The 230686-nt window shown below is 53.8% G+C and carries 197 protein-coding genes, 7 tRNA genes and 4 pseudogenes (2 of these 208 running past the window's edge); 127 read left to right on the top strand and 81 right to left on the bottom strand.

What is annotated here, in order from left to right; genetic code table 11:
- From pilW to WH277_RS22590, 10 genes are all read left to right on the top strand, one after another.
- Positions 1–67, top strand: the 3' portion of a protein-coding gene (gene pilW / locus WH277_RS22635) for a type IV pilus biogenesis/stability protein PilW (protein ID WP_133845865.1). The gene continues 665 nt to the left of window position 1, outside the view; only the last 67 of its 732 coding nucleotides appear in the window; its start codon lies off the left edge, out of view; it ends in the stop codon at positions 65–67.
- Entirely contained in the window at positions 57–1040 is a 984-nt protein-coding gene (gene rodZ / locus WH277_RS22630; protein ID WP_133845866.1) for a cytoskeleton protein RodZ, read from the top strand. Before pilW ends, rodZ begins: the two co-directional genes overlap by 11 nt.
- A gap of 40 nt (positions 1041–1080) precedes the next feature.
- Positions 1081–2202, top strand: a complete 1122-nt coding sequence (ispG, locus tag WH277_RS22625; RefSeq protein WP_133845867.1) for a flavodoxin-dependent (E)-4-hydroxy-3-methylbut-2-enyl-diphosphate synthase — start codon at positions 1081–1083, stop codon at positions 2200–2202.
- A 64-nt stretch (positions 2203–2266) separates the two neighbouring features.
- On the top strand, positions 2267–3544 hold the full coding sequence (gene hisS / locus WH277_RS22620; RefSeq protein WP_133845868.1) for a histidine--tRNA ligase: 1278 nt from the start codon (positions 2267–2269) through the stop codon (positions 3542–3544).
- Positions 3545–3581: 37 nt separating this feature from the next.
- A complete protein-coding gene (locus tag WH277_RS22615) occupies positions 3582–4202 on the top strand; it encodes a YfgM family protein (RefSeq protein ID WP_133845869.1) in 621 nt (206 codons plus the stop codon).
- A gap of 44 nt (positions 4203–4246) precedes the next feature.
- The gene (bamB, locus tag WH277_RS22610) at positions 4247–5428 is read left to right on the top strand and encodes an outer membrane protein assembly factor BamB (protein WP_133845870.1); all 1182 of its coding nucleotides are present in this window, start codon (positions 4247–4249) and stop codon (positions 5426–5428) included.
- Positions 5429–5647: 219 nt separating this feature from the next.
- Positions 5648–7147 (top strand): ribosome biogenesis GTPase Der, encoded by a 1500-nt coding sequence (gene der, locus WH277_RS22605; RefSeq protein WP_133845871.1) that lies wholly within the window; start codon positions 5648–5650, stop codon positions 7145–7147.
- Between the two features lie 65 nt (positions 7148–7212).
- A complete protein-coding gene (locus tag WH277_RS22600; protein WP_133845872.1) occupies positions 7213–7431 on the top strand; it encodes a zinc ribbon domain-containing protein in 219 nt (72 codons plus the stop codon).
- Positions 7432–7692: 261 nt separating this feature from the next.
- The gene (locus tag WH277_RS22595; protein WP_133845873.1) at positions 7693–10119 is read left to right on the top strand and encodes a glucose/quinate/shikimate family membrane-bound PQQ-dependent dehydrogenase; all 2427 of its coding nucleotides are present in this window, start codon (positions 7693–7695) and stop codon (positions 10117–10119) included.
- Positions 10120–10343: 224 nt separating this feature from the next.
- Positions 10344–10877, top strand: coding sequence for a hypothetical protein (locus WH277_RS22590; RefSeq protein WP_159338041.1), 534 nt, complete (start codon positions 10344–10346; stop codon positions 10875–10877).
- A 113-nt stretch (positions 10878–10990) separates the two neighbouring features.
- On the opposite strand, the gene xseA is transcribed toward WH277_RS22590, so the two are convergent.
- Complete coding sequence (xseA, locus tag WH277_RS22585; protein ID WP_159338042.1) at positions 10991–12364, bottom strand: exodeoxyribonuclease VII large subunit; 1374 nt, start codon at positions 12362–12364, stop codon at positions 10991–10993.
- A gap of 170 nt (positions 12365–12534) precedes the next feature.
- On the opposite strand from xseA, the gene guaB reads away from it, so the two are divergent.
- The 4 genes from guaB to WH277_RS22565 all read left to right on the top strand — a co-directional run bounded on the left by guaB (position 12535) and on the right by WH277_RS22565 (position 18696).
- A complete protein-coding gene (gene guaB, locus WH277_RS22580) occupies positions 12535–14001 on the top strand; it encodes an IMP dehydrogenase (protein ID WP_133845876.1) in 1467 nt (488 codons plus the stop codon).
- An 84-nt stretch (positions 14002–14085) separates the two neighbouring features.
- Positions 14086–15666, top strand: coding sequence for a glutamine-hydrolyzing GMP synthase (gene guaA / locus WH277_RS22575; protein ID WP_133845877.1), 1581 nt, complete (start codon positions 14086–14088; stop codon positions 15664–15666).
- 307 nt (positions 15667–15973) lie between these two features.
- Positions 15974–17167, top strand: coding sequence for a tyrosine-type recombinase/integrase (locus WH277_RS22570; RefSeq protein WP_117029194.1), 1194 nt, complete (start codon positions 15974–15976; stop codon positions 17165–17167).
- 146 nt (positions 17168–17313) lie between these two features.
- Positions 17314–18696, top strand: coding sequence for a Shedu immune nuclease family protein (locus tag WH277_RS22565; protein ID WP_135683423.1), 1383 nt, complete (start codon positions 17314–17316; stop codon positions 18694–18696).
- A 234-nt stretch (positions 18697–18930) separates the two neighbouring features.
- Here the strand turns inward: WH277_RS22565 and WH277_RS22560 are convergent, their stop codons facing one another.
- Positions 18931–19893, bottom strand: a complete 963-nt coding sequence (locus WH277_RS22560; protein ID WP_182015355.1) for a LuxR family transcriptional regulator — start codon at positions 19891–19893, stop codon at positions 18931–18933.
- Positions 19894–19979: 86 nt separating this feature from the next.
- Between WH277_RS22560 and WH277_RS22555 the strand changes: the two genes are divergently transcribed.
- The 10 genes from WH277_RS22555 to WH277_RS22510 all read left to right on the top strand — a co-directional run bounded on the left by WH277_RS22555 (position 19980) and on the right by WH277_RS22510 (position 33549).
- The gene (locus WH277_RS22555; RefSeq protein ID WP_023308174.1) at positions 19980–20210 is read left to right on the top strand and encodes a helix-turn-helix transcriptional regulator; all 231 of its coding nucleotides are present in this window, start codon (positions 19980–19982) and stop codon (positions 20208–20210) included.
- A gap of 5 nt (positions 20211–20215) precedes the next feature.
- Positions 20216–21073 (top strand): helicase RepA family protein, encoded by an 858-nt coding sequence (locus WH277_RS22550; protein WP_339506990.1) that lies wholly within the window; start codon positions 20216–20218, stop codon positions 21071–21073.
- A complete protein-coding gene (locus tag WH277_RS22545; RefSeq protein ID WP_135683421.1) occupies positions 21060–21821 on the top strand; it encodes an ABC transporter ATPase in 762 nt (253 codons plus the stop codon). Before WH277_RS22550 ends, WH277_RS22545 begins: the two co-directional genes overlap by 14 nt.
- Before the next feature lie 687 nt (positions 21822–22508).
- The gene (gene traJ / locus WH277_RS22540) at positions 22509–22862 is read left to right on the top strand and encodes a conjugal transfer transcriptional regulator TraJ (protein ID WP_001588179.1); all 354 of its coding nucleotides are present in this window, start codon (positions 22509–22511) and stop codon (positions 22860–22862) included.
- 81 nt (positions 22863–22943) lie between these two features.
- Positions 22944–23738 (top strand): P-type conjugative transfer protein TrbJ, encoded by a 795-nt coding sequence (gene trbJ / locus WH277_RS22535; RefSeq protein ID WP_135683420.1) that lies wholly within the window; start codon positions 22944–22946, stop codon positions 23736–23738.
- A gap of 187 nt (positions 23739–23925) precedes the next feature.
- Positions 23926–25272, top strand: coding sequence for a P-type conjugative transfer protein TrbL (gene trbL, locus WH277_RS22530; protein ID WP_135683419.1), 1347 nt, complete (start codon positions 23926–23928; stop codon positions 25270–25272).
- Positions 25226–25774 carry a HigA family addiction module antitoxin gene (locus WH277_RS22525; RefSeq protein WP_227667262.1) on the top strand — a complete coding sequence of 183 codons (549 nt, stop codon included), beginning with the start codon at positions 25226–25228 and terminating at the stop codon, positions 25772–25774. The genes trbL and WH277_RS22525 overlap by 47 nt, the downstream gene beginning before the upstream one ends.
- 202 nt (positions 25775–25976) lie before the next feature.
- Positions 25977–27803 carry a hypothetical protein gene (locus WH277_RS22520; protein ID WP_339506986.1) on the top strand — a complete coding sequence of 609 codons (1827 nt, stop codon included), beginning with the start codon at positions 25977–25979 and terminating at the stop codon, positions 27801–27803.
- The gene (locus tag WH277_RS22515) at positions 27800–29530 is read left to right on the top strand and encodes a hypothetical protein (protein ID WP_339506984.1); all 1731 of its coding nucleotides are present in this window, start codon (positions 27800–27802) and stop codon (positions 29528–29530) included. Before WH277_RS22520 ends, WH277_RS22515 begins: the two co-directional genes overlap by 4 nt.
- Before the next feature lie 569 nt (positions 29531–30099).
- A complete protein-coding gene (locus tag WH277_RS22510; protein WP_135683417.1) occupies positions 30100–33549 on the top strand; it encodes a P-loop NTPase fold protein in 3450 nt (1149 codons plus the stop codon).
- 274 nt (positions 33550–33823) lie between these two features.
- On the opposite strand, the gene WH277_RS22505 is transcribed toward WH277_RS22510, so the two are convergent.
- From WH277_RS22505 to WH277_RS22495, 3 genes are all read right to left on the bottom strand, one after another.
- On the bottom strand, positions 33824–34450 hold the full coding sequence (locus tag WH277_RS22505) for an SMI1/KNR4 family protein (RefSeq protein ID WP_133845880.1): 627 nt from the start codon (positions 34448–34450) through the stop codon (positions 33824–33826).
- A gap of 109 nt (positions 34451–34559) precedes the next feature.
- Entirely contained in the window at positions 34560–35042 is a 483-nt protein-coding gene (locus WH277_RS22500; protein WP_339506982.1) for a hypothetical protein, read from the bottom strand.
- On the bottom strand, positions 35042–35974 hold the full coding sequence (locus WH277_RS22495; protein WP_171148979.1) for a hypothetical protein: 933 nt from the start codon (positions 35972–35974) through the stop codon (positions 35042–35044). The genes WH277_RS22500 and WH277_RS22495 overlap by 1 nt, the downstream gene beginning before the upstream one ends.
- A gap of 139 nt (positions 35975–36113) precedes the next feature.
- Between WH277_RS22495 and WH277_RS22490 the strand changes: the two genes are divergently transcribed.
- Together WH277_RS22490 and WH277_RS22480 are read left to right on the top strand one after the other, a co-directional pair.
- Positions 36114–36890 carry a DUF3750 domain-containing protein gene (locus WH277_RS22490; protein WP_167864717.1) on the top strand — a complete coding sequence of 259 codons (777 nt, stop codon included), beginning with the start codon at positions 36114–36116 and terminating at the stop codon, positions 36888–36890.
- A 485-nt stretch (positions 36891–37375) separates the two neighbouring features.
- The gene (locus WH277_RS22480) at positions 37376–37885 is read left to right on the top strand and encodes a helix-turn-helix transcriptional regulator (protein WP_159338048.1); all 510 of its coding nucleotides are present in this window, start codon (positions 37376–37378) and stop codon (positions 37883–37885) included.
- Here the strand turns inward: WH277_RS22480 and denD are convergent.
- The 4 genes from denD to WH277_RS22460 form a co-directional block, all read right to left on the bottom strand.
- A complete protein-coding gene (gene denD / locus WH277_RS22475; RefSeq protein WP_167864718.1) occupies positions 37839–38825 on the bottom strand; it encodes a D-erythronate dehydrogenase in 987 nt (328 codons plus the stop codon). The two genes, WH277_RS22480 and denD, sit on opposite strands and share 47 nt — an antisense overlap.
- A 17-nt stretch (positions 38826–38842) precedes the next feature.
- On the bottom strand, positions 38843–40162 hold the full coding sequence (locus WH277_RS22470; protein WP_133845887.1) for an MFS transporter: 1320 nt from the start codon (positions 40160–40162) through the stop codon (positions 38843–38845).
- Between the two features lie 222 nt (positions 40163–40384).
- Complete coding sequence (mgtE, locus tag WH277_RS22465; RefSeq protein WP_133845888.1) at positions 40385–41821, bottom strand: magnesium transporter; 1437 nt, start codon at positions 41819–41821, stop codon at positions 40385–40387.
- Between the two features lie 123 nt (positions 41822–41944).
- Positions 41945–42127 (bottom strand): YfgG family protein, encoded by a 183-nt coding sequence (locus WH277_RS22460; RefSeq protein WP_133845889.1) that lies wholly within the window; start codon positions 42125–42127, stop codon positions 41945–41947.
- Positions 42128–42441: 314 nt separating this feature from the next.
- Here WH277_RS22460 and WH277_RS22455 point away from each other — a divergent pair, with 314 nt between their 5' ends.
- Positions 42442–44688, top strand: coding sequence for an EAL domain-containing protein (locus WH277_RS22455; RefSeq protein WP_212813179.1), 2247 nt, complete (start codon positions 42442–42444; stop codon positions 44686–44688).
- On the opposite strand, the gene tehB is transcribed toward WH277_RS22455, so the two are convergent.
- The 3 genes from tehB to ppk1 are packed head-to-tail and all read right to left on the bottom strand — an operon-like array spanning position 44678 to position 48980.
- On the bottom strand, positions 44678–45331 hold the full coding sequence (gene tehB / locus WH277_RS22450; RefSeq protein WP_339507076.1) for a tellurite resistance methyltransferase TehB: 654 nt from the start codon (positions 45329–45331) through the stop codon (positions 44678–44680). The two genes, WH277_RS22455 and tehB, sit on opposite strands and share 11 nt — an antisense overlap.
- A gap of 56 nt (positions 45332–45387) precedes the next feature.
- Positions 45388–46914 (bottom strand): exopolyphosphatase, encoded by a 1527-nt coding sequence (ppx, locus tag WH277_RS22445; protein ID WP_339506978.1) that lies wholly within the window; start codon positions 46912–46914, stop codon positions 45388–45390.
- Positions 46915–46919: 5 nt separating this feature from the next.
- Entirely contained in the window at positions 46920–48980 is a 2061-nt protein-coding gene (gene ppk1 / locus WH277_RS22440) for a polyphosphate kinase 1 (RefSeq protein WP_133845893.1), read from the bottom strand.
- A gap of 144 nt (positions 48981–49124) precedes the next feature.
- Between ppk1 and WH277_RS22435 the strand changes: the two genes are divergently transcribed.
- From WH277_RS22435 to pstB, 3 genes are read left to right on the top strand one after another with little or no spacing between them, the layout of a single operon-like run.
- Positions 49125–51281, top strand: a complete 2157-nt coding sequence (locus WH277_RS22435) for an ABC transporter permease subunit (RefSeq protein WP_339506976.1) — start codon at positions 49125–49127, stop codon at positions 51279–51281.
- Complete coding sequence (gene pstA, locus WH277_RS22430; protein WP_167864720.1) at positions 51278–52924, top strand: phosphate ABC transporter permease PstA; 1647 nt, start codon at positions 51278–51280, stop codon at positions 52922–52924. The genes WH277_RS22435 and pstA overlap by 4 nt, the downstream gene beginning before the upstream one ends.
- A gap of 23 nt (positions 52925–52947) precedes the next feature.
- A complete protein-coding gene (gene pstB / locus WH277_RS22425) occupies positions 52948–53715 on the top strand; it encodes a phosphate ABC transporter ATP-binding protein PstB (RefSeq protein WP_420361221.1) in 768 nt (255 codons plus the stop codon).
- Between the two features lie 63 nt (positions 53716–53778).
- Here pstB and purN read toward each other — a convergent pair whose 3' ends face one another.
- Positions 53779–54417, bottom strand: a complete 639-nt coding sequence (purN, locus tag WH277_RS22420) for a phosphoribosylglycinamide formyltransferase (protein WP_339506973.1) — start codon at positions 54415–54417, stop codon at positions 53779–53781.
- Positions 54414–55454 (bottom strand): phosphoribosylformylglycinamidine cyclo-ligase, encoded by a 1041-nt coding sequence (purM, locus tag WH277_RS22415; RefSeq protein WP_133845898.1) that lies wholly within the window; start codon positions 55452–55454, stop codon positions 54414–54416. Before purM ends, purN begins: the two co-directional genes overlap by 4 nt.
- A 245-nt stretch (positions 55455–55699) precedes the next feature.
- Here purM and upp point away from each other — a divergent pair, with 245 nt between their 5' ends.
- From upp to hda, 3 genes are all read left to right on the top strand, one after another.
- On the top strand, positions 55700–56326 hold the full coding sequence (gene upp / locus WH277_RS22410; RefSeq protein ID WP_133845899.1) for a uracil phosphoribosyltransferase: 627 nt from the start codon (positions 55700–55702) through the stop codon (positions 56324–56326).
- Between the two features lie 286 nt (positions 56327–56612).
- On the top strand, positions 56613–57902 hold the full coding sequence (gene uraA / locus WH277_RS22405) for a uracil permease (protein WP_133845901.1): 1290 nt from the start codon (positions 56613–56615) through the stop codon (positions 57900–57902).
- A 116-nt stretch (positions 57903–58018) separates the two neighbouring features.
- Complete coding sequence (hda, locus tag WH277_RS22400; RefSeq protein WP_133845903.1) at positions 58019–58726, top strand: DnaA inactivator Hda; 708 nt, start codon at positions 58019–58021, stop codon at positions 58724–58726.
- 24 nt (positions 58727–58750) lie between these two features.
- On the opposite strand, the gene arsC is transcribed toward hda, so the two are convergent.
- Both arsC and WH277_RS22390 read right to left on the bottom strand, forming a co-directional pair.
- The gene (arsC, locus tag WH277_RS22395; protein ID WP_133845904.1) at positions 58751–59104 is read right to left on the bottom strand and encodes an arsenate reductase (glutaredoxin); all 354 of its coding nucleotides are present in this window, start codon (positions 59102–59104) and stop codon (positions 58751–58753) included.
- 18 nt (positions 59105–59122) lie between these two features.
- Positions 59123–60586, bottom strand: coding sequence for a beta-barrel assembly-enhancing protease (locus WH277_RS22390; protein ID WP_133845905.1), 1464 nt, complete (start codon positions 60584–60586; stop codon positions 59123–59125).
- Between the two features lie 673 nt (positions 60587–61259).
- On the opposite strand from WH277_RS22390, the gene WH277_RS22385 reads away from it, so the two are divergent.
- The 3 genes from WH277_RS22385 (at position 61260) to WH277_RS22375 (ending at position 64906) form a co-directional block, all read left to right on the top strand.
- Complete coding sequence (locus WH277_RS22385) at positions 61260–61862, top strand: DsrE family protein (protein WP_133845906.1); 603 nt, start codon at positions 61260–61262, stop codon at positions 61860–61862.
- A gap of 296 nt (positions 61863–62158) precedes the next feature.
- Positions 62159–63769, top strand: coding sequence for a sensor domain-containing diguanylate cyclase (locus WH277_RS22380; RefSeq protein ID WP_133845907.1), 1611 nt, complete (start codon positions 62159–62161; stop codon positions 63767–63769).
- Between the two features lie 81 nt (positions 63770–63850).
- The gene (locus WH277_RS22375; protein ID WP_133845908.1) at positions 63851–64906 is read left to right on the top strand and encodes an AI-2E family transporter; all 1056 of its coding nucleotides are present in this window, start codon (positions 63851–63853) and stop codon (positions 64904–64906) included.
- A 55-nt stretch (positions 64907–64961) separates the two neighbouring features.
- Here the strand turns inward: WH277_RS22375 and bcp are convergent, their stop codons facing one another.
- On the bottom strand, positions 64962–65429 hold the full coding sequence (gene bcp, locus WH277_RS22370; RefSeq protein ID WP_133845909.1) for a thioredoxin-dependent thiol peroxidase: 468 nt from the start codon (positions 65427–65429) through the stop codon (positions 64962–64964).
- An 83-nt stretch (positions 65430–65512) separates the two neighbouring features.
- Positions 65513–66064: a glycine cleavage system transcriptional repressor gene (locus WH277_RS22365; RefSeq protein ID WP_133845910.1), complete on the bottom strand. Its 552-nt coding sequence runs from the start codon at positions 66062–66064 to the stop codon at positions 65513–65515.
- 143 nt (positions 66065–66207) lie between these two features.
- Between WH277_RS22365 and dapA the strand changes: the two genes are divergently transcribed.
- The 6 genes from dapA to ypfH all read left to right on the top strand — a co-directional run bounded on the left by dapA (position 66208) and on the right by ypfH (position 72804).
- Positions 66208–67086: a 4-hydroxy-tetrahydrodipicolinate synthase gene (gene dapA, locus WH277_RS22360; RefSeq protein WP_133845911.1), complete on the top strand. Its 879-nt coding sequence runs from the start codon at positions 66208–66210 to the stop codon at positions 67084–67086.
- 15 nt (positions 67087–67101) lie between these two features.
- Positions 67102–68130, top strand: coding sequence for an outer membrane protein assembly factor BamC (bamC, locus tag WH277_RS22355; RefSeq protein ID WP_339506969.1), 1029 nt, complete (start codon positions 67102–67104; stop codon positions 68128–68130).
- A 161-nt stretch (positions 68131–68291) separates the two neighbouring features.
- The gene (gene purC / locus WH277_RS22350; RefSeq protein WP_133845913.1) at positions 68292–69005 is read left to right on the top strand and encodes a phosphoribosylaminoimidazolesuccinocarboxamide synthase; all 714 of its coding nucleotides are present in this window, start codon (positions 68292–68294) and stop codon (positions 69003–69005) included.
- Between the two features lie 166 nt (positions 69006–69171).
- Positions 69172–70032 carry a KPN_02809 family neutral zinc metallopeptidase gene (ypfJ, locus tag WH277_RS22345; RefSeq protein ID WP_133845914.1) on the top strand — a complete coding sequence of 287 codons (861 nt, stop codon included), beginning with the start codon at positions 69172–69174 and terminating at the stop codon, positions 70030–70032.
- 5 nt (positions 70033–70037) lie between these two features.
- Positions 70038–72035: a tRNA(Met) cytidine acetyltransferase TmcA gene (locus WH277_RS22340; protein ID WP_339506967.1), complete on the top strand. Its 1998-nt coding sequence runs from the start codon at positions 70038–70040 to the stop codon at positions 72033–72035.
- Between the two features lie 82 nt (positions 72036–72117).
- A complete protein-coding gene (gene ypfH / locus WH277_RS22335) occupies positions 72118–72804 on the top strand; it encodes an esterase (protein WP_339506966.1) in 687 nt (228 codons plus the stop codon).
- A 98-nt stretch (positions 72805–72902) separates the two neighbouring features.
- On the opposite strand, the gene WH277_RS22330 is transcribed toward ypfH, so the two are convergent.
- From WH277_RS22330 to WH277_RS22320, 3 genes are read right to left on the bottom strand one after another with little or no spacing between them, the layout of a single operon-like run.
- Positions 72903–73091 (bottom strand): YpfN family protein, encoded by a 189-nt coding sequence (locus WH277_RS22330; RefSeq protein WP_062744795.1) that lies wholly within the window; start codon positions 73089–73091, stop codon positions 72903–72905.
- Between the two features lie 10 nt (positions 73092–73101).
- Complete coding sequence (gene dapE, locus WH277_RS22325) at positions 73102–74229, bottom strand: succinyl-diaminopimelate desuccinylase (protein ID WP_133845916.1); 1128 nt, start codon at positions 74227–74229, stop codon at positions 73102–73104.
- 2 nt (positions 74230–74231) lie between these two features.
- Positions 74232–74615, bottom strand: a complete 384-nt coding sequence (locus WH277_RS22320) for an ArsC family reductase (RefSeq protein ID WP_133845917.1) — start codon at positions 74613–74615, stop codon at positions 74232–74234.
- A 255-nt stretch (positions 74616–74870) separates the two neighbouring features.
- Here WH277_RS22320 and WH277_RS22315 point away from each other — a divergent pair, with 255 nt between their 5' ends.
- Positions 74871–75065 (top strand): hypothetical protein, encoded by a 195-nt coding sequence (locus WH277_RS22315; RefSeq protein WP_133845918.1) that lies wholly within the window; start codon positions 74871–74873, stop codon positions 75063–75065.
- Between the two features lie 284 nt (positions 75066–75349).
- On the top strand, positions 75350–75409 hold the full coding sequence (gene ypfM / locus WH277_RS22310; protein ID WP_133845966.1) for a protein YpfM: 60 nt from the start codon (positions 75350–75352) through the stop codon (positions 75407–75409).
- Between the two features lie 103 nt (positions 75410–75512).
- Here ypfM and acrD read toward each other — a convergent pair whose 3' ends face one another.
- The 3 genes from acrD to narQ all read right to left on the bottom strand — a co-directional run bounded on the left by acrD (position 75513) and on the right by narQ (position 81159).
- Positions 75513–78626: a multidrug efflux RND transporter permease AcrD gene (gene acrD / locus WH277_RS22305; protein ID WP_167864725.1), complete on the bottom strand. Its 3114-nt coding sequence runs from the start codon at positions 78624–78626 to the stop codon at positions 75513–75515.
- Between the two features lie 203 nt (positions 78627–78829).
- The gene (locus WH277_RS22300; RefSeq protein WP_133845920.1) at positions 78830–79471 is read right to left on the bottom strand and encodes a response regulator; all 642 of its coding nucleotides are present in this window, start codon (positions 79469–79471) and stop codon (positions 78830–78832) included.
- Positions 79472–79473: 2 nt separating this feature from the next.
- A complete protein-coding gene (narQ, locus tag WH277_RS22295; protein WP_339506963.1) occupies positions 79474–81159 on the bottom strand; it encodes a nitrate/nitrite two-component system sensor histidine kinase NarQ in 1686 nt (561 codons plus the stop codon).
- Between the two features lie 250 nt (positions 81160–81409).
- Between narQ and WH277_RS22290 the strand changes: the two genes are divergently transcribed.
- The 4 genes from WH277_RS22290 (at position 81410) to WH277_RS22275 (ending at position 85646) form a co-directional block, all read left to right on the top strand.
- On the top strand, positions 81410–81685 hold the full coding sequence (locus WH277_RS22290) for a YdgH/BhsA/McbA-like domain containing protein (protein WP_159336679.1): 276 nt from the start codon (positions 81410–81412) through the stop codon (positions 81683–81685).
- A 351-nt stretch (positions 81686–82036) separates the two neighbouring features.
- The gene (gene ansP / locus WH277_RS22285; RefSeq protein WP_133845922.1) at positions 82037–83485 is read left to right on the top strand and encodes an L-asparagine permease; all 1449 of its coding nucleotides are present in this window, start codon (positions 82037–82039) and stop codon (positions 83483–83485) included.
- Positions 83486–83827: 342 nt separating this feature from the next.
- A complete protein-coding gene (gene nudK, locus WH277_RS22280; protein ID WP_159336142.1) occupies positions 83828–84409 on the top strand; it encodes a GDP-mannose pyrophosphatase NudK in 582 nt (193 codons plus the stop codon).
- A gap of 142 nt (positions 84410–84551) precedes the next feature.
- Positions 84552–85646, top strand: coding sequence for a DUF1176 domain-containing protein (locus tag WH277_RS22275; RefSeq protein ID WP_227534916.1), 1095 nt, complete (start codon positions 84552–84554; stop codon positions 85644–85646).
- 174 nt (positions 85647–85820) lie between these two features.
- Here the strand turns inward: WH277_RS22275 and WH277_RS22270 are convergent, their stop codons facing one another.
- Positions 85821–86603, bottom strand: a complete 783-nt coding sequence (locus tag WH277_RS22270) for a MipA/OmpV family protein (protein ID WP_339506960.1) — start codon at positions 86601–86603, stop codon at positions 85821–85823.
- A gap of 121 nt (positions 86604–86724) precedes the next feature.
- Here WH277_RS22270 and WH277_RS22265 point away from each other — a divergent pair, with 121 nt between their 5' ends.
- From WH277_RS22265 to WH277_RS22250, 4 genes are all read left to right on the top strand, one after another.
- Positions 86725–87420: a response regulator gene (locus tag WH277_RS22265; protein WP_133845926.1), complete on the top strand. Its 696-nt coding sequence runs from the start codon at positions 86725–86727 to the stop codon at positions 87418–87420.
- The gene (locus WH277_RS22260) at positions 87417–88613 is read left to right on the top strand and encodes a sensor histidine kinase (protein WP_200643939.1); all 1197 of its coding nucleotides are present in this window, start codon (positions 87417–87419) and stop codon (positions 88611–88613) included. The genes WH277_RS22265 and WH277_RS22260 overlap by 4 nt, the downstream gene beginning before the upstream one ends.
- 83 nt (positions 88614–88696) lie before the next feature.
- Entirely contained in the window at positions 88697–89839 is a 1143-nt protein-coding gene (locus WH277_RS22255; RefSeq protein ID WP_339506956.1) for an efflux RND transporter periplasmic adaptor subunit, read from the top strand.
- The gene (locus WH277_RS22250) at positions 89836–92898 is read left to right on the top strand and encodes an efflux RND transporter permease subunit (protein ID WP_339506953.1); all 3063 of its coding nucleotides are present in this window, start codon (positions 89836–89838) and stop codon (positions 92896–92898) included. The genes WH277_RS22255 and WH277_RS22250 overlap by 4 nt, the downstream gene beginning before the upstream one ends.
- A 45-nt stretch (positions 92899–92943) precedes the next feature.
- Here WH277_RS22250 and tkt read toward each other — a convergent pair whose 3' ends face one another.
- The 3 genes from tkt to rpiB form a co-directional block, all read right to left on the bottom strand.
- The gene (gene tkt / locus WH277_RS22245; RefSeq protein ID WP_133845930.1) at positions 92944–94944 is read right to left on the bottom strand and encodes a transketolase; all 2001 of its coding nucleotides are present in this window, start codon (positions 94942–94944) and stop codon (positions 92944–92946) included.
- A gap of 67 nt (positions 94945–95011) precedes the next feature.
- Positions 95012–95962, bottom strand: coding sequence for a transaldolase (gene tal / locus WH277_RS22240; protein WP_159336148.1), 951 nt, complete (start codon positions 95960–95962; stop codon positions 95012–95014).
- 281 nt (positions 95963–96243) lie between these two features.
- Positions 96244–96702, bottom strand: coding sequence for a ribose 5-phosphate isomerase B (gene rpiB, locus WH277_RS22235; RefSeq protein ID WP_133845932.1), 459 nt, complete (start codon positions 96700–96702; stop codon positions 96244–96246).
- Between the two features lie 422 nt (positions 96703–97124).
- Here rpiB and WH277_RS22230 point away from each other — a divergent pair, with 422 nt between their 5' ends.
- From WH277_RS22230 to maeB, 7 genes and pseudogenes are all read left to right on the top strand, one after another.
- Positions 97125–98465 carry an MFS transporter gene (locus tag WH277_RS22230; protein ID WP_133845933.1) on the top strand — a complete coding sequence of 447 codons (1341 nt, stop codon included), beginning with the start codon at positions 97125–97127 and terminating at the stop codon, positions 98463–98465.
- Positions 98462–100222 (top strand): dihydroxyacetone kinase family protein, encoded by a 1761-nt coding sequence (locus WH277_RS22225; protein ID WP_339506948.1) that lies wholly within the window; start codon positions 98462–98464, stop codon positions 100220–100222. Before WH277_RS22230 ends, WH277_RS22225 begins: the two co-directional genes overlap by 4 nt.
- Positions 100219–101004: a triose-phosphate isomerase family protein gene (locus WH277_RS22220; protein WP_272952588.1), complete on the top strand. Its 786-nt coding sequence runs from the start codon at positions 100219–100221 to the stop codon at positions 101002–101004. The genes WH277_RS22225 and WH277_RS22220 overlap by 4 nt, the downstream gene beginning before the upstream one ends.
- Positions 101005–101817, top strand: a complete 813-nt coding sequence (locus WH277_RS22215) for a sugar phosphate isomerase/epimerase family protein (RefSeq protein WP_159336150.1) — start codon at positions 101005–101007, stop codon at positions 101815–101817.
- Positions 101814–102671 (top strand): annotated as a pseudogene (locus WH277_RS22210) (phosphogluconate dehydrogenase C-terminal domain-containing protein). The gene WH277_RS22215 and the pseudogene WH277_RS22210 overlap by 4 nt, the downstream one beginning before the upstream one ends.
- 101 nt (positions 102672–102772) lie before the next feature.
- Positions 102773–103735: a sugar-binding transcriptional regulator gene (locus WH277_RS22205; protein ID WP_133845937.1), complete on the top strand. Its 963-nt coding sequence runs from the start codon at positions 102773–102775 to the stop codon at positions 103733–103735.
- A gap of 239 nt (positions 103736–103974) precedes the next feature.
- Positions 103975–106254, top strand: a complete 2280-nt coding sequence (gene maeB, locus WH277_RS22200; RefSeq protein WP_133845938.1) for an NADP-dependent oxaloacetate-decarboxylating malate dehydrogenase — start codon at positions 103975–103977, stop codon at positions 106252–106254.
- Positions 106255–106989: 735 nt separating this feature from the next.
- Here the strand turns inward: maeB and hemF are convergent.
- Positions 106990–107898: an oxygen-dependent coproporphyrinogen oxidase gene (gene hemF / locus WH277_RS22195; RefSeq protein WP_133845939.1), complete on the bottom strand. Its 909-nt coding sequence runs from the start codon at positions 107896–107898 to the stop codon at positions 106990–106992.
- 38 nt (positions 107899–107936) lie between these two features.
- Complete coding sequence (amiA, locus tag WH277_RS22190; protein WP_133845940.1) at positions 107937–108818, bottom strand: N-acetylmuramoyl-L-alanine amidase AmiA; 882 nt, start codon at positions 108816–108818, stop codon at positions 107937–107939.
- Between the two features lie 207 nt (positions 108819–109025).
- Here amiA and WH277_RS22185 point away from each other — a divergent pair, with 207 nt between their 5' ends.
- The 12 genes from WH277_RS22185 to WH277_RS22130 all read left to right on the top strand — a co-directional run bounded on the left by WH277_RS22185 (position 109026) and on the right by WH277_RS22130 (position 119530).
- The gene (locus WH277_RS22185; protein ID WP_133845941.1) at positions 109026–109451 is read left to right on the top strand and encodes a GNAT family acetyltransferase; all 426 of its coding nucleotides are present in this window, start codon (positions 109026–109028) and stop codon (positions 109449–109451) included.
- A 9-nt stretch (positions 109452–109460) separates the two neighbouring features.
- On the top strand, positions 109461–109907 hold the full coding sequence (locus WH277_RS22180) for a DUF2919 domain-containing protein (protein WP_171148993.1): 447 nt from the start codon (positions 109461–109463) through the stop codon (positions 109905–109907).
- A 69-nt stretch (positions 109908–109976) separates the two neighbouring features.
- Positions 109977–110597 (top strand): RpoE-regulated lipoprotein, encoded by a 621-nt coding sequence (locus WH277_RS22175; protein WP_339506942.1) that lies wholly within the window; start codon positions 109977–109979, stop codon positions 110595–110597.
- Positions 110598–110712: 115 nt separating this feature from the next.
- Entirely contained in the window at positions 110713–111609 is an 897-nt protein-coding gene (locus tag WH277_RS22170) for a Dyp-type peroxidase (RefSeq protein ID WP_133845944.1), read from the top strand.
- Between the two features lie 223 nt (positions 111610–111832).
- Positions 111833–112846, top strand: coding sequence for a sulfate ABC transporter substrate-binding protein (locus WH277_RS22165; protein WP_133845945.1), 1014 nt, complete (start codon positions 111833–111835; stop codon positions 112844–112846).
- 3 nt (positions 112847–112849) lie between these two features.
- Positions 112850–113683, top strand: a complete 834-nt coding sequence (gene cysT / locus WH277_RS22160; RefSeq protein ID WP_133845946.1) for a sulfate/thiosulfate ABC transporter permease CysT — start codon at positions 112850–112852, stop codon at positions 113681–113683.
- Positions 113683–114558 carry a sulfate/thiosulfate ABC transporter permease CysW gene (gene cysW, locus WH277_RS22155; protein WP_339506939.1) on the top strand — a complete coding sequence of 292 codons (876 nt, stop codon included), beginning with the start codon at positions 113683–113685 and terminating at the stop codon, positions 114556–114558. Before cysT ends, cysW begins: the two co-directional genes overlap by 1 nt.
- The gene (gene cysA, locus WH277_RS22150) at positions 114548–115636 is read left to right on the top strand and encodes a sulfate/thiosulfate ABC transporter ATP-binding protein CysA (protein ID WP_133845948.1); all 1089 of its coding nucleotides are present in this window, start codon (positions 114548–114550) and stop codon (positions 115634–115636) included. Before cysW ends, cysA begins: the two co-directional genes overlap by 11 nt.
- A gap of 81 nt (positions 115637–115717) precedes the next feature.
- On the top strand, positions 115718–116596 hold the full coding sequence (gene cysM, locus WH277_RS22145; RefSeq protein ID WP_133845949.1) for a cysteine synthase CysM: 879 nt from the start codon (positions 115718–115720) through the stop codon (positions 116594–116596).
- Positions 116597–116761: 165 nt separating this feature from the next.
- A complete protein-coding gene (locus tag WH277_RS22140; RefSeq protein ID WP_133845950.1) occupies positions 116762–117442 on the top strand; it encodes a response regulator transcription factor in 681 nt (226 codons plus the stop codon).
- A complete protein-coding gene (locus WH277_RS22135; protein WP_339506937.1) occupies positions 117439–118791 on the top strand; it encodes an ATP-binding protein in 1353 nt (450 codons plus the stop codon). The genes WH277_RS22140 and WH277_RS22135 overlap by 4 nt, the downstream gene beginning before the upstream one ends.
- Before the next feature lie 43 nt (positions 118792–118834).
- Positions 118835–119530, top strand: coding sequence for a GntR family transcriptional regulator (locus tag WH277_RS22130; RefSeq protein ID WP_339506934.1), 696 nt, complete (start codon positions 118835–118837; stop codon positions 119528–119530).
- A gap of 59 nt (positions 119531–119589) precedes the next feature.
- Here WH277_RS22130 and crr read toward each other — a convergent pair whose 3' ends face one another.
- The 3 genes from crr to ptsH form a co-directional block, all read right to left on the bottom strand.
- Entirely contained in the window at positions 119590–120093 is a 504-nt protein-coding gene (crr, locus tag WH277_RS22125) for a PTS glucose transporter subunit IIA (RefSeq protein WP_133845953.1), read from the bottom strand.
- Between the two features lie 43 nt (positions 120094–120136).
- Positions 120137–121864 carry a phosphoenolpyruvate-protein phosphotransferase PtsI gene (gene ptsI / locus WH277_RS22120; protein WP_133845954.1) on the bottom strand — a complete coding sequence of 576 codons (1728 nt, stop codon included), beginning with the start codon at positions 121862–121864 and terminating at the stop codon, positions 120137–120139.
- A gap of 216 nt (positions 121865–122080) precedes the next feature.
- Positions 122081–122338 carry a phosphocarrier protein Hpr gene (gene ptsH / locus WH277_RS22115; RefSeq protein WP_034916267.1) on the bottom strand — a complete coding sequence of 86 codons (258 nt, stop codon included), beginning with the start codon at positions 122336–122338 and terminating at the stop codon, positions 122081–122083.
- 137 nt (positions 122339–122475) lie between these two features.
- Between ptsH and WH277_RS22110 the strand changes: the two genes are divergently transcribed.
- Positions 122476–122757 carry a hypothetical protein gene (locus tag WH277_RS22110; protein WP_159336158.1) on the top strand — a complete coding sequence of 94 codons (282 nt, stop codon included), beginning with the start codon at positions 122476–122478 and terminating at the stop codon, positions 122755–122757.
- Here WH277_RS22110 and cysK read toward each other — a convergent pair.
- Both cysK and cysZ read right to left on the bottom strand, forming a co-directional pair.
- Entirely contained in the window at positions 122732–123703 is a 972-nt protein-coding gene (gene cysK, locus WH277_RS22105) for a cysteine synthase A (RefSeq protein ID WP_133845955.1), read from the bottom strand. The two genes, WH277_RS22110 and cysK, sit on opposite strands and share 26 nt — an antisense overlap.
- A gap of 194 nt (positions 123704–123897) precedes the next feature.
- Complete coding sequence (cysZ, locus tag WH277_RS22100) at positions 123898–124659, bottom strand: sulfate transporter CysZ (RefSeq protein WP_133845956.1); 762 nt, start codon at positions 124657–124659, stop codon at positions 123898–123900.
- Positions 124660–124879: 220 nt separating this feature from the next.
- On the opposite strand from cysZ, the gene zipA reads away from it, so the two are divergent.
- The 3 genes from zipA to WH277_RS22085 all read left to right on the top strand — a co-directional run bounded on the left by zipA (position 124880) and on the right by WH277_RS22085 (position 128134).
- Positions 124880–125821: a cell division protein ZipA gene (zipA, locus tag WH277_RS22095; protein ID WP_133845957.1), complete on the top strand. Its 942-nt coding sequence runs from the start codon at positions 124880–124882 to the stop codon at positions 125819–125821.
- Positions 125822–125892: 71 nt separating this feature from the next.
- Positions 125893–127905, top strand: a complete 2013-nt coding sequence (ligA, locus tag WH277_RS22090) for an NAD-dependent DNA ligase LigA (protein WP_133845958.1) — start codon at positions 125893–125895, stop codon at positions 127903–127905.
- Position 127906: 1 nt separating this feature from the next.
- Positions 127907–128134, top strand: coding sequence for a DUF3820 family protein (locus WH277_RS22085; RefSeq protein ID WP_133845959.1), 228 nt, complete (start codon positions 127907–127909; stop codon positions 128132–128134).
- A gap of 6 nt (positions 128135–128140) precedes the next feature.
- Here WH277_RS22085 and WH277_RS22080 read toward each other — a convergent pair whose 3' ends face one another.
- Positions 128141–129163 (bottom strand): bile acid:sodium symporter family protein, encoded by a 1023-nt coding sequence (locus WH277_RS22080; RefSeq protein ID WP_133845960.1) that lies wholly within the window; start codon positions 129161–129163, stop codon positions 128141–128143.
- A gap of 94 nt (positions 129164–129257) precedes the next feature.
- Between WH277_RS22080 and WH277_RS22075 the strand changes: the two genes are divergently transcribed.
- Positions 129258–130178 carry a LysR family transcriptional regulator gene (locus WH277_RS22075; protein WP_339506931.1) on the top strand — a complete coding sequence of 307 codons (921 nt, stop codon included), beginning with the start codon at positions 129258–129260 and terminating at the stop codon, positions 130176–130178.
- Here the strand turns inward: WH277_RS22075 and WH277_RS22070 are convergent.
- The 5 genes from WH277_RS22070 to WH277_RS22050 form a co-directional block, all read right to left on the bottom strand.
- Positions 130175–130519 carry a FlxA-like family protein gene (locus WH277_RS22070; protein ID WP_133845962.1) on the bottom strand — a complete coding sequence of 115 codons (345 nt, stop codon included), beginning with the start codon at positions 130517–130519 and terminating at the stop codon, positions 130175–130177. The two genes, WH277_RS22075 and WH277_RS22070, sit on opposite strands and share 4 nt — an antisense overlap.
- 336 nt (positions 130520–130855) lie before the next feature.
- Positions 130856–130931: transfer RNA gene (locus tag WH277_RS22065), tRNA-Lys, on the bottom strand.
- Between the two features lie 4 nt (positions 130932–130935).
- Positions 130936–131011, bottom strand: a tRNA-Val gene (locus WH277_RS22060).
- Between the two features lie 35 nt (positions 131012–131046).
- A tRNA-Val gene (locus WH277_RS22055) sits at positions 131047–131122 on the bottom strand.
- A gap of 54 nt (positions 131123–131176) precedes the next feature.
- Positions 131177–131252: transfer RNA gene (locus WH277_RS22050), tRNA-Val, on the bottom strand.
- A 258-nt stretch (positions 131253–131510) separates the two neighbouring features.
- Here WH277_RS22050 and gltX point away from each other — a divergent pair.
- A complete protein-coding gene (gltX, locus tag WH277_RS22045; protein ID WP_133841217.1) occupies positions 131511–132920 on the top strand; it encodes a glutamate--tRNA ligase in 1410 nt (469 codons plus the stop codon).
- A 43-nt stretch (positions 132921–132963) separates the two neighbouring features.
- On the opposite strand, the gene WH277_RS22040 is transcribed toward gltX, so the two are convergent.
- Together WH277_RS22040 and WH277_RS22035 are read right to left on the bottom strand one after the other, a co-directional pair.
- Positions 132964–133314 (bottom strand): YfeC-like transcriptional regulator, encoded by a 351-nt coding sequence (locus WH277_RS22040; protein WP_133841218.1) that lies wholly within the window; start codon positions 133312–133314, stop codon positions 132964–132966.
- Between the two features lie 154 nt (positions 133315–133468).
- A complete protein-coding gene (locus WH277_RS22035) occupies positions 133469–134257 on the bottom strand; it encodes a formate/nitrite transporter family protein (protein ID WP_133841219.1) in 789 nt (262 codons plus the stop codon).
- A 350-nt stretch (positions 134258–134607) separates the two neighbouring features.
- Between WH277_RS22035 and WH277_RS22030 the strand changes: the two genes are divergently transcribed.
- Both WH277_RS22030 and WH277_RS22025 read left to right on the top strand, forming a co-directional pair.
- Positions 134608–134683 (top strand) — tRNA-Ala (locus WH277_RS22030).
- Positions 134684–134733: 50 nt separating this feature from the next.
- Positions 134734–134809 (top strand) — tRNA-Ala (locus tag WH277_RS22025).
- 219 nt (positions 134810–135028) lie between these two features.
- Here WH277_RS22025 and WH277_RS22020 read toward each other — a convergent pair.
- Entirely contained in the window at positions 135029–136213 is a 1185-nt protein-coding gene (locus WH277_RS22020; RefSeq protein ID WP_133841220.1) for a NupC/NupG family nucleoside CNT transporter, read from the bottom strand.
- Positions 136214–136653: 440 nt separating this feature from the next.
- Here WH277_RS22020 and WH277_RS22015 point away from each other — a divergent pair, with 440 nt between their 5' ends.
- Positions 136654–137892, top strand: coding sequence for an Nramp family divalent metal transporter (locus tag WH277_RS22015; protein WP_133841221.1), 1239 nt, complete (start codon positions 136654–136656; stop codon positions 137890–137892).
- Between the two features lie 111 nt (positions 137893–138003).
- On the opposite strand, the gene WH277_RS22010 is transcribed toward WH277_RS22015, so the two are convergent.
- Entirely contained in the window at positions 138004–138312 is a 309-nt protein-coding gene (locus WH277_RS22010; RefSeq protein ID WP_339458328.1) for a DUF2502 domain-containing protein, read from the bottom strand.
- A gap of 197 nt (positions 138313–138509) precedes the next feature.
- Positions 138510–139499 carry an L-glyceraldehyde 3-phosphate reductase gene (gene mgrA / locus WH277_RS22005; RefSeq protein ID WP_133841223.1) on the bottom strand — a complete coding sequence of 330 codons (990 nt, stop codon included), beginning with the start codon at positions 139497–139499 and terminating at the stop codon, positions 138510–138512.
- A 206-nt stretch (positions 139500–139705) separates the two neighbouring features.
- On the opposite strand from mgrA, the gene WH277_RS22000 reads away from it, so the two are divergent.
- Positions 139706–141358: an alpha-keto acid decarboxylase family protein gene (locus WH277_RS22000; protein WP_159336161.1), complete on the top strand. Its 1653-nt coding sequence runs from the start codon at positions 139706–139708 to the stop codon at positions 141356–141358.
- A 167-nt stretch (positions 141359–141525) separates the two neighbouring features.
- A pseudogene (gene glk / locus WH277_RS21995) lies at positions 141526–142491 on the top strand (glucokinase).
- A gap of 33 nt (positions 142492–142524) precedes the next feature.
- Here the strand turns inward: glk and WH277_RS21990 are convergent.
- From WH277_RS21990 to WH277_RS21980, 3 genes are all read right to left on the bottom strand, one after another.
- On the bottom strand, positions 142525–143253 hold the full coding sequence (locus tag WH277_RS21990; RefSeq protein ID WP_133841226.1) for a LytR/AlgR family response regulator transcription factor: 729 nt from the start codon (positions 143251–143253) through the stop codon (positions 142525–142527).
- Positions 143254–143267: 14 nt separating this feature from the next.
- On the bottom strand, positions 143268–144950 hold the full coding sequence (locus WH277_RS21985; protein ID WP_133842099.1) for a LytS/YhcK type 5TM receptor domain-containing protein: 1683 nt from the start codon (positions 144948–144950) through the stop codon (positions 143268–143270).
- A 184-nt stretch (positions 144951–145134) separates the two neighbouring features.
- Positions 145135–146385: a DUF1479 domain-containing protein gene (locus WH277_RS21980; protein WP_339506928.1), complete on the bottom strand. Its 1251-nt coding sequence runs from the start codon at positions 146383–146385 to the stop codon at positions 145135–145137.
- Between the two features lie 123 nt (positions 146386–146508).
- Between WH277_RS21980 and WH277_RS21975 the strand changes: the two genes are divergently transcribed.
- Both WH277_RS21975 and alaC read left to right on the top strand, forming a co-directional pair.
- Complete coding sequence (locus WH277_RS21975) at positions 146509–147036, top strand: GNAT family N-acetyltransferase (protein WP_339506926.1); 528 nt, start codon at positions 146509–146511, stop codon at positions 147034–147036.
- 118 nt (positions 147037–147154) lie between these two features.
- Complete coding sequence (alaC, locus tag WH277_RS21970) at positions 147155–148390, top strand: alanine transaminase (protein WP_133841229.1); 1236 nt, start codon at positions 147155–147157, stop codon at positions 148388–148390.
- 43 nt (positions 148391–148433) lie between these two features.
- Here the strand turns inward: alaC and ypdK are convergent, their stop codons facing one another.
- The 3 genes from ypdK to WH277_RS21960 form a co-directional block, all read right to left on the bottom strand.
- Positions 148434–148505 (bottom strand): membrane protein YpdK, encoded by a 72-nt coding sequence (ypdK, locus tag WH277_RS28795; protein WP_133842100.1) that lies wholly within the window; start codon positions 148503–148505, stop codon positions 148434–148436.
- A gap of 99 nt (positions 148506–148604) precedes the next feature.
- Positions 148605–149633: an HlyD family secretion protein gene (locus WH277_RS21965; RefSeq protein ID WP_339506924.1), complete on the bottom strand. Its 1029-nt coding sequence runs from the start codon at positions 149631–149633 to the stop codon at positions 148605–148607.
- A gap of 2 nt (positions 149634–149635) precedes the next feature.
- Entirely contained in the window at positions 149636–151243 is a 1608-nt protein-coding gene (locus WH277_RS21960; RefSeq protein WP_339506922.1) for an MFS transporter, read from the bottom strand.
- A gap of 166 nt (positions 151244–151409) precedes the next feature.
- On the opposite strand from WH277_RS21960, the gene WH277_RS21955 reads away from it, so the two are divergent.
- The 4 genes from WH277_RS21955 (at position 151410) to WH277_RS21940 (ending at position 154054) form a co-directional block, all read left to right on the top strand.
- Complete coding sequence (locus tag WH277_RS21955) at positions 151410–152195, top strand: IclR family transcriptional regulator (RefSeq protein WP_339506920.1); 786 nt, start codon at positions 151410–151412, stop codon at positions 152193–152195.
- 13 nt (positions 152196–152208) lie between these two features.
- The gene (locus WH277_RS21950; protein ID WP_133841233.1) at positions 152209–152658 is read left to right on the top strand and encodes a universal stress protein; all 450 of its coding nucleotides are present in this window, start codon (positions 152209–152211) and stop codon (positions 152656–152658) included.
- Positions 152659–152706: 48 nt separating this feature from the next.
- Complete coding sequence (locus WH277_RS21945; RefSeq protein WP_133841234.1) at positions 152707–153516, top strand: hypothetical protein; 810 nt, start codon at positions 152707–152709, stop codon at positions 153514–153516.
- Between the two features lie 256 nt (positions 153517–153772).
- Positions 153773–154054, top strand: coding sequence for a hypothetical protein (locus tag WH277_RS21940; protein WP_133842101.1), 282 nt, complete (start codon positions 153773–153775; stop codon positions 154052–154054).
- A 110-nt stretch (positions 154055–154164) separates the two neighbouring features.
- Here WH277_RS21940 and WH277_RS21935 read toward each other — a convergent pair whose 3' ends face one another.
- Positions 154165–154317 (bottom strand): hypothetical protein, encoded by a 153-nt coding sequence (locus WH277_RS21935; RefSeq protein ID WP_166653668.1) that lies wholly within the window; start codon positions 154315–154317, stop codon positions 154165–154167.
- Positions 154318–154795: 478 nt separating this feature from the next.
- Complete coding sequence (locus WH277_RS21930; protein WP_171149001.1) at positions 154796–156019, bottom strand: L-lactate MFS transporter; 1224 nt, start codon at positions 156017–156019, stop codon at positions 154796–154798.
- A gap of 343 nt (positions 156020–156362) precedes the next feature.
- Here WH277_RS21930 and WH277_RS21925 point away from each other — a divergent pair.
- Positions 156363–158291 (top strand): annotated as a pseudogene (locus WH277_RS21925) (methyl-accepting chemotaxis protein).
- Between the two features lie 45 nt (positions 158292–158336).
- On the opposite strand, the gene WH277_RS21920 reads toward WH277_RS21925, so the two are convergent.
- The gene (locus WH277_RS21920; protein WP_133841237.1) at positions 158337–158546 is read right to left on the bottom strand and encodes a hypothetical protein; all 210 of its coding nucleotides are present in this window, start codon (positions 158544–158546) and stop codon (positions 158337–158339) included.
- Between the two features lie 213 nt (positions 158547–158759).
- On the opposite strand from WH277_RS21920, the gene WH277_RS21915 reads away from it, so the two are divergent.
- On the top strand, positions 158760–160007 hold the full coding sequence (locus WH277_RS21915) for a mechanosensitive ion channel family protein (RefSeq protein ID WP_339506915.1): 1248 nt from the start codon (positions 158760–158762) through the stop codon (positions 160005–160007).
- Positions 160008–160074: 67 nt separating this feature from the next.
- Here WH277_RS21915 and WH277_RS21910 read toward each other — a convergent pair whose 3' ends face one another.
- On the bottom strand, positions 160075–160302 hold the full coding sequence (locus WH277_RS21910) for a hypothetical protein (protein WP_159336167.1): 228 nt from the start codon (positions 160300–160302) through the stop codon (positions 160075–160077).
- 508 nt (positions 160303–160810) lie between these two features.
- Between WH277_RS21910 and WH277_RS21905 the strand changes: the two genes are divergently transcribed.
- The 4 genes from WH277_RS21905 to WH277_RS21890 all read left to right on the top strand — a co-directional run bounded on the left by WH277_RS21905 (position 160811) and on the right by WH277_RS21890 (position 168492).
- Positions 160811–162904, top strand: a complete 2094-nt coding sequence (locus WH277_RS21905) for a tetratricopeptide repeat-containing sulfotransferase family protein (protein ID WP_133841240.1) — start codon at positions 160811–160813, stop codon at positions 162902–162904.
- Positions 162901–164091, top strand: coding sequence for a glycosyl transferase family 8 (locus WH277_RS21900; RefSeq protein ID WP_339506914.1), 1191 nt, complete (start codon positions 162901–162903; stop codon positions 164089–164091). Before WH277_RS21905 ends, WH277_RS21900 begins: the two co-directional genes overlap by 4 nt.
- A 143-nt stretch (positions 164092–164234) precedes the next feature.
- Positions 164235–166994 (top strand): autotransporter outer membrane beta-barrel domain-containing protein, encoded by a 2760-nt coding sequence (locus WH277_RS21895; RefSeq protein WP_339506912.1) that lies wholly within the window; start codon positions 164235–164237, stop codon positions 166992–166994.
- Between the two features lie 559 nt (positions 166995–167553).
- Positions 167554–168492 (top strand): pectate lyase family protein, encoded by a 939-nt coding sequence (locus WH277_RS21890; protein WP_171149004.1) that lies wholly within the window; start codon positions 167554–167556, stop codon positions 168490–168492.
- A 948-nt stretch (positions 168493–169440) separates the two neighbouring features.
- On the opposite strand, the gene WH277_RS21885 is transcribed toward WH277_RS21890, so the two are convergent.
- The 3 genes from WH277_RS21885 to WH277_RS21875 form a co-directional block, all read right to left on the bottom strand.
- Positions 169441–171450, bottom strand: coding sequence for a hypothetical protein (locus tag WH277_RS21885; RefSeq protein ID WP_339506910.1), 2010 nt, complete (start codon positions 171448–171450; stop codon positions 169441–169443).
- 47 nt (positions 171451–171497) lie between these two features.
- Positions 171498–172397 (bottom strand): SIR2 family protein, encoded by a 900-nt coding sequence (locus tag WH277_RS21880; protein WP_339506908.1) that lies wholly within the window; start codon positions 172395–172397, stop codon positions 171498–171500.
- Positions 172398–172773: 376 nt separating this feature from the next.
- Complete coding sequence (locus tag WH277_RS21875) at positions 172774–173094, bottom strand: DUF4755 domain-containing protein (protein WP_339506906.1); 321 nt, start codon at positions 173092–173094, stop codon at positions 172774–172776.
- A gap of 91 nt (positions 173095–173185) precedes the next feature.
- On the opposite strand from WH277_RS21875, the pseudogene WH277_RS21870 reads away from it, so the two are divergent.
- Positions 173186–174276, top strand: a pseudogene (locus tag WH277_RS21870) (IS3 family transposase).
- A 340-nt stretch (positions 174277–174616) separates the two neighbouring features.
- Here WH277_RS21870 and WH277_RS21865 read toward each other — a convergent pair.
- Positions 174617–174691: transfer RNA gene (locus WH277_RS21865), tRNA-Arg, on the bottom strand.
- Between the two features lie 70 nt (positions 174692–174761).
- On the bottom strand, positions 174762–175682 hold the full coding sequence (locus WH277_RS21860; RefSeq protein ID WP_133841299.1) for a formate/nitrite transporter family protein: 921 nt from the start codon (positions 175680–175682) through the stop codon (positions 174762–174764).
- A 245-nt stretch (positions 175683–175927) separates the two neighbouring features.
- Between WH277_RS21860 and ccmA the strand changes: the two genes are divergently transcribed.
- The 10 genes from ccmA to mlaA all read left to right on the top strand — a co-directional run bounded on the left by ccmA (position 175928) and on the right by mlaA (position 183640).
- Positions 175928–176542, top strand: coding sequence for a cytochrome c biogenesis heme-transporting ATPase CcmA (ccmA, locus tag WH277_RS21855; protein ID WP_339506904.1), 615 nt, complete (start codon positions 175928–175930; stop codon positions 176540–176542).
- Positions 176542–177201 carry a heme exporter protein CcmB gene (gene ccmB, locus WH277_RS21850; RefSeq protein WP_133841301.1) on the top strand — a complete coding sequence of 220 codons (660 nt, stop codon included), beginning with the start codon at positions 176542–176544 and terminating at the stop codon, positions 177199–177201. The genes ccmA and ccmB overlap by 1 nt, the downstream gene beginning before the upstream one ends.
- 80 nt (positions 177202–177281) lie before the next feature.
- A complete protein-coding gene (locus WH277_RS21845) occupies positions 177282–178025 on the top strand; it encodes a heme ABC transporter permease (protein WP_133842107.1) in 744 nt (247 codons plus the stop codon).
- A complete protein-coding gene (ccmD, locus tag WH277_RS21840) occupies positions 178022–178252 on the top strand; it encodes a heme exporter protein CcmD (protein ID WP_339506902.1) in 231 nt (76 codons plus the stop codon). Before WH277_RS21845 ends, ccmD begins: the two co-directional genes overlap by 4 nt.
- Positions 178249–178731: a cytochrome c maturation protein CcmE gene (ccmE, locus tag WH277_RS21835; RefSeq protein WP_339506900.1), complete on the top strand. Its 483-nt coding sequence runs from the start codon at positions 178249–178251 to the stop codon at positions 178729–178731. Before ccmD ends, ccmE begins: the two co-directional genes overlap by 4 nt.
- A complete protein-coding gene (locus WH277_RS21830) occupies positions 178728–180683 on the top strand; it encodes a heme lyase CcmF/NrfE family subunit (RefSeq protein ID WP_159336249.1) in 1956 nt (651 codons plus the stop codon). Before ccmE ends, WH277_RS21830 begins: the two co-directional genes overlap by 4 nt.
- The gene (locus tag WH277_RS21825) at positions 180680–181237 is read left to right on the top strand and encodes a DsbE family thiol:disulfide interchange protein (protein ID WP_133841305.1); all 558 of its coding nucleotides are present in this window, start codon (positions 180680–180682) and stop codon (positions 181235–181237) included. Before WH277_RS21830 ends, WH277_RS21825 begins: the two co-directional genes overlap by 4 nt.
- Positions 181234–181695: a cytochrome c-type biogenesis protein gene (locus tag WH277_RS21820; RefSeq protein WP_133841306.1), complete on the top strand. Its 462-nt coding sequence runs from the start codon at positions 181234–181236 to the stop codon at positions 181693–181695. Before WH277_RS21825 ends, WH277_RS21820 begins: the two co-directional genes overlap by 4 nt.
- Positions 181692–182897: a c-type cytochrome biogenesis protein CcmI gene (ccmI, locus tag WH277_RS21815; RefSeq protein ID WP_133841307.1), complete on the top strand. Its 1206-nt coding sequence runs from the start codon at positions 181692–181694 to the stop codon at positions 182895–182897. Before WH277_RS21820 ends, ccmI begins: the two co-directional genes overlap by 4 nt.
- Before the next feature lie 35 nt (positions 182898–182932).
- Positions 182933–183640, top strand: a complete 708-nt coding sequence (gene mlaA, locus WH277_RS21810) for a phospholipid-binding lipoprotein MlaA (RefSeq protein WP_339506896.1) — start codon at positions 182933–182935, stop codon at positions 183638–183640.
- A gap of 110 nt (positions 183641–183750) precedes the next feature.
- Here the strand turns inward: mlaA and fadL are convergent, their stop codons facing one another.
- On the bottom strand, positions 183751–185088 hold the full coding sequence (gene fadL, locus WH277_RS21805) for a long-chain fatty acid transporter FadL (protein ID WP_339506894.1): 1338 nt from the start codon (positions 185086–185088) through the stop codon (positions 183751–183753).
- A gap of 377 nt (positions 185089–185465) precedes the next feature.
- On the opposite strand from fadL, the gene WH277_RS21800 reads away from it, so the two are divergent.
- From WH277_RS21800 to sixA, 4 genes are all read left to right on the top strand, one after another.
- Positions 185466–185762, top strand: a complete 297-nt coding sequence (locus tag WH277_RS21800) for a YfcZ/YiiS family protein (RefSeq protein WP_133841310.1) — start codon at positions 185466–185468, stop codon at positions 185760–185762.
- A gap of 213 nt (positions 185763–185975) precedes the next feature.
- Positions 185976–187286, top strand: coding sequence for an acetyl-CoA C-acyltransferase FadI (gene fadI / locus WH277_RS21795; RefSeq protein WP_339506893.1), 1311 nt, complete (start codon positions 185976–185978; stop codon positions 187284–187286).
- Complete coding sequence (gene fadJ / locus WH277_RS21790; protein ID WP_339506891.1) at positions 187286–189439, top strand: fatty acid oxidation complex subunit alpha FadJ; 2154 nt, start codon at positions 187286–187288, stop codon at positions 189437–189439. The genes fadI and fadJ overlap by 1 nt, the downstream gene beginning before the upstream one ends.
- Before the next feature lie 171 nt (positions 189440–189610).
- Complete coding sequence (sixA, locus tag WH277_RS21785) at positions 189611–190093, top strand: phosphohistidine phosphatase SixA (RefSeq protein WP_133841313.1); 483 nt, start codon at positions 189611–189613, stop codon at positions 190091–190093.
- Positions 190094–190181: 88 nt separating this feature from the next.
- On the opposite strand, the gene smrB is transcribed toward sixA, so the two are convergent.
- Positions 190182–190739, bottom strand: a complete 558-nt coding sequence (smrB, locus tag WH277_RS21780; protein ID WP_339506889.1) for an endonuclease SmrB — start codon at positions 190737–190739, stop codon at positions 190182–190184.
- Between the two features lie 199 nt (positions 190740–190938).
- Between smrB and prmB the strand changes: the two genes are divergently transcribed.
- Genes prmB through WH277_RS21760 form a run of 4 tightly spaced genes read left to right on the top strand, consistent with a single transcriptional unit; the run spans position 190939 to position 194624 of the window.
- Positions 190939–191871: a 50S ribosomal protein L3 N(5)-glutamine methyltransferase gene (gene prmB / locus WH277_RS21775; RefSeq protein ID WP_133841315.1), complete on the top strand. Its 933-nt coding sequence runs from the start codon at positions 190939–190941 to the stop codon at positions 191869–191871.
- Between the two features lie 25 nt (positions 191872–191896).
- On the top strand, positions 191897–192982 hold the full coding sequence (gene aroC, locus WH277_RS21770) for a chorismate synthase (RefSeq protein WP_133841316.1): 1086 nt from the start codon (positions 191897–191899) through the stop codon (positions 192980–192982).
- A gap of 3 nt (positions 192983–192985) precedes the next feature.
- Positions 192986–193813: a penicillin-insensitive murein endopeptidase gene (mepA, locus tag WH277_RS21765; protein ID WP_133841317.1), complete on the top strand. Its 828-nt coding sequence runs from the start codon at positions 192986–192988 to the stop codon at positions 193811–193813.
- A gap of 13 nt (positions 193814–193826) precedes the next feature.
- On the top strand, positions 193827–194624 hold the full coding sequence (locus WH277_RS21760) for a sulfite exporter TauE/SafE family protein (RefSeq protein WP_159336253.1): 798 nt from the start codon (positions 193827–193829) through the stop codon (positions 194622–194624).
- Between the two features lie 368 nt (positions 194625–194992).
- Here WH277_RS21760 and WH277_RS21755 read toward each other — a convergent pair whose 3' ends face one another.
- Both WH277_RS21755 and iolE read right to left on the bottom strand, forming a co-directional pair.
- On the bottom strand, positions 194993–196165 hold the full coding sequence (locus tag WH277_RS21755; protein WP_339506886.1) for a Gfo/Idh/MocA family protein: 1173 nt from the start codon (positions 196163–196165) through the stop codon (positions 194993–194995).
- Positions 196166–196174: 9 nt separating this feature from the next.
- Positions 196175–197068 carry a myo-inosose-2 dehydratase gene (iolE, locus tag WH277_RS21750; RefSeq protein WP_339506884.1) on the bottom strand — a complete coding sequence of 298 codons (894 nt, stop codon included), beginning with the start codon at positions 197066–197068 and terminating at the stop codon, positions 196175–196177.
- Between the two features lie 153 nt (positions 197069–197221).
- Here iolE and WH277_RS21745 point away from each other — a divergent pair, with 153 nt between their 5' ends.
- Complete coding sequence (locus tag WH277_RS21745) at positions 197222–198043, top strand: helix-turn-helix domain-containing protein (protein WP_159336256.1); 822 nt, start codon at positions 197222–197224, stop codon at positions 198041–198043.
- Here WH277_RS21745 and WH277_RS21740 read toward each other — a convergent pair.
- The gene (locus WH277_RS21740) at positions 198017–200602 is read right to left on the bottom strand and encodes a bifunctional diguanylate cyclase/phosphodiesterase (protein WP_133841322.1); all 2586 of its coding nucleotides are present in this window, start codon (positions 200600–200602) and stop codon (positions 198017–198019) included. The two genes, WH277_RS21745 and WH277_RS21740, sit on opposite strands and share 27 nt — an antisense overlap.
- A 410-nt stretch (positions 200603–201012) precedes the next feature.
- Here WH277_RS21740 and WH277_RS21735 point away from each other — a divergent pair, with 410 nt between their 5' ends.
- Together WH277_RS21735 and WH277_RS21730 are read left to right on the top strand one after the other, a co-directional pair.
- Complete coding sequence (locus tag WH277_RS21735) at positions 201013–201561, top strand: elongation factor P hydroxylase (RefSeq protein ID WP_339506881.1); 549 nt, start codon at positions 201013–201015, stop codon at positions 201559–201561.
- A 30-nt stretch (positions 201562–201591) separates the two neighbouring features.
- The gene (locus tag WH277_RS21730) at positions 201592–201864 is read left to right on the top strand and encodes a YfcL family protein (RefSeq protein WP_133841324.1); all 273 of its coding nucleotides are present in this window, start codon (positions 201592–201594) and stop codon (positions 201862–201864) included.
- A 45-nt stretch (positions 201865–201909) separates the two neighbouring features.
- Here the strand turns inward: WH277_RS21730 and WH277_RS21725 are convergent, their stop codons facing one another.
- The 6 genes from WH277_RS21725 to mnmC all read right to left on the bottom strand — a co-directional run bounded on the left by WH277_RS21725 (position 201910) and on the right by mnmC (position 209628).
- Entirely contained in the window at positions 201910–202884 is a 975-nt protein-coding gene (locus WH277_RS21725) for an XdhC family protein (protein ID WP_205945462.1), read from the bottom strand.
- The gene (locus WH277_RS21720; RefSeq protein ID WP_133841325.1) at positions 202884–203462 is read right to left on the bottom strand and encodes a nucleotidyltransferase family protein; all 579 of its coding nucleotides are present in this window, start codon (positions 203460–203462) and stop codon (positions 202884–202886) included. The genes WH277_RS21725 and WH277_RS21720 overlap by 1 nt, the downstream gene beginning before the upstream one ends.
- Positions 203463–204755, bottom strand: a complete 1293-nt coding sequence (locus WH277_RS21715) for a c-type cytochrome (RefSeq protein WP_171149081.1) — start codon at positions 204753–204755, stop codon at positions 203463–203465.
- Complete coding sequence (locus WH277_RS21710) at positions 204752–206989, bottom strand: xanthine dehydrogenase family protein molybdopterin-binding subunit (RefSeq protein WP_339506877.1); 2238 nt, start codon at positions 206987–206989, stop codon at positions 204752–204754. Before WH277_RS21710 ends, WH277_RS21715 begins: the two co-directional genes overlap by 4 nt.
- A complete protein-coding gene (locus WH277_RS21705) occupies positions 206986–207459 on the bottom strand; it encodes a (2Fe-2S)-binding protein (protein ID WP_133841328.1) in 474 nt (157 codons plus the stop codon). Before WH277_RS21705 ends, WH277_RS21710 begins: the two co-directional genes overlap by 4 nt.
- 162 nt (positions 207460–207621) lie before the next feature.
- Positions 207622–209628: a bifunctional tRNA (5-methylaminomethyl-2-thiouridine)(34)-methyltransferase MnmD/FAD-dependent 5-carboxymethylaminomethyl-2-thiouridine(34) oxidoreductase MnmC gene (mnmC, locus tag WH277_RS21700; RefSeq protein ID WP_339506874.1), complete on the bottom strand. Its 2007-nt coding sequence runs from the start codon at positions 209626–209628 to the stop codon at positions 207622–207624.
- A 155-nt stretch (positions 209629–209783) separates the two neighbouring features.
- Here mnmC and fabB point away from each other — a divergent pair, with 155 nt between their 5' ends.
- Entirely contained in the window at positions 209784–211007 is a 1224-nt protein-coding gene (gene fabB, locus WH277_RS21695; RefSeq protein ID WP_133841330.1) for a beta-ketoacyl-ACP synthase I, read from the top strand.
- Between the two features lie 65 nt (positions 211008–211072).
- Here the strand turns inward: fabB and WH277_RS21690 are convergent, their stop codons facing one another.
- Both WH277_RS21690 and WH277_RS21685 read right to left on the bottom strand, forming a co-directional pair.
- Positions 211073–211450 (bottom strand): MmcQ/YjbR family DNA-binding protein, encoded by a 378-nt coding sequence (locus WH277_RS21690; protein ID WP_133841331.1) that lies wholly within the window; start codon positions 211448–211450, stop codon positions 211073–211075.
- Positions 211451–211503: 53 nt separating this feature from the next.
- The gene (locus WH277_RS21685) at positions 211504–211773 is read right to left on the bottom strand and encodes a YceK/YidQ family lipoprotein (protein WP_133841332.1); all 270 of its coding nucleotides are present in this window, start codon (positions 211771–211773) and stop codon (positions 211504–211506) included.
- Between the two features lie 302 nt (positions 211774–212075).
- Here WH277_RS21685 and ada point away from each other — a divergent pair, with 302 nt between their 5' ends.
- The 10 genes from ada to WH277_RS21635 all read left to right on the top strand — a co-directional run bounded on the left by ada (position 212076) and on the right by WH277_RS21635 (position 223208).
- Entirely contained in the window at positions 212076–213143 is a 1068-nt protein-coding gene (gene ada, locus WH277_RS21680; protein ID WP_133841333.1) for a bifunctional DNA-binding transcriptional regulator/O6-methylguanine-DNA methyltransferase Ada, read from the top strand.
- Positions 213136–213858, top strand: a complete 723-nt coding sequence (locus WH277_RS21675; protein WP_133841334.1) for a 2OG-Fe(II) oxygenase — start codon at positions 213136–213138, stop codon at positions 213856–213858. The genes ada and WH277_RS21675 overlap by 8 nt, the downstream gene beginning before the upstream one ends.
- A gap of 249 nt (positions 213859–214107) precedes the next feature.
- Positions 214108–215409 (top strand): 3-dehydroquinate synthase II, encoded by a 1302-nt coding sequence (locus WH277_RS21670; RefSeq protein ID WP_167863574.1) that lies wholly within the window; start codon positions 214108–214110, stop codon positions 215407–215409.
- A gap of 11 nt (positions 215410–215420) precedes the next feature.
- Positions 215421–216248 carry a class I fructose-bisphosphate aldolase gene (locus WH277_RS21665; RefSeq protein WP_133841336.1) on the top strand — a complete coding sequence of 276 codons (828 nt, stop codon included), beginning with the start codon at positions 215421–215423 and terminating at the stop codon, positions 216246–216248.
- Positions 216245–217951 (top strand): class I adenylate-forming enzyme family protein, encoded by a 1707-nt coding sequence (locus WH277_RS21660; RefSeq protein ID WP_133841337.1) that lies wholly within the window; start codon positions 216245–216247, stop codon positions 217949–217951. Before WH277_RS21665 ends, WH277_RS21660 begins: the two co-directional genes overlap by 4 nt.
- A gap of 59 nt (positions 217952–218010) precedes the next feature.
- Positions 218011–218727: a methyltransferase gene (locus tag WH277_RS21655; RefSeq protein WP_133841338.1), complete on the top strand. Its 717-nt coding sequence runs from the start codon at positions 218011–218013 to the stop codon at positions 218725–218727.
- Positions 218724–220412, top strand: coding sequence for an FAD-dependent monooxygenase (locus tag WH277_RS21650; RefSeq protein ID WP_339506869.1), 1689 nt, complete (start codon positions 218724–218726; stop codon positions 220410–220412). Before WH277_RS21655 ends, WH277_RS21650 begins: the two co-directional genes overlap by 4 nt.
- A 48-nt stretch (positions 220413–220460) precedes the next feature.
- Positions 220461–221165: a cupin domain-containing protein gene (locus WH277_RS21645; RefSeq protein WP_339506867.1), complete on the top strand. Its 705-nt coding sequence runs from the start codon at positions 220461–220463 to the stop codon at positions 221163–221165.
- Between the two features lie 27 nt (positions 221166–221192).
- Positions 221193–221957: an SDR family oxidoreductase gene (locus tag WH277_RS21640; RefSeq protein WP_133841341.1), complete on the top strand. Its 765-nt coding sequence runs from the start codon at positions 221193–221195 to the stop codon at positions 221955–221957.
- Positions 221958–222038: 81 nt separating this feature from the next.
- Positions 222039–223208 carry an MFS transporter gene (locus WH277_RS21635; RefSeq protein ID WP_339506865.1) on the top strand — a complete coding sequence of 390 codons (1170 nt, stop codon included), beginning with the start codon at positions 222039–222041 and terminating at the stop codon, positions 223206–223208.
- 88 nt (positions 223209–223296) lie between these two features.
- Here WH277_RS21635 and WH277_RS21630 read toward each other — a convergent pair whose 3' ends face one another.
- The 7 genes from WH277_RS21630 to WH277_RS21600 all read right to left on the bottom strand — a co-directional run.
- Positions 223297–223824 carry a CbrC family protein gene (locus WH277_RS21630; protein ID WP_133841343.1) on the bottom strand — a complete coding sequence of 176 codons (528 nt, stop codon included), beginning with the start codon at positions 223822–223824 and terminating at the stop codon, positions 223297–223299.
- Between the two features lie 276 nt (positions 223825–224100).
- On the bottom strand, positions 224101–224703 hold the full coding sequence (locus WH277_RS21625; RefSeq protein ID WP_133841344.1) for a KpsF/GutQ family sugar-phosphate isomerase: 603 nt from the start codon (positions 224701–224703) through the stop codon (positions 224101–224103).
- Positions 224703–226337: an FGGY-family carbohydrate kinase gene (locus WH277_RS21620; protein WP_339506862.1), complete on the bottom strand. Its 1635-nt coding sequence runs from the start codon at positions 226335–226337 to the stop codon at positions 224703–224705. The genes WH277_RS21625 and WH277_RS21620 overlap by 1 nt, the downstream gene beginning before the upstream one ends.
- A 16-nt stretch (positions 226338–226353) precedes the next feature.
- Positions 226354–227307 (bottom strand): ABC transporter permease, encoded by a 954-nt coding sequence (locus WH277_RS21615; RefSeq protein ID WP_133841346.1) that lies wholly within the window; start codon positions 227305–227307, stop codon positions 226354–226356.
- Between the two features lies 1 nt (position 227308).
- Positions 227309–228295, bottom strand: coding sequence for an ABC transporter permease (locus tag WH277_RS21610; protein WP_133841347.1), 987 nt, complete (start codon positions 228293–228295; stop codon positions 227309–227311).
- Positions 228288–229787, bottom strand: coding sequence for a sugar ABC transporter ATP-binding protein (locus WH277_RS21605; protein ID WP_339506859.1), 1500 nt, complete (start codon positions 229785–229787; stop codon positions 228288–228290). The genes WH277_RS21610 and WH277_RS21605 overlap by 8 nt, the downstream gene beginning before the upstream one ends.
- A 51-nt stretch (positions 229788–229838) precedes the next feature.
- Positions 229839–230686, bottom strand: the 3' portion of a protein-coding gene (locus tag WH277_RS21600) for an autoinducer 2 ABC transporter substrate-binding protein (protein WP_133841349.1). It continues 139 nt past the right edge of the window; the window shows 848 of its 987 coding nt (coding positions 140–987); the start codon falls outside the window, past its right edge; its stop codon occupies positions 229839–229841.

Below are 230686 nucleotides of genomic sequence, written 5' to 3'. Positions count from 1 at the left end.
GGCTCAACTTGCGCGAATTTTTCCACAATCGATACAGTACCAGCATTTCTTAGCTAATGAATACTGAAGCCACTCAAGACAAACCTAACGTAAATTCAACAGGCGAGCGCCTGCGTGGTGCCCGTGAACTCATGGGCCTGACTCAGCAGAATGTTGCTGAACGCCTCTGCCTGAAACTTTCCACTGTTCGTGATATTGAAGAGGACAAGTCGCCTGCCGACCTGGCATCGACCTTTTTGCGTGGCTATATCCGTTCTTACGCGCGTTTGGTTCGCGTGCCGGAAGAAGAGCTGCTACCGATGATGGCCAAGCAGGCCCCGGTCAGAGCCGCGAAAGTTGAACCGATGCAAAGTTTTTCCCTCGGTAAACGCCGCAAAAAACGCGACGGCTGGTTGATGATTTTCACCTGGCTGGTGTTGTTTGTGGTGGTGGGATTGACGGGAGCCTGGTGGTGGCAGAATCACAAAGCCGCTCAGGATGATCTGGTTTCAATGGCCGATCAAAACGCGTCGTCCGAAGGGGATAACAGTCAGTCGATCCCTTTGACCGACAGTAATGCCAACAGCGCCACTGATAGCAGTGGGCAAACGGCCATTCCACTGGATACCACACCAGCAGCAGATTCTGCGAACACGGGCAGCACTCCAGCTGCCACGGCGCAGGTACCTGCGGCAAATACTCAGGCTGATAATTCTCAGCCTGCTGTGGTTTCACCAAGTCAGGCACCGGCTGAGGCCGGTGTCAGTGGGCAACTGCCTACCAGCAGCGCCGGCGTCAGCCAGCCTGCTGTTGACCCAAACGCCGTAGTTATGACTTTTTCCAGCGATTGCTGGCTGGAAGTAACCGATGCAGCAGGCAAGAAACTGTTCAGCGGTATTCAGCGTAGTGGTGGTAAACTCAGCCTTGCCGGCACCGCCCCCTATCGTTTGAAGATTGGTGCGCCGGCCGCAGTACAGATCGAATATCAGGGTAAACCTGTCGATCTGAGTCGTTTCATCCGTACTAACCAGGTTGCTCGCCTGACTATCGGTGCGCAATAACGCATCTTCCTCTGGTCGCGAGTGATTGTGGAGAAAGAATATGCATAACGAAGCACCCATTACCCGTCGCAAATCAAAGCGCATTTACGTCGGCAAGGTGCCCGTGGGTGACGGTGCACCTATTGCCGTCCAGTCCATGACCAATACCCGCACTACCGACGTTGCCGCTACGGTCGCTCAGATCAAAGCTCTGGAGCGCGTTGGTGTCGATATCGTGCGTGTGTCCGTACCAACGATGGATGCCGCAGAAGCTTTCCGTCTTATCAAACAGCAGGTAAATGTCCCGCTGGTCGCTGATATCCATTTTGACTACCGTATTGCCCTTAAAGTTGCCGAATATGGCGTGGACTGTCTGCGCATCAACCCCGGCAACATTGGTAATGAAGAGCGTATTCGCTCTGTGGTGGATTGCGCGCGTCATTACAATATTCCCATCCGCATTGGTGTTAACGGCGGATCGCTGGAAAAAGATTTGCAGGAAAAGTACGGTGAGCCCACTCCGCAGGCGCTGCTGGAATCCGCGATGCGTCATGTGGACATCCTCGATCGCCTCAACTTTGATATGTTCAAAGTCAGTGTGAAAGCCTCCGACGTGTTCCTGGCCGTTGAGTCCTATCGACTTCTGGCGAAGCAGATCGACCAGCCGCTGCATTTGGGCATCACCGAAGCGGGTGGTGCACGTGCGGGTGCCGTCAAATCGGCCATTGGCCTGGGGTTGCTACTGTCGGAAGGCATCGGCGATACGTTGCGTATCTCGCTGGCGGCCGACCCGATTGAAGAAGTAAAAGTCGGCTTCGATATCCTTAAGTCGCTGCGTATTCGCGCGCGCGGTATCAACTTTATCGCCTGCCCAACCTGTTCACGTCAGGAATTTGACGTGATCGGCACGGTGAATGCGTTAGAAGAGCGGCTGGAAGATATCATCACACCGATGGATATTTCGATTATCGGCTGTGTGGTGAACGGCCCGGGTGAAGCCACCGTTTCCACGATGGGCGTCACTGGCGGCAGCAAGAAAAGCGGTTTCTACGAAGATGGCGTGCGTCTGCGCGAGCGTCTGGATAACGACAATATGATCGATCAGTTGGAAGCCCGCATTCGTGCGAAAGCCACCATACTGGACGCATCGCGCCGGATTGATGTCCAGCAGGTCGAAAAATAAACTGCAAGGGGCGGCCTTTTATTTCGGTCGCCCCTTGCTGAATCAAATTGATGAGAGAAAACTAGTGGCGAAGAATATCCAGGCCATTCGCGGCATGAACGACTATTTACCTGCTGATACCGTGGTATGGCAGCGTATCGAACAGATCCTCAAGCAGGTGCTGGGCAGCTATGGATTCAGCGAAATTCGCCTGCCGATTGTAGAGCAGACCCCGTTATTCAAACGCGCTATCGGTGAAGTGACCGATGTGGTTGAAAAAGAGATGTACACCTTTGATGACCGCAACGGTGAAAGCCTGACGCTGCGTCCTGAAGGTACCGCGGGTTGTGTACGCGCGGGCATTGAACACGGTCTGCTGTACAATCAGGAACAGCGTCTGTGGTATATCGGCCCGATGTTCCGCTATGAGCGTCCACAAAAAGGGCGTTATCGTCAGTTCCATCAGATTGGTGCTGAAGTGTTTGGTCTGCAAGGCCCGGACATCGATGCGGAACTGATCATGATGACGGCCCGCTGGTGGAAAGCACTGGGTATCTCTGAGCATGTCAGCCTGGAGCTGAACTCCATCGGTTCACTGGAAGCCCGTGCCAATTACCGTGATGCGCTGGTGGCCTTCCTCGAACAGCATATTGACGTGCTGGATGAAGACTGCAAACGCCGCATGTATACTAACCCGCTGCGCGTGCTGGATAGCAAAAACCCGGATGTTCAGGCACTGCTGAATGATGCACCAACGCTCGGTGATTATTTGGATGACGAGTCCCGCGAGCATTTCGCCGGGCTGTGCAGCCTGCTCGATGCAGCCGGTATTGCTTATACCGTCAACCAGCGTCTGGTGCGTGGCCTCGACTATTACAACCGGACCGTGTTTGAATGGGTGACCAGCAGCCTCGGTTCACAGGGCACCGTCTGTGCCGGTGGACGTTATGATGGCCTGGTTGAACAGTTGGGTGGACGTGCAACCCCGGCGGTCGGTTTTGCGATGGGCCTGGAACGTCTGGTCCTGCTGGTGCAGGCGGTTAATCCAGAATTTGAACCGACGCGTATTGTTGATGTCTATGTTATCGCTTCGGGTCAGGGCGTACAGAGCGCGGCGATGCTGCTGGCAGAACAGCTGCGTGACGCGCTGCCGGAACTGAAGCTAATGACTAACTTTGGTGGCGGTAACTTCAAGAAGCAGTTTGCCCGTGCAGACAAGTGGGGCGCCCGCATTGCACTGGTACTCGGTGAAGATGAAGTGGCCAATGGCCAACTGGTGATTAAAGATTTGCGTAACGGCGAGCAACAAACGCTGGCACAAAGTGCTGCGGCAGCTACGCTGGCATCGATGTTACAGCGTTAAGCCTCTGCGGCGGCACGATTTAAAGGAGTAGGATTGCGTGGAAGTGTATAGCAACGAGAACGAACAGGTAGATGCGCTGAAGAACTTCTTTGCTCAGAATGGCAAAGCGTTAGTGGTTGGCGTTGTTCTGGGCGTCGGCGCATTACTGGGCTGGCGTTACTGGAGTAATCATCAGGACAGCGGATCGCGTGAAGTGTCCGCGTCTTATCAGCAGGTGACGTCGGCGCTGGACGCCACGAAACCCGCTTCGCTTGACGCAGTAGCTAAATTTGCCAGCGAAAACAGCAATACCTACGGTGCACTGGCTTCTCTGGATTTGGCAAAACGCTATATTGACAACAATCAGTTGGATAAAGCGGTAGACCAGTTGCAGAGCGGCCTCAAGAGCACCAAAGATGCTAACTTGCAGTCGGTTCTGAACCTGCGCCTTGCACGCATCCAGTTACAGCAGAAGCAGCCTGACGCCGTGTTGAAAACACTGGAAAGCGTTAAAGGTGACGGCTGGGCAGCTATCGTGGCTGATGTACGCGGTGAAGCGTTACTCAGCAAAGGCGATGTCAAAGGCGCACGCGATGCGTGGAGCAAAGGAATCGCTTCTGATGCGTCTTCGACGCTGAAAGAGATGCTGCAAATGAAAGTGAATAATCTGCCGGGCTAAATAGCTCCTTGTACATTTGGCCTTACAGGCACAAGAGGGATTTCATGGAATTGCGTAAGTTACTTCTGCCGGGACTGATGTCAGTCACCTTGCTCAGCGGATGTTCATGGTTCAGCGGTGAAGAAGATGTTGTCAAAATGTCACCGTTGCCGACAGTGCAGAATCAGTTCGAACCAGAAAAAGTCTGGAGCACCTCAGTGGGCAATGGCGTAGGTGATTTCTACTCCAACCTGCACCCGGCCTGGTCTGAGAATACCGTCTATGCCGCTGACCGCCACGGTGTGGTCAAAGCGCTGAACTCAGGCGATGGCAAAGAACAGTGGAAAGTCGACCTGGCAGAAAAAACCGGTTGGTTATCCAGCAATATTCCCGCGCTGCTCTCCGGTGGCCTGACCGTTGATGCGGGTCATGTCTATGTCGGTAGTGAGCGTGGTCAGGTTTATGCGCTGAACACCAGCGATGGCTCTATCGCCTGGCAGACTAAAGCGGCCGGTGAAGTGTTGTCCCGTCCGGTTGTCAGCGATGGCCTGGTGCTGGTTCATACCAGCAACGGCATGCTGCAAGGTCTGGATCAGACCAGCGGTAACATCAAGTGGACCGTTAACCTCGACGTGCCAGCCCTGAGTCTGCGCGGTGAGTCTGCACCTGCGACGGCCTTTGGTGCTGCCATTGTTGGTGGTGATAACGGCCGCGTCAGCGCGGTGATTATGAACCAGGGCCAGATTATCTGGCAGCAGCGTATCTCCCAGCCAAGTGGTGCGACGGAAATCGATCGCCTGGCCGACGTAGACACAACGCCGGTTATCGTTAACGGTGTCGTGTATGCCTTAGCCTATAACGGTAATTTGACCGCGCTGGACCTGCGTTCAGGCCAGATTCTGTGGAAACGCGAAATCGGTTCCGTTCACGACATGATCGTCGACGGTGGCCGCATCTTCCTGGTAGACCAGGATGACCGTGTGATTGCACTGAATACCGACGGTGGCGTGAGCCTGTGGCGCCAGAGCGATCTGCTGCACCGTAACCTGACATCACCCGTTCTGTATAATGGCTATCTGGTCGTCGGTGACAGCGAAGGTTATCTGCACTGGATCAATACTGACGATGGCCGTTTTGTTGCTCAACAGAAACTGGACAGCTCCGGTTTCCAGACCGAACCGGTTGTTGCCAGCGACAAGCTGCTTATTCAGTCTAAAGACGGTGAGGTTTACGCGATTACGCGTTAATTCCTCAGCAAGTCTGTGCCCCACAGAATTCAGCCTGCCGCGACTGCAGCGGGCTGAAAGTTGAAGGGTAAGCGGCTCCTGATTGTTCAGGGGCCGTTTTGTTTTATCCAAGGCGTGTTATTCTAGGCGCCATCGGCCTGAGTACAGCGGCAGTTTATCTGCCGGAACAGCGAATAATATCGCAGCCAGGCGCTTATTTTTTAGTTATGAGGCTTCACTATGGTACCTGTGGTCGCGCTTGTCGGGCGTCCCAATGTGGGAAAATCCACCCTGTTTAACCGTTTAACGCGTACACGAGATGCGCTGGTGGCGGATTTTCCAGGGCTGACTCGAGATCGCAAATATGGTCGCGCCGAAATAGAAGGGCGTGAGTTTATTTGTATCGATACCGGTGGTATCGACGGCAACGAAGAGGGCGTGGAAACACGCATGGCGGAACAGTCGCTGTTGGCGATTGAAGAAGCCGATGTTGTGCTGTTTATGGTCGATGCGCGTGCCGGGCTGATGCCTGCTGACACCGCTATTGCCAAGCACCTGCGTTCGCGCGATAAGCCAACCTTTATCGTTGCCAACAAAACCGATGGCCTGGATGCCGACTCTGCCGTGGTCGATTTCTGGTCACTCGGTCTGGGCGAAATCCATCCGATTGCTGCTTCCCACGGGCGTGGTGTCACCAGCCTGCTGGAACTGGTATTGCTGCCATGGATGGATGTTGTTGCGCCAGAACGTGAGCTGACGGAAGAAGAAGAAAACGAAGCCTACTGGGCGGAGTTTGCGGCAAAAGAAGCCAAAGCCAACGGCGAAATGCCGGAAGACGAAGAAGATGATTTCAACCCGCTGGATCTGCCGATCAAGCTGGCGATTGTCGGTCGTCCGAACGTAGGTAAGTCAACGCTCACTAACCGTATTCTCGGTGAAGAGCGCGTGGTGGTTTACGACATGCCGGGTACCACGCGTGACAGTATTTATATCCCGATGGAGCGTGACGGGCGTGAATATGTCCTGATCGATACGGCCGGGGTGCGTAAACGCGGAAAAATCACTGAAACCGTTGAAAAGTTCTCGGTGATCAAAACCCTGAAAGCGATTGAAGATGCCAACGTTGTTCTGCTGGTCATTGATGCGCACGAAGGCATTTCCGATCAGGACCTCTCACTGCTGGGCTTTATCCTCAATAGTGGGCGCTCACTGGTGATTGTGGTCAACAAGTGGGATGGTCTGTCACAGGAAATCCGTGATGAAGTGAAAGAGCAACTGGACTACCGTCTGGGCTTTATCGACTTCGCCCGTATTCACTTTATCTCTGCTCTGCACGGCAGTGGCGTGGGTAACCTGTTTGAATCGGTGACCGAAGCTTACGACTGTTCAACACGTCGTGTTAACACCTCCATGTTGACGCGTATTATGAACATGGCTGCCGATGACCATCAGCCGCCGCTGGTGCGTAGCCGCCGCGTGAAGCTGAAATATGCCCACGCCGGGGGATATAACCCACCGATTGTGGTCATCCACGGAAACCAGGTGAAAGATCTGCCGGACTCCTACAAACGTTATCTGATGAACTACTTCCGTCGTTCACTGGAAATCATGGGTACGCCAATCCGTATTCAGTTCAAAGAGGGTGAGAACCCTTATGAAGGCAAACGTAACCTGCTGACGCCAAATCAGCAGCGTAAGCGCCAGCGCTTAATGAGCCATCTGAAAAAGAACAAACGTTGATCCACAAGGGGGCCTGATGGCCCCCTTTGTTTTATGCTGAAAAGCAAAGACGATGGAGAAACCCGATGGACAGACTTTGCCCGCATTGCCAGCACCCCCTCACGACCACGGACAGCGGTGTTTTCTGCCCGCACTGCCAGCATCATTTCGTTGCCTGTTGCCCTGATTGCCATCTTCCTCTGACTGTCCTGAAAGCCTGTGGCGCAGTGGACTACTTCTGTGAGCATGGGCACGGCTTGATGTCCAAAAAACACCTGCTATTACTCCCCGTTGATAATCCATAAACCCCGGAAATAATCACGATAATCATTTTGTGCGATTTCCCGTCTATAGTTATCGAAGATAGACGGGTTGTTAATTTTCTGTTTATCAGATTATGAACCTGGTGGTACAATCCTGCCGCTTGCTACCGGTGCTCAGCCACGTCAGCCGTGAGGTCAGAGCATCAGCGGTGAAAGCAGGACGGGATCGCTTCCGTGTAACATGTTAATAAAAATAAGGTATTCATAAAAAGCTGCCTTATTTTCTCCAGGAGTATTTCTGCTATGCCTCAAATAAATGCCGGGTCATCTAAATGGCTGGGCCTGTGGTGTTTCTTGCTGGGATTAATTTTACTGGCAACAGGCCTTTACTTTGTCATTGGTGGGGGAAAATTAGTTTCACTCGGTGGGAGCTGGTATTTCGTGATTGCCGGTATTGTCACCGTGCTGTCCGCCATCCAGTTCTTCCGTCGCCGGGCTTCCGCAGTGGTGATTTTTGCTCTGGTGTTTATTGGTTCCGCCATCTGGGCTGTGCTGGATGCCGGTATCGACTTCTGGCCGCTGGTTTCCCGCCTGATGTTCCTGGCAGGTATGCTGCTGCTGGCGTTGATCACCTGGCCGTCTCTGCGCAAACATGAAGGCAAACCTGCCTGCGCGAAAGGGGCTTATGGCCTTGGCGTGGTGACCGTGGTTGGCCTGCTGGCAACCCTTTATGGCATGTTCCAGCCGCATCCGACCGTCGCAAATGGTCAGGAGTTGCCGCTGGTGCCCGTTGATAAGTCAACGGAGCAGAAAAACTGGGATAACTACGGTAACACCGCAGGCGGTAGCCGCTTTGTGGCTCTGGACCAGATCACCCGCGATAACGTGAAAGATCTGAAACCTGTCTGGACCTACCACACCGGTGATATCCCGGAAAGCCCGACCGGCAGCGGCGCTGAAGATCAGCAAACGCCATTGCAGATTGGTGATCGCGTATTCCTCTGTACTCCGCATAACAACGTGATTGCTCTGGATGCTGATACTGGTAAGCAGCTCTGGAAAACCGAGATTAACGCACAGTCTCAGGTCTGGAACCGCTGCCGTGGCCTGGCCTATTTCGATGTCAGCAAACCGCTGGAACAGCCTACCGTTCCTGACTCAACGCCTGTCACACCTGTGACGCTGGCTGCGGGCGATACCTGTCAGCGCCGTATTCTGATGAACACCATCGATGCGCGTCTGGTCGCGATCAACGCCGACAATGGTGAAATGTGCCAGAACTTCGGTGACAAAGGTTTTGTTGACCTGAAAGCCGGCCTTGGCGATGCCAGCGATCCGAAATATCAGTTAACCTCAGCGCCAACGCTGGCCGGTACGACCGTTGTCGTCGGTGGCCGCGTAGCGGATAACGTGCAGACTGATATGCCTGGCGGCGTACTGCGCGGCTTTGATGTGATCACCGGTGAAATGCGTTGGGCCTTTGATCCGGGCAACCAGGATCCAAATGCGAAACTGGAAGAGGGTAAAACCTTCGTTCGCAGCACGCCGAACTCCTGGGCACCGATGTCCTATGACGCGGGCATGAACACCGTGTTCCTGCCGATGGGAAGCTCTTCTGTAGATCTGTGGGGGGCGAACCGTAACGCGCTGGATCATAAATACGGTGCTTCGATTCTGGCACTGGATGCGACCACCGGTAAAGAGAAGTGGGTTTATCAGACCGTGCATAACGATCTGTGGGACTTCGATATTCCGATGCAACCAAGCCTGATCGACTTCCCACAGAAAGATGGCAGCACGAAGCCAGCGGTGGTGTTTGGTACGAAAGCGGGCCAGATCTTTGTGCTGGACCGTCTGACGGGGCAGCCTCTGACGGAAGTGAAGGAAGTGCCGGTTAAACCAGGTAACATCCCGAACGAGCAGTACACCCCAACGCAGCCGAAATCCGTAGGTATGCCGGAGATTGGTGCGGGTACGCTGAAAGAGTCTGACATGTGGGGCGCGACGCCATTTGATCAGCTGGCTTGCCGTATTGGTTTCAAATCCATGCGTTACGATGGCCTGTACACTGTACCGGGGACTGACCTCTCTCTTAGCTTCCCGGGATCGCTGGGTGGCATGAATTGGGGCAGCCTGTCGACCGATCCGAATAACCACTACATCTTCGCCAATGACATGCGTCTGGGCCTGTGGGTGCAGATGGTGCCGGTGAAAGCCGATGCGAAAGCCAGCGATGGCGGTGAAGCGGTTAACACTGGTATGGGGGCCGTTCCGCTGAAAGGCACGCCGTATGCCGTGAACAAAAACCGCTTTATGTCGCCAATGGGTATCCCTTGCCAGAAGCCACCATTTGGTACGCTTTCGGCTATCGACCTGAAAACACAGAAAGTGGTATGGCAGGTTCCGGTTGGCACCGTGCAAGACACCGGTCCGCTAGGCGTGAAAATGCATGCACCGATGCCGGTAGGTATGCCGACACTGGGCGGTACGCTGGCAACACAGGGCGGCCTGGTGTTTATCGCAGGAACGCAGGATTACTACCTGCGTGCATTCGATACCTCAACCGGTAAAGAAGTATGGAAAGCCCGTCTGCCAGTGGGCAGCCAGGGTGGCCCGATGAGCTACAAATCACCGAAAACCGGTAAGCAGTACATCATCATCTCTGCGGGCGGTGCGCGTCAGTCCCCCGATCGTGGTGACTATGTGATCGCTTACGCACTGGACAAATAAGGCGCAGCGACTCACTCGCTAACCTGATGTCAAAAAAGCCCCTTCATCGCTGAAGGGGCTTTTTTTGTCGGTCACTTTGTGGAGTTAACACTATCCGTCCTGGATGAGAGGGTAAAATCATGCAATTATCGGGTCTTTTGAGCCAGGGCGGGAAACACTAAGCGCGCTGTTATAATTGAGTCATAACGTTTATCCCCTCTGATAATGAATAAAAGGAGAGATTAATGGAAAAGATAGAAAACCTGATAATAACACTGAAACAGTGCATTCCAGCATTGGATACCGCGCCATTACAGAGCGAAAAACCACTTAATGATGAGCAGTTTACGCTCTTAGAGTGGCTGTATAAGCACCTTAGCGCGCAAAACCTCATGGTCTATGAGGAATGGAAAGAATACACCGGTGATATTCCCGCATTAAAAACGCTGTCTGATTTATCGATGCCTGAAGCACCCGCGGACTTTATTTTTTCAGCTATCGAGAAAATAGATTGGTCAACAGCCAGTATTGATCCCTATGAGATAGCCTATTTCGTGCCCTGGCTCGAGCATATTAATTTTTATTTAAAGCCGCACGCATTAAGGTTAATCACCCTGCTGCCATTTGAAAATGCCTATATTTTCTGTGTGCGGGATGATGAAGTCTTACTGCAAAAACTGGAGGCAAGCCTGCAAGCTTTTGACATGGGCATCCATGACCGGCAGCCAATGGATCAACAACAGGTATTAGCGGACATCGAACAGCTGATTTCTGAATAACGAGCCGCACCAGACATTCGCCGGAGAAAAGAGTCAGACGGCCTCAACAACCGCCAGACTCATTTGCGTGACAAAGACTCGCTGCGTTTATTATCCCTGAATTGAAGCGTCATTCAGGACGCGTTGCGTTTACGTGCTTTCTTCACCGGCGTAATGGCGGTGACTTCACTCTCCACCCAACCGTCATCCAGGCGGGTTTTCAGCACGTCACCAGGGTGTAGCTGTTGTGTCTTTTTCACGACCTGGCCGTCTGCCGCTGTGGTGACACTGAAACCACGTGCCAGCGTGGCCAGCGGGCTGACCCCTTCCAACTGGGCCGCAAGATTGCCGAAGCGCTGTTTATTGGCGTTGAGCTGCTGCTGCATGGCCTGTTGCAGGCGGTGATGCCACTGCTGGAGCTGCTGTCCGGCGCGCTGGACGCGCATTTCCGGGCGAATGGCACTCAGACGCTGCCCCACGCGCTCCTGCTGGCGTACTGCCTGGCGAAGCCTGAGCTGCATGGCATCATCCAGTCGGCGCTGTAGCTTCATCAGCGCCGTCTGCTGGCGTGCCAGACGCAGTTGCGGGTGCTGTTGTTGCAGACGATGTTGAATGCGGGTGAAAGTCCGCTGCTGCTGCGCGAGGTAATAATCCATCGCCATTTCCAGCCGCTGCTGTTGTGACTGGAGCTGGCGCAGCAGTTCGATCTGATTACGACTGACCAGCTCCGCTGCCGCAGAAGGCGTGGGCGCGCGCAGGTCGGCCACAAAGTCGGCGATGGTCACATCGGTTTCATGCCCGACGGCGCTGACAATCGGAATGCGGCTGGCATAAATTGCCCGCGCCACACGCTCATCGTTAAAACTCCAGAGGTCTTCCAGCGAGCCGCCGCCGCGTCCCACAATCAATACATCGCACTCATTGCGCGCATTGGCCAGCTCAATGGCCCGTACGATGCCTGAGGGCGCTTCTGCGCCCTGTACCTGGGTCGGGTAGATAACCACGGGCAGTGATGGGTCGCGTCGCTGTAGCACGCGTAGCACGTCGTGTAGCGCGGCACCGCTGGCAGAGGTGATCACCCCAACCTGGCGTGCCGGGTCCGGCAGTGCCTGTTTATGGCTCTGCTCAAACAGTCCTTCTGACATCAGCCGCTGCTTCAGTTGCTCGAACTGTTGCTGCAACAGGCCATCTCCGGCGGGTTGCATACTTTCGGCAATCAACTGGTAGTCGCCGCGTGGCTCATACAGCGTAATGGTGGCGCGCACCAAAACCTGCTGGCCATTTTGCGGACGGAAGGTGACACGGCGGTTGCTGTTGCGGAACATCGCACAGCGAACCTGGGCGCCATCATCCTTCAACGTGAAGTACCAGTGACCGGAAGAGGGCTGGGAGAAATTTGAGATCTCCGCGCTCAACCAGACCTGGCCCATTTCCATCTCCAGTAGCTTGCGCACTGTCGTATTGAGACGGCTGACGGTAAAAATATTGGCGGTTGGAGGTAGCGACATGTGATGAAGATCAAACTTTAAATCAGAGGGTTAATTAACCGATACTACATGGCTCAGTCAGGGGATCAAGAGTTTTTCGTAAATAATGCTGGAGGCAATCGATTACGCCCTGTATAATGCCGCGGCAATATTTTACAAGTTCTCATTCACCCTGAGGTTGAGATATTGCCATGCTAAGAATCGCTAAAGAAGCCCTGACATTTGACGACGTTTTGCTCGTTCCTGCACATTCAACTGTACTGCCAAACACGGCTGACCTCAGCACCCAACTTACCAAAACCATCCGTTTAAACATTCCTATGTTGTCCGCTGCTATGGATACCGTGACCGAAGCGGGTCTGGCTATTGCACTGGCACAGGAAGGTGGTCTGGGCTTTATTCACAAAAACATGTCCATTGAGCGCCAGGCTGAAGAAGTGCGCAAAGTGAAGAAACACGAAAGTGGCGTGGTTACTGACCCGCAGACCGTGTTGCCCACCACTGCCCTGAGCGAAGTAAAAATTCTGACCGAACGTAACGGCTTTGCCGGTTACCCGGTGGTGAACGGCGAAAACGAACTGGTGGGGATCATCACCGGCCGTGACGTCCGCTTCGTGACGGATTTGAGCCTGCCTGTTTCTGCCGTGATGACGCCGAAAGAACGTCTCGTGACGGTGAAAGAAGGCGAAGCGCGTGAAGTTGTGCTGCATAAAATGCACGAAAAACGCGTTGAGAAAGCGCTGGTTGTGGATGACAGCTTCCACCTGCTGGGCATGATCACCGTAAAAGACTTCCAGAAAGCCGAACGTAAACCTAACGCCTGTAAAGACGAGCACGGCCGCCTGCGCGTAGGCGCTGCTGTGGGTGCCGGTGCCGGTAACGAAGAGCGTGTGGATGCGCTGGTCGCGGCCGGTGTTGACGTGCTGCTGATCGACTCCTCACACGGCCATTCTGAAGGCGTACTGCAACGTATCCGTGATACCCGTGCAAAATACCCTGACCTGCAAATCGTGGGCGGTAACGTCGCGACAGGCGCTGGTGCACTGGCGCTGGCTGAAGCAGGCGTGAGCGCGGTGAAAGTCGGTATTGGCCCTGGCTCAATTTGTACCACCCGTATCGTAACGGGCGTAGGTGTGCCGCAGATTACCGCTGTTTCTGACGCGGTAGAAGCGCTGGAAGGCACCGGGATCCCGGTTATCGCCGATGGCGGTATCCGCTTCTCCGGTGATATCGCCAAAGCGATTGCCGCGGGCGCTGCTGCCGTGATGGTCGGTTCCATGCTGGCCGGGACCGATGAATCTCCGGGCGAAATCGAACTCTACCAGGGCCGTTCATTCAAATCCTATCGCGGTATGGGCTCCCTGGGCGCGATGTCGAAAGGTTCGTCTGACCGTTACTTCCAGACCGACAATGCCGCTGACAAACTGGTGCCGGAAGGTATCGAAGGCCGCGTAGCCTACAAAGGCTACCTGAAAGCGATCGTACACCAGCAAATGGGTGGCCTGCGCTCCTGTATGGGCCTGACCGGCTGTGCTACCATCGACGACCTGCGCACCAAGGCTGAATTTGTGCGTATCAGCGGTGCGGGTATTCAGGAAAGCCACGTTCATGACGTGACCATCACCAAAGAGTCGCCGAACTACCGCATGGGTTCCTGATAACCCTGTACTGCACGCCCGGCTTCACTGCCGGGCGTTTTACTCGTAATCCCGAATTTGTACTACATCGCCTGGAATAGCCCAATGACGACGGAAAATATTCATAAACATCGCATCCTGATCCTCGATTTCGGTTCGCAGTATACGCAACTGGTTGCCCGCCGCGTGCGTGAACTGGGTGTCTACTGTGAACTGTGGGCGTGGGACGTGACCGAAGAGCAGATTCGTGGTTTTAACCCGAACGGCATCATCCTCTCCGGCGGCCCTGAAAGCACCACTGAAAACGACAGCCCTCGCGCACCTGACTATGTGTTTAACGCAGGCGTTCCGGTTCTGGGCGTGTGCTACGGCATGCAGACGATGGCGATGCAGCTGGGCGGCAAAGTTGAAGGCTCCAGCGAGCGTGAATTTGGTTATGCTCAGGTTGAAGTACAGACCAACAGCGCGCTGATCCGTGACATCGAAGATGCGATCAGCCCGGCCGGTAAGCCGCTGCTGGACGTGTGGATGAGCCACGGCGACAAAGTGACGGCGATCCCGTCTGACTTCGTGACCGTTGCCAGCACCGACTCCTGTCCGTTTGCCATTATGGCCAACGAAGAGAAGCGCTTCTACGGCGTACAGTTCCACCCGGAAGTGACACATACCCGTCAGGGTCTGCGTCTGCTGGAGCGTTTCGTGCTGGATATCTGCCAGTGTGAAGCCCTGTGGACCCCGGCTAAAATCATTGAAGATGCCGTTGAACGTCTGCGTGTGCAGGTCGGCAACGATAAAGTGATTCTCGGCCTGTCCGGCGGCGTTGACTCCTCTGTGACCGCAATGCTGCTGCACCGTGCGATTGGTGACCGTCTGACCTGCGTCTTTGTCGACAACGGCCTGCTGCGCCTGAACGAAGCAGAGCAGGTGATGGAGATGTTTGGTGACCATTTCGGTCTGAACATCATTCATGTGGAAGGCGAAAAACGCTTCCTCGACGCACTGGCAGGCACAGATGAGCCGGAAGCCAAGCGTAAAATCATCGGCCGCGTCTTCGTTGAAGTCTTCGATGAACAAGCTCTGAAGCTGGAAGACGTGAAGTGGCTGGCCCAGGGAACTATCTACCCTGATGTGATTGAATCAGCCGCTTCTGCTACTGGCAAAGCGCACGTGATCAAATCGCACCACAACGTGGGCGGCCTGCCGAAAGAAATGAAGATGGGCCTGGTTGAACCACTGCGTGAGCTGTTTAAAGACGAAGTGCGTAAAATCGGCCTGGAACTGGGCCTGCCGCACGCAATGCTGTTCCGTCACCCGTTCCCGGGCCCGGGCCTGGGTGTGCGCGTACTGGGTGAAGTGAAGAAAGAGTACTGTGACCTGCTGCGTCGTGCCGATGCGATCTTCATTGAAGAGCTGCATAAAGCCGACCTGTACAACAAAGTCAGCCAGGCCTTTACCGTCTTCCTGCCCGTCCGTTCTGTCGGCGTGATGGGCGATGGCCGTAAGTACGACTGGGTGGTTTCCCTGCGTGCTGTCGAGACCATCGACTTTATGACCGCACACTGGGCGCATCTGCCGTATGATTTCCTCGGCCGCGTATCCAACCGCATCATCAACGAAGTCGACGGGATTTCCCGTGTGGTTTACGATATTTCAGGTAAACCACCGGCGACGATTGAGTGGGAATGATTTAGCGTCTGGCAACAGCCTGCACGTATAAGCAGTAAAGTACCTCTAAGCCCGCGTAACTGCGGGCTTTTTTGTTTTTGTGTCTGGCACTTTCTGGCAGCTGTTAGCAACGGGAAGCACGGTTTTTTCAATGGAATTTTTGATGGTACTCTCTGGTTATGAATTCAGGTTTGAAAAAGTACCATGTGATAAATTTCGGTTGAGTTATGGTATTTGTTTTTTATAACGCGATTAAAAACAGATAGTTAAATAACTTTTCTGAATTTTTTACAACATGGTATTTTTTGATAAAGGAAAACAATAAACCATGTTGACTGACACCAGGCTGCGTCACCTTAAGCCGAAGGAGAAACTCTATAAAGTTAATGACCGTGATGGTCTGTATGTTGCGGTCACTCCGGCTGGAACGATCTCATTTCGTTATAACTATTCAATAAACGGAAGACAGGAGACCGTTACTTTTGGCCGCTATGGTGTGGGAGGGATCACGCTTGCAGAAGCGCGTGAACGGCTCAATGAAGCTAAAAAAATGGTTGCCGGTGGAAGATCGCCAGCGAGGGAAAAAGCTAGAGATAAAGCGCGTATCAAAGATGCGGAGACTTTTGGTGCATGGGCTGAAAAATGGTTACGCGGCTATCAAATGGCTGAATCGACGCGTGATATGCGGCGTTCGGTATATCAAAGGGAGTTGAAGTCAAAATTTGCGCAGCAGAAATTGACCGAGATTACACATGAAGACTTACGCGCATTAACCGATAACATTGTCGAGAGAGGGGCACCGGCGACAGCTGTGCACGCCAGAGAGATTGTATTGCAAGTCTATCGCTGGGCTATTGAGCGCGGTCAGAAGGTTGAGAATCCCGCTGATCTGGTACGGCCTGCAAGCATAGCGAAATTTGAGCCTCGTGAGAGGGCATTGACGCCAGTTGAAATTGGTCTGATGTATCGTTACATGGAACGGGTAGGAACGACGCCATCAATCAGAGCAGCGGTTAAACTTTTGCTGTTAACGATGGTACGTAAAAGTGAGCTTACTAACGCAACCTGGAACGAGATCAATTTTAGTGAGGCATTATGGACGATACCAAAGGAGAGGATGAAACGACGTAATCCACATTTGGTTTTTCTTTCCAGACAGGCAATGGATATTATGATTGCTCTCAAAACCTTTTCCGGTAGCTCTGATTTTATCCTTCCTTCGCGGTACGATTCCGATGCGCCAATGAGTAGCGCTACTTTAAACCGGGTGTTGACACTGACGTATCGCCTGGCTCAGAAAGAAGGGGAGTTGTTGCATAAGTTTGGTCCCCATGACTTACGGCGTACAGCCAGTACCTTACTACATGAGGCCGGGTACAATACTGACTGGATTGAGAAGTGTCTTGCACATGAACAGAAAGGGGTACGGGCTGTTTACAACAAGGCCGAGTACCGCGAGCAGAGATCAGAGATGCTGCAAGATTGGGCGAATATGATTGATGAATGGGTGCTAACTAATTAAAAATCAATTGGTTAAATGTGGGAGGTTGCCTAATCTGACATCAGAAGATGATTTTAGCCGCTAAAATTTGCTGTTGAGCAACAGATTACCTACGACTATTGTTGCCTGATTAATTCGTAACCTTCTATACAACTAAGGAGTTTGATTTGGCCTCTCTGCGACCCTCTGCATATAATCAGCGCGACCGTGAAGATGGTGGCCCTTTTCTAATTATTCAGTCTGCTGAGTCGGAAGAGGGGGTTGATGTTTTTTTTACAGATGTACCTCCAGAACAATTCTCCTCTGATTCTCTGATTGCTCTGTTAATGAACATCTGCCCTGATAAAATGACAATTTGGCCGATTAATGTTCGCCAGGACACTGATGAGTACCTCTCTCCAAAATATGACAGACTTGAACGCATTGTTATCACCCGATCTATAGTTGAGCCTTATCCTTTACCCGAATCAGAGGATGACGTAGTCGGCCTTCTGGAACAGCTACCCGATGGTTTTGCAAAAGATTATCGATTTGGCTTAGGCCTTCTCTGGGAATATCGGCACATTTGTGATGCTGTAACAAGCAGAGATGATGTAAGTGTTCTGATTATACAGGGGGGTGATAAGGCTATCATAGACCCACCATTTTTCTTGCTTGGCATTAAACGTTTTAATCGTCTTCGAAGGGAACTCAACTCCATTACTTCCCGATACCAGAGAGATGCGAGAAGTGAAAAAAAATTCCAAACTTATCAATCCATTTTACATGCGGCAGATCCCGAGCAATATCCTGCATTAATAAAGAAGTTACGGTCAGGTACTATCGCTGAGAAAACAAATGGTGGACGTGATAATACAGCACTAGGGCCTCAAGATAGACGTGCCGTTGTTCAACTGGTGAAAGATAATGTTAAGGCCTTAGCTAAAACTGAATCTCGCTCTTTGCTAGCACTGAGAAGTGATATTGAGCTTGTCACTCTCGACCAGCTGATAGCTCGTTACAGTGAAATGCTTGGTTGTAAGCTTACTGAAAGTAAATGGCAAAACTTTTTTATGGACAATCCATTTATTCTGAGCCTTGCCTTTGCTATTCCAGTTTTTTTGGTCCAAGGACAAGCATATGCTGGAGGAAAAAAGTTGAATGGGCGCGAGGGAAAATATACCGATTTTGTTTATGCGTCAGCTGCCTCGGGTAACCTTGCTCTGGTAGAAATTAAAAGACCTGAAACGGAGCTTTTGAGTAAGAAACCCTATCGAGGTGGTGATGTCTATGCTGCTTCCGGAGAGTTGAGTGGAGCACTTACTCAATTACTCGATCAGCGATTTAAACTACAGATGACACTTCCTGTCCTGAAAATGGATGCTAATCTGAATAATATCCATGGCTTTGCTATACGCTGTATAATTATAGCTGGCGCATCACCCACTGAAAATGAGCATAAGAAATCATTTGAATTGGTTCGGAACGCATTTTCTGAAGTCGTGGTCATTACTTTTGATGAGCTTCTTCAACGCTTAATTGAAATAAGAAAGGCGCTTTCTCCAAGTTAAAAATTATATCCCATTCGATGATGAATATTCATCGATTACGATTGTTGGTTACTCGTGTATGGTGTTTTTTTTTGGAGTTTTTATTAAAATAAATTGAATGTAATTCGATGCAATGTTAATTAGATGGATGTGATAAATAAGTTATCGGCCGCCTTTGTATTGGTTGAAAGTAAATTCAAAAATATATTTCTACTTGAGATTGTTTTTTGAGTATAAATTAATCCATTAGGAATTTTAAATATAAAATTCTTCACGAACAGATACTAAAGCCTTGGATACTGCTTGGCGTGTCATAGGTATGCGATGAATCTTTGTGAGAATATCTGCAATTTCAGATTGATTAAGTCCCTGATGTTTTAAAGCGAGGATCTTTTTCTTAATATCAGAGAGCTTAGAATCAGTCATACGTCGTGCAATATTACGGATTTCTGAAATATCTGCTGGGGTAAAAGTTTGACTAAGCATCCAATGAGAAAAGTAGTAATCAATTAACATATCTCCGGAATTGGCGTTAGTCTTGCATGGTTTAGCGCATTGCCGTCTCAGCCTTATTAGTTCTTTATTAAACTGTTCGGAAGAACGCTTTCCTTGTCTGTACTTGGGATTCCATTGACTATCGGTCAGTCTAGGCCTATGGTTCGAGCAATATCGATGGCTAAGGACCAATTTTTCATGATCGGTAAACTCAATATCGCTAGCAGCATATTCTGATATTTCACTAATAAAGTGAGAGTATTCAGTCTGGTTACCGCAGAACTCGCAAAAACCGAGTTTACGCTGTGAATTTATAGTTACTCCTTTTGCAGGAGAGGATTTCTTCGGCCGCTTGGATGCGCACTCACTGACTAATTCAATAAGAGACTCAATCGTAGCGGTAAAGCATTTATCAAGAGAAGTTTGTTGATCTAAAGTCAGAACGAAATTACGCAAAAGAAGTCTTTGTGCCTGTACTACGACGTTTAAACCCACTTTTTTAAGTACTTCACTAAAACCTAGATTTGCTCCAGAAATGTAGTCTTTATGACTTGGTGGCAGGGAATTTACATAAGCAGTTACTGCTGGATCAATAACTTCCTGTATGAGACGCAGTATTGGATACCTCCGTGAAAATATGGAGTACGGAGAACTATGCTCTACAAATAATTTAATTGCAGCTGCAACTGTGAGGTCACAGCCTTCCCAAATAGTAATTTTCATGTCAACCATTTTAGCCAATGAATAGGTTTTAGCAAGTGGTAATGCTTGGCATTGTATAGGCCTGATTGGAAACAGGAGGAAGGCAGATGCAAACAAAGGCACATAGCACGCTCATTAACAGAAAAACACTTCTGGAAATGATCCCATTGTCAGCCCGAACTATTTATAACCTTGAACAGCGAGGCGAGTTTCCTCGCCGTATAGCACTTACTAGCCGAAATGTTGCATGGCAGTTATCCGAAGTAGAACAGTGGATTGCGGATCGTAAATCAGCAATGTTTAAAGCGGCTAGACCCGGTGTTGTTTTAGGTAGGTAACAGCAATGTCATTGAACATAATTGAAGCATTTGAAGCTAAGCCGCAACCAATTGATTACGTCTTGCCTAATTTGGCTATTGGTACTATCGGAGCGATTGTTTCTCCGGGAGGCGTTGGAAAGTCAATGCTGGCATTACAATTGGCTGTGCAGATTACTTGTGGTGTAGATCTTTTAAACTTTGGTGAATATCCGACTGGGTTGGTGGCATATTTACCTGTGGAGGACTCTGAAACCATCGTTCACCATCGTTTATATGCTTTGGGAAAATATCTAACAGCACGTCAGCAGCAGATTGTAGCTGATAAGCTACTGGTCGAACCTTTGGTAGGGAAGTGTCCAAATATTTTCTTGCCGGATTGGAGCAACTTGATCAATGAAGTTTCAAAAGGTAGACGTTTAATAATTTTGGATACTCTTCGCCGTTTCCACCAGGAGGATGAGAATAATAGCGCAGCAATGTCCAAAGTCATTGGAAAGTTAGAAGGTATTGCTGCTGATACAGGATGTTCGATTATATTTCTACACCATTCAAACAAAGGCGCTGCCACGATGGGTGTTGGTGATATACAGCAAGCAAGCAGGGGTAGTAGCGTCCTGGTTGATAATATACGGTGGCAATCTTATCTGGCGGGCATGACCGCCTTAGAAGCGAAGACGAATGGTATTTCTGATGATGTTCGAGGTCAATTTGTTAGATTTGGAATTAATAAAGCAAATTATGGAGAACGTACGCCAGATCGTTGGTTACAGAGACATGAGGGGGGAGTATTAAGGATAACGCAACTCAAATCGAAGAATAAAAAACAAATAGCAAAAGAATGTATGTCTTCATTGAGTGGTGCAGAAAATGATAACTGGTAATAAAGTTACACCTACTAGTACAGCTCTGCAGTCTAGAGTCATTCTGTACCAACCAAGTCAACGTCCCTTGGCGCTGAAGGGGCAGTGGATGGAGACTAGTTTTGGTCGTTGTCGAGTTACCGGAAGACTAGGACAACGTCATGCGGATATTGTGGAAACAATGCTCTATGTGGCCGAGAAACGTCGAGAAATTTCTGATGGAGGAATCGAGTTATTAGTAGATCCAGCGAAAGTACGCCGAACTCTATCCGATGCACAATACAGTTATGATCGAATTAAAAAACTACTCGTTGATCTACGTGTGGCAACTGTTGAAATAGTAACACCAGATTTAGAAAAAAACGGTTATTGCATTCTAGGCGGTTTAATTGACCATGTCGTACCCTCACCAATGACTAGGCGTAATCCTCTAACTGGTGGTGAACGTAACCTATGGAGAGTACGTTTGGGTGTTGCATTGGTAATGTTGTTGAAGCTAGATTTGCATTTTCATCATGATCCTGGTCCTATTGCTCGTCTCCAGCATGGTATTAGCCAAGCAGTTGCACGTCATATATTAACACATAAGCACGATCCTAAAGGCGGCTGGCATATTGATACATTAATTTTAGCTGTCAGTGGTGAAGGTACTAATAATATGACATTACGTAACTATCGGCGGAGATTAAAAGAAGATAGCAAACAATTTCTAGCGATTGGCATTGAGATACAAAATTCTAGGATAAAACGAGCTACAACGGCCCGGTAGCGTGTCGTTACGGCCCGGCGATGTGCTGTAACGGCCCGCCAGTGTGCTACAGAGGCCTGATTTTTTAACTCCTTTGCAGGTTATTCAGGATCAATCAGTATATCTAGGCTTTGAAATCACCTGCCTGAGCAGGCGCTTTCAAATCTACAATCGGCCAAAGGCCGATGGTTGTACGCCAGAAGAAGAGATTACTTACACGTTTGGTATATTGACACTTGAGGTAGATTTTATGACATATGAGGTACGCCCCTAGCTTTAGGCATAGGGAGGCAGATTTTAGCCGCTAAAATCTGCAATGCACATGCTCTGACAAGGTAAGTAAAAAAGTGCATGAGAAAATAAAAGACTTCTTACAATATATCGAAACATAAATACAGTTGGTGGACGCCTATTTATAAATACTAAAGGTCATTTTCAAAAGGGAGAAATATAGTTTCCTTGCAAAAAACACATTTGCTGCAGATCTTTACACGAGTAATCCTATATTAATACGCTAAGAAAACACATCCTGTACACTGAAATACACATTGTCGTGCACAGATATACAACGGCAACTGCAGGGCAGGACATGTAAAGTAGGCCCACCGCTACGGTGTTCCAACTTTACCGCTTCCTGTTCGCCGCATCGCGGCTCAAGGGCGTCCTGCTCTGCGAGGCTGCCAGGCTACCGCCTGTATGGAGAGCTATATGAAAGTTACTCAGACTAGAAAAAATAGTACGCCAATAAAAGTTTATTGTTTACCCGAAGAAAAAATTCTCATCCAAGAAAATGCAGAAGCATCTGGATTAAGTGTTGCCTGTTTTGTCCGTAGAGTTGCAATGGGTTATCAGGTTGATTCTATCGTAGATATAAAACAGGTTAATGAACTTAGCCGAGTAAATGCTGATCTTGGAAGACTTGGCGGATTACTTAAATTATGGCTCGCAAATGATCCTCGAACAGTTGATTTTTCACCCACACTGATAAGAACCTTGCTTGCGAAAATAGAATCAACTCGGCAAGAACTAAGGAACATTATGGATAAAATCTTGGATAAATAAATGTGTGGTTTCCTATATACCTGCGTCTGTTAACAGAAAGTGTGTTAAATATTACTGAACTGATGAAAAAGAGGTGAGAAAATGAATTTAATGTTCCGAGTGGTTTCATTACAAAGAGGGATTTTAGCCGCTAAAAAAGCTTTAATAGTTCCTTTCGTGGCGTCCGTCATGGCATTACCGGTGAAGGCCGGGATTCCCGTTATTGATGGCACTAATGTGGTTCAGACCACAATCAGCGCAGTTAACAACGTTCAGGCTGTGACTAAACAAATCCAGCAGTACCAGACGCAGCTGCAGCAGTATGAAAACATGCTGCAGAACACCGTAGCTCCTGCGGCCTATATCTGGGACCAGGCAAATTCAACAATTAATAAATTGTTGCAGGTGCAGGATACCCTTAATTACTACAAGAATCAGGCCGGGAGTCTCGATGCGTACCTGAAACGATATCAGGATGTTAACTACTACAGGACATCACCTTGCTTTAACAGCAATGTTGAATGTACCGCGTCTGAAATTAGTGCACTGCGTGAAGCTGAACAGAACAGCTCTGGGGCGCGGAAAAAGGCCAATGACGCAGTATTTAAGGTAATTGACGAACAGCAGAACACCCTGCAGAGCGATGCTGATAATCTTGCTGAATTACAAACTCAGGCAAGCGGCGCACAAGGGCAAATGGAGGCTATTCAGGCCGCTAACCAGCTTGCCAGTGCTCAAACGAACCAGTTGCTGCAGATCCGCTCGCTTCTGGTAGCTCAACAAAACGCTGCGGCAACACTGGCGCAGGCTCAAGCCGATAAAGAAGCTCAACAAATAGCTGCTGATGAGAAAGTATTAGCTGGACAGAACACACCAAGCCCGAAGCGAATTTGGTGAGGAAAAGCATAATGAAACATAATCCTCTGATTGTATTTATTTTAATCAGTTTATTGGCCCTATGTTCTTGCGATAAAAATGATAAAGATTGTTTATCAACGCCAAATAATAAATTTGATGAACATAAATACGACAAATGTGCTCTACGTAGTAATAACAACCCAAGCCCCAAACGAGAATGGTAATTATGAAAATACTAAGCAAGCTCACTTTTTTAGGTGTCATAGTTTTCTTTTCTGTAAATGCCTATGCTGGTCAATTAGATAGTAGCGGGTTACTTGATTCTTTATTAGATAAGTTTCAACAAGTAGCCAGTACATGGACAACAGTAATTGCAGACTATGCAAATTGGCTCTTCTGGGCACTGGCATTAATAAGTATGGTTTGGACATTTGGAATGATGGCGATGCAAGGGGAAGGATTGACAGGCGTACTTGCAGAAATAGTTCGCTTTTTGGCTGTCATTGGTTTTTTTTATTATCTTTTAATCAACGGCCCAGCCATATCGCAATCAATAATTAACTCAATGAGACAACTTGCAGCAAACGCTTTAGGAATAAGTACTGGTATTTCACCCTCAAGCATAGTTGATATGGCGTTTGCGATATTAACAAAAGTCAGTTCAGCCGCATCAGTTTGGTCGCCAATGATCTCCACCATTATGATAACAGTCGCGATAATCGTTTTGGTAGTGATGTCCCTTATAGCGATAAATATGCTAATCATATTGGTTTCTGCATGGGTATTATGTTTTGCAGGAGTTATTTTGCTTGGATTTGGTGGTTCGAGATGGACCTCTGATATAGCAGTTAATTACTTACGAACTGTTTTATCGATTGGCATTCAATTATTCACGATGACATTAATTATTGGGATTGGACAATCATTTATAGATCAATATTTTTCTCTTATTAAAGATGATGTTCCTGATCTTAATAGTCTTATCGTTTTGCTTCTGGCGTCAATTATCCTATTAGTATTAACGAATAAGCTACCACTGTTGTTATCAGGTGTTGTTGGAGGGGCTTCTTTACAAGGGATTGGTGGGTTTGGGGCGGGTATGATTACCGGCGCTGCCGCTACTGCCATCAGCGGTGCTGGAGCAATGGCAATGGGGGCATCAGCTCAGGTCAGGGGCGGAGCCTCTGCATTAAAGGCAGCGTTCGAGTCTGCAGAAGCTGCCATGGCCGAAGAGGCGGGTTCCGGGGGCGTAATTGGTGGTGGTGAAGATACCGGTTCTGTAGACACGTCGCGAGAGCAACCATCCGGTAAAGGTAGCTCCAGTGGGGGAAGCGAAGGTTTTGCTGCATCCTTCTCGCGTGCTGGCCGCATGGCAAGCCATATGGGAAGCAGTATGTCTAACGGAGCTGCTGAGTACCAGAGAATGAAGCGAAGTAGTAATTCTTCCCGAGCCCAACAGACTTTTGGAGGAGAGTTGGCGACTCAGATACGTAAACAAACGGCTACTCGTCGGGATAACCGCGAACATGATGATTTTGCCGGAGATAACTTATCCGGCAATAATAAATCTTGAATCAAACGCGTCAGTTTACGGGGGAGCGCGAGCTGACGCTTTCACTGAGCGAACTTTACTTCTGCAACTCAAAGGAAAAACTATGTCCAGGACTCCCGATTCACGGTTACGCATTGAGGGCTTCCGCAAAGCAGAGGCTTCCCTGAGGCTTGAAGGAAAGGACCCCACTGGCACGCCGCTCTACGAGTCCGTTAAAGCACGTATTATTTTAGGTGAGCTGACATATGAGCAGGGGCGTTCAGAGATTCTTGCATACTACACAAAAGCAGATACCGCCGGGCCTGTGACAGTGGGAGAAATTCTGACAGAGGAATTTTTAAAACCGCTGAACATGTCTGGTGATGAATTAGCGGAAGCTATGGGTATTTCTCGACAAGATGTTAAAGATATTATCTGCGGTATGCGTCGTCTTAGCGGTGATGAAGCCCGCGTTCTTGCTGACATATTTGGTACTGATGAGGATTTTTGGAACAATCTGCAGATATTGCAAGATTCGAATTAACGACGACAGAAATAATAACTCATATGCCATTATATCTGCAGCCCCTCAGGTGTCATGAAAGTAGACGAATGAATCTTGCGTGAAATGAACCGTGTCACAGTGGGAGCGGGATCAAGTACAAAAAATGCTATTTCAAGTAGTTTGGAGGATATGGCATTTTGATGGTGCTCATTAGAGATAAATCAGCAATGAATTGAATTTAATGGAATTTTTTTTGTTATTGGTAATAGGCTGGGGTGTGCCCGTCAATTTCATCAACTTTAAGAATTTTGCAAAAGCTTCCGGAATAACGAATTCAAAAGGCAGACTAATGGCAACAAAGGAGATACCGATAGATAAAGTAAAACTGGCTACGCAGCTCCGCACTCGCGGCTTAGTTCAGACAGTTGCGGACGGAGGGTATCGGCGCTTGGATGAGAGCCATTCTGCATTGATCGAGACGCTTGCAACTATATTGAACGCTACTGATGCGCCACCGATTGACCTTCATATCGAAGAAGCGCTGTCGGAGTTGAAGGGACCACGTTTCTTCCTTGTCCAGCATTTTCTATGCGATCTGATACCCCATTTGAACCTAGATCAGGATGTTCTCCTTGATTTTATCACGCGTCTGCTTGATGCAGGTGGTAATGATCTGGCGGCAGGGGCCCCGAGTACTGCATTTGGGGAATGGACGAAAAAGAATCCAATCAGATCTTCCAAGGTCTACGAAGCGGTACATGCTGGCGATAACTTAGCTCTGCGTCAACTATTCACGGTTCTCGTAATGAACGCCGAAATAGAAAAAGGCATCATCTTTGCGCAGGCTCAGGAGCGGGAGGCTAAGCTTGCAGCCCTCTCGGCTTTGGGGGCCATGGAACTTGGTGAACGCTACGGTGAGGTGCTCGACATCCTGCTCCAGGCAGCGTCCAGCGATGATGAAGACATCGCACTCAGGTCCTTGGAAGCGGGCTATCGGGCTGCTGCACAGCGAAAAATAGTTGCACCGGTCGGTTTTGATGAACAACTTGACCGGATCCTTCAGACGAGGAATCCCTTCTCGATCCACTTGGCAGTGGACCTGTTGTGGCTTCACCGGGTTGGTCTCACAGAAAATGCTATAAATCTATGCCTTGATGCCGCTGCGGATGTTGACTCAGATAATGTAGGAACGATTTCACATCTCAGCCATGCAGCATATCAACTCGTGAGTGATGGGCATGCTGAAAAAGTGATTTGTCTGCTTACTGAGTTATTTGAACGCTCAGGAGGTCGGATTACGTTAGACGCGTTCGAGGGCACCTACCACGCGTTGCAAAATGCCGGCTCTGAGGTATTGGGGAACGCTGTTGTGTACTGGCTACTGAACGGGAGCATGCATACCCACAAATGCGTGGCTAGCGAAGTTTGCGGTGTCGGAAATGACGATCCTCCCTTCTCAATCTCCGCGTCATCCCTTCCAGTGGAGCCATCGGAGCAACTATACCTTTGTCGCAAGGCCGTCGGGTGGTTCTTCATTGATCCAGTGGTTGCAGCGGTCATACCGTTAGCAGTGCTTCGCGACGGGTCGTCAGATATCAAAAATGATGTCCTCGATCTGATCTATCACCCCTTGCTCGTGAGCTATGGGGGCAAGTTGAAGGACTACCTTGAGTGTTACGCCGAAAGCATTCCGGACCTTGCTGGATTACTCACACGAAAGTTAGCATTTCAGGATGCGATGGAAGGTATTGAGCGTTTAGTCGAGTTGCACCCTAGTGAAATGCAGCGTGAGACGGCACATATCCAATGGCACGAGCAGATGGAACGGGGCATTGAGCAAGGGCGCCGGAAATCTGTTTTTGAGGACATCTTCCCCAAACAATACATCCTGTATGGCAGATCGTCATTGACGCCGATCCACACCGGACAGGGGGGCACACATCTCACCGAGACTGCGATGCATTCATTTTCGATCTCATCAGAGTACCCCATACTCGATATTGTTGACCCAGTTGGACTTGAGCATATGCTCCTCCACTTCAAGCTTGAGCAGCGAGGAAAGAGATGAAACTCGTCGTTATGCACTATCTGCGCTCGCTACGCGAGCGTGACGAACTTGACGCTATTCTTCCTGATCTTTTGGCTGAGAATGGTTTCGAAGTTTTAACTCGTCCTCGTCGTGGCACAAGGCAAGCTGGTGTCGACGTAGCGGCAGTCGGCCCTGATCGTGATCGTGATGGTACTCGGAGTCTGTTCCTATTCACGATCAAGTCCGGGGATTTAACACGAGAGCATTGGGATACCGGCCAGCAGGCCGTGCGTCCGTCGCTGAATGAGGTTTTGGATGACTATATCCCGAACCGCATCCCGCCCCATTTTGCGGATCTGCCCATCATTATATGCGTTTGCATGGGCGGCGAGATGCGTGAGGATGTCCGGGCCCAGTGGAGCGGTTACTGTCGAGTGAACGAGAAAGCCAACATTCACTTTGCCGAATGGAACGGGGATCGTCTCTCAGATCTGATCCTAAGCGGTATGTTGCGTGCTGAGTTAATTGAGAGCGAGAATCGAGGGCTATTTCATAAAGCGCTAGCGATGCTTGATCAGCCCGAGGTCGCTTATCGGCATTTCCGTCACTTACTCAATGTCATTTTCACTGAGACGAAGAATCAGACAGAGCGTACGCGTCAGCTACGCAAGGCCTACCTGTGCCTTTGGATACTTTTTGTCTGGGCTCGCGATGCAGATAATCTTGAGGCCGCATATCGAGCATCAGAACTAGTACTTCTACGTAGTTGGCCTTACTGTGATATGGCCCGTCTGCGTAAGGGAACGACGCAACACGAGCGGCTAGCTCATTTTGATCAAGTTTTGAAGCTGCACTTTATCATCGCTCACCTTCTACTTGTCGAGAAGATTGGCCCTTTCGCCGATAAGCTCTATGCGCTTTCAATGGCCGTAAATTCACGCAACGCAGTAGATATTAACATCTCGCTATTCGAGATATTAGGGAGATTGTCACTTCATGGGCTTTGGCTGGACGCTATGGGTGGCGGGCAGGAGGAGTCATTCGCACAAGCAATGAATGAAAGGGCGGACAAGGTGCTCAACATAGCGATTGGTATGCTGAATGCGAATCCGGCGCTTGCCGTTCCCGTTCGTGACGATTTCACGATCGAACTAGCTCTTTTTATGCGTCTCGCAACTTTGCGTGGCCGCCTATCTAATGTCGCTGACTATATCCGCAGCATGTCCGACCATCTCTGTTATGGGTTGAGTGCTCGGTGTCATTATCCGACTCCGACGACAGAATATCGTGATGTCCTCTCCCATCCGAGGGACCGCAGCGATGCATACTTCGAAGAGCATACGCGTGCGGGGATTCTTTACACCTTCGTGCTTGCTTGGCTGGCTATGATAGGCGATCAGGAGCGAGCAGAGCATTTGCGCCGCACGTTGTTAGAGCACGCTCCACACATGACTCACCAAATTTGGATTCCAGACGGACGAACGGATGACGTTTTCTGGGGGGGGGATCGGGACCACGGATTGTCGGTGCCTGGCTTGCCACTCAACGATTCGCTAGATGCAGTTTTTAGCCTATTGAACCGTGTGATGAAAGAGCATCCGCTGGATGAGCGAATAAGTGCCGTTCGAAATCACCTGACGCCAATTTTTCTTATGGCCTGCCGCCACTATCGCATGCCTGTACCACCTCATATATGGCAAGGTCAGAAGAATGCACCACCAGACAGCACCGCTTCCGATCAAGCAACACCGGATGCTGAGATATAGAAGTCGCAAGATGATAGTACCCTTGGATATGGACAGCTTCGTCGCAAGTCAGTTCCAACAAAATCAGTGGTGAAGGTAGTTGATTCCGCAGCACATAATGGCGGATTCTGATCATGATACTCCCAATTTGTTTGTTTTTATTTTATTGAATTAAATGGTTTTTAATGGTTTATTTGCAATGGAGTAGGAGTGAGGCCTGCTGCTGGAAGCTCTGCTTTGTGGTTTAAAAAATCTCGCTTCGGCGAGCTTTTTTACATGATTGAGCAATCTAAGATGTTTGCCTTGGGGTTAATTGAATTTAGTGCGTCACCATTCGTCTGCACTCAGAACATAGGTCAGGATTTCTACCAGCGTATGGTAAATCTATCTGAATGCGCACGCTGTCCGTATAACGCATGATGATGGGATAAAAGTGCACAAAGCGCGTAGTACAGTGGGCGCGTATCTCAACATGTTGCGGACGACCCGTCGCCTCGGGCTGTTCCACAGTGCGGAAAAGCTAACTTACTGCATGTATTTTCTTTTCTGCGTCGTTTAGCATTAAGTTTCAAATTTTTGGCGGACCGAATATGCATCGAGCTATCGATGCCTTTCTCGCTTATAACGAGCGAGAGAAGGCAATTGTAGAACCAGTCGCACAATGGCTCACCAACCATAGGGTGCAGACACATTTCTTTGCGCGCGATACGCAGTATGGGGAGCCTGTCGACGACACCGGAAACCTAGACGATGCCGCAACAGTGATTGCATTTCTCGGTAGCGAGGGCTGGGGTAAGAACCACCTACGGCTTGTCGAGCGGGCGCTAAAATTGAACAAACCCGTTTTCCCTGTCCTCATCGGCGATGCCAGTCCCGGTGACCACAACATGGCGCAGGGGTTGTTTATTAATTTTAAATGGCTCGACTTGCGAATGGGAGATCTAGAGCCGCTTGAAAAGCTTTTGCCATCGATACTCGAGGTGTCGGACCAGTATGATCCTGACATCAATACGGAGATCGGCGTGCTGATCTCCGGCCCCGACAATCGCAGACAGGTGGCGCTCAATAGGCTTATTGATCGAGCCAAGAGCAAGCGCGAGCCGATCTCGGCCGGGTTACGGAAAGAGCTGGCGCGTCGTGGATCCAACGGGCCAAGATTATTGTCTCCAAATGAGTCGCCTTCCGACTCGGATGCTGAAGCACGCAGCTGGCTGCGTGTGGCCCTAATCCAATGTGATCCCGAGAGTCCGCAGACGCGCGATATCGCCCTGCGTGACATAATGCCGGATGCCGAGCCAGCAGAATTCGCAAGATTCTGGAGTCTTGCGGCAGCGCAACAAGCGAATGCGTCGTATCTCCCCGCCCTTGCTGAAAAGGCTGCAGTGGATCCGACCACTAGCGTCAGTTTTGCTGGTGTTGCGATGTTGAATCCGAATTCTCCCAAAGTGTCGCCACTTTTTAGAGCCGCGTTGCGCAATGATGATCATTGGATAACTCGCGGTGTGCTGCGTGCCTTGCGGATTGTCCACGTTCCCGAAGTCATCAGTGATGTCTGCTTACTCGCGGCTGACCACAACCGGGCGGAAGTGCCGATGTACGATGTATTCTGTGCGCTAGCCACCCCCAGGGCTGCTGCCCTCGCGGCACCACTACTTGCCGAAACGCCCGGAATCGATGTAGTCGTTGATCGAATCATCGAAGCTGCATACGATGCAAACCACTCGGTCGTGCGCAATTTCTCATGGTTCCTCACAACGCTCGATGCGACACGCTCCCTTGCTATCCTGAACGAGCGTTCCAGAAACCCCCAAGTTCGCGCAGTAGCGCAACGCTTGCTGGAAGGCATGGACTCTGTATCCGCCATGGCAGAGAAACCCTACCATCTTCCAGGCTTCGCTGCCGATACGATCGATGAACAGCACGACCAGCTGGGTATACAGACCGAGGTGCAAACGCTCGCCGCGATCATGATGGCGCGAGATGTAACGCCCCCGCTCGCGATAGGTCTGTTCGGTGAATGGGGCTCCGGTAAGAGCTTTTTCATGTCGCAGATGCGCAAGACAGTGAAGACGCTCGCTCAACGTCCGCAGCAGCAGGGCGCGTCACCGTATTGTTCTAGTGTCGTTCAAATCACTTTCAATGCGTGGCATTACGCCGAGACCAATTTGTGGGCCAGCCTGGTCAGCGCTATTTTCGAAAAGCTTGCCATCCACATTTTCGGAGGCACGCCTACTGAACGTCAGCAGGCCCAGCTGATCGCCGAACTTGCAAGTGCTAAGGCGGTTACAGAAGAGGTTCGTGCGGAAGAGAGACGCGCCAGCGAGCAGTTGAAGGAAGAGGAAGCCCGGCTTGACGAGCTGCGCAAGAAGAGACTGGCCGAGGAACAGAAGCTCGCGAAGTTCAACCCGACCTACTTGATCGACTTGCTCGAGGACAGCACTCTGAAAAAACAGGCCGAACAGGCATTTGAACAACTGGGGCTGCCTGTAGTGCTCGACCGAGTTGATGATTTCAAGCACGCTGTGGCGGACGCAGGCAAGCTATCAAGCCAAACCGTTGCATTGCTCACGGTGTTGTCGGCCAAGGGACGCAGTCCGCTGTATCTGGCGTTGTTCGTCGCGGCGCTGGCGGTGCCCGCCGCTGGTTATGCTTTCTATAACTGGCTCTCGCCCGACAACAAGCTGTTCACGACGCTCGGAACCATGTTCGCGGGCATCGCGACGTTCGCGACCGCGGGCATTGAGATCGTCCGACGCGGCATGAAAGAGGTTAACGTAATCTTGGAACCCGTCATGGAAGCAAGGAAAAAGGCTGACGCGGAACTTGAGAAGATCCGGAAGAAGCCTGCGGATGCCGAACTGGCACTCGCGGCCAACGTCGAGGTATTAAAGGTGAAGGAGCAGGATGCGCGACGCCGCGTGGCCGACGCTGCTGCACGCGTGGCCGCCACCGAAGAACGCCTGCGCGAACTGGAGGAAAGCCGCGATCTAGCCCGCTTCATTGCCGACCGCCACGATTCGGCAGATTATCGCAAACACTTGGGCCTCGTGTCCCTCGTGCGTCAAGATTTCGAAGCGCTTTCGGAGCGGATTCGGGAGCACGGAACGGCGGCTGATGGCGGGCGCAAAGTTGAACGCATCGTCCTGTACATCGACGATTTGGACCGCTGCCCGGCCTCGCAGGTTGTCAACGTACTGCAGGCCGTGCACCTGCTGCTCGCGTACCCGCTATTCGTCGTCGTGGTCGGCGTCGATTCGCGTTGGCTTACTAATTCACTCTCCATGCACTACAAAGAACTCGGCGCGGCGTTCACCGAAGCGCCTGAGGCAGCTGCTAGCCCCCAGCACTATCTCGAAAAGATTTTCCAGATTCCGTATTCGCTACGTCCGATGAGTGCGGAGGGCTACGGCAAGCTAGTGAGAGAGCTCACAGCGGGCGGCCAGCGCATGCCTGTGACGCAGCTACTTACCCCGTCCGGTCCGGTAGACGTGAAGCCGTCTACTCCCGCATCCGCCGCGATTGGATCCGCGCTCACTTCTGACGCAAACGTGACCGCACCGCAGTCGGCACTGGCACCAGAATCAGCAGCGGTCGAGGAGCGCGCACTGGTCATTCATAGCTGGGAGGAATCTTTCGCCGCGAGCCTTTACCCGTTGATCCCCTCCCCACGAGCTGCTAAGCGCTTGGTCAATGTCTATCGCGTGCTGAAGGCGAGCGTCGGAGGTGCCCAGCTGCAGGCGTTTGAGGGCACTGAGACAGAGCCAGGCCAGTTCCAGATTCCGTTGCTTTTACTAGCCATACAGATCTGTGATGCCTCGACGGCGACGGCTTGGTTCGCTGACCTTATGGCCGAGCAGGGGCAGCGTAATTCCCCGGAGGAGGCCTTCATACGTACTGCCACTGCGGACGCCCGCAAGCGGCTGATGGAGCGAATCAAGTACATCTTCATGGAGGCCGGATTCCCGAAGGATGCCACCTTGCTGACGAACTGGATCCCGCTAGTTAGCCGTTTTACGTTCGAGACGCGCTCTATAGTCTGATTAAGACGCTCACTGTGAGGCGACGTGCGTGACAAATCAAGAAATATGTCCGCTGTTGCCCGGTGAGAGATTGATCATCTGAGTATGGTATCGCGCATGGTATGGCCTGACGCGAAGGGGTTAAAATTATCATTAATTCATGTTCTTAGGTTGGATATTGATAATCGAGTGGGAATGATTTTTCTCCCTCTCGTTATCACTAACAGATAACTGAATGAACGAAGCCCGCATTCGCGGGCTTTTTTATTGGATTCCGGCAGCGTTTTCCGTCACCTCAATACATCCACTTCTCCACGATAGCATCGCCCAGATGCTCACGCAGCAGCTCCTCATTGTCCTCCTCACCGTGAACGGCCAGCAGGCACATAAACATCAGCACGTCGAGATACTGGCCCACGTCGCTGAAGATTTGCGTCAGCATCGGCGAGCTGTCGTGATCGAAATACCACACCTCGCCGGTCTCAACATGAAAGCACCACATATTGCCGTTGCCCAGATAGTCACCGAAGACAACCAGTTGCTTGACCAGCGCCCAAAGCGCGTCGGCATCGGGTGCATCTTCCAGAATGTCACTGATGCCGGGGTAGGCGTTATGCAGTGGTTCAATGCTGGCGTATTTGGCAGGTGTCACGCTACACAGCGTTTCGGCCAGGTCCAGCGTGCCAATCTGCTCATGATACGTGCGCAGTAACGGAGGGAGGGTGCAGCCCAGGCGCTGTTCAAGTGCGACCACATCTTCTGGTTTAACAGGCGTCAGCGGAGACGGATTATCCCACTGGTCGAGCCAGGCCAGTGCGCAGACACGCCACCAGTCCAGCCGGGCGTTATCATCGGCAAATTCTGGCCAGGCCAGAGGGGGAAGGTCGCTGGCCGGGGCTGGCGAGTGGGTGTCTGAATTCATAGCTGACGTTGCCTCAGGATAATTAATAAGTGCTGCTGTCGATGGTGAAACGATAGTTGATATCGACCTCAGTCGTAATATCGGCGCGTTCGGTTTTGTTTAAAACGAATTAAAAAGCGGGTTCGTAGTCCTCGCCTCTGAGCACTTCACCGCCGAAGATCTCAACATCATACAGGCCATTCTCAAGCGCGATCTGTGGCCGTCCCGGCTGGCGATAGCGTTCCTGCAGTGAGTGGATATCGGCATCGGTGAAGTTTTGCAGAATCCGCCATGTGAAGAGCAGGAGCTGCTGGTTTTCAATCCGCAGGAAGTAGCCGCCGCGCCGATGCTGTAAACGGCTCTCCGGCTTAAGCAGCTCCGGCATCTCATTCGAAAGGTTGAAAATAATCGTGTACGGGTAATTTTCAATGCCCGCTAAAGGGATGACGATGCCGTTCTGCACAGCCCTGTCACCGCTGTCATTGCTGGCAAATTCCGAGGCCAGATCGTCACTGAGTAGGTTGTCGTCCTTGAATTTTTTCAGCAGACGAAGGTCGCCAATCAAAAAGTAATCAATCAGGTCGTTAAGGACTTCAACGAATTCATAGCGCATCAATCAGCTGCTCCGTTATTTTTACCCTTGTTAAACTCAACGCCCCACATTGAAACGCCCTGGATCATCTGCAGTATGGCGCAGGTATGAATACTCAGGGAAACGGCATTTGAGTATTTACTGGCATAATTTTCACTGATCGGCTGGAAATAAAGTCGGCCTAACGTTTTCAGTATCGCCCTGTTCTTTTTCATTGCCTGATAGAGTTCCGCGGACTCCTTCAGTGAAAAGTGCTCGGTAACGCCCTCGACGATCAGGTCATCCAGCACCGTTGCACTTGCCTGAAACTGAGGTTGCAGCCTTTCCAGCTCAGCGCGGAAAGGGGCGATTTCGCGCTGCATGGTTAATAACAGCTCTGCATTTTGTTCCGGGTTGATGCGTGATTTCAGTTCGGATACCAGATGGCAAAAATAGATATCGTTCTTCAGATCGCTTTCAAGAAGACGGTTGGGATCGGCCAGATATTTTTGTTGTGAAACTGCTCTGAAATCGGCATCACCTGAGTGGCTGTCCAGGGCGTTCAGATGGTCTTCAATGTGAATAAACGCTGCCAGTCTCCATGTCAAATTTTCTGCGGTTTGCCAGGCTAACTGCCCGCGAAATGCCCAAAAAACCATTTCGGAACTTTCATGCAGCAGATGGCGTAAATAACGCGGCGTGTGGTTCTTGAGATCAAAGCGATCGAACTGATGCACGACGTTGGTCAGCGTTTCCCCTGCCAGCCTGCTGAGCTGCGAAATGTCGTCTTTGTGGCGATCGCGGATCTGTTTTAACGCTTTACGATAGGGGGCGTGCTGTTCAGAGAGATAGGAACGGTAATCATTATGCGCGGCTATCCGGGAATGCTGATTCTGTTGCTTTGCATAACGCATACTGACCATCGAGACAACCAATGCCGCAAACGCCACACAGTCAGATACGGTGATATTCATTCTGTCCTCCCTGTGAATGCCAATTATCTTAGCGCAGTGAAAATGTGTGTAAACCCCGACGGGATGATACGCCCCGGCGCTGTGCAACCCCGGGCAATCAGGTATGCTGATAAATCCACTCCTGTCAGGAATCCCCGCTATGTTCTCACTGAAAGCCCTGAGCCTGATTTTGCTCTGTATTACGCTGTTGTCGCTGGGAGCAAGCCTGGCACAGGCCACGCGCCATAATGATGCGGGTGCACAGGGCTGGGCGACGGCGCGGAGTGATTCTTCCGGGCAGGCACCCGATCCTCAGCGTTTTGCCAACATGGCGATTGTGCAGGTCTATGCGGCCCCCACCTACGGCTGGAAAGGGGCAGTGGCAGTGCATCCGTGGATTATTTTTAAACGTGCAGGGGAAACCCGCTACAGCCGGTATGAAGTCATCAGTTGGGGAAGCGACGATAAAGTGCGGCGTAACCGCAATCTTCCGGATGCGTACTGGTATGGCTCGCGTCCTCGCTTGCTGGTGGATCATCGCGGAGCAGAAGCTGAAGCGATGATCCCTGGGATCGTGGCGGCGATTGGTTCTTATCCCTGGCCGCAAACCTATCACGCCTGGCCGGGGCCCAACAGCAACACTTTTCTCGCCCATATTGGCCGTGAAGTCCCGGCATTGAAACTGAATCTCCCCGCGAATGCGATTGGCAAAGATTATCGTTCGCTGCTGAATCCGATCGGGTTGCCGCCTTCCGGGCGTGGATTACAGGTATCGGTGTTGGGTGTGGCAGCGGTCACACTGGGCGCAGAAGAAGGGTTTGAAATCAACGTACTGGGGCTGAACCTCGGACTGGGTTTCTCACCGCTACAGCTCCGCCTGCCTTTTATCGGCGGGCTGGGTGACGATAATTTGCAAAAAGAAAATTCGGGGATCTGAGCCGGTTATTTTCCTGTTCGCAGACGGCGCGATTTGCGAACAGATACGCAAATATTTTTCCCTGCCTGCAACCCGAAGCAATAGTTCCCGACATGCTTCGCAGTCAGTTACCACACCACTGGTACTTTCCCTTTATCGGAGACATTATCTCATCATTCCATTAAAGTTGTCAGTTGACAACCGGTATATGGCGATAGATACTGGAGGGGAAATATGGCGCGTCGTACTCATGCTATCAAGGAAATCGAAATAGTCCTCAAACATGCCGAGCAGCAAGGCTGGCGGGTGGTCTGTGGTGGCAGTCATGCCTGGGGGAAAATATATTGTCCCTGGAATAGCGCACAGTGCCGTTGCGGAGAGTTCTGCATCAGTTGTGTATGGAGTACGCCAAAAAATGCAGTGAATCACGCCAGGCAGCTTAAGCGCGTTGTGGATCACTGCACGATGAGCCAACGATTTGAACGCAATGGAAGGAATAAGACGCCATGGAATACACCTTTACACTAAAATATCAGTTAGTTGGCCAGACAGAAGAAGACGGCGATGCACTCGTTGAACGGCTGGCTGAGGCGGGTTGTGATGATGCCCTGATTGGCCTGGGCATCCCAGGGCGTATCGCGCTGGAGTTTATCCGTGAAGCATCGTCAGCGCAGCAGGCGATGGAGAGCGCACTGGAGCAGGTCCGGAGCGTACTGCCGGATGCCCGACTGTTTGAAGTTTCACCGGATTACGTAGGCCTGACGGATGTCGCTGATCTGATAGGTGTTACCCGGCAAAATATGCGCAAGCTGATGCTGGCGCATTATCATACCTTTCCGGCACCGATCCATGAAGGCACTGCGACGATCTGGCACCTTGCCGAGGTGCTGACATGGCTGGAAAAACGCGGCGGTTACCGCGTTCCTGAGAATGTTCAGGAAGCGGCTGCCGCTGCGCTAAACCTCAATCTCAGCAAAGAGATTCAGCGGCATCGCTCTCAGCCAGATATTCTCTGACCATTTCATCAAATGAGGCATTGGCCTGGAAACCCAGGCGGTTGGCATAGTGGGCATGGAAATCACCGGGCCAGGAGTTAACGATCTTAACGATAGCCGGGTCGGGCTGATGGCTGATTCGTGATAAGACTCCATCACCGCTGATACGCCTGAGTGAAGCCAGCATCTCTTCTACCGTCACCGACAGGCCGCACAGATTAATGACGCGGCCCTGATCCAAATCTTCACCGTTCAGTTCGTGCCCAAGGAGCAGCGCCTGTACAGCCCGGGCTGGAGACATTAACCACAGACGCGTGGCCAGGCTGACCGGGCAGTTCGCACGCTCTCCGTTGATGGGTTCGCGAATAATACCGCTGGCAAAGCTGGAGGCGGCTGCATTCGGCTTACCCGGGCGTACAACGATAGTGGGCATACGCAGGCTGCGCCCATCGAGGAAGCCCTTACGGCTGTAGTCGGACAGCAACAGGTCGTTCATGGCTTTCTGAGTGCCATAGGAACTTTGCGGCATCCAGACCTGGTCGTCAGGGACTTTCTCGGGGAGCTTGCCGCCGAACACCGCCACCGAACTGGTGGTAACCAGGCGTACGCACTGTGGCAATGCACGCAGTCGCTCCATAACCTGACGGGCAGCGTCAACGTTGATTTTCATCCCCAGATCGAAATCCTGTTCGGCCTGACCTGAAACGATCGCCGCCAGATGAAAAACACTGTCTGTTTGCGCATCAATCAGCGTTTCCAGCTCGGTACGGTTGCTGATATCCCCACAGCGGACGATCAGGCGTCGGTCATCAATGCCACTGAGGGGCGCAATATCAATGGCCGTAATCTGTTTAATCGGCTGTGGCTGTCCGTTTGCATCGTGCAGTGAACCTTTTGCCAGCAGTGCCTGAACCAGTTTTTTTCCCAGGAATCCGGCAGCGCCGGTAACAACGATATTCATAATATGCCTCATTGAGGTTAGCGGTTGACGATGCGACCAGGGATCAAAAAGATAGCCGCAGCGCCCACGAACAGGGTGCAGGAGATGATCATCATGCCGGTCAGGGTGGAGTGCGTGAGGTCGGTCAGTATTCCCATCAGATAAGGCGCAACAAAGCCGGCAAGGTTACCGAAGGAGTTAATCAGTGCGATACCTACGGCTGCCATCGTGCCTCCCAGGAAGGCTGTCGGCAGGCTCCAGAACAGTGGCAGAGTACTCAGTCCACCTGCCGCCCCCAGTGTCAGGCCGAACATGGCGATCCACAGGTTGTCGCTGTAGAGAGCGGAAATCACCATGCCCACGCCGCTGATAACGGCAATGACGGCGAGGTGCCAGCGGCGTTCGCGGTGGCGGTCTGCGCTGCGCGAAGCCACGATCATGGTGACAATCGCCGCGGCATAAGGGATGGTCGTCAGCAGGCCCACGGTGAAGACATCCTCGACCCCGGCATTGCGTACCAGCGTCGGCAGCCAAAAGCTGACGGTATAAAAACCGGCAATCAGGCAGAAGTAGATAAACGTCAGCAACCACAGCTTGCCGTTACGCAATACGCTACCCAGTGTCGCCTGCGCACCAGGGGAATCTTGCACTGCATCTTCTTTCAGGCGGATATTCAGCAGGGTCTTTTCTTCCGCACTCAGCCAGTTTGCATTTTCAATGCGGTCGGGGAGTAAAAAGAACACCAGTATGCCGATCAGCAGAGAAGGGGTTCCCTGAATGATAAACAGCCACTTCCAGCCTGCCATCCCGTGGGCATTATGGAAATAGTCCATAATCCAGCCGGATAGTGGCCCGCCAATCAGTCCTGACAAGGGAACCGCTGCTGCAAACAGGGCAAACATTTTCCCACGCCGATAGGAGGGGAACCACAGCGAAAGATAAAGGATGACCCCGGGGTAAAAACCGGATTCCGTCAGGCCAAGCAGGAAACGCACGGCGTAAAACTGAAAAGGTGTCGACACCAGCGCGGTAAGCGGTGCAATCACTGCCCAGGAGGCGAGCAGTGCGGCCAGCAGACGGCGGGCACCAAAGCGGTGCAGCGCCATATTGCTTGGCACCTGAAAAAAGAAGAAGCCGATAAAGAAGATCCCAGCACCGAGACCGTAAACCGTTTCGGAAAAGGCGAGATCGCTGGACATTTGAAGTTTGGCAATGCCGACGTTGATTCTGTCGAGATAGGCGAAAATATAACTGACAGTCAAAATCGGCAGGATACGCCAGACGGCGCGTTTCCAGGCATTCTCTTCCAAATCGCTGACCGCAGAGGGTGGCGGGAGAGCCGATATCGATGAATTCATTGGGTTTCCTTTGTCGGATAGAGTAGGAGATGTGCTTTATTCAGGCAATAGTCATCCTGTTCCCGGTGCACAGGGCTAGCCTGTGACCCGGAAAGGTGAATTGACGAGAATGTTTGTTATTTTTTGTTAGATTAGGCGGTGGGGGGGAAATTTTCTGCGCAATTAATCACATAATTAACCATTAATTATCATTTTATAACAAAATACGTAATATCTTATTCATCAGTGCAACAGGAACAGCGTCGCCAGACCGAGGAAGATAAAGAAGCCGCCGGTATCTGTCAGCGCGGTGATCAGCACGCTGGAACCGACCGCCGGATCGCGTTTCATTTTGATCATCAGTAGCGGGATCAGGACGCCCATCAGAGCGGCCAGCAGCAGGTTAAGCAACATCGCCAGCATCATCACACCACCCAGCGCCGGGTTGCCGTACATCGCCCAGGTTACCCCTCCCATAATGCCGCCCCAGAACAGGCCGTTAATCAGCGCCACGCCAAGCTCACGGCCAATAAGAAACGTAAAGTTCCCCGGTTCCACCTGGTGAAGCGCCAGTGCGCGCACAATCATGGTGATGGTCTGATTACCGGTGTTGCCACCAATCCCGGCGACAATCGGCATGAGTGCGGCCAGTGCCACCAGTTGTGAAATTGTGTGCTCAAACAGGCCAATAACGCGTGACGCGATAAACGCTGTGCACAGATTGATCGCCAGCCAGGCCCAGCGAGTGCGGACTGATTTTCTTACCGGCGCGAAGACATCTTCCTCCGGGTTCACCCCCCCCATTTTACGAATGTTACTGTCGTTCTCATCGTTGACCAGGTCGATCACATCCTCAATGGTCACGCGCCCCATCAGCTTGCCTTTGGCATCAATAACGGCAGCAGAAATCAGGTTATAACGTTCGAAGGAACCGGCCGCATCTTCGGCTTTATCATCGATCAAAAAAGTGGTCGGGCGATCGTTCATCACCTCATGCACCCTTTTGTCCGGCGTATTCAGCAGAATTTCCGTCAACGGCAGTTCGCCAAGCAGGCGATTATTTTTATCGGTGATAAACAGTTTATCGGTGCCATCGGGAATGGACTTTTTCCGGCGCAGGAAACGTTGCACGGTAGCCAGAGTGACATCGGCCCGCACGGTGACCAGCTTGAAGTCCATAATGCGACCAACGCGGTCGCGGTCGAAATGCATCACGTCCAGTACGCGTGAACGCAATTCCGGATCAAGGGAGGTCAGCAGCCGGCCAGTTAAGTCGCGCGACAGATATTTAGCAAGGTAGGCCTGTTCATCAATGTCCAGCGGTGCGATAGCGCGCAGCAGGTCGCGGTCACTCATCTCCTCAATCAGGCTTTCCCAGACGTTTTCTGACGCCTCTACCAGCACCTGACCACGGCGGTCATTGCCAATCAGTCGCCACAGTGCCAGGCGTTCATCTTCCGGCAGCGCTTCCAGCAGGTCAGCAATGTCGGCAGCATGCAGCAGGGGAAGGGTGCGTTTAATCTCATCAACCTGCTCACGATGCGCTTCGGCTTCGGCGGGAGATTCACGCAGTGGGCGTTCATGTAACGTGTCAACAAGATCGCTATCATTCAGCAGGAGATTAAGGATACGGCTACGAATTTCGGCCAGCTGCTGAACATGAGAAGGTGCTACAGACATACAACATCCTTTTGTCTGGCTAACGAAGAAGACGAAATGAGGTTATAGTCTAGCGGATTTCAGACATAACTAATCTGCAAAAGCTCCGAAAAGCGTCTGCTTATCATCGCCACCGGGTTGTGGCTACTTATCGTTTACGACGGTTGTGGGGATCGCAGGAGCGTTCTTTTTCTGCTGGTGATGTTCGATAGCACCGGGAACGACATAGATCAGTCGTCCTAATAGAATGATAAAGCTGACCAGCAAAATGACCCGGGTCATGCGTCCGGTTTTCTGACGTTTTCTGAATGACATAGCGCTATTCACGCAAAATTTCCTGTTATTAACCCAAAAGGGCGATGAGTAATTTACGCACAGCGGGCTACTGAGGTCAATGGGAGAAGGCGATCGCGATGACAACGTGGATACGGTAAATAGATTCATTTAGTTAACATACGGATAAATACAGTGCTTTTACGTGCGCATTAATTGCCATTAAATTGATTTGAATCAATTTAACATGAGATGTTACTCCTACAATATCGCAACATTTCATAAGATACTTTCGTTCATAAGTATCGCCATGGCTGGCATTTTTGAATAAAAACGTAACAACACCACTTAAAAAATATCCTGACTCAATGAAAAAAGCGGCTCTTCTGAAGCGCTTCATCAACCGTTGGTGGGGATTACCTCTGATACTGGCCTTGTTGCTTATGCCATTGTCGTCCTCGTTATCCGTCAGGCTCTGGATCCCTGGCGGCTATGTCTATCTTATCTATCTGCCTCTGGCGATGATGATTGCAATGTTAATGGTTTTTGACTGGGCGGCACTGCCAGGCATTTTTATCGCGTTATGTTTCCACTATTTTTTCCGTTATACCCACTTGCAGGCAGTGTTGATCATCTCTATTTTCCTTGTCACTTTGACGTTCTGCTGGTGGGGATATCGCAATCAAGAGAAAGTGCGCTGGGGTGTCAGTTTTGGTGAACTGCATCTGGCTACGGTGCGTCTTTTCTGGCTGGCATTTGCTATGCCGACGGTATTTATTTTGCTGAATCAGCTGATGATGCCGTTGGGTATTTTACCGAAAAGTAACTCTGTTTTTGCCCCTGACCCTTTTTCAGTGCATACCCTGCTCAACTATCAATCGACACTGCTGGCCTCGCTTGCCCTGGTGCAGCTGTTCTATTTTTTGATTCGCATTTTGCGTACACCCCGGTTTTTATTCATTTTTATCGACCGCTGTAAACGACAATGTTCCCCTTCGGTAACGCGCCATGAGTGGTTGATATGGCTGGTGATGCTGATGACGTCACTCATGATGCTGACACAGCTCCGATCCAGCCCGGAAAATTTGCTGACCACCGAGTACGGGGTGCCTTTTTTATTGCCGCTGATGCTCTGGGCTGCCCTGCGTTTTGGTTATCTTTTTACCTCCCTCAGTTGGGGAATATTGCTGGTGGTGCTTTACCAGTATCACGATCGATTTATGAATACGTCAGTGAAACCCCATGACCTTGCGGTTGTTTCTGCTAATCTCCTGGTTTTCACCTTGACGATTTTACTGATGTCCGCCATCAGTACCCGGCAGCGTCGACTGCTGGCTAAAGCCCGAGAAATGGCGCTCACCGATCCGGTCATCGGTTTGCCGAACTTGCGTGCGCTCAGTAAGGATCTGGCGGTCAGCTCCAGCTCTGTGCTCTGTTTTTTGTGTATTCCCGATCTGGATCGACTGAGCCGGACCTATGGCCTGCAACTGCGTATCCAGTATAAGCGCAGCCTTGCCGTACATCTCCAGCCCTGTCTGCTTCCCGGAGAAGATGTTTATCAACTTCCCGGTTTCGATCTGGTTTTACGTCTTGAGCATGCAGGGCATCAGTCACGGATCGAAGGGATTGAAGCCCGCCTGAAGGATTACCATTTGAGCTGGGATGGCCTGCCTATTCATCCTGATGTCGGGATCAGCTATTGCTCGGTTATTCCGCCAGTACTTCATCTGTATGAGCTTTTGGGTGAGATGAGTGCCATGGCACAAATGTCATTGCGCAGCGGCCACGCAGAAAATATGCAGCAGGCACAAAATGTGCCGGTACAAAGGCACATCGCGGAAAAACTGGTGATGCTGCACACTATCCAGCAGGCGTTACAGAGCGGGGGTTTTCATCTGATGGCGCAAAGGATAAAGGGTATTCGCGGCGACGATTACTATGAAATCCTGCTGTTTATGGTAAATGCACAGGGTGAACATATTAAACCCTGGCATTTTCTGCCGGTGGTGCGTGAGTTCGGTCTGACCTGGGAAGTGGACAGTATGATGCTTGACCAGGCCCTGGCATTTATCCATCGCCATCGGGAACAATTGCCGGGGATTCGCCTTGCGGTCAATTTTTTTGCGGCAACGTTGTGTCGTCCACAGTTTGTGGAAGACATTGCATCACGTCTTAAAGCGCATGACGTTGAGCCGTGGCAGTTGATTGTTGAAGTGGAAGAGTCACCGATTCTCAGCGATCACAGCTGGGGAAATCGTTCCATTGCTCAACTGCGCCAGCTTGGCTGCCGGGTGGCGATTGACGATTTTGGTAAAGGTTATTCCAGCTATTCGCGCCTGAAACTGATACAGGCCGATATACTGAAAATCGATGGCAGCTTTGTGAACAATATGCTGGATAACAGCCTGGATTATCAGATTATACAATCGATTTGCGCTGTCGCACGGCTGAAACGGATGCAGGTGGTGGCTGAGTGCGTTGATACCGATGACACTGCCGAAGCACTGCGTAAGTTGGGCGTGGATTACTTGCAGGGGGCTATCGTGGGTCCGCCGATACCATTATATGATCTGGCCTCTGCACAGACAGCGGCCAGTCTGGCTGTCAGACTTTAACCATCGACTTCTGTGCCAGCAACGTGGCAAAACGCAGGGAAATACGTTGGCCATTTTCATCGATTCGGTGCAGTTGGCCGACATCTTCATTGTATTTAACAATATGCCAGTTACGGTAATAGTGGCTCAGTTCACCTGATTTAAAGGCGAACGGAAAGCCCTGGTTGCAAGGATAGTCGGTGGTGTCCATGGCGGCGACGATCAGGTTATAACCGTCCCGCACCGTGCTGGCTTGCATATCCGCAATCAGCTGTGGGATGGTTTCGGGCTGCAGGAACATCATCACTACCGTGGACAGCACCAGGTCATAAGCCCCGTTAAAGCGCAGCTGGTTGAGGTCCTGCTCGGCGGTATGAATACCGCTCAGGTTTTCTGCGGAGATAATCTGGTCAAGCCGTGCCAGGCTGGCCGGGTTTTTGTCCCATGCCGTCACATCAAAGCCTTTGCTGTTCAGATACAGCGTATTTCGTCCACTGCCGCAGCCGACATCCAGCGCTTTACCGCCGTCAAAATAACGTGAGGCTTCCACCACTTCAGAATGGGGCGCGGTCAGCCCGTATTGCTTGCTGAAATCTCTTTCCAGGTGTTGAGTCATGATTATCAGTTCATCATTTTCCAGTGGGTCATGCCGGTGGCTGACCAAAAATAAGGCCACTCTGCGCGATGATAAGCGCGTGAGTGGCCGTTTACCGATAACGCTTAGCTTTCTTCCTGAATGGTCAGTTGCCAGCCCGTGACATCTTTCCAGTACGTCTGCTCACGTTCTAAATCCAGCTGAACCAGGTTGTTCTGGCTGAAGTAGCCGGTCGGGAACGTCAGGGTCCAGTTGCCATCATCGGTTTGCAGTTGAAGATCGCTCGGTTTAGTCGTCGCCTGGCGCTGATTATTGAGCAATGTCCCTAAACGCAACAGGAAAACCAGCGGCAGGAACTGCTTACGTTTAAACAGCGTAAGGCGCGGCATATCTTCCACTTTCACGCCTTTACGGTGGTAGCGTACCAGCGTGGCCAACAGCGTTTGTTGATCCTGATTAAACCCCGGGAGATTGGTATTTTGCAGGATATAAGCGGAATGCCGCTGCATACCGCTGTGGTTGATCGTCAGCCCAACCTCATGCAGCATCGCCGCCCACTTCAACAGAGCGGCAAGCTGCGGGTTCGCCTGCCGGGTATTCTGTGCGCGCCACTGCTCGTAGAGTAACTCTGTCGTTTCCAGAACTCTGCGCGCCTGATCGCTGTCGATAGCATAATGGTTCGCCAGGCTCTGGGCTGTGCGGCTGCGAATATCCTGATGACGGAAGCGGCCTTCCATTTCATACAACACACCTTCACGCAGTGCGCCGTCTGACAGGCGCTGTTCGCGGATCGCCAGGGCATCAAACACGCCACAGAGAATGGCAAGGCCAGGCACAAAGACGCCTTTACGCTCGTCAGAGAGGCCTGGCAGGCTGAGTGCATCAAACGACTTGTGCTTGATAACCTCGTTGTACAGCAACTCAAGGCGCTCCGGGGTGATCAGCTTTTCTTTCTCCCCCATCGCCAGCAGTACTTCGCAGGCTGCTTTAATCGTGCCAGAAGCACCCAGCGCAAACTGCCAGCCCATCAGACGATACTGCCACGCCAGGGTTTCCAGTTTTTGCACTGCTGCCAGCCGGGCGCGGTTAAAGTTCTCTTTACTGATGGCGCCGCCAGGGAAGTACATATTGGCAAAGCTCACACAGCCCATGCGGCGGCTTTCAACCAGCTTGGGTTCAAAGTCTTCACCTATAACGAGCTCAGTGGATCCGCCACCGATGTCAATCACCAGCTTGCGGCCTTTTTCCGGTTGGGTATGTTCTACGCCCATAAAGATTAAACGGGCTTCTTCATGGCCGGAAATCACTTCAATCGGGTAAGGGATCACATCGGCTGCACGCTGGAGGAAGTCTTCCGCGTTAATTGCCTGGCGCAGGGTATGCGTACCGACAATCGTAACGTTGGCCGGGCTGAAACCCTGTAAACGTTCGGCAAACAGCGCCAGACAGCCTAAACCGCGCTGAATAGCCTCTTCGCTCAGGACGTTATTGCTGTCCAGCCCGTCAGCCAGATGCACGCGTTGTTTCAGGCGTCCGAGCACCTGCATCGCCCCGTCAACTACGCGGGCAATCACCATGTGAAAACTGTTCGAACCCAAGTCAATGGCAGCAAATTCCTGCGGTTTGGGCGTACTTTTATGGGAAATTGGCATAGTGATTAATCAGGTTGCTCGAGAGATTTAATGTAATCGTAAATTGCAAGCTGGGCCCGGACCTTGCGGCGGTTACCGCGCGGAACATATCGGTTGCTTAACTCTTTATCGACGTAACGTGCTTTCAGCGTATCACTTAACAGGATGGCAATAATATCCAGCACACGCTGTTTAAGAATAGGGTCAAGTATGGAGACAGCCACTTCGATACGATAATCGATGTTGCGTGTCATCCAGTCTGCGGAGGAGAGGAAGACTTTTTTGTCGCCGCCGTTATCAAAAATATAGACCCTGTCATGCTCAAGATAACGGTCAACAATGCTGATCACACGAATATTATCGCTGATCCCTTCCAGATTGGGGATCAGGGAGCACATGCCGCGCACCAGCAGATTAACCTTAACGCCAACGCTGGAGGCGGTATACAGCCGATCGACCAGCCCCTTATCCACCAGGTTATTGATCTTCAGCGTAATACCCGCCGAAATTCCTTTTTGCGCATTGGCAATCTCGGCATCAATCAGTTGGTACAGCATTTTGCGCGAGTTCTGCGGTGACACCATCAGGTGCTCAAAGCTGACCGGGCGATACGGGTTTTCGATAAAGTTAAACACCCGGCGCACTTCGTTAGTGATACGCGCATCGGCGGTCAGCAACGAGTAGTCGGTGTAGATACGCGCGGTTTTCTCGTTAAAGTTACCGGTGCCGATGTGCGCATAGCGGGCAATCTCTCCGTTTTCACGGCGCGAAATCAGGAACAGCTTGGCGTGAATCTTCAGTCCGGGAGCGGAGAAAATTACATGCACGCCGGCTTCCGTCAGGCGTTTCGCCCAGTGAATATTGGCTTCTTCATCGAAACGCGCCTGCAGCTCGACGACCACGGTAACTTTCTTACCGTTATAGGCGGCATGGATCATCGCATCGATGATGCGTGAATTCTTCGCCACGCGGTAAATATTGATTTTTATTGCCAGTACCGCCGGGTCAAATGACGCCTGGCGCAGCAGTTCAAGCACATGCTCGAAGGTGTGATACGGATAATAGAGCAGCACGTCACGGTTGCGGATCGCATCAAAGCCGTTGCGGAAGCGATCAAACCAGATATGGCGCAGCTGCGGCAGAGGTTTGTTGACCAGATTCGCTTTGCCCACGTTCGGGAAGCTGATGAAGTCTTTGAAGTTATGGTAACGACCGCCGGGCACAATGGAGTCGTAATTGGAAATGTTCAGCTTTTTACGCAGCAGTTCAACCATGGCATCAGGCATATCGCGCTGATAAACAAACCGTACCGGCTCGGCATTCAGGCGCTGTTTCAGGCTTGAAGACATCAGCTCCAGCAGGCTCGATTCCATTTCAGTGACCAGATCGTACTCGGCGTCACGGGTCATTTTCATCGAGTAGGCATTCAGCGCATCGTAGTCGAAGAAGCCACGAAAAATGTCACCCAGGCAATAGCGCAGAATATTATCCAGCAGAATCATTGGTTTTCTGCGACGCGGGGTTTCCGGCGGCAGATTGACGAAACGCGGAACTTTATCTGACGGAATTTCCAGCAACGCGTAACGAATGTCTTCACCACGAATAATCTCTACGGCCAGGTAGGTATAATCGTCTTTCAGGAACTCGATCAGATCGGTGTCGTGATTGATCAAGATCGGCGTGATGTGCTGGCGAAGATGGTGTTTAAAATAGTGCCGCAGCCAGCTCTGCTGATTAGGAGAGAGCTGGCGTTCGTTGATCAGGAAGATCTGATTACGCGCCATTTCCAGCAACAGGTCGTTATACAGACTGTCGAACTCCTGGTCAGCTTTCAGCACCCGCGCCTGAATTTTTTTTAGTAAATGGCGTGGCGTGCTGGGGGAACCCTGCTCTTCTCCAATCAGAATGCGGCGTTTGAGATCGGCAAAACGAACTTTATAGAACTCTTCCAGATTATTGGAATAGATACCAAGAAAGCGCATACGTTCAATCAGCGGGTTGGTTTTGTCTGCCGCTTCTTGTAAAACGCGTTCATTAAAGGATAGCCAACTTAACTCTTTCTCTATATACAGCTTTTCCTGACCCATTTTTACTCCGTTCGGCTGATTCAGGATGAAGGTATCCATTGTCCTGAAACATTATGGCGAGAGTATGGCAGCATTGTCCAATGCCCGATGAATGTTGATTGTCTTATTAATCACATACGGGCAACATAGCGGCTTCTAAGCATAATGGAAAACCACCCTGATATGACTGATCGCCCAATCCCTGTTCACGACAACGCCGGGCGCCGCCGCAGGATTGATCGGCTGACGCGACGTGTGGTAACGGCGTGTGGGGTGGCGATCCTGCTGGTGATGACACTGCTGTTCTTCTGGCTGATTTGGGTGGTGGTGCCACTCTTTATCAGCCCTGGGATGCAGGCAGATAACAACATTAAGCTCTGGCAGAGCAGTCCTGCGGTTGCCATGGGAATGGACAGGCAGCAACAGTGGGGCTGGCGCATTGACCGTCAGGGCAGCGGGCGTTTTGTGCCGCTCAGTGCTCAACCTCCTTCCTCTGCAGTAACGCTGTTGCGCGGTACTATCCGGGCAGCGAGCAGTGCCGATCATAGTAGTGTGCTGTTGTTGTCAGATAGCGGCTCAATGGTGTTAGTTAAACCCGATTTTCCTCCCGGTGAGGAACCCCGCTGGACATTCCCGCTGGGCGATGTCCCACTTTCCAACGGGGAAGATCATGTGCGTCAGTTCAGTCTGGCGCAGACCGCTGAAAACCGCTGGCAGGTTGCACTGGCGACCGCCGATCATATTACGCTATGGCAACTCAATGCTCAGCAGCCAGCGCAAAACTACCGGCTGAACGTGCGTGACGTCGATCAGTTGCTGTTATCGCCCGATGGCAGCCTGTTATTTACCCTTTCTGGCGCTCAGTTGCGCGTCTGGCGACTTGGTAACGGTGAGCCCCAGCTGCGTGATTCTCTGATGCTGGCCGAGCCACCGAAAAACATCGCGTTGCTGAGTGGGGGGAATTCCTTGCTCATTTCCGATGGGCAGGGGATTTCCCAGTGGTTTGATATTGCAAGCTCCAGTGGCCCACATTTGCGTTATATCCGTCATTTTGAGGGGGCGCAGTGGCAGCCTCTGCTCTTTACCGAACCGCACCGTCGTGTTTTAGCCACCCTGAGTCCGCAGGGTGAGCTGAAGCTGTTTGCCAGTAAGCAGCAGGGCGCGATCCTCAGCCGACAGCTGGCGCCGGGTATTGAACTGGCGCAGTTCTCCCAGGAGGGCGATGGCTTATTGGTTGAACGTGCCGGGCACTGGCAGCATTATCGTCTGACTAACCCGTGGCCCGATCTCAGCTGGCGCAATCTGTGGCAGAAAGTCTGGTATGAAAACTATCCGGAGCCGGCCTGGGTCTGGCAGTCCACCTCGGCCAATGATTACTACCAGGGGAAATTTAGCCTGATCCCGATGGTGGCGGGCACGTTGAAAGCCGCAGGGCTGGCGATGCTGTTTGCGACGCCACTGGCACTGGCGGCCGCCATGTACACCGCCTGGTTTATGACGCCTCAGCTACGGCGTTGGGTGAAACCCACCATTGAAATGATGGGCGCGTTACCCAGCGTGGTGATTGGTCTGATTGCCGGGCTGTGGCTGGCCCCAAAAATTGCCGATCGGCTGCTTGGGGTACTGCTACTGCCTTTACTGCTGGCTGCGGTGCTGTTGCTGTGTGGTTGGATGGTGCAAAAACTGCCCCCTCGCTGGCGTAAACGTGCGTTTGCTGAAGGGCGTGAAGTCCTGCTATTGCTGCCGCTGTTGTTACTGACGGCGACAGGCTCCCTGTGGCTCATCCCGCTGGCGGAGCAGGCACTCTGGGGACAGGGACTGGCCGATCACATCAGCGCAGACTATCAGCAGCGCAATCTGCTGGTGGCGGGGGTGGCGATGGGCTTTGCTCTGGTTCCCCTGATTTTCACGCTGGCAGAAGACGCCATTTTCAGTGTTCCGGCCTCACTGGGGCAGGGGTCGCTGGCACTGGGGGCGACACAGTGGCAAACCCTGACGCGCGTGGTGCTGCCGGGTGCCTCATCCGGTATCTTCGCCGCCCTGATGATCGGGTTTGGCCGCGCGATTGGCGAAACGATGATTGTGCTGATGGCCACCGGTAATACGCCGGTGACCGACGGGGGGCTGTTTGAAGGGTTACGTTCACTGGCGGCCAATGTGGCGGTAGAAATGCCGGAAGCGGCGGCGGGCAGCACCCATTACCGTATTCTGTTCCTGTCTGCGCTGGTGCTGCTGATCTTCACGCTGGTGGTCAATACCGTTGCCGAGATGGTGCGTCAGCGACTGCGGCAGCGTTACAGCCAGCAGGAGGTGCAGGGATGAATGCGGTAAAGAATAATCACCGCTGGCGCTGGCTCACTGGTGGCGCTGTTGCCGTCAGTCTGCTGGCCTTCCTGTTGCTGATTACCCTGCTGGCCTGGCAGGGGCTGCGTTATTTCTGGCCGCAGCCGCTGGAACTGTTCACGCTGAATACCCCGCAAGGTCAGGTACAGGTACTGGGCGAGGTCACCCAGCAGCAGACCGTATCGCGCCAGCAGCTGGTCGCCAGCGGCCAGCGAGATGCTGCGGGTCTGCCTGACAGCGTGACACGTTATCTGATTAAAACCGGTAACCGTGATTTCGATGCGCCTGACTTTCGTACGGTACTGTCCAGCGATGCGATCGCCAGGGAAACACCCCCGCAGGTCATCGTGTTGCAACGCCGCTCAGGCGGCAATGCCTATGGCTGGTTCGAAGGGCTGCGTGAAGATAGCCATTTGTTAACCTCCCAGGACCCTGGCAAGACCTTACAGCAGCGTTTATTGCAGGCTCGTCAGCGGATTGACGAGGCAGAGAAACTGCGGCGCAAGAACATGGCGCGGCTGAACGCACAGATGGAGTCGCTGGAGCAACAGCGGCAGCATCTGCGAGACGAAAAGCGCTATAACCCCGAGGCCCAGTCGGTGTATCAGGCGGATCGCGCCGAACTGCAACGTCAGTTCGCCCGTCAGGCGGCCAGACTCGCAACGCTTCAGCGTGAAAGCAACAATACGGCGGTGCTGCTGCGGGATGCCAGCGGTGTGCAGCATGAGATTTCGCTGGCGCAGATTATTGCTGCCTGGCAGCCCAATGCGATGACCACCGGTATGAAGTGGCGACATTTTGGCAGCCAGCTGTGGCACTTTGTCAGTGATTCTGGCGGCGGGAGCCAGGGAGAGGGCGGTATCTTCCCGGCAATCTTTGGTACGGTACTGATGGTGTTGCTGATGTCGGTGGTGGTGATGCCGCTGGGGGTGATTGCCGCCATCTGGTTACATGAGTATGCCGGACGCAATCTGTTAACCCGGCTGGTGCGTATTGCCGTCGTCAACCTGGCGGGGGTGCCATCGATTGTCTATGGCGTGTTCGGCCTGGGGTTCTTCGTCTGGTTTATGGGCGGCAGCCTCGATCGTCTGTTTTTCTCCAGCGCCTTGCCGAACCCGACCTTTGGCACGCCAGGCCTGCTCTGGGCATCACTGACCCTGGCGTTGCTGACATTGCCAGTGGTGATTGTCGCCACTGAAGAGGGGCTGTCGCGCATTCCGGGTTCATTGCGCCAGGGTGCGCTGGCGCTGGGGGCGACGAAGGCAGAGATGCTGTGGCACGTGGTGTTACCGCAGGCATTACCGGCGATGCTTACCGGGCTGATCCTGGCGGTGGCACGTGCCGCTGGAGAAACCGCTCCACTGATGCTGGTGGGCGTGGTGAAGATGGTCCCGGAGCTGCCGATAGACTCGCTGTTCCCTTATTTACATCTGGATCGTAAATTTATGCACCTTGGTTTTCAGATTTACGATCTGGCGTTCCAAAGCCCCAATGCCGAAGCCGATCGCCCGCTGGTATTTGCCACGGCGCTGCTGTTGGTGTTGCTGATTCTGGGGTTAAATCTGATGGCGATGGTCCTTCGCCACCGTCTGCGCGAGCGCTACCGTGCGCTGATGCATTAACACGGAATTCCGTTATGACTGCGATGTTTGATGACAACGAAACCGCGCTTGAGATTGATAACCTCTGTTTGTGGTATGGCGATAAAGCCGCGCTGAATAACATCAGCCTGCGAGTGCCTAAAAACCGCATTACGGCGTTGATTGGTCCATCAGGCTGTGGGAAATCAACGCTGTTACGCTGTTTTAACCGTATGAACGATCTGATTGATGGTTGTCGCATTGAAGGGGATATCCGCCTGCAACAGCAGTCAATCCTCGGCCATAATCAGGATCTCTCTGCGCTGCGTCGCCGCGTGGGCATGGTGTTTCAACGGCCTAATCCCTTCCCGAAAACCATTTACGATAATGTGGTATACGGTCTGAGGTTGATGGGCGTGCGTGACAGGCGTGTACTGGATGAAGCGGTGGAGCGTGCGCTGCGTGCTGCGGCGCTGTGGCCAGAGGTGAAAGATAACCTTTGGCAAAATGCCCTCACGCTGTCGAGCGGACAGCAGCAGCGCCTGGTGATCGCCAGGGCTATCGCCATTGAGCCTGAAATCCTGCTGCTGGATGAGCCGACCTCGGCACTGGATCCGATTTCGACGCTGGTGATAGAAGAGCTGATGACATCGTTAAAACAGCACTTCACGCTGATTCTGGTCACGCACAATATGCAGCAGGCGGCACGTGTGTCGGACTATACGGCGTTTATGCACCAGGGGAGTGTGGTGGAGTTTGGCATGACCGATGATCTGTTTACGTCACCGCGTCAGCGTCGTACTGAGGATTATATTACCGGACGATATGGTTAATTTGGTGGAGGTCATTGATATGGGCGGACAGGAAAAAAGGTCCGCCCTTACGCAGGTAAGGCATTATTCGAATGCATGTCCTTCAGCGGACAACGGCTGACCGTCAAGCCATGCGGCATCGTCGCGCATAGCCAGTCGGCCATCCACAAACCAGCCGACGACCAGTGGATAAATCGCATGTTCCTGGTGCTGAACGCGCGCAGCAACATCCGCTTCGCTGTCGTTGCTGTACACCGGCACTTTTGCCTGCAGGATCACCGGACCGCCGTCCAGCTCTTCGGTGACAAAATGCACCGAGGTGCCGTGCTCGTCGTCACCGTTCTCGATGGCCTGGCGATGCGTATGCAGCCCCGGGTATTTCGGTAACAGCGAAGGATGGATATTCAGCATCCGACCGGCATAGTGCTGAACAAATGCCGGGCTGAGGATGCGCATGTAACCGGCCAGTACCACCAGATCGGGGGCGTAAGCGTCAATCTCCAGCATCAGCTGGCGATCGAACGCTTCACGGTCGGCAAACTGCGCAGCAGACAGCGCATGAGCAGCAACGTTCGCCTCACGCGCACGTTCCAGACCAACGGCCTCAGCCTTGTTACTGAACACGGCAGCAACGCTGCCGTGAATCCGTCCCTGCTGGCAGGCGTCCAGGATTGCCTGTAAATTGCTTCCATTACCGGAAACCAGCACGACTATGCGTTTCATGCGTTAATAACCACACGTTCTTCAGAATCGGAGGCTTTGATGACACCGATTTTCCAGGCTTTTTCGCCTGCATCAGTCATCAATTGTACCGCTTTGTCGGCGTCTGCCGGACTCAGGGCAATCACCATGCCGACACCACAGTTAAAGGTGCGGTACATCTCAAAGCGGCTGACGTTACCGGCCTGCTGCATCCAGCCAAAGACGGCTGGCCATTCCCAGCTTGACTCGTCCAGAACAGCCTGAGTGTTATCCGGCAGTACGCGCGGAATATTTTCCCAGAAACCGCCGCCAGTCAGGTGGGCAATCGCATGGACATCCACCTGTTCGATCAGGCTGAGGATGTTTTTCACGTAGATGCGGGTTGGAGCCAGCAGATGGTCAGACAGCGTTTTGCCTTCAAGCTGAGTGGTTTCCGGGTCAGTTTTGCTGACTTCCAGAATTTTGCGCACCAGCGAGTAGCCGTTGGAGTGAGGGCCGCTTGAACCAAGGGCGATCAGAACGTCGCCATCGGCCACTTTGCTGCCGTCGATAATTTCGGATTTCTCAACCACGCCGACACAGAAGCCTGCCACGTCGTAATCTTCACCGTGGTACATACCTGGCATTTCAGCGGTTTCGCCGCCCACCAGTGCACAGCCAGACTGTGAACAGCCTTCAGCGATGCCGGTGATCACACTGGCTGCCGTGTCAACGTCCAGCTTGCCGGTTGCATAATAATCCAGGAAGAACAGAGGCTCTGCGCCCTGTACCACCAGATCGTTAACGCACATCGCGACCAGATCGATACCGATGGTATCGTGGCGTTTAAGGTCCATCGCCAGACGCAGCTTGGTGCCGACGCCGTCAGTGCCGGAAACCAGGATAGGTTCACGGTATTTTTGCGGCAGTGCACAAAGGGCACCGAAACCGCCCAGTCCACCCATCACTTCCGGGCGACGAGTCTTTTTCACTACGCCTTTGATACGGTCGACTAAAGCATTGCCAGCATCGATATCTACGCCGGCGTCTTTATAGCTGAGAGAGGTTTTGTCGGTCACTGCGAAATCCCCACGCGGTTTGCGGTTGGTGTGGTGGTAAGTTTAAGCGCGGCAATTCTAGCAGCGCAGGCAAACGTTTGCGAGTGCCATCTTATTGCGCATTGCGGATAGCTGGATTTTAGCTAATTCTTAGAGGGGTTGCAGGAGATGTGCAAAGTATTGCACTAAGTCATATGGCGCCGGGGATAAATGGCGCTATAATCTCGCGATTTTTTTTTGCAGCTTAACACTCCGGGAGTACAACAATGAAGATCGTGGAAGTCAAACACCCGCTGGTCAAACATAAACTGGGTCTGATGCGGGAACATGATGTAAGCACCAAACGTTTCCGTGAACTCGCATCAGAAGTGGGAAGTCTGCTGACTTATGAAGCCACTGCCGATTTGGAAACCGAAACCGTGACCATTGAAGGCTGGAACGGTCCGGTTGAAATCGAACAGATCAAAGGTAAAAAAATTACCGTTGTCCCTATTCTGCGTGCTGGTCTCGGCATGATGGAAGGTGTGCTGGAACATGTGCCAAGTGCCCGGATCAGTGTCGTTGGCGTGTACCGCGATGAAGAAACACTGGAGCCAGTACCCTATTTCCAGAAGTTGGTGTCCAACATCGAAGAGCGCCTGGCACTGGTGGTTGACCCGATGCTGGCAACCGGTGGTTCGATGATTGCTACTATCGACCTGCTGAAAAAAGCGGGCTGTAACAGCATTAAGGTGCTGGTACTGGTCGCGGCACCGGAAGGTATTGCTGCGCTGGAAAAAGCGCACCCGGATGTTGAGCTGTACACTGCCTCAGTCGATCAGGGGCTGAACGAGAAGGGGTATATTATCCCAGGCCTCGGCGATGCAGGCGATAAGATCTTCGGTACTAAATAAGCCGGCTGCGGGCGAGGCGTGCCTCACCCCTACGAACCCCGTAGGGGCCGGGCATGCCCGGCCCGGCAAGCGCCGAATCCGCGAGTAATTCGTAGGGGTGGGGCATGCCCGGCACGATAAGCGCCGAATCCGCGAGTAATTCGTAGGGGTGGAGCATGCCCGGCCCGGCAAGCGCCGAATCCGCGAATAATCCGTAGGGGGCGGGCATGCCCGCCCCGATAAGCATCAAACCGACCAGAGAGTCGGTTTTTTTATAGCAAAGGCAAACTCAAGGGGTAATAACATCATGACGCGTCGTGCAATTGGCGTACACGAGCGGCCACCGCTGCTGCAAACCATTCCACTCAGCTTCCAGCATCTGTTCGCCATGTTTGGCGCGACGGTCCTGGTACCCATCCTGTTCCATATCAACCCGGCCACGGTGCTGCTGTTCAACGGCATCGGCACGCTGCTGTACCTGTTTATCTGTAAAGGTAAAATCCCGGCTTATCTGGGCTCCAGCTTTGCCTTTATCTCCCCGGTACTGCTGCTGTTACCGCTGGGTTATGAAGTGGCGCTGGGCGGTTTCATTATGTGTGGTGTGCTGTTCTGCCTGGTGGCGCTGATCGTCAAAAAAGCCGGTACAGGCTGGCTGGACGTGATGTTCCCGCCAGCGGCGATGGGCGCGATTGTGGCGGTGATTGGTCTGGAACTGGCGGGCGTGGCGGCGAATATGTCCGGTTTGTTACCAGCCGATGGCAGCATGGCTGACAGCAAAACCATTATTATCTCGATGGTCACGCTGGGCGTAACGGTCTTTGGCTCCGTGCTGTTCCGTGGTTTTCTGGCAATTATCCCGATTCTGATCGGTGTTCTGGTGGGCTACGCACTGTCCTATGGCATGGGCATTGTCGACTGGACGCCGGTGGCGAAAGCCCACTGGTTTGCCCTGCCAACCTTCTACACCCCGCGTTTTGAGTGGTATGCCATTTTCACCATTCTGCCTGCGGCACTGGTGGTGATTGCCGAACATATCGGCCATCTGGTGGTAACGGCGAATATTGTGAAGAAAGACCTGCTGAAAGACCCGGGTCTGCATCGTTCAATGTTTGCCAATGGCATCTCGACCATTTTCTCCGGCTTCTTTGGCTCAACGCCCAATACCACTTATGGCGAAAACATCGGCGTGATGGCGATTACCCGCGTGTACAGCACCTGGGTAATTGGCGGCGCAGCGATTCTGGCCATCATGCTCTCCTGCGTGGGTAAGCTGGCTGCGGCAATCCAGGCCGTACCAGTCCCGGTGATGGGCGGCGTATCGCTGTTGCTGTACGGTGTGATTGCGGCATCGGGTATTCGCGTACTGATTGAATCGAAAGTGGATTACAACAAAGCGCAGAATCTGATCCTGACCTCCGTGATCCTGATCATCGGCGTCAGTGGGGCGAAAGTACACATTGGTGCCGCTGAGCTGAAAGGCATGGCACTTGCCACCGTGGTGGGTGTGACGCTCAGCCTGATTTTCAAAGCGATCAGTCTGTTGAGTAAGGAAGAAGAGGTGATTGAGGTGCAGGACGAACGTCGCGACGCACAGTAAATCTAAGGGGCAGCTCTGGCTGCCCCTGCCTCATTGCATCTCCCGACCTTAGCGTTTCATGATCCTGAACGACTTGTGGTAGAATTTTCCCGTTTTCTGCCTGCTCAAACCCTGAGGTGAATCTGAACACGCCGGCACAGCTCTCACTGCCACTTTACCTGCCCGACGATGAAACCTTTGCCAGCTTCTGGCCGGGGGAAAATCCGTCGCTGCTGGCTGCGCTTCAGGGCGCACTGCATCAGCAACACGGGAGTTACTTCTACTTCTGGTCCCGCGAGGGCGGAGGACGCAGCCACCTGTTGCATGCCGCCTGTGCCGAACTGTCGGCCAAAGGTGAGGCGGTGGGCTATGTTCCTCTCGATAAACGCACCTGGTTTGTGCCTGAAGTGCTCGATGGCATGGAGCAGCTCGCGCTGATCTGCATCGACAATATCGAGTGCATTGCCGGGGATGAACCCTGGGAAATGGCGATCTTCGATCTGTATAATCGCATTCTGGAAACCGGTAAAACACGACTGCTGATCACGGGTGATCGTCCACCGCGTCAGCTCAACCTGAAGCTGGCGGATCTGGCCTCGCGTCTCGACTGGGGGCAGATCTATAAGCTGCAACCGCTTTCCGATGAAGATAAATTGCAGGCCTTACAGCTACGTGCAAAATTACGCGGTTTTGAACTACCGGAAGATGTGGGCCGCTTCCTGCTGAAACGGCTCGATCGTGAAATGCGTACGCTTTTTGTGACGCTGGATCAGCTCGATCAGGCCTCTATCAGCGCCCAGCGTAAACTGACCATTCCCTTCGTTAAAGAGACACTGGCGCTGTAGTTGCTCTGCGCCAGGCTTTCTTCCTTAAAGAATCTCCAGCACCTGCTCCGGCGGTCTGCCGATGCGCGCTTTGCCTCCATTGGTAACAATCGGGCGTTCAATCAGCTTCGGCTCAGCGACCAGCGCGGCCAGTAACTGCGCTTCCGTTAACGTTAAATCGTCCAGACCCGCCGCTTTATACTGCGCTTCTTTAGTCCGCATCAACTGACGCGCGCTGGTGAATCCCAGCTGCTGCAACAGCGTTTTCAGCGTGGCGACATCGGGTGGGGTCTCCAGATAAAGGATGACCTCAGGCGTTATTCCCTGGCGGGTCAGCAGCGCGAGCGTTTCGCGGCTCTTGGAGCAGCGCGGGTTATGGTAAATCTGTACCTCTGACATGGCTATCCTCAGGATTCGTTATGATTTCTGGTACTGACGGAAACGCTCCTGCAAATGGCGCAGCTGGTCGATGCGTGCGTCATAACGTGCCTGCTTCAGGCTGCCCAGTTTTACGGCTGCACTGGCGCTGCTCAGGCTGCGGATGGCCTGATCGAGCTGGCCGCTTAACGCCAGACCTTCAGCTCGCGCCGCCTGTTCTTCATCTGTCAGCCTCTGATCCGCCGAGGCCTGAGCCAGCAAGTCCCAGCCGTTGGGGTCATCTTTGTTCGCCCATGTGTAGCGGTAGAGCACTTTGCTGGCATTGGCCGGTTGTTTGGCCTCCACATAGGCGTTGGCGAGGTTAATCTGCAATACCGGATTGTTGTTTACCCCTTTAACGGCCAGCAGACGGTTTATCGCCTGTTGAGGCTGCTTCAGCCCGATATCGATGTCGGTCATGATATCGAGATACCACAGATTATCCGGTTGCTTTGCCAGCAGTGGCGCAATAATAGTACGCGCCTCCGTAAACTTACTTTCCCCCAGCAGCAACACTGCTTTCCCGTATAGCGCGGCGGACTGTTCACGGCTGTTACCGTGCGCCAGGGTCGTCAGCAGATCGGTGCCCAACTGGTTCTGTCCGGTTGAGAACATCCCCAGCGCCCTGACTTTGGCCATGTAGTAATCCTGCGAGGACTGCACCACCACTGGCTTCATCTGATTGGCGCGGTTCCGCGCATCGGCCAGACGACTGTCAGGCAGTGGGTGCGTCAGCAGCATTTCCGGTGGTTTTGACGCAAAACGGGAGGCGTCCGCCAGCTTCTGCAAGAAGTTGGGCATCGCTTCCGGGTCAAAACCGGCGCGCTGCAGCACCTGAATGCCGATGCGGTCCGCTTCCTGTTCATTTTGCTGGGTAAAACTGATGATGCCCTGTTGAGCCCCTGCCAGCGTGCCGCTCAATGCCGCCATCCCCGCCTGCGGGCTGGCCATTGCAAGAAGAATGGATCCCAGCGCGCCGACCCAGGTCAGTGGCGCATTACGTTGCTGCTCTTCCATCGCGCGCGCCAGGTGACGCTGGGTCACGTGGGAGATTTCATGCGCCATAACGGAGGCCAGCTGGCTTTCATTATCGCTGTAGCGGAACAGGGCGGAATGCAGGACAACGTTGCCGCCAAAGAAAGCAAAGGCGTTAATTTCATCGTTACGGATCAGGTAAAAATGGAACGGGGTTTTTACCGACCAGGCGTGGGTCACCAGGCGCTGCCCTAACTGATTGATATATTGATTCAGCAGCGGGTCGTTGATGATAGGGGCACTGGCACGCAACTGGCGCACATAAAAATCGCCCATCGCCAGTTCCTGATTAATCGACAGTGTGCCGCCTGCGGTGGTACCGATATCCGGCAGATTATCGCTGATATCGGCATGTGCCGGAAGCAAGCTACCCGTCAGCAGTGTCACCACCAGCGAAGCCAGCAGGCTTTTCTTTAATCGGATGAACATACGTAAACCCTAACAAGGAAGTCCAGTTTTTTGACCGGCAACGTGCCGAAATGTTCTGCATGTACGTAGAAAAAGACGCACTAATTCCACATCTTAAACCACAGCCCGGGGCGAATGAAATGGCTAAAATAGTGACGTCTGCCGGTACTCGTCAATTACGCACACGATGTTGCGGTAAAAAACTGAACAGGGCGGTGTGGGGGCGCTCCCCGACAGAGCAGCTGAATGTCGCTCTCATCGGCGCAATGGTTCGGCTTAAATTTAAAAGTTAGGTAAATTTAATCAGTTTTATTGATAGTGGCATGCTAATTGACCAGGTTTTTTCTTAAAAACGTCCCTGTCGTAGGAGAGGGCAGTGTAAGACGACATAAGCAAAATTATCATTGGCTGGGGGGCGGGTGAACAATGGCGAACCATTAAAAAGTATAAAGATATCCAGTCAGTTACGGTAATAACAATGATCTGACGGCGAGAGGGACCCGCGACTGTAGTTTGGTATGGACCTGCCTGATGACGGCTGTCTACGGGCATTGTTAGCTGATGCTACACAGTGACGTTCCGGCACTGTTTTAGAGGGGGACTATCCAGTCTCTGTGATGAAAAACGCCGGTAAGCGTTTGTGATGAGGCTGTGTAATATCGCAGTCACAACGGTGTTTTGCGGAGAGTTCCTTATGCGTTCTGTGGTGTCTTATGTTCTGATTGCGGCTGTCGCGGGTTTTGTCGGGGCCAGTTTTACCAAAGCGCCTGAGCTTATCGACAAGATCAGCAATCGTGTTGCACCGGTCAGCGATCCTGAAGGGTTTTGGTCAACGCCCGCCATTGAAGGTTATGGGAAAATGCACTATGAGTCAGATGTTGCTTACAAACCCAACATCAATGACAGCAATAAAATTGTTTTCCAGATTACCCGCGCCGAAAACGCACCCCAGGACCCGAACCTGGGGCTGGAACGTGTGGCGCGTGTGGTGAATCTGTATGTGGCGTCCGGTGTTCCGACAGAAAAACTGAAGTTTGTGGTGTCAGTAACGGGGGAGGGTACGCCCGCCATGCTGAACAATGAGCAGTATCACCGGATTTATGGCATCGATAATCCTAACCTGAAACTGATTGGCGCCCTGCGTGCCAAAGGGGTAGATGTGTCCGTGTGCGATCAGTCTGTGGCCTTCCATCATTTCCAAAGCAACTGGATTGATCGGTCGGTTACCCATGCACTCTCTAGCCCAACAACCGTATCGACCCTTGAAAATCAAGGATATGCTTTCCTGTCGATGTAGACGGCTGTTCCGTGCGGGCCCTCGGCCCGCCTGGCCTCGATTTTCCTCTCCTTCGCTGCATTGCTGCGCCGCATGATTATCTCGCTTTAACCAAAATATTTATTGGCCCTGCGCGATTCAGAATATTCCCAAATCGGCTGAGAGGTGTACAATTGGCACGTGCTTTACCAGGGCATAACTCGCACTCAAAGACATACTCCGCATTTTTCACACCTGCCGTGTGAAGCCGATGGGGTATTAACGCGCATAATAAAATATAAGGCGCAGATGATGATGTTTCTCACGAAGGTGAGTCCATGTTGAGGCTATCGCGGCCAAAAACGGACTTGCGCACCCTTATTACGCTGCTGGCTGTCGCCAGTATCGTGATCACACTCGCTAATTCTCTGTACGCCAGCTGGCGTGTGCAGCGCGATGTGCTGATCGGTAACACACTGGAATCAAACCGGGTTTATGCCACCAAGCTGGCCTCCACTACCGAAGTGTTTTTCCAGTTGGCTGAGTCACAGCTCTCTTACAGCGCTAAAGTGCTGGGTAATGGCCTGGGTAACGATGCCACTCTGCAGGATGAAGTCGATCGCCTGCGCGAACAAACCAACAGTTTTAACTCCGTGGTAATTGTTGATGCCAACGGCTGGGTGCGCGCGATCTCGCCGGAGTCGTTGATGCTGAAAGGCATGCATCTCAGCTCCAGCGCGGCAAAACAGGCGCTCACAGAACGCAAGCCACTGGTCAGCCCGCCAACGATGTCTGCTGCCAATAATCTGCTAGTGTTTATCTCCTGGCCGATCTGGTCGAAAACCGGCAGCTACCTCGGCTATGTCGGCGGCTCTATTTACCTGAAGAAAAAAAGCATCCTTAACATTCTGCTGGGCGAGCAGTTCTATCGCGACGGTTCGTCATTGTATGTGATCGATGAAAAGAACCAGGTGTTATATCACCAGGATCGTCAGCTGATCGGGAAAACCATCGATCCGTTAATCGGTAACGAACAGCGTAAAAAATCCAGTAATGGCCATCAGCAGGTGACCGCCGAAAACGGTGATGCGATGCTGGCGGGCTATGCCAATGTACCGACGGCAGGCTGGACCATCGTGGCGCTTAAACCCACGGAGGCCACGCTGGCGCCGCTGAACAGCCTGTTGCTGAAAGTGCTGAAGCATTCGGTGCCGTTTGCTCTGCTGACGCTGATTATTGCGCTGATCCTTGCACAACGCATTGCACTGCCGCTATGGCAGCTGGCGCGCAAGGCCAGCCAGATGGATACGCAAAATGTCTCGAAAGAGATCAACAGCATCCGCTCCTGGTATTATGAGGCGTCACAGATCAAACGTGCGTTGCTGGTCGGGATTTCACTGATGCAGGATAAAATTGGCCGCCTGAAAAGTGAAGTACAGACTGACCCGATGACCAGCCTGCTCAACCGCCGTGGCCTGAATGCGGTACTGGACTATTTTCTGGCCACCACCCAGCCTTTTGCCGTGCTGGCACTGGATATCGACTACTTTAAACGGGTGAATGATACGTTCGGCCATGATGCCGGTGACACGGTGATCAAAACCGTGGCGCGTCAGCTGGAGCAAAGTGCCAGGCAGACCGATGTGATCTGCCGTAATGGCGGTGAAGAATTCCTGATGATCCTGCCGGGCGCCGATCGCGATGTGGCCATGATGATTGCTGAACGTGTGCGTAAGCGCATTGAAGCGCTGTCGCTGGATCCTGTCGGCCATATTACAATTTCAGTGGGTGTGGCTTTCTGGTCACCGGAAAGTGGCAATACGATGGATCAGACCTTCAAGCTAGCGGATGATGCGCTATATCAGGCAAAAAATGCCGGACGCAACCGGGTGATTGTCGCGAAAAATATCACTGAACCGCCTGCCGTTGTGCAGGTGCTGCCGCAGTAGTTTTTACGCCCGCTCTTGTTTTCACAAGGGCGGGCCGTATCAGGTACACTCTTCTTTATTCTTTTTCAGGCAAGGACTCCCATGCTGGAACTTCTTACGCAATGGTATCGTCGCCGTTTCAGCGATCCCCAGGCGATTGCGTTGCTGGTAATTTTAATCGCTGCATTTTGCATTTTGTTTTTCTTTAATGGCCTGCTGGCCCCGCTGTTAGTGGCGCTGGTACTGGCTTATCTGCTGGAGTGGCCAACGGTGCGGCTGGAGCGGCTTGGCTGCTCGCGCACCTGGGCGGTAACGCTGGTGCTGATTGTCTTTGCAACGCTGCTGCTGGTTCTGATGCTGGTGGTGGCCCCCGTGGCATGGCAGCAGGGCATTAATCTGACCCATGAGCTGCCCACCATGCTCACCCGCCTCTATCAGTTTGCCCTGCGTCTGCCGGAGCGTTTTCCTACGCTGATGGATGTGGGAATTATCGATATTGTGGTGGAAAACCTGCGCAGTCGCCTGAGTGGATTGGGTGACCAGGTGGTGAAATATTCTCTCGCCTCGCTGGTGGGGTTGATGACACTGGCGATCTATCTGGTGCTGGTACCGCTGATGGTGTTCTTTCTGCTAAAGGACAAAGAACAAATGCTGAGTGCCATTCGGCGTGTGCTGCCACGTAACCGTGGCCTGGCCGGGCAGGTCTGGGTTGAGATGAACCAGCAGGTGTCTAACTACATTCGCGGTAAAGTGCTGGAGATGATCGTGGTCGGGGTGGTCAGCTGGCTGGGCTTCCTCGCGATTGGCATGAACTATGCGCTATTACTCGCGGTGCTGGTCGGTGTTTCCGTGCTGATCCCCTATATTGGTGCGATGGTGGTGACCATCCCGGTCGTGGGCGTTGGGCTGGGGCAGTGGGGATTGTCCGGTGACTTCTGGACCATGATGATGGTGTATCTGGTGATCCAGGCGCTGGATGGCAATATTCTGGTGCCTGTGCTGTTCTCAGAAGCCGTGAACCTGCATCCGCTGGTGATCATCCTGTCGGTGGTGATTTTTGGCGGGTTATGGGGATTCTGGGGCGTGTTCTTTGCGATCCCGCTGGCGACGCTGGTCAAAGCGGTCGTACATGCCTGGCCGGATGAGTTGGCCAAATAATCACGGGTTAAATCGTTACGGGTCGACCGGAAAAAGGCCGACCCGCACGTTCAAATCATGCTGACTTGAGGTAATCCATCACGATATCGTGGTGGTTGCTGGTTTTGAAATCATCAAAGACTTTCTCGACTTTACCATCCGCACCGATCAGGAAGCTGGTACGGTGAATCCCATCATAGGTTTTCCCCATAAAGGTTTTCTCGCCCCAGATACCAAACTGTTCAGAAACCTGGTGGTCTTCATCAGAGAGCAGGGTGAAGTTCAGCAGCTCTTTCTCAACGAAGCGCGACAGTTTTTCCGGCTTATCGGTGCTAATGCCTAAGACATCAACGCCAGCATTTTTCAGCTCATCCATGCTGTCACGCAGACCGCATGCCTGTACGGTGCAGCCTGGTGTCATCGCTTTCGGGTAGAAATAAACCAGAACGCGCTGTCCCTGGAAGTCGGCTAAATTTACTTGTTCGCCATCCTGATCGGGCAAGCTAAATTTCGGTGCGGTATCACCGGCTTTCAGTGGATTCATCACAACTCTCCGTTTTTATCATCATGCTATGGGGACATTCTATGGGTAAATGTGCGCACTTTCTCTCTCGCGGTTAGCCAGATTTACGCTCCGTGATGAGAAACCACCTTAATAGTGCCTTGAGCATTGAGTTCTGTACAGAGTCGGTTAAACGCTTGCTCAATAAATGAAGCATCCTGACTGGCCGGACTGTGGGCGGTTATCTGAATATAGAGCAGTGGAGGCTGATTTTCATCTGCTGGCTGCGTCCGTGAGACGAGCTCTGCAATATTCATCTGATGCGAATCAAACAGGTCGGTAAAGCGTTCAATGATATGCGGGGAGTCGGTCACATCCACCTGAACCCACACCGTGACGGGCATCGGAGGACGTGTGCTGGCGCTGGTGCGTTTCATCACGATCAGCAATTCCAGTTCGGCTCCTTTTAATGGCAGAGTGGATTCAATCAGGGTGATGGCATTCCAGCTACCGGATAACAGCATGATAAAGGTGAATTCGTCGCCCAGCATAGCAAGCCGGCTATCTTCAATGTTACATCCGCAACTGCTGACATGACGGGTGATGGCATTGACGATCCCTGGGCGGTCTACCCCAAGGGCAGTGATAACCAAATGGTGTTGCGATGACTGTGGCAAAATCAAGCTTCCTGTCCAAATACTAATAACTATAAGGTAAACATAAAAAAAACTGCTGACAAGCGCTTGAGCCGCCCTGCGCGCTTGCTTTTACTGCTCGTACAAACGTACCATGAAGCACTTGTTTGTCGAGGGGATGGCTAATGTTCACGGGAAGTATTGTTGCACTCGTTACGCCGATGGATGACAAAGGTAATGTCTGCCGTGCGAGTCTGAAAAAACTGATTGATTACCATATTGCCAGCGGCACCGCGGCAATTGTTTCTGTAGGAACGACAGGCGAATCTGCCACCCTCAGCCATGATGAACATGGTGATGTGGTGATGCTGACGCTGGAGCTGGCAGATGGCCGTATTCCGATTATTGCCGGGACCGGTGCAAATGCCACGGCTGAAGGCGTCTCTCTGACCAAACGTTTCGAAAACTCCGGCGTTGTCGGTTGCCTGACCGTCACCCCTTATTACAACCGTCCTACTCAGGAAGGGTTGTATCAGCATTTCAAAACCATCGCAGAAAGCACCGCTCTTCCGCAGATGTTATATAACGTACCGTCACGTACCGGCACCGATTTGCTGCCGGAAACCGTCGGTCGGCTGGCCAAAATTAAAAATATTATCGGAATCAAAGAGGCCACCGGGAACTTATCGCGGGTAAGTCAGATCCAAGAGCGTGTAAATGAAGATTTTGTGCTGGTGAGCGGCGATGACGCCACCTCGCTGGACTTTATGCACCTGGGCGGGCACGGCGTTATTTCCGTCACGGCAAACATTGCCGCACGTGAAATGGTTGAACTCTGTGCTCTGGCACAGCAGGGCAACTTTGCTGAAGCACGCCTTCTGAACCAGCGCCTGATGCACCTGCATCAGAAACTGTTTGTTGAACCGAATCCTATCCCGGTGAAATGGGCTGCGAAACGATTAGGATTAATAGCAACCGATACGCTGCGTCTGCCTATGACGCCGCTGACCGATGCCGGTCGTCCGGTTGTTGAGCAGGCACTGAAAAACGCTGGCCTGCTTTAAATTTAGGGAGAATTAATGGCTTACTCAGTACAAAAGTCCACGGTAGCGAAAGTGGTGGGACTGTCGTTGGTGATGCTGCTTGCAGCATGTTCTAACGACCAACGTTACAAGCGTCAGGTGAGCGGTGACGAATCCTACCTGCAGGCAGCCGATCTTAGCGATCTGCGCGCACCTGCTGGCATGATCCTGCCGCTGCAAAATGGCGACTTTGACATACCAAACGTCAGCAGCAAAGGGCAGGTGGGTAAGCAGTTGGATATTCGTCCACCAGCCCAGACGCTGGCGCTGATGAACGGTACGCGTAGCCAGTTTGCCGGCAATACCGGTACGCTGCTGGTCGATACCCGTAGTGCACTCTGGCCGCAGGTTGTTGATGTGGTGCAGGCTGCCAAGTTCCCGATCGCTGACCGTCAGGATGCTCGTCAGTCGCTGACCACCGATTGGGTCCAGTGGAACCGTGCTGATGAAGACAACCAGTATCGTGGTCGTTATCAGTTAAGCGTTCAGCAGCAGGGCGGTCAGCAGGCGCTGAAAGTGAAACTGCTGGAGTTGCAGCAGGAGGACAAAGTCGTCACGTCCCCGGTGCAGATCCAGCGTTACACTGCGCAGATGTTGAACGAGATCAGCACCGGTCTGGATAAGATTGAAACTGGCCGTGAAGATGCCGCAGCCAGCCGCAGCCCAACGCAGATTGATGTGCAGAGTGGGGCGGATGATACCGGTCTGCCTAACCTGATCCTGCGTGCGCCATTCAACGTTGTCTGGCAGCGTCTGCCAGCGACCCTGAACCGCATGGGTATGGAAGTCACGGATAACAACCGTTCACAGGGTAGCCTGAACGTGACGTACAAAGCGCCGGGTAGCAGCACCTTTGATGAACTGGGTGCCAAAGATCCTGAACTGAAAAATGGTGACTACAAACTTCAGGTCGGTGACCTGGATAACCGTAGTAGTCTGCAGTTCCTTGATCCGAAGGGTCATCCGCTCACCCAGTCGCAGAATGATGCGCTGGTGGCGGTGTTCCAGGCCGCATTCAGCAAGTAAGCCAGGAAGGCCAGAGATTCTCTGGCCTTTTTTATTTGGTATTACGTAAACGATTGCTTCGGTTTTTTACCCGCGGAACATATAATTCCGCCAGGCAAAATTTTAACGGGACGGCACCGCCGCCCTGATAGTGTCACTTATATCGTTTGGAGTTAAACAAGATGCAGAAAAAAGCTGAGTTGTATCGCGGCAAAGCGAAAACCGTTTACAGCACCGAAAACCCGGATCTGTTGGTACTCGAATTCCGTAACGATACGTCAGCGCTGGACGGTGAGCGTATCGAACAGTTTGACCGTAAAGGAATGATTAACAACAAGTTCAATTATTTCATTATGACAAAACTGCAGGAAGCCGGGATCCCAACACAGATGGAAGCCCTGCTCTCTGATAACGAAGCGCTGGTGAAGAAGCTGGATATGGTGCCGGTGGAATGCGTAGTGCGTAACCGTGCGGCCGGATCTCTGGTAAAACGTCTGGGCGTGGAAGAGGGCCTGGTGCTCAATCCACCGTTGTTTGACCTGTTCCTGAAAGACGATGCTAAACATGACCCGATGGTCAACGAGTCTTACTGTGAGACCTTCGGCTGGGTCAACAGAGAAAATCTGGCCCGTATGCGTGAGCTGACCTACAAAGCGAACGACGTTCTGACTAAGCTGTTCTCGGATGCCGGTCTGATCCTCGTCGACTTCAAGCTGGAGTTTGGTCTGTTCAAAGGCGAAGTGGTGCTGGGCGATGAGTTCTCCCCGGACGGAGCGCGTCTGTGGGATAAGGAAACCCTGAACAAGATGGACAAAGATCGCTACCGCCAGAGTCTGGGTGGCCTGATCGAAGCATACGAAGAAGTGGCGAATCGTCTGGGTGTGAAGCTGGACTGATTGCCGGGCGCGGTTGATCCGCCCCATCACACTGCATTATGGAAAGGTCAGGCTTGCCTGGCCTTTTTTGTTATATCCTTTCTACCCCCCGCGTTTTCTGGTGTTCCCCGCTGCGTCAGACTAAAATCGACTGATATGTTGTTGTGATGATCACGAGGGAAAATTTATGCGCTGGCAAGGGCGTCGCGAAAGCGACAATGTGGAAGATCGCCGTAACGAATCCGGGACGGTTGGCGGTGGGCGTATACGTATTCCCCGTGGCAAAGGGGGCATTGTTCTGCTGATCCTGGTGGCGATCGCCAGCTACTATGGCTACGATCTGACGCCTTTGCTGACCGGGGACACCACCTCCATGTCACAAACGACTCAGCAGCAGCGTCGGGTCACGCCGAAAGAAGATGAAGCGGCACAGTTCACCCGTACCGTTTTTGCCCTGACGGAAGATACCTGGCAGAAGCTGTTCCAGCGAATGAATAAGACCTGGCAGCCGCCCACGCTGGTGATGTACCGCGGCCAGACCTCAACCGCCTGCGGCAGCGGACAGTCGGCAATGGGGCCGTTCTACTGCCCGGCAGACAGTAAAGTGTATATCGACCTCTCCTTCTATGACGAAATGACCAACAAACTGGGTGCGGGTGGAGAATTTGCTCAGGGCTATGTTATCGCTCATGAAGTGGGCCACCATGTGCAGCACCTGTTGGGTATTGATAAAAACGTTCGCCAGTTGCAACAGAACGCCGGACGCGCCGAAGTGAATCAGCTGTCAGTGAAAATGGAATTGCAGGCCGACTGTTTTGCCGGCGTCTGGGGCCACTATATGCAGCAGGAAAATATCCTGGAAACCGGTGACCTTGAGTCGGCGCTCAATGCTGCCCAGGCCATTGGTGATGACCGCCTGCAACAGCGCAGCCAGGGGAGAGTGGTGCCGGACAGCTTTACGCACGGCACTTCGCAGCAGCGTTACACCTGGTTTAAGAAAGGTTTCGACAGCGGCAATCCTGGCCAGTGTAATACCTTTGCGGGTTAACGCGGGTGCATGATCTGATAACGGCAACGGCTCAGATTGAACGACAGGGCTGGCGCCGTCTGCTGGTGATCAGCGGTGAGCCTGCGTGGTGCGCACAGCAGGCCGCTGATGTGATGGCACAATTGCCCGGCGACTGGCTGTGGGCGGGGAAACCCGAAGGCACCGGGCTTTGCTGTGAGCCGCAGGCCATCCGCACGCTGCTGGGGCGGGAGTTCCACCATGCCGTGTTTGATGCCCGTGACGGCTTTCATGCTGAGGCTTTTGCCGCGCTGGCGGGTACCCTGCGTGCCGGCAGCTGGCTGCTGCTGCTGGTACCCGAATGGGACGGCTGGGCGCAGCGCCCGGATGCCGACTCACTGCGCTGGAGCGAGGCTGACACGCCCTGTGCCAGCACGCACTTTGTGCATCATGTCCAACAGTCGGTACTGGCCGACCCACGCGTTGTGCTGTGGCGTCAGCCTTTTCCCCGAACGTTTTCCCCTGTTGCTATCCGGCCCGACTGGCAGGTGGATAACCGCGCGCAGCAGGACATTCTCACACAGCTTCTCAATGCCCCCCCCGGGATTTATGCGCTGACCGCTGCCCGTGGGCGTGGAAAATCTGCACTGGCGGGAATGCTGGCGGCTCACTGGCCGGGGCGTTGTCGGGTGACCGCGCCTGGCCGGGTGTCGACGGATGTGCTGGCGCAGTTTGCCGGAGAACGCTTCCAGTTTGTGGCACCAGACCGGCTGCTGGCAGAAGCAGAACAGTGTGTACCCGGCGTTGACTGGTTGCTGATTGACGAGGCTGCCGCCATTCCGGCACCGCTGTTGCAGCGGCTGGTGACATTATTCCCCCGGGTGCTGCTGACCACCACCGTGCAGGGCTACGAGGGCACCGGGCGTGGCTTTATGCTGAAGTTCTGCGCCTCACTGCCCGCGGTGACGCACTACCAGCTTGATGAGCCGCTGCGCTGGGCAGCTAACGATCCTCTGGAGCAGATTGTCGCCGGGATGCTGCTGTTCGAGGGTGGCAGCGCTGAGCCACAGCAGGGAGCAATACACTACAGCGCGCTGGAGCAGGATGACTGGTTGCGGCAGCCGGCGCGTATGGCGGCGATCTATCAACTGCTGACCAGTGCCCACTATCGCACTTCGCCGCTGGACCTGCGCCGCATGATGGATGCACCGGGCATGCATTTTCTGGTGGCCACGCAGGCAGAGAACGTGCAGGGCGCGCTATGGCTGGTCGATGAAGGCGGATTATCAGCGGAGCTGGCGGCGGCGGTATGGGCAGGCAAACGGCGTCCGCGCGGTAATCTTGTTGCTCAGTCGCTGGCGGCCCACGGGGGGTCACTGGTGGCGCCGCAGCTACGTTCACGGCGTATCAGCCGCATTGCCGTCTCACCGCTGCTGCGCGGACGCGGTATCGGACAGCAGCTGATCGCCCATGCGCTTGAGCATGCCCAGGGGCTGGACTATCTCTCGGTCAGCTTTGGCTTTACCGAACCGCTGTGGCGTTTCTGGCAGCGCTGTGGTTTTAAGCTGGTGCGCATCGGTAGCCAGCGTGAAGCCAGCAGCGGGTGTTATGCGGCGATGGCTGTGCTGCCGCTTAGTTCTGCGGGGCAGCGCCTGACCGCTGGTCTGGTTCAGCAGCTGGCGCGGGACGGTTACTGGCTGCGTCAGCAGGTCGATGGGCAGGACCTGCCGCTGGCAGACCACAAGGATCTGATGCTGACGGAAGATGACTGGCAGGCGTTGTGCGGTTTCGCCTGGGCACAGCGGCCCTTTGAGGCCAGTTTTGCTGCGCTGGGGCGTCTGGTCAGCCAGCATGTCGGTACACTGCCGCTTCTGCGTGCTGCGCTGCTGGAGGGGCAGTCAGCGGCCGACATTTGCGCGCGATTCACTCTGAGCGGACGTAAAGCATTGCTGGTGGCGTGGCGACAGGAGGTACAGCAGGCACTGATCGGGCTGGATGCCTCCCGGGCGCAACAGTGCGAGCAGTGGATCAACTCGTTGCAATAAATCCAACATCATCGTCAAAAATACGCCATTTTCATTATCGCTGAGGGGCGTATGATCGTCTTATCGCATTAAGGAGATCCTGATGAAATATGACCATGTTGTCGTCCAGAACCCCTCGTTACCCCCGAGCCAACTGTTTTTGCTGTATCACGCTGCGGGCGATAATCCGGTCGCCATGAGTGAAATTGGCCGCTGGTTTACCGGCGCATTTCCCCGTGCGTTGGTGGTGAGCATCGGCGGACCGGAGCAGAATGCGGAAGGGGGATTCCAGTGGTTTGATCCCTCTGCGGCCGAACCCCAGCAGGCGGTGGCGGAGGTGATGGACGGGTTTATCGCCAGCGTTCGCCACTGGCAGCAGCAAAGCGGTGTCAAAGCCGATGCAACGGCGCTGATTGGCTTTTCCCAGGGGGCAACGATGGTGCTGGAAGCGGTGAAGTCACATAGCGGGCTGGCAGGGCGGGTGGTGGCGTTTAGCGGCCGCTATATCACGTTGCCGCAGCAGGCAAGCACACGCACCACCATCCATCTGATCCACGGTGATAATGATACTGTGCTGCCATTGACCCATGCGCTGGACGCAGAGGAGCGGTTAACGGCGCTCGGGGGCGATGTCACTCTGGATATCGCCCCCGACCTTCCCCATGCCATTGATGACCACGCGATGCAGTGTGCGCTCGATCGCCTGCAATTTACCGTGCCGCGTCGCTACTTTGATGAAGCGTTTAGCGGCAGTAAACCGGGCGATGAGAATGTTGTGGCGTTGATGTGATGCGGGGGATCGGGGCGGACCGGAAAAGAAAGTCCGCCCCTGCAATGAACGCACAAAGGCCGATCATCTGTTTCGATCGGCCTTTGTGTTTCATGGCGCTATTTCTTTTTCGGCCAGTCGTCTTCGTCATCCCACTTATCGTTGAAATCACGATGCGGAGGCAGTTCGGGTTTGTTATCGAGAAACTTTTTGTGATCGATACGCTTCAGGTCTTTGTAGACGTTCATCAGAATACCAATCATCAGCAGGATCACCAGGATCCACCAGTAATGTTTTATAAATTCCATCATCTCACCTTTATGCGATCAGCTGTTCCATGATCCGCTGGTACATGCGGCTAAGGAGCTGCAGGTCGGCGGCTTTGACGCACTCATTGATTTTATGAATGGTGGCATTCACCGGGCCGAGTTCCACAACCTGTGCGCCCATACGGGCAATAAAGCGTCCGTCAGAGGTGCCGCCAGTGGTTAACAGTTGCGGCTTGATCTCATTATAGTGCTCAACCGCGTTGACCACCGCATCCACCAGTTTCCCGCGTGATGTCAGGAAAGGTTGCCCGGAGAGTGTCCACTCAATGCTGTAACGCAACTGGTGGCGGTCGAGCAGCTCCTGCACTTTCTGCTGAATCAGTACATCGGTCAGCTCGGTACTGAAACGGAAATTGAACTGCACAAAACAGTCGCCGGGAATGACGTTGTTGCTCCCGGTGCCGGCCTGGACGTTGGCAATCTGCATGCTGGTCGGCGGGAAGAATTCATTACCGCGATCCCACTCGGTAGCGACCAACTCGTTCAGCGCAGGCATCGCCCGATGTATCGGGTTATCAGCCAGGTGCGGATAGGCCACATGGCCCTGAACGCCGTGGATAGTCAGATTGGCGGTAATCGAGCCGCGACGACCGTTTTTGACCACATCGCCCACCACTTCGGTGCTGGAGGGTTCGCCTACCAGGCAGTAGTCCATGCGTTCGTTGCGCGCCATCAGCGCTTCCACCACCTTAACGGTGCCATGAGTCCCGCTGGCCTCTTCATCGGAAGTGATCAGGAAAGCCAGACGCCCTTTATGATTCGGGTGTGCTGTGACAAAGCGTTCAGCGGCAACGGTCATCGCGGCCAGCGACCCTTTCATATCAGCCGCGCCACGGCCAAATAGCATGCCGTCGCGGATCGTCGGTTCAAACGGGGGATTGATCCACAGATTTGCATCGCCGGTGGGCACCACGTCAGTGTGGCCGGCAAACGCCAGTGTTTCGCCTTCGCCGCGCCATGCCCAGAAGTTCAGCGTGTCGCCCATATTCATCGGTTCGATAGTGAAACCCAGCGCCTGGAGACGGGCAATCAGAATCGCCTGGCAACCCGCATCGTCAGGGCTGAGGGAAGGGCGACGAATAAGCTGCTGCGTCAGCTCAATGACCGGACAGTGCATAATTATGACTTCTCCTGGATAAACGGCGTATAGGTGGTTTCACTAAAGCCCAGCAGCATAGAGCCGTCTGGCGCACAGAGCAACGGGCGTTTAATGATTGCAGGCTGTGCCAGCATCAACTTCAGCGCAGTTGCTGGATTATCCACCGCATTACGCTCCGACTCTTCCAGTTTCCGCCAGGTAGTGCCCCGGGTATTGAGCAGCGCCTGCCAGCCGAGCGTATCGATAAAGCGCTGGAGCAAAGCGGCATCCAGCCCGTCTGCGCGGTAGTCATGGAACTGATAGTCCACGCCCTGGCTTTCCAGGTATTTACGGGCTTTTTTGATGGTGTCGCAGTTTTTAATGCCGTACATCGTTAAGGTGTTTTTTGCGGTGTTGTCTGTCATGAAAAAAGGGTTCCTGTGCCAGTGAATACGCGCCTGGCATACAGTCTACAGCGGATGGCACCAACAGGCAGCCCTTAGGGTGAGGAAAGACGGTGACATCTGAAGAACGTTTGATGCGCAGTCAGTAAAAGTCAGACTTCTGTACCCTTCTGTTTTTTGTGGGATTCATCTATATTCGGGAGAGCTCAACGTAGCATTATTGCTATGAGCACCGTTTACCAGGGCAGAAGGCCCGCGATCGAGAGGAGGGGAGCGATGAACTACATGAAAGAGTCTGCCGCACATACGGTGGAAGAAACCCAGTCGACCATTGTGCTGAAGCGTAAAAAGAAAACCCGCTGTGAAGAGTTTGCACATGTTGTTGACGCGGTGATGCGTGAACATCCCGATGCCAAAACGCATATCGACAGCGAAAGCGGCGGTTATGACAAAGTGATCATTCTCAAGTAATGATGCATCCGGCCCCGCCAGGGGTCGATGTTTTACCTTTCTGGCAACGATCGTGACAGGTGACATCCTCCGGCAGTGGATTTTTTGGGTCAACAGCGCAAAAGCCTATTCTGTGCTACTGCTAATAATTTCCTGCGAAATCATTACCCGCGAACTGTGCGTTCCCACACAAATTCATCACGCGCCCTTTAAAGGGTTTCCGCCGATAGCAGCAATTGTGATCCCCGTCTTTCTTTTGCTTAGGAATACTCTTAAAATAAACCTACAAAATAAGAGAGGATATTATGATTGATTTAGAACTGGGGAACTGGAAAGACTTTATCGAATCAATGTTACGTAAGTAATGAATTTGAGAAAAGAAAAGCACGGCGACTGCATCAAAATGCTTTACCTTCAGTTACCAAAATTATAAAAGGCAGCCCTTCACCGGCTGCCTTTTTGCTTTAGTTACTGAGGCTTATCTTTCAACGGGAAACGCCGACGGACCAGCACAAAGAACAGCGGGACGAAGAATATCGCCAGCACGGTAGCCGAGATCATCCCGCCCATTACCCCGGTTCCCACCGCATGCTGGCTGCTGGAACCCGCACCATTGCTGATCACCATCGGCAACACACCGAAGATAAAGGCCAGAGAGGTCATCAGAATCGGCCGCAGACGCTGGCGCGAGGCTTCCAGTGTGGCTTCGACCAGGTCGCGCCCGCGCGTATTAATCTCATTGGCAAACTCGACAATCAGAATGGCATTCTTCGCAGACAGACCAATGACCGTCAGTAAACCGACCTGGAAGTAAACATCGTTTTCCAGCCCGCGCAACCAGGTAGCGACCAGCGCTCCGATCACACCGAGTGGCACCACCAGCATCACCGAGAACGGGATCGACCAGCTCTCGTATAACGCGGCCAGACAAAGGAATACCACCAGTAACGACAGCGCGTACAGGGCAGGTGCCTGAGCACCGGTCATACGCTCCTGAAGCGATGCCCCGGTCCACTGCAAACCAATCCCGGTGGGCAGTTGGCTGACCAGCTTCTCCATCACATCCATTGCAGCCCCGTTACTGACGCCCGCGGCGGATTCACCCACAATCTCGACCGCAGAATAACCGTTGTAACGTTCCAGACGTGGGGATCCACTCTCCCAGTGTGAGCGGGCAAATGCGGTAAAGGGCACCATCTGGTCGCTGCTGTTGCGCACATACCATTTACTGATGTCGTCTGGCAGCATACGGAATTTTGCATCGGCCTGAACATAGACCTTTTTCACACGCCCACGGTCGAGGAAGTCATTCACATAGGTTGAGCCCCAGCCCGTTTGCAGCGTGGCATTAATATCATCAAGCGATACGCCCAGCGCCTGGGCTTTACGCTGGTCAATATCAATACGCAGCTGCGGGCTGTCATCCAGACCGTTGTGGCGTACCCGGGTCAGCTGCGGGTTTTTCTGTGTCATCTCCAGCAGCGTATTACGCGCGTTCATCAGAGCGTTATGGCCCAGTCCTGCGTGATCCTGCAACTCCATATCAAACCCGGCGGAGTTACCCAGGCCGGTGATCGCTGGCGGGCTGCTGGCGATCACTTTTGCCTCGTTGATTTTTTCGAAGGCTTTGGTGGCGCGTTCGATAATGGCGAAGGCGGTGTTGTGGCTGTCGGTACGATCCTGCCAGTCTTTCAGTCGCACAAACATACGCGCCACGTTTTGCCCGTTACCGCCCGGCCCGGCACCGACGGTGGCAAACACCGACAGCACGTTGTCTTTCTCTTCTGTCAGATAGTATTTTTCCACCTTCTCCACCACTTTCATGGTCTGTTGCAGGGTGGAACCTGGCGGCAGCTGGACCTGAGTGGTGAAGATGCCGCGATCTTCCAGCGGCAGGAATGACGTCGGCAGGCGGAGAAAGAGGAAGGCCATAATGCCAATCAGCGCCAGATAGAGCAGCAGCCAGCGGCCGCCTTTGGCGAGAATTTTCCCCACGCCACGCTCGTAGCGATCGGCGCTACGGTTGAACATGCGGTTAAACCAGCCAAAGAAACCGCGCCGCCCGTGATGATGGCCCTTCGCGAGCGGTTTAAGCAGTGTGGCGCAGAGGGCCGGGGTGAGGATCATTGCCACCAGCACCGACAGCACCATGGCGGATACAATGGTCACCGAGAATTGACGATAGATCGCACCGGTGGTGCCGCCAAAGAACGCCATCGGAATAAATACCGCCGACAGTACCAGGGCAATACCGACCAGCGCTCCCTGTATCTGCCCCATCGATTTACGCGTGGCTTCCCGCGGGGATAACCCCTCTTCACTCATTATTCGTTCGACGTTTTCCACCACCACGATGGCATCATCCACCAGCAGGCCGATGGCCAGCACCATCGCAAACATCGTCAGGGTATTAATGCTGTAGCCAAAGGTGTAAAGCACGCCGAAGGTGCCCAGCAGTACCACCGGAACGGCAATCGTCGGGATCAGCGTGGCACGGAAATTTTGCAGGAACAGGTACATGACAAGGAAGACCAGCAGCACCGCTTCAAACAGCGTTTTCACCACATCCTCGATGGAGGCTTTTACAAACGGCGTGGTTTCATAGGCAATTTCGGCTTTGAGTCCGTGCGGGAAGTAGTGGGACAGTTCGTCAAGACGGGCGCGTACCAGCGTATCCGTTTGCAGTTCGTTGGCACCGGATGCCAGCTTAATCCCCAGCCCTGACGCCGCCATGCCGTTATAGCGGCTGAGGTAGTCATATTTCTCCGCGCCCAGTTCAATCTGTGCCACGTCACCCAGCGTGACAACTGAGCCATCCTGATTGACTTTGAGCGTGATCGCACGGAACTGTTCCGGTGTCTGCAACAGCGACTGGGAGTTAATGGTGGCATTCAGTGCCTGGCGGTCAACCGAGGGTAGCCCACCGAGCTGGCCCACAGCGACCTGACTGTTTTGCGATTCGATGGCGCTGACGACATCGCCCGTGGTCATGGCATAGTTAATCAGCTTGTCAGGATCGAGCCAGATGCGCATCGCATATTGTGAACCGTAAGCATCCACCTGGCCCACACCGTCAATACGGCTGAGAGGATCCTGAATATTACTGGCTACATAGTCAGAAATATCCTGCTTATCCATGCTGCCGTCGGTGGAGACGAAAGCCACCATCAGAATATTGGTGTCGCCGGTTTTATTGACCGTCACCCCCTGAGACTGGACATCCTGCGGCAGTTTACGCAGCGCGGTCTGAAGCTGATTTTGCACCTGCTGGCGTGCTTCGTCAGGGTTGGTCCCGGCTTCGAAGGTCAGCGTGATGGTTGCCTGGCCGGTATTGCTGCTCTGCGACGACATGTACATCAGGTTATCGATGCCCGTCATGTTCTGCTCAATCACCTGGGTCACAGTGTTTTCAAGTGTTTCAGCAGAGGCACCAGGATAGTTCGCGGTGATACGGACGTTGGGGGGAGCCAGGTCAGGATATTGTTCAATCGGCAGGGAAACAATCGCCAGCCCACCCGTCAGGCACATAAGGATCGCCAGTACCCAGGCAAATATCGGGCGGTCGATAAAGAAATTCGCCATCTCAAGCTCCGCAGCATGTTGTCTGAAAAAAGAAGAAAAGAATGCCTGTGTTCCCTGCGGCGTTTGAGAGTTCAGTGCGGAGCAAATTTCTCTAATTATTCAACGCGCTCCGGCAGTGAATCACTTTACTCGCGGTTGCGCGAACAATCGTGGAGAAATTGAGGAGAATATGTAAATTATCGTGCTGATACGACGCGTTTTCGTTACAGACTGGCGTGATGCGACGCCAGCCATAGCACGGTAGCCGCTACCCTGGAGCGTACATTCAGTTTGCGCGTGACGTTGCGCAGATGCACTTTGACCGTTTGATCTGAAATCTCCAGCTTCTCTGCCACCTCTTTATTGGAAAGACCCAAAGCCACCGCTTTCATCACATCCCGTTCACGGATTGTCAGGTTGATGAACGGATCGGCCTTCCCGTTATCGTTGTGACGCAATGCCTCTAAAGGTGCACTGAAGGCGGTGCCACCTTTAGCAGCCAAAATAATGTGATGCAGTAACGTTTCCGGTTCGCTGTCTTTCAGGAGATAACCATTGACGCCCGCCTCCAGTAGGGCGGAAATGTCGCGGCGATGGTCAGAGACGGTCAGCACGACGACGCGGGAAAGAATATTCTCGGCTCTCAGTGCATGCAGTGTTTCCAGCCCGGATAAGCCCTTCATATTCAGGTCTAACAGGATTAACGCCGGGTGCAGTTCCCGCGCGCTGATCAGTGCGTCTTCACCGTTGCTGGCTTCAGCCACGATGTCAAAATGGGGTTCCAGTGCCAGTAGCTGGCGAATGCCCTGGCGCATCAACGGGTGATCGTCGACAATCATCACACTGATTTTTTTGTGCTCTTCCATGATCATAATTCCTTTCCCGGTCCGCTTTCGGTGAGCGGTGTAAAATGCAATGACACGCAGGTGCCCCCGTTTGTACCACGCGTAATCGTTAACTCGCCGTTCAGCAGGGCAGCGCGTTCATGCATAATATTCAGGCCGTAATGCCCCTCCGGCTCTTCGATTGTGGCCATACCCACGCCATTATCGCAGATGGTGAGGGTCACTCCTTCTGTGGGATGATTATCGCCGCTGACACAAATTTCCGTCCCATGAGCATGACGTACCGCATTGAGCAGGGCTTCACGTACGATCTGTAAAACATGAATATGTTGCTGTGCCGGAAGCTGGACATCCAACTGGCACACCAGTGTGATGGCGGCCGTGCTTTGTGGGCGCAGCGGGGCGATCACCTGTTCCAGCGCCCGCGCAAGGCTGGCAGGCTCAATGCTCAGACGAAAAGTGGTTAACAACTCACGTAGCTGACGGTTAGCCGTGGATAGCGCCTGCTCAAACTCTTCCACGATAGCCCGTTCGCTTGCTGCATCAGCGTTGAGTGCGCGCTTTAACCTGACCAGTTGAATCCGTAAAAAGGTCAGGGATTGCGCCAGCGAGTCATGCAGTTCACGGGCAATCGCCGCCCGCTCTTGCAGCAGCAGCAGGCTTTGTACCTGCTGCTGTGCCTGCCACAGCTCCAGCGCATGGACCAGCAACGAAGCCACACTGTTCATTAGCGGCGACTCGTTTTGATCGGCCTGCCAGCGCAGTTCTCCGCAGATGGGCTGCTGCGGGTGCCGGCGTAACGGCAGCATTTGCCACTGTCTGTCGGCCAGAATGTGACCGACAGACAGTGAGCCAAACTCGGGCGTAGACAAGGCAATGAAACTGAGCTTTTCATGGTCAGACACCAGCTGCAGCGTCTGCAAAAAAGCCTCCTGCCCTTTCACGCTATGGCTGAGTTGCTGCGAACAGGCATACAGCAGGCTGAGACGGCGGTTAGCGCGTGTTAAATCAGCGGTTTTTTCCTCAACGTTCAATGACATTGCCCGCCATGACTTTTCCAGCTCGCCTGACATACGGGTAAATGCCCGCGCCAGTACGCCAAGCTCATTGGGCAGGTGGGTACTGAGCGGGGGCAGATGAAAATCGGTCTGTTCGATCGCCTCGCTGGCGCTGACCAATTGCTGCAACGGCCCAACCACGCTCTGCCGTATACGGCGCAGAATGAGATACACCAGCAGGGCAATCGCCACAAATCCCAGCAGACAGGTCAGGGCAGCCAGGCGCATTTTGCGTTCCGCCCAGTGCTGCAACGCCAGTACGAACCGATCGATTTGCGCCACCTGATGGATCACCTGACCCGGGTTCCCGGCCATCTGAGAGGCGGGATGTTGCGCCGCCATCAGCAGTTCCCGATAGCGCTGACGCACGGTGGCAGGCACATAGAAACGATCCAGCGCCGTGAGGGCAGGTGAGTGTAAGGTGCGCTGATAGTCAGCCATATGCTGCGCATAAAGCGGAGAGTGGGCGGTGACGTCCCAGTTCAGTCGCCAGACCTGCATACGCAGCGACCCCGCCAGATTGACCGCTTCCGCATCGCGCAGGCTGCCGGACAGCATTAATAGCGCCAGGCCGCTTGAGATAACGGAGAGCACGACTATCGCAAACAGGGCGCGGGCGAGGCTGGAGGTCAGTGAGCGTGTGAGGGGCAAAGTCATTATCCTTAATTTAATAAGGGTGATTATAACGTTATGCCATCGTTTACAGAAGGGCTACGCCGGGCTGTCATGGGCGGTTACATCCCCGGGGTTTTGACATACTCCTTTACGTTTCTTGGCGCGTAAACGCTCTACGTCAACAATGTTTTAATGCCTTTACTGAATGCTCACTCTGCTTTTCATTGAATCGGTAATAATCAATCCCGTCACTACATGATTAATTAACGCATTGAGGAGCATCATGATGAACAAGTCTTTCCCCGCTTTGATTGTGGCGACCTTGCTCGCTGCGACCTCATTTTCAACCCTGGCGGCCACGCAGGTCGATGAAAGCCAGGCGACCAACTTACAAAGCATTGGCACCGTTTCCGTTTCAGGCGTCAGAGGCTCGCTGGATGATGCCACTCACCAGTTAGCGAAAAAAGCCGATGCGATGGGTGCCAGCAGTTATCGCGTGATTGGTGTTAATACTCCCGGCGATTCCAGTCAGTGGAGCGGTAACGCCGAGATTTATCGTTAAGACCCGTTTTACCCCAGCCCAGTAATCCCTGTGTAGTCCCCTGTATGTCCCTGTGTAGTTCTTAGTGTTTTCACTGACCGACCGCAAATTGTGGTCGGTTTTTTTATGCGCCATCCGACAAAAATTACAAAAGCTCACGATTTCCAGCGTGGATTTTTTGCGTCAATTAATCAGAACGGTTAGGATGCATCGCCGCGATTTTCCTGCTTGTGTCATCAATAAAACTACAGCAGACAGGCGGATCGACCAGCGATGCATCATGCTACGCAATCGTTTGGTTGGCCTATAAGAATACAGGATGCCCGGGACAGGGTGCCGCATCACATTGTGGACAGGACAACAGGATAGAAAATGAACGCTGAAAAGAAATCTGGCGCTGAAAAACGCGCAGCAAAACGACGTTGGTTAAACTCTCATGATTCTGGCTACCATAAAGCGATGGACAATCGCCACGTTCAGATGATTGCCATCGGTGGTGCGATTGGTACCGGGCTGTTCCTGGGCGCCGGTTCCCGTCTGCAAGCCGCCGGGCCTGCACTGGCCATCGTCTATCTGGTCTGTGGTATATTCTCTTTCTTCATTCTGCGCGCGCTGGGGGAACTGGTATTACACCGCCCATCAAGCGGCAGTTTCGTTTCTTACTCCCGTGAATTCCTCGGTGAAAAAGCCTCTTATGTTGCGGGCTGGATGTATTTCGTCAACTGGGCAATGACCGGTATTGTCGATATCACCGCCGTTGCACTGTATATGCACTACTGGGGCGCATTTGGTGATGTGCCACAGTGGGTGTTTGCCCTCGGTGCGTTAGCCATTGTGGGTACTATGAACATGATCGGCGTGAAGTGGTTTGCCGAGATGGAGTTCTGGTTTGCATTGATTAAAGTGCTGGCGATTGTGATCTTCCTGGTTGTCGGTGTGGTGTTCCTCGGCAGCGGTAAGCCGCTGGATGGTAACGCGACCGGTTTCCACCTGATCAGCGATAACGGCGGCTTCTTCCCGAATGGTCTGATGCCGGCACTGGTATTAGTACAGGGCGTGGTCTTTGCTTTCGCCTCAATTGAACTGGTGGGAACGGCGGCCGGGGAATGTAAAGACCCGAAAACCATGCTGCCAAAAGCGATCAACAGCGTGATCTGGCGTATTGGTTTGTTCTACGTCGGTTCCGTGGTGCTGCTGGTACTGTTGCTGCCGTGGAATGCCTACCAGGCAGGGCAGAGCCCGTTTGTTACCTTCTTCTCTAAGCTGGGTGTGCCTTACGTGGGCAGCATCATGAATATCGTGGTGCTGAGTGCGGCACTGTCCAGTCTGAACTCGGGTCTCTATTCAACAGGGCGTATCTTGCGCTCGATGTCGATGGGCGGATCTGCACCGAAGTTCATGTCTAAAATGAGCGGCCAGCAGGTGCCTTATATGGGTATTCTGGTGACCATCGGTGTTTACATCATTGGTGTTTACCTCAACTACGTGGTCCCTTCACGCGTCTTTGAAATCGTGCTGAACGTGGCCGCGCTGGGTATCCTCTCTTCCTGGGCCTTTATCGTGGTGTGTCAGATGCGTCTGCGCAAAGCGATCAAAGAAGGCAAGGCTGAAGATGTCAGCTTCAAGCTGCCGTGGGCGCCATTTACCTCCTGGTTAACGCTGTTGTTCCTGTTCAGCGTGCTGGTGCTGATGGCGTTCGACTACCCGAACGGCACTTACACTATCGCTGCGATCCCACTGATTGCCGTGGTGTTGGTCCTTGGCTGGTTTGGCGCGCGTAAGCGTGTTCATGCTCTGGCTCAGGAAGAACAAAACCACTAATCTTAACGGGCGCGGCATGCCACGCCCCTACAATCTCAACGCACGTCGGGGTCAGGTATACCACGGCCCCACAATCTCAACGCACGTCGGGGTCAGGTATACCACGGCCCCACAATCTCAACGCACGTAGGGGTCAGGCATACCACGGCCCCACAATCTCAACGCACTTAGGGGTCAGGCATGCCACGGCCCCACATCTCAACGCACGTAGGGGTCAGGCATGCCACGGCCCCACAATCTCAACGCACGTAGGGGTCAGGCATGCCTGACCCGTTTCAGATAGTTTTCCAGGTTATTGCGATCTAAGATAGCAGGCTCCTTAAGCATCACCACGGGGCCTGTATGTCAGCCAAGATCGACGTCATCAAGAATAAAGTTCTGTCCGAGAACTGGTTCGTTCTGCGTAATTTTACCTACGATCTCACCGCCAAAGATGGCACCACCCTGCGTCACAAACGCGAAGTTTACGATCGCGGTAATGGCGCGACCATCCTGTTGTATAACCGCGATAAAAACAGCGTGGTGCTGACGCGTCAGTTTCGTATTGCCACCTGGGTGAATGGCAATCCCAGCGGGATGCTGATTGAGACCTGTGCGGGATTGCTGGACGATGATTCACCAGAAGACTGCATTCGTCGCGAAGCGATTGAAGAAACCGGTTATGTCGTGGGTGACGTGGAAAAGCTGTTCGAGTTGTATATGTCACCGGGCGGCGTCACCGAGATGGTGCATTTCTTTGCCGCTGAGTACAGCGATGCCCGGCGTGAAAACGCGGGTGGCGGGATTGATGACGAAGATATTGATGTGCTGGAAGTCACCTTTCCAGAGGCCTGGGCCATGGTGAAAGATGGCCGCATTAAAGACGGGAAAACCGTTACCCTGTTGCAGCATGCGCTGCTGGTGGGCTGGCTGCATCTTATTTGAATCTGCACGCTCTCCGACAACGGTGACTGTCCGATAAATCCGATTGAGACGCTGGCAGGATCTGCGCATGATGAATGCTGTACACGGATTGTCCGTGATGGTGTTTTTTTGCTGGATGACCTAACAGGGACCTCATCGATCAATGTCTTACTGGACGAAATGGTTATGGCTACTCTCGCTCTCTTGTGCGGCTTCTGTGCAGGCGCAGCCGTTACAGAAGACCTTTTCTGACTGGCAGATCACCTGCAATAACCTCAACAGCTGCGAAGTGCGCAGTATTCCGGGAAACAATGGCCTGGCAATGACGCTACAGCGGGATGCGGGCAGCGATGCCCCGGCACAGTTGCGCATGGATTACGGCAACCGTTTCAGCGGCAAGCTGCCCGGCGGCGCATTGCAGGATAACCTGTTGCTGGACGGGCAGCGGTTAAAGCTCGACCTCAAACACTGGGAGGTTGAGCCGCACCATCTGCGCACCACCCACAGCATCTCAATTGATGAATTCCTCGCCCAGGTGATGGATGCAGATACCATTCAACTGCTCTACCGCGCGGATGCGATTATTTCTCTGCATGGCCTGAAAGCCGCGTTATTACTGATGGATGAAGTGCAGGGACGTATTAACAGCACCAGTGCCTGGATCCAGCGCGGTGACCGTGCGGCCAACAACGTCCCTCCTGCCCCGGTATTGCCGCAGGTCAGCGCACCGCCGCATGCACCTCAGGCGTTAACGCAGGAAGAGTCCACCGGGTTGATTGATTTTGCGACCTGGCGGATTAACAACGACAGCTGCTCGCTCAACCCACTGCGGCGCGAAGTCAGCGTTTCACCGCTCAGTGATGAGAAGGCACTGCTGCTGGTCAGTTGTGAAATGGGGGCTTACAACATTATTGACCTGGCGTTTGAAGTCTCGCGCAGTCAGCCTTATGTGTCGAAAAGCATTACCCTGACGCTGCCGTTTTCTCCGCCGGAGCGCACGGATAATCAGCTGGAGCTGGTGAATGCCGATTTTGATGCAGCACGCGGTGAGCTGCTGACCTTCAGTAAAGATCGTGGCCTGGGCGACTGCGGTGTGGCCACGCGCTGGCAGTATAATGGCCGCCAGTTTGTGCTGGCAGAATATGCGCAGGAAAGTACCTGTGATGCCTGGCACAGCAGCGACCAGTGGCCGATGCTGTATGAGAGTCAAAGCGTTCCGCCACAGCAGAACGCCTCGGTGGAGATGCAGCAGGAGTGATGACACAAACGAACTCCCTGTGCGGCCATTACCTGGCACCATATGCTATCAAGTAATAAACGATGAGATGAACGACAACAATGCCCCCCACAATACACGCCACAAAGCGGATATCGTAATCGGTCAGAAAATTTTCAAACCGTGAGGGGCGGCGTTTAGTTCCCTTCATCGTCACTAAAACGTGTAAGTGATAGCAGCCGTCGCGGTGGCTTCATTTCGACGGAACACAATCGGGCTGTCGGCGCCGTGGTCACTGAGCCAGGTATAGCCCGCCACCAGCGTGGTGCCCCACTGCGGGGTAAACTGGTGTCCCCATGTCAGACTGTTTTGTACGCCATACAGCCCGCCGGGTGCAGCGTAGTGGCGGTAACCGCTGCGTGAACTCTGCTGCGCATTGACGCCGTAAAACGTATTCATATAGCGACTGTCGCCAAACAGCGCGGCGGACTGAAAGGCGAGGGTATCGCTTTCATTTTGCAGCGGGATCAGCGTCACGGATGTCTGATACTGCACGCCCTGACTGTCGCTCAACGGCAGCGTTGCTTTGCCTTCCACGGAGAGCCACGGCGCAATCGTCCAGCCGACGGCCACCGCCGTATTCAGCGCGGCGTCAATATTTCCCATCCCTTTGAGTTTGTCAGACCCGTCGCGCCATGAGGCATTTTTATCCGAACGCCCCAGGCTGTAGCCCAGCGTATGCTCCAGATACAGCCCCGAGTCGGTCTGCAGGTCGTAGCCCGGCCCTTTTTGCGAGTCGAAAAACACCGCGCCATCGCGAGCCTGTATCACCGGCACAAACTGCCACTGGCGCTGGTCGGAACCGCTGTAACGCGGCGCACTGGTTGCCCCGATACCCAGAGTCAGGCTTTTCGGGTCCGGCTCGGCGGCGCGGGCGATAAGACTGATGTTCATGACGGCAAGACAGCTAATGCACAGGGTAAATTTTCTGGTTATCATCGTCGCTCCTCAGCACCGAATCATCACGGCTCATAAGTGGCCGCACATCTGATACCGAATGATGAACAGGCAGTGTCAATTTACTGCCAGGGTTTTATGAAGAAACAGTCAAGGTGATGTCATGCAGATGAAACGCGTACTGATTATTGAGGATGATGCGGATGCGGCTAACGTGCTGGAAGCCTATTTACGCCGGGAGAATTACCATGTCGCTATCGCCAGCGACGGAGTCACCGGGCTGGATTTGTCGCAGAGCTGGAAGCCGGACCTGATCCTGCTTGATATCATGCTGCCAGGCATGAATGGCACAGAGGTGCTGGCCGCCGTGCGCCGTAAAGGGGATATTCCGGTGATCATGGTCTCCGCGATGGGGGATACGCCGGATAAAATTGGCGCGCTACGCTATGGGGCCGATGACTACGTGGTAAAACCGTATAACCCGGGTGAGGTAGTGGCGCGCGTTCAGGCGGTGCTGCGCCGTACATCAAACCTTACTCCGCGCAAAGAGATCCTGCGCTGGCAGGGGCTGGAGGTTGATGTTGAATCGCTCACCGCCGTTGTCAGAGACGGGGCAGGCAAGGTGACCGGTCTGGAACTCACCCCGACCGAACTCTCATTGCTCACCACACTGATGCAGTCCCAGACCTATCCTTTTTCTCGTCAGCTGCTGCTGGAACGCTGTCTTCCCGAGAGCGAAGCGCTGGAGCGCGTGGTCGATACGCATATGTATAACCTGCGTAAAAAGCTGGAAAATGCGGGTATTGCGGATGTCCTGCATAACGTGCGCGGCGTGGGTTACCGGTTCAGACAGCCATGAGCCAGCAAAAAAAACAGAGCCTGTGGCGCTGGATTTGCATGAGGATCCTGGCGCTGGCGATGGGATCCGTTGTCTTAATCGCCTTCTGCATGTGGCTGCGTTTTGTTATCCAGAAATACTGGGTGCTCAACCATATGACGGCCTCTCAACGCGCGGAGCTGACCGTCCTGTTGAAACATCCGGAACGGGATATTGCCCGGTTTCACCAACTGATCGATGCCGGCTGGGGCATCGGTTATTCGATGCCCGACATCGCCTCATCCGACTGGCTGACGCTGGCGACCTTAATTGTGATTGCGCTGCCGGTCATTATTATCTTCGGGCTGCGCGCCGCGCGGCCGCTGTCCGAACAGTTCAGTCGCCTGGCAGCGGCCGCACGATCGGTGGCACGCGGTGAGTTTGGTACGCGGGCAGGGACGGTGGAAAACGCCCCGGCGGAACTCGCGCAGTTCACCCACGATTTTAATCTTATGTCTCAGCAGCTTGAACGTTACGATCGTGAGCTGCGCACCTCCCATGTTGCCATGGCTCACGAGCTGCGTTCGCCGCTGACGGCTGCGATAGGGCGCCTTCAGGGCATGATAGACGGCGTATTTGAGCCGGACCCGGGCCAGCTGAACATGGTGATGAAACAGCTTCAGCACCTGAACCGTCTGACGGATGAGCTGCATCTGTTATCGCTTGCCGATGCCGGACAACTGTCGTTCACCCTCAGTACCTTTGATTTAACCGAACTGCTGCGCGAGCGCGTGATATGGATGAAACCGCAGGCGGAAGCGGCTGGGATGAATATGCCTGTCAGAGCGGCCGCACCTGCGCCTTTTCGCGGAGATCCGTTTCGTCTGGGGCAGGTCTTTACCATTCTGATGGAAAATGCCCTGCGCTATGCGGGCGAAGGCAAGATGCTGGATATCGATGTTCAGCGCCAGCCAAAGGGCTATCTGATCACCTTCCGCGATCGCGGGCCGGGCGTGGAGGCGGAATTTCTGCCGCTGATGTTCGAACGATTTGCCCGGGCTGACTCGTCGCGGGCACGACACTCAGGCGGCAGTGGGCTGGGTCTGTCGATAGCCCGGGCAATTTGTGAAGCTTGTGGCGGGCAGCTGGTGGCCTCATTACCAGCGGAAGGCGGGCTGATGATCAGCCTGCATTTGCCCTTTGCCACGCCGGAGGTGGGAATAAAAATCGCCTGAATTGACGATTTCTTGATAATACGTGCAGCAAATCTGGACAGTCGCGCGATTGAATAAGGCGATTACCGTTCAGGAATAGTGCTATGACCGATACCTTCACCGATTACGCCCGTCAGATACTGCATCATCTCAACCTCCCGGGGCGGTTATCCCTCTTCTGGCTGTGGCTCATGGCACTGCCCGTCGTGTTTCTCCTTGTTGCCTGTGGCGACAAGGAGAAAACCGCTGCGCCTCTGGCACGTCCGGTGCGCTATGTGGTGGCACCGGCGTCGCTTTCCGGCAGCGTGCAGTCGCAGACCGGGGAAATCCGCGCTCACGATGAAACGACCCTGGCGTTTCGCCTGGATGGACGCATGCTGTCACGTGCCGTGGATGTGGGGGACAAGGTGAAGGCAGGACAGCTGCTGGCGATGCAGGATAACAGCACGGGCCTGAATCAGCTGGGCAGTGCGCGCGCCGATCTCGCCAGCGCCCAGGCGGCGGAGCGGGTGGCAGCACTGAATGTGCAGCGGATGACCACGCTGACGCGAACCGGGGCTATCGCCCGGGTTCAGCTGGATACGGCGCGTTCAGACTGGCAGGCTGCTTTATCCAAACGACAGAGCAGCGAAGCGGCGCTTAAAAATGCCCAGGACAGCCTGAGCTGGACGCGCCTGACGGCACCCTCGGACGGCATTATCACCGCGGTCAGCGCCCAGCCGGGGCAGGTCGTCAGTGCCGGACAAGCGGTGTTCACCCTCGCTGCGGGCAATGATCGCGATGCGATCTTTGATGTCAGCGATCCGCATGCGCTGACGCCAAACAGCGCACTGCCTGTACAGATCTCACTGCTTGCCGATCCCGCTGTGACAACCCTGGGACATCTGCGTGATGTCAGCCCACAGGCCGACCCGCAAACGCGTACCTGGCGCGTGCGCGTGACGCTGGTGAATCCACCGGAAAGCATGGCGCTGGGGGCCAGTGTGCAGGCAGCGTGGCAGCAGCAGGGGCAACGCAGCATCGCACTGCCAGCGTCAGCATTGACCCGGCTGGGGGATAAGCCCGCCGTTTTCGTGGTGGACAGTACCCACCTCCGCGTGCTGCTACGTCCGGTCACCCTGGGGAACTCTGACGTGAACAGCATTGCGGTAACGGCGGGCATCCTGCCGGGAGAACGGGTGGTGACGGCAGGCGTCAGTAAACTGCGTGACGGTGAAAAAGTGACGCTGCTGGAGGAGGGCCAATGATCCCGCACATTCCGACATCGCGTTTCAATCTCTCCACCTGGGCCTTACAGCATCCGCCGCTGATCGTCTTTTTCATGCTACTGGTGATGGCGGCCGGTATCTTCAGCTATGAACAACTGCCGCGCAATGAAGACCCGGCGTTTACCATCAAAACCGCCGTGGTATCGGCGTCCTGGCCGGGTGCGGATGTGAAAGATACTGTTAATTTGGTCACGGATACCCTGGAGAAGAAACTTCAGGAAATTCCTTATCTCGATTATGTCGAGAGTGAAACCCGCGCCGGGCAGGCGGTGATCTCCGTCTATCTGCGCGATGATACGTCCCCTGCCTCAGTGCCTGAGATCTGGTATCAGGTGCGCAAAAAAGTGCAGGATATAACGCCTTCACTTCCCCAGGGCGTGCAGACGCCCCAGGTGAACGACGAGTTTGATGACACGTTTGGCACGATTTACGGTTTCACCGCGGAAGGCTTCTCCCTGCGCGAACTGCGCGACCGGGTTGAAGACATTCGTCGTAACCTGATGTCGCTGCCGGATATCGGCAAAATCACGCTGACGGGTGTTCAGGAAGAGCAAATGGTGATTGCCTTCTCGCCGCGTAAAATGGCGGGGCTGGGGATTGACCTTCAGCAGGTCACCGAGGCCATCCGCGCGCAGAATGCGGTGGTACCCGCCGGGGAAATACGCAGCGACAGGGAGAATATCGCGCTGAGCGTGACGGGGGCACTGGGGTCTGCGCAGAGTCTGCAGGCTGTCGTGCTGCATATCGGCGATCGTTATATTCCCCTTAGCGCGATGGTCACCGTCACCCGACAGGTGGCAGATCCGCCCGCTGCTGCCTTTCGGGTCAATGGACAACCTGCCATTGGTCTGGCGATATCCATGGCGGCTACCGGCAACATGATTCGTTTTGGTGAGGCGGTGAACCAGCGTATGGCGGCGATTCAGGCCGGGCTGCCGCACGGGATTGAGATGGTCAGGGTGGCTGACCAGAGCGCCGTAGTACAGCAGGCCGTCAGTGGATTTACCCGGGTGCTGACGGAAGCGGTGGTTATCGTGATGGCGGTTTCTTTTCTCTCGCTCGGTATGCGTGCCGGCCTGGTGGTGGCCGCCGCGATCCCGCTGGTGCTGGCGATGACCTTTGTGGGCATGATGCTGGCGGGGATCGGGTTACAGCGCATTTCACTGGGGGCGCTGATTATCGCGCTCGGCCTGCTGGTGGATGATGCGATGATCACCGTGGAAAGCATGGTGTCGCGGCTGGAAGCGGGAGACAGCCGCTGGAAGGCCGCCAGCTATGCGTTTCAAACCACCGCCTTCCCGATGTTGACGGGTACGCTGGTGATGATTGCCGGTTTTATCCCGATCGGGTTTGCCGCCTCCAGCGCGGGAGAATACTGTTTTTCTCTGTTCGTTGTGGTGACGATCGCGCTGCTCTCCTCCTGGGTCGTGGCTATCCTGTTTTCTCCGCTGATCGGCACCTGGCTACTGCCCGCCACGCTTAAATCACATCAGGCCGGGCCGGGTCGGCTGGCGCGCGGGTATCACCGCTTACTGACGCTGGCGCTGGGGCACCGGCTGAAAACCGTGACCGCCGCGCTGACGTTACTGGTGCTGGCTGCCTGGGGAACCACCTTTATGCAGGGAGAGTTTTTTCCGGCGTCCGACCGTCCTGAGCTGCTGGTGAGCCTGACATTACCCGGCAACGCCTCACAGAAAGAAACCGAACGCCAGACCGAGCGGCTTGAGCGTGCGCTGCGCGGCAATCCTCACATCGATCGCCTGTCCAGCTATATCGGCACCGGGGCGATCCGTTTTTATCTGCCGATGGATGTATTACTCGATAATGAAAACACCGCCCAGCTGGTGGTGGTGGCGAAGAGCCTTGAGGATCGTGAAGCGCTGCAACAGCAGTTAGAGAAGATTCTGTCGGAGGGTTTCAGTGATATCGCTACGCGCGTGTCGCCGCTCGAACTGGGGCCGCCAGTCGGCTGGCCGATAAAGTACCGCGTCAGCGGGCCGGACTACCATCAGGTTCAGTCCATTGCCCGGCAGCTGGCGGCGATCCTTGGCGACAGTACGCTCACCCGTGAAGTGAATCTGACCGCCGGGGAGCCGGAGCGCGTCATTACTCTGATTATCAATCAGACGGCGGCACGGGCGGCGGGTGTCTCCTCGGAAAGCGTTGCCACGGCACTGAATACCCTCTGGTCAGGCAGCGTGGTGACGACCGTCCGCGACGGTAACCGGCAGGTGGATGTGATGCTGCGGGCCAATGATCGGGAACGTCAGGACCTGACAACGCTCTCCTCCCTACAACTGACCACCAGCGGCGGCATGAAGGTGCCCTTAAGTCAGGTGGCAACGCTTCGCTGGGGCATCCAGGATCCGGTGATCTGGCGCCATCAGCGTATGCCGTTCATCACCGTGCAGACTGACCTGGCACCGGGCCTGCGTGCGGAGGGGGTATCGCAACAGTTGGCGGCCTCGGTCACGCAACTGCGAGCGTCGTTACCCCCTGATTACCGGATTGACGAAGGCGGCTCGGTGGCTGAATCGGATAAGGGGAACACCTCGGTGTTTGCCGTCTTGCCGGTGACGTTGTTTGTGATGCTGATCCTGCTGATGATTCAGCTACAGCGTTTCTCGCGAATGCTGTTGGCGCTGCTGATGGCACCCTTTGGGCTGATTGGTATTGTGCTGGCGATGTTACCGACCGGCACGCCGATGGGCTTTGTGGCACTGCTCGGCATGATTGCGCTGGCCGGGATGATTATCCGTAATGCGGTGATTCTGATCGGTGAGGTGGACAGTAACCTTGGGCGGGGGATGGAAAAACAGCCGGCGATTATCGCTGCCGCGCAGCATCGATCTCGCCCGATCATGCTGACCGCCTGTGCGGCAATTCTCGGGATGATCCCGATAGCCGAACAGGTATTCTGGGGGCCGATGGCCTATGCCATCATTGGCGGGTTGCTGGTAGCAACGCTGGTGACACTGACGGTACTGCCTGCCTGTCTCAGCCTGGTGATCAAAGACGATGTGGTGCCGAAAGCATAAAAAAAACCGCCTTGCGGCGGTTTTGTCTTTTTGGCTGGAAAGGAATTAATGCGGTTTGAGCAGCGCCTCGGCATGGCTGACGATGTTTTCCACCGTAAAGCCAAATTCCGGGAACAGCTTCTCGGCCGGGGCCGATTCACCGAAGCCGGTCATCCCGACGATGGCACCGTTCAGGCCAACATATTTGTACCAGTAATCAGCGATACCGGCTTCAACAGCGACACGCGCCGTGACGCCGGAAGGCAGCACGGATTCGCGGTAGGCCGCATCCTGGGCATCGAATAGATCGGTAGACGGCAGCGATACCACGCGCACCTTGTGGCCGCTGGCGCTCAGCTTGTCGGCTGCGCCCAGAGTGATTTCCACTTCGGAACCGGTGGCAATCAGGATCACCTCCGGCGTGCCGTCACTGTCTTTCAGCACGTAACCGCCGCGTGAAATATTGGCCAGCTGCTCTTTAGTACGCTCCGGCTGTGCCAGGTTCTGACGCGACAGGATCAGCGCGGTCGGACCATGATGACGCTCGACGGCATGTTTCCACGCCACGGCGGTTTCCACCTGGTCGCACGGACGCCAGACGCTCATGTTCGGCGTCACGCGCAGGCTGGCAATCTGCTCGACAGGCTGGTGCGTTGGGCCATCTTCGCCCAGACCGATGGAGTCATGGGTATAGACCATAATCTGACGCGCCTTCATCAGCGCGGCCATACGCACCGCATTACGCGCATACTCGACGAACATCAGGAAGGTGGCGGTATACGGGATAAAGCCACCGTGATGCGCCAGGCCATTGGCAATCGCCGTCATCCCGAATTCGCGTACGCCGTAGTGAATATAGTTTCCGGCTTCATCCTCTTTAATCGACTTCGAGCCGGACCAGATGGTCAGGTTACTCGGGGCGAGGTCAGCAGAACCGCCAAGGAACTCTTTCAGCAGCGGCCCGTAGGCCTCCAGCGCGTTTTGCGAGGCTTTACGGCTGGCGATTTTCTGCGGATTAGCCTGCAACTGTTCAATATACTTCTGGGTTTCCGCCTGCCAGTTCTCCGGCATGCCCCCGGTCATACGACGGGTATATTCTGCGGCCAGCTCAGGGTGGGCCGCTTTGTAGGCAGCAAATTTCTCATCCCAGGCTTTTTCCGCTTTGGCCCCGGCGTCTTTCGCATCCCACTGAGCGTAGATCTCTTTCGGAATTTCAAACGGCGGATAATTCCAGCCCAGCGCTTTACGTGTCAGTGCCACTTCTTCATCGCCCAGCGCAGCACCGTGCGCTTCTTCTTTACCGGCTTTGTTCGGTGAACCGAAACCAATTACGGTTTTACAAATCAGCAGCGACGGTTTGTCGGTGACGCTTTGCGCTTCTTTGATGGCGTTGGCAATCGCATCCGGGTTATGGCCGTCGATATCGCGGATCACATGCCAGTGATAGGCTTCAAAGCGTTGTGCGGTATCGTCGGTGAACCAGCCTTCCACTTCACCATCAATCGAGATGCCGTTGTGATCGTAAAAACCGATCAGTTTACCCAGCCCCAGCGTACCCGCCAGTGAGCAGACTTCATGGGAGATACCTTCCATCAGGCAGCCATCGCCCATAAACACGTAGGTGTGGTGATCGACAATTTTATGGTCAGGGCGGTTAAACTGTGCGCCCAGCGTCCGTTCCGCAATCGCCAGACCGACCGCATTCGCCAGGCCCTGGCCCAGCGGTCCGGTGGTGGTTTCCACACCTGGCGTGTAGCCCAACTCCGGGTGACCCGGGGTTTTTGAATGCAGCTGGCGGAAGTTTTTCAGCTCGGACATCGGCAGATCGTAGCCGCTGAGGTGCAGCAGGCTGTAAAGCAGCATCGAGGCGTGGCCGTTAGACAAAATAAAGCGGTCGCGGTCAGCCCAGGCTGGGTTGTTCGGGTTGTGATGCAGGAAATCACGCCACAGGACTTCAGCGATATCGGCCATACCCATTGGCGCACCCGGATGGCCAGATTTGGCTTTTTGCACCGCATCCATACTGAGCGCGCGGATGGCATTTGCCAGTTCTTTACGTGAAGACATTGCTTCCTCCTGGTTGCAAGAGGGCGGATCGTCGATCCGCCCGGGGAGACAGAGATAAGAGGGGGGATTACAGACGTGCAGCCAGCACGTCTTCCAGTTTCTGCTGGTCAATGGCGAACTGGCGGATACCTTCGGCCAGTTTTTCTACCGCCATCGGGTCCTGATTATGTTCCCAGCGGAATTCCGCTTCAGACAGCGGGGCTGGCTGGTGGAAGCCCTGAGTGGACGGCGTCAGTTTACGTTCGACCGGCGCATTGCTGGCCTGAAGTTCTTCCAGCAGATTCGGTGCGATGGTCAGACGATCGCAGCCTGCCAGGGCCAGGATCTGCTCAACTTTACGGAAGCTGGCACCCATGATCACGGTGTTATAGCGATGCTGCTTATAGTAGTCGTAGATATTGCGTACGGATTTCACACCCGGATCTTCATCCACCACGTACGGGTCGAGCGGTTTACGGCTGTTGTACCAGTCGTAGATGCGGCCAACAAATGGCGAGATCAGGAACACATCGGCTTCGGCGCAGGCACGGGCCTGAGCGAAGGAGAACAGCAGGGTCAGGTTGCACTGAATACCGTTTTTCTCAAGCTCTTCAGCCGCTTTAATACCTTCCCAGGTGGAAGCCAGTTTAATGAGGATGCGTGAACGGTCGATACCGTGTTCTTCATACATTCTCACCAGCTTTTCCGCTTTGGTCACGCACATCCCGCGATCGAAAGAGAGGCGTGCATCCACTTCGGTAGACACGCGGCCAGGAACACTTTTCAGGATCTCCAGACCGAGGTTAACGGCGACCTTATCGCTGGCATTGATAATTTGGGTTTCTTTACTGCCGCCCTGTTTTTTGGCGTACTCGATGGCGTCAGTAATCAGATGTTTGTAGGCGTCGAGGCCGGAGGCTTTCAGGATCAGAGACGGGTTGGTTGTGGCATCTTCCGGATGGTAGTTACGGATGGATTCAATATCGCCACTATCAGCCACCACGGTGGTGAATTGTTTCAGTGCGTCTAGCTGGTTCATCTAAAGCTCCTTGATAAGCAATCTGTGATGCAAGTTTAACCGTGACGCGATTGTTGCGGCTGTTTCTTACAGGCAAGACGCAACAACTGTACCCGACACGGCTGAGTATTCTTAGGCGAAACATTGCATCAGACCCGCGACAATGGGAATGCGTTTTCTCTGATTGTTGCGATGGGTTCGCCCAATGGGCCAGTCTGCTGGCAGCAAAAATAGCACAACGATTAAGTGTAGCAGCTCAGGGAAAACGCGGCGGCGCAGAGGGGGTGCGCCGCACTTAAAGATTACTTTTCGCCGACTTTCTGCTCGTAATAGCTGATTTTCTCGACTTTTTCCGTTGAGCCGCCCCCTTCAAATTCAGCATTTAGCCAGCTATTCACAATACTCCGGGCCAGCTCCGGGCCGATGACGCGTGCGCCCAGTGTCATCACCTGTGCATTGTTACTCTTGCGTGCACGCTCGGCAGAGTAAGTATCGTGACACTGTGCAGCACGGATGCCCGGCACTTTGTTCGCCACAATCGCCATGCCGATCCCGGTTCCGCAAATCAAAATTCCCCGCTGGTGTTTGCCTTCTCGAATGGCGTTGGCCACCGTCCAGGCGACATCCGGATAGAGGGGTCTGCTGGACTGTGCATCATTGCTGTAGTCGCTGACGTCGATATTTTTTTCCTGCAAAAGCTGCTTGATCAGGTTTTTTAATTCCAGTGCCGCATCGTCGGCGCCAATTGCGATAGAAGACATAGGGTTACTCCCGCTGAGATAACAGGGCCGCCGGATCCCGGTGAATCATCAGGATCTCCGGCAACGATTCACTTTTACCCTAACGCATTTTTGTTCATATGTTCAATAGGTGTTCTTTTGTTTTATTCAGTATGCCTCTTCTCTCTGCTGATTTTTTCCTTATGGCGCTTGGTTTTGCCTATTATTGCCGCTAAATGGCAAAATTAAAGGTTTTGAGATCCGTCACAGTTTTCGTTTTGCATGCTGGGAAATGAACATTAATCCATATAGTGTTCATTTGTTCACGCATTGATGCAATGCACAAGAAGACCCACTGAGGACTCAACCATGCGTCAAATTTGCCATCTGCCTACCCCTGATCTGGTGCGTCATTGCCAGAGTCATTTCACCAGTATTCTGTTCCAGTCTGTCGGAGGTGCCATATGACTGCCCTTAATCCACAGGCGATTGAAAAATCCGCTATTCGAAAAGTCTCACTGCGGCTGGTGCCCTTTGTGGCACTGATGTTCTTCATCAACTTCCTTGACCGTACGGCGATCTCCTTTGCCGGACCGAACGGCATGACACAGGATCTCGGGCTGAGTGCGGTGCAGTTTGGCCTGGCGTCCGGCATCTTCTTTATTGGTTACATCCTGCTGGAAGTGCCAAGCAACCTGGCCTTACATCGCTACGGCGCACGCAAATGGCTGGCGCGCATTATGGTCAGCTGGGGCATCGTTTCGCTGCTGTTTACCTGGGTGAGCAGTATTGAAGGGTTGTATACCCTGCGACTGCTGCTGGGGATTGCCGAAGCGGGCTTCTTCCCGGGGGCGATCCTGTTCCTCAGCATGTGGGTTCCGGCTAAACACCGCAGTAAGGTGTTGTCCCTGTTTTACCTCGCACAGCCGCTGACGGTGGTGCTGGGTGCGCCGCTGGCTGCCGCACTGATTGAACAGCACGGTCTGTTTGGCCTCTCCGGCTGGCGGGTGATGTTCCTCGGTGTCTCCATTCCGGCGATTATTATCGGCATCGTGGCCTGGTTCTATCTGGTGGACTCCCCGCGTGATGCAAAATGGCTGAATAAAGAAGAGAAAGAGTGGCTGACTACGGCGCTGGAAAAAGAGCAGCGTGAAAAAGGCTCCACCGCGCATGCCAGCCTGCGTAGCGTGATGACCAACGGCCGCGTCTGGCTACTGTGCCTGATCTACTTCGGCTTTATCTACGGTCTGTATGCGCTGGCTTTCTTCCTGCCGACCATTATTTCTGGCTTCCAGCAGCAGTTCGGCACCTCGTTTAACGTCATCGAGAAGGGGCTGATTACCGGAGCGCCGTATCTGGTGGCGGCCATCGTGATGTTCTTCTGGTCACGCGATGCAACCCGTCGCGGCTGCAAAACCTGGCATATCGCACTGCCTGCGTTGACCGGGGCTATCAGCGTACCGCTGGCGCTCTATATGGAATCTCCGCTGGCCACCATGCTGGTGATTGCGGTAACGGCCAGCTCGATTTTTGCCGCGCTGCCGAATTTCTGGACGCTGCCAACGCAGTTTCTGACCGGCGCGTCTGCGGCGGCAGCCATCGCGCTGATTAACACCCTCGGTAACGTTGCGGGCTTCTCGGCGGGCTACCTCACCGGAATGCTGCATGACGCCACCGGAGCCTACACCGTTCCCATGATGGTCGTGGGGGGCTTCATGCTGCTCTCTGCACTGCTGATGTTGTTACTTAACGCCAAACGTTCTGGATTTCAGTCTGCCCCCATTACACAGGAGCCATCCCAATGACCTATCTGTTTAATCAACCCTCTGCTTTCGCCAGTGAGCTGATTGAGGGTTTCGTCGCGGCCAATGCCGATAAAGTCCGTCAGGTTCCGGGGGGCGTGGTGCGCAGCACCCGCAGCCCTGCGGGATGTGTGGCGGTGGTGATTGGCGGCGGGTCCGGCCACTATCCGGCGTTTTCCGGCCTGGTCGGGCAGGGCATGGCGCACGGGGCGGCGATGGGTAACCTGTTTGCTTCCCCGTCAGCCCAGCAGATCTACAACGTGGCGCGTGCGGCGGACAATGGCGGGGGCGTTCTGCTGGCCTTTGGTAATTACGCCGGGGACGTGCTGCATTTTGGTCAGGCCAGAGAACGTCTGAAAGCCGAAGGCATTGATTGCGAACTGCTGGCAGTGACAGACGATATTTCCAGTGCGGCGCTGTCCGAGCGCGAAAAACGTCGTGGTGTGGCGGGCGATCTGGCGGTGTTTAAGGCCGCAGCCGCGGCGGCTGAGGCAGGATACTCGCTTGCCGAGGTCACGCGTCTGGCACGCCATGCGAATCATCGCACGCGCTCTCTGGGTGTGGCGTTCTCCGGTTGTACCCTGCCGGGGGCCACACAGCCACTGTTCAGCGTGGCGCACGGCACCATGGCGCTGGGAATGGGGATACACGGTGAGCCGGGCATCCGCGAATGCGATATACCCGCGGCAGATACGCTGGCAGAACTGTTTGTCAGCAGTCTGCTGAAGGAGTGCCCGGAAGAAATTACGCAGCGTAAAGGGCAGCGGGTAGCGGCGATCCTCAACGGTCTCGGCTCGGTAAAATATGAAGAGCTGTTTGTCGTTTATCGCCGCGTGGCACAACTGCTGGCGGCGGAAGGGTTGCAGGTGGTGGAGCCGGAAGTGGGTGAGTTTGTGACCAGCTTTAATATGGCCGGTACCTCGCTGACGCTGATGTGGCTGGACGATGAACTGGAAACCTTGTGGCGTGCCCCGGCCAATGCTCCGGCCTTCCGTAAAGGCAGTGTGCTGATGGCGGAACCACTGGATGCTGCTGAGCAGATCCTCGCCGAGGTAGATGTGGTGCCCACTGCCAGCGCGGCCTCGCAGCAGGCGGCCACCTGTGTCCTGTCGGTGGTCACTGCGATAGCTGAAGTGATTGAAGAACATGCCACTGAGCTGGGGCGTATTGATGCGGTTGCCGGAGACGGTGACCACGGGATCGGTATGGAGCGCGGATCGCTGGGGGCGCTGGAAAAAGCCCGTGAGATGCAGCAGCGCCAGGCGGGTGCCGGAACGCTGCTGTGCCGCGCCGCCGATGCCTGGGCGGACAAAGCCGGAGGCACTTCAGGTGCGCTCTGGGGCGTGCTGCTGACGGCGATTGGCACGGCGCTGGGGGATGTTAAAACCCCGAATGCCCGGCGCGTTGCGTTGGGGGTGCAGCATGCCAAAGAGGGGATTATGCACTTCGGTAAAGCGAAGCCGGGCGATAAAACCATGGTCGATGTGCTGGTGCCTTTCAGCGAGTGCCTGAGTGCCCGCGTGGCCGCAGGTGACACGCTGATTGATGCCTGGGCGGCGGCAGCACAGCAGGCGACCAAAAGCGCCAAAGAGACGGCGCAGCTGTTGCCGAAAATGGGCCGCGCCCGTCCACTGGCTGAGAAGAGCCTGGGCACGCCAGATGCCGGGGCCGTTTCGCTGGCGCTGATCGTCAATAAAGTGCTGGTGCAGCTACAGGCCAGTGCCCCTGCGACACTCTCCCTTCAGGAGGTCAGTCAGTGAGCGCGCGCATCACACTGGGCGTCAGCCTGAAAATGTATTTCAGCTATCAACAAACCCTGACCTGGAGCCAGCAGGTGGCAGAGCTGGCTCGTCAGCATCCGGCGATCGTCAGCGGTGAGGTGGGGCTGTTCGTTCTGCCTGCATTCCCTGCGATTCCGGCGGTGAAGCAGATTTTTGCTGATACGGCAGTCAGCGTGGGGGCACAGGATCTGGCCTGGGAGGACAGCGGGGCCTGGACCGGTGAGGTCAGTGGCCCAATGCTGGCTGAAATCGGCTGTCGCTATGTGGAAGTAGGCCATGCGGAACGTCGTCGCCATTTTGCCGAAGATGACCGTCAGGTGGCGGGGAAACTGGCGGCAGCGCTGCGTAACGGGTTAACCCCGGTACTGTGCCTGGGGGAAGAACAACGTCTGAGCAGTGAGCAGGCGATAGCGATCTGCCGTCATCAGTTAAGCGCGGCACTGAGTCAGGCGCGTCAGCAACAGCTGAGCGGTGATGTGGTGCTGGCCTGGGAACCGCAGTGGGCGATTGGTGCGCCTGCGCCTGCACCGGATGCCTTTATCGGTGAGGTGTGTACCGGGTTGCGCCAGCTTGATCTGGCGGGCGATATCAACATTCGCGTGATTTACGGTGGCAGCGCCGGGCCGGGGCTGTTGAGTCGTCTTGGCCATCAGGTCAGCGGGCTGTTTCTCGGGCGCTTCGCCCACAAACCCGATGCGCTGTCACAGATTATTGATGAAGCCGCCGCACTGGCCCACAGCGCTCAGCGGCAGGAGGCATAAATGGCGATTGGTCTGAGTACCTATGCCTTTTTCTGGCGTGCCTCGGCGCGTGTATCCGTTCCGATGACGCTGGCGCAGATGCTGGAAAAGACCGCCGATATGGGCGTGACGCTGTTTCAAATCTGTGATTATCCGCAGATCGAAAGCTGGAGCGATGCCGAGCTGGTCACACTGCGTCAGCAGGCCGATACGCTGGGCATCCAGCTGGAGCTGGGAACGCGCGGTCTGCAAAACGCCCACTTACAGCGTTATCTGCACCTGGCACAGGTGTTACAGGTGACGGTGATCCGTTCGATGTTTAACAGTGCCAGCCATCGTCCAACGCTGCCGGAAGCCGCCGCGCTGATTGAAAGCATTCTGCCCGCGTTTGAACGCCAGCAGGTTCGGCTGTGTCTGGAGACTTACGAGCAGGTCAACAGCGCGCAGATGATGTCGGTGATCGATCGTTTCCCTTCCGATTACCTGGGCGTGTGCCTGGACCCGGCAAACTGCGTCGCCGCTCTCGAACTCCCCCAGCAAGTGGTGGCAAACACCGCGCACCGGGTGCTCAATCTGCATATTAAAGATTTTGCTTTCAGCCGGCAGGAGGGCTGGGTCGGTTTTACGCTGACCGGCTGCCCGCTGGGCGAAGGGCTGCTTGATTACGATCTGCTGATAGACCAGGTGCGTCCGGCAGATCGTGGCATTAATCAGATCGTCGAACACTGGCTGCCGTGGCAGCAGGATGCCGAAAGCACCTGCCAGCGGGAAGCCGAGTGGACGCAACAGAGCGTTGATTTTTTACGTCACAAACAACTTCAGGAGTCAGTATGAGCACACAATTAACCACCATCACCGTGATTGGCGCGGGCGGCAAAATGGGCATGCGCATTTCGGCGAATTTGCAGCGCAGCGACTATCAGGTGTTTTACTGTGAGAGTGCGCCGAAGGCCCAGGAGCAGGTCACCGGGCAGGGGCGTGAGCTGTCCAGCACGGAATCCGTGGTGCCGCACAGTGATGTGGTGATCCTCGCGGTGCCGGATATTGTGCTGGGCAAAGTCTCTGAAGGTGTGGTGCCGTTGATGAAAAACGGTGCCACGCTGTTAACGCTGGACCCGGCAGCGGCTTATGCCAATCTGATTGCGCTGCGCGAGGGCATTCACTACGCCGTGGCCCATCCGTGCCATCCTTCCTTATTCCTTGACCGTTAAACCAAAGAACACCACGCCGATGCCTTCGGTGGCGTGGCTGCCATTCAGCATGTGGCGGCGTCGTTTGAAAGCGGCAGCGATGCGCAGAAGAGTGAACTGAGCAAGGTGATCAGCGTGATGTATGGCCCGGTTGAGCAGGTGCACTGGGTGACGGTTAAACAGCTGGCGTATCTTGAGCCCACGCTGGTGGAAACCGTAGCCTGTATGGTCGGTGCTTTTATGAAAGAGGCGCTGGATGAGACGGTTAAACACTCCGGCGTGCCGGAAGAGGCGGCAAAAGCAATGCTGTACGGCCATATTCAGATCGCGCTGGCAGTGGCATTCCGCGCCACTAACCCGTTCTCTGATGCCTGCATGATTGCGATGGAGTATGGCCGCGAGAAGATCGTTAAGCCCGACTGGAAACAGATTTTCGAGGAGAAAGAACTGGATATCGTGATTGCGCGCATGCTCAAAATTGACGCGATCCGTCGTTAATCCTCTGTCGGATAGCGTAAAATGGTATAAATTGTTGCCTGAGGCGCGGCACTGGCTGCCGCGCTCGCTACCGAAACCGACGAGAAGAGACGACTGCCCGGATGGAAAAAAACACGCTATCTCAGGACACTGAACTGCTGACGGAAATTGCCGTTGCATACTATCAGGACGAAATTACCCAGGAAGAGATTGCGCGTAAATTTGGTATCTCCCGCATTAAAGTGGGGCGCTTGTTAAAGCGAGCCAAAGAAGAGGGCATCGTTGAAATCAACGTGCGCTATCACCCGGTCTTCAGTACCCGGCTGGAGCAGCAGTTACTGGAACGTTTCCCATTACAACGTGCGCTGATTGCCCTCGATCATCATGACGAGGATGAGCAGCGCCGTCAGGTGGCGGCGCTGGTCGCGATGCACCTGTCACAGTCATTGAAAGATAATGCGGTGGTGGCGGTCGGGCAGGGGCGTAACGTGGCAGCGGTCGCTGACCATCCAGGCAGTGTCCCCACGCGTAACTGCCACTTTATTAGCGGTATTGGCGGGACGCACCGCCCCGGTGATGCCATCAATGCTGACCACATCAGTCGCCGTCTGGCGAAAAAGTTCGGCGGTATCAGTGAAACGCTCTATGCCCCGGCCTATGTTGAAGACCGTGCGCTGAAAGAGGCATTCATGCAGAACGGCACCATCAAAGAGACGCTGGATCGCGCGCGTAAAGCCGATGTAGCGCTGGTGGGGATCGGTGACATGAATGAAAACAGTTATATGGTCAAACTCGGCTGGTTTACCCCCCATGAGATCATTGATGCCAGCCTGAATCAGGGGGTGATTGGTGATGTGGCGGGTTATGACTTCTTTAACGCTCAGGGGCTGCATGTGGATACGGTGATGAATGACCGGGTTATCGGCCTGAGCATCGAAGAGCTGCGTAAAATCCCCTGTGTGATAGCTATCGCCTCGGAGAACACCAAAGCGATGGCGTTGCTGGGTGCGCTGCGCACCGGGGCGATTGATATTATTGCGACTACAGCACAGAACATTCGTACGCTGTTGAATATGACGAAGTAGTTTTCCACGGGTCAGGCATGCCTGACCCCTACGACCGGCTGGAATATTTGACCATTGCGGCGGGTTGGAATACCTGACTCCTGCGCCGGGCATCGTAGGGGCGCGGCAGGCCGCGCCCGGTCCTGCACATGCCTCGCCCGATCGTTGAATGCCAATTCTATGCACTCCCTCAAGTTTTTCTCCCGTCCGGCACTCCTATACTGAGCAGTTGTACCCCACCATAAAAAAGGATCCTGCTAATGGACGATCAGTTAAAACAGAGTGCGCTCGATTTTCACCAATTCCCGGTTCCCGGAAAAATTCAGGTTTCCCCGACCAAGCCCCTTGCCACACAGCGCGATCTGGCGCTGGCCTACTCGCCTGGTGTGGCCGCGCCATGCCTGGCGATCGCCGCCGATCCTGAAGCGGCAGACAAGTACACCGCCCGCGCTAACCTGGTGGCGGTGATCTCTAACGGTACGGCGGTGCTGGGCTTAGGGAATATCGGCGCGCTGGCCAGCAAGCCGGTGATGGAAGGGAAAGGCGTACTGTTCAAGAAATTTGCCGGTATCGATGTTTTTGATATCGAAGTGGACGAGCTGGATCCGGACAGACTGATTGATGTGATCGCCGCGCTGGAACCCACCTTTGGTGGCATCAACCTTGAAGACATTAAAGCACCCGAGTGCTTCTACATTGAAAAGAAACTGCGCGAGCGTATGAACATCCCGGTGTTCCACGACGATCAGCACGGGACGGCGATCATCTGTACGGCAGCGGTGCTGAACGGCCTGCGGGTAGTGAAAAAGAACATTTCGGACGTGCGGCTGGTGGTATCCGGTGCGGGGGCATCTGCCATTGCCTGCCTTAACCTGCTGGTGGCACTGGGGATGCAGAAACACAATATTGTGGTCTGCGACTCGAAAGGGGTGATCTACCAGGGGCGCGAAACCCCGATGGCGGAAACCAAAGCGGCTTATGCCGTGGCCGATAACGGCAAACGAACGCTGTCTGAGGTGATCGAAGGCGCAGATATCTTCCTTGGCTGCTCGGGTCCGAAAGTGATGACCCAGGAAATGGTCAAAGGGATGGCGCGTGACCCGCTGATCCTTGCGCTGGCCAACCCGGAGCCGGAAATCCTGCCACCACTGGCGAAAGCCGTGCGCCCGGACGCTATCATCTGTACGGGCCGCTCGGACTTCCCTAACCAGGTGAACAACGTGCTGTGCTTCCCGTTTATCTTCCGCGGTGCGCTGGATGTGGGGGCAACGGCGATCAACGAAGAGATGAAGCTGGCGGCGGTGCATGCCATTGCCGAACTGGCGCTGGCAGAGCAGAGTGACGTAGTGGCCTCTGCCTACGGCGACCAGGAGCTGTCGTTTGGCCCGGAGTATCTGATCCCGAAACCCTTCGACCCGCGCCTGATTGTGCAGATCGCCCCGGCGGTGGCAAAAGCGGCGATGGATTCCGGTGTGGCACGGCGGCCTATTGCTGACTTTGACGCCTACCGCGAAAAGCTGATGGAGTTTGTCTACAAAACCAATCTGTTTATGAAACCGGTGTTCTCGCAGGCGCGTAAAGATCCGAAACGCGTGGTGCTGGCCGAAGGGGAAGAGGCGCGTGTGCTGCATGCCACCCAGGAGCTGGTGACGCTGGGGCTGGCGAAGCCGATCCTGATTGGCCGCCCGAGTGTGATTGAGATGCGTCTGCAAAAGCTGGGACTGAAAATCGAAGCGGGCAAAGATTTCGACGTGGTGAACAACGAATCCGATCCGCGTTTTAAGGAGTACTGGAACGAGTATTACCAGATCATGAAGCGCCGTGGCGTGTCGCCGCAGCAGGCGCAACGTGATGTGATCGGCAATCCGACGTTGATCGGTGCCATTATGGTTCACCGTGGGGAAGCCGATGCGCTGATCTGCGGCACCGTGGGGGATTACAGGCAGCATTACGATATCGTCGAGAAGCTGTTTGGCTTCCGTCCGGACGTGAAAGTGGCCGGGGCGATGAACGCGCTGGAGCTGCCGAGCGGTAACACCTTTATTGCCGATACTTACGTTAATGAAGACCCGACGCCGGAACAGCTGGCTGAGCTGACGCTGATGGCGGCGGAAACGGTGCGTCGCTTTGGTATCGAACCGAAGGTGGCGCTGCTTTCACACTCCAGCTTTGGGGCCTCGGATGCACCTGCCGCGCGTAAGATGCGTGACACGCTGGCGCTGGTAAAAGCCCGTGCGCCTGAGCTGGAAATTGATGGCGAAATGCACGGCGATGCGGCACTGGTAGAGAGCATTCGTCAGGATCTGATGCCGGACAGCCCGCTAAAAGGCTCGGCGAATATTCTGATTATGCCTAACGTCGAAGCGGCGCGTATCAGTTATAACCTGCTGCGTGTTTCCTGTTCTGACGGTGTAACGGTGGGGCCGGTGCTGATGGGGATGGCGAAACCGGTCCATGTGTTGACGCCGATTTCATCAGTGCGGCGCATTGTGAATATGGTGGCACTGGCGGTGGTGGAGGCGCAGACCGCGCCGCTATAAGGCGCAGGCCTGCCTGGGCCTGGTCAAGGTCTCAAGGTCAAGGTCAAGGCCAGGTCAAGGGCGTTTCGCTTTCCCGCTGCGCGGGCTGAGCGACCCAGGGCGGCCAGTCGCCACCACCCTGGGGACCCGGGCTTGCGGCAGGCGCATCGCCCGCTAAAGCGGGTTCCCTCAGTCGGTCGGCTTTCCCGCCGGACCGGGCGTGACGGGACATCCCTGTCCCGGCACACCCTCTCGCCGACGTCCTGTCGGCTCGTCCTGGAAATCCGCTCTCCTTCGGCGAGGCTTAATTGCCGCTCAAAAGGTCAAAAACCACTTCAAAAGAACAATCAAAGACAGGTCAGACAGACCAGATACAAAAAGTCTTTCTGGGTTTTTGGTCATTTTGGTTTTTTAATATTTGGGGTTTGACCTGGGTTTTGATGTTAAGGCGGCAATTAAGCTGCGCTGAGTAAGTGATGTGAACCAGGATGAACCGCCAGGACGGCGGTGAAAGCTCGGGCCGGCACAGGGAAGTGCCGTCACGAGTGGTCCGTCGGTGAGCAACGCTTGCGAAGGTACCCGCTGAAAGCGGGCGCGGCGCCTGCCGCAAGCCCGGGGTCAAGGGGCGGCGGCGACTGGCCGCCCCTTGTCGCTTCGCCCGCGCAGCGGGAAAGCGAAACGCCCTTGACCTTAAGACGTTGACGTTGACCTTGGCCTTAAGACGTTGACCTTACCACTGCAACAGCATGAAAAAAATCAAATCCACGCCTTAACCGGCAGAAAATCACTGTACAACGCCGCCTCCGGGCTGCCTGCTTCCGGTTGATAATCATATTCCCAGCGCACCAGCGGCGGCATCGACATCAGAATCGATTCCGTGCGCCCGCCGGTTTGCAGGCCAAACAGCGTGCCGCGATCCCACACCAGATTAAACTCCACGTAGCGCCCACGGCGGTAGAGTTGGAAATCGCGCTCGCGCTCGCCCCACGGCAGCGTTTTACGGCGTTCAACAATCGGCAAATAGGCATCGGTAAAGCCGTTACCCACCGCCTGCATAAAGCGGAAGCTCTGATCGAAATCCGGGGTGTTCAGATCGTCAAAGAACAGCCCGCCAATACCGCGCTGCTCGTTACGGTGCTTCAGGTGGAAGTAGTCATCGCACCACTTTTTATAGCGCGGGTAGACCTCATCACCAAACGGCTGACACAGGTCGGCAGCGGTCTGATGCCAGTGCACGGCATCGTCCTCGAAGCCGTAGAAGGGCGTCATATCGAAGCCACCGCCAAACCACCAGACCGGATCGGCACCCGGTTTTTCGGCGATAAAGAAACGCACGTTGGCATGACTGGTCGGCACATAGGGATTCTCCGGGTGGATCACCAGTGACACGCCCAGCGCCTCGAAGCTGCGTCCGGCCAGTTCAGGACGGTGCGCGGTGGCAGAGGCGGGCATCGCATCACCGTGGACATGGGAGAAGTTGACGCCCGCCTGTTCGAACACCCGGCCCTGACGCAGAACGCGGCTGCGCCCGCCACCGCCTCCGGGACGCTGCCAGCTGTCTTCGGCAAACCGGGCTTCGCCATCTGCCTGTGCCAGCTTGCGACAAATTTCATCCTGAAGGTTGAGCAAAAACTGTTTTACCTGGGCAATATCCGGAGTGTTCATAACAAATCCTGTGCAAAAAAAGACGCGTGGATTATACGTCAGCCTGTGCGCCTGGTCGCCTCATACTCGTCAAAAAAGCTGACGATGCCGTTAGCGATGGCCCCGGCAATTTTCTGACGAAATGCGGTGGTGCCCAGTAATTTCTCCTCGTCAGGGTTGGTGATAAAGGAGGTTTCGACCAGCACGGATGGAATAGACGGCGACTTGAGCACGGCAAACGCCGCCTGCTCGGTATGCTGGCTGTGCAGGTGATGGACCGGGCGTATTTGCCCGAGGACATGTTTGCCGAGGATCAGGCTGTTCTTGATGGTATCCGTCTGCACCAGATCAAACAGCACCTGCTGGAGGTAGTGATCTTTATCCGCTGCTTTCACGCCGCCGACGTCATCAGCCGCATTCTCCCGCTGAGAAAGATAGCGTGCCATGGTGCTGCTGGCACCGCGATTCGACAGGGCGAAGACCGACGCGCCATTTGCGGATGGGCTGGTGAAACCGTCGGCGTGGACGGACATAAACAGATCGGCACCGTGCTGATGGGCGATTTCAACCCGCTCACCGAGTGGAATAAAGTGGTCGCTTTCGCGCGTCAGGCGCACTTCGATATGAGGATGTTCACTCAGCAGATGGCGGATATGCTGGGCAATCTCCAGTACCACATGCTTCTCTTCAGAACCTTCATGCCCCACCGCACCAGAATCGATGCCGCCGTGGCCCGGATCAATCATCACAATGCGTTTGCTGTTGGCCGGGCGTGCAGGGGGCGGTGAGCTGACCACGTTGTGCGGGCGTGGACTGACGCGCAGAGTAGCCTCTTCCTGTGCAGCACGAACGGGGCGGCGGGCCAGCAGAGCCAATGCCAGGCCGGAGAGCAGCAACTGGCGGCGGGTGGTGAGCGGCGTCAACAGGTTTATCTTTTTCATGGTACATCCTGGGGCAAAAAGTGCTTATTGTTATATCGTAACAATGAGGTCGCGGCGAGAAGGGAACTATTTCAGGCTTTTGCTATGTATTTCAAACACTGAGTTCGCCGGGGGGGCTTTTTTTTACTTGTGTCGGACCAACACACTTGCACCGACAGAAGAATACGTGATAATCAGCAAATTATGCTTAACCACAGGCCAAATCTCATGGAAATCCGCGCATTCCGGCAAGATGATTTTGAAGAAGTAATTACCCTCTGGGAGCGTTGCGATCTGTTACGTCCCTGGAATGATCCTGAGATGGATATTGAGCGTAAGCTGAACCACGACCCGGATCTGTTTATGGTCGCGGTGGTGGGCGGTGAAATTGTCGGCACGCTAATGGGCGGCTACGACGGGCATCGCGGCTCTGCTTATTATCTTGGCGTTCATCCTGATTATCAGGGACGCGGCTTTGCCAACGCGCTGATTAATCGCCTGGAGAAAAAGCTGATTGCCCGTGGCTGCCCGAAAATCCATGTGATGGTCCGTGAAGAGAACGATGCCGTGACCGGGTTTTATGAAAAGCTGGATTACGAAACGGTGGACAGCCTGCTGTTGGGCAAACGTCTGATTGAAGATCGCGAGTATTGATTCACTACTTTGAAATATTCCCCCGACGATTACGACACCAAAGGCCAGCTCCATCTGCCCCTCTCTTTCTGGGCGATTTTATTGTTGCAGGCACGCACATGGGTGCTGTTTGTGGCGGCCGGTGCGTCACGCCAGCAGGGCGAGAGCCTGCTTGAGCTGTTTTATCCGGATAACCACGTCTTCTGGCTGGGGCTGGCATCAGGTGTTCCTGCCGCCCTCGGGCTGCTGCTGACCGGTTATCGCCAGCGTCTGCCGCGCCTGTGGCAGGCATGGCGTTGGGTGCTGGTGCTGACGCTGGTTTTAACGCTCGCTGTTCAGCTGGTGGCGCTGTGGCAGAACGATGAAGCCGCATCCTCTCTGGTGCTGATGGTCACGCTGCTGGATGGCCTCGCCATTCTGGCACTGCTGGGATATCGGCGGTTACGTGACTGCTTTGATCCGGCTGAAAATCACTGAGTTAAACTTTTAGGTCAATTCACACTCCAAGCAGTACGGAAGCCCCTGACAATGAATACTGGAGTTGCAATGAAAACTTTTCGCCCGGCGATACTGCTGGCTGCCCTGATACTGGCGGGCTGCGCAGGCTCATCTTCTCAGCCCGATAGCGCGTCTTCGTCCACCTGGTGGAATCCCGTCTCCTGGTCGTGGTCCAGCCTGTCACCGATGCACTGGTTCGGTTCATCGTTAATGGTGACCGAACAGGGGCTGGGTGAGGTGAACAGCAGCACGCTGATGCAGCGTGAGGTGCTGAATGATGCCCTGAACGGCAGCTATCACCTGCGCCAGGGGATGCGTACTACCGATGGGAATATCGTCCACTTCTGGCAGGGCGTCGACAGCGATAAGCAGGTGAAAGTGGAGCTGGTCGGTGATACCACGGTCAACCGCATCGATATCATGGACCACGACGTGACAACCGAAAGCGGTGTGAAGTTTGGCACGGCATTTAGCGATCTCTACAGCAAAGCCTATGGTGCCTGCCAGAAAGCCAGCGGCGCGGACAGTGCCAGCGTCGAGTGTAAAGCCCCTGGCAGCCAGCATATCAGCTATGTTTTCAGCGGCGACTGGCATGGCCCGGAAGGCCTGATGCCTTCTGACGATACGCTGAAAAACTGGACCTTAAGCAAAATTATCTGGCGCCGCTAATGCGGTTAGCATAAAGACCCCATAAATATTGCGTTTGAACACTCTCCTGGCATGCACTTGGGTTATCATATTCTGAAAAACTGACCAGAATTAACCTGAGAGCCAGGAGAGCAACATGTCCCATTTTCAGAGCGGCATCTTATTAGAGCATCGCCGTTTTGCTATTTATCTTGAAGCCATGGTGGAAGGCGATGTTGACGCTGTTCGCCGTGGCAGCCAGCAATTTCTTCAGCAGCTATCCCAGTTGCAACAACGCTATCCCGATGCCGGGCTGGGGGCAGTCATCGCCTTTGGCAACGGTCTGTGGAGCGACCTCTGCGCGGGTAACAGCAGCGCCGAACTCAAAGACTTCCAGCCGCTGGGGAAAGGTATGGCACCGGCCACCCAGCGCGATATGTTGATCCATATTCAGTCCCTGCGTCACGATGTGAATTTCAGTCTGGCACAAGCCGCACTGGCAGCATTTGGCAGTGCTATTCGCATCGCCGAAGAAACACACGGGTTCCGCTGGACGGAAGATCGCGATCTCAGCGGGTTTGTCGACGGTACCGAAAACCCACAGGGTGAACAGCGCGAAGCGGTAGCGATTATTCACCAGGGGGAAAATGCGGGCGGGAGTTACGTCTTCAGCCAGCGCTGGCAGCATAATTTGCCGATGTTTAATCGCCTGGCGGTGAATAAGCAGGAGCAGATTATGGGTCGCACCAAAGAGAGTAACGAAGAGCTGGAGGGCGATGCGCGCCCGGCCACGTCTCATGTGGCGCGTGTGGACCTGAAAGAAAACGGCAAAGGACTGAAAATCTTACGTCAAAGCCTGCCTTACGGCACGGCCAGCGGGACCCATGGCCTGTTCTTCCTGGCCTACTGCGCTACGCTGTATAACATTGAGCAGCAGCTGTTAAGCATGTTTGGTGAAACCGATGGCAAGTTCGATGCGATGCTACGTTTCACCAAACCGGTCAGTGGCAGCTATTTCTATGCGCCGTCTCTTGAGCAGTTGGCAGCATTGTAGGGTCCAGGCATGCCAGGACAGGGCGGGTCATGACCCGCCCCTACGTTTATCCACCAAAGTCGTTTTCATTCCCACTCGCTGCATAATCAATTCCACACGCTTATAGCGTTTTCTGCTTGCAAAGCACTAAACGGTATATAAAACCGTTACAGCTTTTACCCTGGTTATAAATAAACTGAACGCACTTCAGGTCGGTCGACCGGTGAATCTCACAGGGTGCATAATGACGTTACCAACGGTAAAAAAATACGTAACAGCCTCCGCGCTGGCGTTATTGCTGAGTACGGGCGCACAGGCAACCGAGCTGCTCAACAGCTCTTATGATGTCTCGCGTGAGCTGTTCAGCGCCCTGAACGCACCGTTTGAAAAACAGTGGGCGCAGCAGCATCCTGGCGACACGCTGACCATCAAACAATCTCATGCGGGTTCCTCCAAGCAGGCGCTGGCGATTTTGCAGGGCCTGAAAGCCGATGTGGTGACCTACAATCAGGTCACCGATGTGCAGATCCTGCACGACAAAGGCAAACTGATCCCCGCCGACTGGCAGCAGCGTTTACCGAATGCCAGCTCGCCGTTCTATTCCACCATGGCGTTTCTGGTCCGCAAGGGTAACCCGAAGCATATCCGCGACTGGAACGACCTGGTGCGTAACGATGTAAAACTGATTTTCCCGAATCCCAAAACCTCCGGCAACGCCCGCTATACCTATCTGGCTGCATGGGGTGCTTTTGATCGTACCGACGGTAAAGATAAAGCGAAGACGGAAGCGTTAATGACGCAGTTCCTGAAAAACGTCGAAGTGTTTGATACCGGCGGGCGTGGTGCCACCACTACCTTTGTGGAGCGCGGTCTGGGCGATGTGCTGATCAGTTTCGAATCGGAGGTGAACACCATCCGCAATCAGTACGCCAAAGATGGCTATGAAGTCATCGTGCCGAAAACCAATATTCTGGCTGAGTTCCCGGTCGCGTGGGTTGATAAAAATGTCGAACATAACCACACAGAAGCGGCAGCCAAAGCCTATCTAAACTATCTGTATACCCCGGCTGCCCAGCAAATTATCACGCAGTTTTATTATCGTGTGAATAATCCCCAGTTGATGGCGCAACAAAAAGATCGTTTCCCACAGACGGATTTATTCCGCGTGGCCGATGATTTTGGCAGCTGGGATCAGGTGATGAAAACCCATTTCGTCAGTGGTGGCGAACTGGATAAGTTGTTAGCGGCGGGGCGGTAGTCAATGTTTTCAGCAAGCAGTAAACGCGTTCTGCCTGGGTTTGGTATCAGCCTGGGCAGTAGCCTTTTTTTCACCTGTCTGATTCTGCTGCTGCCGATCAGTGCGCTGCTGATGCAGTTGTCGCAGATGACGCTGGCGCAGTATTGGGAGGTGATTACCAACCCGCAGGTTATGGCAGCCTATGAAGTGACGCTGCTGGCCGCCGGGGTTGCCTCTATTTTTAACGCGGTCTTTGGCATGCTGATGGCGTGGATCCTGACCCGTTACCGTTTTCCCGGGCGTGCGCTGCTGGATGGCCTGATGGACCTGCCGTTTGCCCTACCGACGGCGGTCGCGGGGCTGACGCTGGCCGGGCTGTTCTCCGTCAATGGCTGGTACGGCGAGTGGCTGGCGCAGTTTGGTATCAAAGTGTCTTATACCTGGCTCGGCATCGCCGTGGCGATGGCTTTTACCAGCATCCCGTTTGTGGTGCGTACCGTTCAGCCTGTTCTGGAAGAGCTGGGGCCGGAATATGAAGAGGCGGCGGAAACACTCGGCGCGACGCCGTGGCAAAGTTTTCGCCGTGTGGTGCTGCCGGAAGTGGGCCCGGCGCTGCTGGCCGGTACGGCACTGTCATTCACCCGCAGCCTGGGCGAATTTGGCGCGGTGATTTTTATCGCCGGGAACATTGCGTGGAAAACCGAAGTGACCTCGCTGATGATCTTTGTGCGCTTGCAGGAGTTTGACTATCCGGCCGCCAGCGCCATCGCCTCGGTGATTCTGGCCGCTTCTCTCCTGTTACTGTTTGCGATTAACACCTTACAGAGCCGCTTTGGCCGTCGTATTGGAGGTCACTAATGGCTGACGTTACCGATTTTAAGGGCGTGGGACGCGCACGTATTCAGTGGGGGAAATGGGTTCTGATTGGCCTCGGCATGCTGATCTCGCTGATGCTGTTGGTGATCCCGCTGGTGGCGATTTTTACCGCCGCGTTGTCAGAGGGCCTGATGGCCTCTCTGGACAACATTAGTGATTCCGACATGCTGCACTCCATCTGGCTGACGGTGCTGATTGCGCTGATTACCGTCCCGGTGAATCTGGTGTTTGGCACGCTGCTGGCCTGGCTGGTAACGCGCTTTACCTTCCCGGGCCGCCAGCTGTTGCTGACATTGTTTGATATTCCGTTTGCCGTATCACCGGTGGTGGCGGGGCTGATGTACCTGCTGTTCTGGGGCGTCAATGGTTCGGCGGGCGGCTGGCTGGATGCGCATAATATCCAGCTGATGTTCTCCTGGCAGGGGATGGCGATGGTGACCATTTTCGTTACCTGTCCGTTTGTGGTGCGTGAGCTGGTGCCGGTGATGTTGAGCCAGGGCAGTCATGAAGATGAAGCCGCGGTATTACTGGGTGCATCGGGCTGGAAGATGTTCTGGCGCGTGACCTTACCGAATATTCGCTGGGCGCTGCTGTACGGCGTGGTGCTGACCAACGCCCGCGCCATCGGTGAGTTTGGTGCTGTGTCTGTGGTCTCCGGCTCGATTCGCGGCGAGACCTATACGCTGCCATTACAGGTTGAATTACTGCATCAGGATTACAACACCGTCGGGGCCTTTACCGCCGCCGCGCTGCTGACCCTGATGGCGATAGTAACGTTGTTTTTAAAAAGCGCGGTGCAGTGGCGGTTAGAAAGCCAGAGCAAGCGTCTGGAACTGGAGGGGAAGCATGAGCATTGAAATCGGTAGCATTAATAAATACTTCGGCAAGACGAAAGTCCTGAACGATATTTCACTGGATATCCCTTCCGGTCAAATGGTGGCATTGCTGGGTCCTTCTGGCTCCGGGAAAACCACGCTGCTGCGTATTATCGCCGGGCTGGAAAACCAGAACAGCGGGCGCCTGAGCTTCCACGGTAAAGACGTCAGCCGGGTCCATGCCCGCGACCGTCAGGTGGGCTTTGTGTTCCAGCACTATGCACTGTTCCGTCATATGACCGTGTTCGAGAATATCGCGTTTGGCCTGACGGTACTGCCGCGTCGTGAGCGCCCCTCTGCTGCTGAAATTAAGCAGAAAGTCACTCGCTTACTGGAGATGGTTCAGCTTGGGCATCTTGCTGGCCGTTTCCCGGCACAGCTTTCCGGCGGCCAGAAGCAGCGTGTCGCCCTGGCGCGTGCGCTGGCAGTGGAACCTCAAATCCTGCTGTTGGATGAACCTTTCGGTGCGCTGGACGCTCAGGTGCGTAAAGAACTGCGCCGCTGGCTGCGTCAGCTGCATGAAGAGCTGAAATTCACTAGCGTGTTCGTGACTCACGATCAGGAAGAAGCCATGGAAGTGGCCGATCGCGTGGTGGTGATGAGCCAGGGTAACATTGAGCAGGTTGGCACACCGGATGATGTCTGGCGTGATCCGGCCACCCGCTTTGTGCTGGAGTTCCTCGGCGAAGTAAACCGCTTCGATGGCGCGGTGCAGGGGTCTCAGTTCCATGTTGGCGCACATCACTGGCCGCTGGGCTACGCGCCTGCGCACCAGGGGCCAGTAGAACTGTTCCTGCGCCCGTGGGAAATCGACGTCAGCCGTCAGAGCAGCCTGGAAACACCGTTGCCAGCCCAGGTACTGGAAGTTAGCCCGCGCGGACACTTCTGGCAGCTGGTCGTGGTGCCTGCTGACTGGAGCGGTGAACCGATTACCGTGGTGATGGACGGTGACCAGGTGGCTCCTGTTCGCGGTGAACGTCTGTTCGTTGGCTTGCAACACGCACGTCTGTACCACGGTGACACCGCGTTACGGCCTGTTGCCTTTGCACAAAGCGCCTGATATTTTTCTCTGATGTCATTTTAAAGTACAGAGGGTCGGTTTTTCCGGCCCTTTGCCATTTCATGCGGGAACTCACAGACCTTGACCACACTCGAAAATACCATCGGTAATACGCCGCTGATTCAACTGCAGCGCCTGACGCCCATGAACGGCAGTGAAATCTGGCTCAAGCTGGAGGGGAATAATCCCGCCGGTTCGGTAAAAGATCGCGCCGCATTCTCGATGATTCACCACGCGGAGCTGCGCGGTGAAATTCACCCCGGTGATGTGCTGATTGAAGCCACCAGTGGCAATACCGGGATTGCGCTGGCGATGATCGCCGCGATGAAAGGTTACCGTTTAAAACTGCTGATGCCGGACAATATGAGCGTTGAACGCCAGGCGGCAATGCGTGCTTACGGGGCGGAATTAATTCTGGTGAGCCGCGAACAGGGGATGGAAGGCGCGCGTGATCTGGCGGATGCCATGGCGGCACGCGGTGAAGGCAAGGTGCTGGACCAGTTTAACAATCCGGATAACCCCCTCGGGCATTATCTCACCACCGGGCCGGAGATCTGGCAGCAGACGGCGGGGCGCTTAACTCACTTTGTGTCCAGCATGGGCACCACCGGCACCATTACCGGCGTGGGGCGTTATCTGAAAGAGCAGAGCCAGAGCGTACAGATCGTCGGCCTGCAACCTTCGGAAGGCAGCAGCATTCCGGGCATTCGCCGCTGGCCTGCCGCGTATCTGCCGGGAATTTTCCGTCCGGAGCTGGTGGATCAGGTTCTGGATATGTCGCAGCAGGAAGCCGAAGAGACGATGCGCCTGCTGGCAAAGCGTGAAGGGATATTCTGTGGTGTCAGTTCCGGCGGAGCCGTTGCCGGTGCAATACGTCTTGCCCACGTCCATCCTGGTAGCGTGATTGTGGCGATCGTCTGCGATCGCGGCGATCGCTATCTCTCCACCGGCGTTTACTGACCTGCCATTATTTCTTCGCAGCGGCCGAACCTTCTGCCGCTGCGCGCATCAAATCCTTCCTGACACTTCCCCCACCTTTGATTAGACTGTAAGGATTGGGTAAAAGCGGCTGCGAAGCCGTCGATAACAGGCGAAAATAGCGGCTGTATCATTGAGAGATCCCGTATGAAAATTTTACTGGTTGATGACGACCTTGAACTGGGCACCATGCTCAGTCAGTACCTGATTGCCGAAGGCTTTGATGCTTCACTGGTGTTAACGGGGAAAGCAGGTGTGGAAGGCGCGCTCTCCGGCGACTACAGCGCCATGATCCTCGATATTATGCTGCCTGATATGAGCGGTATCGATGTGCTGCGCCAGGTGCGTCAGAATGGCCGCCTGCCGGTGATTATGCTGACTGCCAAGGGCGACAACATCGACCGGGTGATTGGCCTGGAGATGGGTGCGGATGACTATATGCCGAAACCGTGCTACCCGCGTGAGCTGGTGGCGCGTCTGCGTGCGGTGCTGCGTCGCGTAGAAGAGCAGCCCGTGGTGCTGGAAAACAAAGAGGTGATTGGCTGGGGTGAGTTGACGCTTAACCCGGCAACGCGTATCAGCGAGTGGCAGAAAAAGCCGTTCGACCTGACCGCCTCAGAGTTCAACCTGTTGGATCTCCTGCTGCGCTCCCCCGATCGCGTGGTCTCAAAGGACGAGCTGTCGGAAAAAGGGCTGGGACGTCCGCGTGAAGCCTATGACCGCAGCGTGGATGTGCATATCAGCAATATCCGTCAGAAGCTGGCGGCACTGACGCAAGACACCATCAACATCGAGACGGTGCGCAGCATCGGTTACCGTATCCGATGAAATCCGGGTTCCGTGGTTTTCTGTTCTGGAAAATCCTGCTGGGCTTCTGGCTGACCTATATTGCGATTACCCAGCTGCTGTGGCTGGGTTTTAGTCTGTATGGCAAACATCATGAACCCCCGGAAAACATGGCCACTAAGCGTATCGTCAATTTGCAGATGACCTCTGCGGTGTCGGTGCTGCAACGCGGCGGGCTGGAAGCGTTGAACGACATGATGGTTGACTGGCCGCCCAACGATCGGCGTTTTTTCTCCGTGCGGCTGATGGATAAACCGCCACAGCAGGTGATACCGCGTGATGAGTTAAACCGCGATCTTGCCCCTGGCGAATTCCCGAAAGAGGTGACGGAATGGGTCACCGGGGCTGACGGCCGCCAGTATCAGCTAAGGTATGATGTGGCAGGCCTGCGTGCTGACAGTACGATGGGCAGACGTCCGCACAGTATTCTCAATATGCCGGAGCCGCTATTTATTGTCGGCGGCATCTGCGGGTTGCTGTTCAGCCTGTTCCTGGCATGGAATCTGACGCGCCCGATGCGCCAGCTGCGTGCGGGATTTGGCCGCGTCTCGAAAGGCGATCTTTCGGTCCGTCTGTTCCCACAGATGCGCCGTCGCCACGATGAGTTTTCGGTTGTGGCACAGGACTTCGATGCGATGGTTGAGCGCCTGTCGGTGCTGGTCAAAGCGCGTGAAGAGCTGCTGCACGATGTCTCTCACGAACTGCGTTCGCCACTGGCACGCTTGCAGCTGGCAACCGGGCTGGCAAGGCAGACGCCGGAAAGTGTTAATGCTTCGCTCGATCGTATTGATGAAGAGGCGCGTCGTCTGGATAAAATGATTGGTGAACTGCTGACGTTGTCGCGTGCAGAACATCAGAGCCTGCCCGATGAGCAGTATTTTGATTTACTGGGGTTACTGAACGCCGTCACCAACGATGCGCGCTATGAAGCGCAGATCCCCGGCGTCGAGATTCTGTTGAATGCGGATGAGCAGCAGGATTATACGGTCAAAGGGGATGCGAACCTGATCCGCTCGGCCGTCGAAAATGTGGTGCGCAACGCGCTGCGTTTTTCCCTGCACGGCCAGCAGGTGATCATTAGCCTGCACAAGGAACATGACTGGCTGGTGATTAGCGTCCGCGATCATGGACCCGGTGTGGAGGCTGACAAGCTTTCGAGTATTTTTGACCCCTTTGTACGTGTCAATTCACCCTTATCAGGTAAAGGCTATGGGCTTGGGCTGTCAATTGTGCGTAAAGTGGTGACTGCCCATCAAGGGGAAGTTAGTGCGGTGAACGCCCGTGATGGCGGACTGGAACTCACTATTCGTTTGCCGCATTGGGTGGTTTAGCCACGGCTATCAGCACCATTTTTTTATTTCGTTGAGGTAAGACATGAGCGGTGTGGCCAGCGCCAGACAGCAGGAAGTACAGCGCATCGTCGATTCTCTGTCGATGGCTATCGCACAGCATCGATTAAAGCCCGGTATGCGGCTGGTAGAAGCACAAATCGTTGACGTGCTGTCAGCCAATCGCAATCACGTGCAGGCGGCCTTACAGAGGCTGGCGTTGCAGCATATCGTCACGATTGCCCCGAATCGCGGAGCGAAGGTCGCACAGCCCGAAGCTCGTGAGGCGCGGGAAGTGTTTATCGCCCGCCGGGCGATTGAACATGCCGTACTGGCCGGGATCAGCATCGGGAAAATGGCACTGCATTATGATGAGATAGAAGCTCATTTACAGGCGGGGGAAGAGGCTGCTGCCCGTGAAGACCGCCGCGATATTATCCGTGAGCTGAGCCAGTTTCATTTGCTGCTGGCGAAAATCAGTGATAATCAGGTATTGAGTGAGATGCTCTCTACTCTGATGGTGCGTAGCTCGCTGATTGTCGCGTTATATCAGCGTAATGACACACCGGATTGCCAGTGCCGGGAACACCGCGGGGTGATTACTGCTCTGCGGGCAGGGGAGGTGGAGCGAGCGCAGACCATTATGGATGAACATCTTCACCATATTGAGCAGCAACTGGAGCTGGACGATGTTCCCGTACCGGCCCCCAACCTGCGAGATGCGTTGCTGACCAGTTGGTAATTTCCTCATAAAAAAAGCCCCCGGACCGAAATCAGGGGGCTTATCGACGATGACCGCTGTTACTTCCTGATGCGGATAACCGGGGTTTCACCCACGACAACGTTACCCGTCAGCTTAACCAGCTCTTTGATCTCATCCATATTCGAGATCACCACTGGGGTCAGCGTTGACTTTGCTTTTTCTTCCAGCAGCGCCAGATCAAACTCGATCACCACGTCGCCTTTTTTAACTTTCTGACCTTCTTCAGCGATGCGTTTGAAGCCTTCGCCTTTCAGTTCAACCGTATCAATCCCGAAGTGGACAAACAGCTCGATGCCGTTGTCTGATTCGATGGAAAAAGCATGATTGGTTTCGAAGATTTTACCGATGGTGCCATCGACCGGCGCAACCATTTTATTGCCAGTAGGTTTGATAGCGATACCGTCGCCAACAATCTTCTCCGCAAACACCACGTCTGGAACGTCTTCGATATTGACGATTTCACCCGACAGAGGTGCTACGATCTCGATGGCACCTGATGCGGAATCAGACTTATCGCCAAAAAGTTTTGAAAACAAACCCATGTTCTTCTCCTAAGCAGTAATATTGGGCCAGCGTGTCCAGGTCTCAGCAGAGTGTTTTTTCTTCAATGAACTTGTTGACCAGGTTCATCAACTCGTCCGCTGTAGGTTGAGCCAGAGCCTGCTCTGCCAATGCCTTCGCATCTTCAAAATTCGTATTACGAATAATTTTCTTAATGCGTGGAATAGAAATGGCACTCATGCTGAATTCGTCCAGCCCCATTCCCAATAACAGTAGTGTAGCACGTTCGTCGCCTGCCAGCTCACCACACATGCCAGTCCATTTACCTTCGGCATGAGAAGCATCAATAACCTGCTTAATCAGCGTCAGAACAGAAGGAGACATTGGGTTGTAGAGATGGGAGATCAGGTCGTTACCACGATCCACTGCCAGAGTATACTGCGTCAGGTCGTTTGTCCCAATACTGAAGAAATCGACTTCTTTTGCCAGATGATGAGCAATGACGGCTGAAGCAGGTGTTTCCACCATAATACCCACTTCAATACTTTCGTCGAAGGCTTTGCCTTCTTCGCGCAGCTGAGCTTTCAGGGTTTCCAGTTCAGCTTTCAGGAAGCGAACTTCCTCAACGGCGATGATCATGGGGAACATGATACGCAGTTTGCCAAACGCAGAGGCACGCAGGATAGCGCGCAGCTGAGCATGCAGAATTTCAGGACGGTCCATCGCGATGCGAATCGCACGCCAGCCGAGGAAGGGATTGTCTTCTTTCGGCAGGTTCATGTACGGCAGGTCTTTATCACCACCGATGTCCATGGTACGTACAATCACAGCCTGAGCACCGACGGCTTCAGCAACGGCTTTATACGCCTGGAACTGTTCGTCTTCCGTTGGCAGTGATTCACGGTCCATAAACAGGAATTCGGTGCGGTACAGGCCAACACCTTCTGCGCCATTACGTTCAGCACCCGCGACATCACGCACAGTACCGATGTTAGCGCACACTTCTACCTGATGGCCATCAAGCGTAATTGCCGGCAGATCTTTCAGTTTCGCCAGCTCAGTTTTCTCGCTGAGATACTGATGTGCTACGGCTTTCAGCTCTTCGATTTTTTCAGATGTCGGGTTAACGTACACCTGATTGTTGACGCCATCGAGGATCAGGAAATCGTCATTTTTAACCTGGCTGGTCACATTACCGGTGCCGACGATAGCGGGAAGTTCCAGAGAACGCGCCATGATCGAGGTGTGTGACGTGCGGCCACCGATATCGGTGATAAAGCCCAGCACTTTGTTCAGGTTGAGCTGTGCGGTTTCTGACGGAGTCAGATCTTTCGCGATCAGCAGCACTTCTTCATTGATGGCGCTAAGGTCAACGATATGCAAGCCAAGAATGTTTTGCAGCAGGCGTTTACCGATGTCACGAACGTCGGCAGCACGCTCTTTCAGATACTCGTCATCGAGCTCTTCCAGCGCTTTCGCCTGGCCTTCAATCACAGAAAAGGCAGCAGCATCCGCAGTGGCGTGCTCGTCTTTAATCAGGGCGATGATTTCTTGCTCAAGTTCTTCATCTTCGAGCAGCATGATGTGCCCTTCGAAGATCGCTTCTTTCTCTTCACCGAAGGTTTCCCCGGCTTTGATTTTGATCGCTTCCAGCTGCACGGCAGCTTTTTTACGACCATCAAGAAAACGTTGAATTTCCTGGTCGACCTGGTCGGCAGAAATCTTTTTCCGGTTGATGATAATCTCATCTTCTTTCAGCAGAAGCGCCTTGCCGAAAGCGATACCCGGTGATGCTAAAATGCCTGAAATCATAACCCTACCTTTTCTTTCTCTGATAATCATCTGAGGCGGAGAACCGCGGATGACTGCACATCGGTTAATCCACTCAGCGAGCCAGATGGAGTACACAATCCGTTTCGTCAGTTTTGGGTAACTTTACGGAAACAATATCGCGAACGTACTGTTCGCGATCAATATTGCATAACTCTGTCTGGAAACACTTCGCTATCGAAGCTGAAAGCGAACGGATTACTCCAGTTCTGCCATCAGTTTAACCAGGTGCTCAACGGCTTTCTGCTCATCTTCGCCTTCAGCTGACAGGGTAACCACGGTGCCCTGAGTCAGACCCAGAGTCTGTAACTTGAACAGGCTTTTCGCGCTGGCAGATTTACCGTTAGAGGTCACGGTGATTTCTGAAGCGAAAGCTTTAGCTTCTTTAACGAACTGAGCTGCTGGACGAGTGTGCAGGCCGTTTGGTGCGGTGATGGTAACTTCTTGCTGGAACATTATGTTTCCCCAACTTAATTTGGTTTGGTGTTGTTGATCTAAAGTCTAGCCTGGTGGCTGAACTTTAGCCTGTAGTGAGTCGCGCTGGCATGGTACAAAGACTGGCCAAAAAATGCGCTGGTAAGGTGGAGTGAAGAGTGAGAAAGAACGTGGTTTTTCCCAGTACTTATCCATTTACCATTATGCCGCTATTTCGCTTTGTGCGCCAAACCAGTAAATCGATTCAGCTTGATCCAGTTCACGCGGCGATTAATTTTACGGATCGAAATAATTGGCAGCTTAAATACCAGACACTGGTGGGTAAAATCAATCTACAGGGTGGTAAAAGTTTGACGCACTCCACAAAAAAGCACCCGATCGGGTGCTTTTTCAGACAATATCGCCTTTCTGGCACTACTGTTGCAGTTCTTTCTCAGTAAAGAGATCGGCAAACAGCGCAGTTGACAGGTAGCGTTCGCCAGAAGAGGGCAGAATCACCACGATATTTTTGTTGGCGAAAGCTTCATCTTCCTGCAGTTTCAGCGCAGCAGCAACGGCCGCACCGGAAGAGATACCCGCCAGAATGCCTTCCTCTTCCATCAGGAGGCGTGCCGTCGAAATAGCTTCCTCGTTGGAGATGGATACCACGCGGTCAACTAGATTCAGATCGAGGTTACCCGGAATGAAACCGGCACCGATACCCTGAATTTTGTGGGGACCTGGTTTAATCTCTTCACCTGCGATGGCCTGAGCAATGACCGGCGAGTCCACAGGCTCAACGGCGACGGTAATCAGCTCTTTTTTACCTTTGGTGTTTTTAATGTAGCGGCTGACGCCAGTCAGCGTACCGCCGGTGCCGACGCCGGCAATAAACACGTCAACTTCGCCATCGGTGTCTTCCCAGATTTCCGGGCCGGTGGTCTTTTCATGAATTTCAGGGTTAGCCGGGTTGCTGAACTGCTGTAACAGAACAAATTTGTCCGGATCGGCCGCGACAATCTCTTCCGCTTTGCTGATGGCACCTTTCATGCCTTTCGCGCCTTCGGTCAGCACCAGATTCGCACCCAGCGCTTTCAGCAGTTTACGGCGCTCAACGCTCATGGTTTCCGGCATGGTCAGCGTCAGTTTGTAACCGCGTGCAGCGGCAACATACGCCAGGGCAATACCGGTATTACCACTGGTCGGCTCAACCAATTCAATGCCTGGCTTCAGAATTCCGCGTTTTTCTGCGTCCCAAATCATATTGGCACCGATACGGCATTTGACACTGAAGCTAGGGTTACGCGACTCTACTTTTGCCAGAATGCGTCCATTACCGATGCGGTTCAGTCGAACCAGCGGCGTATGACCGATTGTTAACGAGTTGTCTTCATAGATCTTACTCATAGCCCGTCCTTAACTGTATGAAATATTGGGAACGCTTAGAGCATACCTTGTTCATTTAGCCAGTGAAGTGATGAAATCGAATATAGATATGTTCTGCAGAAATAAGCCCTACAGAAATGGCATAAGCAGCCTGTTTTGCTTAAACCTCCCCGGTGGGCAAGGCCGACCACGCCTGTCAGTCGGCCCGTGATGATCTATCGGTTCAGCGCCAGATGCGGACGATATTTATCCACCCACATGGCGGTGGCCCCACAGACCGCTACCGGCATAATCACCAGATTCAGTAGTGGGATCATGGTGAATAAACTCACCAGTGCCCCGAACTGCATATTCTCCGTTTTATTCTGCCGCAGCGCGGAACGCATCTGGCGGAAGCTCACTTTGTGATTATCGAAGGGAAAATCGCAGTACTGAATAGACAGCATCCACGCGCTGAACAGGAACCACAATACCGGGGCGGCGGTCTGACCGAATACCGGCACAAAATAAAGCAAAAACAGCACCAGGGCGCGGGGCAGGTAATAAGCCAGTTTTTGCCATTCGCGCTTCATGATACGCGGCAGGTCTTTCACCAGTCCGCTCCAGCCATTATCGGGCAACGGCTTGCCGGTCAGACGGCCTTCCAATTGTTCGGCAAGCAGGCCGCAGAAAGGCGCGGCAATCCAATTGGCAATGGTGGAGAAAAAGTAACTAAAGACTAAAATAATCGACAGGACCATGAGCGGCCAGAGCAAATAGCTTAACCACTGCAACCAACTGGGGATCATCGCCATCAATTCTGGGATCCAGTGGCCGAGACGGCCAAACAACCAGACGAAAGCGCCCCCCATTAACAGGATGTTGACCAGCAGTGGAAGAATGACGAAACGACGGATACCCGGGAGAAGGATCAGCTTCCATCCCTGGGCAAAATAGTGGACGCCACTGTGTGTCGGATCAGAATTGTGAGGTGACATGTACTGCTTTTCTCCTTTGAATGGGCAGGCGAAGGTTATCATAACTCAGCTTTTTTCCCTTTACAGAGGGACTTTGAGCGAAAAATCAGCAAAAAAGCGGCCTCAGACTGGGATATTTGTCAGAAAATACTGCACAGACTTGCACTTGTGTACCTGGGCAAATACAGTTAGAGGATAAAGTTTGCCGCGGTGGCAAGGTATTGGAACAACAGAGAATACAATGATGCAGGATTTGCGTCTGATATTAATCGTTGTTGGCGCGATCGCCATAATAGCGCTTCTCCTTCACGGCCTGTGGACCAGCCGTAAAGAGCGCTCATCCGTTTTTCGTGATCGCCCACACAAACGTTTAAAGCAGGATAGAGAAGAAGCGTTCGAGGACGAAGATGAGAGCGTGGGCGAAGTGCGTGTACAACGCAGCCAGCCTGAGCCATCGGAGCCTTCCCTGAGTGGCTTTAATGCCGGGGATGAGCCGCCGCGTCAACCCAAACCTCGCCCGCAGCCTGAACCGGTTCGTCATCAGCCGGTGGTGGATGAACAACCTGAATCCGATCCGCTGTTCGGTGGTGCGCTGCAGCATGCCCCTGAACCCGAACGGGAAGTCGCTGAACCTCTGCGTCAGCCTGAGCCGATCCGTCAGGTCGCGCCTGCTGTTCCAGTGCAACCTCAGCCTGAACCCGAGGCCGTGCCGCCATCAGCCGCAGAGATTGCCGAAGCGAAGCGCGAAGAAGCACGTCGGAAAGAGACGGTGCTGGTGCTGCATGTTTCTGCCCACGCGGGTGGCAGCATCAACGGTGAAGCCCTGTTACAGGGTGTGCTGCAAGCCGGTTTCCAGTTTGGTGAAATGAATATCTTCCATCGTCATCTGAACCCGGCGGGCAGCGGCCCGGTCCTGTTCAGTCTGGCGAATATGGTAAAACCGGGGTCGTTTAATCCAGACAACATGTCTGATTTCACCACGCCGGGCGTGTCGATCTTTATGATGGTGCCGTCCTACGGCGATGCGCATCAGAACTTTAAGCTGATGCTGCAATCTGCCCAGCGTATCGCCGACGATGTCGGTGGTGTTGTACTGGATGATGAACGCCGCATGATGACACCGCAAAAGCTGGAAACGTATAAAGCACGCATTCGCGATGTGATTGACGCTAACAGCAACTAATTTTATCTTTATCCGCAATCTCTTCCTGAACCCCCGGTCTCCGGGGGTTTTTTATCTCTGATGGTGCCGCTATGGAATCCGTACAAAACAAAATCAACCATTTGCGAACCCTGCTTCGCCACCATGAACATCAGTATCACGTACTGGATGCACCGGAAGTGCCGGATGCGGAGTACGATCGCCTGATGGGTGAACTGCGTGAGCTGGAAACGGCTCATCCGGAGCTGATAACCGCTGATTCACCCACCCAGCGCGTTGGCGCTGCACCGCTGGCGGCTTTTGATCAGGTGCGCCACGAAGTGCCGATGTTGTCGCTGGATAATGCTTTCGATGAAGAGAGCTACCTGGCATTCGATAAGCGTGTGAAAGATCGTCTGAAAAACAGCGATGACATCACCTTCTGCTGTGAGCTGAAACTGGATGGGCTGGCGGTCAGCCTGCTGTATGAAAACGGTGAGCTGGTGCGTGCAGCAACGCGTGGCGACGGCACCACGGGTGAAAATATCACGGCTAACGTGCGCACCATTCGCGCCATCCCGTTGCGTCTCAGCGGTGACAATATTCCGGCGCGCATGGAAGTGCGCGGTGAAGTGTTTATGCCGCTGGCCGGTTTTGAAAAAATGAACGACGAAGCGCGCCGTACCGGGAGTAAGGTCTTTGCTAACCCGCGTAACGCTGCTGCGGGCTCTTTGCGTCAGCTTGACCCGCGTATTACCGCCAAACGCCCGCTGACGTTCTTCTGTTACGGCCTCGGGCTGCTGGAAGGGGGCGAGATGCCGCGCAGCCATTGGGGGCGCCTGCAACAGTTTAAAGCCTGGGGTTTACCGGTCAGCGACCGCGTGCGCCTGTGCCATAACGCCGATGAAGTGCTGACCTTTTACCGTGAAGTAGAAACCGCTCGCCCAACGCTGGGTTTTGATATTGATGGCGTGGTGATCAAAGTGGATTCGCTGGATCGCCAGGAACAGCTGGGCTTTGTTGCCCGCGCACCTCGCTGGGCGATCGCCTTTAAATTCCCCGCTCAGGAGCAGATGACGGTCGTGCGTGACGTTGAGTTCCAGGTGGGGCGTACCGGGGCGATTACCCCGGTAGCCCGACTGGAGCCGGTGCTGGTGGCCGGGGTTATCGTCAGCAATGCCACGTTGCACAACGCTGACGAGATTGAACGGCTGGGGCTGAAGATCGGCGATCGCGTGGTGATCCGCCGCGCGGGTGATGTGATCCCGAAAGTGGTCAGCGTGGTCGATCACGCGGAAGATGCCCGTGACGTAGTGTTTCCTGGCCAATGTCCGGTCTGTGGTTCCGACGTTGAGCGCGTGGAGGGCGAGGTGGTTGCTCGCTGCACGGGCGGCCTGATCTGTGGCGCACAGCGCAAAGGCGCGTTAAAACACTTTGTCTCGCGTCGGGCACTGGATATCGACGGAATGGGCGAAAAGATTATCGACCAGTTGGTGGATAAAGAGTACGTCCTGAACCCGGCCGACCTGTTCGATCTGACGGCGGGTAAACTGACCGGGCTGGATCGTATGGGGCCGAAATCGGCACAGAATGTGGTAGATGCGCTGGCGAAAGCGAAGCAGACCACCTTTGCCCGCTTCCTGTATGCCCTGGGCATCAGTGAAGTCGGTGAGGCGACGGCGGCTAACCTGGCAGCGCATTTTGGTACGCTGGAGGCGCTGATGGCGGCGGATCTGGAGGCATTGATTGCCGTGCCGGATGTCGGCAAAGTGGTGGCCAGCCACGTGCGGAACTTCCTGGATGAAGAGAGTAACCGTGAAGTGATCCGCCTGCTGGTGGAGAAAGCCGGTATAAGCTGGCCTGACGTTGTGGTCGTGAAAGCGGAAGAGATCGATAGCCCGTTTGCCGGGAAAACCGTGGTACTGACCGGTTCACTGACCGTTCTGTCGCGTGATGAAGCCAAAGACCGCCTGGCGGCGCTCGGTGCGAAAGTGAGTGGCAGCGTGTCGAAGAAAACGGATCTGGTGATCGCCGGAGAGGCCGCAGGCTCCAAGCTGGCTAAAGCGCAGGAACTGGGTATTCCGGTGATCGACGAAGCGGAAATGATACGTTTACTGGGTGAATGACATGGAAAAACAGCACCTGATTGAGATCGCCAATACCGAAATGCCGTTTGGCAAATACAAAGGCCGGGCGTTGATTGACCTGCCGGAAGAGTATTTGCTGTGGTTTGCCCGCAAAGATGAGTTTCCTCAGGGCCACCTAGGGGAGCTGATGCAGATCACGCTGGCCATCAAAATAGAAGGGCTGGAAGGTCTGGTGAAACCGCTAAAACGGGGCCACCAGGCCCCGTAATCTCACTTATTTCTGCGACTCCATCACCGCGGGTTTCGAACGGCTCGCCTTATGCTGCGCAGCCAGTTTTTCGCCTGCTTTTTTGTAGCGCTGGGCCAGCATTGAACACACCATTAACTGCACCTGATGGAAGATCATCAGCGGCAGCACGATAATCCCTACGGCGGCCGACGGGAACAGAATATTGGCCATTGGTACGCCGTTTGCCAGGCTCTTTTTCGACCCGCAGAACAGAATGGTAATCTCATCCGCACGGTTAAAGCCAAACAGTCGCGCGGCCGCCAGGTTAATCGCCAGCACCACGAACAACAGACCCAGGCTACCCACCACAATCCACACCAGCGTCATCACGCCGACACGGTGCCAGATGCCGTTCACTACCGCTTCACTGAAGGCCGAATAAACCACCAGCAGGATTGAGGCCTGATCGGTTTTGCCAATCAGACCACGATTTCTTTCCACCCAGTCAGCAATCCAGCGACGGGAAAGATGCCCGACAACAAACGGTACCAGCAGTTGCAGCATGATTTTACCAATCTGCTCCAGGCTGCCGCCCACGGCATCACTGTGGACATTCATCAACAGGCTGACCAGCAAGGGTGAAATAAAGACCCCAAGCAGGCTCGATGCCGAGGCGCTACACACCGCAGCGGCTACGTTACCGCCCGCCAGTGAGGTCAGGGCGATGGATGACTGCACCGTGGCAGGCAAAATAGACAGGTAAAGGAACCCGGTATAAATCTCTGTGCTGAGATTCAACGGATGCCACCAGACAAACAGCATGCCCAGTGCCGGGAACAGCACAAAGGTGCTGAACATCACCCACAGATGCAGGCGCCAGTGGCCGCCGCCCGCAATAATTTTCTCTCGCGACAGCTTGGCGCCATGCATAAAGAACAGCAGGGCGATGGCTGCCGTTGTCAGCCATTCAAAAAAATCGACAAAATGACCGCGCGCAGGCAGAAATGACGCCAGCAGCACGGTGATAATCAGTTTCAACATCAGTGGATCGATACGAAAAATACCCATTGTTAATGCCTGGTTAAAAAATCATGCGGCTATTGTGCGCTGGCAGGGTTTAGAAATAAAATTGATTTATTGAATTCATATATGAGCCGAATCGATGAATTACACATTACGCCAGCTGCGGGTGTTCGTTGCCGTTGCCCAGCAGGGGAGTTTCAGCCAGGCGGGCCAGCTGATTGGCCTTAGCCAGTCGGCGGTGAGCCACAGTATTAAAGAGCTGGAAAGTGAAATGGGTATCCGTCTGCTTGATCGCACAACGCGGGAGGTTCTGCTGACGGAAGCCGGAGAGCAGCTCGCCAGCCGCCTTGAGCGGCTGCTGGAGGAGCTGAATACCACGCTGCTGGATGTGCGCAGCTATGGGCAACAGCGCAGCGGTACGGTGCGTGTGGCGGCCAGTCAGACCATTTCTGCGCATCTGATGCCGCAGTGTCTGGCGGCGGGGCAGCTGCATTACCCGGAAATCAAAGTGATGTTGCGCGATCGCCCGCAACAATGGGTGCTGCAAAGCATCCGCAATGCGGAAGTGGATTTTGGCATTGTGGTCGGGCCGCTACAGGCGGATGACCTTGAGTGCGAAGCGATTCTGGATGAGCCGTTTCTGCTACTGTGCAGGCAGGACGATCCGCTGGCACAGCAGGAGACAATCCACTGGCATATGCTCAATCAGCGCACGCTGGTATTGCAGGACTATGCGTCTGGCAGTCGCGTGCTGATTGATGAAGCGCTGCGTGTGCAGCAGGTGCAGGCTGAGATTGCTCAGGAGATCGGCCATCCGGCCACGCTGTATCCGATGGTAGAAGCCGGGATCGGCATCAGTATTCTTCCGGCACTGGCGCTGCCATTACCACAGGGCAGGCCGCTGCTGGTGCGTCGGATTGTGCCAGAGATCAACCGCACCATTATGCTGGTCAGGCGTAAAAACCGCTCGCTGACGCCCGCCGCAGAAGCCATATGGCAGGAAGTGGGGGAGCAGGCAGAGCTGCTGACGCAACAGCGTGCTAGCGCATCGCCATTTTAGATATAGACATTCAGCTTATTATTTTCAGTCGGGCGGTTAACACCGTCAGCAATTTTGCTGCTACCGCTGTCCGCTGCTTTATTGGCTTCCTGCTTTTCGGCTGCTTTTTCTGCCTGCTGCTGCTGGATTTGCGCTAACTGTGCTTCCAGCATGGCAATCTGGTTTTCGATCATCTGCTGCTGTTCAGCTTTTTGATCGTCTGTCAGGGTGGTATCGCCGCTCAGGCTTTTCAGCTGTTCTTGCAGCTTAGTAATCTGCTTGGCGATGCTGGCAGTCTGTGAAACGGCACTGCCACTGCTGGCACCGCTGGATACGCTGGAACTGGTATTGATGGTTGTCATCTCTGTCTCCTTTGTAATTAACCAATACGGGTTATCGGACCGAAGCACTGTAGACTTGAGGCAATAAAGCGTAAAAGGAGTGATAAGAATGTGAAAGGAAAACCAGAAGAGTAAATCGCAGACAGCAAAAAGGCGCCTTTAGGGCGCCTTCTTACATTGGTGGGTCGTGCAGGATATGCCTCGCATCATATTGATGCTCGCCCTGCGGGTGATGCTGGCGCATCGGCACAAAATTGCAGTGCAATTTTGTCGAACCTGCTGCAGGTTCTCATCCTGCACGTTAAGCTTCACCGCACAGAAACGAAAAAAGCGCCTGTTAGGCGCTTTTCTCTGAATTGGTGGGTCGTGCAGGATTCGAACCTGCGACCAATTGATTAAAAGTCAACTGCTCTACCAACTGAGCTAACGACCCGATATGGTGGGTGATGACGGGCTCGAACCGCCGACCCCCTCCGTGTAAAGGAGATGCTCTACCAACTGAGCTAATCACCCATATCGTTACTGCTTACCGAGAATTCACCGAGATATGGTGGGTGATGACGGGCTCGAACCGCCGACCCCCTCCGTGTAAAGGAGATGCTCTACCAACTGAGCTAATCACCCATATCTCAAATCTCTGGGTACTGCTTACTACGCGGGCATCATTCATATCATTAATGGTGGGTGATGACGGGCTCGAACCGCCGACCCCCTCCGTGTAAAGGAGATGCTCTACCAACTGAGCTAATCACCCCCGCTGTGTGGAGTCGCATTATAGGGATACGCGGAAATGAGTCAACGCTTTTTCAGCGTAAAATGTGTGTTCGTCGTAAAAATAATCAGGATGTTCTCATTTCAGGCAAAAACAGTGGCTTGCTGAGCACCATGGGGGCGAATCCCTGGCTGCAAACAGGGATTCGCGTTGAGGATTCGCCCGCAGGTGATAGAATGTGGCCCACGAAAAAATTGTTCTGACTCTGGCCAAAGCCTCCGCGTAATAAGGCATTCATTAATGAAAATCAAAACCCGCTTCGCTCCCAGCCCAACTGGTTACCTGCATGTTGGCGGCGCTCGTACCGCACTTTACTCCTGGCTGTTTGCCCGCAATCACGGCGGTGAGTTTGTGCTGCGTATCGAAGATACCGACCTGGAGCGTTCAACTCAGCAGGCGATCGATGCCATTATGGATGGCATGAACTGGCTGAATCTCGACTGGGATGAAGGCCCGTACTACCAGACCAAACGTTTTGACCGCTATAACGCGGTGATTGATCAGATGCTGGAAGCAGGCAGCGCTTATAAGTGCTACTGCTCGAAAGAACGTCTGGAAGCGCTGCGTGAAAACCAGATGGCTAACAACGAGAAGCCACGTTATGACGGCCGCTGCCGCGACAGCCATGAGCATCACGCCGATGATGAACCTTGCGTGGTGCGTTTCCGCAACCCGCAGGAAGGCTCTGTGATCTTTGACGATCAGATCCGTGGTCCCATCGAGTTCAGCAACCAGGAACTCGACGATCTGATTATTCGTCGTACCGACGGTGCACCAACGTACAATTTCTGCGTCGTGATCGATGACTGGGACATGGAAATTACCCACGTTATCCGTGGTGAAGATCATATCAACAACACCCCGCGCCAGATCAACATCCTGAAAGCCATTGGTGCACAGGTGCCGGTTTACGCGCACGTTTCTATGATCCTGGGTGATGACGGCAAGAAGCTGTCTAAGCGCCACGGTGCAGTGGGTGTGATGCAGTATCGTGATGACGGCTACTTGCCGGAGGCCCTGCTTAACTATCTGGTGCGCCTGGGCTGGTCTCATGGCGATCAGGAGATCTTCACGATTGATGAGATGAAGTCGCTGTTTGACCTTGATGTGGTCAGCAAATCTGCCAGCGCCTTTAATACTGAAAAGCTGATGTGGCTGAATCATCACTATATCAACACCCTGGCACCGGAATACGTTGCGACCCATCTGCAATGGCATATCGAGCAGGAAAACATCGATACCCGCACCGGTCCGGAGCTGGCGCAACTGGTTACCCTGCTGGGCGAGCGTTGTAAGACGCTGAAAGAGATGGCCGCGTCATGTCGTTACTTCTATGAAGAATTTGACGAATTTGATGCCGATGCAGCCAAGAAACACCTGCGCCCGGTCGCGCGTCAGCCGCTGGAAGTGGTGCGTGACAAGCTGGCTGCCATTACCGACTGGACGGCTGAAAATGTCCATCATGCCATTCAGGCAACGGCCGATGAGCTGGAAATCGGTATGGGTAAAGTCGGTATGCCGTTACGTGTTGCGGTAACAGGGGCAGGGCAGTCGCCTGCGCTTGATGTGACCGTGCATGCCATTGGGCGTTCACGCAGTGTGGCACGCATTGAAAAAGCGCTGGCGTTTATCGCCACCCGCGAAGCCTGACAGACAGCATAAAAAAACCCCGGCTTATTGCCGGGGTTTTTAATCAGTCATTAATGCCCAGTCGTTGCAAAATCCCCTGAATACCCTCGCGCAGCAGCATGGCTGCCAGTTTGTCCTGTTCTTCACCGCTCAATTGCTGCAGAGAAGTGATTAACAGTGAAGGAAGCGAATTCTGATTTACACGATATTGAGCATTCGGTTCTGCTGCATGACGTGTGGATTTAAGAAAGACTTTCACGCGCTCATCAATATGAATCATGCGTGCTTTCCCACCTTGAACGCCGGGTTTCGGTGCTGTCGTCCAGTTTTCTTTCTTAACCCACTTATTGATAGTCTGTCTGCTAAAACCTGTTTGCTGTGCCAGTTCTTCCGGCGTTAACCAATCCTTTTTCACGCTCTTGTCCCTTTTGCCGAATAAAAGTCATTAGCATATTACAACAATTCATCACGCGAACAACTAACACAAATTACTAACCTTGGCAGGGCAAAGTGTAAAAAAGTGGTGCTGGATCGAGAAATATCCCCTAAAACAGCAGGGGATACTCATATTAGCGGGAAACAGAGCTTTCAGGTTGTGGGGCGCGGTAAGCGACAAAATAGGCCAGACCGACAAAAATAGCGCCACCAACCGCATTGCCAAGAAACACCGCAACAAAGTTAGGCAGGTATTCGGCCCAGCTCAGGTAGCCCGCAAAAATGGCAGCAGGAACGATAAACATATTGGCGACCACGTGCTGGAAGCCAATGGCAACGAACGCCATGATCGGGAACCACATCCCGAAGATTTTGCCCACCACATCTTTACTGGCAAACGCAATCCAGGTGGCAAGACACACCAGCCAGTTACAACCGACACCAGAAATAAAGGCGTGCAGGAAATCGGCATTCACTTTCGCGCTGGCAACGGCGACCGTTTTCTTCAGGTAATCCCCTTCCGTCATTCCCAGCATATGGCCGAAGAACCAGGCGATGGTGACGCTGCCAATAAAGTTAGCGAGGGTGACCCAGAACCAGTTACGCATGACACTCAGCGCAGAAATCTGGCGGGCAAACCACGCAACGGGCAGCAACATCATGTTGCCTGTTAGCAGCTCTCCCCCCGCCAGCACGGTCAGGATAATCCCTACCGGGAAAACCGCCGCTCCCAGCAGCGTGCCAAATGACCCCCAGCCAACGGGCAGTTGGGTGACGACATGAATATAGAGAAGAAAACCAAAGGCGATAAAAGAACCGGCGAGAAAGCCCAGGATCAATAAAGAGGAAATCGGGGTACGACTTTTGATCACGCCTGCCTGAACGACGACAGCCGAAATCTCTTTTGGAGTGTGCAAGGACATAATAGCTCTGGTGTTGTGAGTTGCTGGTAAAGTGCCAGATTTCGCCGCTCTCTGAAAATAGGTGATCATCCGTCACGGAGTAGGCCTGGCATTCAAAATCCGGCGCAGTCTTGCATGGTCAATTAACAAAAACAAGTAGCTTTTAGGCTCATTATTAACGTGTGATTAACACAATACAGGGGAGTCAGCGCGTAATGCGTTACAGGTGTGATAAAAACAGAGGGTTAGCGCTTTTCTGGGCGCTTTGACGGCTTTTTCAGCGATCGATCTCAGATTGTTATTTTGGCGTTGACACCAACCCCACTGTTTCATATTATCCCCGCCGTCAACACGACAGAGTTTTTCGGCTTGGGGGTATAGCTCAGCTGGGAGAGCGCTTGCATGGCATGCAAGAGGTCAGCGGTTCGATCCCGCTTATCTCCACCACATCTTCACCAGCAGATGGGGTGGCACCGAAAAACGCAGAGTTTAGTAGTGGGGGTATAGCTCAGCTGGGAGAGCGCTTGCATGGCATGCAAGAGGTCAGCGGTTCGATCCCGCTTATCTCCACCAAATTCTCAATAATTTCGATGATGTACCCATAATCTGCTTCGGCGGATTTTTTTTCGTTTCTATTTTCCCCTTCCGGATATTTTCTCACCGACAGAATCGTTGGTGGTCACTCTTAGGCTTTGTTTAAGCGTCTGTGAGGCGGTTGAGGCGTGGGAAGGCTTAGCGTAGACGGGAAGGCAGGGAAGGAAAGAAAGCGGGGCCAGAGGCCCCGCCAGGTGATTACAGCACCAGACCGGCAATGGATGCCGACAGCACACTCACCAGCGTTGAGCCGTACAGCAGTTTCAGACCGAAGCGGGATACCACGTTACCCTGTTCTTCATGCAGCCCTTTGATCGCCCCGGCAACGATACCGATAGACGAGAAGTTAGCAAAGGAAACCAGGAACACGGACAGGATGCCTTCCGCGCGTGGTGACAAGGTGGAGGCAATCTTCTGCAAATCCATCATCGCCACAAACTCGTTCGACACCAGTTTGGTGGCCATGATGCTACCGACCTGCAACGCTTCATTGCTCGGCACGCCCATCACCCAGGCAAACGGGAAGAACACATAGCCGAGGATACCCTGGAAGCTGATACCGAAAATGGTATCAAACAGGGCATTGATGGCAGAGATCAGGGCGATAAAGCCGATCAGCATCGCGGCAACAATCACCGCCACTTTGAAACCGGCCAAAATGTACTCGCCCAGCATTTCAAAGAAGCTCTGGCCTTCATGGGTGTTACCCAGTTTCAGGTCTTCTTCACTGTCCACGCGGTACGGGTTAATCAGCGACAACACAATAAAGGTACTGAACATGTTCAGCACCAGCGCGGCCACCACATACTTCGGCTGAAGCATGGTCATGTAGGCACCCACAATTGACATCGACACCGTGGACATCGCGGTAGCGGCCATAGTGTACATGCGGCGCTCTGACATCTTGCCGAGGATATCTTTATAGGCAATAAAGTTTTCTGACTGTCCCAAAATCAGTGAACTTACGGCGTTGAAAGATTCCAGTTTACCCATGCCGTTGACCTTCGACAGCACGGTACCGATGGCGCGGATGATGATGGGCAGGATGCGGAAATGCTGCAAAATACCGATCAGCGCAGAGATAAACACGATAGGGCAGAGGACGTTGAGCCAGAAGAAAGCCAGGCCTTTATCACTCATATTGCCAAAGACGAAGTTGGTCCCTTCCGCCGCGTACTTCAGCAATTTTTCGAACATATCAGAAAAACCTTTAACGAACCCGAGGCCCGCTTCTGAGTTCAGGAAGAACCAGGCAAGCAGAACTTCGATCACTAAAAGCTGTACCACAAAACGGATACGGATGTTTTTACGATCGCGGCTGACCAACAAGGCCAACAGGGCGACCATCGCCAGTGCCAAAGCAAAGTGCAGAATGCGGGACATATTTGCTCCAAATTAGAGGGCTGTTATATTTCGTTGCACATTCTATGTAACAAGAACCGGAAAAACGAGATCTATACCGCAATATAACAATTCCCTATTGCATCAGATTTCAGAAAAGCTTGAGCCGTCACATGTTTTCAACGGATTTGAACCCATTACGTTACGTTCAGGCACTTTAATGCTCGATTCTCTAATGCTTTGCAACACTCTTTTGCTGAAAAAATGACCCCTTAGCTGGTAAGTGATTTCCGAATACCCTACAGTGAAAACGGTTGCTGATTTTTTGGCTATGCCGTAATTTATTCCAAAGTATAGCCAGTGCTATACTTCATAGTACTGGCTATCACTGCAATCAGAATAACCGTTCTAAATGCACTTGATAATCATTATCAAATAAAGGCACTATCGTTGCCGGGTGAATCGTCTCAGGGGTAACAACTATGTTCGGAAGCCGCACTGCGGAGCAGAACATTCGCAGTAGTCGTAAAATCAAATTTGCCTTAATGGGGCCAGCCTTTATTGCGGCAATTGGCTACATCGACCCCGGCAACTTCGCAACCAATATCCAGGCAGGGGCTTCCTACGGCTATACCCTGCTGTGGGTGGTGGTGTGGGCGAACATTATGGCGATGGTCATCCAGCTGATGTCAGCCAAGCTGGGCATCGCCACCGGCAAAAACCTGGCCGAGCATATCCGCGACCGCTTCCCCCGTCCCGCCGTCTGGTTTTACTGGGTGCAGGCAGAAATTATCGCGATGGCGACCGATCTTGCTGAATTTATTGGCGCTGCGATCGGTTTCAAACTGGTGTTCGGCGTCAGTTTGTTACAGGGCGCGATGCTCACCGGGGTCGCCACCTTCCTGATCCTGATGCTGCAAAGTCGCGGCCAGAAGCCACTGGAGCTGGTGATTGGGGGGCTGCTGCTGTTTGTTGCCGCCGCTTATGTGATCGAGCTGTTCTTCTCTCAGCCGAAAGTGGTCGATTTGCTCCAGGGAATGGCCGTGCCTTCGCTGCCCACGGCAGATGCCGTATTACTGGCGGCTGGCGTGCTGGGGGCGACGATTATGCCTCATGTCATTTATCTGCACTCGTCGCTGACACAAAAAGGCGATGGCGCCACGCGGACTGAGCGTTACGCCTCCACCAAACTGGACGTGGCGATTGCGATGACTATTGCGGGTTTTGTTAACCTGGCGATGATGGCAACGGCAGCGGCGACGTTTCATTTTAGCGGTCACAGCGGTATTGCTGACCTTGACCAGGCCTATCTGACCCTTGACCCGCTGCTGGGTAAAGCCGCCGCCATGGTGTTCGGTCTGAGCCTGCTGGCTGCCGGTTTATCATCTACGGTGGTGGGGACCATGGCAGGTCAGGTGGTGATGCAGGGCTTTATCCGCTTCCATATTCCACTGCTGGTGCGGCGCGTGGTCACCATGCTGCCTTCCTTTATTGTGATTATGGCGGGCTGGGAGCCAACACGCATTCTGGTGATGAGCCAGGTGCTGTTAAGTTTTGGTATTGCGCTGGCGCTGGTGCCACTGCTGGCCTTTACCGGCAATCGTGAGCTGATGGGCGATATGGTGAACTCGCGTCTGATGCAGAATGTCGGCCGCGCCATTGTGGCCGTGGTGGTGGTGCTGAATGGTTATCTGCTTATCGCGATGGCGATAAATCTGTAGGGGCCAGGCATGCCTGGCCCATTTATCTGGGGCCGGGCATGCGACATGCTGTTACCAGCGGTCGTGACGGTCGCGTTCATGATGACGTCGCTCATTCTCATGATGGCGCCATTAGCGGCGACGATCGTGGTCGCGCCAGCGACGTTCCCGCTCCCACTCCTGATGACGGCGCATTTCTTCATGACGGCGCCACTGCTCGTGTCGCCACCAGCGGCCCTCATCGTAGCGATAATTATTACGCCACCAGTGATTGTCGCGCCAGCGGCCGCCATCCCAGTAACGTCCACGATCGTCGCGATCGCCTAAATGCAGTGTAATGCCAGGCGCCAGTGTAATACGGGCGCTGTCGGCGTGAGCTGTGTGCATCGCCAACGGGGATAAACTTGCCAGCAACGTGGCAACAAGCAATAAGCGTTTCATATTATCTCCTTTATCAGTGGTCTGACTTCCCCACCGTAGGAGCACAATATAAACACTTCATCGCCGTTACGCCTGGCGAACTCTGAAAAAACAGGGAACAGGTTGATTTGGGATTTATCTGGAGGGAGCAGAGGCGGGGTTAACGGTAAGGGCCGATCTTTTTATTGATCGGCCCTGATAGCGGGCGTACTGAAATATTAACCGAGAATCGTTTCTATCTCAGCCAGTTCATCGGCGCTAAAGCGACGGTTACCCAGCATCTGCACCGCATCATCAATCTGACTGGTTTTACTGGCACCGATCAGCACCGAGGTGACCCGGTCGCCGCGCAACACCCAGGCCAGCGCCATCTGCGACAGTTTCTGCCCACGGCGCTGCGCCAGCGCATTCAGACGCTGAACTTTATCCATCTTCTCTGGCGTCAGTTGATCACCACTCAGGAAGCGACTGCCGCTGGCGGCACGGGAATCCTCAGGGATACCGTTAAGATAGCGGTCGGTCAGCATGCCACCGGCCAGCGGTGAGAAGGCGATGCTGCCAACCCCCTGTTCTGCCAGCACATCCAGCAGTCCTGTTTCCGGGGCGCGTTCAAACATCGAATACTTCGGCTGATGGATCAGGCAAGGGGTTCCGAGTGCTTTCAGCAGGGTGATCGCCTGCGCTGCTAACTCTGCCGGGTAGTTAGATAACCCAACGTACAGTGCCTTACCCTGGCGTACCAGATGGTCAAGGGCGGTCATGGTCTCTTCCAGCGGTGTTTCCGGGTCCGGGCGGTGATGATAGAAAATATCCACGTACTCCACGCCCATACGTTTCAGGCTCTGGTCGAGGCTGGAAATCAGATACTTGCGCGATCCCCAGTCGCCGTAAGGGCCATCCCACATGGTGTAACCGGCTTTGCTGGAAAGCACCAGTTCATCACGCAAGGCGCGGAAATCCTCACGCAGGATGCGGCCAAAATTTTCTTCAGCCGAACCCGGAGGGGGGCCATAGTTATTGGCCAGATCGAAATGAGTGATACCGTTATCAAAAGCATGACGCAGCAGGTCACGACTGTTATCTACGCGGGTACTGTCACCAAAGTTATGCCACAAACCGAGGGAGATGGCCGGGAGCTTCAGGCCGCTGCGCCCGCAGCGGTGATAAGTCATTGTCTCGTACCGCTGGGCATCTGCTTGATAAACCATGAATAAATCCTGTTGTTAAAACGTTGGGGTCGTTGAACAGCATAGTAGTGTATACGGTTACACTGAATGAAATCGGGCGGCGGATCGCAACTTAAGGATAATTCCTGGCCCGTAACGATCTGTTGCCATTTCACCCGGCATCTTTCCGATAACAGAATGAAAATAATCACCAATACTGAGAACAGAAGCCACAGAGGAGCAGGGCGATGAACAGCTATACGGTGGGTGACTATCTGCTTGCGCGGTTAAATGAAATCGGTATCGATCACCTGTTTGGGGTGCCCGGTGATTACAACCTGCAATTTCTCGATCATGTGATTGATCATCCCCGGCTGGCCTGGGTCGGCTGTGCCAATGAACTGAATGCGGCCTATGCTGCTGACGGTTATGCCCGCTGTCGCGGCGTTGCGGCGCTGCTGACCACGTTTGGCGTCGGTGAGTTAAGCGCTCTGAACGGCGTGGCGGGCAGTTATGCTGAATATCTGCCGGTGATTCATATCGTCGGCGCACCGTCGCAAACCTCACAGAACAACGGCGAACTGCTGCATCACACGCTGGGTGATGGCGATTTCGGTCACTTCCTGCGTATGCATCAGGAAATCGCGGTGGCCACTACGGTGCTTACCGCCGACAACGCGGCGGCAGAGATTGATCGTGTCCTGTTGTGTGCATTAACCGAGCGCCGCCCGGTCTATCTGCTACTGGCAACCAATGTGGCGGAAAGTCCGTTGCCGCCGCCTGTTGATCCTCTGACACTGGCCCGGGAAATCGATCGGGAACAGCTCGCCGCCTTTGCGGATAAGGCTGAAAGCCTGCTGGCCGCGGCGGGCAGCGTGGCGATGCTGGCGGATTTTCTCGCCGACCGTGCCGGGCAACAGCCCCTTTTACAGCGCTGGCTAACGGATATTCCGATGCCGTTTGCCACGCTGCTGATGGGTAAAAGTGTGCTGCCGGAAACCCAGTATGGCTTTGCCGGAACCTATGCAGGATCGTCCAGCGCTGAAAGTACCCGGGCCGTTATTGAGCAGAGCGATGTGCTCATTGCGATTGGCGTGAAATATACCGACACCATTACCGCCGGATTTACGCAAAACATCACCCGCAGTCGGACCATTGATGTTGGCCTGCACGGCTGCCGGATAGCCGAACGTGATTTTCCGCGCATACCGATGGCGGCGGCGCTGGCGGTGTTACATCAACTGGCACGCCAGCATGGTCGAGGCTGGCAGCGGGGGATTGTGGCACCGCCGGAAATGGACAGCGCGAGTTCGGACAGTCTGATACAAAGCACGTTCTGGCTGGCAATACAGGACTTTCTGCGCCCTGGCGATATCGTGCTGGCCGATCAGGGGACGGCGGCATTTGGCGCTGCCGCGCTGCGTTTACCTGAAGGGGCACGTTTGCTGGTGCAGCCGCTGTGGGGATCGATTGGCTACACGCTGCCGGCCGCTTTCGGTGCCCAGACCGCGCAGCCGCAGCAGCGTGTGGTGCTGATCATCGGTGACGGATCGGCGCAGCTGACGGTGCAGGAGTTGGGTACCATGCTGCGTGACGGGCAAAACCCGGTGATCTTCCTGCTGAACAACGACGGCTATACTGTCGAACGTGCCATCCACGGTGCACAGCAGCGCTATAACGATATTGCCCCCTGGGACTGGACGCGTCTGCCGCAGGCATTGAACGTCGACAGTCAGGCGCAGAGCTGGCGTGTGACGCAAACGGTACAGCTGCGGGAGGTGATGGCGCTGCTTGAGGCGCCATCACGCCTGTCGCTGGTGGAAGTTGTACTGCCACAGCAGGATATTCCGCCGCTGCTGGCGTCTGTCACGCAGGCACTGCATCAGCGTAACAGCCGATAACCGCCGTTTGACTCGCAATTCAGACAGTTGCCCGTGGGAAAGGGACACTAATCCCGTTAAGGTAGCCATTATCAGATTTAACGCTCACCTTTTTCCCGGTGAGCGTTGTTGTTTTAGCGGGGGAAATTTATAGTGTGTCTAATTGACTTGAGCGGAGCAAAACAATAATGACCAGCTATGCCTTGGTGGGTGATGTCGGCGGCACAAATGCGCGTCTGGCACTGTGTGAAGTTGAGAGCGGTGCTATTTCACAAGCCAAAACGTTTTCCACAGCAGAGTATGACAATCTGGAGGCGGTGATCCGCGCTTATCTCGATGAGCAGCAGCAGGACATCAAACATGGCTGTATCGCCATTGCCTGCCCGATCACTGAAGACTGGGTTTAAATGACCAACCACGACTGGGCGTTCTCTACCAGCAAGATGAAAGCCAGCCTGGGCTTTGAAACGCTGGAAATCATCAACGATTTCACTGCGGTATCCATGGCCATCCCGATGCTGAAGGAAGAGCATGTGTTGCAGTTCGGCGGTAAATCGCCGGTGCAGGACAAACCAGTGGCCGTGTATGGCGCAGGAACGGGCCTGGGCGTGGCACATCTGGTCCATGTTGATAAGCGCTGGGTCAGCCTGCCGGGGGAAGGGGGGCATGTTGATTTCGCCGCGAACAGCGAAGAAGAAGACCAGATCCTCGAAGTGCTGCGCGAAGAGTTGGGCCATGTGTCTGCCGAGCGTATTCTCTCCGGTGGCGGGCTGGTGAATCTCTATCGGGCGATTGTTAAATCAGATGACCGGGTGCCAGAAAATCTGAAACCACGTGATGTGACCGAACGCGCCTTGCAGGACAGCTGCACTGACTGCCGTCGCGCCCTGTCCATGTTCTGCGTGATTATGGGCCGTTTCGGTGGCAACCTGGCGCTGAATCTGGGCACGTTCGGCGGTGTTTATATTGCCGGGGGCATTGTTCCGCGTTTCCTGGAGTTCTTCAAAGCCTCCGGTTTTCGTGCAGCATTTGAAGATAAAGGCCGGTTTAAAGATTACGTCTCCGGCATTCCGGTTTACCTGATCACCCACGATCAGCCAGGCCTGCTGGGCGCGGGTGCGCATCTGCGTCAGACGCTTGGTCTGGTACTGTAATTCCCGCCTGTACAAGGCAACGGATGCGGATAATTACAGCCGCATCAGTTGCCGAAACTCTTTCACCTTGCTGCGACTCACCGGCACCTGGAACTCAAGATCGCGTAGTTTGAGAATATAGGTGTTGTTAAACCAGGGTTCGATCTCACGAATTTTGCTGAGATTGACGCAGTAGGATCGGTGGCAACGGAAGAAATACTCATCCGGCAGCCGCTGACAAAATTCCGTCATGTTCATCGACATCACATACTCTTCGCGCCGCGTATACACAAACGTCAGCTTTTCATGGGCTTCCGCGTAGTAGATATCATTAATATCGGTGACGATAATGCGTTCGTCTTTCACCAGATTGATGGTGTGCGGCGCAGGACGTGTGGCCGCCGGACTGAGCGAGGCGCTGCTCTGCACGTGATTTTCCAGCTTACGCAGCAAGGTAATGAGGCGCATTTCGGACCAGGGCTTCAGAATGTAGTCGAATGCCTCCAGCTCAAAGGCTTCTACCGCATGCTCTTTGTAGGCCGTAATAAACACGATCAGCGGTTTATTGGCGAATTTACTGATATTTTGCGCCAGCAGCATGCCATCAAGTGACGGGATATTAATATCCAGAAAAATCACGTCGACCTGATGGGTTTGCAGATACTTCAGCACGTCCAGCCCGTCATCAAACGTTGCTTCAATGGTGATCTGGCTATGCTCGCGGATCAGCCAGCTCAACTCCTGTTGGGCCAGAAACTCGTCTTCTACAATGATTGCTTTCACGTCATACCTCGGGTTCAGGCCAAAGAAATACTGGGTTTTTCTGGCAAACCTGCACCATTTTTACTGATATAGAAGGCAATCTCCGTGCCGGGATTCAGGCGGTGAATGTGCAGTCCTTCACCGTACAGCAACTTCACCCGGTGATGGACATTCAGCAGCCCGATTTTATTCCCCGGCATCTCATTACGTTCCACCCGTGCAATCACATCTTCACTGATGCCCTGCCCGGTATCCCGCACCGCAATGCGCACCCGGTCGCCCAGGTCGTGAATACTCAGGGACACCACGCCTTTCCCCCGGAAGGGATGGATGCCGTGCATGATGGCATTCTCCACCAGCGGCTGAATGAGCAGGCTGGGCAGTGAGCAGTTGACGTCCTCTTCGATATCATAGATGACCGTCAGCTTATCCCCGAAGCGGGCCTGCTCGATGGCAATGTAGTCCTTCACCTGGTAAAGCTCCTTCTTGATATCAATGATCTCGTCATCGTTCAATTCCAGGTTATAGCGCAGATAACGGGACAGATTGGTAATGAGCTGGCGCGCGGTGTCCGGATTGATGCGGATGGAAGAGGAGATCGCATTGAGGGCGTTAAACAGGAAATGCGGGTTAATTTTGCTCTGTAATGCCCGCAGTTCAGCCTTGTTAGCCATTTCTCGCAGCTGTTCCGCGCGCGAGACTTCCAGCTGGGTCGAGATAATCTGCGACAGGCCCACCGCCATCTCCTTCAACGACCAGGTGATGCGGTGAGCATGGCGGTAGTAAATTTTCAGCGTGCCGGTGACTTCGCCTTTTTCCCATAGCGGAATGACGATCATCGAATGAATTTCAGGGGTGCGGTGGGCTTCATCATTGTTTTTGATGATGATCTTCCCTTCCGAAATCGCAGCCGCCGTGGTCGGGCTGATGCCATCATCACCGTCGCGGTAGTTCTCTTCTCCCACACCAACATAGGCGAGGATCTGGGTGTTGTTGGTCATTGCCACCGCATCGGCATTGATATCATCACGAATAATGTGGCACACCTGGCTAAGAGACTGGCTGTTAACCTGGCGGAACAGCGGCAGGGTCTTATTGGCAATATCCAGCGCCAGCTTGGCCTGGCGGGCGGCAATGGCTTCTTTTTCTCCCTCCACGCTCTGCACCAGCAGAACGATCAGCCCGATGCTGGCCGCACCGAGGATCATCGGAATGGCGATTTCCGAGACAATATCCAGCCCCAGCGCAGTCGGGGAGGCCCAGACGACAATCAGCAGCATGGTCAGTGATTCGCAGGCCATCCCGCCAATAATGCCAATGCTCCAGCGCTTCTCCTTGACCACTTTCAGATTGATCCAGCCGGAGACCACCCCGGCGACAATGCTGGTGATCAGGCAGGGCACCGAGGTGACGCCATCAATGTCGATCAGGAAGCGGTGCGTCCCGGCAATCACCCCGGTCGCAATGCCCACCCAGGGGCCGAACAGGATCCCGCCGGACATAATCGCAATGGTGCGAACGTTAACCAGTGAGCCTTCAACGTTGATCCCGGTCCAGGTACTGAACAGCGCAAACAGCGAAAAAATGGTGGTGACGGCGATCAGTTCCTGGCGCGAATGCTCATCTTTTTGCAAGAGCTGGCGGAAATGGCGGGTACGGGTAATGAAGAACAGGCAGATTAACATCAGCGCTGCGCGGTCAAACACGGCGAGCAACATCTCAAACATCGAATGCACGGGCGTCTCGGCTGGTGGGGATAATGTGCCTATGATAGGGAATGTGGGGGGGATGTGCCAGGCATCAACGTGGTGCAATGCGCAAATCCCCTGCGTAGGGGTCAGGCATACCTGACCCGGGGTGATCCAGGACGAGGCGTGCCTCGCCCCTACGCCACAATTAATGTTAACCGTCCTGGGATAGCATCTGTTTCCTGCCTGATGGCGTCAAATCGTCTTCCGTCGCCCGGCCAGAAAAATCGACTTCAAAATTATCCGCAGCGAAATCCGGTGGCGAACGCCCGTCGACAAAGGCGGGCCACTGGCGTTGCAAATAGGCGGCATTCTTTTCGCACCAGGGGGCCGCAGCGATATACATCACATTGCTGTCAAACTCACCCAGATGTTCATTCTCCACCGCATGCACCACGTCGCAGTGCCAGAACACCGTGTCACCCGGTTCCATATCAGGAATAGAGGAAAAACCTTCAAGTAAAAGAGGATGGAACTTTTCACTGACCGATAAGGCACGCCCTGGCGCGGCACCGCACAGATCATCGTCTGCCACATCATCCTGTAGTGCGCGCAGTAAAATCCATGCCATCGCATTGGCAATTGGCAGCAGTTTCAGCGTACCGCCGTGTTTGCGCTGCGGTGTCAGCGCTGTCCAGCCCTGGAACGTACGGAACATTGAGCAGACGGCGGGAGAGGGGAACTCTCGCACCTCGGTGCGCCCTTCGGCATCAAATGGATTATATTGCTGCCAGTGGCCGCTAAAGACATGGCGGTAAACGTGACGGAAATTCTCATCCAGCCAGCGCTCCAGTGAGCCGCCGTCAATGTGCGGCGACAGGCCCAGCGAGCCAGAATGAGGGGGACGGCGGCGAATACGGTCGGCGTAGCTGACACTACGCGTGGGATCAAAATGCTGTTTGCCCGCGCTTTCGGTCTGCCAGAGGGAATTGAGGAACACCTGTACCGCCTGCATCCGCGCATCCTGACGCGCCTGCACCTGCGGCTGTGACCAGTAAACGCCATAAATCTGCGGTTTTCCCTGCTTCAGATCGCCAAAGTAATTATCCTCCGCCGCATTTTTCAGCTTCTCAACAAACTGATTGTCATCAAGATAGCGGCCAATATCCGTGTTCCACTCCGTGGCCTGCGCGCGGGGGAAGACGCCACGCACCGTGCAGCAGCCGCGCTGGCGGATGCGTTTTTTTTGCTGTTCTGTGACGTGATGGTTCAGGATATCGTTGGCATCAAGTTCCGGCACCGGATGTTCGCCGCGCTGCTGTTCTGCCTTAAGGGCATGGATCTGGAGGCGCATCTCGTCATCCAGCTCGGCAAAGACGGCGCGGTAGTGGGGAAGCTGCTGGCGTAGCTGCTGTTTTATCGTGCGAATCGCATCCGGGATATTGTCAATTTTGAGATGGGACATTGTCGTTCTCCTGTGACAAATTCATTATCATGGCCTTACTGCTGCGGATCATTACACGGCGAAAAAGCGGCAGATAAAAGAGATGTGTTCTTTGTGGTTTTTCCCCTTTTAGCGAGATGGCTTATGCAACTCACGACTGAGCGACTGATCCTGACCCGGCTACAGCCGGAAGACTGGCAGCTGTTCCTGGCGGTACACAGCGATGAAACCTGCATGAAATTTATCAGCGCGGTGCCGCAACTGGCCGATATCCGCCAGCGTTTTCATGACCGTCTGGCTCCCTGGCAGATCACCAGCTTCCACATGCTGTGCCTGGTGGCGCGGCGCAAAGAGGATGGCCGGGCTGTGGGGCTGATGGGAGCTAACCCGGAGTGGGCACCGCATCGTCAGGCGGAAGTCGGTTACTCACTGTTGAACGACTGTTTTGGTCAGGGGTACGGCAGCGAAGCGCTGGGCGCGCTGTGTGATTTTCTCTTCAATGAGTGTGAGTTTCACAAGTTGAAAGCGCAGGTGGTGGAGGGGAACCATGCTTCGCGCCGCGTGCTGGAAAAAAACGGCTTCACGCTGGAAGGGACACTACGGGATAATTACCTGTTACGTGGCAAATGGGTGAATGACTGGCTGTTTGGGCGCATTAACCCGGCCCAGTAAAAAATTTTATTCTGCCTATCGACAGGTTACAGAAAGGTAAGATATGTTGATTCCTCGACCACCGCAGTGGTCAGCGTCGCTCGGATGGTCCGGGCGCTTACGTGAATCAGAGGTTGCTATGACTGACAATAATTCCCCACGCCGTTTTTCCCGTATTGAACGTCTTCCCCCGTATGTTTTTAACATTACCTCCGAATTGAAGATGGCAGCCCGTCGTCGCGGTGAAGATATTATCGACTTCAGTATGGGTAACCCGGACGGCCCGACGCCGCCGCATATCGTGGAAAAACTCTGCACCGTGGCGCAGCGCGAAGACACGCACGGTTACTCCACCTCACGCGGTATTCCCCGCCTGCGTCGTGCGATTTCACGCTGGTATGCCGACCGCTACCAGGTGGACATTGACCCCGAATCGGAAGCGATTGTCACCATTGGCTCCAAAGAGGGGCTGGCGCATCTGATGCTGGCCACGCTCGATCACGGCGATACCGTGCTGGTGCCGAATCCGAGCTATCCGATCCACATCTACGGGGCGGTGATCGCCGGCGCGCAGGTGCGCTCTGTACCGCTGGTAGCGGGCGTCGACTTCTTTAACGAGCTGGAACGCGCCATTCGCGAAAGCTATCCGAAGCCGAAGATGATGGTCCTCGGCTTCCCGTCAAACCCGACCGCGCAGTGTGTGGAGCTGGACTTCTTTGAGCGGGTGATTGCGCTGGCGAAACAGTACAACGTGCTGGTGATCCACGATCTCGCCTACGCCGATATTGTCTACGACGGCTGGAAAGCCCCGTCTATCATGGAAGTTCCGGGCGCACGTGATGTGGCGGTGGAGTTCTTTACGCTGTCCAAAAGCTACAATATGGCGGGCTGGCGTATCGGCTTTATGGTGGGTAACAAAGAGCTGGTGTCTGCGCTGGCGCGTATCAAAAGCTACCATGATTACGGCACCTTCACCCCGTTGCAGGTGGCGGCGATTGCGGCGCTGGAAGGCGATCAGCAGTGCGTACGCGATATTGCCGAGCAGTATAAACGCCGCCGTGACGTGCTGGTGAAAGGTCTGCATGAGGCGGGCTGGATGGTGGATAACCCGAAAGCATCGATGTACGTCTGGGCGAAAATTCCCGACCACTATGCGCACCTGGGATCGCTTGAGTTTGCCAAACTGCTGTTACAGGAGGCGAAGGTGTGTGTGTCGCCGGGTATCGGCTTTGGGGATTACGGTGATACGCACGTGCGCTTTGCCCTGATTGAAAACAGCGACCGTATTCGTCAGGCGGTCAGAGGCATTAAAGCGATGTTTCGGGCTGAGGGTATTTTAGCGAGTGCCACAAAAAGCGGCGAAGACGACGTCTGAAAACAGTAAGGGTCAGGTTGTCCTGACCCCTTCACTTTTATCCCTACACCATCAGATAGAAAGTGCCAACCCAGATTAACAGGATAAAAGAGATTCCCATCAAAGCATATTTCACGAACAATTCCTCTAAACGCCTAAAACAGGCAGGATCGGACGCTAATCTACCCGCATTCCCTTGCGAAATAAAGGTGATTGTTCTGGGATCTTTCTCACATTAATGCATTTCTAATTCTGGAACGACGGACATACCAACGCGCAGTCGTGGCAGGTCTGACTGGCCCGGTTCCAGCACGATTTTTACCGGCAGACGCTGTACGACTTTGGTGTAGTTTCCGGTCGCGTTATCAGCAGTAATCGCCGCAAAAGTTGAACCTGTAGCAGGGGCAATACTGTCAACATGGCCGCGCAGCGTCACGCCTGGCAGGGCATCGACCGTCACTGAAACGGGTTGCCCCTGGGTCACATGGGCCAGCTGGGTTTCAAGAAAGTTTGCCACCACATAGCTTTGCTGCAAGGGGACGACCGCCAGCAGACGTGTCCCCGCTGCGACCCACGCCCCCTGACGCACGGCCCGCTGGCCAACGCTGCCTGAAATCGGTGCGGTAATCTGCGTATAGGAAAGGTTGAGCTGCGCCTGATCGACGCTGGCCTGCATCGCCGCAATGTCCGCATCCGCCTGCTTCACGCTTGCCTGCAAGACGGCGACTTCTTTGCGTGCGGCCAGTACGGCAGCCTGGCTCTGCTTAACCTGCGCTGCCGCACTTAACATCGTTGAACTGGATTTCTGTTGCTCATCGGCGGTCGCGGTGCCGCTTTTCAGCAGGCGACGATAGCGGTCAGCATTTTGTCCTGCGTAGTTCAGCGTGGCCTGGCTGGCGCTAACGGCTGCTTCGGTCTGGGCGATGGTCGCTTTCTGCTGCTCCAGTTGGGCTTCTATGCTGCTGCGTTTCGCTTCGCTGACCTGAAGATTGGCGTTGGCGGTTTCCAGTGCCACACGATAGTCGCGGTCATCAATGGTGGCCAGCACATCACCGGCTTTCACCTGCTGGTTGTCAGTCACATTGACCGTGCGGATATAGCCGGACACTTTGGGGGCCACCAGCGTGTAGTCAGCGGCGATCACGGCATCATCGGTCCGCAGGTGATGGCGATTGATCGCTGACCAGATGAAAAAGGCGACGGTCAAAAGTACCAGCAGCAGCAGTACCAGCAAAGAGGTGCGTTTAGCAGGTGTGAAACTCATTGTTATGATCTCGATGTTTGCGGAGCTGAAGTTAACAGTGTTTGTGGCGGCCAGACGCGTTTTGGCAGCCAGACGGTCAGAAGGATCAGCAGCAGTGCGAAGCCAATAATCATCAGATAGCTGTCGCTGAGGCTGAGGATCACCGCCTGGTGTTTCACCAGCGTGCTGAAATGGCTGAGATTCTCAACCGAGCTGGCCGATCCATCCGGCAGCAGCGGCATCATGCTGCTGGCCGTGTCGCTACGGGTGGCGGTCATCAGCCACGGGCGGTTACCCAGCTGATCGACCAGCGTATGCGAATGGAATTTTTCCCGATGGGTGAGGAAATTTTCGACCAGCACGCCAGCGGCGACGCTGGAAAAACCCCGGACAGTATTAAACATGGCGGAAGCGAAGGGGCCCTCCGGTGGCAGCACCACGCTGGTGGCGCTCATCAGCACGGGCAGGATCATCATCGGCTGACCAAACGCCTGTAGCGCCTGAATTAACCAGAAATTCTGTCGCGCCCACTCCGAGGTGATCTGCATCCCCAGTACGCAGGAGAGGATCATCAGCCCGGCACCTGCCGTCAGCATCCAGCGGCAGTCAATCCAGCGCAGATTCAGTAAGGCCGCGAGCAGGGGGGCAATCACCAGCTGCGGTAGCCCAATGGTCAGCGCCAGCGGAGCAAACTGCGCGGTGCGGAATCCTTCTATCTGACCGAAATACGCCGAGGGCAGGGCCGACCCCGACAGCGCGACCATCAGTACGCCCGCGAGGACCAGCAGTCCATGCGTCAGATTTTTACGTTGCAACATTTGCAGCCGGAACAGCGGCAGCGGATGGAACCATTCATTAATGAAGAACACGACCAGCAGTGCGGCGGCGCTCAGTAACATGCCGCTGATGAGCGGTGACTGGAACCAGTCCAGCCGTTCGCCCTGCGTCAGCGCCAGCACCAGCAGCGCGATACCGCTACAGCCAGTCAGCATCCCCAGTGCGTCAATCTGGCGGAAACGTTCGAGACGCAATGGGTCCTGCGGCAATCCGCGGCTAATCAGCAACGTGGCGATCATACACGGCGGGATCACCTGCCAGAAGGTGAACTGCCAGCCGACGGAATCGGTCCAGAAAGCGGCAAGTGACGCCGCCATATTCGGGCCAAACGTTGCCGTCATGGCATAAGCGGCCAGTCCGTAAAGCTTGATGCCGGGGGGCAGAAAGCGCAGGGCAACCGTCATCAGCATGGGGGGCAGCGCACCCCCAAAAATCCCCTGAATCACCCTGAGAGCGATAAAGCCTGAGGCATCGGTCACCAGCGGTTGGACTGCCGCAATCAGGCAGAATCCGAGGGTGACTGACAGCGTAAAACGGCGCAGTGAGAAAGTGACCGCAAACCAGGGGGCGATCATCATGGCGGCCACTTCTGCGGCCTGGTAAGCGGAGGTGATCCAGCTGCCGGTATCAAAATCGATCCCCAGCGCGGTGCGAATATCAGCCAATGCCAGGTCGGTCACGCGATCGTTAAGACCGGAGCTGAGCGCGGCGATCAGTACACCCACCAGGCCCAGCGCCAGGCGAAGAGTAAAAGGGTGCGGAGACGGCGGCATCGCCGCTGGCTGGCCATTCATAGCAGGTATCCCGGACGAGAAATATTATTATCGATGCAGTGTATTGCATCGTGATACATTGAGCGGAATATTACATGGTGATGCGCTGTATTGCAATGTGATACAGCGTGTCCAGTAAGCCAAATAGTGCTACAGTATTTGCCGATGACAAGGAAAGAGAATCCCTATGTTTGAGTCCGCAACCTGCCGTGATGACGAACGTATCGGCGGCATTCAGGTGATCACGCGCGCCGCGAAAATTCTTGATGCGTTGGGCGCAAAACCGAACGGAATGAGCCTCGGCGAAATCGCTCTGGCGGTCGATTTGCCGCGTTCCACCGTGCAGCGCATCGTCAACGCGCTGGATTCAGTGCAGCTGGTGCGCAGCCACGGCGCGGCCGGTGGCGTTCGGCTTGGCCCGGCTCTGCTGCGGCTGATCGCCAACGTGCATACCGATGTGGTGGCTATTGCTCAGCCGTGGCTTCAGGCACTGTGCGACACCACCGGAGAAACCGTGTCGCGGGCCCGGGCCAGCGGCCTGCAGTTGGCGATTGTGCATTATGTTGTGGCTGACCGGGAACTGCGGGTGGTGCCACGCATTGGCATGAACCTGCCGCTCTACAGCACTTCCGGTGGCCGTGCGCTGCTGGCGCTGGAGAGCGATGACGCTGCCAGAGAATTGGTGGGTGAGGCTTATCAGGCCATTACCGAACTGACCGTGCGCGATTTCCCCGCGCTGCTGGCACATTTAACCGAAATTCGTCGTACCGGTCTGGCGTATGACCGGGGCGAAACGCTGGAAGGGATCTCCACGATGGCCGTGGCAATCGACACGATTCTGGGACGCTTTTCCATCAGTCTTCTGATCCCTGGCGCCCGTTTCCAGCGGCATGAAGCACGTAATCGCGAGGCGATCCTCAAATGCAAAGAGGCGCTGATCGATGAAATTGGAAAAGTTGCATTACGAGACTGACAGGAGAAGGGCTATGAAAACGCTTTTGGTCGCTGTTGATAATTCGGTGATTGCCCGCAAAGTGATTCAGCTTGCGACCGAACAGGCACTGGCCTTGCAGGCAGAGGTGGTGGTGCTGTGCTGTGTGGATGCCAGCTATGCGGCATCCGGTCCGTTTGATATTGAAGCGGGCGAAGATCCCGGCGACTTTGGTCTGGCGCTGGATGAGCAAAATACCGCAGAAGGCGTTGTGCGTCAGGCGTTAGCCGAGCTGCATCGTGCGGGTGTGGCAGCGCGTGGGCGCGTCGCTGCCGGAGAATCGGCAGAAACCATTGTGGCCCAGGCGAACAGCCTGAACGCAGCGATGATCATCATGGGTCGCCGTCATCTCTCCTCCTTTAACCGTTTGCTGAAAGGCTCTTGCAGTGCTGCGGTGATTGAACGTGCCAGTTGCCCGGTATTACTTGATGTGCGCGTCGACTAACATTTCTAACGGGCCGGTTATCCGGCCTGATAACGTCAGGGTTCTGTTTTGATTTCTCACGCTATTCTTGCCTCGCTGTTCTCCGCTCTGGTCTGGCTGGTCGTTTTGGGTGCCCTTTTCAAACGTAAAAAGATGGCCTCTGCCGTGGCGATCCTGCTGTTTTCGGTTCCGCTGCTGGTGGGGAATCTTTATTACTATGGTTGGGTCAGCCCGGCACGGGAAAAGCAGGCGGAAATTGATGCCGCCGCTGCCCGTCTGGCACAGCTCCCGGTCTGGCGTACGGTAAAAACGCAGCAACCCCTGCTATATCAGCAGGCGCATGATGAACTGATCGCTCAGCTGGAAGCCGGTATACCGCAGCAACAGGCGATTGAGCATCTGCGCCCGTTGGTGGCCGATCTGTTGAATCAGCGGATTAACGCGGCGCGTGACCAGGATCTGATTAACTATATGCAGGTTTCCCTGGAGCAGATGAGACAGATCCGCCAGCGTGGCCCGGAGCAGTGCTTCCGTTTCCTGTTTCCCCAGGTGAAAGGCGGGGTCAATGTCAGTGAACTGGTACCGAAAACCCTGACGGAGCGGGAGCTGCAGGCGATGGATGTATTGCTTAAGCACAGTAATGGCATTGAGCAACCCATTGATTTCAAACAGGGAAGGGAGCAGTTGCAGGCGGTGGTGCGTCAGTTGTATGCGCGCTGGGGAAGCGATCTGCAAACGTTAAACACGCCTGCGGAAGCCGGGGTGAATGAAGCGAAACTCTGCGACATGACCATTGACCTTTATCAGTCGGTTCTGGCACTTACTGGTAAGGATTCCGCCAACGTTCTGCGTATAATTATTAGCGGAACAGGTAATTAAGTCCAAAAAAAAGCCCGCTCGCCGCGGGCATAAGTCATTCTAATTATAGCAAAAAATTTCCTGGTGTTGCGCAGACATCTTGCGATGTCTGGGTGCATAGTCGCACTGAAATCGTTCTGACGCTATTCATCTCCCTGAATCGATTCAATCGGTAAAACATTGCATAACTTAAGTAAAATTATGCAAATGCGCTGGCGTCTGATAGCGCCGGGGGGCGGGGCAGCTCATGATGCGGCACTGGAAGAAGGGAGCCATGATGAAATCAAAAATAATCGGCGCATTTGCGCTACTGTTGCTGGCAGGTTGTACTTCCGGCAAACCCGGAGCCTATGAAAAGGTCGATGAAGATCCGGCAGTGAATACCGTTCAATACCGTTTTAATCCCGTCCGCGTGGACAAAACCGCGATGGAGAAAGACGTTGAGCGTTATTGTAGTGAACGCGGCTTTGATAAAGTTGAAGCGTTGCGGCCACAGGATAGTCATGTGCCCGGTCTGGTGAAAGCCTGGTATCAATGTAATTACAGTATTAAAAGCTAAAAAATAAGGGCGGGAAAATTCCCGCCCAATGTACTTATTTACCATTTATTTTATTTACCGACTTACGGCTTATTGCTGTGTGCAGGCTTTGCCCACCCTTCTAAAAATTCCTATCTGCCGCGTCGTGGGCCACCACCATGATGATAGCCGCCATGATAACCCCCACCGCCACCGTGATACCCACCGCCACCGCCATGATGAGGAGGGGCAATAATACAGCCGCTTAGCATAACAATCAGAGACACCACAGAGGTTGCTTTCATTATTGTTTTCATTGTTGTCTTCATGTTGTTCTCCTGCTCTTTTCAATGACTACAACTTTACGAAAGAAAAGTGGAGGAATAATGCGGTGAATGTAGATTTATTCGGGAAGTTATTTCCAAATAATTCATTATATCTCTCGAATGAATGAGAAGGCTTTAATGAAATAAGATAAGGATGAAAAAGGCAGTTTATTGGTGGGAATCGTCTGAATATACCCGTCATACTTCAAGCTGCATGTGCGTTGGCTACGTTTGCTCACCCGAATCACTTACTCGAGTAAGTGATTCGGGATTATGAGCTTCATTTCTGAAGCTCACCCTGTGGGCCAGCGTAAACGCTGTTCAAAATGGCCGTCGGCCAATTTGTCACTCACTTGCCGCCTTCCTGCAGCTCGAATTATTTTGGGTATAGTGGGAAATTAATGAAAACGCCCGCTGTCGTTATCGATAGCGGGCGTTAATTGACTGACGGGTGTTATCAGGCGTGTTGCAGTTCTTTCTTCGTTTCTGCCTGTTTATACGGCATCCGGATGGTGGCGGACATCAGCAGTGAAATCACCAGCAGCGCCATAATCAGGCTGAAGGTCACCGTAAAGCCACCGAACAGTGAGGCAATCAGCGATCCCATTACGCTCCCAATCCCGAAGCCCAGGTAAATCACGCCGTAGTTTTTGGTCAGGTTGTTCAGGCCGAAGAAATCGCTGACCAGTGACGGATAAACCGTGATAGTGCCACCGAAGCTGAAGGCGACGCAGGCAATGGCAATAAAGAAGCTGTTTTCATTCATGTGGCTGAACAGCAGGATGCTCATGCCGACCAGTGACACCACCTGTGCCAGGGTAATAACCCGGATACGTGCCACCTTATCGGACAGGACACCCAGTACCAGACGACCGCTCAGGTTGGCAATGGCAATGATGGTGACGGCATTGGCGGCGGTCTGCGCGCTCAGGTGTACCATGCTTTCGCCGATATCCTTCGCCACGCCAATCACATACAGGCCGCTCATGCAGGCGGTCAGGAACATCAGTGCCAGCATCCAGTACTGCGGCATACGCATGGATTCCGCCAGCGAGTAATCGCGTTTCTCTGCGGATTTGCTGCCGGATGGCTGCTGCGCAGGCGCATCTTTCATTAGCAGTGCGCCAACGATGATCATACTCATCGCCAGTCCGCCCCAAATCATAAAGGTGGTTTCCAGGCTGTAGACGCTCAACAGATAGCTACAGATAAACTTGAAGCCAAGGCTGCCCAGGCCGTATGCGCCAATGGCACAGGCTGAAATCACCCCTTTACGTTCCGGGAACCATTTCACGCAGTTTGATAACGTCATCAGATAACCTGCACCATCGGCCAGGCCGACCAGCAGGCCCGCGCTGAGATAGAGCATAAACAGGTTATCGGCCTGCGAGGTCAGCATCAAACCGACCGCCATCAGCAGCCCGGCGGCGATGGTGACGTGACGAACGCCAAAACGTTCCTGTAATTTTCCGGCAACGGATGAAGCCAGTGCCAGACCCAGACTCAGCAAACCGAACGAGAAAGCCACCTGACTGATTGTGGTATCCAGTTTCAGGGAGAGCTGCCCGTTAAACAGACTCCAGGTATAGACCGATCCCAGTGCAAACTGGGTAATGATGGTACCGATCAGGGTTAACCAGCGGGTGCGGTTAACGCTGCTGCCTGCAGTAGGTGTGTTCATGGATATCTCCCGATGGGAATGCTAAGAATCTTGAATTAGCACAATGATAAATTCGCCCCTGTGAGAGCGGGGGAAAAAAGGCATGAACTGCCATGAACAGGGAATGAAATGCCTTCAGGACGACATGAATGGCGGATATCGGGCATGGGCGCGGAATAAACGGCAGGCTTATAACTTGATATATATCAAGTTATTAAGTGGAATTAAAGTTTTATCAGCGCGCGGCCGATGATAGTCATTGATGGTATGTCGATAGAACCTACCCGCATAACAATAAAAATCACTTTTCCTTTGGCTTATCTCTGATTGTCGATTTTCAATTTTATTTTCCGAGGTAATCATTATGTCGTGGGTTCCCGTTCGTTTATCAGGGAAATTGACGTTAGGTGGCGTGTTTATGTTGTTGCTTACCTGCGTCATCGTCTACCTGGCGATTTAACTGCGCGGTCAGCCGCGTGTGATCGATGCCAGCAACAGCTTAATTCAGCAAACCGGTGAGAATATCGTCGGTCAGCTTAACCAGCAGCTTATCCGCATTGAAGGGGAAGGCGTCAGCCTGGCCCGCCTGGCCGAAGTGCTGCCACATGATGACGCGCTGGTGAAACAGGTCTTGCCACAAATCATCGACAGCAAAGGGGATAAAAGTATCGCCGGGGGAGGTATCTGGCCGGAGCCCAACGCGTTCAGTGAGGGGGTGGCTCGCCGCAGTTTCTTCTGGTCGCGTAACGCCAACGGTGGGCTGGATTACTCGGACGGCTACAACGACCCGGCCGGCGCGGGCTATCACAATGAAAGCTGGTATACCTCAAGCCGCACGGCGTCTGCCAACAAGTGCAACTGGTCCGAAGTTTACCAGGACCCGGTTTCCAACGTGAACATGGTCACCTGTAGCGTACCTTACAGCCACGACGGCGCTTTTGCCGGGGTCGCGACCTTTGATGTGCTGCTGGATAATCTTTCCGGCTTTATGCAACGTAACGGCAGCAATACCGGCGGCTATGCTTTCGCCCTCGATCAGGCCGGTAACGTGCTGTATTTCCCTGGTATAAAAGATAAGGCACTGAAAAAATTCAGCGATCTGGCGCAGCAGCAACCCTGGCTGGCTCCGATGGTTGCCGGGGTCAAAACGGCAGGGTCGGCCAGCGGCAGCACCACACTCAGTGCCATCAGCGATGAATGGCTGCACCAGGAGGCACAGGTCACCCTGTTCCGCATGGCGGATACCGGCTGGATTATTGGTCTGGTCACGCCTCAGGCCGCCGTTACCGCACTGGCACACAACATCATGCAGGACATTTTTGTGCTGCTGATTCCGTCACTGTTCGTGCTGCTGATTGCCTCGTGGTTTATCTCGCGTCAGATTTCAGGGCGGCTGGAGTCGACCCGTAAAGCGCTGGATGATATCGCGCACGGTGATGGCGATCTGACCCGACGCCTGGATACCTCAGGCCGCGATGAAATCGCCGATATTGCCGTATCCTTCAACCAGTTTGTCGACAAGATTGCCGGGGTGATCACCAACGTGCAGTCGAGCGGTGTGCATGTGGCACACAACGCCAGCGGGCTGGAGCAGAGTAACCAGGAGCTGACCGACAAGATCAGCGAACAGGCGGCAGCGGTGGAAGAGAGTGCGGCAGCGATGGAGCAGTTGAATGCCACCGTGCAGCAGAATGCCGAGAATACCCGCCTGGCCGATTCCTTCACCGAGCAGACGGCGCAGATCGCCCGCAGCAGCAGTCATGTGATGCGACAGCTGATCGATACGATGGAGACCATCAAAGTCTCTTCCAGCCGTGTGGGTGAGATCCTCAGCGTGATTGATGGCATTGCGTTCCAGACCAATATCCTGGCACTGAACGCGGCGGTTGAAGCGGCGCGCGCCGGGGAGCAGGGGCGCGGTTTTGCCGTGGTTGCTGCTGAAGTCCGTGCGCTGGCCCAGCGCAGTGCAACGGCCGCACAGGAGATCAAAACGCTGATCGGTCAGTCCGACAGCAATGTGCTGACCGGCAGTAAGCTGGTGGAAGGCGCAGGACGTCAGTTAGAAGAACTGGTGAAAGATGTGCTGAAAGTGAAAGAAGTGGTGGGGGAGATCCGCGTAGCCGGTGATGAGCAGAGCAAAGGTATTGCCGAAGTGACGCTCGCCGTATCGCAGATGGAGCGTACCATTCAGCAAAATCTGGCACTGGTTCATCAGACAGCGGAAAATACTCACGCCCTGCATGCGGAAGCCTCGCAGCTGGCGGAAGATATTTCGGTGTTTAAAGTCGTGTAATCCCTTCCTGCCGCCCCGGTATCAGCCGGGGCGGCAGGATATCGCTTAACGAATATAACCGCGTATCACATCCGCAATGGCTTTATTCGCTTCACGTCCATCGCGGTGTTCCACTTCTTCCGCAATTTTCTCCAGGTACTTATTCAGCTTGCCGCCGGTCGGGACATTGCCGTAAGCGATGAGCATCTGGACAATATTTCTCAGCGCAAGAACTTCTAAAGAGAGGCGTTCAACAACGGGGTCTTTATCTGGCATAGGATGCTCCGGTACAACGGTCAATAACAATCCTTTTAGGTTACCCGCTATCCGTTCGAATCAATCGGCAGAGTATCGCTGTTTTTCGCACCGGTTTGTCACGTAAACCCCATTTTTCTCTGTCATTGTAAATGTCGGGACCACGGACCGCTAAAGGTTGAACCTGGCATCCTCAGAGGGCATGATCGCCCCTCGTTTTACAAAGGAGGCTTTATGCAGCAGTTGGCTACATTTCTGAAGCAATATGGAATAGAACCAGACCACCCCACCTCACTGATTGTGATTGTTGGCATCATTTTTCTTACCGCATTAATCGTGCATTTTATTCTGCACCGCATTGTCCTGCGGGCATTTGAACGGCGTGCGCAGGGCAGCAACCGCCTGTGGCTGCAAATCATTACCGGGAACAAACTCTTCCACCGGCTGGCCTTTATGCTTCAGGGGATGATCGTCAATCTCCAGGCCGTTCTGTGGCTGGAAAAGGGCAGCGATGCCGCCCTGATCCTGTCCACCTGCGCCCAGCTGTGGGTAATGATCTATGCATTGATGTCATTCTTCTCACTGCTTGACGTGATCGCTGGCCTGTCGCACCGGTTTGCGTTTGCTGCGCAGTTCCCCCTGAAGGGGATCTTCCAGGGCGTGAAGCTGCTGAGCGCAATCGTGATTGGCATCATGATGATCTCACTGCTGATCGGTAAATCCCCTGCGATCCTGATCAGTGGACTGGGCGCAATGGCCGCCGTGCTGATGTTAGTGTTTAAAGATCCGATCTTAGGGCTGGTGGCGGGCATCCAGCTTTCCGCCAACACCATGCTGAAACTGGGCGACTGGCTGGAGATGCCGAAATACGGCGCGGACGGCGCGGTAATCGACATCGGGCTGACCACGGTGAAAGTGCAGAACTGGGATAACACCATTACCACTATCCCGACCTATGCCCTGGTATCCGATGCCTTTAAAAACTGGAGCGGCATGTCAGCCTCCGGTGGGCGACGGATTAAACGCTGTATCAATATCGATACCACCAGTATCCGTTTCCTCTCAGACGCGGAGCATGAAAAACTGATGCAGGCACGCCTGCTTAAGCCGTATATGGCGGCGCGCCAGGAGGAGATTAACAGCTGGAACGGGCAGGGCGACGTTGCCGCCGCCTCCGTACTGAATCAGCGCGGTATGACCAACGTGGGTACGTTCCGTGCCTATCTGACCGAGTATCTGCGCCAGCATCCGTCGATTCGTAAAGACATGACGCAGATGGTACGCCAGCTGGCACCGGGCGCCGAGGGTCTCCCCATTGAGATCTATGCGTTTACCAATACCGTTGCCTGGCTGGAGTATGAAAGCATTCAGGCCGATATTTTCGATCATGTCTTTGCGGTCGTGGGCGAGTTCGGCCTGCGGGTGCATCAGGCACCGACCGGCAGTGATGTGCGGGCGATTGCGGGCGTTGTTTCTTCTTAAATACTGTACTGAATAAGAAAGGGGCTAAATAGTTAGCCCCTTTCTGCAACGGATAAATAACGCGGATTCAGAAACTTTTTTTCTTACTGCGTCGCTGCCGCTGAAATAACCCGCCTGCCAGAGCGCCGATCACCGTTAAAAGGGAAGCGGTAATCAGAAACAAGCCAACGTTTTGATTCATCTCCTCATCACTGACCACCGGGCCGACGATCAGATCGGATAGTAGTGGGAATACAGCAAATGTTACGCCAAATCCCACAATCGTGCCCAAAAGCGAAAACAAAAACAGCCTCATCGCATCTTACCTTAAGTTACAAGAAGCCATGTGTTAGCACATTTTCGAGTAGCAAAAAGTCCAAAGTGGTTATTTTGGGTGACAGTCATCACACTTAATAATTAAATGTGCATGATGATATAAGCGAATGGATAGCAATGCTTCCGGACATTGATGGCTGATTTTTTCTTTGTTTTTCCAGATTCTCCCCATGAGTGAACTGTCTACCCTGGTGCCAGAAAAAGCGTAACTAACAGTGCAATACCCGATTACACCGGGTTGCAGCATGCAGCTGGGTGTGTAACGGGGATATTAATGGATTAATACGAGAAAATGCTGATGTCTGTTCAAAATGAAACTCACTCTGCCCTGAGGATCGTAAGACAAACACGGAGATGGTGGAGCGAGTTTTGTGTGGAATTTGAAAGGAGTAAATACTATAAGGAGTTATCTGAAAGTGGGATATTTCCTGGTCGGTAAGTTGCATATGTAGCCAGTGAGATTTTACCTTTTATATCTGGGGAATATTTTGAGTCATAGCAATCCTCTTCACCCGCAGCAGTTGACGGTGTTTCAGGCCCTGGAGCTGGCGAATGCTCACTGGAACGCGGGCCAGGCGGCGCAGGCAGAGCAGCTCTGTTTACGGGTGCTGCAGGTCGCGCCATTACAGCACGATGCCCTCAATCTTTTGGGGATGATGATGCATGCCTACGGCAAGCCGGATCTGGCTCTCGATTATATCCATAAGGCCAGCCAGTCACCGGAGGCACCGGCAATCATTCACAGCAACCTGGCCGAGCTTTACCGCCAGAAAGGTTTGCTGCTGGAAGCCGAGCAAGCCGCCCGGCGCGCAACCGAACAAGAGCCGGAACTTGTCGCAGCTTGGAGTAATCTTGGAATCATTCTGCAGGAGGCCGGAAAATTCAATGCTAGCCTGGAATGCCTGAAATACGTTGCATCATTGCAGCCGGATAATGCCGAGGTGTACAACAATCTGGGCAATACTTACAAGCGTCTGGGCGATCTGCCCCGCGCCCACGACAGTTACCAGCGTGCCCTGACATTGCGCCCCGATTACGCCGAGGTGTACAGCAATCTTGTCTTACTGTTGATTGACCAGGGCCGTATTGATGAGGCTGTGGCCTCTGCCATGCGGGCGATAGATATCAACCCGCAGCTGGCTGATGCGTACCTAAATCTGGCGGAAATTGCGTTGTCGCGTATGCGCTATGCCGATGCGCTGCGCTGGGTCAACGCACTGCTGGCGTTTGCCCCACAACACGCGGGTGCGCTCACTGCACTTGCCCATATCATGAATGCCGATGAGCGTTACGAAGACGCTGTCGCCGCTGCACGTCACGCCCTGGCCATCGCACCGGATAGTGCCAATACGCATAAGATTTTGGGTAAAGCCTTGCAGGCGCTTGGGCAGTATAAAGAAGCTGAGCAGGCTTATCACCAGGCTGCGGCATTACCTGGTACGGTCGCCGAGGAAGCCCTGATTGCGCGTGCTGTGTTACTGATGGAAATCGGTGATAAGGACGCAGCGACGGCGGGCTTTGAACGCGCATTGGAACGTTTTCCTGATTCGCCGCGGGTTATCGCTGCGCGTTGCGATAACAAATTCTATCGGGCAGGCGACCCCGACGTGGTGGTCATGGAAGCCGCGTTAGTACGCGAACCTGCTCCCCCGTTGAATGAAAAAATGATGCTGCATTTTTCGCTGGGCAAAGCTTATCTGGATACCCATGATTCTGATCGCGCATTTTTCCATTTAAACCAGGGTAATGCGTTTAAACGGGCCTCTTTTCATTACGATGCCGCACAAACCAGTGCGTGGATGAAAAATATTGCTGCCGTTTTCACACCAGCTTTGATGGCACAGTTCAGCGGCGCTGGCGCTGCTTCTGACCGACCGGTGTTTGTCATCGGTATGCCGCGCTCAGGCACCACGCTGATTGAGCAGATTCTGGCCTCACATCCTGCGGTTTATGGTGCAGGGGAGTTGCGTGCGCTGGATCGGGCAGTGTCACGTGGAGGCCGCTTCCCGGATGATGTGGCGCACTGGAGCAAGGCCGATTTTGCCCATATTGGTGCGGATTACCTTGAGCAGGTGCGCCATCTGGCGCCGGATGCATTGCGGGTGATCGACAAACTGCCTGGCAACTTCCTCTATGCCGGATTGATTCCACTGCTGCTGCCCGGCGCGCGCATCATCCATTGCCGCCGCGATCCTGTTGATACTTGCCTGTCCTGTTACAGCAAGCATTTTTCTGGCGAGCAGCTATTCGCTTACCAGCTGGATGAACTGGGCCAGTTCTACCTGGCGTACCAGACGCTGATGGCACATTTTCGCCAGATTTTGCCCGCAGAATGCTTCATCGAAGTTGATTACGAAGCTGTGGTCGACGACCTCGAAGGCCAGGCGCGGCGCCTGATTGATTTCATCGATCTTCCCTGGGACGACGCCTGCCTGACCTTCCACGAAACACGTCGCATTGTGCGCACGGCCAGCGTGGCTCAGGTGCGTCAGCCGATCTACACCTCCTCCAAAGGACGCTGGCACCGGCACGCGGCGCACCTCGGTCCTTTGCTGGACGCACTGGGTCTGGAGCCGCAATGAACCTCATACCGACAGATGTCCACGCCATTTTCCTGCAAGTTGACTCACTCCTGGAGGCCGAACGCTGGGCTGAGGCTGACGTGATGCTGTGCCAGGCGCTGGCCTCCGGTACCGGGCCAATTCCCTTGTGGCGGCAGCTCTATGTGGCGTTTCGCCAGCAAGGGAAGTTTGCCGAGGCGACTCAGGTGCTGGAGATGATCGTGCAGGCAACGCCCGGTGACGTGAGTGTGCGCTTCGACTTGTCTGAGATGTTGTTATTACAGGGCGAATTCACGCGCGGCTGGCGCGAATATCGCTTCCGTTACCGGCTCGACAACACCCGCATGCTTGAACGCCACATCGCTAAACCGCGATGGGAAGGGCAGTCTGTGCAGGGGAAAACGCTGCTTATCCACGATGAACAGGGTTATGGCGACACCTTTCAGTTTCTGCGGCTGGTACAGCAGGCGCAAGAGCGCAGCGGTGCCCATGTTGTGCTGGAGGTGAATCCGGAGGCTTATCACCTGGCGCGTGGCGTCAGCGGGTATCACCAACTGATGGTGCGCGGGACGCTGCCGCCGCCCTTCGATTTCCACTGTGAACTGATGAGTCTGCCAGCGGCGCTCGGTTTACAGCTGTCGCATCTGCCGGGGAAAATGCCCTATCTGTTTGCCGATCCTGCCCGGGTAGAAAAATGGCGCGTACGCCTGGCCGACCTGCCACGCCCGTTAGTGGGGTTGGTGTGGGCCGGTCGTCCCACTCATGCCAACGATAAGCGCCGCTCGCTGACGCTGAGCGAACTGGCACCGCTGGCGCAGGAGGGCATCACCTTCCTGGCATTACAGAAAGGGCCAGCGGCCGAGCAGGCCGCCACGCCGCCACCAGGTATGTCGCTGCTGTCACTGAGTGATGAGATCCACGATTTCGATGATACTGCGGCCATCCTTTGCGTGATCGATACCCTGGTTTCTGTGGACTCCTCGCCGGTTCACCTGGCCGGTGCGCTCGGCCGACCAGCCTGGGTGCTGTTGCCTTTCCAACACGACTGGCGCTGGTTACAGCAACGTGAGGACTCCCCCTGGTATCCTGGCATGCGGTTGTTCCGCCAACCCGCGTCAGGGCAATGGCATACCGTCCTGCAAAACGTTGCCATAGCGTTAAAAACATTAAAGGATGTGCCTGAAGCGCACGGTCCTGCACAGCCTTAATCGCTGTTGCGGAGCAGGTGATACCGGTTGCTAACACCGCACGTCAGAATTGTACGATTCTAATGCAATAATCACTTGTTACAAATTTGTGGCTAATGATATAAGTTTAATCTTATAAATCATAAAAAATGCAGGGGCGGGGAATGTTAAAATATAGAATGAGTCCAGTGGCAGAAGCACTCAACAGACGCAAGGTGCTGGGCCTTTCTTTGGGGTCCGCAATGGTGTTGCTGTCGTCAGCACAGGCCTATGCAGCCTGTTTCCCCGTTAATATCTCGTCGACACTGGTGGGAACGACCGACTGCATCGACTGGTCTGCCGGGGACTTTAACATTGTCAGTGAGAGTGCACTTATTTCAACGGGTACCCCGCCCCTGGCGGCATCCTCCTCAGCGGGAGTATTAACCAATGACGGATTGCTGAGTGGGACATCCGTCGCCGCCCTGCAGAACACCAGCAACTCCTTGAGCGTTGTGAATGGCGGCAGGATCATCAGTGACACTTTCGGGATCTTAAATAACGGAACGATCGTATCGCTGGCCAACAATGCCGGAGGGACGATTTCCGGCACCACGGCAGGTATTCGGAACAACAGCCTCATTACGTCACTCAGTAATGGCAATATCATCTCGGGTGGCATTGGCATCCTCAATGCCGGTACGATCGGCACGTTGTCCAATACGGGAAGCCTCACCGGAACGACAGCGGGCATTCAGAGTACGGGTGCGATCACCAGCTTATTCAATAGCGGCACTATTTCTGCCAATAGTTACGGCGTTCAAGCTGATAACGGCAGCCTCATCACCTCGCTGGAGAATACCAGCACTGGCCTTATTGAAGCAGGGACAGGGGTTCTGGCTGGCAACCTTACTCCCTCGGGCGTGATCAATATCAACACGCTAACCAAAGCCGGTCGGATTTCAGGGACGACTAACGTGGGTGTTGGCACCAGCGCCAACGCCACCATCGGTAGCCTGAATAACAGCGGGACTATCACCGGTGCTCTTGGCGCTGTCGCGAATGCCGGTACTCTCGGTGCGCTGGTGAACAGCGGAACCATTGCCAGCAGCAGCGGCTATGCCATTTATAACGCTTCAATTGGTACCCTGGGGCCGATCACCAACAGCGGCCTGGTCTCCGGTTTGATCGGTAATTTATCCAGCCGCAGCATGACTATCAACGGTGGCAGCGATACGATCTTCGGTACCCTGACCGGTGCCAGTGGCGGCATCGGCAGTGCCGATATCGGGACGATCTCAAGTAACGCCGCCAGCCTCTATTTCGCGTCCGGCAATCTGCTGCTCAACGATAAAATCAACGTCGGCAGCAATTACGTGAACAACACGGGCGCGACGTTGCAGGTCAATAACCTTATCAGCATCACCGGCAATTACACTCAGAGCGCCCTGGCGACATTGCTGGTCGGTGTCAGTGATTCAGCAATAAGCAGCGGGAATGATACCGATACCGGCTATGGGCGTCTGATTGTCAGTGGTGCCGCAACCATCGAAAGTGGTTCGACTGTTTCACTCAAGGCACTCAATACCTACAGCTTTGCGGCAGGACAGCGCTACGTGGTGATCACCGCTGCTACCAGTGGCACCGATTACAATGCCGATTCCTTAAATTATTTGGCCTCCGGATACAGTGGGTTAAACACGGGTGCCGCTGTTGTCAATGGCAACACCAGTAGCCTGGTGGTGACGCTTGGCAATATTATTAATCCGACCAATCCTACTAACCCGACCAATCCTACTACCCCTTCCACCAGCTACGCCACGACTGGCAACGCGATCTCATCGTTGAAGGGACTGAAGCAGTACTCCGGCATTGCCCCGGGACTGCTCGATCTGTATAACGCCTCCCTGGCCATTGACTCTACCCGGGAAGCAAACAAGGTGGGTGAGCAGTTATCACCAGTACAGAACAGCAGCGCCAGCCATGTGGCCTCAGTTGCAACATTCGACGCAGTCAGCGTGGTCGGTCAGCGAGTTGATGCCGTGCGTCTGGCACAATCGCATGGCATGCGTGGTGTGGCTACCGGTGATGATCCTGCTGAGTGGTCTGCATGGGGGCAGGTGTTTGGCGGCCATGCTAATCAGGGGATGGTGGATGCTGTCAGTGGTTATAAAGCGAATTACAGCGGGCTGGTACTGGGCGGCGATCGGGGCTTGGGAGACGCCTGGCGCGCCGGTGGTGCCCTGACCTACAGTTACACCTCGGTTCATGGCGAAGATAATCTTTCCGGTAACAAGACGGGCGTTGACTCATATGGCCTGATTGGCTATGCCAGCTATACCGGTGAACCCTGGTTCGTTAACCTTTCGTCCAGTGTAACCCAGCAACGTTACGACACCACGCGCAATGTGAGTGTGACGGGTTACTCCGATACGGCGCAGGGCAAGTTTGATGGGCAGCAGTACGTCACCAAAGCGGAGTTTGGTTATCCGCTGGCCGTGGCGGACGCCACCACTCTGACGCCGCTAGCCAGTCTGAGCTACAGCTATCAGACGCTGGACAGTTATCAAGAAAGCAGCGGTAATGGTTCAGCCCTGTCAGTAGAAGGCAGCCATAATAACGCGCTGCGTAGCGGACTGGGCGCACGTCTGGATAAATCATTCCAGACAGGCTTTGGCGATGTTGTGCCTTATGTACAGGCTGTCTGGACCCATCAGTATAATCCTCAGCGCAGTGCCACTACCGCCAGCTATATTGCTGATACAGCAGGTGAAACCAGTTTCACCACCTTTGGTGCTTCACCCGTTGAAGACACTGCCGATCTGTCTGTTGGTGCTACCGTGGTTAAATCAGACACGCTCAGCCTGACCGCGCGTTATAACGCGCAACTCGGTGAGCAGTACAAAGGGCAGACCGTCACTTTGCAGGTACGTCAGCAGTTCTGATCCGTTCCCGTCACCCGAATACCGCTTCTGAGAAAGGCCTCTGAAGCGGTATTTATCCCTCGCGCATGTGCCAAAATAATGATTCTTATCGAATGAAGAAAAACAGACATGCCACGACAAGTCCACTGACCCGGGCCTTTCGCATGTCGATCTCCTCGGGGCAACGTTATCAGTATGCAGGACGACCTCTAAAAGTGAATAGTGCGTTTTAGCGGGATACTTACAGCTGCTGCCGGATCCCAAAACCGCACCCAAAAGCCAGAACAGAAACCGTTTCACCGCACCTTCCAGACCCCTCCTTTAACGTAAAGTCATAAAGCCCATGTAGTAGTACATTTCCGTTTAGCGAAAAGTCCAATGTTGATGATGGCTTCTTAATGCCTGCTTTTGTTTGCCTGTCGACCAGCGACATGAACTGGCTGGTTCATGGTTTTTACGATGCGTATAAATAGCCCCGTAAGCCGATGGAGTGAGTTCTTACGCTCTCACAAATGGCTCAATCGACAGGGTGTCATACACAGAGTTATCTCAAAAAAACATCATGCAAACAGAGGCTTTTATGACATATCCAACAAGCAAACTGAATGGTCTGGTCGGCTTTGCTAAAGCCGCCAATGTGACAGGTGGCTGGAATGGCTCGGTGGTGGAAATTAATACGTTGGCGCAGCTTAACCAGTATGTAGGTGACAGCACGGCGCGGGTACTAGTGATCAACAGTAATATCACCGCCTCAAGTCTGACGAAAGTGAATCTCGGTTCGAATAAAACTATTATTGGTTCATTCCAGAATCGCACCTTAAACAATATCCATTTCCGTGCGACGACCACCTCGCAGAACATTATTTTCCAGAATCTGATTTTCCAGCATTCAGTGAATATTAAAGCCAATGATGATATCCAGCTTTACCTGAACTACGGCAGTAAATACTGGATCGATCACTGCTCATTCGTCGGTCACACCTGGTCAGATGGTGACGGCAGCCTGGATAAATTGCTGTATATCGGTGAGAAAGCTGACTACGCGACCATCAGCAACTGCTATTTCGGTAACCATAAATACGGGCTGATTCTGGGGCACCCGGCAGATGATAATGATGCAACGTATAACGGTTACCCGCATCTGACCATTTGCCACAGTTACTTCGATAATATGGAGGTCAGGGCGCCGGGACTGATGCGTTATGGCTACTTCCATGTTTACAGTAACTATATCAACAAGTTCCAGCTTGGCTTTACGCTGGCTCAGAACGCAAAAATTATTTCTGAAAATAACTACTTCGGTGAGGGCAGTGCGAATAAAGGCATGCTGGATGATAAAGGCAACGGCACCTTTACTGATACGGGCAGCGTGCCTGCCATTACCAACCAGAAGTCGCCGAAGAGTCAGTGGACAGCGGCATCAAACTACGCTTACAGCGCAAAATCAGCGGCGGACGCGAAAACGTTTGCGGCTGCTAATGCCGGGGCGAAGTCTACGACGCTGGTATTTGGTGGTTAACTGAAGATAACGGAAGCCCGCACACGCGGGCTTTATCCTGTCGTAGGGCGGCGGTGTAACCGTCCTGCGTCATCATTCTATTCATATTCAGAAATCTCCCCACATATTCATCAAGATAAAAGCGATAATAATTATAAATGAGATTTATCTAATGAAGAAAAGGAAGCATGCTATTCCTGTCATGTGATCCTACCAACGTAATTTGGGCAATGCGGTGAGAACTTAAGAGTTACACTATATAAATCTCATTTAAAGCAAATAACAGTCGATGAGCTTAATAATCCTTTGCCTAAAAAGATATTTAAAAACACCAATTTATAGGTTTTGACTATTGATGTGATTAAATATTATGATATTTCTTTAATTGTCAGGATGACATTCACAACAGCAAGGATGCTACTATGAATAAATTAAACAGATATTTTCCAGATCAGAAAATTTTGATACTCTTAAATCGCTTCATTCTTAGATAGGATGAATCAGACTGCAATAAAGGAAAAGTCGTAAAAGGTTCATATTTTTTTGTATAGAATATTTTCTAAAGTATCAGCAAGATTATGAGAATCCGAGTCTTAAGTGTTAAAAAAATATTATCGCGGTTCTCACTTCAGCTTTACTCAGCCAAAATTTTTATACTATACCAAGCACTATAAGCCTTGAAAGGGTACTATATTTTTATAAATTCATCGTGGAGTATATTGTCTGGAATAAGCATGAAGTAGGGAGGGTATTTAAAGAGCACGCCCTGAATTATAAAAAAATCGAATAGACATGAAAAGTTGATCGGATGAGTTGCTTTCAGAAAATAGCATAACAAGTATATTCCAAAATTTTGTTATGCTAAAAATATCAAATTTGTATTCTTATAAATGAAAGTCACCTAATATAAATTTAGTTATTAATTGGCATGGTTACTAAAGCATATGGTCCAATAAATATAATTGTCATTTATAATACTTCACGGGTTTTAAGTTTTAAACCATATTTCTCTTGATTTTTCTTATCATAACTTAAAGCCCAAATAAGAGAGCTTGTATCAAATATAAATATTATTATGCTATCATCTCTTATGTGTTCAGCGATTGTCCATAAAATGGCATGGCACCTATTAAATAAATTATCTAATCTTTGCGAAAAGAGATAGTTGTACATATTTCTCAACTTCTCTATATCACTATCATTTATCTTCTCAATGTCTTTTCTTACAATGATCTCATATTTCCAAATTAATGCCTTTATTATATTAAACTCACTATTGTCTGTTCTTATTATTTTGTCGAGATTTAAAAGTTTATCTGCATCGTTTTTTAATTCGTTTGTTCTAAAAAGAATATTATTTGCAAGTGTTTTAAATCCTTCATTCCTGGCTTTAATTTCTAGTGCTTCTAACTTTTCAATTTTTTCTTCCCTATCTAAATATGAAAACAAGATCATTTCTGCCGTCATATAAGATACATTTTTCCTCTTCTTTTTTGATGTAATTTCTTCGGCTATTTCTTTTGCCTTATTTTTATTTGTGCTTTCGAGTAGTAATAATTCCTCAGAAGTTATCAAATTAGTGACGTAACTATCTTTATGTTCTAGAGTTAGTTTTTTTGCAAGGTCTAAATTATTCTTTGCATCATCATATTGGTTTAGCATCCTCTGCGAAGAGGATAAGTGATAGTAATATCTATGAGTAGGTAAATTGTGAAGCTCGAATATGTTAATTAACTGTGTACATGAGCTTATTGTTTCTTTGAATCTCGATGAATTACTTAAAGAATATACATAAGCCTCTGCTAAATAAGAAATTAAATGTTTTATTGAGTCTTGGTGTGATTTTTTTATCTCTCCAATCTCTTTTCCAATTATGTTTTTTAGAATTATACATCCATTATCACCTTCCGAGTTAAATTTAGAATCAATTATTTTTCTATTGGTTGAGTTTATTTTAATTCCATCTTTAGATTGAATAATAGTAATATTTATAAAGTCTTTGGATATTTCGTAGATTTCATCTTGGGTAAGTAATGAGAGTATATAATCTCTTATTATAGGATTTATTTTAGTAATAATATTTTTGTAGTCTATTTTAATTGACTTCGCAAGTGCTAGATCTATTATTTCTTCTATGTTACTTAACTTGATATTTTTCCCTATTTCAGATTTTCGTATATTTGTTAGAGTTTCGCCGTTTTTTAAAACAGAAAGGATAGTTAACAATTTGTATGTATTTTCTTTTTCAGGGTTTATTTTTATTCGTTTAATTTTATTTATTGTTGAAAGTGTTAAGCTATCATCATTGTATATAGAATCAAATATTGTATTATCAGACAGAACCTCGTCAATGGAAGTTATTTCACAATAGCTCATAATCTTTTCGAGCTTTTTTACAACCCCATCGCTTATCTCAAATACTCGATTGATATCCTGACCACTAATACCCTCAATGTACTTTCTTAAGATAATTCCTGTTTCTTGTAGCGATAACTCATTAAGTTTTACATGATAATTATGAAAACTTAGTAAATTAAATTGTGAAGTAAATATAAATTTTATATTTTTACCATGTGAAAATGCGGTTGATGTGATATTTAAGAGATATGTAACGGCTTCACGACTCATTGAATCGTCAAGATCACTAAATATAAAAAAACAATCAAATGATGATAGGGGCATATCCTGTTTAGTAGCATTAATTATAATGGCTATATCAACACCTGTGCCCGCTTTAATTTTGTCATCAATATCATTCTTGCTTTTACAATTAGATAGATTTACTTTGAATAATATAGGTTTTAAAGACAGATCGGTATACGTAGCTCTTATAAAACCTATCTCGCCGAATCCTACAGATGACTCAATAAAAACAATTCCTTTATCATTTAGCTTTTCTGTAGCAAGCCTTTTTTCAATCAATCTTACTTCTTGATAATTAAATTTACTCTCTTCATCATCAAAATTATAATAGATCAATTCACTGTCTGATTCAGTTTTCCCTTTTATCTCTTCTTTCTTAGATTCTACTTTAGTTTTTTTTTAAGAGTGTCAAAAAGTGTATTGCAGTCAACATTTTTAAAAAAGCGAACCAATCCTCTGGCAATTGCGGGTTCAAGAATATCAAAAATATCTGAGTATTTAGAGGTGATCACGTCATTTTCATTTTGGTAAAAGCACCATACTATACTATATTCTTCCTTAGAGTCCTTAACTATATTAGCTAAAGTTCTTGTGAAACTATCATCCCAGCCACTATAGCCTATTATATATATTTCATGAGTAGTGAGCATTTGCCGTATAGATGCCTCCAACAAACCTCTTTCTATCGTTAGCTGATTGCTTTCATGCATGGTTTCACCATGATTATGAATACCATGGAGATGTATAATGTTTATGTTATCGTTTTGAGCAAGGTTTAAATTTGAATCGGAAATAATACTTACAGAATTATGTTTTTCACCTACATTCTCAATTTGATTCTCAATTATGGAGTCAAAGTTAGTAGTTAGAATATTTTTGCAGTTTAAAGTATTTGAATGTATTAAATCAATGAAGTCTACGATTTTTTGCGGGATTTTTTGTTTCCCGTTTTCATCTTTATTTTCATCAATAATATAATCAATGAATGAAGTGACATCCTCGCTTCTAAAAACATCATTAATATATGATAGGGTCTCTTGATATTTTTCGGTCCCGTCATAACCATCTATGTGTTTAATGTAATCCTCTCGTTTCGATTTGCCATGTCTTTCATGTATGAAAGTACCGGCCAAGTCAACTACTTCGGAAACGCTAGCAATGCCCGCACCATCTTGCTTTGCGGTGATAGCCGAACCAAACATAAAGGCAACTTCTGCCCCATTTAGCAGCTCAATCCTGCTAACCAACAATGAGCAATCACCAATGCGCATTCTTTTTTTCATTATAAATTTTCCTTTGCAAATGCATGTTTGTGCAAATTTTCTTATATGTAAATTTTTTTTTCAAGATTTTCTTTATGTAATTTCAAAGTTCGAAATGACTTTTTTAAGCAATTAGTGCTATTAATGATTAATTTTACTTTACTTTTATGTGCTGGCATGGGTAAGGGTAATTTATTTTTCTCATGCTCGAAAAGTTAGTACCAGTCAAAGCTTTGATCATATTGAGGCACCAATCTTTGCATTTTTGTTTCTTTATCATCTCATCCGCATATTACCTATCTAACTCAATATTGGTGTATATTATTGTTTTTTATGTTTTTTTTAAAAAAAAACCACATAAAAACATGACCTTTATATTTAACTAATTTTGAAATTTTTACCGATTAACCACTTTATCAAAAATATGCATCCATCGCTTTAACTGGATTTCAGTGTCCCGCATGCCTTGTTGTGAGTTGAAGTCGCCTTGCTGCGGAAAGAGCATCACTCTCCACTCTGGGTTTTGCACATCATCTACGGCTATGTAAAAACCTGATTCTCTAAAATCATAGGCGCGGTCGAGTTCTTTGTTGATCCCAACTCTTTCTCTCGTAGTAGGCAAATTGTATAGCCACTCTTTGATAGCTGAGAACGGATAGATTTTTTGTTTGTTCTCTTCCCTGAGATGAATCAGTCCTCTGTGCTGGCCGAGTTTCATTGAACTGGAACTGATCTCTTCCCTTTTTTCAGTACCGGCTTAAAGTGGGGTTTCCGGCCTTTCTTTCCCTGAACAAATGAGGTCATCCGGCATGAAAAAGACGTGTTATACCGAAGAGCAGATCGCTTTTGCCCTGAAGCAGGCAGAAACAGGTACGCGGGTCGAGGAAGTCTGCAGAAAGATGGGGATTTCCGAGGCTACTTTTTACAACTGGAAGAAGAAGTTTGGCCGCATGGGCGTGACGGAACTGCGCCAGCTGGAAGAAGAGAATCACCGCCTGAAACGGCTGGTCGCCGATCTCAGCCTGGACAAGGAAATGCTGCAGGACATCATCCGAAAAAAGTTCTGAGGCAGGTGCAGAAACGCGAGGCGGTCGAATACCTGCTGGTGGCGTACCGCATCGGGGTTCGCAGGGGATGCCGGCTGATGATGCAGAGCCGAACAGTCTACAACTACCGCAGCTGCCGCGATGACCGGGCCCTCACGCAGCGGATACGGGAGATTGCAGAAACCCGCATTCGTTATGGTGTGCAGCGGATCCATATCCTGCTGCGGCGGGAGGACTGGCTGGTTAACCACAAGAAACCCCACCGGATTTACTGTCTGTAAGGGCTGAACCTGCGGTCAAAACGCCCGCGGCGGCACGTGACGGCCAGGCACAGGCTTATCCGCCCGGCTGTGACCGCGGTGGATCAGTGCTGGAGCATGGATTTCGTTGCTGATAATCTGTTCAACGGACGCCGGATCCGTGCCCTGACTGTAGTCGATAATTTTAGTCGTGAATGCGTGGCGATCGAGGTAGGCCAGGGGCTTCGTGGTGACGATGTGGTCGCCGTGATGGAACGTATCAGGCAGACACAGCAGCGTGTACCACAGCGGCTACAGACGGACAACGGGAGCGAATTTATCTCGAAAACGCTGGATCGCTGGGCGTATGAAAACGGGGTAACGATGGACTTCTCCCGCCCCGGGAAGCCCACGGATAACGCCCTGGTTGAGTTGTTTAACGGCAGCCTGCGTGATGAATGTCTGAACGTGCACTGGTTCCTGTCACTGGAAGATGCTCGGGAGAAGATCGAGCACTGGCGGCAGGAATATAACCAGTACCAGCCACATTCCTCGTTAAATAACCAGACTCCGGAAGAATTTATCCGAAGCCTGCAAACAGGGCCGGATTTCTGATTTACCCTGGCACCGATATTGGGAAGAGATCAAGAAACCGGAAATCTCAAAAAGTGCCTGGAACTAAAGCTGGGATACTTACACATACCATTACCATCGGTCATTTTGACAGGTTTATCAGAATGCTTTGTATTTCTTACTTTTAACTCAGTAAGCGCCATACTAAAAACCCTCAGATGATGGTATCTGCAATATCGAACTTAACATACCAACATATGTACCAACTAAACAGGGTGGATTTTGAAATACAGCTGTGAACGTTAATGGGCTATTAACGGGAGGTAAGTGTTTGAAGTTAAAGGGTTGACTAGACTTTGAAATACTTAGGTAGGCTAACATTTGGTGTCCCCTGCAGGAATCGAACCTGCAACTAGCCCTTAGGAGGGGCTCGTTATATCCATTTAACTAAGGGGACAGCGGCGCGCAGTATAGCCTGTTTCGCGCCACAGATTAACCACTTACCCGCCTGACTGCGCGTTTTAGCATCAATCCGGCTGATTTTCTGCCTCTTTCTTCTCTTTGCGCTTCGCCTCCGCTGCGGCTTTCGCTTTGGCTTTGTTGCTCATGTCGTTACGGATCTGCGCATGGCTGATCAGGGCAAAGATAAAGGTGCCGCCAATGATGTTGCCGGCAAGGGTTGGCAGCGCAAACGGCCAGATAAACTGCTGCCACGGCAGATCGCCGCTGAACACCAGATAGAAGATCTCCACCGATCCCACCACGATATGCGCCAGGTCACCCAATGCCACCAGCCACGTCATCAGGATGATCACCCAAATCTTAGCGGCGCCCGCAGACGGGAACATCCATACCATGGTGGCAATGATCCAGCCGGAAACCACCGCGTTGGCAAACATCTCCATCGGGCTGTTCTCCATCACTTTCTGGCTGATGCTGACAAACGCCCCGCGTACGGCGTCGTCGAAAATGGGCAGGTGGTTAAAGGCCAGCGCGGCCAGCGCAGTGCCAATCAGGTTACCGCCCAGCACTAACCCCCACAGACGCATCAGCAACAGAAAATTCCCGCCGTTCGGTTTATGCATCACGGGCAGCACGGCAGTGACGGTGTTCTCGGTAAACAGCTGCTGCCGCGCCATAATCACGATAATAAAGCCGAAGGTGTAGCCGAGGTTCTCCAGCAGAAACCCGCCGGGAACATCCTGCAGATTGACGTGGAAGATGCCTTTTGCCATCAGTGAGGCCCCCATCGACAGCCCGGCCGCTATAGCAGAAAACAGCAGGGCGAGGGCATCACGCTCCAGCTCTTTCTCCCCCTCCTGGCGGATCTGCTCGTGTACGGCAGCAGCCTGTGAGGGCAGGGCTTCTTCATCCACCTCAATCTCTTTGCCCTGTTCGCTTTCTTCACTCTCAACCTGATTATCATTATCGTTTTGTGTGTTTTTCATCTTTCCCCCAGAGAATAGCGTTCCCTCTTAAGCGTAGCGGGTATTATCCGACGCGATGAAATGTAACCTGCATTAATAAGAAGAGTAACAAAGCTTTAACCCAGGCGTGAAACCGTGCAAAAAAGCGCCATAGTCCGGTTTTTCAGGGGGAGAAGACGTGCCTTATGCCGCCTGGTCAGCGTAGGCAGACACACAGTTTGTGGTACTATCCTGCATCAAATTTAACAATGTGCGATTTTCCTCCCATGCTGGCAGCCCAAAATCTGACATGTGTTCGCGATGAGCGGACGCTGTTTAGCGATCTCAGTTTTACCGTGAAGGCCGGCGATATTGTGCAGGTGGAAGGGGAAAATGGTGCAGGAAAAACCTCGTTGCTGCGTATTCTGGCCGGGCTCAGCCGGGCAGAGCAGGGCGATGTGCTCTGGCAGCAGCGCAGCATTCAGCAGGAGCGTGAAAACTATCACGCCAGCCTGCTTTACCTCGGCCATCTGCCGGGGATCAAAGCGGTCTTAACCCCATTTGAAAATCTCAGCTTCTGGCACACGGAGCGTTCGCCGGAGGAACTCTGGCAGGCGCTGGAGCAGGTCGACCTTACCGGCTATGAAGACGTTGCGGTGTCCCAGCTCTCCGCCGGGCAGCAGCGACGCGTGGCGCTGGCGCGCCTGTGGCTGTCAGCGGCACCGCTGTGGATACTGGATGAACCCCTGACCGCCATTGATAAATCGGGTGTGGACCAGCTGATAGCCAGGCTGGTGCTTCATGCCGATCGGGGCGGGGCGGTGATCCTCACCACGCACCAGGAACTGCCTGCGACCGTGCGTCATCTCAGCCGCATTCGGCTGACGGATGGGATGGCCTGATGTTCTGGCGCGTATTGCAGCGTGAACTGCGCATCGCTTTTCGTAGCGGGTCAGAAATTATCAACCCGCTGTGGTTCTTTCTGATTGTTGTCACGCTGTTTCCCTTAGGCATCGGGCCGGAGCCGCAGCTGCTGGCGCGCATTGCACCTGGCATTGTCTGGGTCGCGGCGCTGCTCTCCTCGCTGCTGGCACTGGAGCGGCTGTTCCGTGATGATTTTCTCGATGGTTCGCTGGAGCAGCTTCTGCTGTTGCCCACGCCGCTGCCGTTGACGGTGCTGGGCAAAGTGGCCGCACACTGGATCGTTACCGGGCTGCCGCTGCTGCTGCTGTCACCGCTGGTCGCCTTGTTGCTGTCGCTGGATTTTGCCAGCTGGCGCGCGGTGGCGCTGACTTTGCTGCTGGGCACGCCGACGCTCAGTTTCCTCGGCGCGATTGGTGTCGGGCTGACGGTGGGGCTGCGTCGTGGGGGCGTATTACTGAGTTTACTGGTGTTGCCGCTGGCGGTGCCGGTACTGATTTTTGCCAGTGCAGCCATCGATGCTGCGGGCCAGGGGCTGCCGATTGACGGCTATCTGGCCATTCTGGGTGCCCTGCTGGCAGGGAGTGCCACGCTGGCACCTTTTGCCACGGCGGCTGCATTACGGGTGAGCGTTCACTAACCGGCGAAAAGACCGGGAGTACGCCGTTTTAGCGCGAACTTACGCCAGACGAATGATCTTTAATTGTGAGCAAAAACATCATGTGGAAATGGATACATCAACTGGGCAAGCCCGATCGGTTGTACCGATTATGCGGACGCCTGGTACCGTGGTTTGCGATCCCGGGCGTGGCTGCGCTGCTGCTGGGCTGGGCGTGGGGGTTCGGTTATGCTCCGCCAGCATCTGAGCAGGGTGACGGTTTCCGCATCATCTATATCCACGTACCGATGGCCATGTGGTCGATGGGCATCTATGCCGCGATGGCGTGCGCCGCCTTTATCGGGCTGGTGTGGCAGTGGAAAACGGCTGACCTTGCCATGATGGCCATGGCCCCAATCGGTGCGGTGTTTACCTTTATTACGCTGGTTACTGGCTCCGCCTGGGGCCGACCGATGTGGGGCACTTGGTGGATGTGGGATGCCCGTCTGACGTCCGAACTGGTGCTTTTGTTCCTTTATATGGGCGCCATTGCGCTGTATCACGCCTATGATGACCGCCGCATGGCCGGGCGCGCCGCGGGGATTGTGATCCTCGTTGGTGTGATTAACCTGCCGATTATTCATTACTCCGTAAAGTGGTGGAATACCCTGCATCAGGGCTCGTCCGGGGTACTGTTACAGGCCGTTGACCCGACTATGCGGGCACCGCTGTACTGGTCAATCCTGGGCGTGTGGCTGGTGTTTATTACCCTGACGCTGATGCGCCTGCGTAACCTGCTGCTGCATACCGAGCGCCATCGCCCGTGGGTCGCGGAGCTGGCCGTCAAGGGAGGGCATCACCGATGACACCTGCTTTCTCTTCCTGGCATGATTTCTTTGCCATGGGCCGTTACGGCTTCTATGTCTGGCTGGCCGTGAGCTGCACCCTGATCCCGCTGGTTACGCTGTTGATACATACGCTGTGGCAACGCCGCCGTCTGCTGGCTGACATCCGTCAGCGCCATGCCCGTGAGCAGCGTATTCGCGCAGCAAAAATGAAAAACGCCGCCACCGCGGCAGGAGAACAATCGTGAATCCCCGTCGTAAAAGTCGCCTGATTCTGGTGATGTTGATATTAATCGGGCTGGGGCTGGCAACGGCGCTGGTGATGTACGCGCTGCGTTCCAATATTGACCTGTTTTACACGCCTGGCGAAGTGATCAACGGCAAAGGCGCTCGGCAGATTAAGCCGGAGCCGGGCCAGCGTCTGCGCGTGGGCGGCATGGTGATGCCGGGCAGCGTTAAACGCGATCCGAACACCTTGCAGGTCTCGTTTAAACTCTACGATGCGGTGGGCGTGATTAGCGTCAGCTATGAGGGCATTCTGCCGGATCTGTTCCGCGAAGGGCAGGGCGTGGTGGCGCAGGGCGTGTTGCAGGATGGCACCCACGTGCAGGCAAAAGAAGTGCTGGCCAAACATGATGAAAAATACACGCCACCCGAAATTGAAGATGCAATGAAGAAAAATCACCGTTCCCCGGCGGCAATCAGCGCGAGCGGAGGCCAGTCATGATGCCTGAAATCGGCAGTTTCCTGCTGTGCCTGGCGCTGGCGTTTTCGCTGCTGCTGAGTGTTTATCCGTTATGGGGGGCCGCGCGTCAGGATACTCGTCTGATGGGGCTGGCGCGTCCGCTGACTTACGGGCTGTTTACCTGTATTGCCGGGGCCTTCTTGATCCTCGTTCATGCCTTTGTGGTGAACGATTTCAGCGTGGCCTACGTGGCGACCAACTCCAATACCTTATTGCCGGTTTACTACCGCATTGCCGCCACCTGGGGGGCGCACGAAGGCTCGCTGCTGCTGTGGGTGCTGCTGCTCAGTGGCTGGACGCTGGCGGTGGCGCTGCTCAGTCGCGCCATGCCGGCGGATGCCATTGCCCGGGTGCTGGCGGTAATGGGGATGATCAACCTCGGGTTCCTGCTGTTTATCACCCTGACGTCGAACCCGTTCACCCGCACATTGCCGGACTTCCCGATAGAGGGCAGCGATCTCAACCCGATGTTGCAGGATATCGGGCTGATCTTCCATCCGCCTCTGCTGTATATGGGCTATGTCGGTTTCTCCGTCGCCTTCGCATTTGCCATTGCCTCGCTGATGGCCGGGCGGCTGGATACCGCCTGGGCGCGCTGGTCGCGGCCCTGGACTACGGCGGCCTGGGTGTTTCTCACCATCGGGATTGTGCTTGGCTCGGCCTGGGCTTATTACGAGCTGGGCTGGGGCGGCTGGTGGTTCTGGGACCCGGTCGAAAATGCCTCCTTTATGCCGTGGCTGGCCGGGACCGCGCTGATCCACTCACTGGCCGTGACGGAAAAACGTGGCACCTTTAAAGCCTGGACGGTGCTGCTGGCAATCACCGCCTTCTCCCTCAGTCTGCTGGGCACCTTCCTGGTGCGCTCCGGGGTGCTGGTATCGGTCCACTCGTTTGCCTCCGATCCGGCGCGCGGCATGTTTATCCTCGCGTTCCTGATTATCGTCATTGGCGGTTCGCTGCTGCTGTATGCCATCAAAGGCGGTAAGGTACGCAGCCGGGTGCAGAATGAGGCCTGGTCGCGCGAATCCTTCCTGCTGGGGAACAATGTGCTGCTGATTGCCGCGATGCTGGTGGTGCTGCTGGGTACGCTGCTGCCGCTGATACATAAACAGCTCGGGCTGGGCACCATCTCCATCGGTGAACCTTTCTTTAATACGCTGTTTACCTGGCTGATGGCTCCGCTGGCGTTGCTGATGGGCATCGGCCCGCTGGTGCGCTGGCGTCGTGATGAGCCACAGAAACTGTGGAAGCGTCTGGGGCTGGCGCTGGTCGTCACGCTGCTGCTGTCGATTGTTCTGCCGTGGCTGATGCACGATCGCATTGAGGCGATGACGGTGGTCGGCCTGCTGATGGCGGTGTGGGTGATTATCCTGACGCTGATGGAACTGCATGAGCGCGCCACGCATCGCCATGATTTCTTCGCTGGCCTGCGTCATCTGTCGCGCAGTCACTGGGGCATGGTGCTCGGCCATCTGGGTGTTGCCGTGACGGTGATCGGCATCGCCTTCAGCCAGAACTACAGCGTGGAACGTGATGTGCGGATGAAAGAGGGCGATAGCGTGAGCGTTGCCGGGTATCAGTTCACACTGCGCGGTGTGGTGCGTCTGGTCGGGCCGAACTATTCCGGTAGCACAGGTGTGATTGACGTCACCCGCAACGGGAAACATGAAGCGACCTTGCAGGCGGAAAAACGTTTTTACAGTGCGGCACGCACCATGATGACCGAAGCGGCCATCGACGGCGGCTTCACGCGCGATCTCTATGCGGCGCTGGGCGAAGAGCTGGAGGGTAAATCCTGGGCTGTACGCCTCTATTACAAACCTTTTGTCCGCTGGATCTGGTTTGGTGGTGTCTTTATGGCGCTCGGTGGGGTGCTGTGCCTGCTGGACCCGCGCTACCGTTCGCGTCGTAAAGCACAAAAGGAGCTGGCATGAACAAGAAAATTCTTTATCTCCCTCTGGTGCTGTTTTTGCTGCTGGCGGCGGCGCTGCTGTGGCAGTTGAGCCGAAACGCCAACGGCGATGACCCGACGCGGCTGGAATCGGCGATGGTCGGTAAGCCGGTCCCGGTCTTCAAACTGGAGTCACTGGACCAGCCGGGTAAAACCTTCGATCAGTCGGTGCTGAATGACGGCAAGCCGATCCTGCTGAATGTCTGGGCCACCTGGTGCCCGACCTGCCGGGCGGAACATCAGTATCTGAATACGCTGGCTGCAAAAGGCGTTCGCGTTGTGGGGATGAACTATAAAGACGATCGTCAGAAAGCGATCACCTGGCTTAATACGCTCGGCAACCCTTATGCCCTGAGCCTGTACGACGGTGACGGAATGCTCGGGCTGGATCTGGGTGTGTACGGTGCGCCGGAGACGTTTCTGATCGATGGCCACGGTATTATCCGCTATCGCCACGCCGGTGATATGAACGACCGCGTATGGAACGAGGAAGTGAAACCCCTGTGGGAAAAATACAGCCAGGAGGCCGGATCGTGAAAGCTTATCTGATGCTGCTGGCGCTGGTGCTGTTCAGCGCGGGTGTGCAGGCTGACAACATCGACACCTACTCTTTTGCCACCGTGGATCAGGAGCAGCAATATCGCCAGCTTACGGCCTCGCTGCGCTGCCCGAAGTGCCAGAACAACAGTATTGCAGACTCCAATGCCATGATTGCCGGTGATATGCGGCTGAAGGTTTACCAGCTGTTGCAGGCAGGGCAAACGCCGGAGCAGGTGAAAGCGTATATGGTGGCGCGCTACGGCAATTTTGTTTCTTATCAACCGCCGGTGACGCCGTCGACGCTGATCCTCTGGGCGGGTCCGGCGCTGTTTGTGATTATCGGCACGCTGGTGATTATTCTGCGCAGCCGCAGGCGTGCTGAGCACGTCGCGCTGGATGCGGAACAGCAGCAGCGGCTTGATACCCTGTTAAACCATGACGAGAAGCAGCCATGAGCACACTGTTCTTAACCATCCTGTTGCTGCTGGTCGCCGCCTGTGCGCTATTTTTACTGGCAGGTGTACGCAACAAGCGGGGAAGCACCGCCGATCGCGATCGGCTTAATCAGGCTTTCTATCATCAGCGCCTGCGTGAGCTGGAAGAGGATGAAGGGCAGGGTGTGGTGGCAGAACGTCCCGAGATGGTGCGCGAGTTGCAGGAAACGCTGCTACTGGATATTCCCCAGACCCCTTCTCAAACATCCCGTCAGGTCAGCCGTTGGGCACTGCTGCCGGGCGTGGTGATCCTGCTGCTGGTGAGTCTCGGCTTCTACGTTAAAACCGGAGGGCTGCAACAGGTCCTGGCCTGGCAGCAGGTGAAAAACGAGCTGCCTGCGCTGCGTGCACAGGTGATGGATCCGCAGGCGCGGCCGCTGAGTATGGAACAGCTGGCACGTCTGGCTCTGGGGGTTCGCAGCGAGTTGCAGCGCACGCCGGATGATGTTGAAAACTGGAAGATGCTCGGCCGGCTGGGTATGGTGCTTAACAATGCCAGCATGGCCAGCCAGGCTTTTCGTCATGCCTTGCAGCTGGCACCGACCGACATTGATGTTCGCCTGAGCTATGCTGAAGTACAGACCCGCTCGAACGATCCGCAGGATAATCGTGAGGCGCTCATGATGCTGGAAGCCATGGCCGTGCAGTATCCTACAAATGAGCAGGTGCTGGGGCTGTTAGCCTTTAACGCGTACAACCAGCAAGACTATGCGCAGGCGGTCACGACCTGGCAGAAAATGCTGTCGTTGTTACCGGAAAATGACGGACGCCGGGTGATGATCCAGCGCAGTATCCAGCAGGCAGACAGCGCTTCCGGCAAAGAAAAAAGCCACCTGGCGTTAACCATCAGTTTGTCACCTGAGGCAGAAAAAATGTTACCCGCGAACGGAGTGTTGTATATTTCCGTGTCTGACGGCGTTTCTCAGGTTCCTGTAGCCGTGAAAAAGAGTCCGTTGAGCCATTTTCCTTTATCGATCACGCTGGATGACAGCAATGCTATGATGCCGGATCGGTTGTTATCCTCGCAGCATCAGGTGCAGGTTCGCGTGCGAATATCGCGCGATGGCAGCGCTTACCGTTCACCTGGTGACTGGTTCGGGCTGACTGAAGTACTGCCTTTTGCCGGTCAGCAGCAGATTGCCGTGGAAATTAACCGGCAGTAGTGGACGATAATTTATAACAGTACAGGGAGAAAACGATGAACTATCGCCTGACGGGCTTAGTGCTGGCTAGCGTACTGATGGTGGGATGTGCCACTTCTGAGACGGCGAATGAGCCGCAGGGCCATGCCGACCCTCTGGAAAGCTTCAACCGTTCTATGTTCGACTTTAACTACAATGTGCTGGATCCGTATGTTCTGCGCCCGGTTGCGGTGGTCTGGCGTGATTATCTGCCGCAGCCTGCACGTAACGGGCTGGGCAACTTTTTCAGTAACCTGGAAGAACCCTCTTCAATGGTGAACTATTTCATTGAGGGTAATCCGTATAAGGCGATGGTGCACTTCAACCGTTTCTTCCTGAATACGCTGTTGGGTATGGGCGGTCTGATTGATGTGGCCTCCATGGCTAACCCGAAACTGGCGAAAGAAGAGACCCGTGCTTTCGGTAGTACGCTGGGGCATTACGGCGTGGGATATGGCACGTATGTCGAAGTCCCTGGCTACGGGGGTTTTACGCCGCGTGAAGATATTGGCGGGCTGGTCGATGATGTTTATCCGCCGCTGCTCTGGCTGACCTGGTGGATGTCTGCGGGTAAATGGGCACTGGAAGGGATTGAAACCCGTGCACAGCTGCTCGACTCCGATGCTATTTTGAGAAATTCTAACGATCCTTACGCATTTATGCGTGCGGCTTATTTCCAGCATCATGATTTCCTTGCCAGCGATGGAAAATTAATTCCGCAGTAAAATCCAAACGCCGCCGCAATTAAGGGTGATTTGGGCGATATTGATTCGCAGTAAATAATAAAAACCCCACGGAAGTGGGGTTTTTTATTCGCGTTGATAAAGCGCAGTGATCAGAACTTATAGTTAAAGCTCGCACCGTACAACCAGGCTTTACCGCTGGAAGTAAAGGTATAAGGTGTCGCCTGGCCACCATTTTGGGCGGTGGCAACCGGATCATTCCCTTCTTTAACCGTGACTTTTTGTCCGTGCATATAAGAAATACCGACATCCACTGACGTATCTTTATTAAAGGCGTAAGAGGTACCCGCGCTCAGCCATAAACGGTCCTGGTCAGGAATAGAGATGGAACGTTTATCCGAAGGAACCGGGCTGTCATCGAAGGCAATACCGGTGCGGAAGGTCCAGTTATCATCGTAGAAGTAACTGGTACCCAGCGCGATGCGGTAGGCATCGTGGAAGCTTTCATCTTTAACGAACAGGTCCTGACCATTGCTGCCGGTCGCTCTCAGCTCCTGGAACTGGCTCCAGCTGGTATACGCCAGGCTGTAGTGAACGGCCCACTGTGGTGCAACTTTGTGGTATCCGGAGACTTCCCACATTTCAGGCAGGTGCAGTGACAGGGAGCCTGAAACCGTATTACCACCAGTACCGGACGGCAGACCAAATTGACCGCCGATCGGGTTGTAGGCCACCGGAATATCACTGCTGTAGTCACCGTCAAAGTCGATTTTCACTTCTGAACGGTAGCTCAGGCCAAAGCGGTTCTTATCATCCACTTCATAAAGAATACCGGCGTTCCAGCCGTAGCCCCATTCATCGCCTTTCAGATGAGCAATCTGGGTATCAGCCGGTGCGGCAGGTAAACCTGCGGCGGGCAGGAAAGCGCCCAGCTCACCAATATTACGTTCGATTTTCGCTTTCGCATAAACGGCATTGACGCCGACACCCATGCTGAAGTGCTGGTTAAGACGATAGGCGGTGCTGAGGTTAAGGTTCATGGTTAACAGATCGGTGGTGCCCGCAAAAGGACCACCGGCATATCCATCGTTAAACTCGGTGGCGAGACCATAATTACTGGTTGCTGAGGCGCCAATCCACCACTGATCGTTCAGCGGCTGGACGTAGTGAATATTTGGTACCCACTGCGTCGGTGCAATATTATCGGCATTCAGACTATTACCTGCACCAGACTGTCCCTGAATATTCACATCGGGATCGATAAATACCGCGCCAATGGAAAACATAGGGCGATCCATTAATGCCATTGTGGCCGGGTTACGACTGGCCGATGCTGCGGTATCACCCATTGCCCCTTCGCCGGAATAAGCGCGGCCAAGACCAATGGTGGAAAATTCGTTCAGTTGAAAGCCAGCCGATAAAGCATTTGAAGAAACAAGCGCCACTGCTGCTGCGAGTGCAGACTTAGCAAACAGGTTTTTATGGTTCATAACCACAACCTCATTATCTGATTTTTATTTAAGCTCTGTTACGTAACGTAACAAGGGATCGCGGATTCTAGGGACTGACAGACAACCAACAAATCAGACCAGTGGGCCAAGTATAGGTCCGACCTGTGTCTATGTTGCAATATTGTTTTTCAAATATTTCTAAAATGATGCTGAAAAAGCGATCTGGCTTGCAAAAAACTTACAATCAATTTTTTGATGATTTAGTGTGACTTGTTTCGGATCAAATAATAGTGTGATTTTCATCACTTAACGCGCTCTTTTCCCCGGATGGCTGGAGCGAAAACAGGCGCAGGCGTAGACTTATACTTATCTAAATTAACCTGCCGCCAGATACCGGGTGGTATGCCGGAGGATGTATGACTGAAGCTATTAACCGCTGTAACGCCAGTGAAACCGCTGCGTGTTGCTGTGTCGATGTTGGGACAGTAATGGATAACACGGACTGTACCGCCAGCTACAGCCAGGAATTTGAACGTCGTGAACAGGCTGAAGCGATGCTGCGTACGCTGACGGATAAAGCGCGTGCCGTTGAGTCAGAACCTTGCCTGATCGAAAGCCGCTTCAGCGAAACCCCGGCCGGTGTCACGCTGGACTGTGAGTTTACTTTTAGCTGCCAGGCGGAAACGATGATTTTCCAGCTGGGCCTGCGCTAATCTCCCGGTGGAGGGTGCCCGCCCTCCACCAGAATCGTGTGTGTTCTCGCATTTTTTCCCTTCTGCCGTAGCGCCCGTCATTAATCTGGTTAACACTGATCAGGTCAGACCTCTTGGCAATGATGCCGTCTATCTAAGATATGCTCCCGACCTCGCGTATTGCCGCCCATGCACCGGCAACACGACGCAACAGGGAGCAGAAAGGTGAGAATAATGAGTAAAGCTATACCTTTGCTGACACGTCAGGGTGACCGTATCGCAATCACCCACGGATTGCGTACGCCATTTGTCCGCCAGGCCACCGCGTTTCACGGTATTCCGGCGCTGGAACTGGGGCGCATGGTGATCAGTGAACTGCTGGCGCGCAGCGAGATCCCCGCTGACGCCATTGAACAGCTGGTGTTCGGCCAGGTGGTGCAGATGCCGGAAGCCCCCAATATTGCCCGTGAAATTGTGCTGGCCAGCGGCCTGAGTGTGCATACCGATGCCTACAGCGTCAGCCGCGCCTGCGCCACCAGCTTTCAGGCGGTGGCGAATGTGGCCGAGAGCCTGCTGGCAGGGACGATTCAGGCCGGTATTGCCGGTGGCGCGGACTCTTCCTCAGTGCTGCCGATTGGCGTCAGTAAAACGCTGGCGCGGGTGCTGGTCGACCTCAGCAAAGCGCGTACGTTGCCGCAAAAACTTACACTCCTTAGCCAGCTGTGTCCGCGCGATTTACTGCCGGTGCCTCCGGCGGTGGCCGAATATTCCACCGGGCTGCGCATGGGCGATACCGCCGAACAGATGGCGAAAGATCATGGCATTACCCGCGAGCAGCAGGATGCACTGGCGCACCGCTCCCATCTTCATGCGGCGCGTGCCTGGCAACAGGGGCTGTTAAATGACGAGGTGATGACGGCTTATGCTCCCCCGTGGAAGCAGCCCGTTCAGCAGGATAACAATGTGCGCAGCGAATCCCGTCCTGAAGACTATGCCCGCCTGCGCCCGGCATTTGACCGAAAACACGGTACGGTCACGGCAGCAAACAGCACGCCACTCACCGACGGGGCTGCTGCGGTGGTTCTGATGACCGAGTCCCGCGCGCGCGAGCTGGGCATGGTGCCGCTGGGCTACCTGCGCAGCTATGCGTTTACCGCCATTGATGTGCGCCAGGATATGCTGCTGGGGCCTTCCTATGCTTCACCGCTGGCGCTGGATCGTGCGGGGATCACGCTGGCCGACCTTTCTCTGATTGATATGCATGAAGCGTTTGCGGCGCAGACGCTGGCTAACCTGAAGATGTTTGCGGATGAACGTTTTGCCCGCGAGGTGCTGAACCGTCCCCATGCGCTGGGCGAGGTGAATCAGGAGCAGTTCAACGTGCTGGGTGGCTCTATCGCTTATGGTCATCCGTTCGCCGCGACCGGGGCACGGATGATCACGCAGACGCTAAATGAGCTGCGTCGGCGCGGTGGCGGGCTGGGGCTGGTGACCGCCTGCGCCGCCGGGGGTTTGGGTGCCGCAATGGTTTTGGAGGCGGAATAATGGAACAGAAAACGGCTTTTACGCTCAGCATGCGCCTGGATAACGTCGGCGTGATCACTATCGATGTGCCTGATGAGAAGATGAACACGCTGAAGGAGGCCTTTGCCGGGCAAATTCGCGATGTCCTCAGACAGGCACGGTCCAATCCGCACCTTGCCGGGCTGGTGCTGATCTCCGGCAAGCCGGACTCTTTTATTGCCGGGGCCGATATCAGCATGATCGCGGCCTGCGACACGGCAGAGCAGGCCAGCGCGCTGGCACACGCCGGGCAGACCGTGATGGCGGAGATCGCTGCGCTGCCGGTGCCGGTCGTGGCCGCCATCCACGGTGCCTGCCTCGGGGGCGGCCTGGAGCTGGCACTGGCCTGCCATCATCGCGTCTGTTCGCTGGATGATAAAACCCGGCTCGGCCTGCCGGAAGTCCAGCTGGGGCTGTTGCCGGGCTCCGGGGGAACGCAGCGGCTGCCGCGTCTGATTGGCGCTTCGACCGCGCTGGATATGATCCTGACAGGCAAAACCCTGCGTGCGCGTGCGGCCCTGAAATGCGGGCTGGTGGATGACGCGGTGGCAGCGAGTATATTACTGGAGACAGCGGTGAAGCTGGCACTGAAAGCGCGCAGCGCCAGAAAGCCGTTACCGCTGCGCGAACGGCTGTTAACCGGCCCGGCGGGCAGGGCGATACTGTTCGCGCTGGCAAAACGCCAGACGCAGGCGAAAACGCACGGGAATTACCCGGCGACAGACAAAATACTCAGCGTGGTGCGCTGCGGGCTGGAACAGGGCAGCGGTAGCGGTTATGCCGCCGAGGCGCAGGCATTTGGTGAACTGGCGATGACGCCGCAGTCCGCCGCTTTGCGCAGCCTGTTTTTCGCCACTACCGCCCTGAAAAAAGATCCGGGTGCCCAGGCTGCGCCGCGTGAGTTGAAGCGTATTGGTGTGCTGGGCGGTGGCCTGATGGGGGGAGGTATCGCCTGCATCACGGCTACCCGCGCCGGGCTGCCCGTGCGCATTAAAGATGTGAACCCGGAAGGCATTAACCGGGCGCTGAAAACCAGCTGGCAGGTGCTGACTCAGCAGGTCAACCGCCGCCGCCTGAGTGTGGCAGAGCGTCAGCAACAGATGGCATTGATCAGCGGTGGCACTGACTATCAGGGCTTCCGCCAGCGTGATATGGTCATTGAAGCCGTCTTTGAAGATCTGGCGCTGAAGCAAAAAATGGTGGCTGAGGTTGAGGCGCACTGTTCGCCAGACACGCTGTTTGCTTCTAATACGTCATCGCTGCCGATTGCGGATATTGCCTCTGGTGCGCAGCGGCCAGAGAATGTCATCGGTTTGCATTACTTCAGTCCGCCGGAAAAAATGCCGTTGGTGGAGGTGATCCCCCATGCCGGAACGGCGGCGGCCACCGTGGCGACGGCGGTGGCGCTGGCGAAGAAACAGGGTAAAACACCGATTGTGGTGGCCGATCGGGCCGGGTTCTACGTTAACCGCATTCTCGCCCCCTATATGATTGAAGCGATGCACTGTCTGCTGGAAGGGGAGCCGATTGAGTCTATTGACCACGCGCTGGTGCAGTTCGGTTTCCCGGTGGGGCCGGTGCAGTTACTGGATGAAGTCGGGATTGATGTCGGCACGCATATTATGCCAATCCTGCAACAGGCATGGGGCGAGCGTTTTGCATTACCGGCCGCGCTGGATGCGGTGCTGAAGGACGATCGCAAGGGACGGAAGAACGGACGTGGTTTCTACCTTTATCCGCAGAAAGGGCGGAAAAAGCAGCCGGACAGCGCGATTTATCGCTTGCTGAATATCAGTGCAAAACACCATCTCAGCGCACAGAATATCGCTCAGCGCTGTGTGATGATGCTGCTGAATGAGGCGGCGCGTACGCTGGACGAAGAGGTGGTTTCCTGCGCGCGTGACGGCGATATCGGCGCTGTTTTTGGCATCGGCTTCCCGCCGTTTCTCGGGGGCCCCTTCCACTATATGGACCAGTTGGGCATCGGTGAAGTGGTAAACAGTTTAGAGCAACTTATGCAGCGTCACGGGCCGCGTTTTGCCCCTTGTGAACGTTTGAAAAAAATGGCTGACGCCGAGGAAACCTTCTATAAACCGGAAGTTAAGCTGAATAGTTGCACTGATTCAGTGGGATAGTCTGGTGGGGTTAGCGAATGATGTTTGCGGGTTAATCTGCACGTCGCTCACTAAGTAAACAATCGGTTGACTATACTCAAGGCATTGGGGTACAACACAGCGTTCATTCTCTGGATGAAGAGTCGGACGGCGTTGTCCCCCGGCGTTTTTGTTTAACAACAGCGGTGCTATATGCAAGTTTTCATTATGCGTCACGGCGATGCAGCATTAGATGCAGCAAGTGATTCAGTCAGACCTTTGACCCATTGCGGCTGTGATGAGACTCGCCAGATGGCGACCTGGCTTAACGGCCAGTCAGTGGATATTGAGCGCGTACTGGTCAGTCCTTATCTGCGTGCGCAGCAAACACTGAATCAGGTACGTGAAGTGTTGCCCTTGCCGGAAGGCGAAGATGTGCTGCCGGAGCTGACTCCGGGCGGCGATCCTGGCCTGGTGGCCTGCTACCTGCAGGTACTGGCAAACGAAGGCGTCAAATCGGCGCTGGTGATCTCTCACCTGCCGCTGGTGGGCTATCTGGTGGCTGAGTTATGCCCGCAGGAAGCGCCACCGATGTTTGCCACCTCGGCGATTGCCTGCGTTGACTTCGATGCGGAGAATGCGGCTGGCAAGCTGGAATGGCAGGTATCCCCTGCCAAGTTAGCGAAAGCGATGTGATGCCTGCCCCAGGGGCCGATCTTTATTCCGGTCGGCCCGACCCCTGATCTCCATCGTGACACCTCCGTAGCGAAATACAGGCTCCGCGCTACGGCAGCATCAATTCCGGCGGCATCCACTCTTCAATCTCAATCAACACTAGCAGGGCAGCATCTCCGCCAAACAACTTCGGCGCCTGATGAAAGGCCATCACCATGGGGTGCTGGGCCAGCCACAGCGGTGTCTGCTGTTTGAGAACATGCTTGCCGTGGCCGTGCATTACGCTGGCACAGAAGATATGTTCGCGGCGACAGGCGGCAATCAGTGCACCCAGCTCCTCTTTGGCCTGCTTCTGGGTTAATCCGTGCAGGTCGAGAAATATCTCCGGGCTGTAATCCCCGCGTCGCAGCTTTTTCAACTCATAGTGGTCTACGTCGCTACGAACGTAACGCACCGCGCCTTCCGTCGCCAGCAGCGGCTGGAACTCATCGGAAAAATAGTGGCTGTTATCCATCTGCTCGGAGAGCAGGCGTTTCTGCGGGACTTCGCTTATCTTTTTGCGCGGTGGCTTGTGGACAATCGTGTCCTGGGCCAGCTTGCGTGTGCCGGTCATCAGCCCGCGAAACAGCGCCCGATCGTCCGCATTCAGATTCTCTTTTTTACTCATCTCAGGGGATCGCTATGCTGTCAGTTAGGGTAGATTGCCCCTTTAAAGGGTCATTTCATCCACAATTTGGGGTCAGTCTACCTTTTCCTCGCCCGTGGCTGAAACAAATCTCAGCTTTTTCACCCCCTCGCGCTGAATTATCTCAAGCTTCGTGGCAAACTAGCGCCCGGGTTTAACAGAACGGCCTGCGGAGGGCACTTTGGACAAAATTTTCGTCGATGAAGCAGTCAATGAACTGCACACTATTCAGGATATGTTGCGCTGGTCGGTCAGCCGCTTTTCTGCTGCTGATATCTGGTATGGCCACGGCACCGACAATCCCTGGGACGAAGCTGTTCAGCTGGTGCTCCCGACGCTCTATTTGCCGCTGGATATTCCTGAAGATATGCGCACTGCGCGTCTGACCTCGAGCGAGCGTCACCGCATTGTTGAGCGTGTGATCCGCCGTATTAACGAACGCATTCCGGTGGCTTACCTCACCAATAAAGCCTGGTTCTGCGGCCATGAGTTTTATGTTGATGAGCGCGTGCTGGTCCCGCGTTCGCCGATCGGTGAGCTGATTAACAGCCACTTTGACGGCATCATCAGCCATGAACCCCAGCATATTCTGGACATGTGCACCGGCAGCGGCTGTATCGCAATCGCCTGTGCCTATGCCTTCCCGGACGCTGAAGTGGATGCCGTGGATATATCCACCGATGCGCTGGCGGTTACCGAGCAGAACATTGGCGCACACGGTTTAGATCACCACGTTACGCCAATTCGTGCCGACCTGTTCCGCGAACTGCCTAAGACGCAGTACGACCTGATTGTCACCAACCCGCCGTATGTTGATGCGGATGATATGGACGATCTGCCAAACGAATACCGCCATGAGCCGGAACTCGGTTTGGCAGCAGGCAGCGATGGTCTGAAACTGGTCCGTCGTATTCTCGCCTGCGCACCGGACTACCTCAGTGAGCAGGGCGTGCTGATTTGTGAAGTGGGTAACAGCATGGTGCATATGATTGACCAGTACCCGGATGTGCCTTTCACCTGGCTGGAATTCGATAACGGTGGCGACGGCGTGTTCATGCTGACGAAACAACAGATTATTGATGCACAACATCATTTTAAAATCTATAAAGACTGATTCACCATTTTAGCGAGGAGCCAGCATGGCGGGTAATACCATTGGACAAGTATTTCGGGTCACGACGTTTGGCGAATCACACGGCATCGCCCTCGGTTGTATCGTGGATGGCGTGCCTCCGGGCATCCCACTGACCGAAGCCGATTTGCAGCACGATCTCGATCGCCGCCGCCCTGGCACTTCGCGCTATACCACCCAACGCCGTGAGCCGGACCAGGTGAAAATTTTGTCCGGCGTGTTTGAAGGCAAAACCACCGGAACCAGTATTGGTCTGCTGATTGAAAACACCGATCAGCGCTCGCAGGACTACGGCGCGATCAAAGATCTCTACCGTCCCGGTCATGCGGATTACACCTACGACCAGAAATACGGTTTTCGCGACTATCGCGGCGGTGGCCGCTCATCGGCGCGTGAAACGGCGATGCGCGTTGCGGCCGGGGCCATTGCTAAAAAATACCTTGAGATGAAACACGGCATTATCGTGCGCGGTTATCTGGCGCAGATTGGTGATGTGGCCTGCGAGCTGAAAGACTGGGACCAGGTAGAACAGAATCCCTTCTTCTGCCCGGACCCTGATAAAATTGAAGCGCTGGACGAACTGATGCGTGCTCTGAAGAAAGAGGGCGATTCCATTGGTGCCAAAGTGACCGTGATGGCGGAAAACGTCCCGGCAGGTCTGGGCGAGCCGGTCTTTGACCGTCTGGATGCTGACCTGGCACATGCGCTGATGAGCATCAATGCGGTAAAAGGCATTGAGATTGGCGACGGCTTTGCCGTGGTCAGCCAGCGCGGTAGCGAACACCGTGATGAGATCCGTGCTAATGGCTTCCAGAGCAACCATGCTGGCGGCATTCTGGGCGGCATCAGCAGCGGTCAGAGCATTATGGCTCATCTGGCGATGAAGCCGACCTCAAGCATTACCGTACCCGGAAAAACACTGACCCGCAGCGGTGAAGAAGTTGAGATGATCACCAAAGGCCGCCACGATCCGTGCGTTGGGATCCGTGCGGTGCCGATTGCCGAAGCGATGATGGCGATTGTGCTGATGGATCACTTACTGCGTCATCGCGCGCAGAATGCTGACGTTGAAACCACTTACCCGCGCTGGTAACCCATGAAAAAGACGCTGATGGCGCTGTGTGCGCTGTTGATATCGACGGCGACCGCACAGGCCGCCACGCCGTGGCAGACAATCCACCAGCCGATTAGCGGTGCACCGCAGTCAATTGGTGCCTTCTCTAACGGCTGTATTATTGGTGCACAGCCGCTGCCGCTGGAGGCATCCGGTTATCAGGTGATGCGTACCGATCAGCGTCGCTATTTTGGTCACCCGGACCTGATTGCTTTTATTCAGCGTCTCAGCACCCAGACAAATCAACTGGGGCTGGGGGAAGTGCTGGTCGGTGATATGGGCATGGCGGCAGGCGGTCGTTTCAGCAGCGGCCACGCCAGTCATCAGTCCGGGCTGGATGTGGATATCTGGTTACAGCTCCCCAAACAGCGCTGGACACAGCAAATGCTGCTGAAACCTCAGCCGCTTGATCTGGTTGCCGCCGATGGAAAAAATGTGGTGGCACGCCACTGGCAGCCAGAAATTGACAGCCTGATTAAGCTGGCGGCGAAAGATCCCGAGGTGACGCGTATTTTCGTGAATCCGGCGATTAAAAAGCAGCTTTGTGCGGATGCCGGTAGCGATCGTGAGTGGTTACGCAAGGTGCGTCCGTGGTTCCAGCATCGTGCCCATATGCATGTGCGCCTGCGCTGTCCGGCGGGAAGCCTTGAGTGCCAGGATCAACCGATCCCACCGCCGGGTGATGGCTGTGGTGCCGAACTGCAAAGCTGGTTTGCGCCAGCGAAACCGGGCAGTACACCGCCGGTGAAGCGCGAGCCCCCTCCGTTACCGCCATCCTGCCAGGCTTTGCTGGATAAACATTTACTGTAAGGCATAACGATAAATGGAATGGGTAAGTGTTGCTCCGTGGCTGTTGGGCGTTCTGTTTCTGGTGGCCTTACTGGCGGGGTTTATCGATGCGATTGCGGGCGGCGGCGGCTTACTGACGGTGCCTGCGCTGCTGGCAGCCGGGTTGTCGCCAGCCCAGGCGCTGGCGACCAATAAGCTGCAGTCGGTAGGCGGGTCGTTTTCTGCCAGCCTCTATTTTATCCGCCGCAAAGCCGTGGATTTACGCGAGCAAAAGCTGAATATTGCGCTGACCTTTTTAGGATCGATCAGCGGTGCGCTGCTGGTACAGCACGTGCAGGGCGATATTCTGCGCCAGCTGCTGCCGCTGCTGGTGATTACCATTGGTCTTTATTTCCTGCTGATGCCGAAGATTGGGGAGGAAGATCGTCAGCGTCGTCTCCATGGTCTGCCGTTTGCACTGGTGGCTGGAGGATGCGTTGGGTTTTATGACGGGTTCTTCGGCCCTGGCGCGGGTTCGTTTTATGCGCTGGCGTTCGTGACCCTGTGCGGTTACAACCTGGCGAAATCGACCGCCCATGCCAAAGTGCTGAACTTCACCTCCAACCTCGGTGGCCTGCTGCTGTTTATGATTGGCGGAAAAGTGGTGTGGCTGGTGGGGCTGGTGATGCTCGCGGGTCAGGTGTGCGGCGCACGTCTGGGTGCCAGAATGGTGCTGACCAAAGGGCAGAAGCTGATCCGCCCGATGATTGTGATTGTGTCGGCGGTGATGAGTGCGAAATTGCTGTATGACAGCCACGGCGCGGAAATCATTGCGTGGTTCCATTCGTTATAATGTGCTTTCGGGCGCGGCATGCCGCGCCCCTACGAATGTCACTGCCCGCGCATGGCATGCTCTTACGAATGCCACGCCTCATAATGTGCTTTCGGGCGCGGCATGCCACGCCCCTACGGATATCACGTCCCTACGGATGCCTCGCCTCTACGGATGCCACTGCCCGCGCATGGCATGCTCTTACGAATGCCGCGCCTCATAATGTGCTTTCGGGCGCGGCATGCCACGCCCCTACGGATGCCTCGCCTCTACGGATGCCACATCCCTACGGATGTCACTGCCCGCGCATGGCATGCTCTTACGAATGCCACGCTTCTCCGTATGTAGCATCAGTAGGGGTCAGGCATGCCTGACCCGCTGCACAACACCTAACCTCTTCTCACATTGATCCAGCGGCGCTGCTCCATCGAATCCTCAATCGCCTGTAAGATGCGCTGATTCTCCCAGCCGAACGTAAAGTTCGGGTAGCAGTCGTCATCGCGGCAAATTCCCTGCACCAGGTCATACATTTCCAGCACTTTGACATCGAAGTAACCCAGCCCGCCGCCGCCGAAATCGAAGCCGAAGAAGGCTGAATAAGCGGGGATCTGGCTGCCCGCATACAGGGTTTTGAACCCACGATCGCGCTTATCATCGTTAAAACGGAATACCTGGAGTTCGTTAAAGCGCTCACCGTCCATATACAGCGTGCCTTCGGTGCCGGACACTTCCCAGTAGACGCCGAAAATGCGCCCGGCGGCAATACGTGAAGACTCAATCACCCCGGCAGCGCCGCTGTCGAAGCTCACCAGGCACTGCATCTGGTCATCGTTTTCCACCTCGCGACGTTGCGCATTGGCCTCGACCTTACTGGCGTAACCGCTGTCGACGCCGGGCACCGGACGGGTTTTAAGATGTGTCTGCCCGCTGGCGCACACTTCTTTGACGCCGCCCATCAGATACTGTGCCACCGACAGGGTATGGGCGCCCAGGTCGCCAAGAGAACCTGAACCAGCCAGTTCTTTCGAGCAACGCCAGGACCAGGGCAGCTCCGGGTCGTTATAGAAACCCTGGTCGAAAGTGCCGCGAAAACGCACCGGGGTGCCGATCTCGCCGCGCTCAATCAGCTGCTTCGCCAGCTGCGCCGCCGGGGTTTTGATATTGTTAAACGCCACCATGGTTTTCACCCCGGCCCGGCGTGCGGCTTCCGCCATCTCTCGTGCCTCGGATTCCGTGACGGCCAGCGGTTTCTCGCAGTAAACATGCTTCCCGGCGTTGATCGCGGCCAGTGCCATCTGATGATGCAGATGGTTGGGCGAGGTGATATCAATCACATCGATATTCGGGTCCTGCACCATCTCCCTCCAGTCGCCAAAGGCGTGCAGCGAGCCGAAGCGCTGTGCCGCCTGCTGTGCCATCGCCTGGTTCTGGTCGGCAATGGCGTACAACACCGGTGTTTTCGGTAAATCAGGGTAGAGCAGGGCAGCGCGGCGGATGGCGTCTGCATGCGCCTGCCCCATAAAACCGGAGCCGATCAGGCCAATATTCAGAGTGTCAGACATCGTATTTCCTTAGCGCGAAAAAAGAGCATTAACATGATGGAAGGCGCGCGTCACGGTGGGCACCGGGGGCGCTTGGATCGGGTCTTGTTCTGCTTCAACGATCAGCCAGCCGCGATAGCCGCTGTGATTGACGAAATCCACCACCGGCTGATAATCGATACCGCCATCACCGGGCACGGTGAACATGCCGCCGCGTACGCCCTGGTTAAAACTTTCATCCTGCTGGTACACCTTTTCCAGGCGCGCACGACGAATATCTTTCAGGTGGATATGGCAGATACGGCTGCCGAACTGGCGGATCAGCGCGTTGAGATCGGCGCCTGCCGCCACGGCATGCCCGGTATCCAGCAGCATCCCGACATCCTCATGGGTGGCAGAGAAAAAGCGCTCGATCTCATCCTGATGCTCCACCAGCATCATCAGATGGTGGTGGTAAGCCAGCTTCAGGCCATATTCCTGATACAGTGCCGAGGCGAACTGGCTCAACCGCCGTACGTAAGCATCAAAGTCAATGGCGCTGAGTTTGGGTGAGTGGGAAATACCGATATCCAGCGGTGTCTCGCCGGGCATCCCCCCACATTCGCCATACACCATGACGGAACAGCCCAGCGCACTCAGCAGGCGGGCATGATCGGCCACATTGTGCAGCTCCTGCTGCACGCTAATGTCGGCCAGGGTGCCGGAGAACCAGCCGGAAGCCAGTGACAGCCCGGTTTCCTGCAACAGCGGTTGCAAGGCTGCCAGCTCGCGGGGAAATTTACGGCCCAGTTCAATCCCCTGATAGCCGATGGCGGCAGCCTGCTGCATACATTGCAGGGCACTGACATCATCCCCCAGATCTTCCAGCACATCGTTGGTCCAGGCCAGCGGACTGACGCCAAGACGCACGTTGGCATTTGCCATAGTTTTCTCCTGTCTGAAATCAAAGTTTGATCTGCGTCGCACAATCAGGCTCTGCGCACAGTTTCGGGTTGTGTTCGCCGCTATACGGCTGAAGAGTGGAGAAAAGATAGCCTGCCAGGGGCCGGGGGGTACATGACCAAAGTGGTGAAAAAAATGTCTGAAATCACACTGACGGTCCCCGTCATGGAGGGATATTTCGGTCTGTCGCGGTACGGGGCTGGGGATGTGTACGGGCCGCGTATTCAGCGCGGCATTCAGTTTATTGCGCTGCTGAGTGGCAGCGTGACGATTGAGACGGCGCAGCGTTCACTGCTGTTATTGCCCGGCACGCTGGCGTTGCTGCTGCCGGGAGAGCGTGAGTTGTTCCAGTTTGACTCACTGCTGCCCAGCGAGCATATCTGGTGCCAGCTGGATTTCGCGGCCCTCCCGGCGAACTTTAATCTCGAGCTGGCACATTTGCCTGCCACCATTGCTTTTGACCATCAGGTAGAGCAACTGATGGAGCTGGGCATCAGTTTAACCTCTCAGCCTGAAGGCGCACCGCGAGCGTTAATCTCGCTGGCAGAAACACTGCTCTATTACTACGCCTCACGCGCTATTCAGCCATCGGGAGAGGAGCGGCAAACCATGCCGAAGGGGGTACGTGAAGCCTGCCGCTTTATTGCTATGCGCTACCAGCATCCGCTGGCGCTGGAGGATATCGCAGCCCGCGCCCACTGTTCGGTAAATCATCTGATTGCGCTGTTTCGCCGTCATCTGCGCCAGACTCCGGCCCGCTATCTGCGCGATGTGCGCCTGCGCCATGCGGAACGCCTGCTGATGCGCAGCCACCTGCCCGTGGCACTGATCGCCGAGCAGTGTGGTTTTGTTTCGCCTTTTCACTTTTCACGCATCTTCAAAGAACATTACGGCCTGGCTCCGCTGGCTTTTCGCCAGCAGGCACAGGCATTAAGTGCGGGTGCGGCAGGTCGGTAGTGCAATCAGATGTTCAAGGGCCATCGGTTTGCCGATGTAATACCCCTGCAGGCTGTCACACTGCAACAGCGTTAACTGCTCCATCTGCGATTGTGTTTCAACGCCTTCGGCGGTGACATAGAGAGAATAGGCCTTGCCGAGGCCAATCATATTTTCGACGACTTGCCTGGCGCGTACCGAATCATCCATAGGGAAAATAAAGGATTTATCCAGCTTTATACCGTCAAACGGGAAGTTGCGCAGATAGCTTAACGAGGCAAAACCCGTGCCGAAATCATCGATAAGGAACTTCACGCCCAGTTCCTTAATTTGTAGCATGGTTTTCTGTGTCTTGGCCGGATCATGCAATGTGACATTTTCGGTGACTTCGATCTCCAGCAATGAGCTCTCCAGTCCTGTTTTTTCTAACACCCCTTTTATTCTGTTGTACAGGCTGCTGTCCTGGAATTCACTTGCCGAGATATTCACCGACACCGTTAACCCCGGCATAGCGTTCAGCGCATCACTGCAGGCTGTGAACAATACCCAGTCGCTGAGTGCGTTAATCAAGCCGGTTTCTTCCGCCAGCGGGATAAACTGGTCAGGCATCAGCAGTCCGTGGTGTGGGTGTTGCCATCTGACCAGCGCTTCAACCGCCGTGATACACGAACAGTGGGTATCGTAACGCGGCTGGTAAACCAGACGCAGCTGGCCTGCGCGAATTCCCTCACGCAGTTCCTGTTCCATCTCGCGGCGCTGGACAATTTTTTCCCCCATATCGCGCTGGAAGAATGCCCACTGGTTACGCCCCTCATTTTTGGCTTTGTAGAGTGCGATGTCGGCATAACGCAGCAGGTCACTGGCGGTACTGGCGTCCTGAGGGGCGAGGGCAATGCCCAGGCTGACCCCGATAAAAATTTCGCCGTTGGCAATCAGGAAGGGCCGGTTAATCTCATCAATAATCTGCTGGCACAGGGTGGCAATATCGCGCTGATCCTGAACCTCCGGCAGAATAATAATAAATTCATCACCGCCATGGCGGGTCACCATGCCGGATGTTTTCAGGCAGGCGCGTAGCCTGGCAGAGACTTCATGCAGCACGCTGTCACCGGCCGCATGCCCGTAGACATCGTTAACCGGTTTAAACTTATCCAGGTCAACCATCACAATAGCCAGCTGCTGTTCAGTGCTGGGCGCTGAATTCAATTTTCCTTCGAGGAACTCTTTCATCTGCACACGATTAGGCAGGCCGGTTAACTCATCGAAGTGTGATAAATAACGCACGCGCTCCTGTGCTTTTACTTCCTGGGTGACATCGGTTGCTGTGCCACGAAACCCGGTTTTTCCGCCAGGCAGGTACACGCGTTTAACGATCATATTGCAGTAGCGTTGATGTTGTTGGGCCGAGAGATAGTGGCAATGAGGAAGCGTGATGCGGCCACCGGACTGGCACAGGTAAGTCAGTTGCGCCAGGGCATTACTGTCGTTCAGTAAAAACTCCGTTGCCGGACGGCCAATCCAGTCAGAAATGTGGTAGCCGGTAATCACCGGGAAGCGCTCGGATATCCAGGTAAACGTTAAGTTCTCATCCGCTTCCCAAATCCAGTCCGTGGTGGTTTCAGCGACATCCCTGAAACGGCATTCGCTGTTGTAGAGAGCCTTCTTGCTTTGTTCCAGCTGGAAATGACTCTCATCACTGAGACGTGCTTTACGCAGGGCATTTTTCATCAGCATCAGGGCGGTCAGCAGGGTGGTAAACATCAGCAATACCAGCGCAGGCAGAATACCCGTTACCAGAGCATTACCGGGATCATCACTCTGCCAGGTGAATGTGATCGTTCCGCCCAGGGCGGGCAGTGCCAGCATGTTACGGTCTTCAGGCTGGAGTGCGGTTTGTGTACTGAATATTTGTGCGCCCTGGATACCGTATTCCAGCGCCATATGACTCAGCTTCTCCGGGGTGAGCCTGTCGGCGAAGATAAGAATTGAATGCGGGCCGTTTTCCGTATCTGCACTGGCCGCCCCATCGGGGGTGATCCAAGCGGCGCTGACGATGGTGACTCGCCCCTGCGAGACCACCAGCATCGAGATGGCATTCCCCCCTGACACATTCAGCCGTTGCTGAAGCTGGGGCAGAGGATCGATGCCCAGCCATGTTGCAACGCTCTGTAGCTTCAGCTGTCCTTCGAGCACGCTGTAACCTGTTTTTCCCTGCGGAGAGACAACGAAAATGCCCTCATAATGAAAACGTTGATACAGGGACTCCCCAAGGTTTTGATTGTCCCAGGCCCATTCGGTGTTTATCGTCAAATGCAGATTTTTCCAGGCTTCGCCCCAGTCGGCATTGTCCATCGTATGCGCATGCATAATATCCTGACGGTTTTCGATTGCTTTACCCATCAGTAACTGAAGGTGCTTGTCTTCATGGGTATTCTGTTGAGCGGCGATGTAAAACAGCGCAACGATAGCGCAAAGAAAAAGTCCTCCCAGTAATACCAGCATACCGACCAGGGGCTGCCTGATCAGTCCACGGGTATTTCCGTTGATCATCATTGTTGTTTTATTTGATTTTTGCTTCATTCACACTCGCCTGAAAGGGTATGAGGTTGTCAACAGGATTTCAGGACGTCCATGTCACGGGCTAAGATTATTTCACTGATTTCAGCGGGATAAGCGTGGCAGCCAGAGAATATTTAAAGGTGGAAAGCGTTATCTCATCAGCATGTTCAATGAGATGTTTTGAGATTGCGCATAGTTAAAGTAAAACGTTTATTTTTCCATAAAATAAGATGGCGCAATAAAACGATCGCGCCTGTGCCAACGGTTATCGGAGCGTTAAGCCGAAACTTTATGCGTCATGTTGGCGAGTGGTGGTAAGACATTGATAACCTGCCCACCTTTTTCGCGTGAGACAATATATGCAATAGTGCTCGAAACCTGCCTGACAAAATGTCAAAATTGCGCGTTTTTTACTGACACGACAAATAGCTATGAGCCAGCAACACCACTATCAGGATCTGATCGATATCTTCGATCGCTGCTTTATGAATGATTTTCAGACCCGCCTGATTAAAGGTGATGACGAACCGATCTATCTTCCTGCTGACGAGACGTCACCCTGGAACCGGGTAGTGTTTGCCCACGGTTTCTACGCCAGCGGAATGCATGAAATTTCCCACTGGTGCATTGCCGGTGCCGAGCGCCGCAAGCAGGTGGATTTTGGCTACTGGTACTGCCCTGATGGGCGTGATGCTGAGACCCAGGGCCAGTTTGAATCCGTCGAGATCAAACCCCAGGCGCTGGAGTGGTTGTTAAGTGTTGCGGCAGGCTTTCCGTTCAATGTAAGTTGTGACAATCTTGAAGGTGATTGTGAACCGGATCGCATTGCGTTCCAGCGTAAAGTTCATGCTCAGGTGATGGACTATCTGGATAAGGGCATTCCTGCGCGCCCGGCCCGACTGATTGCTGAACTTCGCTCGTTTTACTCAACTCCACCGCTGACGGCGGCACTGTTTCCCTGGCCGGAAGATTTGTGCTGAACGGGGAGCGACTAGCTTACAGAGGATTATATGATCGATGAATTTGAGGCGCGTATTCTGGGCCTGATTGATGACATGGTAGAACATGCCAGCGACGATGAGCTGTTTGCCGGCGGTTACCTGCGTGGTCATCTGACGCTGGCCGTGGCCGAAATTGAACAGGCCGGCGAACACACGCCGGAAGCGTTGCAGACTCAGGTGCAAATCAGCCTGGATAAAGCGATCAAGGCAGGTGAGCTTTCCCCGCGTGACCAGGTCCTGGTGATGAGCATGTGGGACAGGCTGTTCCTGCAGGCCCAGTAAACGGCGTACGACCCGCAGGGCAGAAGGCCGCCTTCTGCCCTGTATTCAAACCCCATTCTTTACCCGAACAATATCCGCCATAATCGCCAGCGCAATTTCTGGCGGCGTTTTGCTGCCCAGCGCCATGCCGACTGGCGCGCTGATACGTGCCAGCTGTTCACGACTCAGCTCTCCCATTTCTGCCAGCCGCACCCGCCTGCGTTCACTGGTACTCTGTGAACCCAGTGCACCGATATAAAATGCGGACGTATGACAGGCTTCTACCAGCGTCAGGTCGTCAATGCGCGCATCGTGTGTCAGGCTGAGCACCGCCGTATGTGCAGGACATCCGTGCTGCTCCAGATGGCGGGCAGGAAAACAACGAATCATTTCCACCCCGGAATTCAGCATCGTGCGGGCGTCAAACTCAGCCAGCCACGCATCGCGATGCTCGCATACCTGGATATGAAACCCCAGCATGCGTGCGAAATGCATGCAGTATTCCGCCACCGGAGATAGCCCGGCAATCAGTAACGTGGTAGCTGCACTGAGCGTCAGGACCAGGCCATTAGCCTGCTGCGTCACGCGCGGCCGCCCTGTTATGATGTCAGTGGGGAGCAACCGCCCCGGTTGGCCGGGCGCAATCTGTTTTTCCAGACTGACCTCGCCGCGCAGCGCCTGAAGCATTTGCGTCAGGTAGTGTTCGGTCTCTGCCGACGCGGGGAGGTATTCAATCAATACATTAAGGCTGCCGCCGCAGGGCAGCGCGACATTCGGTGACAGCCCCCCTGTACCGTATCGTACCTGCTGGCTGGGCAGTCGGTGGTCACCTGCAGCCAGCCGCTGCAGAAAATCCTGTTCGATGCAGCCGCCGGAAAGCGAACCACAGACAGCACCCTCTTGAGAAACCGCCAGCAACGAGCCGGGCGCACGGGGTGCCGATCCCCAGGTTTGCAGGACGGTACACAGCCAGATACAACGCTGCTTACTCACCCAGGTCAGGGCGTTTTCCAGCACCTGGATATCCAGAGAGCTCACCATCAGAATTCCGCCCAGTCACCAGGGACATCCACATCGCGCACGCAACCCGGGTCGTCCACCTGTAACAGCAGCGGCGGGGCACCGTTCAGAATAGAACGTGCCCCCTCCTGGCCTTGCAGGCCGAGTAACGTTTCACGCACGTTGGCACTGAAGCCGACAGGGTGGCCGACCTGCAGCTTCCACTGCGGGCGGACAATATCGGCAAAGGCCAGTGCCTGACGGACTCGCTTTACCGTATTTAACTGTAACCAGGGCATATCAGCCAGCATCACCAGCCAGCCGGACCAGTAAGGCTGTGCCGCCACGCCTGCGGCGATCGAGTCGCCCAGAGAAGGGCTCTCCAGCAACGTGATGCCACAGTGATAACGCCGTGCCGTCTCGATCAACGCATGATCTTCCGGACGTAACACCACATTCACCCGCTTGCCGCAGGCGGCAGTGGCTATTTGCAAGGTGTGGGCCAGCAGCGACAGATTGCCGCACACCTGATGCCTGACCAGCAGCTTATGCCGCCCATCCTGTTCGCGGTAGCGCCGGCTGTTGCCTGCCGCCATCACTAATATCCCCACATCCTTCATTTATTCGGCTCCATGATTCTGCTGACGAATCGCTGCCACCTTGTTCTCCAGATCGGACCAGGGCGTTTGACCCGCGAAATCAGTGCGCAACCAGTTCAGCAACGTGGCGATCTGGTGATCGCTAAGCTGATGGCGGAAGCCGGGCATGGTGCCCAGATCGCGGGTTGCCGGATGGCTGATACCGCCCAGCACAATGCGGATAAGATTATCGGGCATAGCGCTATACAGATTACTGTTCAGCGCCAGTGACGGGCGCACACCCAACAGCTGCGGCCCTTTCTGCTGGGAGTGGCAGACCATACAGGAACCGGCATACTGCCGCGCTCCTGCGGAGTCGAGACGCAGTGCACGTTGTTCTGCACGTGCAGTCAGTTCATCGGCCTGTGCCGAGGTGGGGGACTGGAAGCTGACCAGCCAGTGGGCTAATGCCTGCAGATCCTCATCCGATTGCTGCGAGAGCCCGCCCGCGATCACCGGTCCCATCGGGCCTGCTGCTACGCCGTGTTCCGGGGAATATCCGGTACGCAGATAGCGCTGCAACTGCACTTCATCCCAGGCGACAGGTGCCGGAGATCGGTCGTTAAGCGCGGGGGCGATCCAGCCTTCAGCAACACCGCCACTCAGCGCATCACTACCGTGTTTTTCGGCAGCGGCCAGATTACGTGGTGAATGGCAGGCGCTACAGTGGCCCAGCCCTCCGGCCAGATAAGCCCCCCGATTCCATATGGCGCTCTGCTGCGGGTCCGGTGTGCGTTCTCCCGGGTGCAGGAACAGCCAGTTCCATGCCGCCATCCCCTGGCGAATACTGAACGGAAAGGATAACCGTGTTTCCGGCGGCTGATAGCTGACGGCGGGCCGGGTCATCAGAAAGGCATAAAGGTCATGCAAATCATCGTTGCTGACTTGCGTGAAGGAGGTATAGGGAAACGCCGGGTAGAGGTAATGCCCACGGCGGTCAATACCGTAACGCATCGCGCGCAGGAATGCCGGGTAAGACCAGCCGCCAATCCCGCTGGTGAAATCCGGGGTGATATTACTGGTGTAGATCGTGCCAAACGGCGTGTCCATGGCCAGCCCCCCGCTGTTGGTCACGCCCCCCGGGCGGGTATGACAGGCGCTACAGTCACCCAGTGCCGCCAGGGTTTTTCCTCTATTGATACTTTCGGCAGAAAACTGCGCGGCATCCGGAGGGGAAATCGGGGCAATCTCGGGTTGCAGACTGAATATCGCCACGGCGACAACCAGTGCCAGCACCGTCCCGCCTGACATGCGCAGCCATTTATTCTGAATCATACGTGGCCTCCCTGTAACGCGCGCAGCACGCGATCCGGGGTAAACGGCGGCGCACGGAAACGAATGCCGGTGGCATCAAACAGGGCGTTTGCGATGGCTGCGGCCCCCGGCACGGACGCGGATTCGCCGGCACCCATAGCGGGTTCGTCCGGGTAGTCCATCAGCGCGATCTGGATGTCAGGCAGCTCGTCAAAACGCAGTAGCGGGTAGCTGCCCCACTCAAGTGAGGTCGTCCCGCTGGCATCAAACGTGACAAACTCTTTTAACACCCGGCTGGCGCACTGAATAATATTGCCGTGCACCTGATGGCGAACCCCGTCCGGGTTGACCATTTGCCCGCAGTCGTGGCTGACGAAGATGTTGTTCAGCGTAATCTCTCCGGTTTGGCGATTCACGCTTAAATCACAGACCCAGGCAGCCCAGGCGGCACCAAATCCGGGGAACTGACTGTGGACATAGCGCGCCGAGGCGAAACCACGACCCCGTAGTACGGAACCCTCGTGTTGAGGGCGATGGTGAGGCGGACCATTTTTCCATTTAGCCATTTTCTTCAGATGGTTAATCATGACAATCGCACGTGAATCTTCAAGATGTTCCAGGCGCAGATCGATCGGATCGCGGCCAGAATGCCAGGCGATTTCATCGATCCAACTCTCATGAGCAAACACGTTCGGCAGAGCCGAAACGCCGCGCATCCATGAAGCGCGTACCAGCGGGGCGGCATCTTCACAGATCATCCGCATATGGGGAAAGTGGTACTGCGGAATGGCGGTGCGATCCCCCATAGATTGGACGACTGGCTGGTTGGGCACTTTTCCCGTCAGGATCAGCGGCAGGGTGGTGGCATTATTGGAGGGATAGCAGGTGCGCAGCGTGTAGCATGAGATATTCATCATGCGGTCCAGCCCACCGCTGACGCGGATTAACTGCGCGGCGCCTTTGGGCTCCCATGCGGCTTCCTGTTCGCGCATGAGCTGCACGCGCACGGGTTTGCCCGTTGCCTGTGACAGCAATGCCGCATCGGCGGCGACATCATCCGCGCAGTTACGCCCGTAACACCCGGAGGCCTCCATACGTTTCACCTCGACCATGGCAGGGGCCAGTTCCAGCAGCAGTGCGATGTCTCTACGCAGATCGTGTGGGTTCTGCGTGCCTGACCACAGCGTTGCCTGCCCGTTGCGCACGTCGGCTACGGCACAGGAAGGACCGATAGAGGCATGCAGTTGATAGGGCCAGACGTAGTCGGCATCAACGGCGACATGCCGGTTCTTCAGCGCGCTGTCAGTGCCTGCATCGTCACGCAGTACGCGCGGGGTTTTCTCACAATTGGCCAGCGTGTGATGCAACTGGTCCAGGCCCAGCGCAGGCAGTCCGGCCCAGGGCTTCCAGTTCACTTTTAGCGCGTACATCGCAGCAATCGCGTGCTCTTCACGTAAGGCGACAATGCCGACAAAATCCTTCATCACCACAATCTTCACGATACCCGGAAGATGGGCAACAGAATGCTCATCGACTGAAATCAGACTGTGCCCCAGCGGGGCACTGCTATCAGCACCGCCATAAGGCGGGCGCACTACGCGGCCATGCAGCATACCGGGTATGCGGAGATCGTGAACCCAGGTCAGTTTGCCACTCACTTTTGCCGGAATATCCACGCGCGCCACCGATTTACCGGTATAGCGGTTTGCGCTATACAGCGGGACAGCGGTGTCCAGAGGCAAATGCGTGTCTTTATCCTGAGCCAGTTGGCCATAGCTCAGGCGGCGATCCGGACGCTGTCGGTCAATGACCCAGCCCGCATTGGTATACACCTGGCTTGCGGAGAGATTCATGGCTTTTGCCGCCAACAGCATAAGTTGTTGACGCAACTGGCTGGCTGCCTGGCGAAGCGGGACCGCCGTCACCTGTAGTGTGGCGCTGGCAATTGTCGGGCCCTGATCCGGCGTTGAAGCGGTATCACCCAGTATCATCGTAATGGCGCTGAAGGGAACATCCAGTGCATCGGCGACATATTGCGACAGCGCCGTACGCACACCGGTGCCGAGGTCGACATGGCCGTTAAAGGCGGTCACTTTGCCATCTGCGGCCAGTGCGATAAAACTGCCGATCGTGACCGGGGGTGAAGCGCTTATTGCCGTGGATTGGGCCAGCGAAAGGTTTGGCAGGAGAGTGCTTACACTTACAAAACCCCCCATCTGCACCAGGCGGCGGCGTGTCAGAGTGAACAGGTTCATGATGGCTGACTTCCGCTGATGAGTTCGCGTGCCTTCTGCGCCGCGCGCAAAATTTCCAGATGGGTGCCGCAGCGGCACAGATTAAATGCCAGCTCATTTTTAATCTGCAGCTCTGATGCCCGCGGATTGCGCCGGAAGAGTGCCACCAGCGTCATGATCATGCCGTTGGTGCAGTAGCCACACTGAGCGGCCTGTTCATCAATAAAGCCCTGTTGTACCGGATGCAGCCCATCATCCTCTGCCAATCCTTCCAGGGTCGTGACTTGCCTGCCGGCGACAGTATGGACAGGCACGCTACAGGATCGGGCGGCCACACCGTCAATAATAATGGTGCAGGCACCACATTCACCGATGCCGCAGCCAAACTTTGGACCATTTAACTGGAAGTCATTACGCAATATATAAAGAAGGGGGGTATCTGAGTGCACATCGTCAATCGAGACGTGCCGGCCGTTAAGCGTGAAGTCCATAGCAAATCATCCTTGATGGCCCGTTCTTTCCGTTTGTTCGTTTACGGGCCAGATACAAAAATGCCCCTGAAGAATTCAGGGGCACAATGGGAATGTTATGCTATTTATCCGGCGCGGGTCATGATATTTCCTGCCATAAGCACATTAAAGCAAGGATTATTCTTACTTCGGTATTTTTCCTTTCAGCAGTTTGCGCACCCAGTAGCGGTTGGGGCTGGTGGCGGCCAGGGTGGAGCGGTCAAGCGGGATCGGTTCGCCACACAATTGCGCCGCCAGTACTTCTGCTGCCAGCGGTCCGCTGCACAGTCCACGCGATCCCAGCGCACCCAGCACGAACAGGCCCTGATAAACCGGTGCGGGCTCAGCCTGTTGCTGTTGCTGCTGCTGTGCCAGCGTTTCGTACTGGTGCAGCGTAGCGGCATAGTCCGGCAGTGCGCCCATCATCGGCAGATGATCGCGCGTGGCGGCGCGAACGCCACAGCGTGCTTTGCCGTCACTGACATCAATCTCCTGCGGCCATCCTGCATCCGGCAGACAGCGGAGCAGGCGATCGCGATTCTCCTGCTGATCGTCGGCGCGGTACTCTGTCGCAGTATCGCCGCGATGATAGCTGGCTCCGATGCAGTGCTGCTGAAACTGTGGGCTGACCGGCGTCAGATAGCCGTCGTAGCACAGCACCTGTTTCAGCGCGGACAGTGCCTCCGTGGTGGGTACGTGGCTGACCTGACCACTCACCGCATAGAGGGGCAGCTTCTCACTCTGGATGAAATCTGTCAGACGGTGGCCGGTTGCCAGCACCACGTTACGATGCGTGCAGTCAGGCTGCGTGCGGAAGCTTAGCTGCCAGCCTGCCGGGTGTGGCGTCAACTGCGTGATCTCTTGCTGCCAGTGTAACGTCGCGCCCTGCTGTGCTGCCTGCTGCCACAGTCCCGCGGTCAGTTCTGCCGGAGAGAGCCAGCCACCCAGCGGGTAGGTGATGCCGCCGCAGCCGGTGGTGACGCCGCACAGTGCTTCCGCTTCTTCGGTGTTCACGGCGGCAGCCAGCGCGGGCGGCAGCGCCATTTGCAGCATTTTGCTGATTTTCTCCGCGCTTTTTTCGTCCCACGCCAGCTGAGTGACGCCGCACCAGTCATGCTCGAAAGGTAGGGTCAGCTGATTGTAGACGCGGCGGGCAAAGGTAAAGGCGGCAGGGAAAAACTGTGCCAGTGCCGGATCGTGGTGGTTGAGCAGCGGGTAAACTGCGCCCTGGCGATTGCCGGAAGCGCCCTCGGCCGGGCGGGCATCGGCACAATAAAGCGTGACCTTTTTACCGCGCCGCAGTAATGCCAGGGCCAGCAGTGCGCTGACAATGCCTCCCCCTGCCAGGGCAAAATCATCGCCCTCAGCGGCCGGGCGCGCATACCACGGAGCCTGCGCAGGCCGGACCACAGCAGCGGGCAGATGGCCAATCAGCATCTCGCGCTTTTCACCAAACCCCTTGCGCTTTGTCACCTCAAATCCGGCCTGCTGCAGACCACGACGCACAAATCCGGCCGCCGTAAAGGTGGCCAGCGTGCCGCCCGGCCTCGCCAGGCGTGCCATACAGTCAAACAGTTCCGGCGTCCACATATCCGGGTTCTTGGCCGGGGCGAAACCATCCAGAAACCAGGCGTCGACCTGCTGATTCAGGGTGTCATCAAAAGTATGGATAAGTTGATTAATATCGCCAAACCACAGATCGAGCGTAACACGCCCGCCATCCAGCAGCAGACGATGGCAGCCGGGTAACGCGAGCGGCCACTGTTCACGCAGCTGGCGCGCATAATTGGCCAACTGTGGCCAGCTTTGCAGGGCGGCGTCGAGATCGCTGGCCGTTAAAGGAAATTTTTCACAGCTGATAAAGTGTAATCGCTGGAGTCTGGCTTCTGGCTCACGCGTGGTGAAGGCATCAAAAGCCTGCCATAGCGTCAGAAAATTCAGGCCCGTTCCGAATCCAGTCTCGGCCACAATAAAGAGATCGCGCGGGTGCGTGGTGAAACGTTCGGGGAGGTGATTACCCTCCAGAAAAACGTAGCCGGTTTCTTTCAGACCATTCTGGTTAGAGAAATAGACATCATCAAATACTCGGGATACAGGTGTACCCTGATCGTTCCAGCGTAGTTGTGCGTGCTCTATTGGTGCGGTTTTCACGGCAAAGGCTCATTGCTCAGGCAGTGGCGCGATTTTAACGATGTGCTTGACCCTACGCAAATTTACACAAGGAATTCGCTGATCGGACTTGTTCGGCGTACAACTGTAAGCTAGAGTGCCAGTCGAATCCTAATTAGAAGTGAAAGAGGTATTGAATGAAACGTGCTGTGATTACTGGCCTAGGGATCGTTTCCAGTATTGGTAATAACCAAGAGGAAGTTCTGGCATCATTACGTGAAGGCCGTTCTGGCATCACCTTCTCGCAAGAACTCAAAGATTCCGGCATGCGTAGTCACGTCTGGGGTAACGTTAAGTTAACGAAGGACGACATTTCAGCCCGTATCGATCGCAAAATGCTGCGTTTTATGAGCGATGCGTCAATCTATGCTTTCCTCTCCATGCAGGATGCGGTGAAAGATTCCGGCCTGACCGATGAGCAGTACCAGAACAACCCACGTGTGGGCCTGGTTGCCGGTTCCGGCGGTGGTTCACCGTTCTATCAGGCTGCCAGCGTTGACGGTATGCGTGCCAAAGGTCTGCGTGGCGTTGGCCCGTATATGGTGACCAAGGCAATGGCTTCTGGCGTGTCTGCCTGCCTGGCGACCCCGTTCAAAATTCATGGCGTGAACTACTCAATCAGCTCTGCCTGCGCCACGTCTGCGCACTGCATCGGTAACGCTGTAGAGCAGATCCAGCTGGGCAAACAGGATATCGTATTTGCTGGCGGCGGCGAAGAGCTGTGCTGGGAAATGTCCTGTGAGTTTGACGCGATGGGCGCATTGTCCACCAAATACAATGACACCCCGGAAAAAGCGTCCCGTACTTACGATCAGCAGCGTGACGGCTTCGTTATCGCAGGCGGCGGCGGTATGGTTGTGGTTGAAGAGCTGGAGCACGCACTGGCGCGTGGCGCACATATCTACGCTGAAATCGTTGGCTACGGTGCGACCTCTGACGGTGCTGACATGGTGGCGCCATCCGGTGAAGGCGCAATGCGCTGCATGCGTATGGCAATGGAAGGTGTGGATACCCCAATTGACTACCTGAACACCCACGGAACCTCAACGCCAGTGGGCGATGTGAAAGAACTGGGCGCTATCCGTGCCGTATTCCCGGATAAAACCCCGGCGATGTCGGCGACCAAAGCGATGACAGGTCACTCACTGGGCGCCGCTGGCGTGCAGGAAGCGATTTACTCGCTGCTGATGCTGGAGCACGGTTTTGTTGCACCAAGCATCAACATTGATGAACTGGACCCGGCAGCAGAAGGCCTGGACATCGTGACTCAGCCTACCGAGCGTAAGCTGACCACCGTGATGTCTAACAGCTTCGGCTTCGGTGGCACCAACGCCACCCTGGTGATGCGCAAGCTGGCATAGTTTGCTGCTACGCAGTGCTGAAAAAGGGGCGAGTCATCGCCCCTTTTTTTGATCTTAAATGGGGGCTATTCGCGACTGTCCCTCAGTGCGCTTGGCCTTAAGCGTTTCGGCAAACCTGCCACCACCCGATCGTAAGACTCCTCCACCAGTTGTTTCACTAATCCCTCAGTAATCTGCTCCCCCGGATAAATCGAAATCCAGTGGCGTTTATTCATATGCCAGCCCGCATGAATACTGTCGTAGATCACCCGATGCAGTTCGCCATCTTCCGGGCGACACTTCAGGTTCACGATGCGTTCGCCGCGCACCTGCGACATCAGCGCAAACATCTTACCGCGCACTTTAAATACCTCAATCTCCGGGCCGAAAGGGTAGTCAAGCTCTGCTTCGGGCAGCGCCAGAGCTATCTGCATGGTGAGTGTCTGAATCTGCTGTCCGTCCATTGCCCTATTCCTGTGCTGTTTTCGTTTTCCGCAGGCTAGCATAAACAGGACGTTTATTTCACGTTCTCTGCCGGCTTCGGTGGCTGTGTGATGTTGTCCGGCGTGTGGTAGTAATGCCAGGTATCAAACGGCAACATCAGCGTATCGGCCACGACGGAGAACGGCAGATCGAGCCAGCACCCGAGACAGTCAGGCAGTGTGTGGACGTCGAGTTGCGTCCCCGCATAAAAGGAGTTTTTTGGATTGTTGCCAACGGTGTGGCTGGTGATGGTTGCGCAGCCGCAGAGCAGCATAGCGAGAGTAAGGCCGATTTTCTTGAGCATGATGACATCCCTGTGATGATAGCCGTCAATAGGGTAGGGGAAAGCATGGGGGAAGAGGAGGATGATAAGTGCGGAGGAAGGGGAGGTATCATGTCGCGGTCAACTAATCGTGACCACGGTGTTGTCCGGCCATGATATGACTTGCGTACGGGGAACAAATTTAATGTGCCATTACGGCCTCCCGTTTTGCAGGTTAATACAAAAGCAAAAAACGGAGTGTTTTCTCTCTATTTTTACTTTTAAATTAACCAATATGTTCGGGCTGGATGCCCTGGTGTATTCAACTTTCACAGGTAAAGTGTATGAGTGAGTCAAAGAAATGGATGACAGATGAAGAGCGCTGGCAGGGCATTGTTGAAAGAAATAAAGAGGCAGATGGTCACTATGTCTATGGCGTGCGTACGACAGGTGTGTACTGTTCGCCGTCCAGTGCGACGCGGCAGCCAAAACAACATAACGTGGTGTTTTTTAATTCCGCCAGTGAAGCGGAACAGCAAGGCTATCGTGCCAGTAAGCGTTTCTATCAGGGGCAACCAGAATTAGAAAAAATCTACACGGATAAAATCGAAGAAGCCTGCCGTTACATAGAGAAAAGTGAAGGAATAATGAAACTGTCTGACGTGGCAGATTATGTAGGGATGAGTTCTTTCCATTTTCACCGACTGTTTAAATCGATCACCGGTTTAACACCAAAAGATTACTCCATCGCAAGATTGCATGAAAAGTTGCGTGACAATCTTGGGCAGAGTGATTCCGTAACAGAGGCCATTTACAGTGCAGGCTTTAGCTCCAATAGCCGTTTTTATGAAAATGCCTCTGCAATGCTAGGGATGACGCCTAAGGCATGGAGAGAAGGGGGAAAAGGGGCAAAGATATATTTCGCAATAGGCATATGTTCTTTAGGTAATATCCTGGTGGCTCAAAGTGAGAAGGGCATTTGTGCCATCCTTCTGGGGGATGATGCTGATAAATTGCTACAGGATCTGGAAGATAAATTCCCCCAGGCGAATCTGGTGGGGGGCAATTCGGAATTCGAACAGGTGGTAGCGCAAGTGGTTGGGTTTATTGAAGCCCCGCAAATGACATTAGCGTTGCCTTTAGATATCCGCGGTACCTCATTTCAACAACGCGTCTGGAAAGCACTCTGCGAGATCCCTGTTGGGGTTACGGTCAGTTATACCGATATTGCGAAGCGTATAGGTTCCCCAAAAGCAGTGCGCGCTGTCGCGGGGGCCTGTGCAGCCAATATTCTGGCCGTGGCGATCCCCTGCCATCGTGTGGTGAAAAATGATGGTTCTCTGTCTGGCTATCGCTGGGGAGTCGAACGCAAACGAACGCTGTTAGACCGGGAAGAAAAATTCAATGAATGAATATCATCCACGGTGTACCCATCGTGCCTTAGTGCTCGATTGGGAACGTATTACTGTTGAACTGAATGCAGGAGGAAGCGCCTGTATCAGTGGGCTTCTCCTTGATGAAGAATGCGATACCCTCAAAGCAATGTATCCACAGGGTGAATGGTTTCGCTCCCATATCCATATGGGGCGTCATGGGTTTGGTCAGGGGGAGTATAAATACTTTAAATATCCGTTACCCGATAGGGTCGCCGAGCTGCGCACGGGGTTATATCCAGAGTTGGCAAAAATAGCCAATGACTGGAATATAAAAATGAATATTCAGTGGGAATATCCATCAACGCATCAACGCTATCTTGACCTTTGTCATAGCGCGGGCCAGATAAGGCCAACGCCTCTCCTCTTGCAGTACACCAAAGGGGATTATAATTGCCTGCATCAAGATCTGTACGGGGAGCGGGTTTTCCCCTTACAGGTTGCCATTCTGCTTTCCGAACCTGAACAGGATTTCCTGGGCGGTGAGTTTGTTTTAACCGAACAGAGGCCCCGTAGGCAAACCCGGGCAGAAGTGCTCAGTTTGAAAAAGGGGGATGCGGTAATTTTTGCTGTGTCTCACCGCCCGGTGCAAGGAAATAAAGGGCATTATCGAGTCAATATGCGGCACGGTGTCAGTAAAATTCATCATGGTAACCGGCATACGCTAGGCATCATTTTTCATGATGCTTTATAAAATATTAAATGCTGAATGGCAGATGTTGAAGTGTAAAAATCATAAAAAGTAAGATTGCTTTATAGAATCCTTATTTAATTTAAAGACAGATAATGATTTTTATTCGTTAAGAATTCAAAAGCAAGATTCGGATGGTTTAAAAGCATCGCACGGAAGAATACTGTATTGGTTTTAAGAACAATACTGCATTCTACTGTGGCTTTTTTATTGGAATTTTATTACTACCTCTTACTTATAAAAGGATTTTACATGAAACCTTCTGACGTTAAAGTGAATAAAAATGAAGCTAAGGTTGACAATTTCGTTACCGAAGAGACAGTATTAAAACGCTCATCGGTAAAATTAGGAAACATTAAAACTCAGGGGCGATTGAAAAGAGAGTGTGATGATACCCCTCATATTTGGTTTGATACGATTCAGTTGAAAAATAAAAAGCCGGATGACGGTATGTTCATTAGAGTGATAAATTCTATTTATAGTGGAGTTGTTGTTTATCTTGAAAATATCAACGATCTCATTAAAGCGATCCCAGAGAGGATGCAAATAGTATTGAAAATCCGCAACGAAACAGAACTAAAAAAGTTTCATGAGAGTGTTTTTTTTGATGAGTTTAAAGCGCAGAAAGGAAGTTCTCGTTTCAGTGTCGCCTATCATGATGTTCATGCACTAAAAAATATTAAAAAAAATGATATTCCATCCTGCTATATTTGTTATGTCGATGACCAGAAAAGTCTACTGGGATCAATTAGTGATGGTATTGATTTTGACTATCTCTGGATACTTTTTCGCGATCCCACCAACATTCCGCTAGAACTCGTCATTGCATCATTACAATCAACGCACACAATTTTAATGAAAGAAGTGAAGGAACCTTCAAATGTGGATGATGCAATCGTTTCTTATGGCGTAATGGAATATGGTGCTGAAGGCGTTATATTTTCTCCGGTAGAGCATGATGTCATGAGTGACTTTCTTAATAGAATGTCAGATCGTGGAAACAAAGACATCACTATTCAGGTCGGGACGGTGATGGATAGTCGACCCGTAGGAATGGGATACCGTGCCTGCATTGATACCGCAACGTTGTTCCAGCCTGATGAAGGCATTCTGGTCGGCAATACCTCACAGGGCGGTTTGCTCTGCTGTGCTGAAGTGTTTTTCCTACCCTATATGGAATTACGCCCGTTCAGGGTGAATGCAGGGGCGATGCATTCGTATGTATTCAATCAGGACAACCTCACGGATTATATGAGCGAACTTAAAACCGGTTCTCCCGTTATGGTTGTGAATGCTAAAGGGCGTACCCGCCGTGCTGCTGTTGGCCGTATGAAAATAGAGCTGCGCCCTCTGAGGCTGATTGAGGTTGAGTTTTCTCATCAAGAACGTGTCAGCGTCATTATGCAGGATGACTGGCATGTCCGTATATTTTCTGACGCGGCTAAGCCTCTTAATATTTCTGAACTCAAGGCAGGCGATAAGGTTTTAGGGTACGTCACCGAACCTGGCCGCCATGTAGGCATTAAAATAAATGAAAGTATTATAGAAAAATAGCGAGGTGAGCGATGAGTTTCATTGGAAGAAAAACAAGGCTACACTCACTATTATTTTCTGATTTCCCACTGGGACTTATTGTCCCTCTTGATCACGGTCTCACACTAGGTCCAATTGACGGAATAGAGACAACCGAAAGGCTGTCCCGATGGATTGGCAGCAAAAACATCAGTGCGGTTATTGGACATAAAGGTCTTATCGAAAGGTTAATCGATCGTGATATGTTGCACCCTGCAACAGGAATTGTGGTTCAGCTTAATGGAATGCCCGGTATAGCCCCCGACCCTGATAAGAAAATTATTGTCTCGAATATAGTAGCCGCATTGCGGCTTGGTGCTGATGCTGTATCCGTTCAGGTTAACTTTTCAAAGGATAATTATGGGCATAACCTTTCTCTGCTTGGCCGCGTTGTGGATGAAGCACACGCGTACGGGATGCCTGTGTTAACGATGGCATACGATAAAGAGGAATTATCCAATGATGATGAAAGAATAGTCAGAATCAATCACATCATCAGAATTGTCTCTGAATTAGGGTCGGATGCAATCAAGTTAGCACCACCAAAAGCGATATCTGACATACCCATTATATTGGCTAAGCATTGCCAGGATATTCAGGTTTATTTCGCCGGAGGAGAGTTATGCACGGAAGACAGATTGTGTGAGATGACCTCGACGCTGGTAGCTCATGGTGCATATGGTTTGTGTATCGGTCGTAATGTGTTTCAGCATCCTCAACCCGAAGAGTTGTTAGTTAGCATTGTGAATTTAATGAAAAGTATAAAAATACCCTTAAGAGTCTCAAGACAAAAATACCCAGAGGGAAGGGCGCTGAAATGAGTCATCACATGCGATCGAGAGAACGTTTTGTCAGTGAAATACGACAGGATAGTGGGTTATTTTCGGAAAAAATATTACACCGGTTACGTGAGGATGAGTCTCTCGGTTGCGGGAATATGTTGGACCGTATTTTGTTACTCAACGTCTGTAAAGAGAGAGCATTCCTCTTTCTGGACCGCCCGCTCCTTTCCCCGGGAGGAGGATATACACAGGCTCTCAGCCTTAACACATTACAGCAGTATAGAATGTTTCTGGCGCAGTGGTATTTACAGCATGGAGTGAAAAAAGGGGATGTCATTTCTGTTTGTGTTGAGGATGGTATTACACCGTTTTTACATTATCTTGCATTGACCAGCCTTGGCGCGACTATCTCACTTATCAATCCAGGAATACCTGCAGATCTCGGGATTCTGTATATGAATGAGAACGGTTTCCTGAAACTGGTCATTGACGCTGAGACAAGTAAAAAGAGTTCATTTGTCCGGCAATGGCAACAGTCGAATGAAACGCTTGATATTTCGACGGCGGATTTTCACCGGGCGATTTCCCTCCCTGAGTCGTGGCCATTCGAACCTGAAGATTCCACTCTGGTGATGTTGAGCCATTCTTCCGGCACCACAGGTGTGCCAAAAGCGGTCCGTTTTGAACACCGCCAGTTCTTTATGGGAAAACGAGTGCGCATTGGCCGCTTTTCAGAGGGGCCAGATGAGCGACTGCTCACTGCCCTTCCTCAGTCACATTCAGCGGCAATCAGCCATTTAGAAACGGCAATTCTGCATGGTATCCCCACGTATGTCGTGGGTTCTCAGGATGGAGAAGCTTTACGGCAGGCAATACATGCTTTTTCTCCCACCACCGTTGCCGCCTTTCCTCACAGCTATATGACGTTGATCGAAGCGGGGATCGGTGATGCCGAATTTACCACTGTACGCCGATGGTTAAGTATGGGAGATGCCTCGCATCAAAGCCATATACGCCGGTTGTTGCAGGGGGCGCCGAAATCAAAATATATGGACTCTTTTGGCAGCTCGGAATTGGGAATGGCGTTATTTCGTAATGAGTCGCGGATTGATGCCCTGGCCCCTCATCGTTCAATTGGCCGTCCTGTTGATATTGCCGTGGCTAAAATTCTCGATTTTGCAACGGGAGAAGAGGTGCCTTCCGGAACACCCGGCCTGTTTGCTGTACGTTCACCCACCATTACCTCAGGGTACTGGCAGCAGCCGGAACAGACGAACAGGGCATGGCGAAATGGTTACTTTGTGACGGGTGATATCGCGCTGTGCAAAAAGGGTGTTTTCTATCATGTCGACCGGGAGGTGGATGTTGTGGTAACACCGTCAGGCAACCTTTATACCTTGTTTCTCGAAGAGGTCGCGCAGCAGGTCGATGGCGTCTGTGATGCCGTGGTGGTGGGCGTTGCAGGAAGAACCGCTAGCGATCCTGAAATACTGGTGTTAATTCTGGCAGACAGGGAAGCAACACGTGAGTCCGCTGCACTTTCGCTACAGGTAACGGAGCGTATCTATGAGTCAATGATGAACTCTGGCCCACTTTTAGCGAAACACGCGATTGCCTCGATCGTTGTGGACAGTCTGGCATTCCTGCCCGTGGGTGCCACAGGTAAAATATTAAAAAGAGAACTGCGTCAGTCTGCTTTATCGCTTATCAGGATAAACGCTGAAAGAAATTTAATGAATTAAGGTTTTTCCTTAAATACAGCATTCTCTTTAACAGTAATCAATTATCTAAGAGAGAAAAGATGAAGGAACATACTTTTAACTCGGCAGTGCTTAATTCCGTTATCCAACGACTGAATGATGCTGAAAGCGATGGTTGCCATAATTACGAATGTCTTGGCCATCATTTTATGATTAACGAGGGCGTTTTTCCTCCCACTCATTTTCAGTCTACAGGGATATTTACCCGTCTGATACCTTATCCTAAAGGTGGCCGTTTTCTTGAAATAGGATGTGGTGCAGGTGTCACTGCGGTTGTTGCTGCCCTTAGCGGTTGTGCACGAGTTGTTGCCACCGATATTAGCGAAGCAGCGGTGAACAATACGCGGATGAATGTAGAAAGGCATGGTGTTGATCATATTGTATCGACGCTTCAAAGCGATCTTTTCAATGCGCTCAAGCAAGGCGATCAGTTTGATACTATTTTCTGGAATTCAAACTTTGTTTTTGTTCCTGAAGACTATGTTTTCGATAATAAGATACTTCACGCATTTTGCGATGTTGGCTATGCCACACATCATCGTTTTTTTAAGGAAGTAAAAAATTATCTGGCTCCTGGTGGTGCGTTGCTGTTGGGGTTCAGCAGTCAGGGGGATATTTCTGCATTGACAGAATTGCTTGGTCAATATGGTTATCAATATGAAATCGTGGCCTCTGAATTCGGCGGGAATGGCAGTGAAAACCATTTTTATATTATGAAATTGATACCACTTTCTGTTGATCACCAGGAGGTTATATGAATTCACCTGCCATACATCACGCACCCGTCATCATCATCGGCGGTGGGCCTGTTGGGATGATGCTGGCGTTGTTCCTTGATTATCATGGTGTGCGTAGCCTTATTGTCAACCGAGATAAAGAGACACGCCTTCACCCTAAGGGGAACACACATAACTCCCGGACGATGGAGCACTACCGTCGTGTCGGAATTTCAGCTGCCATCAGAAAATTAGGTCTCCCATCAACGTATCCCAGAGATATTACCTATTTTACCCGATTAAACAGTTGGGAGCTGGTGCGCTTCAGCATGCCGTCAGAACAGCAAAGAGCGGTGATAGCACGGGATGATGATGTCACGCATCAAATACCTGAGCCTTTGCTCAGAGCGAATCAAATGTATGTTGAGCGTTATATGCACAATCATCTCAACGAAAGAGAAAACATAGAGGTGCGCTTCGGCTGGCACGCGGTTTCTTTAGAACAGGATGAGGCTGGCGTTAACGTCATTATTGAAGACTCTACTCATTCGTCCCGCAGGGAGTCGTGGCGTGCGGATTATCTTATTGGATGTGATGGCAGTCATAGCTTTGTCAGGAAAACGCTGGGGATAGGTTACCAGGGGACCGACACGGCGATCGCGGGTTTCTTAACGGGAAGAATGTTTTCTTCGCACCTCCGTATTCCGGCATTACACAACAGAATATTGCGAGGTAAAGAAGCCTGGATGTACAACGTTATGGCGCCAGGTTTAAGAATGTTGCTTGTCAGTTTGAATGGAAAAGATGAATTCGTGTTGTTATCCAAACCGGGTTCAGAAACGGAAGAGCCGGACGATCAGAAGATGATTCAGCACATACAGGCAGGGTGTGGAGAACCGGTCGATGTTGACATTATCGCACATTCAGTATGGCACGGTGGCCTTGCTCAAATTGCAGAGCGTTTTTCTGAAAAGCGGATTCATCTGGCGGGTGATGCGATTCACTTATTTTCCCCAACCGGCGGGTTTGGCATGAATACCGGCATTGATGATGCGTCAAATCTTGCCTGGAAACTGGCCGCAGTGATTCAGGGGGGGGCGCAGCCCGGGCTGCTGGCCTCTTATGAAATTGAACGGAGGCCCGTGGCCAGGCGCAATACTGCTGCGGCCCGTCAGCTCACGCAGCGCGCAAGTCGTCTGAAAATACCGGGCGATATTGAGATTGCAGAGAGTCCGGCGGCGCATCGATCGCGTCTTGAGTTTGGTCAGGCTTTGCAGGTATTTCGTAGCCAGTTCAGTTCGCCCGGGATTGAGCTGGGGGCTCGCTATGACCAGTCTCCTCTGATTTGTACTGATGGCGAACGTCCTCCATTCGATAACCTTCATGACTATCAGCCCGATAGCACGCCGGGAGGGCGTCTTCCGCATATCTGGGTGGAGGACGCTAAGGGACATCGGCGATCCCTGTTTGATCTGCTTGGTTCTGGATTTTCTCTGCTGCGTATTGGCGCAGATGCGCCCGACGTGAGCGATTTTCTCCGTGTGGCGAAAAAAAGAGGGATACCGTTAAAAATCATTGAGCTTCCTGCACCAGATGCATTGTCGTTATATCGCTACCCATTACTGCTTATTCGCCCTGATCAGTACATTTGCTGGCGAGGAAATGATAATCCTGAAAACACAGACTCATTATTTTCCCGTGTGACAGGAAGCAAGATGAGTGAATGAAGTTTCACCCGTTGAATTTCTGGGTATCAATGTAGTCAGGAGGATGTCATGAAAATGGAATTAATGAATACTGAACGCGATTTTTCCGAGTGGGCAATTGATGCAGAAGAAAATGCGGCTGTTTTTTCTCAAATAACACATGATCCGAACCCACTGGTCGTCAATGGTGAGCCTGAAGGTGCATCTATAAAATTTCTTCGCACCGGTAAGTCCACGGATGGACGGTATTTAATGGCTGAAGTTGAAGTTCCTCCGGGTTCCGGGCCGCCATTACATGTTCATACTCAAACGGATGAGTGGTTTTATACCCCGGAAGGCGGTGTTGTTATGCTGATGGGAACCAAGAAATATGATGATCTGGATAACCCACCCGATATTTCTGGGCGCGATACTATCCGCATGGTGCCTATGAAAAAAGGAAGCCTGGTGTTTGGTCCGCGGCATTCTATTCACGGCTACCTTAATGTCACGGATAAGACAATTATTGTTCAGCTTATCTGGACGCCGGATACTGAGAAGAAATCTATTCTTGGCTATTTCGAATCTATTACCAAACCCATTTTACCGGGTTTAAAGGGGGCAAAGAATAATCCGATAGTTCAACTCAAGGCCGTAAGCGAACCACGCGACTATGGGATGATGTTTAGTACTGGTTTTTGGAAATATGCCGAAAGGGTTGAAGATGGAGAAGCGCCATTCGGTAAAAATATGTCGGAACTTATCACATTGATTAATCCGGCCAAGGTACGTTAATACGTCATTTATTAAAGGATCATAGTTATGATGATGTTGAAAAATAAAACAGCATTAATTACAGGTGCAAGTTCAGGAATCGGGCGTGAAGCGGCGAAAATTTTCGCCAAAGAAGGTGCCGCTTTGGTACTGGTCGCCCGTCGTGCTGCCGAGCTGGGGTCGCTGGTTGATGAAATTATCTCTTCGGGCGGAAGGGCCGTAATGTTAGCCGCTGACGTAAAGGATGAAGCTTGTGCGAAAGAAGCGGTGAGATTAGCGGTTCACCATTTTGGTGGGCTGGATATTGCTTTCAACAACGCTGCCACGATGGGCGAAATGGGCGAGACCACCGGTATTTCTCTGGAAGGCTGGAATGAAACGATAGAGACCAATCTGACCAGTGCGTTTCTTGCGGCTAAATATCAGATTCCCGCGATGCTGCAACGTGGCAATGCGTCACTGATCTTTACGTCTTCATTCGTAGGGCATGCCATTGGTTTTCCTGGAATGGCCGCCTACGCTGCAAGCAAAGCGGGTTTGATTGGCCTGACGCGTGCGCTGGCAGCCGAGTACAGCCCGGCAGGGATCAGGGTTAATGCGTTATTACCAGGAGGAACGGATACAGAAATGGGGCGTTCATCCACCGATACGCCGGAGAAAGAGGCTTTTATCAATGGGCTTCATGCGATGAAACGCAGGGCAACGCCGGTAGAAATTGCCAATTCTGCACTGTATCTGGCTTCCGAGCTGTCGGCATTTACTACCGGCACCGCTTTATTTGTTGACGGTGGTGTGAGCATTAATCGTACGTAATCTGGTTTTTTTCTGCTCTGGCTTTGAATGAGATCGTCAGAGCAGAAAGTCATATTGGATGCTTTCTATAAGGACGTAATCATGCCTGTGGTTATTTATGTTTTGGCGATGTGTGTTTTTTCAATGACCACCTCCGAGTTTATGGTTGTCGGTATGATGCCATCGTTAGCGGTCTCGTTGGGCGTTTCCGTCTCTTCTGTCGGTTATCTCGTTTCCGCTTTTGCCGGAGGCGTTGTGGTCGGCGGGCCGATATTAGCTGTTCTTTTATTTAAAACGTCAAATAAACACGCATTACTTATCCTGGCTTCACTGTTTTGTCTCAGCCAGGCGATCGGTGCTGTGGCCATGAATTATAATGTGATGCTATTTTCCCGCATTCTTTCCGGCGTGGTACATTCTGCTTTCTTCGGGGTTGCTTTATCCGTCTGTGCATCTTTGGCTGGCCCGGAGCGTATAGGTCGGGCATCCGCGATTGTCATGGGGGGATTAATGGTTGCCTCCGTTATCGGATTACCCGCGGCCACCTGGCTTGATCAATATACGTCGTGGCGTATGAGTTTCTGGATTATTTCCGGATTGATGCTGTTGGGCATCATTGCATGCGCGACTCTGGTTCCTAAACAACCTGTAAAAAGCAGCGCCAGTTTGAAACAGGAAATAGCGGCATTAGGTAAGGGAGAACTGTGGGCTGCCTGTATCACCAGTGGTTTAGTGGTTGGTGCTGTTTTCGCCATGTTCACTTATCTTTTTCCCATTCTTACTCAGGTCACCGGTTTCTCTCCGACGACCATCCCGGTGCTTCTGGCGATGTACGGCGCTGCGACGGTGGTCGGTATCATGATAGTAGGGCGAATAGCGGACAGATATACCATGCGTATCCTGTTCTGCGGGCAAGTTATTCTTATTACACTGCTGGTGACTTTTGCCCTGAATACGGAGTCCATGGTGATCAGCACTCTGGCCCTGTTGTTGAAAGGTCTGGTGGGATTACCGATGAATCCGGCACTGGCGACACGGGTTATGCGACTGGCGAAAAACAGTTCTTTAGTCAATACGATATATATTGCTGTCAGTAATGTGGGGATTGTCGTGGGGTCATGGGTAGGGGGGCTGGCGATTGCTGAGGGATATGGACTTCGTTCACCTCTTTGGATCGGGGGGATACTGGCAGCCTTCGGGTTGTTAAGTATTCTCCCTTTCCTGACCCGACACAGTGCCAGAGCAATGCGAGAGAAAACATTAATGCAGTGAGTGATACCGCATCGGGTTGACCTTTCTCATCCCCTCTCGTCGGGAGGCAACGGTGATGCCATCACATTGCCTCCCGCAGAAACACCTGTCAGGAAAAATCCCAGTTAAACATCACCAATTCGCAATGGCGGCAGACAAACTTATAAACGCCCTGATCGCCACCCGGTTTGTAATCGGCCATAAACTGCGACCAGCTCTCCTCATCCATTTCGTAATCGCTCATCCACTTTTGACGGGTTTCTGCACTGGCGTCGGCAACATCTTTCGCACTGGCATCGCCGTGATAAACGCAGGCATCGTTACAGTGGGTCGCCCAGCTCTGGTCCTGCCATGAACTGTAACCCGGCGTGCGTTCGCAAACTTCCGCCGCGATGGCATCATCAAGTGCTTCATCATAAAGATCGTTGAAGCTGCATGCGTACTTAGCGGCTGCGCTGCCATCATGGATGCACCACGGGCACAGGGTGATATCGCTGTCACCGACCCTGTAAATGGTGCCGTTATAGTGGCGATCAGTGTCTTTACCACAGCAGTTGCAGGTGGCGGCTTGTTGAATAAAGACATCGCGAGCGAAGTCAGCGCTGAGGTAGGTAAACTGCGGTAACGGCCTGTTCATTAGGGAGCGTCCATAAAGGTTTTAACGGATAATATCGCATCGTTATCCGTCAGAAAACCTTATCATTAAACCTGTAGAGTAAATTCATAGGATTACATCACCGACAGTATGAACCTTGATGATCTTGTGGCAGAAGATTTGATGAATGATTTCTTTGAGACATTCTATATTGAAACGTATTGCTCCGATGTTCCTTGTTTATGAGCCTGCTGAAACTGGCTCCAGACCTGAAGCTGAAAGATTAGCGACTAAAAATGTGTGGAGATCCCTCAGGGGTCACTCCTCCCTCAACATCTTCCCCACATTCCCCCCCGGATGCACGGTCAGCAACGTCTCCTTGCTGTAGCCACTCTGCGACATCAGTACCGCAATCATCGCGTCAAATACCGCCAGCACGCTGATAATCGACGTGGTGGCCAGCATATTCAGCGGGTCGATCTCCTGCGATTTTGGCATCAGCAGCAGCCGATCGGCGGCCTGAGCGATGGCCGAGTGTGCGTTCTCCGTGACGCTAATCAGCGTGCAGCCTTTAGCACGCACCGTTGGCAGCAGCCGCGTGAGTTCATCGGAGTTACCGCCGCGTGACAGCATAATCAGCACATCGTCGTGGCGCAGAAAACCGATATCGCCGTGGGCGGCATCGGCAGCGCTGAGCCAGATGGCGGGATGCTCAACGCAGGCCAGCATATGGGCGATTTTACGCGCCGCAATGCCGGAGGTGCCGATGCCGGTGACGGCAATCTTGCCGCGACAGGCGGCGAGGGCATTCAGCACCGCCAGCCACTGCTGACGGTCAAGCTGCGTTTCCAGTGCGGCCAGCGCCTGGCGGTAGGTATTCCAGCCTGTGGTGGCCTGTTGCCAGCTCTGTTCCGGCGTCATTATTCCTCCTGCATCATCTGCTGGTATTTCATATGGTCGTGATACAGCTCGCGGAACACCCGATATTTACGGTCGTAATAGCGTTTGATCTCGTTGGTCTGTGGCGTCACGGTTTTACCAATACGGCTCATGGCGTTCATCGCTTCCGGCAGCGTGTCGTAAACGCCTGCGGCCACGGTGCCCATCATGGCACTGCCCAGCAGCATCGATTCGCTCTCCTCCGCCAGCAGCATGGTGCAGCCGGAAGCGTTGGCGTGCTCCTGCACAAAGATCGGGTTTTTGGTGCCGCCGCCGCTGGCCATAATCGTGTCGATGCTGTAGCCCGTCTGGTTCATGGTTTCAATAATATGCCGGGTGCCAAGCGCGATGGCCTGAATCGTTGCCAGATAGTGCAGCGCCATATCTTCCGGGGTGCGCGACAGTGTCAGTCCGGTCAGTATCCCGGTCAGATTAGGGTTGGCACGCGGCGAACGGTTGCCGTGGAAGTAGGGCAGCATATGGATATCCCGCGTCAGAAACGCGATTTTATCCGCTTCCCCCGCCATCTTACGCAGCCGATCGTTCAGCACCTCGTAAATGGTTTTTCCCTGACTTTTGCCCTGCTCATGCAGGGCGGCATAGCAGGGGTGCGACTGGATCACATGATCAATCAGGGCACCGGTGGCGGACTGGCCGCCTTCATTCAGCCAGAAGTCAGGCAGCACCGCCTTGTAATCGGGGCCCCAGACGCCCTTAATAAAACGCGGCTCGCGGGAGATGGCCATATGCCCGGTGGAGGTGCCGCCGATCAGCGCAATGCGGCGGTCAAAGTCGGCCAGCTCGCCGGATGGCCCGGCGGCACCCAGCGTGCCCAGGCTTCCGGCGTGGGCATCAATTATCGAGGCACTGACCGGGGTGCCGGGCAGCAGGCCCAGTTCACTGGCCGCACGCTGTGTCAGACCACGTCCCAGGGGTTCGCCCATGCTTTTGACCTCGCTGCCGATCTTCGCCGCGTCATGCTCCAGCAGATCTTCCAGACCCACTTGTTTAAAGTAGCTGGCATCCCAGCCGTCCTGATGGGCCAGCCAGGTCCATTTACACACCAGCGAACAGACCGAGCGGGTGACGTCACCCGTTGCGCGCCACGTCAGGAAGTCCGGCAGATCGAACAGGTGACCCACATTCTGCCAGCTGGCTGGCATATGCTGCTTCAGCCACAGCAGTTTTGGCGTCTGCATTTCCGGCGAGATCACCCCACCCACGTAGTCCAGCACCGGGTGCTTCAATGCATTGATGCGTTCCGCCTGCACAATGGCGCGGTGGTCCATCCACACAATAATATTCTGCTCGCTGCGCCCGGAAGGGCTGACCGTCAGCGGCTGCCCCTCTTTATCCAGCACCACCAGTGAACAGGTGGCATCAAAACCCAGCCCTTTTATCTGCACCGGGTTAATGTTGGTCTGATTAATCGCATCGCGTACCGCCCGGCACACCGCCTGCCAGATATTGTCGGAAGACTGCTCAACAAAATTGGCCTGTGGGCGAAACATCGCGATCTCACGGCTCGCCTGTCCCATCATGCGCCCGGTAATATCAAAAATGCCTGCGCGTGCGCTGCCGGTTCCCACATCCACACCAATGTAATAGCTCGCCATTTTTTATCCTTAGTCCTCAGGTTCTGCGATGTTGCAACGCAATAAACAGGATCAGTACACCACCCCAAAGGGCCATAGTGAGGTAGCTGCTCACTCCCAGCAGATTCAGTCCACTTTCCAGCATCTGCAGCACAATCAGCGCCATCACCAGGCCGGGAATACGCCCAAAACCGCCGTCAGGATTAATGCCGCCCAGCACCGAGGCGAGGATGGTCACCAGCAGCCAGGATTCGCCATAGCCAGCTTTGGCCGAGTTGAACATCGACATCATCAACAGCGCGGCCCCCCAGCTCATCAGCGCCGAAAGGACATACACCACAATGGTGACGCGGGTGGTGTTCACCCCGCTAAAGCGCGTGGCCTTCTCGTTGCTGCCCAGCAGCAATATGGTGCGGCCCAGCGTGGTGCGCTCCAGCAGCAGCCACATCAGCGCCGCCACGGCCAGGAACAGCAGCAGTGCCAGCGGTATCCCGGCGATATTGCCGTTACCCAGCATCTGGATCACCGGTGGGAAGCCGGAGATCACCGCACCGTTGGAGAGCAGAATATTCAGCCCGGCAATCAGCGTCATGGTGCCCAGCGTGGCCAGAATCGGCGAGACGCCAATGACCGCAATCAGTACGCCGTTGACCACGCCAATCACCACGGCCAGCCCCAGCCCGGCCAGCAGTGCGAGGAAAACCCACTGCGGTTGGTCAGGATGCGCGACAATCAGTGCGGCCATCAGCAGTGAGCAGGCGTTGGCGCTGGCGATAATCGACAGATTAATGCCACCCGTCAGCATAGTGATGCCCATACCCAGCGCCAGCAGGCCGAGCACTGGCAACTGGCTCGCTATCGACTGGAAGTTACCGAGGCTAAAAAAGCGCCCCCCCAGCGTCAGAGAAAACAGCACCAGCACGGCCACCAGCATCAGCACCTGCAGCCGGATAATGCGGTCACCTGGCAGTTTATTCAGTAATGTTTGCATCTCAGTTCCCCTTTGCCCGCTGGTGTTTTTCGTTCCATGCCGTGGCGCTCACGCTGACCAGAATAATGATGCCGCTAAACACCATATGCCAGTAGGACGAGACCGCCAGCAGCGTCAGGCCGTTTTGCAGGAAGGCCAGCAGCAGTACGCCCAGCAGCGTGCCGGTTAATGTTCCGCGTCCACCGCTCATGCTGGCACCGCCCAGGACCACGGCAGCAAGGACCGTCAGCTCAAAGCCCACCAGTGAGTTGGGTGCAACAGACTGCGTTGTCTGCGCCTGTACCACGGCGGCCACACCGGCCAGCACACCCATGTAGCCGTAGACCGCCAGATGCAAGCCTCTGAGGTTGATGCCAAGGCGTGAAGCGGACTCGCGGTTGCCGCCCATGGCGTAAATCTGGCGTCCAATGCGGGTGAAGTTCATCATTACCCCGGTCAGCACAAACACCGCCAGAAGACTGAGCAGCGGCAGCGTCAGACCATATTCGTAGCCGTCGGTCGCGGTGAAGGAAAACCAGTTAATGCCCTCCATAAACCAGTCCGGGAAGCCGTACAGCCAGGTGCCGTTGGTGGCCCAGACCAGCAGTCCATAAAACACATTCAGCGTGGCAATGGTGATAATGATCGCCGGAACCCGCAGCAGGTAAACCAATAAACCATTGAACATCCCCAGCACCAGACCGCAGCCGATGGCAATGGCAAAGACGCTAAACAGGTTCCCGCCATGCGTCAGCATGGTGCTGGCCATCACATACTGAGCAATGGCGGTCATCGCCGGGAATGAGATATCAATGCCGCCGGCAATCAGCACCACAAACAGGCCGCAGGCCAGAATGCCGAGGATGGCATAGCTGGTGGCCACATCGGTCAGGTTGCCGAGGGTAAGAAACTCACTGGTGCGCACGCTCAGGCCCAGCGCCAGCAGCACAATCAGCATGCCCAGCCAGAATTCGTGCAGGCTGATAAGGTGACGCAATTTGTTATTCATTGACCACTCCGGCTATCTCCTCTTCACGGCACAGATGGGGGGCGAAACTCGCCACCAGCTCGCCTTTACGCATCACCAGCACGCGGTGGCTGTTGTAATACGCTTCCGGGACCTCATCGCAGATCATCAGCACTGCCATACCGGACTCTGCCAGTTCGCGGGCGATGCGATAGATCCCCTCTTTGTTGGCGATATCGACGCCGACGGTGGGGGAGTCGAGGATCAACACTTTTGGCCGGGTCGCGACCCATTTACCAATCGCCACACGCTGAGCGTTACCGCCGGACAGCGTCTGAACGGCCAGCTGGCTGTCAGAGACTTTAATATTCAGTTCACGGATCAGTTTTGATGCCCGCTGGCGGGCTTCATGCCGATCCAGCAGTCCCAGGCGGTTGCGCAGCTGGGAGAAAATCGGCAACAGCAGGTTGTCGAAAATCGACTGCGTCATGATCAGCCCTTCCGTCTGCCGATCTTCCGAGACGTAAGCAATACCGTGGCGGATGGCATCGCGGTTACTGCGCAGTGCCACCGGCTGACCGTCGATAATCATCTCGCCGCTGTCGGGCCGCGTAATACCAAACAGCGACAGGCAAAGCTCGGTACGTCCGGCGCCCAGCAGGCCGACAATCGAGGTGATCTCACCGCCTCTGAGTTGCAGATTGATCTGCTGGTACTGATTGCGGCGCGAGAGGTTACGCACTTCCAGCAACGGCGTTTCGTTGAGGTCAGCACGTTCCGGCAGAGGGCTGAAGCTGAAGCGCTGCCCGGTCATCTGCCATGCCAGCTCATCGCTATCCAGTTTGCTGGCAGGCCAGGTGCCCACCAGCTTGCCGTCGCGGATCACGCTGATGCGATCGGACACTTCCATCACTTCATCCAGCTTGTGGCTGACGAACACCACGCAGATCCCGGCGGCTTTCAGTTCATTCACCACACGCAGCAGCCCGTTCACTTCATGGCGCGTGAGCGATGCGGTTGGCTCGTCCATGATCACCAGGCTGGCGTCTGCCGCCAGTGCCCGACAGATAGCGACCAGCTGGCGGTCAGCAATCGACAGTTTTTCAACCTTGCGCGCCGGGTCGAGCTGCACGCCGATACGTGCCATGGTTTCCTGCGCCAGCTGGCGCATGGCCCGGCGGTTTACCCAGAAGTGACCGCCTGGCAGATAGCGATGCGCGGCAATGTTTTCCATCACCGACAGATTGGGGAACAGCGACAGATCCTGATAGATCACCTGGATGCCATAGTAAGCCGAAAGGGCAGGCGTCAGATGGTTGAGCCGCTTTCCGTCAATGCTGATATGTGAACCTTTATCGGGCTGATACACCCCGGAGATCACTTTGATCAGCGTGCTTTTACCGCAGCCGTTTTGTCCGGCCAGGCAATGCACTTCACCCCGGTTCAGCGTCAGTGTCACATCATCCAGTGCGCGGACGCCGGGAAAGGATTTACTGATGTTTTCCAGTGAGATAAACGGTGATTGCGTGGACATAATTCAGTACCCTGGAGTGGATAAAGGGCCAGTCAGGCTGGCCCAAAACAATCAGAAGCCGAGGGATTTCGCGTTATCTTTGGTCACTTCCAGAATGCGGTTAAAACGGATCACATGGTGTTCCATATCCACATCGGCTTTACCCAGGCCGTCAATGGTCAGATCCGGCGTAACCTGTTTGCCATCCAGCAGCTGATCGGCAAGGCTCACCAGAGCGAACCCGGCATCTTTTGGATCCCACAACAGGGCTTTCTTGATATCACCCGTTGCCAGGTATGGCGCAGCCTGAGCGGGCATCGCGATACCGACGACGGCGATTTTATTTTTCGCACGTTTGCTTTTCACCGCCTGTCCGGCACCGATAGGGCCAAGCGATCCGAAACCGATAATGCCTTTCAGATCAGGGTAGGTGCGCATCAGATCGAGCGTTGTGGCGTAAGATTTATCGATGCTCTCAGCCACCGGCAGGCGTGAAGTGACTTCATGCATCTCAGGGTATTTTTCTTTCTGATACTTGATGGCGGCATCCGCCCAGGCGTTATGCAGGGGCACGGTCAGCGAACCAACATAGATGGCATAACCGCCTTTGCCGCCCATATTGCTGGCCAGCTCGTCCATATTCTTTTCGGCGTATTTAACACTGTCGATGGTTTCAATATCCCACTGACCAATAGGCTGGTCAGGGGATTCATGCGTCAGCACCACGATGCCCTGATCGCGGGCTTTTTTCAGCACCGGCTCCAGCACTTTAGCGTCGTTCGGCACCACGATAATCGCATCCACTTTCTTGGCAATCAGGTCTTCAATCACTTTCACCTGCTGCGCCGGGTCGGCAGTGGAACCGCCCACCTGATAAGCATTTACATCGAGTTTTTTCGCGGCTTCATCTACGCCAACGG

Origin of the sequence: Erwinia sp. MYb416 (genome assembly GCF_037479575.1) — a bacterium.
Classification (GTDB): domain Bacteria; phylum Pseudomonadota; class Gammaproteobacteria; order Enterobacterales; family Enterobacteriaceae; genus Erwinia; species Erwinia rhapontici.
The sequence above is the reverse complement of the archived record's forward strand: the minus strand, read 5'-3'. Positions and strand labels throughout refer to the sequence as shown.

Excerpts from the sequence above, each read along its gene's own strand:
- cysT (WP_133845946.1), top strand. The coding sequence starts at position 112,850 with ATGTTTTCAGCAAGCAGTAAACGCGTTCTGCCTGGGTTTGGTATCAGC.
- WH277_RS21955 (WP_339506920.1), top strand. The coding sequence starts at position 151,410 with ATGTTTGAGTCCGCAACCTGCCGTGATGACGAACGTATCGGCGGCATT.
- WH277_RS21720 (WP_133841325.1), bottom strand. The coding sequence starts at position 203,462 with ATGAAGGATGTGGGGATATTAGTGATGGCGGCAGGCAACAGCCGGCGC.
- pstB (WP_420361221.1), top strand. The coding sequence starts at position 52,948 with ATGTTTGATGACAACGAAACCGCGCTTGAGATTGATAACCTCTGTTTG.
- WH277_RS21760 (WP_159336253.1), top strand. The coding sequence starts at position 193,827 with ATGGAATGGGTAAGTGTTGCTCCGTGGCTGTTGGGCGTTCTGTTTCTG.
- pstA (WP_167864720.1), top strand. The coding sequence starts at position 51,278 with ATGAATGCGGTAAAGAATAATCACCGCTGGCGCTGGCTCACTGGTGGC.
- WH277_RS22275 (WP_227534916.1), top strand. The coding sequence starts at position 84,552 with ATGTCTTACTGGACGAAATGGTTATGGCTACTCTCGCTCTCTTGTGCG.
- WH277_RS21625 (WP_133841344.1), bottom strand. The coding sequence starts at position 224,703 with ATGACGCCGGAACAGAGCTGGCAACAGGCCACCACAGGCTGGAATACC.
- WH277_RS22515 (WP_339506984.1), top strand. The coding sequence starts at position 27,800 with ATGAAACTCGTCGTTATGCACTATCTGCGCTCGCTACGCGAGCGTGAC.
- WH277_RS22140 (WP_133845950.1), top strand. The coding sequence starts at position 116,762 with ATGAAAATTTTACTGGTTGATGACGACCTTGAACTGGGCACCATGCTC.
- amiA (WP_133845940.1), bottom strand. The coding sequence starts at position 108,818 with ATGAAAAAGATAAACCTGTTGACGCCGCTCACCACCCGCCGCCAGTTG.
- WH277_RS22470 (WP_133845887.1), bottom strand. The coding sequence starts at position 40,162 with ATGAATTCATCGATATCGGCTCTCCCGCCACCCTCTGCGGTCAGCGAT.
- trbL (WP_135683419.1), top strand. The coding sequence starts at position 23,926 with ATGAAAATACTAAGCAAGCTCACTTTTTTAGGTGTCATAGTTTTCTTT.
- uraA (WP_133845901.1), top strand. The coding sequence starts at position 56,613 with ATGACGCGTCGTGCAATTGGCGTACACGAGCGGCCACCGCTGCTGCAA.
- bamB (WP_133845870.1), top strand. The coding sequence starts at position 4,247 with ATGGAATTGCGTAAGTTACTTCTGCCGGGACTGATGTCAGTCACCTTG.
- ppk1 (WP_133845893.1), bottom strand. The coding sequence starts at position 48,980 with ATGGGTCAGGAAAAGCTGTATATAGAGAAAGAGTTAAGTTGGCTATCC.
- WH277_RS21975 (WP_339506926.1), top strand. The coding sequence starts at position 146,509 with ATGCAACTCACGACTGAGCGACTGATCCTGACCCGGCTACAGCCGGAA.
- WH277_RS22570 (WP_117029194.1), top strand. The coding sequence starts at position 15,974 with ATGTTGACTGACACCAGGCTGCGTCACCTTAAGCCGAAGGAGAAACTC.
- alaC (WP_133841229.1), top strand. The coding sequence starts at position 147,155 with ATGACTGACAATAATTCCCCACGCCGTTTTTCCCGTATTGAACGTCTT.
- WH277_RS21710 (WP_339506877.1), bottom strand. The coding sequence starts at position 206,989 with ATGAACCTGTTCACTCTGACACGCCGCCGCCTGGTGCAGATGGGGGGT.
- WH277_RS21665 (WP_133841336.1), top strand. The coding sequence starts at position 215,421 with ATGAGTTTCATTGGAAGAAAAACAAGGCTACACTCACTATTATTTTCT.
- cysW (WP_339506939.1), top strand. The coding sequence starts at position 113,683 with ATGGCTGACGTTACCGATTTTAAGGGCGTGGGACGCGCACGTATTCAG.
- WH277_RS21615 (WP_133841346.1), bottom strand. The coding sequence starts at position 227,307 with ATGCAAACATTACTGAATAAACTGCCAGGTGACCGCATTATCCGGCTG.
- WH277_RS21895 (WP_339506912.1), top strand. The coding sequence starts at position 164,235 with ATGTTAAAATATAGAATGAGTCCAGTGGCAGAAGCACTCAACAGACGC.
- ptsI (WP_133845954.1), bottom strand. The coding sequence starts at position 121,864 with ATGATTTCAGGCATTTTAGCATCACCGGGTATCGCTTTCGGCAAGGCG.
- guaB (WP_133845876.1), top strand. The coding sequence starts at position 12,535 with ATGCTAAGAATCGCTAAAGAAGCCCTGACATTTGACGACGTTTTGCTC.
- WH277_RS21930 (WP_171149001.1), bottom strand. The coding sequence starts at position 156,019 with ATGAACACACCTACTGCAGGCAGCAGCGTTAACCGCACCCGCTGGTTA.
- WH277_RS21920 (WP_133841237.1), bottom strand. The coding sequence starts at position 158,546 with ATGCCAGATAAAGACCCCGTTGTTGAACGCCTCTCTTTAGAAGTTCTT.
- WH277_RS21715 (WP_171149081.1), bottom strand. The coding sequence starts at position 204,755 with ATGATTCAGAATAAATGGCTGCGCATGTCAGGCGGGACGGTGCTGGCA.
- WH277_RS22075 (WP_339506931.1), top strand. The coding sequence starts at position 129,258 with ATGAATTACACATTACGCCAGCTGCGGGTGTTCGTTGCCGTTGCCCAG.
- mepA (WP_133841317.1), top strand. The coding sequence starts at position 192,986 with ATGAAAAAGACGCTGATGGCGCTGTGTGCGCTGTTGATATCGACGGCG.
- WH277_RS21985 (WP_133842099.1), bottom strand. The coding sequence starts at position 144,950 with ATGTTGCTCGCCGTGTTTGACCGCGCAGCGCTGATGTTAATCTGCCTG.
- WH277_RS21890 (WP_171149004.1), top strand. The coding sequence starts at position 167,554 with ATGACATATCCAACAAGCAAACTGAATGGTCTGGTCGGCTTTGCTAAA.
- fabB (WP_133841330.1), top strand. The coding sequence starts at position 209,784 with ATGAAACGTGCTGTGATTACTGGCCTAGGGATCGTTTCCAGTATTGGT.
- traJ (WP_001588179.1), top strand. The coding sequence starts at position 22,509 with ATGAAAGTTACTCAGACTAGAAAAAATAGTACGCCAATAAAAGTTTAT.
- WH277_RS21745 (WP_159336256.1), top strand. The coding sequence starts at position 197,222 with ATGTCTGAAATCACACTGACGGTCCCCGTCATGGAGGGATATTTCGGT.
- WH277_RS21740 (WP_133841322.1), bottom strand. The coding sequence starts at position 200,602 with ATGAAGCAAAAATCAAATAAAACAACAATGATGATCAACGGAAATACC.
- WH277_RS22135 (WP_339506937.1), top strand. The coding sequence starts at position 117,439 with ATGAAATCCGGGTTCCGTGGTTTTCTGTTCTGGAAAATCCTGCTGGGC.
- upp (WP_133845899.1), top strand. The coding sequence starts at position 55,700 with ATGAAGATCGTGGAAGTCAAACACCCGCTGGTCAAACATAAACTGGGT.
- WH277_RS22490 (WP_167864717.1), top strand. The coding sequence starts at position 36,114 with ATGTTCTCACTGAAAGCCCTGAGCCTGATTTTGCTCTGTATTACGCTG.
- WH277_RS21705 (WP_133841328.1), bottom strand. The coding sequence starts at position 207,459 with ATGGACTTCACGCTTAACGGCCGGCACGTCTCGATTGACGATGTGCAC.
- WH277_RS22480 (WP_159338048.1), top strand. The coding sequence starts at position 37,376 with ATGGAATACACCTTTACACTAAAATATCAGTTAGTTGGCCAGACAGAA.
- ccmA (WP_339506904.1), top strand. The coding sequence starts at position 175,928 with ATGCTGGCAGCCCAAAATCTGACATGTGTTCGCGATGAGCGGACGCTG.
- WH277_RS22375 (WP_133845908.1), top strand. The coding sequence starts at position 63,851 with ATGCTGGAACTTCTTACGCAATGGTATCGTCGCCGTTTCAGCGATCCC.
- WH277_RS22085 (WP_133845959.1), top strand. The coding sequence starts at position 127,907 with ATGGAAAAACAGCACCTGATTGAGATCGCCAATACCGAAATGCCGTTT.
- WH277_RS22035 (WP_133841219.1), bottom strand. The coding sequence starts at position 134,257 with ATGTCCTTGCACACTCCAAAAGAGATTTCGGCTGTCGTCGTTCAGGCA.
- WH277_RS21940 (WP_133842101.1), top strand. The coding sequence starts at position 153,773 with ATGAAATCAAAAATAATCGGCGCATTTGCGCTACTGTTGCTGGCAGGT.
- WH277_RS22545 (WP_135683421.1), top strand. The coding sequence starts at position 21,060 with ATGATAACTGGTAATAAAGTTACACCTACTAGTACAGCTCTGCAGTCT.
- WH277_RS21935 (WP_166653668.1), bottom strand. The coding sequence starts at position 154,317 with ATGAAAGCAACCTCTGTGGTGTCTCTGATTGTTATGCTAAGCGGCTGT.
- WH277_RS21685 (WP_133841332.1), bottom strand. The coding sequence starts at position 211,773 with ATGCTCAAGAAAATCGGCCTTACTCTCGCTATGCTGCTCTGCGGCTGC.
- WH277_RS21830 (WP_159336249.1), top strand. The coding sequence starts at position 178,728 with ATGATGCCTGAAATCGGCAGTTTCCTGCTGTGCCTGGCGCTGGCGTTT.
- WH277_RS22390 (WP_133845905.1), bottom strand. The coding sequence starts at position 60,586 with ATGTTCATCCGATTAAAGAAAAGCCTGCTGGCTTCGCTGGTGGTGACA.
- ppx (WP_339506978.1), bottom strand. The coding sequence starts at position 46,914 with ATGCCAATTTCCCATAAAAGTACGCCCAAACCGCAGGAATTTGCTGCC.
- WH277_RS22165 (WP_133845945.1), top strand. The coding sequence starts at position 111,833 with ATGACGTTACCAACGGTAAAAAAATACGTAACAGCCTCCGCGCTGGCG.
- ada (WP_133841333.1), top strand. The coding sequence starts at position 212,076 with ATGAGTGAGTCAAAGAAATGGATGACAGATGAAGAGCGCTGGCAGGGC.
- bamC (WP_339506969.1), top strand. The coding sequence starts at position 67,102 with ATGGCTTACTCAGTACAAAAGTCCACGGTAGCGAAAGTGGTGGGACTG.
- tal (WP_159336148.1), bottom strand. The coding sequence starts at position 95,962 with ATGAACCAGCTAGACGCACTGAAACAATTCACCACCGTGGTGGCTGAT.
- tkt (WP_133845930.1), bottom strand. The coding sequence starts at position 94,944 with ATGTCTTCACGTAAAGAACTGGCAAATGCCATCCGCGCGCTCAGTATG.
- WH277_RS21735 (WP_339506881.1), top strand. The coding sequence starts at position 201,013 with ATGAGCCAGCAACACCACTATCAGGATCTGATCGATATCTTCGATCGC.
- WH277_RS22500 (WP_339506982.1), bottom strand. The coding sequence starts at position 35,042 with ATGCGCTATGAATTCGTTGAAGTCCTTAACGACCTGATTGATTACTTT.
- WH277_RS21825 (WP_133841305.1), top strand. The coding sequence starts at position 180,680 with ATGAACAAGAAAATTCTTTATCTCCCTCTGGTGCTGTTTTTGCTGCTG.
- WH277_RS22215 (WP_159336150.1), top strand. The coding sequence starts at position 101,005 with ATGGCGATTGGTCTGAGTACCTATGCCTTTTTCTGGCGTGCCTCGGCG.
- ccmI (WP_133841307.1), top strand. The coding sequence starts at position 181,692 with ATGAGCACACTGTTCTTAACCATCCTGTTGCTGCTGGTCGCCGCCTGT.
- maeB (WP_133845938.1), top strand. The coding sequence starts at position 103,975 with ATGGACGATCAGTTAAAACAGAGTGCGCTCGATTTTCACCAATTCCCG.
- WH277_RS22385 (WP_133845906.1), top strand. The coding sequence starts at position 61,260 with ATGCGTTCTGTGGTGTCTTATGTTCTGATTGCGGCTGTCGCGGGTTTT.
- WH277_RS22255 (WP_339506956.1), top strand. The coding sequence starts at position 88,697 with ATGACCGATACCTTCACCGATTACGCCCGTCAGATACTGCATCATCTC.
- WH277_RS21910 (WP_159336167.1), bottom strand. The coding sequence starts at position 160,302 with ATGAGGCTGTTTTTGTTTTCGCTTTTGGGCACGATTGTGGGATTTGGC.
- WH277_RS22290 (WP_159336679.1), top strand. The coding sequence starts at position 81,410 with ATGAACAAGTCTTTCCCCGCTTTGATTGTGGCGACCTTGCTCGCTGCG.
- WH277_RS22300 (WP_133845920.1), bottom strand. The coding sequence starts at position 79,471 with ATGGAAGAGCACAAAAAAATCAGTGTGATGATTGTCGACGATCACCCG.
- WH277_RS22225 (WP_339506948.1), top strand. The coding sequence starts at position 98,462 with ATGACCTATCTGTTTAATCAACCCTCTGCTTTCGCCAGTGAGCTGATT.
- dapE (WP_133845916.1), bottom strand. The coding sequence starts at position 74,229 with ATGCACTGTCCGGTCATTGAGCTGACGCAGCAGCTTATTCGTCGCCCT.
- crr (WP_133845953.1), bottom strand. The coding sequence starts at position 120,093 with ATGGGTTTGTTTTCAAAACTTTTTGGCGATAAGTCTGATTCCGCATCA.
- WH277_RS22455 (WP_212813179.1), top strand. The coding sequence starts at position 42,442 with ATGAAAAAAGCGGCTCTTCTGAAGCGCTTCATCAACCGTTGGTGGGGA.
- zipA (WP_133845957.1), top strand. The coding sequence starts at position 124,880 with ATGATGCAGGATTTGCGTCTGATATTAATCGTTGTTGGCGCGATCGCC.
- xseA (WP_159338042.1), bottom strand. The coding sequence starts at position 12,364 with ATGTCGCTACCTCCAACCGCCAATATTTTTACCGTCAGCCGTCTCAAT.
- cysZ (WP_133845956.1), bottom strand. The coding sequence starts at position 124,659 with ATGTCACCTCACAATTCTGATCCGACACACAGTGGCGTCCACTATTTT.
- WH277_RS22270 (WP_339506960.1), bottom strand. The coding sequence starts at position 86,603 with ATGATAACCAGAAAATTTACCCTGTGCATTAGCTGTCTTGCCGTCATG.
- fadI (WP_339506893.1), top strand. The coding sequence starts at position 185,976 with ATGAGTAAAGCTATACCTTTGCTGACACGTCAGGGTGACCGTATCGCA.
- WH277_RS22130 (WP_339506934.1), top strand. The coding sequence starts at position 118,835 with ATGAGCGGTGTGGCCAGCGCCAGACAGCAGGAAGTACAGCGCATCGTC.
- ypfH (WP_339506966.1), top strand. The coding sequence starts at position 72,118 with ATGAAATATGACCATGTTGTCGTCCAGAACCCCTCGTTACCCCCGAGC.
- guaA (WP_133845877.1), top strand. The coding sequence starts at position 14,086 with ATGACGACGGAAAATATTCATAAACATCGCATCCTGATCCTCGATTTC.
- WH277_RS21800 (WP_133841310.1), top strand. The coding sequence starts at position 185,466 with ATGACTGAAGCTATTAACCGCTGTAACGCCAGTGAAACCGCTGCGTGT.
- mlaA (WP_339506896.1), top strand. The coding sequence starts at position 182,933 with ATGAACTATCGCCTGACGGGCTTAGTGCTGGCTAGCGTACTGATGGTG.
- mgtE (WP_133845888.1), bottom strand. The coding sequence starts at position 41,821 with ATGTCTGTAGCACCTTCTCATGTTCAGCAGCTGGCCGAAATTCGTAGC.
- WH277_RS22010 (WP_339458328.1), bottom strand. The coding sequence starts at position 138,312 with ATGAAACGCTTATTGCTTGTTGCCACGTTGCTGGCAAGTTTATCCCCG.
- WH277_RS22435 (WP_339506976.1), top strand. The coding sequence starts at position 49,125 with ATGGAAAACCACCCTGATATGACTGATCGCCCAATCCCTGTTCACGAC.
- fadL (WP_339506894.1), bottom strand. The coding sequence starts at position 185,088 with ATGAACCATAAAAACCTGTTTGCTAAGTCTGCACTCGCAGCAGCAGTG.
- fadJ (WP_339506891.1), top strand. The coding sequence starts at position 187,286 with ATGGAACAGAAAACGGCTTTTACGCTCAGCATGCGCCTGGATAACGTC.
- WH277_RS22015 (WP_133841221.1), top strand. The coding sequence starts at position 136,654 with ATGTTCGGAAGCCGCACTGCGGAGCAGAACATTCGCAGTAGTCGTAAA.
- rodZ (WP_133845866.1), top strand. The coding sequence starts at position 57 with ATGAATACTGAAGCCACTCAAGACAAACCTAACGTAAATTCAACAGGC.
- WH277_RS21660 (WP_133841337.1), top strand. The coding sequence starts at position 216,245 with ATGAGTCATCACATGCGATCGAGAGAACGTTTTGTCAGTGAAATACGA.
- WH277_RS22080 (WP_133845960.1), bottom strand. The coding sequence starts at position 129,163 with ATGGGTATTTTTCGTATCGATCCACTGATGTTGAAACTGATTATCACC.
- ispG (WP_133845867.1), top strand. The coding sequence starts at position 1,081 with ATGCATAACGAAGCACCCATTACCCGTCGCAAATCAAAGCGCATTTAC.
- arsC (WP_133845904.1), bottom strand. The coding sequence starts at position 59,104 with ATGTCAGAGGTACAGATTTACCATAACCCGCGCTGCTCCAAGAGCCGC.
- ccmD (WP_339506902.1), top strand. The coding sequence starts at position 178,022 with ATGACACCTGCTTTCTCTTCCTGGCATGATTTCTTTGCCATGGGCCGT.
- sixA (WP_133841313.1), top strand. The coding sequence starts at position 189,611 with ATGCAAGTTTTCATTATGCGTCACGGCGATGCAGCATTAGATGCAGCA.
- WH277_RS21675 (WP_133841334.1), top strand. The coding sequence starts at position 213,136 with ATGAATGAATATCATCCACGGTGTACCCATCGTGCCTTAGTGCTCGAT.
- ansP (WP_133845922.1), top strand. The coding sequence starts at position 82,037 with ATGAACGCTGAAAAGAAATCTGGCGCTGAAAAACGCGCAGCAAAACGA.
- WH277_RS21965 (WP_339506924.1), bottom strand. The coding sequence starts at position 149,633 with ATGAGTTTCACACCTGCTAAACGCACCTCTTTGCTGGTACTGCTGCTG.
- bcp (WP_133845909.1), bottom strand. The coding sequence starts at position 65,429 with ATGAATCCACTGAAAGCCGGTGATACCGCACCGAAATTTAGCTTGCCC.
- WH277_RS21730 (WP_133841324.1), top strand. The coding sequence starts at position 201,592 with ATGATCGATGAATTTGAGGCGCGTATTCTGGGCCTGATTGATGACATG.
- WH277_RS22265 (WP_133845926.1), top strand. The coding sequence starts at position 86,725 with ATGCAGATGAAACGCGTACTGATTATTGAGGATGATGCGGATGCGGCT.
- WH277_RS21640 (WP_133841341.1), top strand. The coding sequence starts at position 221,193 with ATGATGATGTTGAAAAATAAAACAGCATTAATTACAGGTGCAAGTTCA.
- WH277_RS22595 (WP_133845873.1), top strand. The coding sequence starts at position 7,693 with ATGCCTCAAATAAATGCCGGGTCATCTAAATGGCTGGGCCTGTGGTGT.
- WH277_RS21860 (WP_133841299.1), bottom strand. The coding sequence starts at position 175,682 with ATGAAAAACACACAAAACGATAATGATAATCAGGTTGAGAGTGAAGAA.
- smrB (WP_339506889.1), bottom strand. The coding sequence starts at position 190,739 with ATGAGTAAAAAAGAGAATCTGAATGCGGACGATCGGGCGCTGTTTCGC.
- WH277_RS21880 (WP_339506908.1), bottom strand. The coding sequence starts at position 172,397 with ATGAAAAAAAGAATGCGCATTGGTGATTGCTCATTGTTGGTTAGCAGG.
- WH277_RS22020 (WP_133841220.1), bottom strand. The coding sequence starts at position 136,213 with ATGTCCCGCATTCTGCACTTTGCTTTGGCACTGGCGATGGTCGCCCTG.
- WH277_RS22315 (WP_133845918.1), top strand. The coding sequence starts at position 74,871 with ATGAACTACATGAAAGAGTCTGCCGCACATACGGTGGAAGAAACCCAG.
- aroC (WP_133841316.1), top strand. The coding sequence starts at position 191,897 with ATGGCGGGTAATACCATTGGACAAGTATTTCGGGTCACGACGTTTGGC.
- WH277_RS21670 (WP_167863574.1), top strand. The coding sequence starts at position 214,108 with ATGAAACCTTCTGACGTTAAAGTGAATAAAAATGAAGCTAAGGTTGAC.
- acrD (WP_167864725.1), bottom strand. The coding sequence starts at position 78,626 with ATGGCGAATTTCTTTATCGACCGCCCGATATTTGCCTGGGTACTGGCG.
- WH277_RS21610 (WP_133841347.1), bottom strand. The coding sequence starts at position 228,295 with ATGAATAACAAATTGCGTCACCTTATCAGCCTGCACGAATTCTGGCTG.
- WH277_RS22170 (WP_133845944.1), top strand. The coding sequence starts at position 110,713 with ATGTCCCATTTTCAGAGCGGCATCTTATTAGAGCATCGCCGTTTTGCT.
- WH277_RS21620 (WP_339506862.1), bottom strand. The coding sequence starts at position 226,337 with ATGGCGAGCTATTACATTGGTGTGGATGTGGGAACCGGCAGCGCACGC.
- WH277_RS21980 (WP_339506928.1), bottom strand. The coding sequence starts at position 146,385 with ATGTCCCATCTCAAAATTGACAATATCCCGGATGCGATTCGCACGATA.
- iolE (WP_339506884.1), bottom strand. The coding sequence starts at position 197,068 with ATGGCAAATGCCAACGTGCGTCTTGGCGTCAGTCCGCTGGCCTGGACC.
- WH277_RS22525 (WP_227667262.1), top strand. The coding sequence starts at position 25,226 with ATGATGATTTTGCCGGAGATAACTTATCCGGCAATAATAAATCTTGAA.
- purC (WP_133845913.1), top strand. The coding sequence starts at position 68,292 with ATGCAGAAAAAAGCTGAGTTGTATCGCGGCAAAGCGAAAACCGTTTAC.
- purN (WP_339506973.1), bottom strand. The coding sequence starts at position 54,417 with ATGAAACGCATAGTCGTGCTGGTTTCCGGTAATGGAAGCAATTTACAG.
- WH277_RS22070 (WP_133845962.1), bottom strand. The coding sequence starts at position 130,519 with ATGACAACCATCAATACCAGTTCCAGCGTATCCAGCGGTGCCAGCAGT.
- WH277_RS22205 (WP_133845937.1), top strand. The coding sequence starts at position 102,773 with ATGGAAAAAAACACGCTATCTCAGGACACTGAACTGCTGACGGAAATT.
- WH277_RS21630 (WP_133841343.1), bottom strand. The coding sequence starts at position 223,824 with ATGAACAGGCCGTTACCGCAGTTTACCTACCTCAGCGCTGACTTCGCT.
- WH277_RS21645 (WP_339506867.1), top strand. The coding sequence starts at position 220,461 with ATGAAAATGGAATTAATGAATACTGAACGCGATTTTTCCGAGTGGGCA.
- ptsH (WP_034916267.1), bottom strand. The coding sequence starts at position 122,338 with ATGTTCCAGCAAGAAGTTACCATCACCGCACCAAACGGCCTGCACACT.
- WH277_RS22230 (WP_133845933.1), top strand. The coding sequence starts at position 97,125 with ATGACTGCCCTTAATCCACAGGCGATTGAAAAATCCGCTATTCGAAAA.
- rpiB (WP_133845932.1), bottom strand. The coding sequence starts at position 96,702 with ATGTCTTCTATCGCAATTGGCGCCGACGATGCGGCACTGGAATTAAAA.
- WH277_RS21875 (WP_339506906.1), bottom strand. The coding sequence starts at position 173,094 with ATGAAACTCGGCCAGCACAGAGGACTGATTCATCTCAGGGAAGAGAAC.
- WH277_RS22320 (WP_133845917.1), bottom strand. The coding sequence starts at position 74,615 with ATGACAGACAACACCGCAAAAAACACCTTAACGATGTACGGCATTAAA.
- WH277_RS21950 (WP_133841233.1), top strand. The coding sequence starts at position 152,209 with ATGAAAACGCTTTTGGTCGCTGTTGATAATTCGGTGATTGCCCGCAAA.
- WH277_RS21900 (WP_339506914.1), top strand. The coding sequence starts at position 162,901 with ATGAACCTCATACCGACAGATGTCCACGCCATTTTCCTGCAAGTTGAC.
- cysK (WP_133845955.1), bottom strand. The coding sequence starts at position 123,703 with ATGAGTAAGATCTATGAAGACAACTCGTTAACAATCGGTCATACGCCG.
- WH277_RS22250 (WP_339506953.1), top strand. The coding sequence starts at position 89,836 with ATGATCCCGCACATTCCGACATCGCGTTTCAATCTCTCCACCTGGGCC.
- WH277_RS21845 (WP_133842107.1), top strand. The coding sequence starts at position 177,282 with ATGTGGAAATGGATACATCAACTGGGCAAGCCCGATCGGTTGTACCGA.
- denD (WP_167864718.1), bottom strand. The coding sequence starts at position 38,825 with ATGAATATCGTTGTTACCGGCGCTGCCGGATTCCTGGGAAAAAAACTG.
- WH277_RS21655 (WP_133841338.1), top strand. The coding sequence starts at position 218,011 with ATGAAGGAACATACTTTTAACTCGGCAGTGCTTAATTCCGTTATCCAA.
- WH277_RS22520 (WP_339506986.1), top strand. The coding sequence starts at position 25,977 with ATGGAATTTTTTTTGTTATTGGTAATAGGCTGGGGTGTGCCCGTCAAT.
- mgrA (WP_133841223.1), bottom strand. The coding sequence starts at position 139,499 with ATGGTTTATCAAGCAGATGCCCAGCGGTACGAGACAATGACTTATCAC.
- WH277_RS21650 (WP_339506869.1), top strand. The coding sequence starts at position 218,724 with ATGAATTCACCTGCCATACATCACGCACCCGTCATCATCATCGGCGGT.
- WH277_RS22590 (WP_159338041.1), top strand. The coding sequence starts at position 10,344 with ATGGAAAAGATAGAAAACCTGATAATAACACTGAAACAGTGCATTCCA.
- der (WP_133845871.1), top strand. The coding sequence starts at position 5,648 with ATGGTACCTGTGGTCGCGCTTGTCGGGCGTCCCAATGTGGGAAAATCC.
- ligA (WP_133845958.1), top strand. The coding sequence starts at position 125,893 with ATGGAATCCGTACAAAACAAAATCAACCATTTGCGAACCCTGCTTCGC.
- WH277_RS22600 (WP_133845872.1), top strand. The coding sequence starts at position 7,213 with ATGGACAGACTTTGCCCGCATTGCCAGCACCCCCTCACGACCACGGAC.
- WH277_RS21960 (WP_339506922.1), bottom strand. The coding sequence starts at position 151,243 with ATGAATGGCCAGCCAGCGGCGATGCCGCCGTCTCCGCACCCTTTTACT.
- WH277_RS21605 (WP_339506859.1), bottom strand. The coding sequence starts at position 229,787 with ATGTCCACGCAATCACCGTTTATCTCACTGGAAAACATCAGTAAATCC.
- WH277_RS22000 (WP_159336161.1), top strand. The coding sequence starts at position 139,706 with ATGAACAGCTATACGGTGGGTGACTATCTGCTTGCGCGGTTAAATGAA.
- ypfJ (WP_133845914.1), top strand. The coding sequence starts at position 69,172 with ATGCGCTGGCAAGGGCGTCGCGAAAGCGACAATGTGGAAGATCGCCGT.
- gltX (WP_133841217.1), top strand. The coding sequence starts at position 131,511 with ATGAAAATCAAAACCCGCTTCGCTCCCAGCCCAACTGGTTACCTGCAT.
- WH277_RS22175 (WP_339506942.1), top strand. The coding sequence starts at position 109,977 with ATGAAAACTTTTCGCCCGGCGATACTGCTGGCTGCCCTGATACTGGCG.
- ccmB (WP_133841301.1), top strand. The coding sequence starts at position 176,542 with ATGTTCTGGCGCGTATTGCAGCGTGAACTGCGCATCGCTTTTCGTAGC.
- dapA (WP_133845911.1), top strand. The coding sequence starts at position 66,208 with ATGTTCACGGGAAGTATTGTTGCACTCGTTACGCCGATGGATGACAAA.
- WH277_RS22560 (WP_182015355.1), bottom strand. The coding sequence starts at position 19,893 with ATGAAAATTACTATTTGGGAAGGCTGTGACCTCACAGTTGCAGCTGCA.
- WH277_RS21635 (WP_339506865.1), top strand. The coding sequence starts at position 222,039 with ATGCCTGTGGTTATTTATGTTTTGGCGATGTGTGTTTTTTCAATGACC.
- WH277_RS22260 (WP_200643939.1), top strand. The coding sequence starts at position 87,417 with ATGAGCCAGCAAAAAAAACAGAGCCTGTGGCGCTGGATTTGCATGAGG.
- WH277_RS22510 (WP_135683417.1), top strand. The coding sequence starts at position 30,100 with ATGCATCGAGCTATCGATGCCTTTCTCGCTTATAACGAGCGAGAGAAG.
- WH277_RS22550 (WP_339506990.1), top strand. The coding sequence starts at position 20,216 with ATGTCATTGAACATAATTGAAGCATTTGAAGCTAAGCCGCAACCAATT.
- WH277_RS22505 (WP_133845880.1), bottom strand. The coding sequence starts at position 34,450 with ATGAATTCAGACACCCACTCGCCAGCCCCGGCCAGCGACCTTCCCCCT.
- WH277_RS22555 (WP_023308174.1), top strand. The coding sequence starts at position 19,980 with ATGCAAACAAAGGCACATAGCACGCTCATTAACAGAAAAACACTTCTG.
- hemF (WP_133845939.1), bottom strand. The coding sequence starts at position 107,898 with ATGAACACTCCGGATATTGCCCAGGTAAAACAGTTTTTGCTCAACCTT.
- WH277_RS22185 (WP_133845941.1), top strand. The coding sequence starts at position 109,026 with ATGGAAATCCGCGCATTCCGGCAAGATGATTTTGAAGAAGTAATTACC.
- trbJ (WP_135683420.1), top strand. The coding sequence starts at position 22,944 with ATGAATTTAATGTTCCGAGTGGTTTCATTACAAAGAGGGATTTTAGCC.
- WH277_RS22380 (WP_133845907.1), top strand. The coding sequence starts at position 62,159 with ATGTTGAGGCTATCGCGGCCAAAAACGGACTTGCGCACCCTTATTACG.
- WH277_RS21755 (WP_339506886.1), bottom strand. The coding sequence starts at position 196,165 with ATGTCTGACACTCTGAATATTGGCCTGATCGGCTCCGGTTTTATGGGG.
- cysA (WP_133845948.1), top strand. The coding sequence starts at position 114,548 with ATGAGCATTGAAATCGGTAGCATTAATAAATACTTCGGCAAGACGAAA.
- WH277_RS22495 (WP_171148979.1), bottom strand. The coding sequence starts at position 35,974 with ATGAATATCACCGTATCTGACTGTGTGGCGTTTGCGGCATTGGTTGTC.
- WH277_RS21915 (WP_339506915.1), top strand. The coding sequence starts at position 158,760 with ATGCAGCAGTTGGCTACATTTCTGAAGCAATATGGAATAGAACCAGAC.
- WH277_RS21690 (WP_133841331.1), bottom strand. The coding sequence starts at position 211,450 with ATGGACGGACAGCAGATTCAGACACTCACCATGCAGATAGCTCTGGCG.
- nudK (WP_159336142.1), top strand. The coding sequence starts at position 83,828 with ATGTCAGCCAAGATCGACGTCATCAAGAATAAAGTTCTGTCCGAGAAC.
- WH277_RS21725 (WP_205945462.1), bottom strand. The coding sequence starts at position 202,884 with ATGGTGAGCTCTCTGGATATCCAGGTGCTGGAAAACGCCCTGACCTGG.
- WH277_RS22330 (WP_062744795.1), bottom strand. The coding sequence starts at position 73,091 with ATGGAATTTATAAAACATTACTGGTGGATCCTGGTGATCCTGCTGATG.